Genomic DNA, 227,726 nt, shown 5'->3' with positions numbered 1-227,726 from the left:
GATTGAACTCGTTCTGTTCGACGACGCAAGCGATCCAGCCGTGGCGCGCGCGAATGCGCAGGCGATCGCCAACAGCCCATGCGTCGCTGTGCTCGGGCACTATCTCAGCTCCGCATCGCTCGCGGCGGCGCCGGTATATAAGGACGCGCGGATCCCGGCACTCACGGGAGGCGCGGCTGCCGACGAGCTGACATCCGGTCATGAATACTACTTTCGTGCGCTGTCACCGGTCTCCGCGCAGGCGCGCTCGATCGCGGAACATCTGCGCGCCGTGATGAAGGAGCCAAAAGTCCGCCTTGTTCACACGCTCGATTCCTATGGCAAGAGCTTTGCGCGCGGATTTGCGGCTACCTATCCGTCGGAGCAGTTGCGCGCATTCGGACTGGACGTCGCCCCGAGTCGGATTGGATCGATGGACGAGGCGCTGGACGCCGCCGCGCAGGAACCTGGCCCTGGCATCATCGTCGTTGGCGCGGCAGCCGATTATATCGCAGCCATCGTCAAGGGGCTGCGCCGCCGCGGCATCAAGGGCACGATCATCACAACCCAGGGGGCGGGTCGCGAAAGCTATTTGAAGAATTTCGTCGACGAGCCCGAGGAAAAAGCGCGTCCGGGTTTCTTTAGTGAGAATCTGTATGCCGCATCGTCGCTGATTTTCGATAGCGCCGGCGAGGCGGCGCAGGTTTTTGCTGCCGACTACAAAGCGAAAGCGGGAACCTCCCCAAGCTGGGTTGGCGGCGGCTCGTATGACGCCGCGCGTCTGATGATCGATGCGCTGAGACGAGCTGCCGTACATCGCCGGTTTATGAGTCAGGGGATTCAGAAACAATCCGACAGCAAGGCTGCAGATCGCGACCGCGTGCGCGTCGCACTGGCCGCAATCGACAGTCCGAAATCGGCGGTCGTCGGGCTGACCGGGCGACTCTATTTCAATGCGAACCGCGACATTCCGCGCCCGATCCGAATGGGCTTCTTCCGCTACGGTCGGTTCGTCACGGCGCCGCTGCAACTCGTGCGGATCGAGCCTAGTGGAATCGATCTCGCTGCAGAACAGGAGGCGGGCCATATCATCGCGTTCGAGGATCGGCGCTACTGGATTCAGCGCGTTGTTTATACCGGCATCGACATCATTCGCGTCGGCCGGATTGACGTGAAGCAAAATTCGTTCAACGTCGACTTCTATCTCTGGATGCGGTTCGCTGGCGACGATGCGGCGGAGACGCACGTCGAATTCCCGGCCTTGCTGGATCGTGGGGCGTTCGATCCGGCTCGGCCGATGCAGGCTGGAAAGGAAGATGGCCTGAGCTATCGGCTCTATCGCGTCAGCGGCGATTTCAAGGCCCGTTTCGATCTCCATGATTATCCGTTCGACACGCAGCAGTTGCGTCTGCATTTCCAGAATACGGAACAGCGGCGGGAACTCATCACCTATGTCATCGATCGGTTCGGCTTGCGCCTCGCCGACGACGGAAGCTCGCGGGCCGAGGACGGGGCCTATTCCGGACTTCAGCTCTGGCGATTTCTCGGACTGAACTATTTCGTCGAATCCCTGTCCAGTGGCTCGACGCTCGGAAAGGCGTCCTTGTTTGGCGCCGAAGCAAGTACGGAATTTGCGGGCTTCGATGCGGTCATCATGCTGCGCCGCAGCTCCGCCATCTACATGCTGAAGAACCTGCTGCCGCTGTTTCTGCTCGTGCTCGTCGTATTCACGACGCTGTTCTTTCCCGAAACCATGTTTCGTGAACGCGTGACGATCCCAGTAACCTCGATCCTGGCGAGCGCGGTGCTGCTCGTAGCGGTGAACAGTCAGATCGGCGATGTCGGATACACGGTGGTGGTCGAAGAGATGTTCTACATCTTCTTTGTACTATGCCTCATGACGGTATTTGCGGGCTACAGGCATGAAAAACTTCGGGACGCCGGCCGAAAGCGCGTCGCAGTTGTTTTGGATCGCGCAGCGCAGGTCGTTTATGCCGGGACGGTGCTCGCTGTCATCGTCGTGCTCTACCGGCGTTATGCCGTGTGAGCAAGCGTGGATACCTCGCCGACCCGCCAGACCTTCTTGAAATTCAGGAGAGATCCTGCGTCAGGGTGGTGGCGAGCCGCTCCAGCGCCCAGTCGACCTGGTCGCTTGTGATCACCAGCGGCGGGGCGATGCGGATCGTATGCTCATGGGTATCCTTGGCCAGAATGCCCTTGGCCTGGAGCGCCTCGCAGTAGCGGCGTGCCCGCCCGGCCTCGGGATGAAGCTCGACCGCCAGCATCAAGCCGCGCCCGCGTATCTCGCGGATCGTATTGGCACGGATGTCCTTCAAGCCGTTCAGAAAGCGCGCGCCTTGCCTCGCCGCGTTATCGATCATGCCTTCCTCGACCAGCACGCGCATCGCCGCGCGTGCCACCGCGCAGGCAAGTGGGTTGCCTCCGAAGGTCGAGCCGTGCTGCCCGGGCCTCAATGTCCCGAGCACTTCGTTGTTCGAGAGCACGGCCGAGACCGGATAGAAGCCGCCGGACAGGGCTTTGCCGAGCAGCGTCACGTCTGCTTCTATACCCTCGTGCTGTTCGGCGAGCAGCTTGCCGGTGCGGCCGAGCCCGGTCTGGATCTCGTCGAGCACCAGCATCACGTTGTTGGCGGTGCAGAGCTCCCGGACCTCAGTGAAATAGCCGGGCGGGGGAATGATGACACCGGCTTCGCCCTGGATCGGCTCGACCAGAAAGGCGACGGTGTTCGGCGTGATTGCGTCCCGCAGCGCTGCGGCGTCGCCGAACGGGATGATCTTGAAGCCCGGCGCGAACGGCCCGAAATGGGCGCGTGTCTCGGGATCGGTCGAAAAGCCGACGATGCCCAGCGTGCGTCCGTGGAAATTGTTGGCGCAGACGATGATCTCGGCCTGGCCGTCCGGCACGCCCTTCACCTCGTAGCCCCATTTGCGGACCGACTTGATCGCGCTTTCGACGGCCTCCGCGCCGCTGTTCATCGGCAGCACCTTGTGGGAGCCGGTGAGCGCCGCGACCTCCTCATAGAACAAGGCGAGCTGGTCGTTGTGGAAGGCGCGCGAGGTGAGCGTCAGCCTGTGCGCCTGTTCGACCATCGCGGCCAGGATCTTGGGGTGGCAGTGGCCCTGGCTGACCGCCGAATAGGCGGACAGGCAATCGAGGTACCGGTTGCCTTCGGTATCCCAGACCCAGACACCTTCGCCGCGCGCAAGGACGACCCCGATCGGCTCGTAATTGTGGGCGCCAAAGCGTGCTTCCGTCGCAACGAAATCAATGACCGACGCGCTCATCTGCCGTCACTCCATTGCTGCGGACGTCAAGCGACGGCATCGCCGGTCGCGCCCAAATGAATGTGGGTATCGGTTTGCCAGCTCGGAAGCCTTGGTGCGCCGATGGCGCGGCGTGGCCTGATAGTCCCGAAATGTCAGGTGGTTCTGCCGGGCCACAGGGCGCCGTTCGGCGACCCAGGCTCTACGGTGCATGGGGTTGTTTTCGCAGTTTTTGTTGTCGAGCCCGTCAGCGAAGCGCGCAAGGCACGCTCAGGAAGCCGCGGAACCGCACCCGTCCGCCGCGCACCGGCTGGCCGCTCACGGCATAGTTCGGGAAGCGCGCCAGGAAGCGCGAGATCGCAATCGCCCCTTCCAGCCGCGCCAGCGCCATGCCGGCGCATTGATGCGCGCCGGTGGCGAAGGCGAGGTGCCGGTTCGGCGTGCGCGCGATGTCGAAACGCTCAGGGTCGGGAAACTGCGCAGGGTCGCGGTTCGCCGCGCCGATGCACAGCGTCACCGACGTGCCGGCTTCGAGCATGACGCCACCGAGCTCGACCCTCTCGGTCGTCATGCGATTGCCGAGCTGGTTGGAGCTCTCGTAGCGCAGCATCTCCTCGACCGCGGTCTTCATGTCCGGGTTCTCGATCAGCCGCTGCTTCTGGTCGGGATGCCGGTCGAGCGCCACGAGGCCGTTGCCGATCAGGTTGGTCGTGGTCTCGTGGCCGGCATTGAGCAGGAAGATGCAATTGTGCAGCAGCTCCTTCTCGGTCAGCCGCTCGCCGTTCTCCTCGCCCTGAATGAGACGCGTCAGCACGTCGCGCTCGGGATTGCCGGGCTTGGCGCGCCGGCGCGCGACCAGCGTCTGCAGGTAAGCGAGGAAGTCCGCCACCGCCTTGTTGCCGCGCGTCGCAGCCTCCGTCGACACCACCGGTTCGAGCGCGCCCAGGATCGCCAGCGACCAGTCGCGCAGTGGTCCGCGCTCCTCGTGAGGCACGTCGAGCAGATTGCCGATCACCTCGATCGGAATCGAAGCGGCAAAGTCCTCGATCAATTCGCAAGCGCCCTTGGCGGCGATGGCATCGAGCAGGCCGTCGACGAGCTTGACGAGGTCCCCCTCCATGCTCGCGATCGCGCGCGGCGACAGTGCGCCCATGATCAGGCGGCGCACGCGGGTGTGGGCGGGCGGGTCGTTGAAGACGAGGCTGGTGGTGTGGTGCTCGTAGAGCGGCGTGTCGCCGTATTTCGGTGCGAACTCGCGCTTCTTGTCCGAGCTGAACGATTTCGTGTTCTTGTAGGTGGTGACAAGATCGTCGTAGCGGGTCAGGAACACGGTGCCGCTGCGCAGGCGCTTGACCGGCTCGTTCTCCCGCAGTGCACGATAGGTCGGGTAGGGGTTGTCGTAGAACTCCGGCGTCAGCTTCTCGAGGTCGAAGCTTGCCGCCAGCGTCTTCGCATCTGCGTTCATCCCGTTATACTCGCCGGTTAAGGCCGATATGCCGTTTTTGTTGTTCTGGTCGACGCGTGCATGCGTCTACAGTCTTTGCACCTTGCTAGCCGACCGGACAGGAAAATGCACGCACGCGCTGACGCTGCCGACACGGTGCCGAACTGGCCCGACGATATTTTCGCGACCTTGCAGCGCTTCGACGTCCGGCAGGTGCCTTACGTGCCTGACGCCGGTCATTCCATGCTGATCCAGCGCGTGCTGGACTCCTCCACCATGCGCGGCATTGCGCTGACGACGGAGGAGGAGGGCGTGGCGCTGCTCGCCGGCGCCTGGGCGGGTGGACAGCGCGGCGTCTTGCTGATGCAGTCGAGCGGCGTCGGCAATTGCATCAACATGCTGTCGCTGATCCCGATCCTGCGCTTCCCGTTCCTGACGCTCGTGACCATGCGCGGCGAGTGGGGCGAGTTCAATCCATGGCAGGTGCCGATGGGCTCGACCACGCAAGGCGTGTTCGAACTCTCCGGCGTCAAGGTGCTGCGCGCCTCGCACGCAGCCGAGGTGCCGGCGGTGCTGGAAGCCGCCGCAGCCCAGGCCTACAACGCGCTGACCCCTACTGCCGTCCTTCTGTCGCAGCGCCTGATCGGCGCCAAGGTCTTCACCAAATGAGCAAGGCCAATCTCCTCGACCGTCGCCAGGTCGTCTCCACGCTGCTGGCGAACCGCAAGGACGTCGTCGCGATCGGCGGTCTCGGGGCCTCAACCAACGACATGTGCGCCGCCGGCGACCATGCCCGCAACTTTTACCTCTGGGGCGGCATGGGCGGCGCCGCGATGATCGGGCTGGGTCTGGCGCTGGCGCAGCCGAAGCTGCCCGTGCTGGTCATCACCGGCGACGGCGAGATGCTGATGGGCATGGGCAGCCTCGCCACAATCGGCCTGCAGAAGCCGGCCAACCTCTCGATCGCAGTGCTCGACAACGAGGCCTATGGCGAGACCGGCGGCCAGACCAGCCACACCTCCGCGGCCGCCGACCTCGTCGGCATCGCCAGGGCTTGCGGCATTAACGACAGCCGGGCTGTCACGACCATGGCCGAAGTCGAAGCCTTCGCCAAAGCCGTCCACGACGTCTCTGCCGGGCCGCGATTTGCCAACGTGAAGATCGACAGCGCCAATCTGGAGCGGATTCTGCCGACCCGGGACGGGACCTACATCGTCAACCGGATCCGCGCTGACCTCGGCTTCCGGCCGATCTAGGCGGTCTGCCCATCCCTTGCCGAACTCCTGCACGCGGGCCGTGCAGGCTTGATCAATTTCCATCAATTCTACGTCGCACACAGGTTGCGATGCAACATAGTGCTTGACTCCTGCGTGGGTGAGTGCTTACTCACCCAGCATGAGCTCATTGCGTATGACCAGCGACCTGAGGCGTCAATTGATCCTCGGCGCCGCAAAGCGCTGCTTTGCCCGACACGGCTACACCGGCACCACGACGAAGAGCGTGGCGGCCGCGGCTGCGATTTCCGAGGCGCTGCTGTTCAAGCATTTCCCGTCCAAGGCGGCGCTCTATGCCGAGATCCTCAGCGACGAATGCGAGGCCGATCCCGCTCTGATGGAGCTGCTCGAACGGGAGCCCTCGACCGCCACGCTGGTCGAAGTGATCCGCGGGATGGTCGAACACTTCCTTCAGATCGCCGACGGTCCCGATCAGGAAGAGGCCCAGCGCCTGCGGCTGATGGCCACGAGCCATTTGGATGATGGCGAATTCGCCCGCTTGCTCTATGCCAAGATCGAGACGCTGATAGGCGCTGTCTTCGTCGCCTCGCTCGAGCGTGCGGTTGCGAGCGGTGACGCGCGGCCCTGCGCTGGCGATCCGCTCAACCTGTTCTGGTTTGCGCATCATGCTGTGATGACCGCGGCGCTGACCAGGCTGCCGGCCACGCCCTGTCTTGCTTACGGCAGGGCCACCGACCTGGAGCGGCAGCTCTGTGAGTTTCTCCTGAGGGGTATCGGACTTAACGACGCCGCAATTGCTTCGCATCTGGGCCGCAATCAGGCCGCGGATGCGAACCAGGCGGCGATTGCAGAAAGTGCATGACATGAACATCGTGGCCGAAAACAAGATTTCGGGGCAACCGATCGACAACAAGGCTCCCAAGCGTCCGGTCCGGCCGGTACGCTGGTTCATCATCGTCGGCACGCTTCTGGCCGTGCTCGTCGGTGGGCTCGTCTGGTTCAATTCCTTCCGCGGCCAGATGATCAAGCAGTTCTTCGCCAACAACAAGCCGCCGCCGACCCCGGTCAGCGCGGCCGAGGCGAAGTCCGAGGTGGTGCCGAACCTGCTCACCGCGGTCGGCAGCCTCGTCGCCGTGCACCAGGTCGACGTCAGCGCCGACGTCAACGGGCGCGTCATCGAGATCAAGTTCGAGCCGGGCACGCGTGTCGAGGCCGGCACGCCGCTGGTGCAGCTGTTCGACGCGCCGGAGCAGGGCGATCTCGCCAATTACAAGGCGCAGGCGACCGTCGCGCAGCTGTCGCTTGATCGCGCCAAGCAGCTGGCCTCGCGCCAGTTCGGTCCGCAGGCGACCGTCGATACCGCGCAGGCGGCCTACGACCAGGCGCAGGCGGGCATCGCCAAGACCGAAGCGTTGATCTCGCAGAAGCTGGTGCGCGCGCCGTTCGCCGGCGATCTCGGCATGCGCAAGGTCGAGGTCGGTCAGTATCTCACCGCCGGCACCGCGATCGTGTCGCTGACCGATCTGTCGGAGCTGTGGGCCAACTTCACGGTGACGGAAAAGGATTCCGGCAGCCTCAAGGTCGGCCAGACCGTCCGCCTGAAGGTCGACGCCTATCCCGGCCGCACCTTCCAGGGCAAGATCACCACGATCGAGCCGCAGATCGCCACAGATACCCGTAACATCCGGGTGCAGGCGACGATCGCCAATCCGGAGAAGATCCTGAAGCCCGGCATGTTCGTGACCACGACGGTGGTTTTGCCGGAAAAGCCGGCCGTGATCACGGTGCCTGAAACGGCGGTCGATTACACGCTGTACGGCGACTCGGTGTTCGTGATCACCGAAAAGAAGGAAGAGGACGGCAAGACCAGCCTGTCGGCGGTGCGCACCTTCGTGCAGACCGGCAACCGGGTCGAGGGTCGGACCGAAATCGTCAAGGGCCTGAAGGCAGGCGACAAGGTCGTCGCCGTCGGCCAGCTCAAGCTGCAATCGGGCGCGCCGGTGTCGATCTCGACTGATCCGGCCCCCCCGATCCCGGCGCAGCCGCCGCGCTACTGACAACATCCTCGCGTGATCCGGCCCGGCCGGATCACGCATCTTGAAAAAAAGAAATCGAGATCGCCCGCGATGGCCTTTACCGATATTTTCATCAAACGACCGGTTCTGTCGGTTGTCGTCAGCCTGCTGATCCTGCTGATCGGCCTGCGCGCGGCGATGGTGCTGCCGATCCGGCAATATCCGAAGCTGTCGAACACGGTCATCAACATCACGACCGTCTATCCCGGCGCGTCCGCAGATCTGATCCAGGGCTTCATCACGACGCCGATCGAGCAGGCGGTCGCCTCCGCCGAGGGCGTCGACTACATCACCTCGTCCTCGGTGCTCGGCACCTCGACGATCCAGGTCTACATCAAGCTGAATTTCGATCCGAACCAGGCGCTCACCGAGGTGCTGGCGAAGACCAATTCGGTGAAGTACCTGATCCCGAAGGAATCCAACGACCCGATCGTCACCAAGACCACGGGCCAGACCACGGCCGTGATGTATCTCGGCTTCTCGTCCGAGGAACTGTCGGGTTCGGCGATATCGGACTACCTCACGCGCGTGGTGCAGCCGGTGCTTTCCACCGTCGACGGCGTCGCGTCGGCTGACATTCTCGGCGGCCAGACCTTCGCCATGCGGCTCTGGCTCGATCCTGTGAAGATGGCCGGCCGCAATGTGTCGGCTTCCGACGTTGCGACGGCGATCGCCGCCAACAACTTCCAATCCGCGGCGGGCCAGACCAAGGGCTATCTGATCGTCTCGAATATCTCGACGAACACGGACCTGACCAACGTCGATCAATTCAAGAGAATGATCGTCAAGGCGAAGGACGGCGGCTTCGTGCGGATGGAGGACATCGCCACCGTCGAGCTTGCCGCCCAGAGCACGAACGCCAGCGTCGCCTTCAACGGAGAGCACGCGATCTTCATCGGCGTTCAGGCGACGCCGCAAGGCAATCCGCTGACGCTGGTCAAGGGTGTCCGCGCGCTGTTCCCCGAGCTCGAACGCAACCTGCCGCCGTCGATGAAGATGAAGGTCGCCTACGACTCGACAAAGTTCATTCAGTCCTCGATCGAGGAGGTGGAGAAGACGCTGGGCGAAGCCGTGATCATCGTGATCGTGGTGATCTTCCTGTTCCTGGCCTCGCTGCGTTCGGTCATCATTCCCGTCGTCACCATCCCTCTGTCGATGATCGGCGTCTGCACCTTGATGCTGGCGCTGGGGTTCAGCTTCAATCTCCTGACCCTGCTCGCAATGGTGCTGGCGATCGGCCTCGTCGTCGACGACGCCATCGTGGTAGTGGAGAACATCCACCGCCACCTGGAGGAGGGCAAGACGCCGGTCCAGGCCTCGCTGCAAGGCGCGCGCGAGATCGTGGGCCCCGTCATCTCGATGACGATCACGCTCGCGGCGGTCTACGCGCCGATCGGTTTTCTTGGCGGCCTCACCGGTTCGCTGTTCCGCGAATTCGCCTTCACGCTGGCGGGCTCGGTGATCGTGTCGGGCGTGATCGCGCTGACGTTGTCGCCCATGATGTGCTCGGTGCTGCTGAAGAACACCGAAGAGGGCCGCTTCGCCAAGCTCGTCAACAACGTGTTCGGCGCGATGACGCGCTGGTATGGGCGGAAGCTCGACCGCTCGCTGGACTACAAGGCCATCACTGGCCTGTTCGCGATCACGATCCTCGGGCTCGTCGGCTTCCTCTACATGCACACCTCGAAGGAGCTGGCTCCGGAAGAGGATCAGGGCATCGTCTTCGCGGTGACCAAGGCGCCGAAATACGCCAACATCGATTATCTCGATTTCTACGGCGACAAGCTCGACAAGGAATTCGAAAAATTTCCGGAGACCGATCTGCGCTTCGTCCTGAACGGCATCAACGGCCCGCAAGGCGGCATCGCCGGCATGTTGCTCAAACCCTGGGACGAGCGAAAACGCTCGTCAATCAAGTTGAAGCCGCTGGTGCAGGCCGAACTCTCCAAGATCGAGGGCGTGCAGGCATTCGCATTCAACCTGCCGCCGCTGCCGGGCGGACCTGGCGGCCTGCCGGTGCAGATGGTGATCAACTCCACCGCTGGATTCCAGGCGGTCTATGAGCAGATGGAAAAACTGAAGGACGCCGCGCGCAAGAGCGGCATGTTCATCGTCTCCGACAGCGACCTGGCCTATAACCAGCCGAACGTTGAGGTCACGATCGACCGCACCAAGGCGCAGGACCTCGGCGTCAACATGCAGAACCTCGGCTCTACGCTCGCGGTCCTGCTGGGCGGCAACTACATCAACCGCTTCAATCTCGAGGGTCGCTCATATCAGGTCATTCCGCAGGTGCCGCGCGTCAATCGGCTCTCGCCGGAAGCCCTCGGCGGCTATTACGTGACCACGAACACCGGCCAGCAGCTTCCGCTGTCGACCGTGGTCTCGATCAGGACCAAGACCGACCCGAATTCACTGACGCACTACAATCAGCTCAATTCGGCGACGTTCTCGGCCGTGCCGATGCCCGGCGTGACCATCGGCGCTGCGGTCGACTTCCTCGAAGGCGAGGCCAAGAAGCTGCCGCAGGGCTTCAGCCACGACTATCTTGCCGATAGCAGGCAATATGTTCAGGAGGGCAATCAGCTCGCGATCACTTTCTGCTTCGCGCTGATCATCATCTTCCTGGTGCTGGCAGCGCAGTTCGAGAGCTTGCGCGACCCGCTGGTCATCATGATCTCGGTGCCGATGGCGATCGTCGGTGCTCTGATCCCGCTGTTCTTCGGCGCGGCGACCATGAACATCTACACCCAGGTCGGTCTGCTCACCCTGGTCGGACTGATCACCAAGCACGGCATCCTGATGGTGGAGTTCGCCAACGAGCTCCAGGTCAACGAGCGGCTCGACCGCCGCTCGGCCATCGAGATGTCGGCCCGCATCCGCCTGCGGCCGATCCTGATGACCACGGCGGCGATGGTGACCGGCCTGATCCCGCTGCTGACCGCGACGGGCGCGGGCGCGGCCAGCCGCTTCTCGATCGGCCTCGTGGTCGTCGCCGGCATGTCGATCGGCACGCTGTTCACGCTGTTCGTGCTGCCGGCGGTCTATGTGGTGCTGGCGACCGACCATCGCGCGGCGGCCGATTCCGAGCGGAACAAGCAGGTCAACGAGCTCGACCTCGATGCAAAGGTGCTGCGGCCGACCTGAGGCCGCTGGCAAGGCAAGTCCCGAGGGGCGGCAGCGGTCATCCGCTGCCGCCCTTTTCGTTGCGCCCCGGGTGAGCCCTTTTCCCGCGCTTGCGAGAGACAAGGTCCGGGCTTCTTGCTAGGTTCCGCGGGATGAGCCTGTCCCTTCACCCCGACACCCGCCAAGCCGGGACACTGCCGAGCGCGGCCCGCGGCGAGGCCGGCTCCGGTGAGACGGCGGGCCGCGGAATCCGGACCCGGCTCTTTGCCAAATACGTCGCGCTGTTCGTGGCCGTCGTCGCCATCGCGCTGCTCGCCAATGGCTTGTTCGAGGTCTACTTCTATTATCGCGAGCACAAGGCCTCGCTGATCCGGGTCCAGCACGAGCAGGCGGAGGCGGCTGCGGCCAAGATCGGCCAGTTCGTCAAGGAGATCGAGAGTCAGCTCGGCTGGACCACGCAGCTGCCCTGGTCGAGCGGTTCGATCGAGCAGCGCCGGTTCGACGCGCTGCGCCTGTTGCGCCAGGTGCCTGCGGTCACCGAACTGGCCCAGGTGGATTCGACCGGCAAGGAGCGGCTGCGGGTCTCGCGGCTGGCGATGGACGCGCTCGATAGCGGGATCGACCTGTCGAGCGACCCGAAGTTCACCGAGGCGGTCGCGCGCAAGGTCTATTACGGACCTGTCTATTTCCGCCGGGAGTCCGAGCCTTACATGACACTGGCGCTGGCGGGCGCGCGCAAGGACGCCGGCGTCAGCATCGCCGAGGTCAACCTCAAGCTGATCTGGGACGTCGTGTCCCAGATCAAGGTCGGCGAGCACGGCCATGCCTACGTGGTCGGCCCGGAGGGCCGCCTGATCGCGCATCCCGACATCAGTCTCGTGCTGCGCAACACCGACATGTCCGGCCTTGCCCAGGTGAGGGGTGCCCGAGCTGGTGGCGGCACCATGCCGGACTCGTTGCAAGAGGCGAACAACATCCAGGGACAGACGGTCCTGACAGCCTCAGCCCCGATCCCGCCGCTGGGCTGGACCATGTTCGTGGAGCTTCCGGTCGAGGAGGCCTATGCTTCGCTCTACGCCTCGTTGCAGCGGCTCGCCATCGTGCTGCTCGCGGCCTCGATTTTCGCGGTGCTCGCCGGGGTATTCCTGGCGCGCCGCATGGTCGGGCCGATCCAGGCGCTGCGCAGCGGCGCCGAGCGGATCGGCGGCGGCGACTTCTCCCAACGCATCTCGATCAAGTCCGGCGACGAGCTCGAAGGCCTCGCCGATCAGTTCAACGAGATGGGCGCGCGGCTGCAGGAATCCTATGCCGACTTGGAAAGGAAGGTCGAGCAGCGCACGGCGGAATTGAGCGAATCGCTGCAACAGCAGACCGCAACTTCCGAGGTGCTCCAGGTTATCTCCATTTCCCCCGGACAATTGGGGCCGGTATTTCGCATCATGTTGGAGAACGCCACTCGCATCTGCCAGGCTGAGTTCGGGTCTCTTTATCTGCGGGAGGGAGACACGTTCCGCGCCATCGCGATGCACGGTGTTCCGGCCGAGCTGAAGGACGAGATCTACCAGAAGCCGACACGGCCCGCTCCGAACACCGTCATCGGCCGCATCGTTCGGACCAGGGAAACCGTGCATGTTGTCGATACGAGAACGGAGCCGGACTTCTTCGAAACACCTCAAGGATATGACGGACCAATTCTGGCGCTACGCGCCGGGGCGCGGACACTGGTTGGTGTTCCCATGCTCAAGGACGGCGACCTGATCGGCGCGCTTCTGATCTACCGTCAGCGGCCTGTTGCCTTCTCCAGCAAGCAAATCGAGTTGGTGACGAATTTTGCGGCGCAGGCTGTGATCGCGATGGAAAATGCGCGCCTGCTCAACGAATTGCGGGACCGCACGGATGAGCTGTCGCGCTCACTCGAGGACCTGCGCGCCGCTCAGGACCGTCTGATTCAGACCGAGAAGCTCGCCTCGCTCGGCCAGCTCACCGCCGGCATAGCCCATGAGATCAAGAACCCGCTTAATTTCGTCAATAATTTCTCCGCGGTCTCGACCGAGCTGATCGACGAGCTCAACGAGACCCTGCAATCCGCCGCGCTCGACGGCAAGACGAAGCAGGAGGTTGACGAGCTGACCGGCATGCTCAGGGCAAACCTCGAGAAGGTGGTGCAGCACGGCAAGCGCGCCGATTCCATCGTCAGGAACATGCTGCTGCATTCGCGTCAGGGTTCCGGCGAACATCGCGCCGTCGACATCAATGCGGTGGTGGAGGAGAGTCTCAATCTCGCCTATCACGGTGCGCGCGCCGAAAGGCCTGCCTTCAACGTTACGCTCCAGCGCGATTTCGACTCGGCTGCCGGCATGATCGACATCTATCCCCAGGAGATCACGCGCGTCTTTCTCAACCTGATCTCGAACGGCTTCTATGCCGCGAACAAGCGCAAGGAGAGCGACGGCGAGGCATTCGAGCCCACCTTGCGCGCGGCAACGAAGAATCTCGGCGACAGGGTCGAGATCCGGATCCGCGACAACGGCATGGGGATTCCGCCTGAGGTGAAGGAGAAGATGTTCAATCCTTTCTTCACCACCAAGCCGGCCGGCGAAGGCACGGGCCTAGGCCTTTCAATGAGCCACGACATCGTGGTGAAACAACACGGCGGCACGATCGACGTGAACACCACACAAGGTGTATTCACCGAATTCATCATCACGCTGCCGCGGACGATGGCAGCGGCCGACACTTCCGGAGGAAAGTCTTGAACGTTTACATCCTGGTCGTCGATGACGAGCCCGACGTCGAGGCATTGTTTCGGCAGCAGTTCCGGCGCGACCTGCGCGCCGGCCGCTTCCAGATGGAGTTTGCGCTCTCGGCCCCCGAGGCGCTCGAGCGCGCTGCCGAAGTTCGTGATCCCTCGCTGATCCTGATCCTGTCCGACATCAACATGCCCGGCATGAGCGGGCTCGACATGCTGCCGAAAGTGCGTGCCGCGCATCCGGACGTTCCCGTCATCATGATCACGGCCTATGGCGATGCCGAGACGCGCCGCAAGGCGATCGAGCGTGGCGCCGTCGGGCTCCTCACCAAGCCGATCGACTTTGCGCTGCTGCGCCAGGAGATCGATACGAGGCTCGAGCAAGCCGCATGACTGCGACCATCCTCTTCGTCGACGACGAGCCGGACCTCGAGGCGTTGATCCTGCAGAAATTCCGCAGGCAAATCCGCGATGGGCAGCTCGCGCTCATCTTCGCGCGCGACGGCCTGGAGGCGCTGGAATCGCTGGAGCAGAATCCGCATGTCGACATGGTGGTTTCCGACATCAACATGCCACGGATGGACGGTCTGTCGCTGCTGGCAAAGCTCCAGGAGGCCGAGGAGAAGAAGTCGACCATCATCGTCTCGGCCTACGGCGACATGAGCAACATCCGCACCGCCATGAACCGCGGTGCGTTCGACTTCCTGACCAAGCCGATCGACTTCGCCGACCTCGAAGCTACGATCGAGAAGACCATCCGCCATGTGGAGATGCTGCGCGAGGTGCGGCGGCGCCAGATGGAAGCCGAGCGCGCCCATGCCTCGCTGTCGCGCTTCTTCTCGCCGGAGATCGCAAGGCGGCTGGCCGGCGACGTCGATGGCGACGGCATGGAGGTGCAGTGGCGCGATGTCGCCACCCTCTTCACCGATATCACCGGCTTCACCTCGCTGGTCGAGACCGCGCCTCCGCAGACGCTGGGCGAGCTCCTCAACGAATATGTCGGCGGCATGACCGAGATCGTGTTTGCCCATGAGGGGACGGTCGCCAAGATCATCGGCGATGCGATCCAGGTGCTGTTCAACGCCCCCGGCGACCAGCCGGACTATGCAACGCGTGCGGTCGCCTGTGCCCATGCTCTCGACGCCTGGGCAGAGGACTTCTCGGCGAGCTGGAAGGCAAGAGGTGTGAATTTCGGAGCCACCCGCATCGGTGCCCATGCCGGCCCGGCGCTGGTCGGCAATTTCGGCGGCAACCGCTTCTTCGACTACACGGCCTATGGCGACACCGTCAATACGGCGGCCCGGCTGGAGACAGCGAACAAGCATCTGGGAACGCGCATTTGCGTCAGTGCCAGCGTGGCAAAGGGGGCCGAAAATTTTCGTGGCCGTCCCGTGGGCGACCTGATGCTGCGCGGACGCAGCGAGCCGCTGCGCGCCTTCGAACCGCTGCTGCAGGCGAAATTCGAAGCGCCGGCGACGGCGCAATATGCCGAAGCCTTTGCCAAGATGGAGGCCGGCGATGCCGCCGCCATGCCGGCCTTTGCCGCGCTGGTCGGCATGCACGCCGACGATCCCTTGGCCGGGTTTCACCTCAAGCGCCTGCTCAACGGCGCCAAGGGCACCCGCATGCAACTGGAATAGGAGTCCGTCATGACGCGCGAATTCTCGGCCGGCAACTACCGTTTCATTCCATCCGTATTCCAATATTCCGCAGGTGCCGCCGCGGATGCGGGCTATGAGATCGAGCGGGTCCGGTTCGACCGCCTGGTGCCGCTCGCGGAAGGATTTGCGCTGGCTGCAAAATTCATCCAGCAGGCGGGGCGTCCGCTGACGGCTTTCTGTGCCTGCGAGCTGCGCTCGCCGGCGGCCTTCAGCGAGGAAGGTTTTCGCGCGTTCAACCTGCACTATGTGAAGACGCTGTCGGAATGGGGCATCTTCGACGGCACCACCAACCCGGTGGCGCGCAGCAATGTCTGTCCGGAGATCGATCCGCCGTCCGAGCCGTCGTTCTATGCGTTCTCCTTCACGCGTCCGACGCGGTCAAACTTGCCGAGCTTCGTCATCGCCGGCGGCGCCGAGGCGCGCGAGGGCAGCGGCACCTATGTCGAGCGCACGGTGCGCTACCGCGACCTCAGCCCGGAGGGGTTGCGCGAGAAGGTGCGCTTCACCACCACATCGCAGATGGAAAACCGGATGGCGGCCTTCGGCTTCGGCTGGAAGGATACGACCGGCGTGCAGGCCTATTCCGTGCACGATTTTCACCACGCGCTGGTGGACGAGCTGGTCCGCCGCGGCGCGCTCCGCTCCGGCCTGACCTGGCATTTCGCCCGTCCGCCGGTGGTCGATCTGGAATTCGAGATGGATTGCCGCCGCGTGCTGCGGGAGGTGGTGATCTGAGGTCCTCATGCTGAGGAGCGGCCGTGAGGCCGCGTCTCGAAGGATGGCCGCGGGTTGCAGCGGGGCCATCATGGTTCGAGACGCACGTAATAACGCGCTCGTCACCATGAGAAATAATCAACGCTGCCTTGGGTCCAGCGCGTCGCGCAGGCCGTCGCCGAGCAGGTTCAGCGACAGCACGACGAGGAAGATCGCAAGACCCGGCCAGATCGCCATCCAGGGCGCCTGGGTCAGGAAGCGCTGCGCGGCGTTGAGCATGCTGCCCCAGGACGGCGCCGGCGGCTGCTGGCCAAGACCGAGGAAGGAGAGGGCGGCCTCGGCGATGATGGCCGCTGCGATCGAGAGCGTCGCCTGCACCAGCAGCGCCGGCAGGATGTTCGGCAGGATGTGCGAGAACGCGATCCGCCACGGCGGATTGCCGAGCGCGCGCGCGGCCTCGACATAGTCTTCGGCCTTGACGACGAGCACCTGGCCGCGGGTCAGGCGGATGAAGATCGGCGTCGCCGAGATGCCGATCGCGATCATGGCGTTGCCGAGGCTCGGGCCAAGGAACGCGGCGAGCGCGATCGCCAGGATCAGGAACGGGCAGGCCAGCATCGCATCGGTGATGCGGCTGATCAGTGCGTCGGTGAAGCCGCCGCGATAGCCGGCGAGCAGGCCGAGCGGCACGCCGATGCCGAGCGCGATCGCGACCGAGATCAGACCCGCGAGCAGGGAGGCGCGCGCGCCGTAGACGATGCGGCTCAGGATGTCGCGGCCGAGCTCGTCGGTGCCGAACCAGTGTGCCAAGGTCGGCGGTTTGCGCACCAGGCTCCAGCTCGTCGCGATGGGATCATAGGGCACGATGAGCGGGGCGAGCACGGCAAGGATGATGAACATCGTGAGCACGACGAGCCCAAACACCGCCGCCTTGCGCTTGAACAGCCGCCGACGCGCGCGGCGGGCCGGGCTATCCAGCTCGTCGGCTCGCGTGACAGGGCTCGGCAGCGCGGCGTCGGTCATGAATCAGCCCCGAAGCCGCGGATTGACGAGGATATAGGCGATGTCGGCCACGAGATTCAGCGTGATGTAGACCGTGGCCGTCACCAGGACCACGCCTTGCACCACGGCATAGTCGCGGTTGAATACGGCATCCACGATCAGCTTGCCGAAGCCGGGAATGGAGAAGATCTGCTCAGTCAGGACCGCGCCGGAGAGCAGCGTGCCGAGTTCGAGTGCGCCGAGCGTGATGACGGGGGTCAGCGCATTGCGCATGGCGTGCTTGAGGATCACCGTGCGCTCCAACAGTCCTTTGGCGCGCGCGGTGCGCACGTAGTCGCTTTCCAGCACCTGAAGCATGGCGCTGCGGGTATGCCGCATGAGGATCGCGGCGATCGCATTGCCGAGCACGAAGGCTGGCATGATGGTGACGGCGAGGCTCGCGCGCCAGTTCTCGCTGAGCGGCACGTAGCCGGAAGCCGGCAGCCATCCAAGCTGGATCGAGAACAGGAAGATCAGCATGATCCCGAGCCAGAAGTTCGGCGTCGAGATGCCCCACAGCGCAAATAGGTTGGCGCCGTAGTCCCAGGCCGAACCTTTCTTGACGGCGGCGACGATGCCGGCGGGAATACCGATCAGGAACGCGATCAGGATTGCCATCGAGCCGAGCTGCAGCGTCACCGGCAGCTTCTGCGCGATCAGCTCGCGCACCGGCATCTTGTTGCGCAGCGACTCGCCGAAATCGCCCGCGAGCACGCCCTTGATCCAGTAGGCGTATTGCACCGGGACGGGCTGATCGAGCCGGTACTGGCGACGGATCTGCTCGATCACGGCCGGGTCGCGCTCTTCCCCCGCCATCACCAGCGCGGGATCGCCCGGCAGCAATTGCTGCAGCGAGAAGATTAGCACCGAGACGAAGAACAGCGTCGGCACGATCTGCACAAGTCGGCGGGCGAGGAAGCTCAGCATGGTCCCACTCGTGTCCCGGGCGAAGCGCAACATGCAATGTTGCGCTGCTGAACCGGGACCCAGCTGCCACGGTTCGTTGTTGCCATGGGTCCCGGCTCTGCGGAGCAGCGCTTCCGCGCTGCGCCGCATCCGGGACACGGACTAAATGTCAGGCCGATCACTTCAGCTTGAGTCCGATGACCCGGACGAGGCCGTCGGGCATCTGCCTGTAGCCTTCCAGCTTGGTCGTATGCGCGATGATGATGCGGCGGTGATAGAGGTACAGCAGCGGCTCTTCGTCCTGGACCAGCTTGGCCAGGATTTCATAGCTCGCCTTGCGCTTGGCGGGATCGGTGACGAGCCGCGCGTCCTCCAGCGCCTTGTCGGCTTGCGGATTGTTCCACCCGCCATAGTTCTGCGGCGCGCCATTGTGCAGGAACACGAAGGTGTTGCCGTCAGGGTCGACGCGGCCGCTCCAGGCGAGCATGTAGGCCTGGTAGTCACCGGCCTCCGCTTGCTTGAGTCCGGTCGCGAACTCGGTGACTCGGATCTTCATGTCGAACCCGGCTTCCGCCGCCATCGATTGGATCACCTGCGCGGGCGTCTCGGTTTCCGCGCCCTTGGGCACCAGGAAGTCGACGCTGACCGGCGGCGTCACGCCGGCCTCCTTCAGCAGCGCTTTGGCCTTGTCGACGTTGCGGGGACGGACCGGAAGCGATTTCTGATAATAGGGATGATCGGGATTGACCCATTGGTTGCCGACCTGGAACTCGCCGTTGAACACGACCTGATTGATCGCATCGCGGTCGATGGCGAGGTCGAGCGCCTGCCGCACCTTGGCGGATTGGCTGAGCGGGCCCTTGGCCTTGTCTTTGCCGATGTTGAGGGTGATGCCCTGATAGCCGAGCTCGATGGCGGTCGCGACCTTCAGCCGCGAGTCGGCGCGCACCTCCTTCAGATCGGTGGCGAGCACGCGCTCGATCAGGTCGAGGCCGCCGGATTTCAGGTTTGCGAGCCGCACCGTGGCATCGACGATCGGCTGGAACACGATCTTGTCGATGAAGACATTGTCCTTGTTCCAGTAGTCGGCGAACTTCTCGAACACGATGCGGTCCTGCTGCACGCGCTCGACGAACTTGTAGGGGCCGGCGCAGACCGGGCGCAGGCCGAACTTGTCGCCGGCCTCCTTCGCCGCCTTCGGCGACATCATCATCCCGGCGCGGTCGGTGAGCTGAGCGAGCAGCGGCGAGAACGGCGACTTCAGCACCAGCTTGATCGTGAGGGGATCGACGACCTCGACGTGATCGACCGAGGCGAGCTCCGGTTTCCGGAACGAGCCGGGGAACGTCAGATGCCGTTCCAGCGAGAACTTTGCGGCCTCGGCATCGAGCGGCTCGCCGTCGTGGAATTTCACGCCGGGCCGCAGCTTGATGACCAGCGCCTTGCCGTCATCGGCGGTTTCGCTCGACAGGGCGAGCTGCGGCACGATGTTGAGCTTCTCGTCGATGTCGAACAGCTTGTCGCAGAAGGCGGAGAACACGATCCGGCCGACATAGGTGCGCGCCATCGTGGGATCGAGGATATCGGGATCTTCGGCAAGGCCGATGCGCAGCGTGGTCTGGGCCTGCACGGCTCCGAGCGACATCAGGACGGCGGCGGCCGTTGCGGCCAGGCGAGACATCTTCATCGGACAATCCCCATTGCTTCGGCTATTTCTGTATACCAACCCCGGTGGGACTTCTGCCTTCCGTCTTTTGGCTGAAGGCCGCGACCAATTTTGCAAGCGCCGGCGAAAACCCGCCGGCGGTGGGCAGAATGGCGTCCGCGGACGGCAGCTCCGCGGTGCGATGACAGGCGGTGGCGTGGCCCGTGCCGTCGGCTAGAAGCGCAGGCGCCTCGTTGCGGCAGCGCTCGATCACGAACGGGCAGCGGGTGTGAAACCGGCAGCCGGCGGGCGGATTGAGCGCGCTCGGGATTTCGCCCTCCAGCAGCACCGTCGTTCGTTTCGCCTTCGGCTGTGGCAGCGGGATCGCCGACAGCAGCGCGCGGCTGTAGGGATGGCGCGGTGCGGCGAATAGCGCGTCGGCTTCTGCGGTCTCGACGATCTGGCCGAGATTCATCACCGCGACGTGGTCGGCGATGTGCTTGACGACGGCGAGGTCGTGCGAAACGAAGATGTAGGCGAGGCCGAGCCGGTCCTGCAGCTCGCGCAGCAGATTCAGGATCTGCGAGCGGATCGAGACGTCGAGCGCCGAGACCGGCTCGTCGCAGATGATGAGCTTCGGCTCGACCGCGAGCGCGCGGGCGATGGCGATGCGCTGGCGCTGACCGCCGGAGAATTCGTGCGGATAGCGCCGGGCGAGGCGCGGCTCCAGCCCGACCAGCCGCAGCAGCTCGGCGACGCGCTCTGCCCGCCGGGCCGGCGGCACCAGTTCGTGCAGGGCCAGCGGCTCGGTCAGGATCTGGCCGACTGTCATGCGCGGATTGAGCGAGGCGTAGGGATCCTGGAAGATGATCTGCGCCTCGCGGCGGAAGGCGCGCAAGCCGGCGGCGTCGAGCGCGAGCAGGTCGCGGCCGTCGAAGCGGATCGTGCCGGCATCCGGCTCGATCAGCCGTAGCACCAGTCGGCTGACGGTGGACTTGCCGCAGCCGGATTCGCCGACCAGGGCCAGCGTCTTGCTGGCCTCCAGCGAGAAGGACACGCCATCGACCGCCTTGACGTGCGCCAGCGCGCGGCCGAGCAGCGAGCGCTGGGCGACGAAATGCTTGACCAGGCCGTTGACTTCGAGCAGCGCCATCACGACACCAGCAATTCGAGCGGCGCGCGGATGCAGCGCGAGACATGGCCGACGCTGACTTCGGTCAGCGGCGGCGGCACCTTGGTGCAGGCGTCGAGCACGAAGGGACAGCGCGCGGCGAAGCGGCAACCGGTGGGCGGCTGCGCCATGTTCGGCACCATGCCTTCGATCGTCGCGAGCTGCTCGGCGCGGTGGTCGAGCCGCGGGATCGAGCCGAGCAGGCCGACCGTGTAGGGATGCTGTGGCGCGGAGAACAATTCGTCCACCGGCGCACGCTCGACGATCTCGCCGGCATACATCACCGCGACCTCGTCGCAAACCTCGGCGACGACGCCGAGATCGTGGGTGATCAGGATGATCGCGGCGCCGCTCGCGGCCTTCAGCTCGCGCATCAGCTCCAGGATCTGGGCCTGCAGGGTGACGTCGAGTGCGGTGGTCGGCTCGTCCGCGATCAGCAGGCGCGGGTCGCAGGCGAGTGCCATCGCGATCATGACGCGCTGGCGCATGCCGCCGGAGAGCTTGTGCGGGTAGTCGTCGATCCGACGCTCGGGCGAGGGGATATGGACGCGGCGCAACAGCTCGATCGCGCGCTCGCGCGCGCTTCTCCGCGAGCCGCCCCGGTGACGCAGGATCGTCTCGATGATCTGGTCGCCGATCGTAAAGCTCGGATTGAGCGAGGTCATCGGCTCCTGGAAGATCATCGCCAGCCGGTTGCCACGCAGATCGCGCAACGTCTGGTCCGGTGTCGCCAGCAGGTCGAAACCGTCGAAGCGGATCGCGCCGGATATTTCCGCGCTCTGCTTCGGCAGCAGGCCCATGATCGCCAGCGATGTCACGCTCTTGCCGCAGCCGGATTCGCCGACGAGACCGAGCGTGGCGCCATTGGCGACGCTGAGATCGACGCTGTCGACCGCGTGGGTGATGCGGCCGTCGTCGCCGTGAAAGCGGATACGCAGATCCTTGATCTCGATGAGGGGGCTGGCACTCATGATCGTCTCGCGCGCGCCGCAGCGATGCTGGCGTCGATGACGCTGCGATCGGTGTTGCCGGCCGGGTTCTGCCGCGTCGGCATGGACGGCCGGAAGTGGACCCACAGCTCGTGGCTGACGCGCTCCAGGCGCTCGAGCTCACTGATCGGATCGGGATGGTCGTCGGCGCGAATGTCGAGCGCCGGCCATTCCTCTTGGCCGTGGATCACGAGGGCCGCCGACTGCTTGCCGCGCTTGTCGCCGCCGGCGGCTTCGCCGGCGCGCATTGCCGCGAGCAGGCGGCGCGGGAACGGCAGGCTGTCATTGGCGATGTAGGTCTTGGCGGTCTCGTCGAGCACGTCGGCCCCGGTGAGCATGTTGCCGGCGATCGAGAAGCCGCTGCCCGCGACGTGGCCGCACCAATCGACGCAGTCGCGCCCGGTATGCGCGGCGATTGCGCCGCTCGCATCCATGATGTGGATCTGGCGGCTCTCGCGGCCCTCGTCGGTCGCCAGCAGCGCGGCGAGCACGTCGTGCGCGTTGAGGCCCTCTCGCAACAGCTTGAGGCCGTCGATGCCGTAATAGGGATTGACGAAGGCCTGCGTTGCGATGGCGCCGAGGCCGGCCGCGATATAGGGCACGCGCGCGCCGACGGCGAAGAAGCGGGTTGCGACCGCGATGCCGAACTGGCCGGTGGCAGGATCGCGCGCGATGATCGACCAGGTCATGTGCTGCCTTCAGCGCCCCGCCGCGTAGCCCTGCATGCCGCGCGGATTGGCGGCGGCGCGGCGGCGGCGACCGACGCGTGAGGCCGCGGTGAGGCGGCCTTCCGACCAGTCGGGACCGACCTCGACGATATGCCCGCGCTCGCGCAGGTTCCCGATCGTCGCCTTCGGCACGCGGTTCTCGACCACGAGCACGCCGGGACGCGCGGTGCGCGGCCAGAACGAGATCGGGAAATGCTCGGAATGCCAAGCCGGCGCGTCGATCGCTTCCTGGAGATTGAGGTTGCAATGGACGTGACGCAGGAAGAATTGCGTGATCCACTGGTCCTGCTGGTCGCCGCCGGGCGAGCCCCAGGCGAGATAAGGCTCGCCGTCGCGCAGCGCCATGGTCGGAGAGAGCGTCGTGCGCGGCCGCTTGCCCGGCGCGAGCGAGCCCGGTTGGTTCTCCTCCAAATCGAACATTTGTGCGCGGCTGCCGAGGCAGAAGCCCAGTTCGGGAATGACCGGCGAGGATTGCAGCCAGCCCCCCGAAGGCGTCGAGGACACCATGTTGCCAGCCTTATCGATGATGTCGAAATGCACGGTGTCGCCGCGCACCTCGCCGAAGCGCCCCACGGTCGGCTCGCCGGCGCCGAGCGCGCCAACAGCCTCGCGTTGGCCCTCAGCGCGGCGCAGCTTGACTACGCCGCCGAAGCCCTCGACCGCGCCGGGCCGGAGATCGAGCGAAGCCTTGTCGGTGACCAGCTTGCGGCGCTCGTCGTTGTAGGCATCCGACAGCAGCGTCGCGATCGGGATCTCGCTGAACTTGGGATCGCCGTAGAATTTTTCACGGTCGGCGAAGGCGAGCTTGGCGCATTCGATCTGGAGATGGATGAACTCCGGCCCGGTCGGGTCGAGGCCGTCGAGCGCAAAGCCCTTCAGCAGCGCGAGCTGCTGCAGCGTCACCGGCCCCTGGCTCCAGACGCCGGCCTTGCAGACGGTGTAGCGGCCGTAGTCGTAGGTGAGTGGCGCCTCGACCGTCGGCTGCCAGCGCGCCATGTCGTCGGCGGAGAGCACGCCGCGATGCGGCGAGCCGCTGACGTCCATCACCTCCTGGGTCCGGCAGAACTTGTCGATGGCTTCCGCGACGAAGCCTTGCGACCAGGCTTTGCGCGCGCGCTCGATTTCGGCGTCGCGGCCGCCGCCGCCGCTCTCGGCCTCGCTGAGAATACGGGCGTAGGTCGCAGCCAGCGTCTTGTTGGTGAACAGCGTGCCCGGCTTGGGCACTTCGCCGTTCGGCAGGTAGACGGCGGCCGAGGTTGGCCAGTGCTTGCGGAACAATTGCTCGACGGTCTGGATCGTGGCGCAGGCGCGCTCCACCAACGGATAACCGTCGCGGGCATAGGAGATCGCGGGCTCCAGCACGTCGCGCACGCGCATCGTGCCGTAGTCGCGCAGCAGCATCATCCAGGATTCGAAGGTGCCGGGAACGCAGGCGGCAAGCAGGCCCGTGCCCGGCACCATGTCGAGGCCTTCGTTTCTGTAATGCGCGATGGTGGCGCGCGCCGGCGCCGGGCCCTGGCCGCAGATCACCTCGGTGCGGGCGCGCTTGACGTCATGGACGATGACAGGCACGTCGCCGCCGGGACCGTTCAGATGCGGCTCGACCACCTGAAGGGTGAAGGCGGTGGCGACGCCGGCATCGAAGGCATTGCCGCCCTTTTCCAGGATTCCCATGCCCACGGCCGTCGCGATCCAGTGCGTCGAGGCGACGACCCCGAACGTGCCCTCGATCTCGGGCCTCGTCGTGAACGGATCGGGATTGATATTGCCCATGGGACTTCACCACCTTATTTTCGGCGCGCGCAATTGATCACAGGGCCACGCCGCCGCCAAATGCGCAGGCTGCATGGCACGGGCGCGTCACGCCGGGACCGGCGCGGTGTTGACGGCGTGGCAGGCGACGCCGTCGATCAGTTCCGGCGTCTCCCTGCGGCAGAGATCGAACGCCAGCGGGCAGCGCGGATTGAAGGCGCAGCCGGGAGGCGGATTGATCGGATTCGGGATCTCGCCCTTGACCGGAATGCGCTGGCGGCCGCTCATGGCGAGATCAGGCACGGCGCCCAGCAGCATCTTGGTGTAGGGCATGCGCGGATTGGCGAACAGCTCGCGTCCCTCCGCGATCTCGACGATACGGCCGAGATACATCACGCCGACGCGGCTCGCCATGTGGCGCACCACGGCGAGGTTGTGGCTGATGAACATGTAGGTCAGGCCGAACTTGTCCTGGAGGTCGCGCATCAGGTTGAGGATCTGCGCCTGCACGGAGACGTCGAGGGCCGAGGTCGGCTCGTCGCAGACGATGAATTCGGCGTCCGATGCGAGCGCCCGCGCGATCGCGATGCGCTGGCGCTGGCCGCCGGAGAATTCGTGCGGGTATTTCAAGCGGTCGTCCGGATGCAGGCCGACGAGGCTGAGCAGCTCGCCAACGCGGGCCTGGATGTCGCGCTCGCCCTGGATCAGGTCGAAGGCACGGATCGGCTCGGAGATGATGGCATCGACTCGGAAGCGCGGATTCAGGCTCGCATAGGGGTCTTGGAAGATCATCTGGATCCGGCGGCGCAGCTTTCGCCGCGCAGGCGCCTGCCGCGGGTCGGTCATGGAGACGCCGTCGATCAGCACGTCGCCGGAGCTCGGCGGCAGCAGGCCGACGACCATGCGTGCCACCGTGGTCTTGCCAGATCCGGACTCGCCGACCAGGGCAAACGTCTCGCCCTTCCTGATGTCGAAAGTGACGTGATCGACCGCCTTGAGATATTCGAGATGTCCGCCTTCGAGCACACGGTTGAGCCAGGGCTTCGAGACGTCGAAGACGCGGCGCAGGTTTGTGGCCTGGACGAAGGGAGCGCTCATGCCACGCTCTCCGCCGGCACGTCGTCATAGAGGTGGCAGGCGACGGATTGCGCGCCGCGCGGCAGCGGCTCCGGCCGGTCGACCCGGCAGCGATCGAAAGCGAAGGCGCAGCGCGGATTGAACGAGCAGCCGCGCGGGATCGCCGACAGGCGCGGCATGGAGCCCGCGATCTGCACCAGGCGCTTGTCCTCGCCGGCAAGCGTCGGGATCGCGCCCATCAGGCCCTTGGCGTAGGGATGCAGCGGGTTCTTCACGACGTCCTGCACCGGGCCGATCTCGGCGACGCGGCCGGCATACATCACCGCGACGCGGTCCGACGTCTCCGCGATCACGCCCATGTCGTGCGTCACCAGCATCACCGCGGTGCCGTGGTCGCGGCCGAGCCGTTTGATCAGCGAGATAATCTGGGCCTGCACGGAGACGTCGAGCGCGGTGGTCGGCTCGTCCGCGATGATCAGCTCCGGCTCGGCGCAGATCGCGAGCGCAATCACGACGCGCTGGCGCATGCCGCCGGAAAACTCGTGCGGATAGCCGTCGATACGCTTTTCCGGTGCGGGAATGCCGACCTCGGCAAGCAGGTCGATGGCGCGGCGGCGGGCGGCCGACTCCGACAGACTGAGATGGGTGCGGATCGTCTCCACGATCTGGTCGCCGACCTTGTACAGCGGGTTCAGCGATGTCAGGGGATCCTGGAAGATCATCCCGATGCGCTTGCCGCGCACGCGGCGCATCTCCTCCGGCGGCAGATTATCGATGCGCAGGCCCGCGAGATGAATCTCGCCGCCGGCGATGCGGCCGGGCGGATCGATCAGGCCGATTACCGCGAGGCCGGTGACGGACTTGCCGGCTCCGGACTCGCCGACGACCCCGAGCACCTCGCCCTTGGCGATGTCGAAGGAGACGCCGTCGATGGCGCGCAGCGTGCCGCGGCGGGAGGCGAACTCCACGTGAAGATCGCGTACGGAAAGGACGGGTTCGGTCATGGACGAGGCGTATTCATCGAAGCTTCGGATTGAGCGCATCGCGCAGCCAGTCGCCGAGCAGATTGATCGACAGGATCAGCGCCGCGAGCGCGAGCCCCGGGAAGGCGACGATCCACCATTCGCCGGCGAACAGATAATTATTGCCGATGCGGATCAGCGTGCCGAGCGAGGGCATGGTGTCGGGCAGGCCGACGCCGAGGAAGGACAGCGTCGCCTCAGTGATGATGGCGAGCGCGAGGTTGATGGTGGCGATGACCAGGATCGGGCCCATCGTGTTCGGCAGCACGTGCCGCAGCATGATCTTCGGGGCCGGCAGGCCGATCAGCTGCGCGGCGGCCACGTAGTCCTTGTTCTTCTCCACCATCACGGAGCTGCGCACGGTCCGGGCATAGCCCACCCAGAAGCTCAGGCCGATCGAGATCACCAGCACCGCCAGCATGCTGGTGGCGTCCAGCCGGTTGCCGAGGATCGACTTCGCGATGCCGTTGACCAGGAGCGCGATCAGGATGGCAGGGAAGGTGAGCTGCACGTCGGCGATCCGCATGATGACGCCGTCGACTGCGCCGCCGAAATAGCCGGCGATCAGGCCGAGCGCGATGCCGAGCGCGCCGGCGAAGATCACGCCCGCGACGCCCACGGCGAGCGAGATGCGCATGCCATAGAGAATGGCGGAGAACACGTCGCGGCCCTGCTCGTCGGTGCCGAGCAAAAACGGGCTCTGACCGTCCGCGGTCCACAGCGGTGAAATCCGCGAATTCATCAATTGCAATTGTGCCGGATCGAACGGGTTCTGCACCGCGAGCACGGAGGCAAAGATCGCAAGCAGGAAGAACAGGACCGTGATGGCCGCGGCCACCATGGTGAGCTTGGAGCGGCGGAACGAATAGAACAGGTCGCTGTCGAGCGTGCGGCTGAACCAGCCATGCGCGGCCTGCACCGGCTGTGCGCTTTGCTTGTCGGAATTGGAGACGACTGCGTCGGACATGCAGGCTGCCTTATGCGGCGCGACCGACGGTCGAGCGCAGGCGCGGATCGACCACGGTGTAAAGAATGTCCACCACCAGATTGATGGTGACGAAAATCAGTGAAACCATCAGCAGGTAGGCGGCCATGATCGGAATGTCGACGTTTTGCACGGCCTGGACGAACAGAAGCCCCATGCCCGGCCATTGGAACACGGTTTCGGTGATGATCGAAAATGCAATAACCGAGCCAAACTGAAGCCCGGCCACGGTGATCACGGGAATCAGCGTGTTCTTCAGCGCGTGGCCGAAATGGATGGCACGCGTGGTCAGCCCCCTCGCGCGGGCGAAGCGGATATAGTCGGTCCGCAACACTTCCAGCATCTCCGCGCGCACCAGCCGCATGATCAAGGTCATCTGGAACAGGCCGAGCGTGATCGAAGGCATGATCAGTGCCTTCAGTCCCGACACCGTGAGCAGGCCCGTGGTCCACCAGCCGAGCTTGACCACCTCGCCGCGGCCGAACGAGGGCAACCAGCCCAATGTCACCGCGAACAGATAGATCAGGAGAATGCCGATCAGGAAGGTCGGCAGCGAGATGCCGATTAGCGAGACCGCCTGGAATAATTTGGCCAGCACGGTATCGCGCTTGAGCGCCGAATAGACGCCCATCAGGATGCCGCAAACCATTGCAAACACGGTCGCACAGATCGCAAGTTCCAGCGTCGCGGGCATGCGCTCCATCAACAGGGCTGCGACCGGCTGGCGGAACTGGTAGGAGACGCCGAACTTGAACTGCGCCGCATCGGCGAAATAGCGCACGAACTGCACCGGCACGGGGTCGTCGAGGCCGAGCGACTTGCGCACGATCGCACGTTCGGCTGCCGAGGTGTCGATCGAGACGATCTGATTGACGGGGTCGCCGGCGAAACGGAACATCGAGAACGCGATGATGCCGACGGCGAACATGACGCCGATGGCCTGAACGGCGCGGCGAAGCGTGAAAGCGAGCATGCCTTCCACTTTCCTTGGGTGAGCGTACGGCCGACGTCCTTGACGGCCGGAAAAGAAGAGGTCCCGGAAGGCAGATGCCGCCGGGACCTCGTGTTCAACCGATGCTATTCCTTCTTGGTCGACCAGTGGAACATGACGAGATTGTCGGCGCGCTGCGGCAGGTTGACCTTCTTCGAGACTCCCCAGGCCAGCGCCTGCTGGTGCAGCGGGATGTAGGACCAGTCCTTCATGCCGATCTCGTAGGCCTCCTTGATCAGCTGGTTGCGCTTCTCGGCGTCGGTTTCGACCAGCACCTTGTCGGTGATGGCGTCGAACGCCTTGTTGCAATAGCCGCCGAGATTGGCCTCGCCGCGGGAGGATTTCGCATCGTCGCGGCAGCCCATGATGTCGTAGAGCACGTTGTGGGAGTCCATCGTGCTCGGGGTCCAGCCCAGCAGGTAGAACGAGGTCTGGTAGCCGCCCTGCTTCAGCACCTTGGCGAAGTACTGCGCCTTCGGCTGCGCCAGGAGATTGATCTTGACGCCGATGCGGGCGAGCATGCCGACCACGGCCTGGCAGATCGCGGCGTCGTTGACGTAGCGGTCGTTCGGGCAGTCCATGGTGACCTCGAAGCCGTCCGGGTAGCCGGCTTCGGTCAGCAGCTTCTTGGCGCCGTCGGGATCGAATTTCGGGCGCGTGAAGCTCTTGGACAGTGCGAACAGCTCCGGCGCGATCATCAGCGCGGACGGCGTCGACAGGCCACGCATCACGCGCGTCTTGATCAGCTCGATGTCGATCGCCTTGTAGAAGGCCTCGCGGACGCGGGCGTCCTTGAACGGGTTCTTGCCCTTGATGTTGGAGTAGAGCAGCTCATCGCGCATCTGGTCGAAGCCGATGAAGATGGTGCGCAGCTCCGGTCCCTTCAGCACCTGGGCATTCGGGCTGGAATCGACGCGGGAGATGTCCTGGATCGGCACCGGCTCGATGACGTCAACCTCGCCCGAGAGCAGCGCCGCGACGCGGGTGGCGTCGGAGGAGATCGGCGTGAAGATGATCTCCTTCAAGTTGCCTTCGACCTTGCCCCAGTAATTGGGATTGGCCTTGAACACGGTCTTCACGCCGGGCTGGTGGCTTTCGATGATAAAGGGGCCGGTGCCGTTCTCATGGAGCGAGGCGTAGCTCGGCGTGGTCGCCGCTACCGGCGTCGGGTCGACGACGTTGTTCTCCTCGGCCCATTTCTTGTCCATGATGTACCAGACATCCCACGAATTATGCAGGATGGGATTGGGCGAGGGCAGGACGAAATCGACGGTGTAGTCGTCGACCTTGACGACCTTGACGTCGGGCGCAAGACGGGTCTGCATGTTGGACCCCTTCTTGCGGACGCGATCGGCCGAGAACACCACGTCGTCGGCGGTGAAGGGATCGCCGTTGTGGAATTTCACGCCCTTGCGCAGATGAAAGCGCCAGCGGGTCGGCTCCGGAGTTTCCCAGCTTTCCGCCAGTGCCGGAATGATCTTGAGGTCCTTGTCGCGCGCGGTGAGGCCCTGATAGACGTGGCCGAGATGGGCGTGGGTGGTGCTCTCGTTCAGGGTATAGGGATCGAGCGACTTCAGGTCACCCTGATTGGCATAACGTAGCGTCTGGCTGGCTGCTGGCGAGATCGCCAACGCAAGCGTACCGGCGAGCGTCGCCGCAAACAGACTTTGACCGACTGACATTCTTGACCCTCTCCACACTGCCGCGCCGGTGATTTTTGATTGTTCGGCGGGGCTTACTGATCCATGTTGCCCAGAGTTCTCGACCCGTGCAAGCGTCATTCCAGCAAGGAACGCGCCAAGTTGCACCGCTGTGCAGCAATGCTGCCCGGCAATCCCGGGCAGGCCGGCGAGCTTCTGCGCGGGGGCGCGGGCCGGACAATTTGATTGACCATATCGGTCGATCGGGGGAGCCGGTCCTAACGGCTTCCCCTCAGGTCGCTTGCGTTGCAGACCTTCTCGCGGTGATACTCCGACAGGCCGCTCGAATCTCATCTGGAGGGGACATGAAGGTTAACATCGAAATCGACTGCACCCCCCTCGAGGCCCGCCAGTTCTTCGGTCTGCCTGACGTGGGGCCGATGCAGACGGCGGTGATGGACAAGCTGCAGCAGCAGGTGCTCAGTAACATCGAGAAGGTCTCGCCGGAATCGCTGATCCAGAGCTGGTTCACCTTCGATCCCAAGATCGCCGAGCGGTTTCAGGACATGTTCGTCGCGATGGCCGGCCTCGGCGGCCCGCGCAGCGGCGACAAGAAAAAATAGTGTCGCCGGGGCCGGACGGGGCGCTGCAAGAAGGCCGGCTTCGTCCGCCGGGTCTCGGCCTGCTGCTCGCCGAGGCCCGTGGCCTATTCGAGTTGAATGCGAGCCTATTGCTGTCGCCGCTCCTGATGCGGGCGCCGCGCGGCGATGGCCATCCGGTGCTGGCGCTGCCGGGCTTTCTCGCCAGCGACCTCTCGATGGTGCCGCTGCGGCGCTATCTCAGCGAGCTCGGTTATGAGGCGCATGCCTGGCGGATGGGCCGCAATCTCGGCGGGCTCGGGCGCATGCGGGATTCGCTGCGCATGCGCCTGGCCGAAATCCATGCCGCCACGGGACGCAAGGTCAGCCTGGTCGGGTGGAGCCTCGGCGGCGTCTATGCCCGCGATCTCGCGCTTTGGGCACCGGACAAGGTCCGCTACGTCGTCACGCTCGGCAGCCCTTTTGCCAACGACGTACGGGCGACCAACGCGACGCGGCTCTACGAGACGCTGTCCGGCGAGCGGGTCGATGATTTTGTGGAAGCGCGCGAGGCTATCGCCGGCGATCTGCCGGTGCCGGCGACGTCGATCTATTCGCGCGCCGACGGTGTTGTGAACTGGCGGACCTGTCTGCTCCGCCCCTCCGAGCGTGCCGAGAACATCGAGGTGCTGCTGGCGAGCCATATCGGGCTCGGCGTGAACCCGGCGGTGCTGTGGGCCGTGGCGGACCGCCTGGCGCAACCGGAGGGAGACTTCTGGCCATTTGACCGGGCGGGGCCCTTTGCCATTGCATATGCCCCGCCGGAGCGGGCAGTATCGGCCTGACGAGAAGCGCCGCCAAGGCGCCCGTCGAATATACGGGAGGGAACCATGGCTGACGGTAAGAAGCTGTCGTCGCTTGACGCGTCGTTTCTCTATCTGGAAACACCGGAGATGCCGATGCATGTCGGCAGCATGGCGATCTTCCGCCTGCCTGACGACTACAAGGGCGACTTCTTCGAAGACTTCAAGGCGATGATCGTCTCGCGCTTGCACATCGCGCCGATTCTCAAGGCGCGGCTGGAGAAGGCGCCGCTCGACATCGATCATCCCTCCTGGGTCGAGGACGACCAGTTCGACATCGACCGCCACATCTTCCGCGCCAGCCTGCCGCAGCCGCGCGATCGCGCCACGCTCGAGCGCATCGTCGGCTGGATGCATGCCAAGCTGTTGAACCGCGCCCGCCCGCTCTGGGAGTTCTACGTATTCGAGGGCATGAAGGACAACGAGGTCGGGCTCTATTCCAAGATGCACCATGCTGCGATCGACGGCGGCGCCGGTGCGGCGCTGACCAACATGATCTACGACATCTCGCCGATCCCGCGGAAGGTCGATCCGCCGACCGCGGGCAGCAGGCCCGGACAGGAGCCGCGCGACATCGCGGCGAACCTGCTCGATTCCTATCAGCAGCTGTTCAGCCAGCCGCTGGAGGCTTCGCAAGCGGCGAAGAACCTGCAGCTGCCGCGCACCGGCAAGAGCGATATCGGCTCGATCCTGTTCGACAACGCGATGTACCAGATCGAGAGCGCGGTGCGCTTCGCCGGCAACATCCCGACCGTGCTCAAGAGCGTCTCCGACGTGCTCGGCAAGGTCGCCGATCCCAAATCGCGCGAGAGCCTCGCCAGCATGGTGTCGCCGCCGACCATGCTCAACAAGACGATCTCCTCGGAGCGGAGCTTTGCCGGCGTGTCGATCCCGCTGTCGCGGGCCAAGGCGCTGGCCAAGCAGGCCGGCGGCAAGCTCAACGACGTCGTGCTGGCGCTCGCCTCCGGCGTGGTTCGCCGCTATCTCCTGCAATATGGCACGCTGCCGGCGAAATCCCTGACCGCCGCCGTGCCGATCTCGCTGCGTGAGGAGGGCAACACCGAGGCCAACAACCAGGTGTTCGGCATGATCTGCTCGATCGCCACCAACATCGAGGATCCCAAGGCGCGCCTCGAGGCCATCATCGCGCAATCGACCAAGTCCAAGGAGATGTCGCATCCCTTGCGCGCCTTGATGCCGCAGGTCTCCAACATCTCGATGCTGGGCGCGCCGATCATGGTGCAGATCCTGGCGTTGCTCTACAGCCGCTCGAATCTTTCCGACGTGCTGCCGCCCGCGGCCAACATCACCGTGTCCAACGTGCCCGGGCCGCGCCAGACGCTCTATGCCGCCGGCGCCGAGCTCTTGCACATCTTCCCGGTGTCGATCTCGACCCACGGGCAGGCGCTCAACATCACCGTGCAGAGCTATCGCGACCAGCTCGATTTCGGCTTCATCGTCGGCGCCAACATCATTCCGCACGTCCAGGTGATGTGCGACATGCTGCCCGAGGAGTTCGCCGCGCTGGAGGCGGCCTACACGCCGCCGGCCACCGATATCAAGGGCGCTGCGGAGTAAGGAATTTGCAATGATTGAAATGCCCCCGCTCAAGTTCGCGACGACGAACGGAATCCGCATGGGCTATTACGAGGCAGGCCCCGCCGACGACAAGCCGCCGGTCGTGCTGTGCCACGGCTGGCCCGAGCTCGCCTTCTCCTGGCGCCATCAGATCAAGACGCTGAGCGAGGCCGGCATCCGCGTGATCGCGCCCGACCAGCGCGGCTACGGCGCGACCGACCGGCCCGAGCCGGTCGAAGCCTATGACATGGAGCACTTGACCGGCGATCTCGTCGGTTTGCTCGATCATCTCGGAATCGACAAGGCGATCTTTGTCGGTCACGACTGGGGCGGCTTCGTCGTCTGGCAGATGCCGCTGCGGCATCCCACGCGCGTCGCCGGCGTCGTTGGGGTCAACACCCCGCACTGGGACCGCGCGCCGATCGACCCGATCGCGCTGTTCCGCCAGCGCTTTGGCGACCAGATGTACATCGTCCAGTTCCAGGACCCCGCGCGCGGACCGGACAAGATCTTCAGCAGCCGTGTCGAGCAGACTTTTGACGCCTTCATGCGCAAACCGGCCGCGCGCCCTCCGGGTGCGCCCGAGGAACAGCCGATTGCCGGCATTGGTGCTTCGCCCCGCATCAACCTGGCGTTCCCGCAGATGATCGCGAATTACGACGCCAGACATGATCCGCGCACGCCGATCCTGTCGGCTGACGAGAAGAAAGTGTTCGTCGATACATTCACGAAGACCGGTTTTACCGGCGGCATCAACTGGTACCGCAATTTCACCCGTAACTGGGAGCGCGCGAATGGGCTGGACCATCACGTCCACGTGCCGTCGCTGATGATCATGGCCGAGAACGATGCGGTGCTGCCGCCATCGGCGGCCGACGGCATGGAGAAGCTGATCGATGACCTCGAGAAGTATCTGGTGAAGGACAGCGGCCATTGGACGCAGCAGGAGAAGCCGGAAGAGGTCAGCGCCAAGCTGATCGAATGGCGTAGAAGGCGGTTTGGCTAGCGCCCGTCATTGCGAACGCGTCATTGCGAGGAGCGGAGCGACGAAGCAATCCAGACTGCCTCCGCGGATATATTTCTGGATTGCTTCGCTTCGCTCGCAATGACGACATTGAGGCAGGGGGACTACATTTCGATGTCATCCAAGAACCGTCTGGACCCGATTCCGCAGCCGCCGACCAAACCGGTGGTCGGCAACATGCTGTCGCTGGACGCGGCCGCTCCCGTGCAGCACCTGACGCGGCTGGCCAAGGAGCTCGGTCCGATCTTCTGGCTCGACATGATGGGCTCGCCGATCGTCGTCGTCTCCGGCCACGATCTCGTCGACGAGCTCTCGGACGAGAAGCGGTTCGACAAGACGGTGCGCGGCGCGCTGCGGCGTGTGCGTGCGGTCGGCGGCGACGGCCTGTTCACCGCCGACACCCGCGAGCCGAACTGGAGCAAGGCGCACAACATCCTGCTGCAGCCCTTCGGCAACCGCGCCATGCAGTCCTATCACCCGAGCATGGTCGACATCGCCGAGCAGCTCGTCCAGAAATGGGAGCGGCTCAACGCCGACGACGAGATCGACGTCGTCCATGACATGACAGCGCTGACGCTGGATACGATCGGCCTGTGCGGCTTCGAGTACCGCTTCAATTCGTTCTACCGGCGCGACTACCATCCTTTCGTCGAGTCGCTGGTGCGCTCGCTCGAAACCATCATGATGACGCGCGGCCTGCCGTTCGAGCAGCTCTGGATGCAGAAGCGCCGCAAGACGCTGGCCGAAGACGTCGCCTTCATGAACAAGATGGTCGACGAGATCATCGCCGAGCGGCGCAAGAGCGCGGAGGCCATCGACGACAAGAAGGACATGCTCGCCGCGATGATGACCGGCGTCGACCGTTCCACCGGCGAGCAGCTCGACGACGTCAACATCCGCTACCAGATCAACACGTTTCTGATCGCAGGGCACGAGACCACCAGCGGCCTGTTGTCCTATACGCTCTATGCGCTGCTCAAGCATCCGGACATTCTCAAGAAGGCCTATGACGAGGTCGACCGCGTCTTCGGTCCCGACGTCAACGCCAAGCCGACCTATCAGCAGGTCACGCAGCTCACCTATATCACGCAGATCCTGAAAGAGTCGCTGCGGCTGTGGCCGCCGGCGCCGGCCTACGGCATCTCGCCGCTGAACGACGAAACCATCGGCGGCGGCAAGTACAAGCTCAGGAAGGGAACGTTCGTCACCATCCTGGTGACGGCGCTGCATCGTGATCCCAGCGTGTGGGGTCCCAACCCCGACGCGTTCGATCCCGAGAATTTCAGCCGCGAGGCGGAGGCGAAACGGCCGATCAATGCCTGGAAGCCGTTCGGCAACGGCCAGCGCGCCTGCATCGGCCGTGGCTTCGCCATGCACGAGGCCGCGCTCGCGCTCGGCATGATCCTGCAGCGCTTCAAGCTGATCGACCATCAGCGCTACCAGATGCATCTGAAGGAGACGCTGACGATCAAACCGGAAGGCTTCAAGATCAAGGTGCGGCCGCGTGCCGATCGCGAGCGCGGCGCCTATGGCGGGCCCATTGCAGCTGCGTCCGCGGCGCCAAAGGCGCAGCGCCAGCCCACCACGCGGCCCGGCCACAACACGCCGATGCTGGTGCTCTACGGCTCCAATCTCGGCACCGCCGAGGAGCTCGCAACGCGCATGGCCGATCTTGCCGAGATCAACGGCTTTGCCGTGCATCTCGGCGCGCTCGACGATTATGTCGGCAAGCTGCCGCGGGAGGGCGGCGTGCTGATCATCTGCGCCTCCTACAACGGCGCGCCGCCCGACAATGCCACGCAATTCGTCAAATGGCTCGGCAGCGATTTGCCGAAGGATGTCTTCGCCGGCGTGCGCTACGCCGTGTTCGGCTGCGGCAACAGCGACTGGGCTGCGACCTATCAATCGGTGCCGCGCTTCATCGACGAGCAATTGTCGAAGCACGGCGCGCGCGCGGTCTATCCGCGCGGCGAGGGCGATGCGCGCAGCGATCTCGACGGCCAGTTCCAGAAATGGTTCCCCGCAGCCGCGCAAGTCGCGACCAAGGAATTCGGCATCGACTGGAACTTCACCCGGACCGCCGAGGACGATCCGCTTTACGCGATCGAGCCTGTCGCGGTGACCGCGGTCAACACCATCGTCGCCCAGGGTGGCGCGGTGGCGATGAAGGTGCTGGTCAACGACGAGCTCCAGAACAAGGCCGGACCTTATCCATCGGAGCGCTCGACGCGCCACATCGAGGTGGAGCTGCCGGCCAACGTCGCCTATCGCGTCGGCGACCATTTGAGCGTCGTCCCGCGCAACGATCCGACGCTGGTGGATTCAGTTGCCCGCCGCTTCGGCTTCCTGCCGGCCGATCAGATCAGGCTCCAGGTGGCTGAAGGCCGGCGCGCGCAATTGCCGGTCGGCGCGGCCGTGTCGGTCGGCCGCCTGCTCAGCGAGTTCGTCGAGCTGCAGCAGGTGGCGAGCCGCAAGCAGATCCAGATCATGGCCGAGCACACCCGCTGCCCCGTCACCAAGCCGAAGCTGGTGGCCTTCGTCGGCGAGGAGGCGGAGCCGCTCGAGCGTTATCGCACCGAGATCCTCGCCAAGCGCAAATCGGTGTTCGACATGCTGCTCGAGTATCCGGCCTGCGAATTGCCGTTCCACGTCTATCTCGAAATGCTCTCGCTGCTGGCGCCGCGCTATTACTCGATCTCGTCCTCGCCGTCGGTCGACCCGGCGCGTTGCAGCGTCACGGTCGGCGTGGTCGAGGGGCCGGCGGCCTCCGGCCGCGGTACCTACAAGGGCATTTGCTCGAACTATCTCGCCAACCGGCGGCCGGGCGATACGATCTATGCCACCGTGCGCGAGACCAAGGCAGGCTTCCGCCTGCCGGATGATCCATCCGTGCCGATCATCATGATCGGTCCGGGCACGGGACTTGCGCCGTTCCGCGGCTTTATCCAGGAGCGCGCCGCGCGCAAGGCGAAAGGGACCACGCTCGGCCCGGCCGTGCTGTTCTTCGGCTGTCGCCATCCCGATCAGGATTTTCTCTATGCGGACGAGCTGAAAGCGCTGGCGGCTGCTGGCATCACCGAGCTGTTCACCGCATTCTCGCGCGCGGACGGGCCGAAGACCTATGTGCAGCACGTGCTCGCCGCGCAGAAGGACAAGGTCTGGCCGCTGATCGAGCAGGGCGCCATTATCTATGTTTGCGGCGATGGTGGAAAAATGGAGCCCGACGTGAAGGCGGCGCTCATCGCGATCCAGCGCGAGAAGAGCGGCAGCGATGCTGCCGCCGGCGCCCGGTGGATCGAGGAGATGGGCGCGAACAACCGCTATGTGCTGGACGTCTGGGCGGGCGGGTGATTGCTCGCGCTTTCGTGCTAAAGCACTCCCATGATTCCCTGGGAAAAGCTCGACACCGCCAAAATCCCCGGTTCCGACGAGGAGCTCCGCCTGATGCGGCGGGGCAAGGAGTTCTCCATCAAGCTCGGCACCAACGAGCTGATGAACAGCCGCCTGTCGGGGTCGGAAGCGGCGCTCGCCACGCTTGCCGCGAAGCAGATCGAGAAAGTCGCAAAACCCGTCGTTCTCATCGGCGGTCTCGGCATGGGTTTCACGCTACGTGCGGCGCTGGCCGTGCTCGGAGCCCAGGCGAAGATCGTCGTCTCCGAGTTGGTCCCGTCGGTCGTCGCCTGGGCGCGGGGTCCGATGGCGGAGGTGTTCGGCGACAGCCTCGATGATGCCAGGGTGAGCATTCGCGAGATCGACGTCGGCGAAGTCATCCGGGCGAAGCGTTCGGCTTTCGACGCCATCCTGCTCGACGTCGACAACGGGCCCGAGGGACTGACCCGGAAGGGCAATGACGCGCTCTACGATGCGAGCGGGCTGCAGGTCGCGAAGACGGCGCTGCGGCCGGGAGGCGTGCTGGCCGTCTGGTCGTCGGGACCCAATCCGGAGTTCACAGGGCGTCTCAAGCGCGCCGGCTTCGACGTCAACGAAGTCAACGTTCGCGCCACCGGCAGAGGCGGCGGCGCGCGCCACATGATCTGGATCGCGCGGAAGGGCTAGGCAACGACCCAAGGCTAGAACATCGTGTTGCCGTTCGCGGGGTTTTCAGGAATCTCCTGAACGACGTCCCAGTGCTCGACGATCTTGCCGTTCTCCAGCTTGAAGATGTCCACGATTGCGCGGCCCCTGGTGCCGGGCTCGCGAACGGAATGAACGTGCAAGATGACGAAGTCACCCTCCGCAAAACTGCGCTTGATCTCGCTGCGCGAGTTCGGAAACTTCTCGCGCAGGAAGCCGATGAACTTCCGGAAGCCGTCGGGCCCGTCGGGAGCGGTTGGATTGTGCTGGACGTAGCGGTTGCCGACATAGGCGAGGGCGGCGTCGGCGTCCTTCTGATTGAGGCCTTTCTCATAGAAGGCCAGCACGGTTTGGCGGTTGGCTTCTTCCTGCGCGCTGGCGGCCATCGCGTCGCCGCCGGCAAGAGACAATATGAGAATGGAAGCGGCCATCATTGCCGCGGATCGGATGATGAAATTCATGTGAGCTCCGAGAGGCCGCAGCCTCTGTTTGGCGTCTGAGACGGCCTGTATAGCCTTCATCGGAACCCACGTTAAGACAGGCACCGGCAGCTCACATGGTCACCGAGAGGAGACTGGCCGGCCTAGGCCGCCTGCGCCGCCGAGCCGTGCGCGTGCTTGTCGATAGCATCGATGATCTCCGGCCAGAAGCGCATGGGCAGCGCGTGGCCCATGCCCTCGATCATCAGCAGCTTTGCGTTCGAGATCGACGCGGCCGTGTCCTTGCCGCCTTCGGGGCGGACCAACGGATCGACGGTGCCGTGAATCACGAGCGTCGGAACCTTCACGGCGTGCAGCCGCTCCTTGCGGCTGCCGGAGGCAAGCACGGCGCGGAGCTGACGGCCGACGCCGGCCGGGTTGAGCCCGCGTGCGAACACGCGCTCGGCGCGGCCAGGGTCGAGCGCTTCCTCTTCCGGGAAGTGCCCGGCGCGCAACACGTTCCAGGTCTGGCCGTAGCGGACGATGAACTCCTCCTTGCTGCGCGGCGGCGGCGCCATCAGCATCGCGGCGGCCTCGCGGGTCGGGGGCGGCACGCGCGGATTGCCCGTCGTCGACATGATCGAGGTCAGCGAGCGCACGCGGTGCGGAAACGACAGCGTCACCTCCTGCGCGATCATGCCGCCCATGGACGCCCCGACGAGATGCGCCGACTTGATGCCGAGCGCATCCATCAGGCCGACCGTGTCCTTGGCCATGTCGATCAGCTTGTAGGTGGCGGCCACGGGGATCCGCAAGAAGCGCAGCTTCAGCAGCTCGAACGGCGTCAGGCGCTTGCCGCCGCTGAGATGGCTCGACTTGCCGATATCGCGGTTATCGAAACGGATCACGCGGAAGCCGCGGGCGGCGAGCTGCTCGCAGAACGCATCGTCCCAATGGATCATCTGTGCGCCAAGGCCCATGATCAGCAGCAACGGCTCGGCATTGTCGTTGCCGAAGATCTCGTAGCAGATGTCGATGCCGTTGGCGCGGACGGTCTGGGGCGGCTGATGGGCGGTCACGGGTCCCTCCTGCTGACCGATGCTGTATCGCACGGTTTCGTTCCGCGAAGAAGCGGCGTGTCCGACGCCGCGCCTGCTGCTTGCCGGTTGACCGGCACCGCGCAACGGTGTGGTATGGCGGGACAAGAAGGGTGCAAAGCCCTCCGCATTGGGAGGACGCTGATGACCGACAAGATCACCGATCCGGTCGCCTTGTGGCAGAAGATGGTTGGCGAAATGGAGAAGGGTTTCAACTCCTTCGCGACCAAGGCGATGGAGACGCCCGAATTCTCGCAGGCCATGAACCGCGCCGGCGGCGTTGCTGCAGGTGCTCAGAAGCAATTCGGCGATCTCATGGAGAAATACCTGCTCTCGATGAACCTTCCGAGCCGCGAGCAGATGACCGGCATCGCGGAACGGCTCCAGTCGATCGAAGGCCAGCTCGGCGAGATCAAGTCGATGCTGAGCCAGATGTCGGCCAATTCGGGCGCGCAGCAACCCGGCGCGGCGCCGCGGCCGCCGCGCACCAAGCGTCCGCCGTCCGAAGACGGAGACCAAAAATGAACGCGCCGGCGGGACTTGATCTTGCCTCGATCCCGGAGCGCATCCAGTCCGAGGTGCAGCGCGCGATTCAGCGCAGCATCAAGGGCGTCGAATATTTCTCGACCTCGGGCCCCACGCTCGGCTCGACGCCAAAGGATGTGCTGCATTCGCGCGGCACGATGAGCCTCTATCACTATCGGCCGATGTCGGATGAGATCTACCGCGTGCCGGTGCTGATCGTGATGGCCACGACCAACCGCGGCTACATCCTCGATCTCGTGCCCGGCCAGAGCTTCATCGAGTTCCTGCTGAGGCGCGGCTACGACGTCTACATGCTGGACTGGAGCGCGCCGCGGCCGGAGGAGAAGAGCCTGCGCATGGAGGACTATGTCCTCGACTTCATCCCCGATTGCGTCCGCCGCGTGCAGGCCGATTCCGGCGAGCAGGACGTCTCCGTCATCGGCTATTGCTTCGGCGGCGTGCTGTCGCTGCTCTACGGCTCGATCCACCAGGACGGGCCGATGAAGAACCTGATCTGCTTCACCACGCCGATCGATTTCCGCGAGATGAAGCTGTTCTCGAATTTCTCCGACCGCCGCTATTTCGACGTCGACCACCTCGTCGACAGCGTCGGCAACGTGCCGCCGGAGATGATCCTGTCCTCATTCGAGATGCTGCGCCCGGCCTCGCGCACGGTGAGCCAGATCCAGCTCTGGGAAAACATCTGGAACGACGAGTTCGTGAAGTCGTACCGCATGTTCGACCGCTGGGCGACCGACACGCTGCCGCTGGCCGGCGAATATTTCCGCACCATCACCAAGGACCTGATGTGGGACAACAAGCTGTTCAACGACACCATGTCGGTCGGAGGTCGCGCGGCGAAGCTCGAGAACATCACAGTGCCGATCCTGCATGCGGTCGCCGAGCACGACCACATCGTGCCCTATGACGCCGCCAAGCACCTGATCGCCAAGATCGGCTCGACTGACAAGGAAGAGGTGATGCTGAAGGGCGGTCACGTCTCGCTCGTTGCCGGCGCCAATGCGGTGAAGCGGCTGTGGCCGAAACTGGATTCCTGGCTGGGAAAGAGATCGACATGAGCGAGCAGCGTTCCTATCCGCGCCACGTCAAGACCGACGCCGGCGATATCGAGATCCGCCTGATGTCGCCCGCGGACGAGGCCGCCGTGCTGGCCTTCGGCAAGGGCCTGCCGACCCATGATCTGCTGTTCCTCCCCCGCAACATCAGCGAGCCGAAGGTGCTCTCCGCCTGGGTCAAGGAGATCGAGCGGGGTGCGATCACGAGCCTGCTCGCGGTCAGGGATGACAAGGTCGTCGGCTGCGGCACGCTGGTGCGTGATCCCCATTCCTGGTCGCCTCATGTCGGCGAGATCCGCATGGTGGTTTCGCCCGAGGTCCGCGGCAAGGGCGTGGGCAAGGCGTTGTCGCAGGAGACCTTTGCCCTCGCGCTCGGGGCAGGCCTGGAAAAGCTCTCGGTCCAGATGACGGTGGATCAGCAGGCAGCGATCGCCTTGTTCGAGAGCCTCGGCTTCAAGGCCGAGGCCCTGCTGCGGGACCATGTGCGGGACGTCGACGGCAAGACCCATGACATCGTCGTGCTCGGCCATAACATTGCGCAGGTCCAGGCTCAGATGGAGGCCTATGGGCTGCCAGGCGCCGTCCAGCACTAGCAGCGCCGTCCGGCATTAGGGCCGGATCGGGCCGATTCTGAGCCCAATGGCTAGGGAGGCACCACGATGCCTCCGGCTAAGGCTCTTCACGATTTCGTGATATCGCAGTGCAATACGAATATTGCATCGCACAATTAACCGTGCCATATAAGCCGTGCCCCGGGCCAATGCGGACGGGGTGAGCCCATAGCTCAGACCTTTGAGGATGGAGAGAACCCCATGACCACTGAAACCAACACCGCTTTCGAGGGCTTCAAGGACGCTTTCAAGAACATCCAGAACCTGGAAGTTCCCGAGGCCGCCCGCGAATTCGTCAAGAAGACCGCCAACACCGCCAAGGACCGTGCTGCCGAGGTGTTCGCTGGCTCCGAGCGCGTGACCGCCGCCGTCGAGAACGCGGTGACCGAGTCCGTCACCGAGGCCGGCAAGATCAGCCGCAACATCCAGCAGGCGATCTATGAGGACGCCGAGGCGTTCTTCTCGGGCATCGACAAGCTCGCGTCCGCCAAGTCGGTCAGCGAAGCCGTCGAGATCCAGTCGAGCATGCTCCGCGCCCGCGGTGAAGTGTTCGTCTCGCGCGCCAAGGCGACCGCCGACTATCTCGGCAAGCTCGCCGCCAACGGTGCGAAGTCCGCTCAGGACAACTTTGCCAAGGTCTACAACAAGACCGCCTGATCTGGTGCCTGAGCACAAACTGAATTTGAGGCCCGCTTCGGCGGGCCTTTTGTTTGGCGCCGCCGTCATTGCGAGCGAAGCTAAGCAATCCAGAGTCTTTCCGCGGAGGCAGACTGGATTGCTTCGCTTCGCTCGCAATGACGAGTACTGTGATGCAGTCATGGACTCATCTGCCACCTTCTCCTTCGACACTCCGGGCGATGCCGAACGAGCGGCCGAGCTGCGCCGCGTGAAAGCGCTGGCGACGTTGGTGCTGGCCTCGACGCTGGCACTGTTCGTCTTCGCAAAGTGGCTGCTGCCCGTGCATCCCGTGTTCGGCTTCATTGCCGCCTTCGCCGAAGCTGCGACCATCGGCGGGCTCGCCGATTGGTATGCGGTGGTAGCGCTGTTCAAGCGGCCGCTCGGCCTGCCGATCCCGCACACCGCGATCATCCAGAGCAACCAGGCCCGCATCGCCGACAAGCTCGGCGAATTCATCCAGGTGCATTTCCTGGAGGCGGGTCCCGTCGAGGCCAAGCTGAAAGAGATCGATTTCGGCTCCTTCGTTGCCGACTGGCTGCGCGACCGCAAACGCAGTGACGACCTTGCGCGCTTCGCACTGCGTCTGTTGCCGGAGGCGGTGTCGGCAACCGAAAGCTCCGGCCTGATGACCTTCATCATCCGCCGCATGTCCTCACAGCTCCAGGCGATCGACCTCGCGCCGCTCGCGGCCGGCACGCTGCGGGGCTTCGTCGCGGAGGGACGGCACCAGATCCTGTTCGACGATCTCCTGCGCGTGATGCACGAGACCTTGAACCAGACAGAGACGATGGCGATGATCCGCGAGAAGGTGCGCGCGGAATTGCCGACCCTGCTCAAGCTCTATCGCGCCGACAAGTTTCTGGTGAACAAGATCGTGGCCTCCGCGACGGCCTTCTTCAACGAAGTGCGCAGCGATCCCAAGCATCCGTTCCGCGGCGAGTTCGACCGCATGGTGCTGGGCTTCGTCGACCGGCTCGGCACCGACCAGGCCTATATCGACCGCATTGACGGCTTGAAGCGCGATCTTCTGGCGCGGCCGGAGCTTGCCGACCTCGCCCGCACCGTCTGGGCCAATACGCGCTCCTTCATCGAGCGCAGCGCGAGCGGCGAGACGCAGGTGCTGCAACATCATCTCGCCGGGATGTTCGTCTCCGCCGGCGAGGCGCTCGCCAGCGATGCCGAGCTGCGCGGCGAGATCAACAAGGGTCTCGTGACCGTGCTGCGCAGCTTCGTCGCGGACCAGAAGAGCGGCGTCTCGACCTTCATCTCCGATCAGGTCAAGGCGTGGAATATGACGCAGCTGATTTCGCTGATCGAAATCAACATCGGCCGCGACCTGCAATACATCCGCTTCAACGGCTCGTTGATCGGTGGGCTCGCCGGGCTCGTGCTCTACACCGTAGAATCCCTGCTCCGATTGTTGTGACTTTTGCGTCACGGCCGTTAGCATTAACGCGCGGGCCTATTGTCGCCTCGCGTCTGTCCCGCTTGAATATCGGGAACCGGCCGCCTAGCTGATTCCTGTTGCGCTGCGGAACGATCAAGAAGCCGGTGCATTGGAATTCACGCCGATTTGCCGGTCTCGCTGCCGGCGGCCTTTCCAGGATTCTTCCCAGGGGAAACATTGATGACCGCAACTGCCCAGATGCTGCGCCCGCCGTCCCGCACCTTGATGTTTCTGGAGGGGCGCGCGATCCACGAATTCGGCGCATTCCTTGGCGCGCTGCCGCTGTTGAGCCTTGCGCCGCGCGGCGATGGGCATCCGGTGCTGGTGCTTCCGGGCCTCGTGGCGTCCGATGTCTCGACACGCGCGCTGCGCGCGTTTCTGGCCAGCAAGGGCTATGCGGTCAGCGGCTGGCGCCAGGGGCGCAACTATGGCCTGCGCGAGGGCGTTCAGGACGCCATGGTCGATCTGGTCCATGAGCTCAGCGACACGCACAGCCGCAAGATCAGCCTGGTCGGCTGGAGCCTCGGCGGCCTCTATGCGCGCCAGCTCGCCAAGATGATGCCCGAGCGCGTGCGCCAGGTGATCACGCTCGGCAGCCCCTTTGCCGGCGATCCGCGCTCGACCAATGCCTGGCGCGTCTATGAATGGGCGAGCGGACGCAAGGCCGACGAGGTCGATCCGCGTTTTGGCGGCGAGCTCGCCGTGCCGCCGCCGGTGCCGACCACCGCCATCTTCAGCCGCTCCGACGGCGTCTGCGCCTGGCAGGGCTGCATGGAGAAGTCGGGCGCGCAGACCGAGAGCATCGAGGTCGAAAGCAGCCATTGCGGCATGGGCCATCATCCCGCCGCCGTCTATGCCGTGGCCGATCGCCTCGCGCAGAAGGAAGGCCAGTGGCGCCCGTTCGATCGCAGCGGCTGGCGCAGCCTGGCCTATCCCGACCCGCATCGGTGATGTCTTGCCTCTCCCCGCCTGCGGGGAGAGGCCGGATTGCATCGGAGATGCAATCCGGGTGAGGGGGACTCTCCGCGAGTCTGTCTGTCACTGAGTTTGCGGATGCTGCCCCTCACCCCAGCCCTCTCCCCGTAAGAACGGGGAGAGGGAGAAGATCGAAAGCTCTCGGGAAAGCATCGCTCCCCCTCCATTGTCGCAGCCGCACCAAACGCGCTATGGCTCGTGCATGGCGCATCCGCTCTCCCGCATCATCGACCAGCTCAAGCGCGAGCCCTCGCGCACCGGCTCCATCGTCATCACCGTATTCGGCGACGCCATCGTGCCGCGCGGTGGTTCGGTGTGGCTCGGCACGCTGCTGGAATTCTTCGAAAGCCTGGATATCGACAGCGGCGTGGTGCGCACCGCGATGTCGCGGCTTGCGGCCGACGGCTGGCTGGCGCGCGAGAAGGTCGGCCGCAACAGTTTCTATCGCCTGGCGGACAAGGGCCGCCAGACGTTCGAGGCCGCGACGCGCCACATCTACGATCCGCCGCCGTCCGACTGGAGCGGGCGCTTCGAGCTGCTACTGATCGGCAATGGCGAGGACCGCGACGCCTCGCGCGAAGCGCTGCGCAATGCTGGCTTCGGCAGCCCGCTGCCGGGCGTGTGGGTGGCGCCGTCAGGTGTGCCGATGCCGGAGGAGGCAGCGGGCGCGATCCGCCTCGAGGTCTCCGCGGAGGATGACAGCGGCCGCCGTCTGCTCAGCGCGAGCTGGCCGCTCGATCGCACCGCCGATGCCTACCTGAAATTCATGAAGACCTTCGAGCCGCTGCGCGCCGCGATCGCGCGCGGCACCGATTTGTCCGACGCCGACGCCTTCACCGCGCGGATCCTCTTGATCCACTATTACCGCCGCGTCGTGCTGCGCGATCCGCTGCTGCCCGACAGCCTGCTGCCGCCGGATTGGCCGGGCAGGGCTGCCCGCGAACTCTGCGGCGCGATCTACCGTGCGCTGCTTGCTCCGTCCGAACAATGGCTCGACGGCCATGGAACCAATGAAAAAGGGGCGTTGCCGGCGGCGCGAAAGCTGCTGGAACGGAGGTTCGGCGCCTGAGCGTTATGTTACAGAAATATCTTGCATGACGTAAATCTTGTTATATATTATCTCCCAATAAAACGGGAGGATGCGCATGTACACCCAGGCGCTGAACACGGCCGAGACCGCTGACCGCGATCTGGAGGACGCCGGCAAGGCTGCGCAATTCCAGGCCCGCATCGATGCCGAGGAGCGCATCGAGCCGAACGACTGGATGCCGGCGGCTTATCGCAAGACGCTCACCCGCCAGATCTCCCAGCACGCCCATTCCGAAATCGTCGGCATGCTGCCCGAAGGCAACTGGATCACGCGCGCGCCGACCTTGCGCCGCAAGGCCGCGCTGCTCGCCAAGGTGCAGGATGAATGCGGCCACGGCCTCTATCTCTACGCCGCCGCCGAGACGCTCGGCTCCTCGCGTGAGGAGCTGGTCGACGCCATGCTCGCGGGGAAAGCAAAGTACTCCTCGATCTTCAACTATCCGACGCTGACTTGGGCGGACATCGGCACGATCGGCTGGCTGGTCGACGGCGCCGCGATCATGAACCAGATCCCGCTGTGCCGCTGCTCCTACGGACCCTATGCGCGTGCGATGATCCGCGTCTGCAAGGAGGAGTCGTTCCACCAGCGCCAGGGCTATGAGATCATGGTGACGCTGTGCCGCGGCTCGGAGGAGCAGAAGGCGATGGCGCAGGATGCACTGAACCGCTGGTGGTGGCCGGTGCTGATGATGTTCGGTCCCCCGGATGCGACGAGCCAGCACAGCGACACCTCGACGAAGTGGAAGATCAAGCGCTTCTCCAATGACGAACTGCGCCAGAAGTTCGTCGACGCCACCGTGCCCCAGGCGCAATATCTCGGCCTCACCATTCCCGATCCCGGCATGATTCAGGATGCCGACGGGCACTGGCGCTACAGCGAGATCGACTGGAGCGAGTTCAAGCAGGTGCTCGCCGGCAACGGCCCCTGCAACCGCGAGCGCATCGCCGCGCGCCGCAAGGCGCATGAGGAGGGCGCCTGGGTGCGCGAGGCGGCCGCCGTCTATGTCGCCAAGCGCGCCCAGCGTCAGACCGCCCAAGCTGCAGAATAGGAGATCGAAATGGCCACGCCGAACACGCCGCTGTGGGAAGTCTTCATTCGCGGCCGCAACGGGCTCGCGCACAAGCATGTGGGATCGCTGCATGCGAACGACGCGACGATGGCGCTGCAGGCCGCCCGCGATATCTACACCCGCCGCGGCGAGGGCCTGTCGATCTGGGTCGTGCCGTCCAGCGCGATCACCGCGAGCGATCCCGCCGAGAAGGGCATGATGTTCGAGCCGGCGGAATCCAAGATCTACCGGCACCCGACGTTCTACGAAGTGCCGGAAGAAGTGGGGCACATGTGATGGCGGTCGCCAACATCCAGGTCTCGGAAACGCCGCTGGTGCTCTACGCGCTGCGCCGCGCCGACGATGCGCTGATCCTTGGTCATCGGCTGTCGGAATGGTGCGGGCATGCGCCGATGCTGGAAGAGGACATGGCGCTCTCCAACATCGCGCTCGACCTCATCGGCCAGGCGCGGGAGCTCTACAGCTTTGCCGCCAAGGCCGAAGGCAGGGATAACGACGAGGACAAGCTGGCCTATTTGCGCGACGTACGGCAGTACCGCAATCTGCTCCTGGTCGAGCAGCCCAACGGCGATTTTGCCCAGACCCTGGTGCGGCAGTTCTTCTATTCCGCCTTCGCCGATCTCTATTGGCGCACGATGATGAGCTCGCGCGATGCGACGCTGGCGGCGATCGCTGCGAAATCGGAGAAGGAGAGCGCCTACCATCTGCGCCATGCCTCGGAATGGATCATCCGGCTCGGCGACGGCACTGAGGAGAGTCACCGGCGCGCGCAGGCTGCGATCGAAAATCTCTGGGCTTTTACCGGCGAGATGTTTGCCGTCGATGACGGCGAGCGCGCCCTGATCGATGCCGGCATTGCTGTCGATCCCGGGAGCTTGCGCGGGCGCTGGTTGACGACGCTCACCGATGTCGCCCGCGAGGCAACGCTCGCGCTGCCGCAGAACGATTGGATGCAGCAGGGCGGCCGCTCCGGCCGCCACAGCGAGCATCTCGGCCATCTGCTGTCGGAGCTGCAATCGATGCAGCGAACGTTTCCGGGGCTGACATGGTGACGGTGCTGGAGCGTGATGGCGAGCTGCGCCAGCGTGCCTGGAACGCTGCGGCTAGCGTGGTCGATCCCGAAATCCCGGTGTTGACCATCGCCGATCTCGGCGTTCTCCGCGACGTCGTTCTCGACGGCGATCATGTCGAGGTCGCGATCACGCCGACATATTCAGGCTGCCCGGCCATGAACATGATCGCGCTCGAAATCGAGGTCGCGCTGGAGAGCGCCGGCTTCCATCAGCCCAAGGTCCGCACCGTGCTGTCGCCGGCCTGGACCACGGACTGGATGAGCGAGGAGGGGCGCGAGAAGCTGCGCGCCTACGGCATCGCGCCGCCGCAAGCCTCGAGCTCGCGCCGCGCGCTGTTCGGCGCGCAGACGGTGGCGTGCCCGCAATGCGGCTCGGACAAGACCGAGCTGCTGTCCGAGTTCGGCTCGACCTCCTGCAAGGCGCTCTGGCGCTGTAAGGCCTGCCGCGAACCCTTCGACTATTTCAAATGTCATTGAGGCGCACGATGCCAGCCCCGCCGTCATTGCGAGGAGCGCTTGCGACGAAGCAATCCAGACTGCTTCCGCGGAAAGACTCTGGATTGCTTCGCTTCGCTCGCAATGACGACTTAGAGACCGAACGAGGGTGCCCGTGATGTCCGCAGCCGCACCGCGCTTCCATCGCCTCGCCGTCAGCGACCTCCGCCGCGAGGCCACGGACGCCGTGTCGATGACCTTCGCAATCCCCAACGAACTCGCCGGCGATTACGCCTTCACGCCCGGCCAGTACCTGACGCTGCGCACCATGCTCGACGGCGAAGAGGTGCGCCGCTCCTATTCGATCTGTTCCGGTCCCGATGACGGCGAGATCCGTATCGCCGTGAAGAAGGTCGATGGCGGCGCGTTTTCGAGCTGGGCAGCCGACGATCTCAAATGCGGCGACGAGCTCGACGTGATGACGCCAACCGGCCGCTTTGGCGTGGTCCCGCCGGCAGATGGGGCGTGCATTCACGTCGGTTTCGCTGCCGGCTCCGGCATCACGCCGATCCTGTCGATCGTGAAAGGCGTGCTGGCGCGCGAGCCGGACAGCCGCTTCTTCCTGTTCTACGGCAACCGCACCACCGACAACATCATGTTCCTCGAAGCGCTCGAGGAACTCAAGGACCGGTTCATCGATCGTCTCTCGATCTTTCACGTCATCTCCGGCGAGGAGCAGGACATCCCGATCCTGCATGGCCGGCTCGACGGCGAGAAGGTGAGGGTGCTGCTCCGCTCGCTGGTGCCGGCGGAAAGCGTCGATCATGTCTTCATCTGCGGTCCCCTTGGCATGAGCGAGGACATCGAGGCGACCTGCCGCGATCTCGGCATCGCGGACGAACGCATCCATGTCGAGCGCTTCGTGTCCGAATTCGGCGGCAAGCCGCGGCCGAGAAGGGCGGTTGCGCCCGACGCGCCGCCGAAGGCGATCGCCTCGTTGATCATCGATGGCAAGCGCCGCGACGTGCCCGTCGCCGAGGACGAGGCGATCCTCGATGCCGCCCTGCGCGCCGGCGTCGATCTGCCCTTCGCCTGCAAGGGCGGCATGTGCTCGACCTGCCGCGCCAAGCTGGTCGAGGGTGATGCGCCGATGGACATCAACTATTCGCTGGAACCGTGGGAGCTGAAGGCCGGTTTTGTTCTCACCTGCCAGGCCAAGCCTTCTACGGAGCGGGTCGTCGTCGATTACGACCATGTTTGACAGTGTTGTCCAACAAGCAGAACATTGCGTGCAAACAGCCGGGAGAAGCGCGTGAACGTCAAAGCCGCCCTGTCGCCTGAGGATATCGCCCGCGCCTGCGCCGATGCGATGTGGGCCGAGGACGATGCCTCCAAGGGTCTCGGCATGGAGATCGTCGAGATCGGCCCGGGCTTTGCGACGCTCGCAATGATGGTGCGGCCGGACATGGTCAACGGCCAGCGCATTGCCCATGGCGGCTTCATCTTCACGCTCGCCGATTCCGCCTTCGCGTTCGCGTGCAATTCGCACAATGAGCGCGTCGTGGCGGCGCAGGGCCAGATCACCTTCATCAAGCCCGGCAAGCTTGGCGATCGTCTCATCGCCAAGGGACGGGAAATCACCCGCGGCGGCCGTTCCGGCATCTACGACGTGCGTGTCACGGCGGGCGAGGTCGTCATCGCGGAATTCCGCGGACATTCGCGCGTCATTCCCGGCGCGTGGCTGCCGCCGCAAGATCAATAAGACCAACGAAGAAAAGAACAGACAATGTGGGGAAACGAGGATGGCTCTGACGAGGCTCAAGGAAGGTGGCAGCGCCTATAATGCGGAGATGGATGCGCATGAGCGCGCCTCGCGCGACGAGATCATGGCGCTGCAGAAGCAGCGGCTGGCCTGGTCGCTAAAGCACGCCTACGACAACGTCGCGCATTACCGCAAGGCGTTCGATAAAGCGGGCGTGCATCCGTCCGACTTTCGCGAGCTCTCCGATCTCGCCAAATTTCCGTTCACGGTGAAGACGGACCTGCGCGACAATTATCCCTTCAACATGTTCGCCGTGCCGCGCGAGAAGCTGGTCCGGGTGCATGCCTCATCCGGAACGACCGGCAAGCCGATCGTGGTGGGCTATACGCAGCGCGACATCGACACCTGGTCCGAGGTCATGGCGCGCTCGATCCGCGCCGCCGGCGGACGCACCGGCATGATCATCCACAATGCCTACGGCTATGGCCTGTTCACCGGCGGTCTCGGCGTGCACTACGGCGCCGAAAAGCTCGGCTGCACCGTGGTCCCGATCTCTGGCGGCATGACCGAGCGGCAGGTGCAGCTCATCAACGATTTCCGGCCCGACATCATCACGGTAACGCCGAGCTACATGCTCGCGATCCTCGACGAGTTCAAGCGCCAGAAGCTCGATCCGCGCCAGTGCTCGCTCAAGATCGGCATCTTCGGCGCCGAGCCCTGGACCAACGCGATGCGCGCCGAGATCGAGGACGCCTTCGACATGGACGCGACCGACATCTACGGCCTGTCCGAGGTGATCGGCCCCGGCGTCGCGCAGGAGTGCATCGAGACCAAGGATGGCCTGCACATCTGGGAGGATCATTTCTACCCGGAAGTGATCGACCCCGAGACCGGCGCTGTGCTGCCGGACGGCGAGAAGGGCGAGCTGGTCTTCACCTCGCTCACCAAGGAAGCCTTTCCGGTTATCCGCTATCGCACCCGCGACCTGACGCGGCTGCTGCCGGGCACGGCGCGGCCGGGCATGCGGCGCATGGAGAAGGTGACGGGCCGCTCCGACGACATGATCATCCTGCGGGGCGTCAACCTGTTCCCGACCCAGATCGAGGAGGTGCTGCTCGCGACCGACTGGTGCGGCGGCCACTTCATCCTGGAACTCACCCGCGAGGGCCGCATGGACGAGCTGACCATCATCGCCGAGGCACGGCCCGAGAGCTGGGACGGCCGCGGGCTCGTCGATCATGCGGACCGGATTTCGACCCACATCAAGAACACGATCGGCGTCAGCTCCAGGGTGCAGGTGGTTGCGCCCGCGACGCTGGAGCGCTCGCTCGGCAAGGCCAAGCGGCTCTACGACAAGCGGCCCAAGGACTGACGGGACGGATTGACTCGACTGGCTCCAGAGGCGACAAGGCCCGCGAGAAATCGCGGGTCTTTTCATGTCAGCCGATGCCAAAACCGTCGAAGCGCGCTGCGTGCGCCTCAACGCCAAAGCTGAAAATGCCGCTGCGCTTGCACCGATCGTTGAGCGCCGGATGCTCGCGCGCGGGCCGAACGATCTGCTGATCGAAGTGAAGGCGGCCGCCGTCAATCCGTCCGACGTCAAGGCTGCGACCGGGCTGATGCCCTATGCCGTGTTCCCCCGGACCCCCGGCCGCGATTACGCCGGCGTGGTGATCGATGGGCCCACCGGCACAATCGGGCGCGAAGTGTTCGGCTCCTCCGGCGATCTCGGCATCCGTCGTGACGGCACCCATGCGAGCCATCTCGTGGTCGAAGCCGATGCGGTCGTGGAGAAGCCGAAGACGGTGTCCTGGGAGGAGGCCGCCGGCATCGGCGTGCCCTTCGTCACCGCGATGGAAGGCTTTCGCCGCGCCGGCGTGCCGAAGAGCGGCGAGACTGTCCTGGTGTTCGGCGTCAACGGCAAGGTCGGCCAGGCCGCGGTGCAGATCGCGACCTGGCAGGGCGCGCGCGTCATCGGCGTGGTGCGCAAGGCGGAAGCCTATGAAGGCCACGCCAACGCGCCCATCGAGGTGATCGACGCCTCCGTCGCCGACGTTGCCACGCGCGTGCGCGAACTGACCGGCGGCAAGGGCGCCGACATCGTCTTCAACACGGTCGGCGACCCCTATTTCCAGGCCGCGCACAAGTCGCTCGCACTTCGCGGCCGCCAGATCCTGATCGCCGCGATCGATCGCATCGTGCAGTTCAACATCCTCGAGTTCTACCGCGGCCAGCACACCTATGTCGGCATCGACACGCTGGGTCTATCCTCGGCCGCAACGGGCGCGGTGCTGCGCGACCTTGGGCCGGGTTTTGCGAGCGGCCATCTGAAGCCGTTTCCGATCAAGGCGAACGCGATCTATCCGCTGGAGCGCGCGAAGGAGGCGTACGTCGCCGTCGCCGGTTCGTCGCGCGACAGGGTGATACTGAAGCCGTAATCCACCATCATTGCGAGCGCAGCGAAGCAACCCAGAAAATGCATCCGCGAAGACAGACTGGATTGCTTCGCTGCGCTCGCAATGACGGAGAAGGGCGAGAGGTCTGAGAACAACCGATGGAATCCACGCAACTCGTCATCCTCGCTGGTCTCGTCATCGGCCTCGTCTACGGCGCGGTCGGCCTGCTCAGCGGCTTCTGCCTGATGAGCAGCATGCGCGGGTGGCTGGCGGAGGGTGATGGGCGACTGGTGCGGAGCTATGCGCTGGCGATTGCGGTTGCGATCGCCGCCAGCCAGCTCCTTGCCGGCAGCGGCACGGTCGATCTCGGCAAGTCGATCTATCTGCAGCCGTCGTTTTCGCCGGCGGTGCTGTTCCTCGGCGGCCTGCTGTTCGGTTACGGCATGGTGCTGTCGAACGGCTGCGGCTCGCGGGCGCTGGTGCTGCTCGGCCGCGGCAATCTCCGCTCTTTCGTGGTCGTAATCGTGCTGGCGATCGCCGCGCAGATGACGCTGAAGGGCTTGATCGCGCCGGGGCGTCTCGCGCTGGTCCAGGCTTCGCAAACTACGGTCAACGCGAATTCGCTGCCGTCCTTGCTCGCGACGCTCGGACTCACCGAGGCGGCTGCGCGCGCACTGGCAGCCGCGACGATCGTCGTCGCGCTGATCCTGTTTGCTTTCGCGCATCCGGCGTTCCGCCGCTCGCCCGGTCAGATCGTGGCGGGCATCATCGTGGGCCTTCTCGTCGCCGGTGGCTGGTTGGTCACCGGCCATCTCGGTGCCGACGACTTCAATCCGGTCCCCGTGACCTCCCTTACGTTCGTCGCGCCAATCGCCGATGCCCTGCAATACGCCATGCTCTCGACCGGGCTGACGCTCAACTTCGGCATCGCGACGGTCGTCGGCGTCTTCACTGGCAGTCTGGTGACGGCAGTCGCAACTCGCCGATTCAAGCTCGAGGGCTATTCGTCGCCACGCCACATGCTGCGCTCAGGGGCCGGCGCTGCGCTGATGGGGGTCGGCGGCGTGATGGCATTCGGCTGCTCGATCGGGCAGGGGCTCACGGGCGTGTCTACGCTCGCGCTTGGCTCGTTCGTCGCGGTTGCTGGCATCCTGCTCGGCACCGCGGCAGGGCTGCGCGGTGCGCTGCGGGTTCAACCGCTCCAGGCCGCCGAAGCCGACTCGCGGGCCGCTTGAGCTACTCCACCGCCTTGGTCACGATGCGGATCTCCGATGTCAGGGTGCGGTGCACCGGGCACTTGTCGGCGATCTCCATCAGCTTCTTGCGCTGCTCGGCATCGAGGGCGCCGTCGATCGCGATGTCGCGCTCGATCTGGTCGAGCATGCCCTCGCGGGTCTCGCATTCCGCACAATCCTTGGCGTAGATCTTGGAATGCTTCAGCGTGACCGTGACGCGGTCGAGCGGCAGCGACTTGCGGTCGGCATAAAGGCGCATGGTCATGGAGGTGCAGGCACCCAAGCCGGCGAGCAGGAAATCGTACGGGCCGGGTCCGGCATCGGCGCCGCCGGCCGCGAGCGGCTCGTCCGCCACCAGATGATGTGGGCCGACCGTGATGGCCTGGTTGAATTTGCTCTTGCGGGTCTCCTGCACCACGACCTTCCGCGGCTCCTCCGGTAGATCCATCGCCTTCGCGGGCTTCGCTGCATCGACATAACGGCTCGCCCAGGCCACAATCACGTCGGCCGCATAGAGCGCGTCGGCAGGCTTGGTCAGAAGATGATCGGCATGGTCGAGCGAGACGAAGCTCTTGGGGTGTCTTGCCGCAACGAAGATCTTCGTCGCGTTGTCGATGCCGACGGTGTCGTCGACGGGCGAATGCATCACCAGCAGCGCCTTGTGCAGGCCGGTGGCGTCCTTCATCAGCGCTTGCTCGGCGATGTCGTCGAGGAATTCGCGCTTGATCCGGAACGGCCGTCCCGCGAGCGAGACTTCGACCTCGCCCTGCGCGCGGATGTCGTCGAGATGCTCCCTGAACAGGCCGGTGACGTGGGCGGGATCCGAGGGCGCCGCGATGGTGGCCACCGCTCTCGCCTCCGGAATCTGTCCCGCGGCGGCGAGGATCGCGGCGCCACCGAGGCTATGGCCGATCAGGATCGAGGGTGCCTTGCGGATGTCACGCAGATGATCGGCTGCGCGCACGAGGTCGGCAACGTTGGAGGAGAACGTCGAATTGGCGAAATCGCCTTCGCTCGAGCCGAGCCCGGTAAAGTCGAAGCGCAGCACAGCGATGCCCCTGGCCGCCAGTGCCACGGAAATCCGCTTTGCTGCCAGCGTGTCCTTGCCGCAGGTGAAGCAGTGCGCGAACAGCGCGAAAGCCGCGGGCTCGCCGTCGGGCAGCTCCAGCGCGGCCGCGAGCTGATGGCCGCCTTCGCCGGTGAATTGAAAGCGTTCCGTCGGCATGGGCTTCCCCCGTTCTTGCTCGAATTTAATCGCCCGAATAGCGCTGCTCGGCCCAGGGATCGCCGCGGTTATGGTAGCCGCGGACTTCCCAGAAGCCCGGCGCGTCCTCGGTCAGGAATTCGATGGCCTGGAGCCATTTCGAGCTCTTCCAGAAATAGAGGTGCGGCACCACCAGCCGCACCGGGCCACCATGCTCCTCCGTCAGCGGCTGGCCGGACCAGCTGTGGGCGAGCAGCGCGTCCTCGGCGGCAAAATCCTCCAGCGCGAGGTTGGTGGTGTAACCGTCGTAGGAATGCAGCACGACGAAGCGGGCATCCTCGCGCGGCTGGCAGGCCGCCAGCAGCTCACGCGTGGCGAGCCCTTCCCACTCGTTGTCATAGCGCGACCAGGTCGTGACGCAATGGATGTCCGAGGTGAACCGGGACTGCTTCTGCGCGGCGAACTCGGCAAATGTCCAGAACACGGGCACCTCGACCGCGCCATAGACGTCGAGCCGCCAGCGCTCGCGCGAGACCGGCGGGGTGACCCCGAGATCGAGCACCGGCCAGTCCTTGGTGAGGTGCTGCCCGGGTGGAAGCCGTTGATCCTCCGGCCGTGTGATCTTGCCGGTGAGAAAGCGGCCCTCGCGCGCCCATTTCTCCTTGGTGCGCGTCAGCTTGCTGTCGGATGGCGTCTGGTCGGTCATGGCCTGCTCGTGGCGATGCATGGCGGAGGCGTGCTTGGTGTCGCGCATGCCATGACAGGCCTGTCCGCTTCCTTCGCTTCGGGAAGGCTTACATCGCCTTTCCGAGCAAAAATGGCAACTGGCGTGGGCCTCGCACCGTTCCCTGTGACCAGGTCACGGTGCCTGCCGGATCGAGCCGGAAGTCGGGAATCCGCTTCAGCCATTCCTCCAGCGCCACCTGCATTTCCATGCGCGCGAGGTTGGAACCGACACAGCGGTGGATGCCGAGACCGAAGGCGGCGTGGCGATTCTCACGCCGGTCGATCACGACTTTGTCAGCGTCCGGAAACATCTTGGGGTCGCGGTTGGCGGCCGGGAAGGACAGCAGCACCATGTTGCCCGGCTTGACCGGACAGCCGGACACCGTGGTCTCCTTGACCACCTCGCGCGCCATCGTCACCGGTGAATAGGCGCGCAGCAGCTCCTCCACGGCGGTCGGGATCAGCCCGGGCTCGACGATCAGCCGCTCGCGGTCGGCCGGCGTCTTCGCAAGATGCCAGAGCGAGGAGCCGATCGCGCTCCAGGTGGTGTCGATGCCGGCGATCAGCAGCAGGCGCAGCGAGCCCATCACATGGCTGTCCTCGAGCGGATTGCCGTTCTTGTCCTTGGCGTTCATCAGGTAGGAGATCAGGTCGTCGGTGGGCTTGTTCTTGCGCGCTTCGATGTGGCCGCCGAAATAGGCCGTCATCTCCTGCACGGCCTGGAGCAGCTTGCTCTCGTCCCTGATGCCGAGCTCGAGGATCATGTGGATCCAATTGATGAAAAGGTCGCTGTCGCTCTCGGGAATGCCGAGCATGTGCGCGATCGCCCGAACCGGAATGTGCTTGGTGTAGCGCGCCGCAGCGTCCACTCGCCGCTCGGCGATGAAGTCGTCGATCAGCTCGTTGCAGATGGCGCGGACCCGCGGCTCGAGCTTCTTCATCGCGTCCGGCGTGAAGGGCGGCAGCAACAATTGCTTGGCCGGCTTGTGCTCGGGCGGATCGGAGGTGATCGGCGGGGCCGCGTTCCGGCTGGTGATTTCCGGCCGCACGTCACGGACGATGATGCGGCGTGAGGAGAAGTGCTCGGAGTCGTTGGCGATCTCGCGCACGGCCTCATAGGTCGTCGGAAGGTAGCAGCCGAGGAAGCGTTTCGTGTGCACCACGGGGCTTGCGGCTCGCAGCTCGTCCCAGATCGGGAAGGGGTCCTCCGTCCATTGCGGATCGGTGTGGTCGAAATCATGGACCCAGTCGGTCACGGGCGGATGGGCGGCGGGCTGGTCGACATCGGACATGGCAGGGAATCCCTTGGCTCGTGTTCGCTGAAAGCACGCGGGGCGGCCGCGGCCGCGTTATTCCTCGATCACATCGATTGCGATTTCCGGACAGTTGGACTTCGCAAGCCAGGCCTTGTCCTCGAGCCCCGGCGGGACGGTGCCGTCGCCGGCTTCGTGCGCGTTGCCGTATTCGTCGAGCTCGAAAAGCTCCGGCGCGAGCGCCTTGCAGCGGGCATGGCCCTGGCATTTGTCCGGATCGACGTGAACCTTCAGTCGCTCTGCCATTTTCGGCTTCCTTGGTCGTGTGCGCGCGAGGGCCCGAAGGGCGGCGCGTTTCCTCATCCCGGTTTTGTTTAAGTTATATGCTATTACATTCGCGGCGGGCTTCCCCTGTCAAGCGCAAACTTATAGGCTTCGCCCCGACATGCGTTCACGACCAGCCCGCAAGCCCGAGAAGACCTACCACCATGGCGATCTCCGCGATGCGCTGATCGAGGCCGCGCTGCACGAGGCGGAGCAGGGCGGCGCCGAGGCGATCAGCATCAAGGCGCTTGCCAAGAAGCTCGGCGTCTCGCAGCCGGCGCCGTACCGGCATTTTGCCGACCGCGAGGCGCTGCTCGCCGCCGTCACCGCGGAAGCATTCCGGCAGCTCTCAGCGCTGTTGCGCGAAGCGATGGCAAAGCAATCGAAGCAATCGAAGCTCTCGCGGCTCGCACAGGCGACGCTCGATTTCGGTCTGCGCCGGAATGGCATCTACCGCTTGATGTTCGCCTCGCGCACGGTGTCCTGCGCGGCCAAGGGCAGCGAGTTGCACGCAGCGACGCGGGAGACCTTTGCGCTCGTCATCGAAGCTTTGGAAGCGCCCGCCGTGGGTTATTTGCGCGAGCGGCAGGCGCTCAAGATCTGGGCGGCGCTGCACGGGGTGGTCATGCTGGCCGAGCAGGGCCTGTTCACCGGCGAGGCGGCGCACGCCACGCGCGAGGAGCTGGTCGAGGATTTCGTCAACGAGACCAAGGCTGCGCTTGCGGTCGCGATCAAGGATGCGCGGCGTCGGACCAAGGCCGGCGCTTAAGCCTTCACCTTCAACAGCCTCATCAGCTTCTCGACCGCGCTGTCCGGCGTGGTCACGACGGGGCGGCCCGTGGCCTCCGCGACCAGCGGCGCGGTCGCGGCGATGCTGAATTGCGCCAGAGCGATGACGTCGCAATCGCGCAAGCTCCTTGAGGCGTCTGCGATCAGCCGGTCATGCGTGGCGCGGTCGCCGCGGTCGAGCGCGGCCAGTGCGCCTTCGGCAAGTTTCGGCACGACCTCGACCGAAGCGGGAAACTCGGGCGGCATCGATGCCAGCGTCGGCGGAAAGGTCGAGAGCAGGCCGATGCGCTGGCCCATGGTCACCGCCCTCTCGATCATGGCCTCGTTCGGCTTGAGCACCGGCATCGGCGCATGCGCGCGCGCGACGGCCTCGATGCAGGGGCCGAAGGCGGAGCAGGTGAACAGGATGCCATCCGCTCCCGTCGCCGCCGCGTAGTCGCCGAGCGCCAGGAAGCGTTCGGTCATTTCATCAGTGAGTGTGCCGTCGCGGGCCAGGTCTGCAGACAGGCTGTCGTCGAGCAGGTTCATCAGCCGCGCCTCGGGCCACGCCTGCGCAAACGCCGCCTCGATCGGGGCGATGGAATGCTTGAGGGCGTGGATCAGGGCGATGCGAGGGGGCGTCGTCATTGAAGTTGACTACCTCGGAGGTCTCGTGCCCCGGACGCAGCGCAATGCGCAGTATTGCGCTGCAGAGCCGGGGCCCATTGTCGTTGCTGGGTCGCGGCTCTGCGCAGCAGCGTTGCACGCTGCAGCGCGTCCGGGACACGGAGCACCTTTACTTGAACGGAATGGCGTACATCAAGCCGCCCTTGCTCCAGAGGCCGTTGAGGCCGCGATCGAGCTTGAGCGGGCTCGCCTTGCCGACATTGCGCTCGAAAATCTCGCCGTAATTGCCGCCGGCCTTGATCGCCGTGACCAGCCATTTGTTGTCGAGCCCGAGTCGCGAGCCGAGATCGCCGCTGGCGCCCAGCAGCCGCTGGATCGCGGGCGTCTGCGACTTCGTCATCTCATCGACATTGGCCTGCGTGACGCCGAGCTCCTCGGCCTCGATCAGGCCGTAATGCAGCCAGGTGATGATGTCGCTCCAGACCTCGTCGCCGTTGCGGGTGAAGGGGCCGAGCGGCTCCTTGCTGATGGTCTGCGGCAGCACGATGTAGTCGGCCGCGTTCGGCGCCGCGGTGGTCACCGCGCCGGCGAGGGCGGAAGCGTCCTGGGTCATGGCATCACAGCGGCCGCCGAAGAAGGTCTGGTACATGGTGTCGATGCGGTCGAACACCAGCGGCTTCCAGTCGATGCCGTTGGCGCGGCCGTAATCGCCGAGCGTGACCTCGTGCGTGGTGCCCTGCGCGACGCAGACGGTGGCACCCTTGAGGTCCTTCAGCTCCTTCACGCCGAGGTCCTTCTTCACGACAAAACCCTGGCCGTCGTAGAAGTTGATCGGGCCCTGCCGCAGGCCGAGCGTTACGCCGCGCAAATAGGTCTGCGTCGAGTTGCGGTAGAGCACGTCGATCTCGCCCGATTGCAAGGCGGTGAAGCGGTTCTGTGCCGTCAACGAGACGTAGCGCACCTTGGTGGGGTCGCCGAGCACGCTGGCCGCCAGCGCGCGGCAATAATCGACGTCGAGACCCTTGTAATTGCCCTGCGAGTCCGGTGCCGAGAAGCCGGCAAAGCCGGCGCTGACGCCGCACACCAGGGTGCCGCGGCTCTTCACCGTATCGAGCGTCGCCGCCGGCGCCATCACCGTCGATGCCGCGAGCAGGCCCGCTGCGATAACCACTTTCCTCATACTACTCTCCCCTCAGTGATTGACACTACGCAACACGTTGTCGACGGCCGTGCCGAGCTTGTCGACGATCAGGTCGATTTCGTCCGCCGAGGCGATATAGGGCGGCGCCAGCAGCACGTGGTCGCCGCGCACACCATCGAGGGTGCCGCCGCCCGGATAGCAGCCGAGCCCGTTCGCGAAGGCTTCGGCCTTGATCTTCTGGTGCAGCTTGAGCGCCGGATCGAACGCGGCGCGGCTAGCGCGATCGGCGACGAGCTCGATTGCCCAGAACAGGCCGCGGCCCCTGATGTCGCCGACATGGCGGTGATTGCCGAAACGCTCCGTCAGGCGCTGCTCGAGCTGCTTGCCGCGCTCCTTCACGCGGTCGAGCAGGCCGTCCTCGCGGATCACGTCCTGCACCGCGAGCGCGGCGGCGCAGGCGAGGGGGTGTGCCAGATAAGTGTGGCCGTGCTGGAAGGCGCCCGTGCCCGAACGGATGGTGTCGATGATCTTGCCGCTTGCGAGCATGGCCCCGATCGGCTGGTAGCCGCCGCCAAGCCCCTTTGCGATCGCCTGGATGTCGGGTGCGACACCTTCCTGCTCCCAGGCATGCGTCGTGCCGGTGCGGCCCATGCCGCACATGACCTCGTCGAGAATGAGCAGCGCACCGTGCCGGTCGCAGATCTCGCGCACCGCTTTGAAGTAGCCGTCCGGGGCGGTCACGGCGCCGGCGGTGGCGCCGACGACGGGCTCGGCGAGGAAGGCCGCCACGGTGTCGGAGCCGAGCCGCTGGAACTCGGCGTCGAGCTCGGCGGCGAGGCGCGCGACGAACTGCGCATCCGACTCGCCCTCGCGCTTCTCGTGATAGGCGAACGCCGGCGTGACGTGGCTGAAAGCGCTCGACAGCAGCGGCGCATAGGGCGCGCGACGCCAGGCATTGCCGCCGGCGGCGAGCGCGCCGAGCGTGTTGCCGTGATAGCTCTGCCGCCGCGCGATGAAATGCTGCCGCTGCGGCTGGCCGCGCTCGATGAAATATTGCCGTGCCAGCTTGATGCTGGCTTCGATCGCCTCCGATCCGCCGCTGACGAAATAGGCGTAGGCGAGACCGCCGGGCTCATGCCCGACCAGCCGCTCGGCCAGCGCTTCGGCCGGCTCGGAAGAGAAGAAGGCGGTGTGGGCATAGGCCAGGGTCGAGGCCTGCCTGGCCATCGCCGCGATCACGCGCGGGTGCTGGTGGCCGAGGCAGGAGACCGCCGCGCCGCCGGAGGCATCGATGATGCGACGCCCATCCTCGGCGAAGAGATAGACGCCTTCGCCGCCGATCGCCTTGGGCGGCGTTTCGCGCAGCGAGCGATGCAGCACGCGGCTGGTGCGGGTGCTCATGGATCAACCTTTCTCCGAGACGTAGGTGGAGGCAGCACTGAGCCGCACCTCGGTATTTTCCAGACGCTTCTTCGCGGCGGCGCCGCCGAGCGAGAACGTGACCGCCGCGAGCGACTGCGCGATCGCGATCGCGCCGGTGAGGCTGGGGAAAAAGCCGGGCGAGGACGCTGCCTCGAACAGCAGCACGTGATCGGCGCCCTCGGCCATCGGTGCCGCGAGGCTGTCCGCGATCGCGACCAGCGTTGCGCCGCTGCGATGAGCGGCCTGCGCGACGCGGACGCTGGCATGGGTGTAGGGCAGGAAGCCGATGACGATGACGGCTTCGTCGGGCCGGAACGCGCCGAGATCGAGATCATCAGGCCCGGACGTGCCGACGAGCTGCACCTGTTCGGGCCGGAACAGGCGCAGCTCGTAATTCAGGAGCTCCGCGACGCTGCGGCAGCTGCGGTAGCCCGCGATCCAGATCCGCTTGGCCTCGTGCAGCGCGCGCGCCGCTTCCGCGATCGGCTGGGCCGGGATGCGTGGAAGGCCCGCGGCCTCGGCCTCGAGCTTGTCGATGACGAGCGTAACATCGGCGTTCGGCCCGTGACGGCGGCCTCTTGTGCGGCCGGAGAAGGGCGCGGTCTGCGATGGCCGGCGCGCCTCGGTCAGCGCCGCGCGCAGCTCGTCCCATCCGGAATAGCCAATCGCCTTCGCAAGTCGCGTGAACGCGGCGGGATCGGCGCCGGCTTCCGCCGCGAGATCGCGCATCGAACGTGTGGTGGCGTCGTAATCATTGGCGGCGACGAAACGGCCGACCTCCTGCAAGCGCAGGGGGAGCGATGGCAATGCGATGCGCAGTTCGCTCAGGGGCGAGGATTTCGCGGGCTCGGCCATGAAACATTTGTTGCATGAATTTCAGTTCGGTGCAACACTTGACGTGCGTCGCCGGAAATCGCTGCATTTGAAGAAGGATTTTTGTGCTGTGACCGCCGATCATCCCAGAGCACCGCCGCGTCGTCGCTTCGTGCTCGGGCGCAACGAATTGAAGGGGCTGTTCTGGCAGGCCTTGGTGGTCGGCATCGCGGTCGGGGTGATCGCCTTCCTCTGGTCCAACACCGTCACCAATCTCTCGGCCCGGCGCATCACCACCGGCTTCGCCTTTCTCGGTCGCGAGGCCGGCATGCCGATTGCCGACAGCCTGCTCGCCTACAATCCGAGGGATAGTTATCTCTGGGCCTTCGTCGTCGGCGTCGCCAACACCTTGCGCGTCGCCGTGATCGGCATCGTGCTCGCGACGATCCTGGGCACGCTGATCGGGATCTCGCGGCTGTCGGCCAACTGGCTGTTGTCGCGGCTTGCGGCGGTCTATGTCGAAACGCTCCGCGACATCCCGCTGCTGCTGCAGCTGCTGTTCTGGTACGTGATGATGCAGGCGCTGCCGGCTGCACGCGCCGCCTGGCGGCCCGTCGAGGGCGTGTTCCTGTCCAATCGCGGCCTGATCCTGCCGGCGATGCCGTTCGGGCCGCCGCAGCTCACGGTGCTCGGCACCGCGCTGCTGGGCTGCGCGGTGTTCTTCCTCTTCCGTCGGTGGCTGGTCGCGCAGCAGATGCGCGACGGCAAGCCGCGGCCCGTCTGGCCGTCTGCGCTCGGCCTCATCGTCGCGGTGCCGGCCGCGGTCTCGCTGGTGCTCGGCGTGTCCTGGACGATCGAGTGGCCGCAGCTGCGCGGCTTCAATTTCGTCGGCGGGCTGACGCTCGCGCCGGAATATTTCGCGCTGCTGATCGCACTGGTGACCTACACCTCGGCCTTCATCGCAGAGATCGTGCGCAGCGGCATCCAGTCCGTGCCGCGCGGCCAGTGGGATGCCGCCAACGCGCTCGGCCTGCGCCGCAGCTTCATGCTGCGGCAGATCATCTTGCCGCAGGCGCTGCGCGTCATCGTGCCGCCGATGACGAGCCAGTATCTCAACCTGACCAAGAACTCCTCGCTCGCGGTCGCGATCGGCTACCAGGACGTCGTCTCGATCGCCAACACCACGCTGAACCAGACCGGGCAGGCGATCGAAGCAATCGCGCTGATCATGGCGGTGTTCCTGACCATCAGCCTGTCCATCAGCTTCTTCATGAACTGGTACAATTCGCGTATCGCGCTGGTGGAGCGCTGATCATGACGGCCATCACCGACATGCCGGAGGCGCCCCGAGCTGCCCGCCGTCCGCAGCCTGGCAATCCGGTGCTGCACTGGCTGCGCAAGAACCTGTTCTCCTCGATCCCGAATGGGATCCTCACCGTCCTGCTGCTGGCGCTGCTCGCCAAGGGTATTTTCAGCTTCGTGCAATGGGGTATCGCCAACGCGGTCTGGCTGACGCCCACAAACGATTCCAGCGCCTGTCGCGCCGCGCGCGGCCTCGGCGCCTGCTGGGCCATCATCCCCGAAAAGTACCGCTTCATCCTGTTCGGCACCTATCCGTTCGACGAGCAGTGGCGGCCGGCGCTATCGGTCGTGCTGTTCATTGCGCTGTACACCCTCTCGACCCGCCGCGCGCTGTGGCGGCGCGAGCTGGTCTATCTCTGGATCGGTGCACTGGCGCTGATCAGCCTGCTGATGTGGGGCGGCGTGTTCGGCCTGTCCTTCGTCTCGCAGGATCGCTGGGGCGGCTTGCCGGTGACGCTGATCCTGGCGACGTTCGGCCTCGCCTTCGGCTTTCCGCTCGGCATCCTGGTCGCGCTCGGACGGCGCTCGAAACTGCCGGCGATACGTTCGCTCAGCGTGCTCTATGTCGAGCTGATCCGTGGCGTGCCGCTGGTGAGCCTGCTGTTCATGGCCAGCGTGATGTTTCCGCTGTTCATGCCGGCCGGATTCAACATCGACAAGCTGCTGCGCGCACAGATCGCGATCATCCTGTTCGCCGGCGCCTACCTCGCCGAAGTGATCCGCGGCGGGCTTCAGGCGGTGCCGCGCGGGCAATATGAAGCCGCCGATGCGCTCGGCGTGTCCTACTGGCGCAAGCACCGGCTGATCATCCTGCCGCAGGCGATCCGCCACGTCATCCCGCCGCTGGTCAACACCTTCATCGCCTTCTTCAAGGACACCAGCCTGGTGCTGATCATCGGCATTTTCGACCTGCTGACGACGGCCAAGACCGCGATCATCGATCCCGCCTGGCAGCAGTTTTCCGTCGAAGTCTATATCTTCGTTGCCGCGATCTACTTTGTCTTTTGCTTTGCGATGTCGCGCTACAGCCGGGGCCTGGAGGCGACGGGAGGGAGGTGAGGCCTCGTGTCCCGGACAAGGTGCAGCGCTTCAGCGCTGCGCCGCAGAGCCGGGACCCAGGGCTGCAGGGGAGGTCGCGGAGAGATGGGCCCGCTCTGCAGCGCAACGCTGAAGAAGCGCTGCGCTGCGTCCGGGGCACGAGAGCGCGGCTAGTTCTTCACCTTCGGATCGATCGGCGTCGTCGCGCGCAGGCCCAGAATATCCTCCAGCACCTTCGCCCCGGCAATCACCTGCGCATCGGCACGCGGCGCGCCGACCACCTGGACGCCGACTGGCAGGCCCGACGCCGTGAAGCCGCAGGGCAGCGAGAGGGACGGGCAGCAGGCCAGCGTGATGGCATAGACGATGCCGAGCCATTCAATGTAGTTCTCGAACCTCTTGCCGGCACATTCGGCGACATAGCGATGCTCGATCGGGAAGGGCGGAACGATCGTGGTCGGCGTCAGCAACAGATCGTAGCTCTTGAAGAACTCGACCGCCCGCGCCGTCATACCGACGCGCTGCGCCTCGGCACGCGCGAGCTGCTCGACCGTGAGCTTGAGGCCTTCCTCGATGTTCCAGATCACTTCGGGCTTGAGCAGGTCGCGCTTGGTGCGCAGCAGATTGGCCTTGGTGATTGCAAAATCGAAGGCGCGCAGCACGTGGAAGCATTCATGCGCCTCGCGCCAGTCCGGATGCGCCTCCTCGACGATGGCGCCCGCCTCCGCGAAACGTTCGGCGGCCCTGCGCGTGATCGCCTTCACTTCGGGGTCGACCGGGGTAATGCCGAGATCGGGCGAATAGGCGATGCGCTTCGGCCTCTTGCCCGCCTGGGCCGCCGACAGGAACGAGGTTGCCGGAGCCGGCAGCGACAGCGGATCGTCGGCATAGTCGCCGCTCATGGCATCCAACAGCAGCGCGAGGTCCTCGACGTTGCGCGCCATCGGGCCGACCACGCCGAGATTGCGATCGATGCCGGACTTCGGAGTATGTGCGACGCGGCCGATGCTCGGCCGCATGCCGACGACGCCGCAGAAGGCCGCCGGGCTGCGCAAGGACCCGCCCATGTCGGAACCCTGGGCGAGCCAGGCCATGCCGGTCGCCAGTGCCACCGCCGCGCCGCCGGAGGAGCCTGCGGCCGATTTCGTCGTATCCCAGGGATTGAGCGTCGCGCCGAACACCTCGTTGAACGTGTTGGCGCCGGCGCCGAATTCCGGCGTGTTCGACTTGGCGTAGACGACCGCGCCGTTGGCCTCGAGGTTTTCGACCATGAGGTCGGACTTCGCGGGGATGTTGTCCTTGAAGATCGGCGAGCCCTGCGTGTTCAACACGCCCGCAACATCGGTTAAATCCTTGATCGGCACCGGCAGCCCGGCGAGCAGTCCGCGCGCACCGGCCGGCTTCTGCATCAGTGTCTTCGCGCTCTCCCGCGCGCGGTCGAAGCACAGCGTCGGTAGCGCGTTGACCTTGCCGTCGACCTGCTTGATGCGCTTCTCCAGCACGTCCAAGAGCTCGAGCGGCGAGACGTCGCCGGAGCGCAGCTTGTCGACGACGGTGCAGGCGGTTTCGCGGATCAGATCTTGGGACAATTAGCTTACTCCTGTGCTTATTCGAAGCTCGTCATTGCGAGGAGCGAAGCGACGAAGCAATCCAGACTGGTTGCTACAGAGGCATTCCTGGATTGCTTCGCTGCGCTCGCAATGACGAGGATAGAGTTAACCCCACCCCGCGCTGATGCCGCCGTCGACCGTGTAGATCACGCCCGAGGTATAGCCGGCGCGATCCGAGGCGAGGAACGCCATGAGGTCGCCGATCTCGCGCGCGTGCGCGGGCCTGCCGAGCGGCAGGCTCTTCTGGAATTCCTTGTAGCGGCTCTCGTCGCCGAACTGGTGCCTGGCCCGCGTCTTCAGCAGGGTGACGTGTCGGTCGGTGCCGACGGGGCCGGGATTGATGCCGACGACGCGGATGTTGTCGGCGAGGCTCTTGCCGCCGAGCGCCCGCGTGAACGCCATCAGCGCCGCATTGCCGGCGCTGCCGCAGATGTAGTTGGCATCGAACTTTTCGCCGGCCGCGCCGATGTCGTTGACGATGACGCCGCCGCCCCTGGCTTTCATCTGCGCGTAGATGTGGCGCGTCAGGTTGATATAGCCGAACACCTTCAATTCCCAGGCGTGCCGCCAGGCCGCCTCGTCGATCTTGTCGATCGAGCCGCCGGGGATGTCGCCGGCATTGTTGACGAGCACGTCGATGTCGGCGGCTTCTTTCGCCAGCCGGGCCACGTCGTCCTCCTTGCGCAGATCGACGATGCTCGTTGCGGTGTCGATCTGGTGCGCGGCGCGCAAGCGGTCGGCCAGCGCCTTGAGCTGATCGCCGCTGCGCGCCGCGAGGAGGAGATGCGCGCCTTCCTCGGCGAAGGCCTCGGCAGCGGCTGCGCCAATGCCCTTGGACGCGCCGGTGATCAGGACGCGCTTGCCGCGCAGATGCAGATCCATGGGTGTACTCGTTCGTGGGAACAGGATCAAATCAGTAGGCGCTCGCCCGCGCCATGGTCAACATTGCAGTGCAGCGTTGCACTGCCGCCGCGTTTGGTCCATTGCAGTGCAGTCAGAAGGCGGCGACTGCCGGACCAACCAAGGACGTTCTCGATGAGCAAGAAACAATACCGGATCGCGGTCATTCCCGGCGACGGCATCGGCAAGGAGGTGATGCCGGAGGGCCTGCGCGTTTTGGAGGCGGCGGCGAAGAAGCACAACGTCTCGCTGCATTTCGACCATTTCGACTTCTCGTCCTGGGACTATTACGAAAAGCACGGCCAGATGATGCCGGATGACTGGAAGGAGAAGATCGGCAAGCACGATGCGATCTATTTCGGCGCGGTCGGTTGGCCGGCCAAGATCCCGGACCACGTCTCGCTGTGGGGCTCGCTGATCAAGTTCCGCCGCGAGTTCGACCAGTACGTCAACCTCCGCCCGGTGCGGCTGATGCCCGGCGTGCCGTCGCCGCTGGCGGGGCGCAAGCCCGGCGACATCGATTTCTGGGTGGTGCGCGAGAACACCGAGGGCGAATATTCCTCGGTCGGCGGCCGCATGTTCCCGGACACCGACCGCGAGTTCGTGACTCAGCAGACGGTGATGACCCGCACCGGCGTCGACCGCATCCTGAAATTCGCCTTCGAACTCGCGCAGTCGCGGCCCAAGAAGCACCTGACCTCGGCGACCAAGTCCAACGGCATCTCCATCACCATGCCCTATTGGGACGAGCGTGTGGAGGCGATGGCCAAGAAGTTTCCGGGCGTGAAGTGGGACAAGTACCACATCGACATCTTGACGGCGAACTTCGTGCTGCATCCGGACTGGTTCGACGTCGTGGTCGGCTCGAATTTGTTCGGTGACATCCTCTCCGATCTCGGCCCGGCCTGCACCGGCACGATCGGCATCGCGCCGTCCGGCAACATCAATCCCGAAGGCGATTTTCCCTCGGTGTTCGAGCCGGTGCACGGCTCGGCACCCGACATCGCAGGTCAGGGCATCGCCAACCCGATCGGCGCGATCTGGTCCGGCGCGATGATGTTCGAGCATCTCGGCGAGAAGGAAGCCGGCAAGTCGATCGTCGAGGCGATCGAGCGGACGCTCGCCGAACGCACGCTGCGCACCAAGGATCTCGGCGGCAATGCCGACACGACGGCGTGCGGCAAGGCGGTCGCCGAGATGGTGGACTGAGGCGGTCGATCTTTCCCTCTCCCCTTGTGGGAGAGGTTGGCTCGCCGCGCAGCGGCGAGACGGGTGAGGGGTCTGTCTCCGCGGAGACAGATCTATCATTCGCAGAATTGCTCGCCGAGAGAACCCCTCATCCGGCGCTTCGCGCCACCTTCTCCCGCAAGGGGGGAAGGGAAGGGCAGCAGTGCTTTTGGCTTAGGCCTCAAACATACGATTTCCGCGCCGGATCGAAGATCGGCGGGTAGTCGTTGTCATCGAGCAGGTCGAGAAACGGATCGAGTCCCCTGGCCTTGATCAGCGCGAGCTCCTGCTGCGAGATCAGGTTCACGGTCAAGATCTCCACGGGATCGCCCGCGATCTCCAGCGCCTCGGCGATCTCCTTGTCGGGGCCGATGATCGGTGTGAGAAGCAGGAACGTCTGGAAGTCTGTTCCTGCAACCGGCGGCCACGGAAGCGCGACGCGATGGCCGAAGCCGAACCAGGTCGTGTCGATGAACGGCAGATTGGCCAGCCAGCGCAGATTGGCCCAGACCTCCTCGGTCGGCTCGCGGACGTACCACATCAGCTCGGCTCGTGGCTTCGCGTCCCCTGGGACACCGTGCATCCGTTGCTCGCTCATGCCGTTGGTGAGAAGGACATAGCCTTCGTCGGAGCCCTCCCGGCAGACCGGGACGAAATCGCGGCCGAAGGCGTGGATGTCGATCCGGCGCTCTGCGCTGTCCGCGAACGTGTGCTCGGGCTCGCCAAGCTCGCTCTCATAGATGGCGAGCCGTTGCCGGTAGAGATAGGATCCGGGCGACGGCCGGTTTGAGCCGGACACGAATTTTGCGAGACGGGAGAGCATGTGAACCTCGAAAGCGGATATGAGCCGGGATATCCGCGTTGTCGCGAGGCAACGCGGGCCGGTTCAAATTCGCCCCGCGGGCGAGCCGATGCTTCGCCGTCGTCCACACTCCCGTGCGCAATCATCCATGAGGTCGTAACGACGCCGAGGATGCGCTGCGGTCGCAACTAGCCTGCGATCTTCTCGATCGCAGCCTGATCCAGCCCGAACTTCTTCCCGGCCTCCAGAATCTCCTGCCACGTCGTTGGATCGACCGGAATGCCTTCGGCAAGGCGCTTCTTCCTGGTCTCGCGTTCCGGGTCGCCGGCGATCAGCACCTTGTCGACCCCGGGCGCGGGCGGTGAGCCGGTGTGCCAGGCGACGAAACTTTCGACCTCGCGCGCGAGGTTTTCGCCGGTGCCGAGCTTGTCCGGGTCGATGACGATCGACAGCATGCCGTTGAGGACGTTGTACTTGCCGTCGGACGGGCCCTTGACAACCTGTCCGCCGGAGAGCGCACCGCCGAGGATCTCGCACACGAGCGCGAGTCCCGAACCCTTGTGCTCGCCGAAGGGGAGGATGGCGCCGTACGGCGGAATCACGGTGTAGCGCGGGTTGGTCGTCTGCTTGCCTTCATTGTCGATGATGGTGCCGGGCTCCAGCGCGACGCCCTTGTTGTGGGCGACGCGGGTCTTGCCCTGCGCGATCCTGCTGGTGGCGAAGTCGAGCACGATGGGATCCTTGCCGGCGCGCGGGATTCCGACGCAGAACGGATTGGTACCGTGACGCGCATCGCTGCCGCCCCAGGGCGCCACGATCGGCCGCGAGATCACGTTGACGAAGTGGATCGAGACCAGCCCGTGGTCGATGCACTGCTCGGCCCAGTGGCCGATGCGGCCGATATGGTGCGAGTTGGAGAGGCCGACGAGACACACGCCGTTGCGCTTGGCGCGCTCAGCCGCCAACTCCATCGCCTCATGACCGATCACCTGGCCATAGCCGGTGAGGCCGTCGAGCGTGAGGAGCGGACCGGTGTCGAGCACGATCTTGACGTGCTGGTTCACGGCAAGGCCGCCATTGGTGACGCTCTGGACATAGCGCGGGATCATGCCGACGCCGTGGGAGTCATGTCCCCTCAGATTGGCCTCGACCAGATTGGTCGATACGAGCTCGGCCTCGCGCTCCGAGGAGCCGCCGGCCTTGACGATGGCGCGGACCACATTGGTGAGCGGCTCAGCCTTGATGATGCGATAGTCGGCCATTGTTGTTGCTCTTATCCCTTCACGATTCGGCGGCAGTGAACCAGCGCCGCCTCAATCAGGTTCTCGCTCGCCTCCGGCGTGCGGAAGGCCGAATGCGCCGACAGCGTCACGTTCGGCAGCTTCGTCAGCGGATGATCGCCGGGCAGGGGCTCGATGTTGAAGACGTCGAGGCCGGCGTGGCGGATATGGCCCGACTTCAGCGCGTCGATCATGGCGGCCTCGTCGACCACGGCGGCGCGGGCGGTGTTGATGAGGATGACGCCGCGTTTCATGGCGAAGATCTTCTCGCGCGTGATCATGCCGCGCGTCTCGTCGTTGAGCAGCAGGTGCAACGACACGACGTCGCTTCTGGCCAGCACGCTGTCGAGGTCGGTGAATTCGACGCTCGCGTGGCTCTTCGGCGAGCGGTTCCAGGCGATCACCTTCATGCCGCTACCGGACGCAATGCGCGCGACCTCCGCGGCGATGCCGCCGAAGCCGATCAGGCCGAGCGTCTTGCCGGTGAGCTGCATGCCGTCCTCGCGCAGCCAGTTCCCGGCGCGCATCTCGCGGTCCATCATCGCGATGACGCGGGCCGACGCCCACATCAGCGCGATCGCGGATTCCGCAACCGCCGTGTCGCCGTAGCCCTTGATCAGATGCACGGAGATGCCGAGCTCGGCGAGCTCTTCCGGATTCATGTAGCTGCGCGCGCCGGTGCCGAGGAACACGACGTGCTTCAGCCCGGGACATTTCTTCGCGACCTCCGTCGGCAGTGCGGTGTGGTCGACGATCGCGATCTCGGCGCCGTCGAGAACTTCCGGATATTGCTCGGGTGTGATGTCGGGGTTCCTGTTGATCCGCACCTTGGGATCACCGGGCTTCTCCAGCCGCTCCATGATCACCGCCAGCGATTCATTGGCGTCGACGAAAACTCCGCGCATAATTCTCTCCGGTCAGGACGCGACGCCGGCGATCGCCAGCACGGTATGCATGAGGACGTTGGTGCCCGCGGCGCAGTCGCCTTGCGTCGCATCCTCCAGCTCGTTGTGGCTGATGCCGTCCTTGCAGGGCACGAACACCATCGCGGCCGGCATGACCGTGTTGAGGTTGCAGGCGTCGTGGCCGGCGCCGGAGGTGATGCGGCGCGAGGAATAGCCGAGCGTCGTCGCGGCATTCTCGACGGCAGCAATCAGCTTCGGATCGAAATGCGTCGGCGGCTTGCGCCAGACGAGATCGATCTTGACCTCGACCTTGCGGCGCGCGCCGATCTCGGCGATTGCCGCACGCAGATCGCGATCGAGCGCATCCATGATGGCGCCGTCGGCACTGCGGCAATCCATGGTGAAGGCGATCTCCCCCGGAATGACGTTGCGCGAGGGATTGGCGATCACGGCCTCGCCGATGGTGCCGACCGCGTTCGGTCCGTGCTTCTTCGCAATCGACTCCATCGCCAGCACGATTTCGGACAAGGTCGCCAGCGCATCGCGCCGCAGCGGCATCGGCGTCGAGCCCGCATGACTCTCGAAGCCGGAGATCTTGCCGTCGTACCAGAGCACGCCCTGGCCGGAATCGACCACGCCGATGGTCTTGCCTTCCGCCTCCAGAATTGGACCCTGCTCGATGTGCAGCTCGACGAAGCAGCCGAGCTTCTGAAAGCCGACCGGCTTGTCGCCGCGATAGCCGATGCTGTCGAGCGCCTGGCCGACGGTCGTGCCATCGATATCCTTGCGCGACAAAATGTCGTCGGTGGTGAAGTCGCCGACATAGGCGGCGGAGGCCATCATCGCAGGTGCGAAGCGCGAGCCTTCCTCGTTGGTCCAGTTGACGACGCAGATCGGCGCCTCGGTCTCGATGCCGGCATCGTTCAGCGTGCGGATCACCTCCAGCGCGCCGAGCGTTCCCAGGATGCCGTCATACTTGCCGCCGGTCGGCTGGGTGTCGAGGTGCGAGCCGATGCCGACGGGCAGCTTCGACATGTCGCGGCCCTTGCGCAGGCCGAACTGTGATCCGAGCGCATCGACGTGGACTTCCAGTCCGGCATCCTCGCAGGCCTTGCGGAACCAATCGCGCACCTGCTTGTCTTCGCTGCTCAGCGTCAGCCGCCGCACGCCGCCTTTGGCCGTCGCGCCGAATTGCGCGGTCTCGTGGATGGAGCCCCACAGGCGGGCGGAATCGATTTGCAGGTTGGTGGCGGCTCGGCTCATGCGGTCGTTCTCTCTTTTTGTCCGGCGCCTTTTTCAATGACGCGCCTGTGCGGGCGCGTCAACCGCGAGGCTGCTCTGCGCAATTTGCCGTGCAAGCTCGGCGACGCGCTCCACGGCGACGACGTCGGGAGAGGCGAGCCAGCTCGCGGTGAACGTCAGCGGTGCGATGGCGAGGTCGGTGTCGAGCAGCTGCAGGCGCCCGTCGGCGAGCTCGTTCTCGACGATGGCGTCGGGAATCACGGCGATGCCGAGTCCCTCGACCGCCATGTGGATGACGGTCGCCAGCGAGGCGGACGCGTGCAGGCGGATCGGCGGCAGCTCGGGCCGGTCGAACACCTCCCGCACGACCTCGTAAGGCTTGGTCTTGCGCGGGAAGGTGATGATCGGAAACCGCGCGAGCTCCGCCGGCGTCAGCGGGCCCTTGCCGAGCCCGAGCGAGGGACTTGCGAGAAAGCCGATCGGATAATCGGCGAGCACGCGGTTGTGCACGCCGGAGGCGGACAGCGGTCCGACGACGAAAGCGAGCTCGATCTCCTGCGCGAGCAGGCGCGCGGTGAGATTCGGCGTGATGTCGACCTCGATCTCCAGCGACAGGTTCGGATAGATTTCGTTCACGCTCTTGACCAGCCGCGGCAGCCAGGTGTGCACGATGGTTTCGGCGACGCCGAGCCGCATCACGCCGCGCATCGCCGAGCGGTCGCCGATCTCCGCCATCATCGCAGCGCGCAGGCCGATCAGCTTCTCCGCGTAGACCATCATCTGCCGGCCGCTCGGTGTCGGTGACGCCACGCGATGATCGCGGTTCAGCAGCTTCACGCCCATCTCGCGCTCGAGCTGGGCGATGCGCTGGGAGATCGCCGGCTGGGTGGTGTTGAGTCGTTGCGCGGCGCCGCGGAAGCTGCCGAGCTTCACAACCCACAGGAACGTCTCGATCGACCTGAAGTCCAGCATTGGAAGGATTTTCCCGATCGATAAATCATATTTATCGAGATTGATTAGAAACGACGATTAGACTTTATAGCACGCTTGGTGTTGGTTTGTCTTTGTCGAGTTTATAGGCAGGTCGATCACATGACTGTTTTGGTGGCAGCGCAGCAAACTGAAACACCCGACACCCTCCCGAGCCGCAAGGCCCGGCTCGCCTACCGCGAGGGGCTGGTTGCCTCCACCGCCGGCGTCGCCCCCGGATGTGTCCAGGGCAACCTGGCGATCCTGCCGGCGGAATATGCCGGCGCCTTTCACCGCTTCTGCCAGCTCAATCCCAAGCCGTGCCCGATCATCGGCATGTCCGACGTCGGCAGCCCTTACATCCCTTCGCTCGGCACCGACCTCGACATCCGCACCGACGTGCCACGCTACCGTGTCTGGCGCGACGGCGAGGTCCTGGACGAGCCGACCGACGTGAAGAGCTACTGGCGCGACGACCTCGTTACCTTCGTGCTCGGCTGCTCGTTCTCATTCGAGGAGGCGCTGCTCGAGGAGGGCATGCCGATCCGCCACATCGAGAAGAACGTGCGCGTGCCGATGTACCGCACCAACATCGCCTGCGGCGTATCAGGTCCGTTCGCCGGCCCCATGGTGGTGTCGATGCGCCCGTTCAAGCCGGCCGATGCGATCCGCGCGGTGCAGATCACCTCGCGCTATCCCGCCGTGCACGGTGCGCCCGTGCATCTCGGCCATCCGCATCTGATCGGCATCAAGGATATTGCCAAGCCCGACTACGGCGATCCCGTACCTGTTGCCGAAGACGAGATTCCGGTATTCTGGGCCTGCGGCGTGACGCCGCAATCGGTTATCAACGCCGCGAAGCTGCCGTTCGCGATCACGCATTCGCCCGGCCTGATGCTGGTGACGGATCTGAAGAACAAGACCATGGCCGTGATTTAGTAGGCAGCGTTTGCTGTTTCTTCGGGCTTTACGCTCTTTGCCAATCGCTTCATTCGATACGCGCAAAAATTCGGATAACAGGGGACTTTAGCCAATGACGATGACTCGCCGCGATGTACTGCTCGGAGCCACCGCCGCCGCTGCGCTGCTGCCATTAGCTGCGCGCGCGCAAACGTCTGAAGTGGTGATTGGCGCAACCTATCCCCTGTCGGGCTCCGGCGCGCAGGTGGGTGTCGATGCGCAGCGTGCTTTCGAGACCGCGATCGACATCATCAATAACGACCAGGATTTCGATCTTCCGCTGGCAAAGGGCGTAGGTTTGCCCGGTCTCGGCGGTGCCAAGATCCGTATTGTCTATGCCGACACCCAGGGCGATCCGCAGAAGGGGCGCGCCGAAGCCGAGCGGCTGATCACGCAGGAAAAGGTCTGCGCCATCCTCGGTTCCTATCAAAGCGCGGTTGCGGTGACGATCAGCCAGATCTGCGAACGCTACCAGACCCCGTTCATCTCAGCGGACAACTCCTCGCCTAGCCTGCATCGCCGTGGCCTGAAGTATTATTTCCGCGCCTCGCCGCATGACGAGATGTTCTCGGCCGGGATGTTCGACTTCCTCGATGCGATGAAGAAGAAGGGCGCCAAGGCCAACACGCTGGCGCTGTTCCACGAAGATACCATCTTCGGCACCGACTCCGCCAACGCGCAGACCAAGCTCGCGACCGAGCGCGGCTACAAGATCGTCGCCGACATCAAGTACCGCGCCAACTCGCCGTCGCTGTCGGCCGAGGTGCAGCAGCTCAAGGCCGCCAATGCCGACGTGCTGATGCCTTCCAGCTACACCACCGACGGCATCCTCTTGGTCAAGACCATGGCCGAACTCGGCTACAAGCCGAACGCCATCGTGGCGCAGGCCGCCGGCTTCTCCGAGAAGGCGCTGTACGACGCAGTCGGCGACAAGCTCGAGGGTGCGATCACCCGCGGCAGCTTCTCGCTCGATCTCGCCGCCAAGCGGCCGATGGTCGGCAAGATCAACGATCTGTTCAAGGCGAAGTCGGGCAAGGATCTCAACGACAATACGTCGCGCCAGTTCATGGCCATGATCATCATGGCTGACGCCATCAACCGCGCCAAATCCACCGAGGGCGAGAAGATCCGTGACGCGCTGGCCGCGACCGAGATGCCGGGCGAGCAGACCATCATGCCCTGGAAGCGCGTCAAGTTCGACGAATCGGGCCAGAACAACGATGCCGATCCGGTCCTGCTGCAATATGTCGGCGGCAAGTTCGTCACCATCTTCCCGTCGCAGGCGGCGGTGGCCGATGCAGTCTGGCCGATGAAGTAAGCGATCAGGTTGCGGGCGGGGGACGAAGCGACGTGACAGCAGAAACGATTATCCAGAGTCTTGCGAGCGGCCTGCTGATGGGGCTGCTTTACGGACTGATCGCCGTCGGCCTGGCGTTGATCTTTGGCCTGATGGACGTCGTCAACTTCGCCCATGGCGAATTCCTGATGCTGGCGATGTACGTGACATTCTTCCTGTTCACGTTCTTCGCGATCGATCCACTGCTGTCGGCGCCGCTGGCCGCCGCCGCCCTGTTTGTCCTGGGGGCGGCGGTCTATCTCCTGATCGTGCGGTTTGCGATGCGTGCCAAGGCCAATGTCGGCATGGTGCAGATCTTCGCCACCTTCGGCCTCGCCATCGTGATGCGGGGCCTCGCGCAGCTGTTCTTCACTGCCGACTACCGCAGCGTTCCCAACTCATGGCTCGGCGGCAAGACGGTATCGGTCGCCGGGATCTACCTGCCGCAGCCGCAGCTGTTCGGCGCGCTGGTCGCGATCGCCGCGTTCGGCGGGCTCTATCTGTTCATCAACCGCACCGATTTCGGCCGCGCGCTGGAAGCGACCCGTGAAGATCCCGGCGCGGTGGCCCTCGTCGGTATCGACAAGAACCGCGTGTTCGCGCTCGGCTGGGGCCTCGGCGGTGCGCTGGTCGGGCTTGCCGGCGCCATCATGGCAACCTTCTTCTACATCTATCCCGACGTCGGCGCGTCCTTTGCGCTGATCGCCTATGTCACAGTCGCGCTCGGCGGCTTTGGCAGCGTGTTCGGCGCCTTCGCCGGCGGCATCGTCGTCGGCCTGGTCGAAGCCACCACCGCGTTGATCCTGCCGCCATCGCTGAAGTCGGTCGGCATTTACGCGGTCTATCTGCTCGTCGTGTTCATTCGGCCGCGTGGCCTGTTCGGGTCGATGTGATGGACAAGCAATTCGTCGCGCGGCGCCGCCGCGACCTCATTACCGCCGCCGGACTTGCGGCCGTCGCCGCGATCGTGCCGCTGTTCGTCAAGGACGTCTACGTCCAGAACATCATGGTGCTGACGCTGATGTACGCGGCGTTATCGCAGAGCTGGAACATCCTGTCCGGCTATTGCGGGCAGATATCGCTCGGACACGCGCTGTATTTCGGGCTCGGTGCCTACACCACCGCGCTGCTGTTCACCAAGTTCGGCGTGCTGCCCTGGTTCGGCATGATCGCCGGCGGGTTGATCTCCGCCGCAATCGCGATGGCGCTGGGCTATCCTTGCTTCCGCCTCGGCGGCCACTACTTTGCGATCGCCACCATCGTGATCGCCGAGATCGGATTGCTGCTGATCCAGAACTGGGACTGGGCCGGTGCGGCCCTCGGCATCGACATTCCTGTGCGCGGCGACAGCTGGCTGAAATTCCAGTTCACGCGCTCGAAACTGCCATACTTCTACTTCGCGCTGGTGCTCGCCTGCGTCGCCTGGTTCGTCACCTGGTGGCTGGAAGATTCCAAATGGGGCTATTGGTGGCGCGCGGTGAAAGACAACCCGCAGGCGGCCGAGAGCCTCGGCGTCGTCGTGTTCAATTCGAAGATGGGCGCGGCGGCGGTCTCCGCCTTCCTGGTCGCGGTCGGCGGCAGCTTCTATGCGCAGTTCGTTTCCTACATCGATCCCGGAAGCGTCATGGGCTTCCAGTTCTCGCTCTTGATGGCGCTGCCGGCAGTGCTTGGCGGCATCGGCACGCTGTGGGGGCCGCTGCTTGGCGCCGTCATCCTGATCCCGATCACCGAGTTGACGCGCTCCTATATCGGCGGCTCCGGCCGCGGCGTCGACCTCATCGTCTACGGCGCGCTGATCATCCTGATCGCGCTCGCGCGGCCGGAAGGGCTGGTCGGCCTGTTCTCGCGCCGGCGCAAGGAGGCCACGCGATGACCGCGCTGCTCGAAACCCGCGGCGTCTGGCAGCGCTTCGGCGGTCTGATCGCCAACAGCGACGTCTCGATCTCGGTCGGCCGCGGCGAGATCGTCGGCCTGATCGGCCCGAACGGCGCCGGCAAGTCGACGTTGTTCAATCTGATCGCCGGCGTGTTGCCGCCAACCCAGGGCTCGATCATCTTCGACGGCGAGGACGTCACGACTCTGCCGGCGGCCGCGCGCTGCCAGCGCGGGATCGGGCGCACCTTTCAGGTGGTCAAAAGCTTCGAGACGATGACGGTCATCGACAACGTCATCGTCGGCGCTCTCGTGCGCAACACCGTGATGCGCGAGGCGCGCCGTAAGGCGCATGAGGTGCTGGAATTCACCGGGCTCGCCGCGCGCGCCGACGTGCTCGCGAGCGACCTGGTGCCGGCCGAAAAGCGCCGCCTCGAAGTCGCACGGGCGCTTGCGACCGAACCGAAGCTGCTGCTGCTCGACGAGTGCCTCACTGGCCTCACGCCGACCGAGGCGCAGACCGGCGTTGCCCTGGTGCGCAAGGTGCGCGATGCCGGTATCACCGTGCTGATGGTCGAGCACGTCATGGAGATCGTGATGCCGCTGGTCGACCGCGCCATTGTGCTCGACCTCGGCAAGGTGCTGGTCGAGGGCAAGCCCGCCGACGTCGTGCGCGATCCCAAGGTGATCAAGGCATATCTGGGAGATCGTCATGCTGTCGGTGCGTGAAGTCACCACCGCCTATCAGGGCCTGGTCGCGATCTCCGCGGTCTCGATCGAGGTGGAGAAGGGCGAGATCGTCTGCGTCGCCGGCGCCAACGGCGCGGGCAAGTCGACGTTGCTCAAATCCATCGCCGGTGCCGAACGCCCGCGTTCGGGCACCGTGACGTTCGACGGCAAACGCCTCGACGGCATGGCGCAGCATCACATCACGGCCACCGGCATCGCCTATGTGCCGGAAAACCGCCGCCTGTTCCCGCGCCTGTCGGTCCGCGACAATCTGCGTCTCGGCAGCTATCTCTACCGCGGCGAGGCGGACCGCGAAGGGCCGCTCGATCTCGTCTTCAACCTGTTTCCGCGCCTTCAGGAGCGTTTGGAGCAGCGCGCCGAGACGCTCTCTGGCGGCGAGCAGCAGATGCTCGCCATCGGCCGCGCCCTGATGACGCGACCGCGGCTGTTGATGCTGGACGAGCCCTCGCAAGGAATCATGCCGAAACTGGTGGACGAGATCTTCCAGGCGGTGAAGCGCATCCGCGACGCCGGAATGACGGTGCTGATCGTCGAGCAGCGCATGGCCGAGTGCCTGGAGATCGCCGACCGCGCCTACATCCTGCAGACCGGCCGCGTGCTGATGCAGGGCCGGTCCGCGGAGATCAAGGGCAATCCCGACGTGAGGAAGGCGTATCTCGGATTGTAGCCGCTCGCTACGATCCCTATCCCGATTGCTTCTTGTTCCGATTCTTGCTTGCGCCGCGCAGCGTTGACGCGGGTGCCGAGGGTTGCCCGAAGCCATACATCTGAATGCAGGAGAGCAGATCGACATAGCTTTCGATGCCACCGGCGGAGGCCTCGGTGGTGCATTGGGTGCGAATTGTCTCCGGCGTTGTCGGCCAGATGGGCCCGAGCTGTTGCTGTGCGGTTTGCTCGTCGCTCATGCAGGCCTCGTAGGACTGCGGTTCGGTCAGCGACTTGTCGATCTCCTGAGTTGCCTTGCAGTTGGCCTCGACCTTGAGATCGGGGACGCCGCGCGTAGACGTCTGCGCGCTTGCGGAAAGTGGCAGGGCAATAAAGCAGGCGGCAGAGAGGAGGGTGCAGGATACTTTGAAATCCATGACAATTCTCCTGGCGATCGATGAAACAACTCCTTCAGTCAATTACAGGGGGATCATGTGCTCGAGATCCCGGTTATGCAAATCAATTCCGGCAGTGTCAGACGGTGTCGTAGCCGATGAGCAAAGCGATATCCGGGGCCGCTGGTCCCGCATATCGCTCCGCTCATGCGGGCTTCTCCGTCGCCACATCCTACGAGACTGTGAATCTTTTGTACCGCGCGTCAGACGAATGTGATTCTCTGGGCAGACTGATCTGCTGGAGAGGATGATGGCTGACGACGGACTTTTTGGTGAATTGCCGGAGCAGTCGGCACGAACCGAAGCGGTGCCGCAAGGCGCACCTCGGCTGCGCGAGCCTGTGCGCAATCAGGTCGAATTGCGAGCGGTCGATATCGACAGCCTGATCGGGCAGGATCATCCAGCGCGGGTGATCTGGGCTTATGTCGAAGGGCTGGACCTGAGCGAGCTGGAAGATCGCGTCAAGGCACGGGAAAACAGGCCGGGCCATCCGGCGCCATCGCCACGGTTGTTGCTGGCGCTTTGGCTGTACGCCGCGAGCGATGCCGTTGGCAGCGCGCGGGCGCTGGACCGGCTCTGCGACAGCCACGACGTCTACCGCTGGCTCTGCGGTGGCGTGTCGTTGAACCATCACGGGCTGTCGGACTTCCGGGTCGGCTGTGCCGACTTGCTCGACCGTTTGCTGGTTGAACATCTGGTGGCCCTGAACGAGGCAGGGCTGGTCGATCTGGAGAAGCTGACCCAGGACGGGGTGCGGATACGAGCGAATGCCGGGACCGGATCGTTCCGGCGGGAGGCGACGCTGGATCGGCAGATGGCGCAGGCCGAGGCCATTGTGGAAGAGCTCAAGCGCGAGGTCGATGCGGACCCGGAAGCCAGCAATCGGCGGATCCGGGCCGCCAAAGAGCGGGCGGCGCGCGAACGCAGCGAGCGGGTGCAAGCCGCGCAGGCCGCGCTGGCCGAGATCAAGCGCAAGCGAAAACAGCTCGACGACAAGGGCGGCAATGGCAAGAAGCCGAAGGAGCCTCGGGCCTCCACCACCGACCCGCAGGCCAGGGTGATGAAGATGGCCGATGCCGGCTTCCGTCCGGCCTATAATGTGCAGGTGGCTAGCGCGGCTGGCGAACTGATCGTGGTCGCGATCGATGTCGACAACAGCGGCTCAGATCGTGGCTTGATGCGCCCGATGCTGGAGCGAACGCGCGCTCGGCTGAAGCGCTTGCCACGCCGCTACCTCGCCGATGGCGGGTTCTGCACTGGCGACGACATCGAATGGGCGCATGGCGAGGGCATCGAGGTTTACTGTCCACCGCCCCAATCCAGGAGCGGTGTCGATCCCTTCTTACCCCGGAGCAGCGACGGTCCTGGCATAGCGGCCTGGCGTGCTCGCATGGCCAGCGAAGCCGGCAAGGCACAGTACCAGGCCCGTACCATCTGCGAATGCATCCATGCCCGCTGGCGCAACTGGGACCTCAGGCAACTGACCGTGCGCGGCATCGAGAAGGTCCGTGCCGTCGTGCTCTGGTACGCCCTCACCAACAACATCCTGCAAGGGCATCGTCTCGCAAAAGCATAGATAACCAACAGCCTGACGCCGCCGGCTTCCCCCATCAAGGGGCGATACCACCCCTTGATGTCGAAGCCGAAACAAAACGAATTGGCTCACAGGCTCTACGTCATTGCGAGCGTAGCGAAGCAATCCAGAGTCTTTCCGCGGAGGGATTCTGGATTGCTTCGCTGCGCTCGCAGTGACGAGGTTGGAGCGAGGCTCAATCGTCGTGCCCATGCTCCGGCAGCGTCACCCCGAACACCTTCACCAGATCCTTCACCTGGTCCGGCGACAGATACCGCGGGTTCATCCCGCGCAGCAGCAGATACAGCTTCGCCGTCTCCTCCAGCTCCTCCGTGGCGAACACGGCGGCTTCCAGCGTGTCGCCGGCAACGACCGGACCGTGATTGGCGAGCAGCACGGATGAATATTTCCCCGCCAGCCCCTTGATCGCATCCGCGACCGCGGGATCGCCGGGGCGGTAATAGGGCACGAGTGCGGTGGCGCCGCATTTCATCAGGTAATAGGCCGTCATCGGCGGCAGCGCGGCGCGCGGGTCGATCTCGGGGAGCATCGACAGCGCGACCGAATGCGTGGAGTGCAGATGCACGATGGCCCGCGCGCTTCCGCGCGTATCGTAGAGGGCCGTGTGCAGCGGAACTTCCTTGGTCGGCGCATCGCCCGAGACCAGCCGGCTCCCGCTATCCAGCCGTGACAGTTTTGCGGGATCGAGGAAACCGAGCGAGGCGTTGGTCGGCGTCACCAGCCAGCCTCCGTCGTCCAGCTTGACGCTGATATTGCCGGAGGAGCCTGGCGTCAGCCCGCGCTCGAACAGGGATCGTCCGAAGCGGCAAATCTCCTCGCGCAGCCTTGTTTCGTTGCTCGTTTCGGTTCTCATGGCCGTCATGCCTGCTTGTCTCACGCTTTGGCAGCGCGGCCAAGCCGTGTTATTCGGTTGCCAAGCTGCCGCAAAAGGGCGGCCATCCGGGAAACGTTCGCAAGGGTCAGTTGCATATGTCCGCCTCCACGTCACAAAGTCAGCGTATCGCCGTCGTCGGGCTCGGTTCGATGGGATTTGGCATGGCGACCTCGCTCAAGCGCGTCGGCCACGCCGTGACCGGCTGCGACGTCTCGGCGGATGCCGTCGCGCGCTTCGTGAAGGACGGCGGCGCGGGAGCCAAGACGCCGGCCGAAGCGGCCAAGGACGCCGATATCGTCGTCAGCGTCGTCGTCAATGCCGCGCAGACCGAGGCGATCCTGTTCGGCAAGGATGGCGCCGCCGAGACCATGCCGAAGGACAGCGTGTTCGTCTCCTCGGCGACCATGGACCCGGATGTGGCGCGGCGCCTGGCTAAGCAGCTGGAGGCGACCGGCCGGCATTATCTGGATGCGCCGATCTCCGGCGGAGCACAGCGCGCCGCGCAAGGCGAATTGACGATTCTTGCCTCCGGCAGCCCGGCCGCCTTTGCCAAAGCGCGGCCGGCGCTCGATGCCATGGCTGCCAAGCTCTACGAGCTCGGCGATGCCGCCGGGCAGGGCGCTGCGTTCAAGATGATCAATCAGCTGCTCGCCGGCGTTCACATCGCCGCCGCCAGCGAAGCGATTGCGTTCGCGGCCAAGCAGGGCCTCGACATCCGCAAGGTCTACGAGGTGATCACGGCCTCGGCCGGCAATTCCTGGATGTTCGAGAACCGCATGCCGCACGTGCTCGACGGCGACTACACGCCGCGCAGCGCGGTGGAGATCTTCGTCAAGGATCTCGGCATCATCCAGGACATGGCGCGCAGCGCCCGATTCCCGGTGCCGGTCTCCGCCGCCGCGCTCCAGATGTTCCTGATGACGTCGGCCGCCGGCATGGGCCGCGACGATGACGCATCGGTGGCGCGGATGTATGCGCAGGTCACCGGCGTCAAGCTGCCCGGCGACAAGTAAGAGGATCTCCAATGCCCCGTTTCGCCGCCAATCTCTCGATGATGTTCACCGAGGTGCCGTTCCTCGACCGCTTCGACGCCGCTGCGCAAGCGGGCTTCACCGCGGTCGAGTTCCTGTTTCCCTACGAGCATCCCGCCGAGGCCGTCGGCGAGCGGCTCAAGCGCAACGGCCTGACCCAGGCGCTGTTCAACATGCCGCCGGGCGACTGGAACGCCGGCGAGAAGGGCTTTGCCGCGCTGCCATCACGCTTCTCCGATCTCAAGGCGAGCCTGGAGACGGCACTGCCTTATGCCAAGGCGACCGGCGTCAAGCGCTTGCACCTGATGGCCGGCATCGCCAACCGCAGCGAGCGCGCCGCGATCGAGGCCTTCTACAAATCGGTGGCCTGGGCTGCGGAATTCTTCGCGCCGCACGGCATCGACGTCGTTATCGAACCGATCAATGCGCGCAACGTGCCCGGCTACTTCCTCAACGATTTCGGCTTCGCGCGGGATCTGATCCAGGAACTGAGGCTTCCGAACCTGAAACTCCAGTTCGACATCTATCACTGCCAGATCATCCACGGCGACGTCACCATGCGGCTGCGCGAGATGATGCCGATCATCGGCCACATCCAGATCGCCAGCATTCCCTCGCGCAACGAGCCCGACGGCGAGGAGCTGAACTATCCGTTCCTGTTCGATGAGCTCGACCGGCTCGGCTATGCCGGCTTCGTCGGCTGCGAATACAATCCACGCGGCAAGACCACCGATGGCCTCGCCTGGTTCAAGCCCTATGCGGGAGTGAAGCCGTGACACTTGCATTGGGTTGCATCGCCGACGATTACACCGGCGCCTCCGACCTCGCCAACACGCTGACGCGCGCGGGCCTGCGCACCGTCCAGACCATCGGCATACCTGCCGACGATCTGGCGCTGCCCGAGGTCGATGCCGTCGTGGTGTCCTTGAAGAGCCGCTCGATCGAGGCCGGCCTTGCCGTGTCGCGCTCGCGCGCGGCGGACAAATGGCTGCGCGGCCGCGGCGCGGGCCACGTGCTGTTCAAGATCTGCTCGACCTTCGATTCCACCGACGCCGGCAATATCGGCCCCGTCATGGACGCGCTGCGTGCCGATTGCGGAGAGGGAGCCGTGCTGGTGACGCCGGCTTTTCCGGAGACCGGGCGCACCGTCTATCAGGGCAATTTGTTCGTCGGCGCCGTGCCGCTCAACGAGAGCCCGCTCAAGGACCATCCCCTCAACCCCATGCATGATTCCAACCTGGTGCGCGTGCTGGCGCGCCAGAGCAGGACGCAGATCGGCCTCGTCGATCTCGCCACCGTCACGCGCGGCGCGGAGGCCGTGCGGGCACGTTTGGCCGAGCTCGCCGCCAAGGGCATCGGTGCCGCGATTATCGACGCCGTGTTCGACCGCGACCTCGAGACCATCGGTCTCGTCGCCGCCGAACACCTTCTGTCGGTTGGCGCGTCCGGCATGGGCCTCGGGCTTGCGCGCGCGCTGGTGTCGACGGGCAAGGTGAAGTCGGCGCCGCCGAGCAGCGAAACCGGCGCTGCGGTCGGCGGACCGGCCGCATGTCTTGCCGGCAGCTGCTCGCAGGCGACGCTTCAGCAGATTGCCGTCGCCGAACGCATCATGCCGGTGCTCCATCTCGATCCCGAGCAGATCGTCGCGGGCGCCGGCGAAGCGCAGCGCGCGCTGGACTGGGCAAGGCCGCGGCTTGCGGAAGGTCCGGTGCTGATCGCTTCGAGCGCGACGCCGGAAGCCGTTGCCGCCGTACAGGCACGCCACGGCCGGGATGCCGCCGGCCACGCCATCGAGCAGGCCATGGCCGATATCGCCGAGGGCTTGGTTCAGGCCGGCGTCCGGCGCCTGGTCGTCGCCGGTGGCGAGACATCCGGCGCCGTGGTCGATCGGTTGAGGATTCCCGGATTTCTCGTAGGAGTGGAAATCGCTGCGGGAGTTCCGGTGCTGCGCGCGGTCGGCTCGGAAGCTGGCGACATGTTGCTAGCCCTGAAGTCCGGAAATTTCGGCGGCGCGGAGTTCTTCACGGATGCGCTTAGGCTCATGCGCTGAGCGCAGGGCGTTCTTAGCCGCCTGTTCACTTGTTTCGGGCTCCGTAACTCGCACGGAGTCGTCGCTGACACCTGCACGGGTGCTCTGCTGTCGGATGTCGGTGCTGCTCCCTTTGGTTGATTCGTAGAACTTCCGGGCGCGGCACCGCCGCCAGCACAATGAGACTCCTATTATGCTCGCCACCATTTCCATCCGCGCCAAGATCATCAGTGTCGTGGCGTTCCTGCTGGTCGCGATGGCCGGCATGGGCCTGCTCGCCGTCATGAAGATGCGGTCGATGAACGCCAACACGGTCGACATCACGACGAGCTGGATGCCGAGCGTGCGGGTGCTGGGCGAGATCCGGGCCGCCGTCATCACCTACCGCAACGTGGTCCGCGAGCACATGCTGTCCGAGACGCTGGATGACAAGCTGGCGGCAGAGCAGACTGCGGCGACCGTCACGGAGATGCTGGCCAAGGCTCGAAAGAACTACGAGCCGATGATCACCTCGCCGGAAGAGCGGGCGCTCTATGGCGAATGGTCGAAGTTGTGGGCTGAGTACCAGAAGGGCGCCCAGGACGTCATGGAACTGTCGCGCATGGAGGCGGGCAAAGTTCCGCATGCGTCCCATGAGCTCAATACCAAGACCGTCAACAAGATCGGCCTGAAGTCCGACGAGGTCCTGCAGAAGGACATTGATCTCAACACCAAGGGCGGCAATCAGGCCGCCAGCGACGCCGCCGAGAGCTACTATCATGCGTTCATGCTGGTTTCGATCATTCTCGGCGCTGCCGTCGTCAGCGGCGTCGGCGTCGGCTTCTATCTCGTCCGTGACGTCTCCAGCGGCATCAACTCGATCACCCTGCCAATGCAGGCGCTGGGCCGGGGCGACCTCTCCGCCGAAGTCCCGCATCGCGGCGAGAGGACCGAGATCGGCGCTATGGCCGACGTGCTCCAGATCTTCAAGGAGGCGTTGATCGCCAAGAAGGCGGCCGACGAGGCCGCCGCAGCCGATGCCGAAGCCAAGATCGAGCGCGGCCGCCGCGTCGACAACATCACCCGCGAATTCGAAACGATGATCGGCGAGATCGTGCAGACGGTGTCGTCGGCCTCGAGCCAGTTAGAGGCCTCCGCCTCGACCCTGACCGCGACCGCCGACCGCTCGCAGCGGCTGGCGACCACGGTGGCCGGCGCTTCGGAGGAAGCCTCGACAAACGTGCAATCGGTGGCCTCAGCCACGGAGGAGATGGCCTCGTCGGTCGGCGAGATCAGCCGCCAGGTGCAGGAATCGGCGCGGATGGCGGGCGATGCCGTCGGTCAGGCCCGTGCCACCACCGAGCGCGTCAGCGAATTGTCCAAAGCCGCCGCGCGCATCGGCGACGTCGTCGAGCTGATCAACACCATCGCCGGTCAGACCAACCTGCTGGCATTGAATGCCACCATCGAGGCGGCGCGCGCGGGCGAAGCCGGCCGCGGCTTTGCCGTCGTCGCCTCCGAGGTGAAGGCGCTCGCCGAGCAGACCGCGAAGGCGACCGGCGAGATCGGCCAGCAGATTTCCGGCATCCAGGCGGCGACCAATGATTCGGTCGGCGCCATCAAGGAGATCTCCTCGACCATCGAGCGCCTGTCGGAGATCTCGTCCGCCATCGCCGCTGCGGTGGAAGAGCAGGGCGCCGCGACGCAGGAGATTGCGCGCAACGTGCAGCAGGCGGCGCAGGGAACCCAGCAGGTTTCGTCCAACATCACCGACGTGCAGCGCGGCGCGACCGAGACCGGCACGGCCTCATCGCAGGTGCTGTCCGCGGCGCAGATGCTGTCGAACGATTCGAGCCGGCTTAAGACCGAGGTCGGCAGGTTCCTGAGCTCGGTCCGCGCTGCCTGAGTCTCGACCGTGTCGGAAAAACAGGCGGATCTCGTAGGGTGGGCAAAGGCGCTCTTGCGCCGTGCCCACCATTCTTTCCGGATCACACGAAGGTCGTGGGCACGCTTCGCTTTGCCCACCCTACGAGATCACGCCGCCCGCCACTCCGGCACGCCATCGGCTGCCATAGCGATCTCGCCGAGCGAGCCGACCGGGGTGCGGTCCATGTCGAGCAGATGCGCCAGCGTCGCGCCATCGCTCGGCGGAATCCGCGCCAGCGTGCGGCGATCGTCCTCTGTCCGCAGCATCACGACGCCGTGCTCGACGTCGCCGCCGCGGCCGTAGAGCACGGTAAAGCTCTCGACCTTGCCCTTGCCCGAAGCCTCGTTAACGAACTCCGGCACCGCGCGCTTGTTGCGGTCGGCCTCGTCCTGCACGCTCGTCTCCTGCGCCAGCGTCTCGCGCGGCGGCGTCTTCGACACCACCAGCGCGTGGTGCTTGGTGACGAAGCCGCCCTGGCCGTAGAGCAGGCCGAGCCTGGCGTCGTCGCGCACACGCCGCACCATCGCGCAGGCCGCATGCGTCATGTAGGTGTTGAGCGGCGCGCCGAAGAAGGTGAGGCCGCCGGTCACGGTCGGCTGCACGTCGGGTCCCAAGCCCAGCGTCCGCCGCGCCATCTTGGGCACGCAGGGGAAGCAGCTGTAGAGCTCGATCGCGTCGATCCTGTTGCCGTCGCCGCCCGCGAGGTCCATCACGCTCGTGAGCACGGCGTTCTGCGGGTGGCTCTCGTAAAACTGGTCGCGCAGCAGATAGTCGCGCGGCTCTTCCGCCGAAGCACCGCCGAGCGGGTAGACCAGTTTGTCCTCGGCGACCCCGGCCGCCCGCGCCTTGGCAAGACTGGTGAGCAGCAGCGCGCCGCCCATGTTGACGCTGGGGTTGGCCACCATCAGCTTGTTGTAGGGCCAGGCGATCAGGCGGTTGTCCGCCGTCGGCGTCGTGATCTCCTCAGGCGCGTAACGCCGCTTCAGCCAGGCATTGGGGTTTTGCACGGCGGCTTCCGAATAGCGCGACCACAGCGTGCCTGATTCCGCCATCGCCTCGTGCGGCGTCTGGCCCCAATGCGCCGAGGAGGCCGCTTCATAGAACGGATAGACGGTCACAGGCCGAAACACGCCGAGCTTCACTGCCAAGGGCTTCTGGAAGGCCGCGCCGCGCTTGGGCTCCTCGACGTCATGGGCGAACGGCGTCCACGGCAGCTTGATGCCGGCGCGCTCCGCCTTGGTCGCGGTCGATTGCGCCTCCGCGCCGCAGATCGCCGCGACGCTGCACTCGCCGCGCGCGATACGCTTGGCCGCCTCGTGGATGAAGCGGATCGGGCTCTCGCCGCCGACCGGACCGTAATAGCAATGCGCCGGCGAGATGCCGAGGCGCTGCGCCAAGAGCTGCTCCGGATCGCGATAGCGCCAGCTCAGGAAATTGACGACGTCGAGCGATTGCACCTCGCCGAGCAGTTTTGCACCGGCGTCCGCCTCCGCGCGCCGCAGCGCCTGTTCGAGCAGGTCGAGCGGCTCGAGGCCTTCCGTGATCTCCTTGGGGCGATCGACGATTTCGCCGATGCCGACGATGACGGGGATGCGGTCTTCGGGATTCTTGTTCTTATCTGTCATGCTTCAATTCACGATGTCATTTGTTTCGTCATTGCGAGCGCAGCGAAGCAATCCAGGATCTTTCCGCGGAGGCAGTCCGGATTGCTTCGCTGCGCTCGCAATGACGAGGTCGTGACTAGTCCGCCACCAGCGCATTCATGTGCTCGACGGCTTCGGCGAAATCTTGCTTGAACTCCTGTACCACGGCACCCGCCGATTTCACGCTGTCGATCAGGCCGACGCCCTGGCCGACGAAATAGCTGACGAGATCGCGCGCCCTCGCGTTGCCGCTTGCGGCGGCCCGGTCGATCGAATGGAAGGCGTCGCGGCTGATGATGCTTTGCAGCGGCATCGGCAGCGCGCCCGGGCTGTCCGGCGCGCGGTCCCAGGCATCGGTCCAGACCGAGCGGAGCTGCCGCGCCGGCTTGCCGGTGCGGCCCTTCGAGCGCACCGCATCGCGCGAGGAGGCCGCGATCATCTTCTCGCGAAAGATCTCCGTGGTCTCGGCCTCCACGGTCGCAAGCCACACCGAGCCGGTCCAGGCGCCGGCCGCGCCCATCGCCATGCAGGCCGCCATCTGCCGTCCCGTCATGATGCCGCCGGCCGCCAGCACCGGCACGTCGCGGATGGGCTTGATCGCCTTGATCACCTCCGGCACCAGCACCATGGTCGAGACCTCGCCGCAATGGCCGCCGGCCTCGGTGCCCTGCACCACGAGGATGTCGACGCCGGCGGCGACCTGGCGCAGCGCGTGCTCCTTCGCGCCGACCAGCGCTGCGACCGGCACGCCATGCTTCTTGCCCATCTCGATCATCGCCTTCGGCGGCACGCCCAGCGCGTTGGCGATCAGGCGGATCGGATGATCGAAGGAGACCTCGAGCAGCTGAAGCGCGGTCTTGCCGTCGAACGGTTGCGGCTGATTGTCTGCCACTTCGGTGGTGGTCAGCTCGATGTCGTACTTCTTCAGGAGATCGCGCGTGTAGTTGCGGTGCTCTTGCGGCACGCGCGCTTCCAGGCTCTTCCAGGTGACGTCCTTCTCGCCGGCGGTCGAGATGTTTTCCGGGATCAGCACGTCGATGCCGTAGGGCTTGCCGTCGACGTGATCGTCGATCCACTTCAGCTCACGCTCGAGCGTATCCGGCGTATGCACCGTCGCGCCCAATACACCAAACCCGCCGGCGCGGCTGACGGCCGCAACGACGTCGCGGCAATGGCTGAAGGCGAGCAGCGGGAAATCGATCCCCAGCATGTCGCAGATCGGCGATTTCATGGCTCTCTCCCGGCGGCAGGCTTCGCATTCTCGTTGCTTTCGCTGGCAAAGCAAAGTGACGCGAGCCGATCGATGACATGCCGGATTCGACGAGGCATCTTGTGTGTAGACGTCGCGCTCTATCCCCGGGCCGCAGGCCGCGGCGTCCTGAGTGGCGTCGTCATTCCGGGGCTCGGCAAGCGAGAACCCGGCCCCGGAATGACGGCGGGGAGGGGCTGCCATGACAAAACGCAGAGTTGTCCCGTCCGGCAATGCATTTCCGCGCCCTTGTCATCGGCCGTTTGCGGGCTAATTAATGCAGGCGCATCTTTTTGCCGGAGCCCCCGCATGACCGACGCCCCCTACGTGCCGCCTAAAGTCTGGACCTGGAACAAGGAGAACGGCGGTCAGTTCGCCAACATCAACCGACCCATTGCCGGCCCCACTCACGACAAGGAGCTGCCGGTCGGCAAGCATCCGCTTCAGCTCTACTCGCTGGCGACGCCGAACGGGGTGAAGGTCACCGTGATGCTGGAGGAGCTCCTGGCGCTCGGCCACAAGGGCGCCGAATACGACGCCTGGCTGATCAGGATCGGCAACGGTGACCAGTTCGGCAGCGGCTTCGTCGACATCAATCCGAATTCCAAGATCCCGGCGTTGATGGATCGCTCCGGCCCGGAGCCGATCCGGGTGTTCGAATCAGGCTCGATCCTGTTCTACCTCGCCGAGAAGTTCGGCGCCTTCCTGCCGAAGGACATCAAGACCCGCACCGAGGCGATGTCCTGGCTGTTCTGGCAAATGGGCAGCGCGCCCTATCTCGGCGGCGGCTTCGGCCATTTCTACGCCTACGCGCCAACCAAGATCGAATACGCCATCGACCGTTTCGCGATGGAGACCAAGCGCCAGCTCGATGTGCTCGACCGGCGCCTTGCCGACAACGAATATCTCGCGGGCAAGGACTACACGATTGCCGACATCGCGGTGTGGCCCTGGTACGGCGCGCTCGCCAAGGGCCTGGTCTATGGCGCCGGCGAATTCTTGTCGGTGCAGGACTACAAGAACGTGCAGCGCTGGACCGACCAGATCGCCAAGCGTCCGGCCGTCAAGCGCGGCCGCATGGTCAACCGCGTCTCCGGCGATCCTGCCAGCCAGCTCCACGAGCGCCACGACGCGTCCGATTTCGAGACCAAGACGCAGGACAAGCTCGTGCCCGCGACGTAGGCGCTTCACCTCTCCCCGCTTGCCGGGAGAGGCCGAATTCGATCGAAGTCTTGTAGAGGTCTCGTAGGGTGGGCAAAGCGTAAGCGTGCCCACCACCTCTCTCGTAGGCCGCATTGGTGGGCACGGCGCGCGAAGAGCGCGCCTTTGCCCACCCTACCGGAAGTCACGCCATGCTCAGCTCGTGGCGGCCCACCACCATCCAGTGCACCTCGTCCGGACCGTCGGCGAAGCGCAGGTGCCGCACGTCCTGATACATTTCGGCGAGCGGGGTCCAGTGCGAGATGCCGGTGGCGCCGTGCATCTGGATGGCCTGATCGATGATCCTGCAGGCGCGCTCGGGCACCATGGCCTTGACCATGGAGACCCAGACGCGGGCCTCCTTGTTGCCGAGCACGTCCATCGCCTTGGCGGCCTTCAGCACCATCAGCCGCATCGCCTCGATCTCGCAGCGCGCCTGCGCGATGATCTGCATGTTGCCGCCGAGATGGGCGATCTTCTTGCCGAAGGCCTCGCGGGTGAGGCCGCGCTGCACCATCAGGTCGAGCGCCTTCTCGGCCTTGCCGATGGTGCGCATGCAGTGATGGATGCGCCCCGGTCCGAGCCGCAGCTGCGAGATCTCGAAGCCGCGGCCTTCGCCGAGCAGGATGTTCTCCTTCGGCACCCGCACATTGTTGAAGCGCATATGCATGTGGCCGCGAGGGGCGTGATCCTGGCCGAACACGTACATGGGACCGAGCACCTCGACGCCGGGCGTGTCGCGCGGCACCAGGATCTGCGACTGCTGCTTGCTCGGCGCCGCGTCCGGGTTGGTCTTCACCATCACGATGAGGATCTTGCAGCGGGGATCGCCGAGACCCGAGATGTAGTACTTCTCGCCGTTGATCACCCATTCGTCGCCGACCAGCTTCGCGGTGGTCGAGATGTTCTTGGCATCGGAGGAGGCGACGTTCGGCTCGGTCATGACATAGGCGGAGCGGATCTCGCCGTTGAGCAGCGGCTTCAGCCACTTCTCCTTCTGCTCCTTGGTGCCGACGCGCTCCAGCACCTCCATGTTGCCGGTGTCGGGCGCCGAGCAGTTCATGGTCTCGGATGCCAGCGGGCTCTTGCCGAGCTCCGCCGCGATGTAGGCGTAGTCGAGATTCTTCAGGCCCTGGCCGGTCTCGTCGTCGGGCAGGAAGAAGTTCCAGAGGCCTTCCTGCTTGGCCTTGTTCTTGGCCTTCTCCAGCACCTCGAGCTGCTTCGGCGTGAAACTCCAGCGATCCTCCTTGCCTTCGCCGGCCTTGGCGAACTCGATCGACATCGGCTCGACGGTGTCGCGGATGAACTTCTTGACGTGATCGTAGAGCGGCCGGACCTGGTCCGACATCCTGAGATCGTTGAGCTCGTCGCCGGGATTGAGCGTGTAGTTGGTGGTGCGGGGAATGTAGGTGTGTTTTGTCATTGGTCCTCCCGGGATCGCTGAGTTCAGTTTGGGCCGGAGAATAGACGCAGCGCCGCCAAAGCGCGAGCGCGCATTTTCACGCGCGAGGCCATGCCATGCGATGGAATATCGCAGGGACGTTTGAAATGTTGTTTGAATGGGGTGTGGAAGGCGGCAGGCTCGCGCCTCACTCTCCGCTGTCATCGCCCGACTTGATCGGGCGATCCAGTATTCCGAGACGTCGGTCGTTTATCGAGAGGCCGCGGCGTACTGGATTCCCCGCTTTCGCGGGGAATGACAGCTGTGGGTGGGTCTACGTCAATTCGGCATCCGATGCATCGCGCAGATCTTGTTGCCGTCGAGGTCGCGCAGATAAGCGAGATAGAGCTTAACTCCGGAGCCCTCGCGGATGCCCGGCGGATCCTCGATCGGCTTGCCGCCGGCCGCGACGCCCGCCGCGTGCCACGCATCGACCTGTTCCGGCGAATTGGCGGCAAAGCCGATCGTGGCGCCATTCGCGCATGTCGCCGGCTCGCCGTTGATCGGCTTCGACACCGAGAACACGCCGGTCTTGGTGATGTAGAAGATGCGATGGCCGTCGACCCTGGCCGGCCGCACCTCGAGCGTGCCGAGCAGCTTGTCGTAGAACGTCTTGGCTTTGTCCAAGTCGTTGGTGCCGATCATGACGTGCGAGAACATTTGCCCATTCCCCTCTGCGCTGACAAAACGAGAAACCGTAGGGTGGGCAAAGCGCAGCGTGCCCACCACGACATTCGAAAAATGGTTACGGTGGGCACGGCGCAAGAGCGCCTTTGCCCACCCTACGAAATCTCAAAACGCGGTATAGCCGCCGTCGATCACGAACGTATCCGCGGTGTGGTACGACGACGCCTTGCTCATCAGGTACACCGCGATGCCGCCGAAATCGGACGCCTCGCCGAACCGCCGCATCGGAATCCGCGGCATCACGTTGGCGACGAACTTGTCGTTGGCCATGAGCCCTGCGGTCATGTCGCTCTTGATCCAGCCGGGCAGGATCGCATTGGCGGTGACGCCGTAACGCGCCAGCTCCACGCCGAGCGCGCGCACCAGCGCATTGATGGCGGCCTTGGTCGCAGCATAATGCTCGTTGCGCGCGGTGCCGAAGATCGACGCGAGGCTCGAGGTTGCGACGAGGCGGCCAAAGGGATCGCCGGCATTGGCGCGGTCCGTCATGTGTTTCGCCGCGGCCTGGAAGGCGTGGAACACGCCGTCGAGATTGGTCGCGAACATCGTGCGCCATTCCTCCTCGGTGCGCTCGATGAAGGCGCGCCGACCGCCGCCGCCGATGCCGGCATTGGCGAAGCAGCCGTCGACGCGGCCGAAGGTGTCCAGCGTCGCCTTCATTGCGGCGTCGACAGAAGCCGGGTTGCTGACGTCGCAGATGCGGCTGTCGACCTTGCCGGAGAGGCCGGCCATGCTCGCGGCAGCGGCCTTGTTCTTGTCAGCATTGCGGCCCCAGATCGAGACGTTGCAACCCTGGCCCGCGAGCGCCTGCGCGATGCCGAGCCCGATGCCGCCATTGCCGCCGGTGATCACGGCGACGCGGCCGGAGAGGTCGAAGAGGTTCATGGCGCGTTTCCTGTTTTTTGTCTGCGGCCCATCAGCCGCTGCGCACAAGATTGCTTGCTATGCGCCGATCACCATGGACAAGACCGCGCCAAAAATCAAATATGCACCCCGGCAAAACCAAATTCCGGTCTGCGAAACTGACGCGGCCGCAACTGACGAGGAAACCATGCAGTTCAAACACGTCACGCTCGACTTCGATGGCTCGGTCGCGATCCTCAAGCTCGACCATCAGGAGGTGATGAACGCGGTCTCCGTGGACATGCTGGGGGGCCTCGCCGAGGCGCTCGATACGATCGAGGAGAAGAAGGACGAGGTGCGCTGCGTGGTGCTGACCGGCGCGGGGCGGGCGTTCTGCACCGGCGCCAATCTGCAAGGCCGCAACAACCAGTCGAAGAAGACCAAGGCCGGCCTGACGCTGGAGACCGGCTTTCATCCCTTCCTGCGCCGCATCCGCAATCTGCACTGCCCGATCGTCACCGCGGTCAACGGCCCCGCTGCCGGCGCCGGCATGAGCTTCGCGCTGCTCGGCGACATGATTTTGTGCGCGCGCTCGTCCTACTTTCTTCAAGCCTTCCGTCGCATCGGGCTCGTGCCGGATTGCGGCTCGACCTGGCTCTTGCCGCGGCTCGTCGGACGCGCGCGCTCGATCGAATTGTCGTTGATGGGCGAGCGGCTGCCGGCCGAGAAGGCGCTGGAATGGGGCCTCGTCAACCGCGTCTACGATGACGGCGTGCTGATGGAGGAGGCGATGAAGCTGGCGCGCGATCTCGCCAGCGGGCCGACCGTGGCGCTGTCCCTGATCCGCAAGCTCTATTGGGACAGCCCGGAAAACTCCTTCGAGGATCAGCTCAATCTGGAATTCCAGTGCCAGCTCCGCGCCGGCGACACCGAGGATTTCCGCGAGGGCGTCGGCGCCTTCCTCGAGAAGCGGCCCGCGCAGTTCAAGGGCAAATGATCGAGGCGGCACTTTCACGCAGCGTCCAGCGCTGGTGCGAAGGGGCGACCGGCGCGACCTCTGCGGCAAAGCTGTCCGGCGGCGCCAGTCAGGAAACCTGGCGATTCGACATCGTGCATCCCGATGGTGTGATCGGCGCCATCCTGCGCCGCTCGCCAAAGGGCTATGGCGCCGCGCCAACGCGCGCGGCCGGTCTTGCCGCGGAAGCGCAGCTGATGCAGCTCGCTTATCAAGCCGGCGTGCCGTCGCCGCGCGTGATGCATGTGCTCACGCCGGAAGACGATCTCGGCACCGGCTTCATCATGCAAAGGGTCGAGGGCGAGACCATCGCGCGCAAGATTCTTCGCGATGAGGAGTACGCGGCGGCGCGCCCCATTCTGGCGCGGCAGATCGGCGGAATTCTCGCAGGTCTCCATCGGCTGCCGCAGGACAAGCTCCCCGAGTTGCGCACCCGCGGCCCGACCCGGGAGATCGCCGAGTTCGAGCGCGACTATCGCAGCCTGAACTGGCCCAAGCCCGTGTTCGAGCTGGCGCTGCGTTGGCTGCGCGACCACGATCCCGGCCCCGCGGCCGAGACCACGCTGGTGCACGGCGATTTCCGCAACGGCAATCTCATCATCGGCGCCGACGGCGTCCGCGCGGTACTCGACTGGGAGCTCGCCCATCTCGGCGATCCCATGGAAGATCTCGGCTGGGTCTGCGTCAATTCCTGGCGCTTCGGCGAGATCGACAAGCCCGTCGGCGGCTTTGGCTCACGCGAGGAGCTGTTCGCCGGTTACGAGGCCGCCGGCCGCAAGGTCGACCCCGAACGCGTGAAATTCTGGGAAGTGATGGGCACGCTGCGCTGGGGCATCATGTGCGGCGGCATGATGCAGCGCTTCCGCGAGGGTCCCGACCATTCCATGGAGCGCGCCATGATCGGCCGCCGCGCCAGCGAGACCGAGATCGATCTGTTGCGCCTCCTGGCGCCGCGCGGGAGCTGACACATGCAGGACGAGCCGACCCCGATCGAGCTGACCAAGTCAGTCGCCGATTTCCTCCGCAACGACATCACGCCGCTGATCTCCGGCCACCAGGCCTTCAAGCTGCGCGTCGCCATCAACATCCTCGACCTCGTGACGCGGCAACTGACGCGGGAGGCGGGGAGCGACGCGAAGGAGGTGGAGCGCCTGCGCGCGCTGCTCGGCATCGACGGCTCGGTCACCGAACTCAACCGCGTGCTCGCCGAGCGCATCGCCAAGGGCGAGGTCGATCTGGCAACGCCCGGTCTCGCCGAGCACCTCTGGGCGACCACGATGGACAAGCTCGCAGTCGATCAGCCGAACTATGCGTCCTACAAGCGGGAGTTGGGACGGGGCGGGTAAGGAGGTCTTGCTCCAAATTCGGTGTCATCGCCCGCGAAGGCGGGCGATCCAGTACTCCGAGACGGTTGTGGTTAATCGATAGGCTGCGGCGTACTGGATGCCCCGCCTTCGCGGGGCATGACAGCGATGATGTTGATGTGGGCGCGCGCCGGAATGACACCCGGACCTACTTCCCCACCCATTTCGGCGGTCGCTTCTCGGAAAACGCCTTCGGACCCTCGATGTAATCCTGCGAGGCGACCATCGCCTGCACCGCCGGGTAGTCGCGCTGCTCCGCGATGGCCTGCTCCAGCGACACGCCGAGCCCCTTCTGGATCGCCTGCTTCGAGGCCTGGATCGACATCGGCGAATTCTTGGCGATCGTCTCCGCCCAGCGCAGCGCAGCCGTCAGCGCCTCGCCCTGCGGCACCACCTCGTTGACGAAGCCGAGTTCGAAACCTTCCTTGGCGCTGACATGGCGCGCGGTGAGGATCATGCCCATGGCGCGCTTCAGCCCGATCTGGCGCGGCAGGCGGTGCAGGCCGCCGGCGAGCGCGGCTAGTCCAACGCGCGGCTCGGGCAGGGCGAAGGTTGCGTTCTCCGCGGCGATGATGAGGTCGCAGGCGAGCGCGATCTCGAAGCCGCCGCCCATGGCGACGCCGTTCACTGCGGCGATGATCGGCTTGTCGCAGTCGAAGCGTGAGGTGAGGCCGGCAAAGCCGCCCTTGTCCCAGCCGCGCTTTCCTCCCGCCGCCTGCCACTTCAAATCATTGCCGGCGCAGAACGCCTTGTCGCCAGCGCCGGTGACGACCGCGATCCACTGTTCGGGATCTCCGGAGAAATCGTCGAACACTTTCTGCAATTCGAAATGCGCGTCGGTGTGCAGCGCGTTGTAGACCTCGGGGCGCGACAGCGTCACGATCGTGATCGGCCCCTTGCGTTCCACGTTTGAGAATTTCAGCTCCATCGCGCGCTCCCGGATTTTCTTTCGAAGGAATATTGGCGCCATACTACCGTGCGGGTGCGCCTGAGCACCATCGAATTGCGCTGGTGCGCCTTGCGCCATCGTCACGTCTCGGCTTGCTTGACTTGCACGCGCTCTTCTCACCTTAATCGTGCCAAGCAAGAATGCGCCTAGCGCCTTAACGCAAAACGATAAAATCAATCCGGGAGAGAACCTGTGGATTTCTCATTGCCTGCCGATCTCGTCGCCTATCTCGGAGAGCTCGACCGTTTCATCGAGCGCGAGATCAAGCCGCTCGAACAAGCCGACGACAACATCCGCTTCTTCGACCACCGCCGCGAATGGGCGCGCACCGATTTCGAGAATGGCGGTCTGCCGCGCCACGAATGGGAGGCGCTGCTGCGCAAGGCCAAGGATCTTGCGGATGCCGCCGGGCATTTGCGCTTTCCGGTGCCGAAGCAATATGGCGGCAAGGACGGCTCCAACCTCTGGATGGCCGTGATCCGCGAGCACTTCGCCGCAAAGGGTCTCGGCCTGCACAACGACCTCCAGAACGAGCACTCCATTGTCGGCAACTTTCCCGTCGTCACCATGCTCGACCGCTACGGCCGCGACGACCAGAAGGCGATGATCGACGGCTCGATCAGGGGCAAGTACCGCATCACCTTCGGCCTGACCGAGCCGCATCACGGCTCGGACGCAACCCACATGGAGACGCGCGCGGTGCCGGCGACGCGCGACAACGTCAAGGGCTGGATCATCAACGGCGAGAAGATGTGGACCACGGGCATGCATGTCGCCACGCACTGCGCGCTGTTCGCGCGCACCAGTGGCAATGACGGCGACGCCCGCGGCATCACTTGCTTTCTGGTGCCGGCCAAAAGTCCCGGCGTCCAGGTCGAGGAGTACATGTGGACCTTCAACATGCCGACCGACCATCCCCGCGTCAGCTTCACCGACGTCTTCGTGCCGGAGGATGCCTTGTTCGGCGAGGTCGGCCGCGGACTCTCATTGGCGCAATGCTTCGTGCACCAGAACCGCATCCGTCAGGCCGCGAGCTCGCTCGGCGCCGCGGTCTACTGCATCAACGAGAGCGTGAAGTATGCACGCGAGCGAAAGCCGTTCGGTAAGGCGCTCGCCGAGAACCAGGCGATTCAATTCCCGCTGGTCGAGCTCGCCACGCAAGCCGAGATGCTGCGCCTCTTGATCCGCAAGACCGCCTGGGAGATGGACCAGCTCAATGAGGAGCAGATCGAGCGCACGCTGTCCGACCGCGTCTCGATGTGCAACTATTGGGCAAACCGTCTCTGCTGCGAATCCGCCGACCGCGCCATGCAGGTCCATGGCGGCATGGGCTATTCACGCCACAAGCCGTTCGAGCACATCTATCGCCATCACCGCCGTTATCGGATCACCGAAGGCAGCGAGGAGATCCAGATGCGGAAAGTGGCAGGGTTCCTGTTCGGCTATATGGGGCCGGGGAAGCGTTGAGGCTTGCACGGATCTCGTAGGGTGGGTTAGCGCTGCGATTGCGCGAAGCGTGATCGCAGGGCGTAACCCACCGGCGCCATCCGCGTGGTCAGCAAAAAGGTGGGTTACGCCTGCGGCTAACCCACCCTACGGCATCACGGATCAATTCACCCGTCGATCCTTCCCCGCCCAATACGGCTCGCGCAGCTGCCGCCGCAGGATCTTGCCTGACGGATTCCGCGGCAGCGCCGGCAGGAACTCCACGCTCTTCGGCGTCTTGTAGCCGGCGATGCGCGTCCGGGTGAAGTTGATGATGTCGGTGGCGGTCGCCTCCTTGCCGGGCTTCATCACCACGATCGCCTTCACCGCCTCGCCCCATTTCTCGTCGGGCACGCCGATCACGGCGGCCTCGGCGACGTCGGGATGGTCGCACAGCGCGCTCTCGACCTCGGCCGGATAGATGTTCTCGCCGCCCGAGATGATCATGTCCTTGATGCGGTCGTGGATGTAGAGATAACCGTCCTCGTCCATGTAGCCGGCATCGCCCGTGCGCAGCCAGCCGTCGCCGCGCAGCGTCGCGGCGGTGGCTTCCGGCAGATTCCAATAGCCCGCCATGTTGGAGCCCGAGCGCGTTGCGATCTCGCCGACGTGGCGCGGCGGCAGCGGCTTGCCGTCGGCGTCGAGAATTGCGATTTCGACCCCCGGCAGCGCCTTGCCGGCCGAGCGCATCCGCTCCAGCCCCTCGATATGGTCCTCCGGCGGCAGCGCGACGATGGTGCCTGTCGTCTCGGTCATGCCATACATCTGGACGAAGCCGCATTTGAAGACCTCGATGCATTCCTTCAGCAGTGCTGCGGGAATCGGCGAGGCGCCGTACAGCATGTATTTCAGTCGCGAGAAGTCGACCGTCCTGGCGCGGGGCTGTCGCACCACGAATTGCATCGCCGCCGGTACCATGAACAGCTTTGTGATGCCCGACTGCTCGAAGAAATCCAAAACCTTGGTCGGATCGAACTCGCGCGCGATCACGCCGCGGGCGCCGTGATAGAGACCCATCACGCCCCATCCGGAGCCGCCGATGTGGAAGATCGGCATCGCCACCAGCGAGACGTCGTCGGTCGACCACCGGTTCCATTCCGGCTTGTCCTCGGCGTTGCCGGTCTGCACCAGGTTGAGGAAGTTCGCGTGGCTCAGCATTGCGCCCTTCGGCTTGCCCGTGGTGCCCGAGGTGTAGAGCTGGATCGCGATGTCGCGGGTGTCGATCGGCACCTTGGGATCGTCGCCGCGCTGCGCATCGCGCCACGCCGTGAAATCTGGCCATTCCGGCACGCCGCCCTCGGCGGTGATGATGGTGCGCACGCCCGGTATCTGGTCCCTGATCTGGCGCACCTGTGTGATGAATTCGGGCCCGACGAACAAAACCGGCGCCTTGCAATCCGAAACGATGAAGGCGACCTCAGGGCCGGCGAGCCGCCAGTTCACCGGCGCCATCACGACGCCGGCCTTCATCGCACCCATCAGGAGCTCGAAATAGATGTCGCTGTTCTTGCCGAGATAGGCGATGCGGTCGCCCTTCGTCACGCCCATTGCGAGGAGCGCGTTCGCGACCTTGTTGGTCTTGATGTCGAACGCGGCAAAGCTGGTGGTGCGGCCTTCGAACTCGTAGGCGATGGCGCTGCCGCGGCTCTTCGCACGCTCGCGCACCATGTCGGCGAGGTTCGCCAATGGCTGTGTGGACATGTTTCTCCCGTAGCTCTTGTTTTTATGCGGGGGAGTGTGGCGTCATCGGCGGATGAAGACAAGATGGCAGGAGAATGCCGCCGTCTCGTGTCCCGGACGCTGCGCAGCACGAAGTGATGCGCTGCTGAGCCGGGACCCAGCATGCTGCGACATGGGCCCCGGCTCTGCAGCGCACCACGCCGAAGGCGGCGCGCTGCGCCGCGTCCGGGGAACGAGAGAACATCACCCCCGCTTCGCGCGGTCCTTCTCGTTCTGCGCCATGATGCTCTCGCGCGCCGTTTTCCAGTCGTCGTCGCTCCAGTCACGGAGCTGGTAGAAGTTGCCGCCCATCGCGAGCGCCTGGGCGCCGTCCATGGCGATGGTCTCGCCGTTGATCCAGTCGCAGCCGCCGGAGATCAGGAACACGGCAACGTTCTGCAGTTCCTCCATGGTGCCGACGCGGCCCATCGGGTTCATCGCCTTGGTGCGCGCGCCGGCCTCGTCGCCCGGCTTGATGCGCTTGCTCATCCCCTCGGTCGGGATCTCGCCCGGGGCGATGGTGTTGAGGCGGATGCCGTGTCGTCCCCATTCGGTGGCAAGCGACATCGTCATGGCGTGGATCGCCGACTTGCTCATTGCCGACGGCACCACGTAAGGCGAGCCGTTGCGCACCCAGGTCGTGGTGATCGAGACGACGTTGCCGGGCTGCTTCAAGGCGATCCAGCGCTTGCCGACCGCATGCGTCACGTAGAACGTGCCGTGCATGACGATGTTGGCGACCGCATCGAAGCCGCGCGGCGAGAGCTCCTCGGTGCGCGAGATGAAATTGCCGGCCGCATTGTTGATGAGATCGGTGAGGGGACCATCGCGGAAGATGGTCTCGATCATCTCCTCGACCGCAAGCGCGTTTCGGATGTCGACGCCGTGGCTGTTGACGCGGCCGCCGTAGCGATCCATCAGCTCGGTCGCGGTCTCGTCGCAGACGATCTTGCGCCGGCCGCAAATGTGCACCTCGGCGCCGAGCTGGAGGAATCGCGCCGCCATCGATTTGCCGAGGCCGGTGCCGCCGCCGGTCACGAGGATGCGCCGGCCGGCCAGAAGATTTTCCTTGAACATGGCTGTTTCCCCCGTAGGGATTGTCAGTTAATTGGTCGATTGACTAAATCCGGCCGCCGTCGTCCTGTAAAGCGGCACCGAACAAGAACAGGGGAGAATTGATCCATGGAAGATCGCGTCTCGATCTCGATCTCGGAAGGCGTCGCCGATGTGCGCCTGGTGCGCGCCGACAAGATGAACGCGCTGGATCAGCCCATGTTCGAGGCCCTCGTCGCCGCAACCGACCGGCTTTCGAAGGAAAAGGGCGTGCGCGCCGTCGTGCTCTCGGGCGAAGGCCGCGCCTTCTGCGCCGGGCTGGACATGGGGCGTTTTGCCGCCATGAAGGAGAAGGGCGGCAACGGAATTCCGGGTGGCGAAAATCGCGATCTCACGGTGCGCACCTATGGCAAGGCCAACTTCGCGCAACAGGCGGTGTGGGGCTGGCGCCAGCTTCCGATGCCCGTGATCGCCGCCGTGCACGGCGTCGCCTTCGGCGGCGGTTTCCAGCTCTCGCTCGGCGCCGACATGCGCTTTCTCAGCGCGGATGCGCGAATGTCGATTATGGAGATCAAATGGGGCCTGGTGCCCGACATGGCGGGCACGCCGATCCTGGCCTCGCTGGTGCGCGACGACATCCTGCGCGATCTCACCTACACGGGCCGCATCTTCTCCGCGCAGGAGGCGATGGCCTACGGCCTCGCCACGCGCATCTGCGACGATCCGCGCGCGTCGGCGCTGGAGGTCGCGCGCGAGATCGCAGGGAAAAGCCCCGATGCGATCCGCGCGGCCAAGCGGATGCTGAACAATCTTTCGGTCGATCCGGGCCCGGCACTGCTCGCCGAATCCGTCGAGCAGCAGAAGCTGATCGGCAGCCCGAACCAGACCGAGGCGGTCCGCTCGAATCTGGAAAAGCGTGCGCCGAATTTTGCAGACTAGCGGTCTGCCGTCATTCCGGGGCGATGCGAAGCATCGAGCCCGGAATCCATAACCCCGACTCGTGATTATGGATTCTCAGATGCGCCATTGCGCATCGTAGCCTGCGCCTTCGCCGCATCCCGGAATGACGAGGGTGCTCGTGGCTAAAAATCTTCAACCCGACGAAAGATCGGAACTCGACAAATGAACGAAACGTCTCACTTCCTCGGCATCGTCTCCGGCGACCGCCGCCGCACCCACACCGAAGTCGCGACCCGCGCCGACCGCATCGCCGCCGGCCTCGCCAAAATCGGCGTCCGCCAGGGCGATTGCGTCTGCATGCTGATGCGCAACGACATCGCCTTCCTCGAAGCCGCCTACGCCGCGATGCGGCTGGGCGCCTATGGCGTGCCGATCAACTGGCACTTCAAGCCTGAGGAGATCACCTACATCCTCGAAGATTCCCGCACCGCCGTCCTGATCGCTCATGCCGACATGCTGCATGGTTTGCGCGATGCGATTCCTGAGGGAGTTACCGTGCTCAGCGTGCCGACGCCGCCCGAAATCCGCTCCAACTACAAGATCGATCCGGATCATCTGACGACGCCGAGTTTTGCGACCGATTTCGAAGCCTGGCTCACGCAACATGCGCCCTATGACGGTCCGATCGTGCCGCAGCCCATGAACATGATCTATACCTCGGGCACGACTGGCCATCCCAAGGGCGTCCGCCGCAACGCGCCGACGCCGGAGCAGCAGGCCGCGGGTGAGCGCATGCGCGAGATGATCTATGGGCTCAAGCCCGGCGCCCGCGCGCTGCTGCCGGGCCCGCTCTATCATTCCGCGCCGAACTCGTTCGGTATCCGCGCCGGCAAGCTCGGCGGGGTGCTGGTGCTGATGCCACGCTTCGAGGCGGAGGAATTTCTGCAGGCGATCGAGCGCTTTGAAATCGACACCATCTTCATGGTGCCGACCATGTTCATCCGCCTGATGAAGCTGCCCGAGGAGGTGCGCAGGAGGTACGACGTCTCCTCGCTCCGCCACGTCATCCATGCCGCCGCGCCATGCCCGGCCGACGTCAAGCGCGCCATGATCGATTGGTGGGGGCCGGTGATCTACGAATTCTACGGCTCGACCGAATCCAGCGCCGTGACCTTCGCGACCTCCGAGGATGCGCTGAAGAAGCCCGGCACCGTCGGCAAGATCTCGCCCGGCGCCGAGCTGCGCTTCATCGGCGAGGACGGCCGCGTGCTCGGCGTCGGCGAAATCGGCGAGATCTATTCCCGCATGGCCGAGATGGCCGACTTCACCTATCACAACAAGCCGGAGAAGCGCGCCGAGATCGACCGCGACGGCTTCATCACCTCCGGCGACGTCGGCTATATCGACGAAGACGGCTACGTCTTCATCTGCGACCGCAAGCGCGACATGGTGATCTCGGGCGGCGTCAACATCTATCCGGCCGAGATCGAATCCGTGCTGCACGCCGTATCAGGCGTGCATGACTGCGCCGTGTTCGGCATCCCCGATGCCGAGTTCGGCGAAGCGCTGATGGCGGTGGTGGAGCCGCAACCCGGGATCACGCTCGCTGCCTCCGATGTCCGCGCCGCGCTGAAGGCGCATCTGGCCGATTACAAGGTGCCCAAGCACATCGAGATCCGCAGCGGCCTGCCGCGCGAAGATTCCGGAAAGATCTTCAAGCGCCGCCTGCGCGATCCCTATTGGGAGCAGGCTGGGCGCAAAATCTGACGATATCGTAGGGTGGGCAAAGCGGAAGCGTGCCCACCAAATTCGCTTGCGGAGACAAGATCGTGGGCACGGCGCAAGGGCGCCTTTGCCCACCCTACGGGACCACGCTCATCCGGCTACGCCTTGCGGGCCTTGAAGCGTCTTAGCAGGGACAGATTCCGAGCCTATATAGCTGGGATCATCCACCTCCGGATCATCCCATGGCGCCCGTATCCATTCTCCTCAACATCCTCTGGATCCTCATCGGCGGCGCCTGGATGGCGTTCGGCTGGTTGATCGCCGCGATCGTCATGGCGATCACCATCATCGGCCTGCCCTGGGCGCGGGCGGCGTTCAACATCGCCGTCTACACGCTGCTGCCGTTCGGCTCGAAAGCGGTCAGCCGCTACGACGTGACCGGTGTCGAGGACATCGGCACCGGCCCGCTCGGGGTGATCGGCAACATCGTCTGGTTCGTGCTCGCCGGCTGGTGGCTGGCGCTCGGCCACCTCGTGACCGCGCTCGTTCTCGCCGTCACCATCATCGGCATCCCCTTCGCCTGGGCGCATCTCAAGCTCGCCGGCATCGCGCTCTGGCCGATCGGCAAGGTGATCGTGCCGGCGTAAGGTGAACGTGTAGGATGGGTAGAGCGAAGCGAAACCCATCATCTGCTCTCGGATGATGAAACATGATCGGTTTCGCTTCGCCGGGATGTCCCGAGCACTGCGAGACCGCGAAGGCATGTTTGTTGACAAGGCCGGCCATTCTCGTGCCCCGGACGCAGCGCAGCGCTCCCCCGGCGATGCGAAGCATCGTCCGGTTCAGCGATGCGCTGCAGAGCCGGGGCCCATGTCGCGGCACATGTGCTCTGTCGCTCCTCGGTCCCGGACGCGCTGCAACGCTAAGGGGCGTGTAGCGCGTCCGGGACAAGAAATCTTCGCGCTGCCGCGCCGCCACCAACTTCATCTTGCACTGCGGCAGAAAAATATCGCACACTCCGCCGGACCGGGCCGCCAAGGGCGCGAGCAGGGGAGCGAGCCATGTCCCTCCAGACCGTACCATCCGACGCCACTGAGCTTCGCCCCAACCGCCCTGAGGATGTTCAGGCGATGGAGGCCGATGCCCGGCTGCGGGACGACATCCGCCTGCTCGGGCGCATTCTCGGCGACACCGTGCGCGACCAGGAGGGCGCCGAATTGTTCGACCTGGTCGAGCGCATCCGCCAGACCTCGATCCGGTTCCACCGCGACGAGGACCGGCTCGCCCGCCGCGAGCTCGAGCAGATCCTCGACAGCATGTCGACTTCCGAGACAGTGCGGATCGTCCGCGCCTTCAGCTATTTCTCCCACCTTGCCAACATCGCCGAGGACCAGAACAACATCCGCCAGATGCGCGCGCGCAGCGCGGCCAAGAATGGCGGCTCCGGCGTGCTGGCGGAGACACTGGCGCACGCCAAGGCGGCGGGCATTGGTCCCGACCAGCTCCGCAGCTTCTTCAAGACCGCGCTGGTCAGCCCGGTGCTGACCGCGCACCCGACCGAGGTCCGCCGCAAGAGCACCATGGACCGCGAGATGGAGATCGCAGCCCTGCTCGACCGCCGCGAGCGTGTCGCCATGACCGCGGAGGAGGCCGATGCCGGCGACGAGCAGCTGCGCCGCGAGGTGCTGACGCTGTGGCAGACCAATCTCTTGCGCCGGACCAAGCTCACCGTGTTGGACGAGGTCGCCAACGGCCTGTCGTTCTACGACTACACCTTCCTGCGCGAGGTGCCGCGGCTCGTCAACGCGCTGGAGGACCGGCTTGAGGAGGGCGGCGAGGCGGCCGCGAGCGAGCTTGCCTCGTTCCTGCGGATGGGCAGCTGGATCGGCGGCGATCGCGACGGCAACCCCTTCGTCACCGCCGACGTGATGCGCGGCACGCTGCGGCTGCAGTCGAGCCGGGTGATGCAGTTCTATCTGAACGAGCTGCACGTGCTCGGCGCCGAGCTGTCGATCGCAGCCCATCTCGCCGACGTCTCGGAGGAGCTGCGCAATTTGGCGGAGCGCTCGCCGGACACCTCGCCGCATCGGAGCGGGGAGCCCTATCGCCTCGCGGTCTCAGGCATCTATGCCCGGCTCACCGCGACGGCTGAAAAGCTCGAAGTCGAGATCACGCGCCGGCCGGTCGGCAAGGCGGCGCCTTACGAGAGCGTCAGGGAGCTGCAGGCCGATCTCGACGTGCTGCATCGCTCGCTGATCTCCAACAATGCCCGCGTCATCGCCCGCGGCCGGCTGCGGCTGCTCCGCCGCGCGGTGGACTGCTTCGGCTTCCATCTTGCCCGGCTCGACATCCGTCAGAACTCGGCGGTGCACGAGCGCACCATCGCCGAGCTGATCGACGCTGCCAACCCCGGCATGTCCTATCTCGCGCTCGGCGAGGAAGCCCGCATCTCGCTGCTGACGAACGAGCTGCGCTCGACGCGCGCGCTGGTCTCTCCCTTCGTCAAATACAGCGACGAGACCATGGGCGAGCTCAACGTGTTCCATGCTGCCGCGGAAGCGCATGCGAAGTTCGGTTCGGACGCCATTCCCCAATGCATCATCTCGATGTGCAAGGGCATGTCCGACATGCTCGAGGTCGCCGTGCTCTTGAAGGAGGTCGGCCTCGTCCATCCCTCCGGCCGCAGCGCCATCAACATCGTGCCGCTGTTCGAGACCATCGAGGATCTGCAGGCCTCGAGCAGCATCATGGACCGCATGCTGTCGCTGCACGATTACCGCCGCCTCGTCGACAGCCGTGGCAGCGTGCAGGAGGTCATGCTCGGCTATTCCGACTCGAACAAGGACGGCGGGTTCGTCACCTCGGGCTGGGAGCTCTACAAGGCCGAGATCGGCCTCGTCGAGGTGTTCGAGCGCCATCACGTGCGCTTGCGCCTGTTCCACGGCCGCGGCGGCTCTGTGGGACGCGGCGGCGGGCCGAGCTATGACGCCATCGTCGCCCAGCCCGGCGGCGCGGTGAACGGCCAGATCCGCATCACCGAGCAGGGCGAGATCATCTCGTCGAAATATTCCAACGCCGAGGTCGGCCGCAACAATCTGGAAATTCTCGCCGCGGCGACGCTGGAGGCGAGCCTCTTGCATCCGCGCCAGAGCGCGCCGCGCCGCGAATATCTGACCGCGATGGACGAATTGTCGAACCTCGCCTTCAAGGCCTATCGCGGTCTCGTCTACGAGACCGAAGGCTTCGTCGATTACTTCTGGTCGTCCACCGTGATCAACGAGATCGCCACGCTCAACATCGGCAGCCGTCCGGCCTCGCGCAAGAAGACCCGCGCGATCGAGGATTTGCGCGCCATCCCCTGGGTGTTCTCCTGGGCGCAATGCCGCCTGATGCTGCCGGGATGGTACGGTTTCGGCAGCGCGGTCGAGCAGTGGATCGCGGAGCATCCGGAGCAGGGCATGCCGTTCCTGAAAGAGCTCTACAAGGAATGGCCGTTCTTCCGCATGTTGCTGTCGAACATGGACATGGTGCTGGCCAAAAGCTCGATCGCGATCGCCTCGCGCTATGCCGAGCTCGTGCCGGACGAGGCCTTGCGCGAAAAGATTTTTGGCCGCATCCGCCGCGAATGGCATTCCTGCATCGAAACGCTGCTCGACATCATGGGCCAGGACCGATTGCTTCAGGGCAACCCGCTCTTGGAGCGCTCCGTGCGCCACCGCTTCCCCTATCTCGATCCGCTCAACCACGTGCAGGTCGAGCTCTTGAGAGAGCACCGCGCGCAGAACCCTGACGAGCAGGTGCTGCGCGGGATCCAGCTGACGATCAACGGCATCTCGGCGGGGTTGAGGAATACCGGGTAGCTGCGACGTCGTTCCGGGGCGCCCGAAGGGCGAACCCGGAACCTCGACGTCACCAACTCACGGCTTCATCGCGCCCTGCACGCTGGTGTAGACGGCATAAAGCGATGTCGAGCCGCAAATATAGAGTCTGTTGCGCTGCTGGCCGCCGAAGCACAGGTTTGCCACGGTTTCGGGAATGTGGATCTTGCCGAGCAGTTCGCCCGAGGCCGTATAGCAGCGCACGCCGTCTTCGTTCGGATCGCCCCAACCGACCGAGCACCAGACCCGCCCCTCGGTGTCACAGCGAACGCCGTCGGTGATGCCGGGCTTCGGCATGTCGGCAAAGACCTTGCTGTTCGAGACCTTGCCTGCCGCGACGTCGAGGTCGAATACGCGGATATGCGAAGGATTGTCCGGCCCGTCGGTGAACCCGGTGTCGCAGACGTAGAGCTTCTTCTCGTCGGGTGAGATGGCAAGCCCGTTGGGCTCGACAAAATCGTCGACCACGATCTTGACCTCTCCGGACTTCGGATCGACGCGGTAGACGTTCTTCTTGTCCTGCTCGGGGTCGGCCTTGATCCCCTCATAGAAACCGCCGATGCCGTAGGCGGGATCGGTGAACCAGATCGCGCCATCCGCAGTCACCACCGCATCGTTCGGGGAGTTCAGCCGCTTGCCGTTGTACTTGTCGGCAATGATCGTGATCGAGCCGTCGAGCTCGGTCCGCGTCACACGCCTGCCGCTATGCTCACAGGTGATCAGGCGTCCCTCGCGATCGATCGTGTTGCCGTTCGAGTTCATCGACGGCTGGCGATAGACGCTGAGGTGACCGTCGTCCTCGCAGAAGCGCATGATGCGGTTGTTCGGAATGTCGCTGAACAGCACGTATCGCCCGGCTGCGAAATAGACGGGCCCCTCGGCCCAGCGGAAGCCGGTTGCGACACGCTCGACCGCCATGGTGCCGGCGAAGGCCGGAAAGCCGGAAGGGCCGAAGGTCGGCGGTCCCTTCTTGGCGGATTCCAGATGAGAGTCGGGGTAGCGGCTGCCCGGCAATGGTCCGAGCGGCAGCGGCGCCGTCGATCTCGTCGGTGCGCCGGTCTGGCCGAGGGGCGCGACGGAAGCCGCCAAGGCTCCGTTCAAGGCTCCGTTCATGGTGATGCCCGTCGCCGCGACTGCGGCGGCAGCGCCCTTCAACAGCGTGCGGCGCGCGAGAGAGGGCTCGCTGCTATTTGCGGGAATGGTCAGTGGTTTTGTCATGGTTGCCTCCCGATTTTTTTTATTGGGAGCAAACCATCCGCCCGCAATCGGGCGTAAAGCGGGCGATCTCCGGCTGGACAACCGGAGATCGCGATGCAGCAAAGGCAGGGATCGGTTACACCGGATCCCAGGTGAAGATGTCGGCGGAGCGGTCGAGCTTGTAGAACGAGCCCTTCAGCGCCGGCATGCCGTGTTCCGCGATCGACTGCGGAGTCCAGCCTTCGCTTCGCTGCACCGAGCGGATCGGGCGGTTCTGGCTGAACAGGAAGATCTCGTTCATGCGCACGCCGAAGATCTGGCCGGTGACGTCCTTGGCGGAATCGCCGAGCAGATAGCCGCAGAGCGGCGCGATCTTCTCCGGGCCCATCTGCTTGATTTTCTCGACGCGCGCCTTCTCCGCGTCGGTCTCGGTCGGGATGGTGCCGATCATGCGCGTCCAGGCGAACGGCGAGACACAATTGGAGCGGACGTTGAAGCGGCCCATGTCGAGCGCGATCGACTTCGACAGCCCGACGATGCCGAGCTTGGCCGCCGCGTAGTTGGCTTGGCCGAAATTGCCGATCAGGCCCGAGGTCGAGGTGAAGTGCACGAACGAGCCCGATTCCTGCTCGCGGAAGATGCGCGCCGCGGCGTGGCTGACGTAGAACGAGCCCATCAGATGCACCTTGATGACGGCCTCGAAGGCTTCCACGCTCATCTTGTGGAAGATCATGTCGCGCAAGATGCCGGCATTGTTGACGACGCCGTCGAGCCGGCCGAAATGATCGGTCGCGGTCTTCACGATCTTGCTGGCGGGAATAGCTTCCGCGACGCTTTCGAAATTGGCGACCGCCGTGCCGCCGCGCTTCTTGATCTCCTCGACTACCTCCTCGGCGGGCGCCGCGTTCGCGCCCGCGCCGTCGGCAGCTCCGCCGGGATCGTTGACGACGACCTTGGCGCCCTCGGCCGCGCACAAGAGCGCAATCTCGCGCCCGATGCCCCGCCCTGCGCCGGTGACGATGATGACCTTGTCTTGCAGTGATTTGCTCATGTGGGTTCTCCTGTTTTCTTACCTCGCCCCGCTTGCGGGGAGAGGTCGAATTCGAGCAAAGCTCGAATTCGGGTGAGGGGGACTCTCCGCGAGTCTGGTGTATGTGGATGCAGCCCCTCACCCCAACCCTCTCCCCGTAAGAACGGGGAGAGGGAGAGGCGAGCAGCCATTACCTCTCGTTCGTGAACACGATCGTGCCACTCGCCGCGAACATGCCGCCGACGCCGTGGCACACCGAAATCTTCGCGTTCGGCACCTGCGCCGGCGCGATCCCGCGCATCTGGCGCACGCTCTCCTGCAGCGCGTACATGCCGTACATGCCCGAATGCATGTAGCTCAATCCGCCGCCGTTGGTGTTGAGCGGCAGCTTGGCCCCAGGCCGCGTGTTGCCGTCGGCGATGAATTGGCCGGTTTCTTCGTACGGCATGAAGCCGAGATCGCCGAGGCCGAACAGCGGCAGATGCGCGAATGCGTCGTAGATCATGAGATGATCGACGTCCCCGTGCGCGATGCCGGCCTCCTTGAAGGCCAGCGGCCCCGCCGTCTTGAACGCACGCGAGGAGTTGAACGTCTCCATCTGGCTGACCATCGGCGTCTCGACGCTCTCGCCGGTGCCCATGATGTAGACCGGCTTCCGCGGAAAATCCCTGGCGCGGTCGGCCGAGGTCAGGATCAGCGCGCCGCCGCCGTCGGTGACGAGGCAGCACTGCAGCAGCCGGAACGGATAGGCGATCATGCGCGAGTTGAGGACATCGGCAACCGTGATCGGATCCTTCATCATCGCCCGCGGATTCTTCGCCGCCCATTCCCGCTGCACCACCGCCACCGAAGCCAATTGCTCGTGGGTGATGCCGTAGGTCTTCATGAAGCGCAGCACGGGAATCGGGAACATGCTGGGCGGGCCGTAGACGCCGTAGGGCGCCTCGAACTGGCCGTTGAGGCTGTCGGCCGGCGTCGAGCGCGGCAATTTGCCGATCATCGACTTGCCGCTCTCGGCATGAGTGATCAGCACCGTCTTGCAGAGACCCGCCTCGATCGCCGCCGCCGCGTGGCGGACGTGCAGCATGAAGGAGCAGCCGCCGACCGAGGTGCCGTCCACCCAGGTCGGCTTGATGCCGAGATAATGGCAGACCTGCTGCGGCGTTTCGACCGCGGTGGCAAAGCCGTCGATGTCGGAGAGCTTCAGCCCGGCGTCGGCAATGGCGTTGAGCGCGGCGTCCGCATGCAGCTGGAGCTGCGAGGCGTTGGGGATGACACCGAGCTCGGTGGTCTCGGCTGCGCCGACGACGGCAACCTGGTTCTTGCGCATGGTCTACCCCTTCGCCGGACGGAAGACGGGAAGGGTGATCTTGTCGTCGAGCTCCTGGAACGCGACCTCGAGCTTCATGTCGAGCTCGAGTGCCTCGGGGGTCTGCGGGCAGTCGATGATGTTGCTCATCATCCGCGGGCCTTCGTCGAGCTCGACCACCGCGATGGCGTAAGGCGGCGTGAAGCCCGGTGCCGCGGGCCGGTGGTTGATCACGTAGCTGTAGAGAAAGCCCTTGCCGCTCGCCTTGAAGATGCTGACCTTGCGCGAGGCGCAGGAGGGGCAGAACGGGCGCGGCGGGAAGTAGACATGGGCGCAGGCATCGCAGCGCTGCAGGCGCAATTCGCCGGCCTTGGTGCCGTCCCAGAAATGCTGGGTTTCCGGCGTCGGTTTCGGTCGCGCGCGCTGCGGTTCGGCCATGTTGGCGGCTCCTCCCAAGAGTCTCCCGAGCGACAGGCCTCGCGCCCGCCGGTTTCGAGCTTGATGCGACAATCGACCATGGCGCGTCAACGGTCCAGCAATGCGCATGCATGCCATCATGCGCACAATGCTTGTGTCGAGCTGAGTCAGCGCTATAGATTGCGCGCGAATATTCCGTGAGACAGACATGCCCGATTTTCCGACACTGGCGCAGCTCGCCGATGACCTCGAAAGCGGCCGCACCACCTCCCGCAAGTTGGTAGAGGCCTGCCTCGCCAGGATCGCCGACCCCGCCGGCGAAGGCCAGCGCGCCTTCATCCACGTCGACAAGGACGCCGCGCTCGCGGCGGCCGACGCGATGGATGCCTTGCGCAAGGCCAAGGCGGCGCCGTCGCGCTATGCCGGCATCCCGATCTCGATCAAGGATCTGTTCGACATCAAGGGCCAGGTGACGCGCGCCGGCTCGCGCGCGCTCGATGACTCAGCCCCGGCCGAGCACGATGCCGCGACGGTGGCGCGGCTGCGCGGGGCCGGCTTCGTCGTCATCGGCCGCACCAACATGACCGAGTTCGCCTTTTCCGGCATCGGCATCAATCCGCATTTCGGCACGCCGAAGGGGGCCTGGTACCGGTCCGAGGGCCACGTGCCCGGCGGCTCGTCGGCCGGCGCGGCGGTGTCCGTGCTCGACGGCATGGCGCATGGCGCGCTGGGCACCGACACCGGCGGCTCCTGCCGGATTCCGGCCGCCTTCAACGGCATCGTGGGCTACAAGCCGACGCAGCGGCGCGTGCCGCTCGACGGCTCGGTGCCGCTGTCGTTCTCGCTCGACAGCATCGGGCCGCTGGCACGATCGGTCAGTTGCTGTGCCATACTCGATGCCGTGCTCGCGGGCGAGCCGATCGTCGCGTTGAGGCCGCGGCCGATCCAGGGCATGCGCCTCGCGGTGCCCACCACGATCGCCCTCGACGATCTCGACGCAGAGGTGGCCAAGACCTTCGAGCGCGCGCTGAAGACGCTGTCCGATCACGGCGCCATCATCGAGCGGATCGAGATGGCGGAGTTCCACGACGTCGGCCCGATGAATGCCAAGGGCGGCTTCGCGGCGTCCGAGAGCTATGCCTGGCACCGCTATCTCATCACGGCCAAGGGCGACGTCTACGATCCCAGGGTCGCCGTGCGCATCATGCGCGGCGAGGCGCAGAGCGCGGCCGACTACATCGACCTGCTCAACGAACGCCGCTCGCTGATCGCGCGCGTCAACGCGCGCATCGCGCCCTATGATGCCCTGGTGCTGCCGACGACGCCCAACACACCGCCGAAGATCGCCGACCTCGCCGACGATCAGGCCTTCACCCGCGAGAACATCCGCGCCTTGCGCAATTGCAGCCTGATCAACCTGATCGACGGTTGCGCCATCTCGCTGCCCTGTCATCGCGAGGGCGACGTTCCCGTCGGCCTGATGCTGGCGGGCGCAGGCGGCTCGGACCATCGCATTTTCGAACTTGCTGCCGGCATGGAGGCCGTCATTCGTGTTTGACCTGACTTTCACCATCGACGCCAAGGACGCCACCACGCCGCTGACGCTGGCGATCGATCAGCTGGTCATCGCCGGCTGGACCGGCCGCGACACGGTCGCGCGCGACAAGCACATCGCCGAGCTGGAGGAGATGGGCATCGCCCGCCCGGCCTCGACGCCGATCTACTACCGCGCCTCGGCGCGGCGACTGACCCAGGAGGACAGCATCGAATGTACCGGTGGCGATTCCTCCGGCGAGGTCGAGTTCGTGCTGATCGGCTGGCAGGGCCGCATCTTCGTCGGCTGCGGCTCCGATCACACCGACCGCAAGGTCGAGGCCTACAGCGTCACGGTCTCCAAGCAGATGTGCGACAAGCCGGTTGCCTCGACGCTCTGGGAGCTCGAGGACGTCATCGGCCATTGGGACAAGATGATCCTGCGTTCCTACGCCACCATCAAGGGCGAGCGTGTGCTCTACCAGGAGGGCACGCTGGATGCGATGTTGCCGGTCGCTGACCTCATCGCGCGCGGCTTTGACGGCGGCAAGTTCCCCGACGGCAGCGCCATGTTCGGCGGCACCTTCGCCGCCAAGGGCGGCATCCGCCCGGCGGATCGCTTCGACTTCGAGCTGGAGGATCCCGTGCTGAAGCGGACGATCCGGCACGGGTATGACGTGGTGACGCTGCCGGTGAGGGGCTGAGTCCTCTCCTCACCGTCATTGCGAGCGAAGCGAAGCAATCCAGGGTCTCTCCGCGGAACCAGTCTGGATTGCTTCGTCGCAAGGGCTCCTCGCAAGGACGGGGAGAGAGTCATCGGAAATCGGGTGGCTTGTACAGCCGATATCTGCCACACCCACATCCGTCATTCCGGGGCGCGACGTAGTCGCGAGCCCGGAATCCATAACCACGATCGGGAGTATGAATTCCGGGCTCGCGCCCAAGAGGTCGCGCCCCGGAATGACGATGTGGATAGGACATCGCCTATGGCCATTGCATCACGTGTTGCCGCACCAGACTCTGGAACCGACCTCGCCGCCCACGTCGATGCCTTCGACTGGCCCCAAATCACCGCCGAGCTCGACACCCAGGGCTGCGCCGTCCTGAAGAACCTGCTGACGCCGGACCAATGCCGCGCCATCGCCGCGCTCTACCCGGACGATGCGCACTTCCGCAGCCGCATCGTCATGAGCCGCCATGGCTTTGGTCGCGGCGAGTACAAGTACTTTTCCTATCCGCTGCCCGATCTGATCGCGCAGCTCCGCCCCGCGCTCTACCCGCATCTTCAAGCCGTCGCCAATCGCTGGAACGAGGCGATGGGGATCGACATCCGCTATCCCGCCTCGCATGCGCCATTCCTGAAACGCTGCCAAGACGCCGGGCAGGCGCGGCCGACGCCACTGCTGCTGCAATATGAGGCTGGCGACTACAATTGCCTGCACCAGGACCTCTATGGCGAGCACGTATTCCCGCTCCAGGTTGCGATCCTGCTCTCCGAGCCCGGACGCGATTTCACCGGCGGCGAGTTCGTGCTGACCGAGCAGCGCCCGCGCATGCAGTCGCGCGCCGAGGTGGTGCCGCTCGCGCAGGGCGACGCGGTCGCCTTCGCTGTGCATCATCGCCCGGTGCAGGGGACACGCGGCACCTACCGCGTTAATCTCCGCCACGGCGTCAGCCGGATCAGGTCCGGCCAGCGCCACACGCTGGGTGTGATATTCCACGATGCCAAATGAGCGCTGCGATTGACGGGTGATTTGTTCGACAGCGTCGCCGAGGCGCAGCCGCAGCGCGAGGCGATCGCCGACGGCGCCGTGCTGCTACGCGGCTTCGTCAAGCCGATGGAGAGCGGGCTGATCGACGCGGCGCGCGCCATCGTGGCGCAATCGCCGTTCCGGCGGATGACGACGCCCGGCGGCCATCAGATGTCGGTGGCCATGACCAATTGCGGCGAGCGCGGCTGGATCACCGATCACACCGGTTACCGCTACGACCCCGTCGATCCGCGCACCGCTGCGCCATGGCCGGCGATGCCGCCGCTGTTTTGCGATCTCGCCCGCCGCGCCGCGGAGCAGGGCGGCTTTGAAGGCTTTGCCCCCGATGCCTGCCTCGTCAATTGCTACGAGCCGGGCACGCGGCTGTCGCTGCATCAGGACAAGGACGAGCTGGATTATTCCGCGCCGATCGTCTCGGTCTCGCTCGGCCTGCCCGCGACCTTCCTGTTCGGCGGCCTCGCGCGCAGCGACAAGCCGCGCCGCTTCCGCCTCGTCCATGGCGACGTGGTGGTCTGGGGCGGGGCCAGCAGGCTCGCCTATCACGGCGTCGCGCCGCTTGCCGACGGCGAGCATCCGCTGCTCGGCCGGAAGCGGATCAATCTGACCTTCCGCAGGACGCGGTGACGCGTTTCCTTCTCCCCTTGTGGGAGAAGGTGCCTTCCCGAAGGGAAGGCGGATGAGGGGTCTCGATCCGCGGAGACAGACCCCTCATCCGTCTCGCTGCCGCTTCGCGTCAGCGATCCACCTTCTCCCACAAGGGGAGAAGGAAAGAGTCCCGGAACGACGACGCTTCGTTTAAGGCTTCGGCGGGTGAATGAAAGCCCACGGGCTGACTTCGGAATCCCTGGGCACCTCGACGGAAATCAGCACCGGCCCGCCGTGGCCGAGCGCCTTCTCCATTGCCGCCCTGAACTGCTCCGGCGCGGTGACGCGCGCAGCAGTCACGCCAAAGGACTCCGCGAGCTTGACGAAATCCGGATTGACGAGATCGGAGGCCACGACGCGGCCGTCGAACCGTTCGCGCTGGTCGCGGCGGACATTGCCGTAGGCGTTGTTGTTGAACACCAGCGTCACCACGCCGATGTTGAACTGCACGGCGGTGGCAAGCTCCTGCACGCCGAACATGAAACCGCCGTCGCCGGTGATGGCGACGACCGGCTTGTCGGGATTGGCGACCTTGGCGCCGAGCGCAGTCGGAAAGCCCGAGCCGAGCGTGCCCTGGTAGCCCGAGGTGATGAAGGTGCGCGGCTGGTAGATCGGAAAGCCGTACCAGGAGGCGAAGCCGACCTGCGACAGTTCGTCGGTGACGATCGCGTCCGCCGGCAGCACCTCGCGCAGGATGTTGAGATAGGCCATCTGCGGCTGGATGCGCTGGATCTCGGCTTGCGCTGCTGCGGTGGCCTCGCGAATGTCTTCGCGTCGGCTGCGGCTCTTGGCGTAGCCGGCCTTCTTCACGGCCGCGACGAGATCGGCCGTACCGGCCTTGGCATCGGCGACAATTGCAACATCGGCGGCGAGCCGGCGCATCTCGGCCGGATCGATGTCGATGCGAATGGATTTCAGGCCGCTCGGTTGATAGGGCCAGCGGAAGCCGGAGCCCGGCAGCTCAGCGCGCGTGCCGATCGCGATCATCAGATCGGTCTTCGGCCACAGCCTGTACGCCGCGGCCATGGTGAGCCCGAGCTCATGCGCATTGGAGACGATGCCGCGGCCACTGCGGAAGGCGACCACCGGCGCATCGATCATCTCGGCGAGCTCGAGGATCTCCTCACCCGCTTCGATCGCGCCGCTGCCGACGAAGATCATCGGCGCCTTGCTCGCCTTGATCAGCGCTGCCGCCTGCTTGATCATATCAGGATCGGGCTGCGGCGCCGACAGCGGCTCCAGCACCTGCGCAGGCACTGTTGCCGCGCGCTGCGTGAAGACGTCCCAGGGCATCTCGACCGAGGCGGGACCGCGCCGCCCCGACATCATCTCCTGGAACGCGCGCGACACGATTGTCGGCGCGTTGCTGGGATGTTCGATCCGCTCGGCCCATTTCACATAGGTGCGCAAGGTCGCGAGCTGGTCCGGCATCTCGTGCAGATGGCCGCGGCCCTTGCCGAGAAATTGCGTCGGCACCTGGCCAGTCACGCAGAGCACCGGCTCGTTGCAGCCGAAGGCGGTGAGCAGCGCCGCGCTGGCGTTGAGCACGCCCGGGCCGGGCACCACGCTGAACACGCCGGGCCTGCCGCTGGCGCGCGCATAGCCGAACGCCATGTAGCCGCAGGCCTGCTCGTGTCGTGCGCCGATCACCTTGAGCTGGGCCTGATGGAAGGCGTCGAACAGGCCGTAGACCTGCGCGCCGGGCAGGCCGAACACGGTGTCGACGCCGTGGGCGACAAGCCCGCTTACGATCGCTTCGCCGCCGGTGAGGGTGGTCATTTTGGCACTTCCATTTCGGTTGTTGGTCAGGCCTCGTCGACGACGCCGTTGCGCAAAGAGCCGATGCCCTCGGCCGCAACTTCGATCACGTCGCCCGGCTTCAAATATCGCGGTGGATCGAACCGCGCACCGGCGCCGGTCGGTGTCCCCGTGACGATCACGTCGCCGGGAACGAGCGTTGCGAAGGTCGAGATATAGCTGATGAGGTAGCGGAACGAAAACATCAGCCGGCTGGTGCGGTCGTCCTGCCTGAGCTCACCGTTGACATGCGTGGTGAGGCGGATGTCGGCGATCTGGTACTCCTTCGTGTAGGGCACCAGCCACGGACCGAGGCTGCCGCTGGAATCGAAGTTCTTGCCCTGCGTGACGTTGAACTTGGCGTGGCGCAGCCAGTCGCGCACCGAGCCCTCGTTGCAGAGCGTGAGCGCCGCGATGTGATCGAGCGCGCTGCTCTCCGGAATGTGCCTGCCTTGCTTGCCGATCACCAGCACGATCTCGCCCTCATAGTCGAGCTGCGCGGAGGCACGCGGGCGCACCAGCGGCGTGTCGTGGCCGACGAAGGAGCGGGGCGAGCGCATGAACATGCTCGGATATTTCGGCGCCTCCTGCCCGTCCTTGTACTCGGCATTGCGATCGGGATAGTTGACGCCGATGCAGATGATCTTTTCCGGCGCGGGGATCGGCGGCAGCCAGCTGATCTCGGTGAGCGCGTGGTCCGGCGTGCGGCTGGCGGCCTCTTCGGCAAAGCTGATGAGCTTGCCCGCAGCAATCACCTCGCGCAGCGTCGGATAGGTCTTGGCATAGCGGGCGGAGAGATCGACGATGCCGCCTTCCAGGACGGCGCCATAGCCGACATCACCCTTGACGGAAAAAGTGGCGAGACGAGGCAGCTTCATCAGTCCGCCACCAGCACGTCGGCCACGAATTTCGGCTCGCGCACGGCCTGGCCCGTGAACGGCGAGCCCTGCTCGAACCAGGAACGCGGGGCAGGGGCGCCCCACAGCGTCTGACGGCGCGGATCGCGCAGCGACCAGCGCAGCGGCTCGTGGTCGTGATCGCCCGTGAAATAATCGCTGGTGTAGAGCTCGAGGCGGTGCCCGTCGGGATCGCGCACATAGAGGAAGAACGCGTTCGAGATGCCGTGGCGCCCCGGGCCGCGCTCGATGTTCTTCACAAAGCCTTGCGAGGCCATGACGTCGCAGAGATGGATGATGTTCATCGCCGTCGGCGTCCAGTAGGCGAAATGGTGCAGCCGCGGGCCCTTGCCGTTTGTGATCGCAAAATCGTGGACGTTGCCCTTGCGGTGCATCCAGGCCGCGGCAATGCGCCCGTTCGGCCCGTCCTCCTCGGCATATTCGGTGAGGCGGAAGCCGAGCCGGGCGTAGAATTCCATCGTGTCCTGCACTTCGGCGGCGAAGACGTTGAAATGATCCAGCCGCTGCGGGTGGCAGCCCCGGTAGAGGTCGTAGCGGCGCAGGAGATGCGGCCGCCGCTCCATCGCCGCATAGAGCTCGATCTGGAAGCCGAAGGGATCGGTGAACTGCAGGGTACGGCCTTGGAAGGCCTGGTCGGCGAAGGCGTAGGCGAGGCCGTTCTCGGAGAGGAACGCGGCAGCCTTGTCGAGGTCTTTGTCGTTGCCGACCTTGAAGCCGAGCCGGGCGCAAGCCGGCACGGCTGCCTTGCGCAGCACCAGCGAGTGATGCTGGTGCTCCTCGGCCGCGCGCAGGTACACGGCGTTATCGTCGGCGTCCTCGACGTGGAGGCCGACAATGGTTTCGTAGAACTCGCGGCTCAGCTTCAAATCGGTGACGTCGAGCACGACGTGGCTGGAGCGGATGATGTTGAACGGCGGCTCGAAGATGTGTTGCGGTACGGGCATGTGCGTTTCCCCTCGGTTCTGTCATTCCGGGGCGGCTCGCAGAGCCGAGCCCGGAATCCATCGCGCAGCAGAGTTGGTGGATGAATGGATTCCGGGCTCGCGCTCCGCGCGCCCCGGAATGACAATCAAATCCCCAGCTTCTGAATCTTGTGCGTGCCCCGCGCCAGCGAGACGTGCTTGGTTTCCATGTAGAAGTCGAACGAGTAATCGCCGCCGTCGCGGCCGATGCCGCTAGCCTTCATGCCGCCGAACGGCGTCGGCAGATGGCGGACATTCTCCGAGTTCAGCCAGATCATGCCGGCCTCCAGCGCATCGGCAACGCGCAGTGCGCGGCCAACATCGTTGGTCCAGACATAGCCTGTCAGGCCATAGCGGATGTCGTTGGCGATCTCCACGGCGTCCTTCTCGTCCTTGAACGGCAGCACGGTGAGGAACGGGCCGAACACCTCCTCCTGCGCCACGCGCATTTTGCCGTGCGCATTGGTCACCAGCGTCGGCTCGACATAATGCCCGCCGCCCGGCCCGTCATAAGGCTTGCCGCCGACCGCGATCGTGGCGCCGTCCTGGCGCGCGACGTCGAAATAGGAGCACACCTTTGCCAAATGCCGCTCGTGGATCAGCGGCCCGATCTCGGTGGCGGGATCGAGGGGATGGCCGACCCTCAGCGCCTTCACGCGCGCGGTCAGCTTCTCCACGAATTTGTCCGCGATGCTCTGCTGGATCAGCAGTCGGCTCGATGAGGTGCAGCGCTCGCCGTTGAGCGAGTAAATCATGAACACGACGGCATCGAGCGCGCGGTCGAGATCGGCGTCGTCGAACACGATCACCGGGTTCTTGCCGCCGAGCTCGAAATGCACGCGCTTCAAGGTCGGCGCGCCCTGCATCATGATCGCCGAGCCCGTCGCGCTCTCGCCGACGAAGCCGATCGCCTTGATGGCGGGATGCTCGGTCAGCGCCTTGCCCGCTTCCTCGCCGAAACCGTGCACGGTGTTGAGCACGCCGTCGGGAACGCCGGCTTCCTTGACGAGCTTGGCGAGAATGGAGGCCGTCACCGGCGACCATTCGGCCGGCTTGTGCACGACCGTGCAGCCGGCCGCCAGGGCAGGGGCGATCTTCCAGGTCGAAAGCATGAACGGCGTGTTCCACGGCGTGATCACGCCGACGGGACCGATCGGCACGCGCGTGGAGACGTTCCAGTGCTCGTCGCTCGGCGTGTTGAGGCCGTCGCGCGCCTCCGCGCATTTGTCGGCGAAGAAGCGGAAATTCTCCGCGGCGCGGATCGCGGCCTTGGCCATGAAGCGATGGGCCTGGCCGGTGTCGATGCATTCGAGCACCGCAATGTCGTCGGCATTGTCCTCGATCGCGTCGGCCACCCGATGCAGCAGCTTCTTCCGCATCGCCGGCCCGATGTCGCGCCAGGACTTGAACGCGAGCGCCGCCGCGGTCGCCGCCGCGTCGATATCCTCGGCATTGCCCCGCGCGACGCTGGCGAGCACGGCACCATCGACCGGCGATCTCGTCTCGAAGGTCTCGCCTGAGATCGAGGCGACGGTCTTGCCGTCGATCATGTGGCCGATGCCGTCCGCGCGCAGAGTCTTCAGCAGCGGCGCGACGCGGTCGCGGTTGGCCTGGAATAGATCGGCTTTCGGCGTGGGCTTATCCATGAGCGGCCTCCGCTTTCAGGGCGTCGTGAATATTGTTGCGCTTCCAGCTGGTGTCCTTGTCGTTGATCTGCATGTCGAACGACAGAGCGAACTTGCTGGCGGCGAAGACGGGGTCGAGATGCTTCGAGAGCGCCTGAAAAACATGCTCGCCGGCTTTCTGGCGGGTGGGAAGGTCGCGGCCCTCGCCGATGCGCAGCACCATGTCCAGGAACCCGTAGTCCTGCCGCGCATCCGCGATCGCATAATGCTCGCACCTGACAGCGCGAACGCGGATGCCGCCGAGCGGGAAGATGCCGGTCTCGCTGGCTGCCTTGCGCACAACCTCGCACACCGCGGCGATGTCGAGGCGGCCGTCGAGATTGGCCGAATATTCGATGGTGAAATGCGGCATCGCGGTTTCACTCCCTGTCGTCTTTCGTTTACGCGAAGTAGCAGCTCACCGAGCCGTAGGCGCCATAATCGGCCTGGATTGTGTCGCCCTTGCGGGTCTCGATCGGACGGATGAACGAGCCGGCGAGCACAACCTGGCCCGGTTCGAGCGCCAGCCCAAGCGGCGCGATCTTGTTGGCAAGCCACGCCACGGCGGTCGCAGGATGATTGAGCACGCCGGCGGCAAGGCCCGTCTCTTCCAGCTGGCCGTTCTTGAAGCACAGCGCGCCGATCCAGCGCAGGTCAGCATCGAGCGGGCGGATCGGCCGCCCGCCGAGCACGATGCCGGCATTCGCCGCATTGTCGGCGATGGTGTCGAAGATCTTGCGCGTCGCCTTGGTCTTGGGATCGACGCGCTCGATGCGCGTATCCAGGATCTCCAGCGCCGGCACCACGAAGTCGGTGGCGTTGAGCACGTCGAATAGCGTGCAGTCGGGCCCCGAAAGGCGCTTGCTCATGACGAAGGCGAGCTCGGCTTCGACGCGCGTCGCGATGAAGCGCTCGGTCGGAACGATTCCGCCATCGGCGAAGAACATGTCGTCGAGCAGCACGCCGGAATCCGGCTCGTCAATGCCAAGCGCGCTCTGCATCGCCTTCGAGGTCAGGCCGATCTTGTGGCCTTTGACCACCCGCCCCTCGGCGATCTTGACGTCGACCCAGGCCTTCTGAATCGCGTAGGCGTCCGCGATGGTGATGTCGGGGAAGTCTTGCGAGAGCTGCCGGATCTGCGTGCGGGTTTTCTCCGCCTGGTGCAGACGCCTCGCGCAAGCCTGGATATCGTCGTTGGAAAGCGCCATGCGTGATCTTACAAATCGTGGTGCCGCGAGATACTTAACATGTTAAGTGAATGCGTCAAACACAAATTCGACTTGCTGCACTGCAAACGTTTTGCGGCTTGAAAGGGCGTCATGACCAAGAAATCCGCCGATCCCGCCAACGGTCACCCGCCGGCCGCGCGCCAGGTGCCGATGCGCGATTTCTCGCGCTCGCTGCCGATGTCGTTGCTGCGGGCCCGGGAAGCGGTGATGCGGCAGTTTCGTCCCTCGCTGCGCGAGCACGGCCTGACCGAGCAGCAATGGCGCATCCTGCGGGCGCTGGCGGCGATCGAGGCGGTCGAGGTCACGGAACTCGCGCGCACCGCGTTCCTGCTCGGGCCGAGCCTGTCGCGCATCCTGCGCGATCTCGAGGCCCGCAACCTGATCGAGCGCAAGACCGCGAAAGCCGATCAGCGCCGCAGCATGGTCTCGATCTCGAAGGAAGGGCTGAAGCTGATGGCGTCGGTGGCGCCGACGTCGGAGGCGATCTATGCCGAGATCACGCGGCGCTTTGGCGCCCGCAAGCTCGCCGAATTGCAGGAGATGCTCGGCGAGCTCGAACGGAGCCTTGCGGAGCTCGGAGGCGCGGACGAGACAATAGCCGAGGAGTGAAACCAGATATGCGTGCGTGCGCGGCGAGAGCCATGGACATTCACGCTTTTTTTCGCTCAAAGTGCGGCCCAACCCGATCCGCGGCGAGTGAGAGCAACAGGGAAGGAAAGGCAACGTGGCGAATAAAGTCAAAGAGATCTGGAAGTCGGGCAAGGCCGTCGTCAACGCGTGGCTTGCCATACCCTCCGGCTTCTCGGCCGAGATGATCGCGCAATGCGGCTTCGACAGCGTCACGGTCGACATGCAGCACGGGGTGCAGGACTATCTCTCGATGGTGCAGTGCTTCCAGGCCATGGACAAGCATCCGATCACCCCGATGGTCCGCGTGCCCTGGAACGAGCCCGGCATCATCGGCAAGGTGCTCGACGGCGGCGCCTATGGCGTGATCTGTCCGATGGTCAACACGCCGCAGGAAGCCCGGAACCTGGTCTCCTATTCGAAATATCCCCCCAAGGGCGTGCGCTCCAACGGCCCGATCCGCGCCGGCATGTACGGCACCGCGGGTTCGTACCAGAAGACGGCCAATGACGAGATCGTGCTGCTGCCGATGATGGAGACGCGGACCGCCGTCGAGAACATGGAAGCGATCCTCGACGTCGAAGGCATCGACGGCGTCTATATCGGCCCGTCCGATCTCGGCTTCTCCTACGGCCTCGAGCCCAAGCTCGACCGCAGCGAGCCCGAGATCCTCGCGATCTACGAGAAGATTATCAAGGAATGCAGCAAGCGCGGCCTCAACCCGGGCATCCATTGCAGCGGCGCCGAAGGCGCGGCGCGCGCCATCAACATGGGCTTCAAGCTGGTGACGCTGTCCAATGAAGTCGGCCTGATGACGACCTACGCCAAGATGCAGGTGAACGCGACCCGCAAGGATTCGGGCGGCAAGGCTTGAACTCTTTCCCTCTCCCCGTTCTTACGGGGAGAGGGTCAGGGTGAGGGGCCTCTCTCAACACGACTAATCTAACGATCGAACGCGCGGCTTGCCCCTCACCCGGATCGCTGCGCGATCCGACCTCTCCCCGTAAGAACGGGGAGAGGTGAAGTAAGAGACCCAAGGAGACTCCCATGACCATCAGCCCCGTCATCCGCCTGCATCCCGATGATGGCGTGGTGATCGCGCGCGCGAGCCTGCCGCCGGGAACATTGGTCGCCGACGGCGTGAGCACGGTCGATCGCATCCCCTCCGGCCACAAGGTCGCGATCAAGCCGATCGCGGTAGGAGAGCCGATCAGGCGCTACGGTCAGATCATCGGCTTTGCCACGCAGGCGATCGCGCCGGGCCAGCACGTGCACGTGCAGAACTGCGGCATGGGTGATTTCTCAAAGGACTATGCCTATTGCGTCGACGTCAAGCCGACGCCGAATTTCGACCTGCCGGCGACCTTCGAAGGCATCCGCCGTCCGGACGGCCGCGTCGCCACGCGCAACTATATCGGCATCCTCACCTCGGTGAATTGCAGCGCGCATGTCGCGAGCCTCGTCGCCGACGTCTTCAAGAAGAATCCGTTCACCGGTGAAAATCCGCTGGCCGATTTCCCCAACGTCGACGGCGTGGTCGCGCTGACCCACAAAACCGGCTGCGGCATGACGCAGAACGAGCCGCTGGCATTGCTCCGCCGCACGCTCGGCGGCTATGCGCGGCACGTCAATTTCTCCCACGTCATCGTGCTCGGCCTCGGCTGCGAGGTGAACCAGATCGGCGGTCTGATGGAAGAGCAGAAGCTCGCCGGACGCCTGCGCTCGATGGACATCCAGGAGGTCGGCGGCACCCGCAAGACGGTGGAGGCCGGCATCGCGTTCGTGCGCGAGGCGCTGACTGACGCCAACAAGGTCAAGCGCGAGACGGTGCCGGCGAGCGAGCTCACCGTGGCGCTGCAATGCGGCGGCTCGGACGGCTATTCCGGCGTGTCGGCCAATCCCGCGCTCGGGGCGGCCAGCGACCTCATCGTGCGCCACGGCGGCACCGTGATCCTGTCGGAGACGCCGGAGACCTACGGCGCCGAGCACCTGCTCACGCGCCGCGCCGTCAGCCGCGAGGTCGGCGAGAAGCTGGTCGATCTGATGCGCTGGTGGGACGAGTACACGACGCGCGAAGGCGCCGAGATGAACGCCAATCCCAGCCCCGGCAACAAGGCCGGCGGCCTCACCACCATCCTGGAGAAGTCGCTCGGCGCGATGGCCAAGGCCGGCACCACCAACCTCGTCGAGGTGCTGCGCTACGCCGAGCCCGTCACCAAGAAGGGCTTCGTGTTCATGGACACGCCCGGCTACGATCCGGTCGCCGCGACCGGACAGGTCGCCGGCGGCGCCAACCTCGTCTGCTTCACCACGGGCCGCGGCAGCGTGTTCGGCTGCAAGCCGGCGCCGTCGATCAAGCTCGCCACCAACACGCCCATGTACAAGCGCATGGAAGAGGACATGGACGTCAATTGCGGCACCATCCTCGAAGGCGAGGAGAGCGTCGAGCAATGCGGCCAGCGCATCTTCGAGCTCATCCTCAAGACCGCCTCGGGCCAGCCGACCAAGAGCGAGAGCTTTGATTTCGGCGGCGCCGAGTTCGCGCCCTGGGTGTTGGGCGCGACGATGTAATAGTGCTGATGCACCTCGCTGCAGGATGCCGACACCTACGTACTCATACGTAGGTGTCATATGACCGCAGGAGTTTCCGCGGTCACTCGGGATTAACATTTCGCACCGTATTCGTGAGGTGATGCGGGCTACCCTTCGAGGGCGCTGCCCTTCGACAGGATTCGTCAACGATGACGCATGCGATACGGCCGACTGGCGTGGAAAATCTCCTCGGCGAGGAGGAGCTGATCGTGTCCAAGACCGATCTCAAGGGCCGCATCACCTACGCCAACGACGTCTTCATCCGGATGGCGAAATATTCTTACGCCGAGCTGATGGGCGCGCCCCACAGCCTGATCCGCCATCCCGACATGCCGCGCGCCGTCTTCAAGCTGCTCTGGGACACGCTGCAGTCCAGGCAGGAGATCTTCGCCTACGTCGTCAACCTGGCGAAGGACGGCAGTCACTACTGGGTGTTCGCCCACGTCACGCCGACGTTCGACGAGCGCGGCAACATCGTCGGCTATCACTCCAACCGTCGCAAGCCGGATCCCGCGCAGATCGAGCGCATCAAGCCGATCTACAAGACGCTGTGCGCCGAAGAGGCGCGGCATGCCAATGCCAAGGAGGGCATGCAGGCAAGCTTCGAGGCGATGGTCGGGCTGCTCAAGCAACAGGGTGTCGGTTACGATGAATTTGTGCTCTCTCTCTAAGGCGCAGGGAGCGACCGCGCTCGCGTGTGGTCTTGCCGTCGTCGCGTTCGTTCTCTCTCTTCTCGGCATGACCGGGATCACGAGTGCCGCTCTGCTTGGCGCGACGATCGCCCTCTCCGGCTATGCCGTCTGGTGTCAGCACCGCACGGCGGTTGCCGTCGACGAGGTCGCTGATGTGTGCCGCAAGGCGGCGGGCGGCGATCTTGAGGCGCGCATCCTCAGCGGGCGGCAGGCCGGGCGGATCGGGGCGATCCAGAAATCCGTCAACGACATGCTCGACATCACCGATGCGTTCCAGCGCGAAGCTTCGGCGTCGATGGAGTATGCCAGCCGCGGCAAGCATTTCCGCAAGATCCTGGCGCGCGGATTGCCCGGCTCGTTCCGCCGCTCGGCGACCGTCATCAATGCCGGCACCGACAGCCTCGGCCGCAGGGTCGTCGAGATCGCGGACCTGGCCAGGCAGTTCGGTACGCATCTCGACCAGGTTGCGGGCACGCTGATGGGCGCCGCGACCGATCTCGGATCCGACGCCGGCCAGATGGCGGCGGCGGCGGAGAAGACCAGCTTGCAGACCTCCGGCGTGCTCTCTGCCTCCGACCAGGCCTCGCGCAACGTCGCCACCGTCGCCAGCGCCGCCGAGCAGCTCGCATCGTCGATCGCCGAGATCAACCGCCAGGTGGCCGGCTCGACCGCGAGCACGGGGCGGGCGGTGAACGAAGCCAATCGCGCCGGCAGCGAGATCCGCAGCCTTGCGGACGCCGCGATGCAGATCGGCGACGTCGTCAAGCTGATCAGCGAGATCGCCTCGCAGACCAACCTGCTCGCGCTCAACGCCACCATCGAGGCGGCCCGCGCAGGGGAGGCCGGCCGCGGCTTCGCGGTGGTGGCCTCCGAGGTCAAGAGCCTCGCCAACCAGACCGCCAAGGCGACCGAGGAGATCAGCGCCAAGGTCGGCGAGATGCAGCAATCGACCAGCAATTCGGTCGCGGCCGTCGAGGCGATCGCGCAGACCATCGCCGAGATCAACGGCATCACCGCCTCGATCGCGGCCTCGATCGAGCAGCAGGGGGCGGCGACGCGCGAGATCGCCCGCAACGTTCACGAAGCCTCCGCCGGCACCTCGCAGGTCTCCTCCAACGTCACAGGCATCAGCGAAGCCGCCGCCGACACCGGCCGCGTCGCCAGCCGCGTCAACCACGCCTCCGAACGCGTCCACGGCGAAGTCGAGACGCTGCGCCGCGAAGTGACCCAGTTCTTGCAGCGGTTGACGTCCGCGGCGTAACGCGCTCTCTCTTTCCCTCTCCCCTTGCGGGAGAGGGTGGCTCGCCGCGAAGCGGCGAGACGGGTGAGGGGTCTCTTTCCTGACGACCGATCTTGCGACTGGAGAGATACCCCTCATCCGGCGCTTCGCGCCACCTTCTCCCGCAAGGGGAGAAGGAAGAAAGGCGCCCACAAACACTCGGCCCGCACCTTACCTAGGCACACTCTGCCCGTTGTTAGTGCTTGATCGCGTTGACCTCAGGTGTTCTGCTCAAAAAAGCTGCTGGAGCACCGCACCCCGTGTCGATCTACGTCGCGCTACACCACGTCACGCACTACAAATACGACCGCCCGATCGACCTTGGCCCGCAGACCATCCGGCTGCGGCCGGCGCCGCATACCCGCACGCCGATCCTGAGCTATTCGCTCAAGGTCACGCCTTCAAATCATTTCGTGAACTGGCAGCAGGACCCGCAGGGCAACTGGCTGGCGCGCTACGTCTTTCCGGAGAAGACCACCGAGCTGAAATTCGAGGTCGACTTCACGGCGCAGATGACCGTGGTCAACCCGTTCGACTTCTTCGTCGAGCCCTATGCCGACAGCTTTCCGTTCGACTATCCCAAGGATTTGAAGACGGAGCTCGCGCCGTACCTCGAGACCATCAAGCCCGATCGCCTGTTCGCCAAGTTCCTCGATACGATCCCGCACGAGGCCCCGAACACCGTCAATTTCCTGGTCGACCTCAACCGCGAAATCCAGAAAAAGGTCCGCTACATCATCCGCATGGAGCCGGGCGTGCAGACGCCGGAGGAGACGCTTGTCTCCGGCGCAGGCTCATGCCGCGATTCCGCGTGGCTGCTGATCCAGACCGTGCGCCATCTCGGGCTCGCCGCCCGCTTCGTCTCCGGCTATCTGGTCCAAATCCGTCCCGACATCGATCCGATCGAGGGACCGCCGGAAGTCGAGAACGATTTTACCGATCTGCACGCCTGGGCCGAGGTCTATCTGCCGGGTGCAGGCTGGATCGGATTCGACGCGACCTCGGGCATGCTCGCAGGCGAAGGGCACATCCCGGTCGCAGCCACGCCGCACTACCGTTCGGCGGCGCCGATCTCGGGAGGGGCCGGCTTTGCCGAGGTCGAGTTCTCCTTCGACATGAGCGTAAAGCGCATCCGCGAGGCGCCGCGCATCACAAAACCGTTCTCCGACGAATCCTGGGCGCGGCTCAACGATCTCGGCGAGCAGGTCGATGGCGATCTCGCCGCTGATGACGTGCGGCTCACCATGGGCGGCGAGCCGACCTTCGTCTCGGTCGACGATCTCGAGGCGGGCGAGTGGAATACGGAAGCCGTCGGCCCGACCAAGCGCGCGCTCGGCGACGATCTGATCCGCCGCCTGCGCACGCGCTTCGCGCCGGGCGGACTGCTGCATTACGGCCAGGGCAAATGGTATCCCGGCGAGAGCCTGCCGCGCTGGGCCTTCGGTCTGTACTGGCGCAAGGACGGCGTGCCGATCTGGAATAACGCGGACCTCATTGCCAAGATCGAAAATCCGCGCAAGCCCGAGGTCAAGGACGCCGAGGCCTTCATGGAAGGCACCGCGGCGCGGCTCGGCGTCGACCTCGGCTACATCATGCCGGCCTATGAGGACCCTGCTTACTGGCTGATGAAGGAAGCCGAGCTTCCCATCAACGTCGATCCCTCCGATTCCAAGCTGTCCGATCCCGAGGCGCGCGCCCGCATGGCGCGGGTGTTCGACGAGGGCCTGAACACGCCGCGCGGCTTCGTGCTGCCGATCCAGCGGTGGAATGCGCCGCCACGCTGGCGCAGCGAGCGCTGGCCGCTCCGGCGCAGTCATCTGTTCCTGATGCCTGGCGATTCACCGCTCGGCCTGCGCCTGCCGATCGGCTCGCTCGGCTACGTGCCGCCAAATCAATATCCCTACATCGTCGAGCAGGACCCGATGGAGGCGCGCGCCAAGCTTCCGGTGTTCACGCCGCCGGCGCGCCCGAAATCGCCGCCCCGGGAAGCGCCCGAGAAGCTCAACACCGCGATCCCGGTCCGCACCGCGATGTCGATCGAGATCCGCGACGGCGTGATCTGCGCCTTCATGCCGCCGGTCGAGCGTATCGAGGACTATCTCGAGCTGGTTGCTGCGCTCGAAGCCACGGCGGAGGAGATGCAGCTCCAGGTCCATGTCGAGGGTTATCCGCCGCCGTTCGATCCGCGCATCGAGGTGATCAAGGTGACGCCTGATCCTGGCGTCATCGAGATCAACATCCAGCCAGCCAGGAGCTGGCGCGATGCGGTCGAGATCACCACCGGCCTCTACGAGGATGCGGCCAAGGTGCGGCTCGGCGCCAACCGCTTCCTGGTCGACGGCCGTCACACCGGCACCGGCGGCGGCAATCACGTCGTGGTCGGCGGCTCCTCACCGCAGGATTCGCCGTTCCTGCGCCGGCCCGATCTCTTGAAGAGCCTGGTGCTCTATTGGCAGCGCCATCCCGCGCTGTCCTACTTCTTCTCCGGCCTGTTCATCGGCCCGACCAGCCAGGCGCCGCGCATCGACGAGGCGCGCCACGACAGCATCTACGAGCTCGAGATCGCGCTCTCGCACGTGCCGCCGCCCGGCTATCAGACGCCGCTGTGGCTGGTGGACCGGCTGTTCCGGCACCTATTGGTCGACATCACCGGCAACACCCACCGCGCCGAGATCTGCATCGACAAGCTGTATTCGCCGGAAGGGACGACGGGGCGGCTCGGCCTCGTCGAATTCCGCGCGCTCGAAATGCCGCCGGACCCGCGCATGTCGCTGGCACAGCAGCTCCTGATCCGCGCGCTGATCGCCAAGTTCTGGCGCGAACCGCTGAGCGGCAAGTTCGTGCGCTGGGGCACCGCGCTGCACGACCGCTTCATGCTGCCGCATTTCATCTGGGAAGATTTTCTCGACGTGCTCGGCGAGCTCAAGCAATCGGGCTATCCGTTCGAGCCGGAATGGTATCTGGCCCAGCTCGAATTCCGCTTCCCCGCTTTCGGCCGCATCCATCATGGCGGCGTGACGCTGGAACTGCGCCAGGCGCTGGAGCCTTGGCACGTGCTCGGCGAGGAGGGCTCGGCCGGCGGCACCGTGCGCTATGTCGACAGCTCGGTCGAGCGGCTCCAGGTCAAGGCCGAAGGCTTCGTCGAGGGCCGCCACGTCGTCACCTGCAACGGGCGCCGCCTGCCGATGACCCCGACCGGCCGCTCCGGCGAGGCCGTGGCCGCCGTCCGCTTCAAGGCCTGGCAGCCGGCCTCCGGCCTGCACCCGACCATCCCCGTCCACGCGCCGCTGACCTTCGACCTGATCGACACCTGGAACGGCCGCTCGCTCGGCGGCTGCGTTTATCACGTCGCCCATCCCGGTGGGCGCAACTACGACACCAAGCCGGTCAACACCTACGAGGCCGAGGCGCGGCGGCTGGCGCGCTTCCAGGACCACGGCCACACCCCGGGGCCGATGCAGCCGCCGCCCGAGGAACGCACAAATGAGTTTCCGCTGACCCTCGACTTGCGAACCCCGCTCCTGCAATGAGTATGATGGTGGGGCAGGGAGAGGCGCATGGCCGAGGGCGCAGCCGAGCAGGACGACAAGGCGGGAAAGGCGCAAGGCCTGCGTGACGGCCAGCGCCGCCTCGCGCAATGGGTCCGCGACTATAGCCGGCTGCCCGGTATCCCCGACGAGTTCTTGAGCCCCGACGGCAGCCCGCGCGCGGTCTGGAGCCGCTTCTTCGATGCCTTCGGCGCGCTGGCGCCCGACGAGATCGAGCGGCGCTTCGGCATGGCCGACCGTCACTTGCGCGAGGCCGGCGTCACCTACCGCGCGCCCGGCGACAGCGCCGACCGCCCCTGGTCGCTCAGCCACCTGCCGCTTCTGATCGATGAAGCCGACTGGCAGCAGCTCTGCGCCGGCATCACCCAGCGCGCCGAGCTGCTCGAGCGCGTGCTGCGCGACATCTATGGCGAGGGGCGCCTCGTGGCGGAAGGCGCGCTCCCTGCCGCGGCGATCGCCGGCAGTCCCGAATATCTCCGTCCCGTCTGCGGCGTGCCGCCGCCGGGCGGACGGTATCTGTCGATCTATGCCGCCGATGTCGGCCGCGGGCCCGACGGCCGCTGGTGGGTGCTCGGCGACCGCACCCAGGCGCCCTCGGGCGCGGGCTACGCGCTGGAAAATCGCCTGGTGCTGTCGCGCGCCTTCTCCGATCTCTACAAGTCGATGAACGTGCCGCGTGTCGCGCCGTTCTTCGAGGCGTTCCGCGACTCCCTGCGCGCGCGCGCCGATCGCGACGAGCCGCGCATCGGCGTGCTCACCCCCGGCAGCTTCAGCGAGACCTATTTCGAGCACGCGACGCTGGCGCGCTATCTCGGCTTCCTGCTGGTCGAGGGCGACGACCTCGCGGTCAGCGACAATCGCGTCCACATCCGCACGGTTGCCGGTCTGAAGCGGCTCGATGTCCTCCTGCGCCGGGTCGATTCCAACTCGCTCGACCCGCTCGAGCTCGATGCCTCCTCGCATCTCGGGGTGCCCGGCCTGATCGACGTCTTGCGCAAGGACGGCGTCGTCGTCGCCAACATGCCGGGCTCGGGCGTCTTGGAGGCGCGGGCGCTGCTCGGCTTCCTGCCGGCGCTGAGCCGCCGCCTGCTCGGCGAAGACCTGAAGATGCCGCATATCGCGACCTGGTGGTGCGGCCAGCGCAACGCGCGCGACGAGGTGCTGGCGCGGCTCGACGAAGTTGCAATCGAAGGCGCCTATCGCCGCGGCGTTCCCGGCTTCGACTCGCTTGGCCCGGTGCTCGCGAGCGAGCTCGACGCGGGCGACCGGCAGCGCCTGATCGATGCGATCAGCGCGCGCGGCATGGATTATGTCGGCCAGGAGGTGGTGCGGCTCTCCACCATGCCGGTGTGGGAGCAGGGCCAGATCACGCCGCGCCCCTTCGTGCTGCGGGTGTTTGCGGCCGCAACACCGGACGGCTGGGCCATCATGCCCGGCGGCTTCTGCCGGATCGCCGAGCAGCCGGACGCGCGCGCGGTGTCGATGGGCGACGGCGCGCGCGCCGCCGACGTCTGGGTCGTCTCCAACAAGCAGGTCGCGACCGCGACGCTTCTGCCCGCGACGGACAAGGTCCGCATCCGCCGCATCGCCGGCGTGCTGCCGAGCCGCGCCGCCGACAATCTGTTCTGGCTCGGCCGCTACCTCGAGCGCGCCGAGGCGACGCTGCGCCTGGTGCGTGCGCTTGGTTCGCCGAGCGGGCCCAACAAGGGCACGGCGGCCTCGGCGCAATCGGCCGAACGCATCCAGCGCCTGCTGGTGGCCTGGGGCGCGGTCTCGCAATCCTCGCGCACGGCCGCGGGGCGCATCGTCGCCGAAGCGCTGCAGAGCGCGGAGCGTTTCGGCTCGGCCCTGTCGCTGGTGCGCGCGGCGCAGCGCACCGCGACCTCCTTGCGCGAGCGGCTGTCGCCCGATGCCTGGCAGGTGATCACGGAAATGGCCGAGCGTCTCGCCTACGAGGTCGAGGACGACGACAGCGTGCTGAGCGCCGCCGAGCTGACCTTGCAGGAGCTGGCGAGCTTCGCAGGCCTTGCGCAGGAGAACATGAACCGCGCCGCCGGCTGGCGGTTCCTCGACATCGGCCGCCGCGTCGAGCGCGCCATCAACACCACGCGCTTCACGCGCCAGTTCGCCTATGACGAGGCCGGCGATGAGGATCTCGACATCCTGCTGACGCTGGTGGACTGCCAGATCACCTACCGCTCGCGCTATCTGCTGGCGCCGATCCTGGCCCCGGTGCGCGACCTCGCGGTGCTCGACGGCTACAATCCGCGTTCGGTGGCGTTTCAGGTGACGACGCTGAACGAGCACATTGCCGCGCTGCCGAGCCTGAAGGAGCACGGCCTGATCGAGAAGCCACAGCGTCTCGCCGTGGCGATGCAGGCGATGCTCGCGACCGCGGAGGCCGAGAAGCTCGAGGTCAAGACGCTGTTCGCGCTGGAGCAGGATCTGCTCAGCCTCGCCGAAGCGATCGGGCAGCACTACTTCCCGCATGGCCCCAATGCCGCCCGGCCGGAAAAGCTGACGGGGCTGGCGTGATCTACGACATCCGTCACGTCACCACCTACGAGTACGAGAATCCCGTCAGCTTCGCCCGCTGCACGCTGCGGCTGGAGCCCAGAAGCGGCGGCGGCCAGGAGCTGATCTCGCACGAGGTCGAGATCCATCCCCGCCCGTCCGAGCGCAACGTGCGGCGCGACTTCTTCGGCACGCTGACCGAGAGCGTGACGATCGAAGCCGCGCATCGCAATCTGCGCATCGACTCGCGTTCGCGGGTTTCGATCTCGCGCCGGCCGCTGGCGCGCGATGCGGTCAGCCCGCCCTGGGAGAGCATTCGCGACATCGCGTTCGAAGCAACCAGCCTCGGGCCGTCCTCGCCGGTCGGCTATGTCTTTGCCAGCCCCCTGGTGCCGGTGCTGCGCCCGGTCAGCGCCTATGCCGGGATGAGCTTTCCGCCCGGCGCGGGCATCCTCACCGGCGCCGTCGACCTGATGCGGCGCATCCGCAGCGAATTCCGTTACGATCCCAAGGCGACCGTGATCTCGACGCCGCTCGACGAGGTCTTCGACAAGCGTCACGGCGTCTGCCAGGACTTTGCCCATGTCATGATTGCCGGGCTGCGCGGGCTCGGCCTGCCCGCGGCCTATGTCAGCGGCTATTTGCGCACCATTCCGCCGCCGGGCCAGCCGCGGCTGCAAGGTGCCGACGCCACCCACGCCTGGGTGTCGCTGTGGTGCGGGGCCGAGCTCGGCTGGATCGATCTCGATCCGACCAACGATCTCCTCATCGGCAACGATCACATCGTGCTCGCAATGGGGCGCGATTTTTCCGACGTCTCGCCGGTCGACGGCATCATCGTCGGCTCGCCCAAGCAGAAGCTCGCCGTCGCCGTCGACGTGCTGCAGGTGGAGTAGCCGGCCCGCGCGTCCAATTCCCTGCGGTGCCGCGCCCCGAGCGGCGGCGGCGGCTTTCCGGCTGCTTTGGGTTGTGTTAAACTTTGGCCGCAACCGTGATGTTGCGCAGCGAAACGGCGCGGTATTTTCGTATTTTCGTCCCCGACGTTTGGTTACCCGGCCCAAGATGGGCTATGCTCCCCGCTGCGTCGAGGACAAGAATGAGACGTCGGGAGACGGCATGGGACACCAGCGGCGGACGGGGCTGCATCCATGATAACCTTACCGAGACTGGCGGCCGAATCCCTGGAGGAATTCCTCGGCAAGTTCCTGCGTCGCCGGTTCGATGAAACTGCCGCGAGCATCGTGGAGAGTGCGACCCGCACCGCGATGGAGTGTATCGGCAACAGCGATGCGCTCTATCACAATATCGAGCATACGATGCTGGTGACGCTGGCAGCCCAGGCGATCCTCCGCGGCCGAAGTCTTCATACCCATCTGTCGGCCGAGGATTACGTCCACGTCCTGATCGCCTGCCTCGCTCACGACATCGGCTATGTGCGAGGCCTGTTCGAGGAGGACGATGAGGACGGCTTTCTGGTCGACGCGGCCGGCACCAAGGTTTCCCTGCCGCGGGGTGCATCCGATGCCAGCCTGATGATGTATCACGTCGATCGATCGAAATTGTACGTGACGCGGCGACTGCGGCATATTCCGGGACTCGATCCGGAACGCGTCGCCCGTGCCATCGAAGGCACCCGGTTCCCCGCTCAGCAGGGCCAGGACTATGACGACGAAGCTTCGATCCTGCGTGCGGCCGACTTCATCGGCCAGCTCGGCGATCCCAATTATCTGCGCAAGGCCAACGCGCTCTATTACGAGTTCGAGGAGGTCGGCATCAACCGCCAACTCGGCTACGACTCGCCCGCCGACATCGTGAACCGCTACCCGCAATTCTATTGGAACAGCGTCGCACCGCACATCCAGACCGAGATCGGCTATCTCAACAAGACCGAGATTGGCCGGCAATGGATCGCCAATCTCTACAGCAACGTGTTCCGCGCCGAACGCGACATCTCGCTGTCCGGTCCGCAGAAGTAGATCGGGCTCTCGTAGCCCGGATAAAGCGAAATCCGGGATTCGCGGATGCTCGCGGCCCGGCTTGCGCTGCGCTCCATCCACGTGGCCCAACGCCGTGAGCAAATCATGCAACAAAAAACCGTCACCACGGATATCCTCGAGATCGCCTATCGCGAATACGGTGCGCCGGACGGCTGGTCCTGCATCATGGGGCACGGCTTTCCCTATGACGTGAACGCCTATGCCGAGACCGCGCCGATCCTTGCTGAGGCCGGCGCACGCGTGCTGGTGCCCTGGTTGCGCGGCTATGGGCCGACGCGTTTCCGTTCCACTGCAACGCTGCGCTCCGGCGAGCAGGCGGCTCTTGGCGCCGATCTTCTGGCCTTCATGGATGCGCTTCGTATCGAGCGCGCAATCGTCGGCGGCTATGATTGGGGAGGGCGCGCCGCCTGCGTGGTCTCGGCGCTCCATCCGGAGCGCGTGATCGGTCTCGTCTCCGGCAATTCCTACAACATCCAGAACATCGCCCGATCCATGGAGCCGGCTTCGCCACCGGAGGAGGCGGCGCTCTGGTATCAATATCTCTTCCACAACGAGCGCGGCCGCCGCGCGCTGGAGCGCAACCGCCGCGGCTTTGCGCGTCAGCTCTGGACGATGTGGTCGCCGAAATGGACGTTCGACGACGCGACGTTCGAGACGAGCGCTGCATCGTTCGACAATCCTGACTTCGTCGATGTCGTGATCCACTCCTACCGCCACCGTTATGCGCTGGTGGCGGGCGATCCCGCCTATGCGGGAATGGAGGCAAAGCTCGCCGCGCAGCCGCCGATCCGTGTGCCGACCATTGCGATCGACGGCGACAGCGACGGCGTCAATCCCGGCACCGCCCACCACGCGCGCAAGTTCGAGGGATTTTTCGAGCGCCGCGTCTTCACCGATGCCGGTCACAACCTGCCGCAGGAGCGGCCCGCCGAATGGGCGCAGGCCGTGATCGACGTCCGGAAAGCGGCTGCGTCATAGGCAGCGCCGACGCGCCTTCGGCGCTCCTCACCTGAGGCTATGGCGCGCCGGCGCCGGGCCAACGACCCGTTCGCCAAATTTCCCTGATCTGCGGGAACCTTTTCCGATTGCAGCCGTCCAAGCTGTGGGCCGGCTTCCATAGGCGGGCTCGTTGCAGGGAGGATCTTGATGAAATCATCAGTGCGCAAGCTGGAACGTGTCGCGGTGGCGCAGGCGCCGTCCGATCGGCCGGACAAAGCGGAGGTCGAGCAGGCGATCCGGACCATGATCCGCTGGGCCGGCGATGATCCGGCGCGCGACGGTTTGCGCGAGACACCTGATCGCGTTGCACGCGCTTTCGAGGAATATTTTTCCGGATACGCGCAGGACCCGACCGAAATCCTGCAGAAGACCTTCGAGGAGATCGAAGGCTATGACGAGATGATCGTGCTGCGCGGCGTCCGCTTCGAGAGCCATTGCGAGCACCACATGGCGCCGATCGTCGGTCGCGCCTGGGTCGCCTATATTCCGCAGGGGCGCGTCGTCGGCATCAGCAAGCTTGCACGCGTGGTGGACGTCTACGCGAAACGGCTCCAGATCCAGGAGAAGATGACTGCGCAGATCGCCAATACCATCAACGACGTGCTCAAGCCCGAAGGCGTCGGCGTCATCATCAAGGCGACACATCATTGCATGACCACGCGCGGTGCGCACAAGCCCGGGACCGATCTCGTCACCAGCCGCATGCTGGGTGTGTTCCGCGACAATGCGCTGACGCGCCAGGAACTGCTGGGGCTCGCCAATTCGGACGATTGACCCCGCGCGCGCAAGGAGGCGTTTGCCATGGCCGAAGACAACAAGCCGAGCGGACCCGACCTGAGCAAAGGCGTGTCGCTGACCGCGTTCAAGGATGGCAAATTGCTCGGTCACGTCGGCGAGGACGACGTTCTGCTGGTGCAAGCCGGCGGCGAGATCTTTGCGATCGAGCCGGCCTGCAGCCATTATCATGGCCCGCTTGCCGACGGCTTGGTGGTGGGCGACAGCATCCGCTGTCCCTGGCATCATGCCTGCTTCTCCTTGCGCACGGGCGAAGCCAGTCGTCCGCCGGCATTGAATGCGCTGGCGGTGTGGGAGGTCGAGCGCGATCGGGACAACATCGTCGTTCGGCGCAAGCGCGAGGCACCGAAGCCGCCGGCTGCACATCGCAGCGCGGCAACGCCCGACAAATTCGTCATTGTCGGCGGCGGTGCTGCCGGCTTCGCTGCCGCCGAGACGCTCCGGCGTGAGGGTTTTGCCGGCGCCATCACCATGCTCAGCAATGACGGCGCGATGCCGGTCGACCGGCCCAACCTGTCCAAGGACTACCTCGCGGGCAACGCGCCGGAGGACTGGTTGCCGTTGCGCGGCGAGGATTATTACCGGGACGCCGGTATCGATCTCAGGCTCAACACCGACGTCGCTGCCATCGGTCTCAAGACGCGCAGTGTGACGCTGGGCAATGGCGACAAGCTCCCATTCGACCGGCTGCTGCTCGCGACCGGCGCCGAGCCGGTCAAGCTGCAGATTCCGGGCGCGGACCAGCCGCATGTTCACACCCTGCGGACCGTCGCCGACAGCCGCGCCATCATCAAGGCCGCAGGGAGTGCGAGGCGCGCGCTGGTGATCGGCGCCAGCTTCATCGGCCTCGAAGTCGCCGCCTCCTTGCGGGCGCGCAAGATCGAGGTGCACGTGGTCGCGCCGGAGGAGCGGCCGATGCAGAGGGTGCTCGGCGCCGAGATGGGCGACTTCATCCGGTCGCTGCACGAAGAGAACGGCGTGATCTTCCACCTGAAGGACACCGTCGACCATCTCGATGGCCTGCGCGCGACGCTGAAAAGCGGCGCCGTCATCGAGGCCGACCTCGTCGTCGTCGGCATCGGCGTCAAGCCGCGCCTTGCGCTCGCCGAGCAGGCGGGACTGGCGGCTGATCGTGGCGTCAGCGTCAGTGAATATCTGGAGACCAGTGTATCCGGCATCTTCGCGGCCGGCGACATTGCCCGCTGGCCTGACTCGCACTCGCGGCAGACCATCCGCGTCGAGCATTGGGTGGTGGCGGAGCGGCAGGGGCAGACCGCGGCGCGCAACATGCTCGGCAGGCGCGAGCGCTTCGATGCGGTGCCGTTCTTCTGGAGCCAGCACTACGACGTGCCGATCAACTATGTCGGCCACGCCGAAAACTTCGACGACATCGCGATCGACGGCAGTATTTCGGGAAGGGAATGCCTGCTGAAGTACCGCAAGGGCGGTCGCGTGCTTGCCGTCGCTTCAATTTATCGCGATCTCGACAATCTCAAGGCCGAGCTCGAAATGGAGCGGCCACGCGGCTGACGCGCCGAATTCGATCTTGATTTGTGTCAACGTTGCCGCAGGTGGGGGCTGCTCTACTGACTGTCGTCCCGGCATGGGGCGTGCTATCCTGGCGCGTGCCCGCGGGCTTCGCATGCAGGAGTGGCCCATGACAAGTGCTTCGGATGCGTCCCGTCATCCCGGTCTCGGCTCGGGTATCTCTGCGCTACACGGCAAATGGGGCTGGATCGTTGCGCTCGGCGTCGTCTATCTCATCGCCGGCTTCGTTGCGCTCGGCAGCATGGTCATGGCGACGGTGGCGAGCGTGATCGTGGTCGGCGCCATGATGATCGTCGCCGGCGTGACGGAGATCATCGGCGCATTCCAGATGAAGAGCTGGGGCAAGTTTCTGATCTGGGCCTTGCTCGGCGTGCTCTATGTCGTCGCCGGCTTCCTGACCTTCGCGAACCCGCTATTCGCGGCAGTCCTGCTGACGTTGTTCCTGGGCGCGTCGCTGATCGCCTCGGGCGTGGTCCGGCTGTTTCTCGCCTTCAGCATGAAGCGCGAGAGCCCGTGGGTCTGGGTCGCGCTCTCGGGCGCCATCACGCTGCTGCTCGGCCTCCTGATCGTGGCGCGCTGGCCGGTGAACAGCGTCTATATCCTCGGCCTGTTTCTCGGTATCGATCTGATGATGGCCGGCGCCGGCTGGATCAGCCTCGGCTTTGCCTTGAAGCGGCGCGGCTAGCGCAGCGCCATCAGCAACTCGACGCAAGACCCTCTTGCGGAACTCCGCTGAGCTGAACGTGCTGACAACAAGCAGCACGCCGCGCGACCGTCTCGCGCGGCGATGTTCACCCGGGGAGAAACCATGAAAGCCGCTTTGGCCCTGGCCGCAGCGCTGGCTGCCGCCTGCTTGTCCGACCCTGTCTCGGCGCAAAAATCCTACGGCCCCGGGGTCAGCGACACCGAGATCAAGATCGGCAACACCATGCCCTATAGCGGCCCGGCCTCGCCGCTCAGCATCACGGGACGGGTGATCTCCGCCTATTTCGACGAGATCAACGAGAAGGGCGGCGTTGGCGGCCGCAAGCTCAACCTGATCTCGCTCGACGATGCGTTCTCGCCGCCCAAGACCATGGAAGCCGCGCGGCGCCTCGTCGAAGGCGACGGCGTCGCCTTCATCTTCGCCACCATGGGCACCGCGCCGAGCTCGGCGATCGCAAAATATCTCAACAGCAACAAGGTGCCGCAGATCTTCCTGATCAGCTCGGCCTCGAAATGGAACGATCCCGCCAACATGCCCTGGTCGATCGCGCTGCCCTGGGCGCCGAACTACACCAGCGAGGCCGCGATCGACGTCGCCTATGCCCGCGCCAAGAACCCGAATGCGCGCTTTGCGGTGCTCTACCAGAACGACGACGCCGGCAAGGAATATCTTCGCGGCGTCAAGGAGGCGCTCGGTGCCGACGCCGACAAGGCGATCGCGATGGCGTCGAGCTTCGAGGTCGCCGACCCCACCGTCGATTCCCAGGTGCTGACGCTCGCCAACACCAAGGCCGACGTCTTCATGATCTATTCGGTGACGCCGCGCGCCTGCGCGCAGGCGATCCGCAAGGCGCACGAGGTCGGCTGGCAGCCGACGCGCTTCCTGGCCAGCGGTTGCGCCAACAAGGCCACCGTGATGGTGCCGGCCGGGCTCGAGGCCGGCAAGGGCGTGCTGTCGCTCGGCGCGCTGAAGCCGTTCGTCGAGACGCCGAAGGACGATCCGGCGATGGCGGCCTATATCGACTTCATGAAGAAGCGCCTGCCCAATGCCGACATCAACAACGTCGCCGGCCTCTATGGCTACACCGTCGCGGAGGCACTGGTGGTGCTGCTGAAGCAATGCAGGGACAATCTGACGCGCGAGAACATCATGGCGCAGGCGGCGAACCTGAAGAATGTGCCGCTGTCGCTCCTGATGCCCGGCATCACCCTCAACACCACGCCGCAGGATTTCCGCCCGATCAAGGACGGCTACATGCTCCAGTTCGACGGCAATGACTGGGTGGTGGCGAGCGAGCTGTTGCGGGGGACGTGAGGCGGGGGCCACAACGACGGTCCACCCTCTCCCCTTGTGGGAGAGGGTGGATGCGCGAAGCGCAGCCGGGTGAGGGGTCTCTCTCCGCGAGTCGTCTCCATCTTGGACTCGCGGAGAGAACCCCTCATCCGGCGCTTCGCGCCACCTTCTCCCACAAGGGGAGAAGGGAAGGGAACCGTAGGGTGGGCAAAGGCGCCCTTGCGCCGTGCCCACCATCTATCAATGATTGTCGAGAGAATGCGTGGGCACGCTTCGCTTTGCCCACCCTACAGGACTGAAGGGGACGTGAGGGGCGGCCGAGGAGGCGGTGCACCCTCTCCCCTTGCGGGAGAGGGTGGATGCGCGAAGCGCAGCCGGGTGAGGGGTCTCTCTCCTCACGAACGTTGTCGCCGACGGAGAGAACCCCTCATCCGGCGCTTCGCGCCACCTTCTCCCGCAAGGGGAGAAGGAAGAAGGAGACCCATCATGGACTTTCAGCACTCCGCCCGTTCCTTGGAGCTCCAGGACCGCGTTCGCCAGTTCATGCGCACCCAAGTCGAGCCTGTCGAGGATCTCTATTACGAGCAGGTCAAGCCGGAGGCCGCGCGCTACAGGACGCCGCCCGTGCTGCAGGAGTTGAAGCGGCTGGCGCGGGAGCAGGGGCTGTGGAATCTGTTCCTGTCCGGCGAGCACGGGCAAGGCCTTAACAACACTGGTCTGACCAACCTCGAATACGCGCCGGTGAAGGAGATCATGGGCCGCATCCTCTGGGCGCCTGAAGTCTTCAACTGCTCGGCGCCCGATGTCGGCAACATGGAGGTGCTCGCAAACTACGGCACCAAGACGCAGCAGGAGCGTTGGCTGAAGCCGCTTCTGGAGGGGCGGATCCGCTCCGGCTTCTCGATGACGGAGCCGCAGGTCGCCTCCAGCGACGCCACCAACATCCAGTGCGAGATCAAGCGCGACGGCGACGACTACGTCATCAACGGCCGCAAATGGTTCACCTCGGGCGCGATGAACGAGGATTGCGAGATCCTGATCGTGATGGGCAAGACTGCTCCGGACCATCCCGACCGCCACCGCCAGCAATCCATGATCCTGGTGCCGAAGAATACGCGTGGGGTGCGCATCGTACGCGACATGCTCACCTACGGCTATGACGATGCGCCGGTCGGCCATCCCGAGATCGTCTATGACGACGTCCGCGTGCCCGCCGAGAACATTTTGCTCGGCGAGGGCCGTGGCTTCGAGATCGCGCAAGGTCGGCTCGGCCCCGGCCGCATTCATCACTGCATGCGCCTGATCGGCTGCGCCCAGCGCGCGCTGGAATTGATGTGCCAGCGCGCGGTCTCGCGCGTCGCCTTCGGCAAGCCGCTCGCAGATCAGGGCTCGGTGCGCGAGGACATCGCGCATTCCTTCTGCGAGATCTCACAGGCGCGGCTGCTCACCTTGCAGGCCGCCGACAGGATGGACCGCGAGGGCAACAAGGCCGCGCGCGATCTGATCGCCGCGGCCAAGATCGTGGTCCCCAGCATGGCCGCCCGCGTCATCGATCGTGCCATCCAGATCCATGGCGCCGCCGGCGTGTCGCAGGACACGTTCCTCGCCCGCGCTTACGTCTACGCCCGCTTCATCCGCATCGGCGACGGCCCGGACCAAGTGCACCTCGCCGCGGTGGGCAAGGAGCTGATCAGGCGCGGCGGGGTGATGGCGGGGTAGAGGTGACGTCCTGCGCCAGGATCTGCGCATAGAGGAATGCATTGGACCCGGGCAAGGATTGCGCTTTTCGCTTGTGGCCCATCTCGGACATAGGGACGCGGCTTCGGACATCGGATTGGTTGTCCATTCTCACTAGCTGTGTCGCCGCAAAGTGCTAGGCTTCGGACATGGATGGGCCTTTCCTCCGCGGTGCTCAATGAGACGACGCGAGTTCATGGGGCTGATCGGCGGCGCGGCGGCGACGTGGCCGCTCGGAGCGCGTGCGCAGCAACCGGCAAGGTGGCGCTACAGGGTAGGCTATCTCGCGAGCGCGTCGCGGGAGCAAACACTTCGCAATGTTGGAGCCTTCGAAGCGGGTCTGCGGAGCCTTGGCTACCGCGCTGGCGAGAATGTCGTCATCGAGTACCGCTTTGCCGACGGAGACATGGGGCGGCTGGCGGCGCTTGCCACAGAGGTGGTCGGGCTCGGCGTGGACGTCATCGTGTCCGGGACCAATGCGACCACGGTTGCAGCCATGAAGGCGACCCGGACGGTCCCGATCGTGATGGCCAACAGTGCTGAGCCTGTCAGTGCCGGACTTGTCGCCAGTCTGGCGCGCCCGGGTGGCAATGTCACTGGGTTCAGCTCGGAGCCCGGCGATGAGATCAACGGCAAGCGGCTCGAATTTCTGAAGGACACTCTGCCGAACCTCTCGCGTGTGGGCGTTCTGTGGAATCCGGACTTTGCGCCCAATCAGGAGCGGCTGGCATCGCTGCGGGAAGCTGCCCAAGCGCTGGGGTTGACGCTTGTCCCGGCCGAGGCGCGCGGCCCGGATATGCTTGAACAAGCGTTCGCGACAATGGTGAGGGAACGCGCTCAGGTGCTCGTCGTGTTGAGCGATGGAGTACTGTTCAACCACCGCAGTCTGGTTGGCGTCATGGCCGTCAGAAATCGGCTGCCCGCAATCTCTGCGGTGAGAGAATACGCGGAAGCGGGCTTCCTCTTGAGCTACGGGACTGATTTGCCAGATCAGTTTCGCCGGTCTGCAATCCTTGTCGACAAGATTCTCAAGGGTACGAAACCTGGCGATCTGCCGGTTGAACGGCCGATCAAGTACGAACTTGTTATAAACCTCCAGACCGCCAAGGCACTCGACATCAACATGCCACCGACCCTGCTGACGCGGGCCGATGTAGTGATCGAGTAGGCACTCTGATGTCGCTTATTGGCCCTTTGCGTCAGTTGGTGCGGAGCTGCAACGTGCCCGTAGCCGTGGGCGAGCCGGAATTGTCGGGATCAGGTACAGCGGCGCGATCAACTCCTGGCGAACGTCCCCGCAGCGGTGCCCATATGCAAGAGGAAGCCCCCGCTTTAGCCTTGATGCAGCGCTTCAAATCGCCGTAGTACAATAGTAACTACTGCTGGCCGAGAGTGACCCTGCACGCCATGGCAGGTTCACCCAGGTGAAAGAGCATAGATCGCTTGCGCGCGAGATAACGTCTGCTGCCGACGTCACGGGAAGCGCTCGCGCCCCCGATATGCCGGCAAGCCGTTTCCGCATGAGCCTGCGTTGGCTGATCGTCGCGGCGCTCCTCCTGGCCGCCTTGCTGGTCCAGATCCCCGTCGTTCTGAACCCCGATCTGGCCTGTCTGCTGACGGAAGGCGAGCAGGTCCTGGATGGGCGCAAGCCCGGCGTCGACCTCTTGGAGCTGAATCCGCCCCTGTCGGTCTATCTGTACATGCCGGCATCGATGCTGGCGCGAACGACCGGCATTGCGCCTGAGCTCCTCGTGATCATCCTGATCCTGGTCGAAATCGTCGTCGCGCTTCTGATCATCGATCGTGCCGCTGCGGCAGCAAGGCTGGGGACTGAAGAGCGGGTCGTCGCAACCTGCCTGTTCGCGTTCTTGTTCGCGATTCTTCCGAGCGGCGTCTTCGGACAGCGTGAGCACATCGCCGTCATTGCGCTGACCCCTTTCGTCGCCGTCACGGCGATCCGCTGGCGCGGCCTCAGCCCCGGACCGCTGGCGGTCCTGGCAGGACTTGGCGCCGGGCTGGCCTTGAGCATCAAGCCCCACCTCGCCCTGGTCGCAGGACTTCCGGTCGTCCTTGCGGTCATCCGCCAGCGCTCTGTCAAGCCGTTGTTCTCTCCGGAAGCGATGACGGCGGCTGCTGTCGTCATCGGCTACGGAGCGATCCTCGTCATCGTCTTCCCCGCTTATCTGTTCGACTATGCGCCGATGGTCTCTGCCGCTTATCTGCCGCTGCGGATGAATCTGGGCGATCTGCTGTCCTTCCCGGCCACGGTGATGGCCGGATCCATCGTGTTTCTCGGCCTGCTGGCCCCGCACGAGTTCAAGATCGGGGGCAACGCGACCCCATGGCTGGCCGCAGCGCTCGGCGGAGCTGCGAGTTTCGTTCTCCAGGGCAAGCATTGGACCTACACGGCGTTTGCGCTCTGCGTCTTTGCGATTGCCGCGCCGCTGCTCCATGCGCGCGTGAGGACGATGCGGATGCCGGTCATGATCGCCGGCCTTGCGGCCGTTGCGCTCATCGCCTACTGCCTGTCCTTGCAGGTCCGGCCGTTTCCGCCGCTCAAGGAGCGCATCCAGGCTCTCGCAACGCATCCGCGGCTGATCACGATCGGCGATCACATCGCGCTGGGGCATCCGCTCGTCCGTGAGGTCAACGGGACCTGGGTGGGCAGCTCCTGCGTGCAGCTATTGGCGGCCGGCGCGATGATGCTCCAGAAGACGACGCAGCCAACCCAAGGCGAGCGCGCAAGACTGGACAGCATCATCGATTTCGAGCGACGGCACTTGCTCGCGGACCTGCGCGCCGGTCGACCGGATGTGATCCTCGTGGATACCCAGCTGCTGAGCGCGGTCCCGTTCGACTGGCTGGCCTGGGCGAGGTCCGATCCCGAGCTCGAGGCGGAGCTAAGTCGCTACCGCGAGGTCGAAGATGCCGGCGGCCGCGTCCGGATCCTGGTCGCTCGATCGGGTTCGGAGCGGTAACAACCCGTTCGGTCGTGCGCCGGCCGCGGCACCGGCGCCACGCTCGCCATGCTGACATCATGCCAGTGTTTTGCCCGACGAGTCAAAATCGATTCGTAAAAACAGCAGGCTTTCACGTCGGCCGCCAAGCCATTGAAAAGCTTGGCCCCGTCTACTGTGCATGGGGTTGTTTTTCAGTTTTTGTTGGGGCGACCGCTTTCGCCGCGGTGGTCCAGCCGCTACCCCGCCCTGGCGATGCGGCCGTCCGCCGACCCCGCGCGCAGGTTCTGGAAGAACGTCTCCACCTCCCGCGACAGCGTCTGCGCCGTCTCGGTCAGGCTGCTCGCCGCGGTCAGCACCGAAGCCGCCGCCGTATCGGTCTCGCCGATGGCATCGCGCAGCGAGGTGATGTTCGCCACCAGCGTCTCGTTGCCTTGGGCGGCGCTTTGTGCGTTGGAGGAGATCTCGCGTGTGGCCTGGTCCTGCTGACTGACGGCGCCGGCAATCGCCGACGTGACCTCGTTGATCTCGCGCACCGCGCCGCCGATCTCGCGCACGGCGTCGACCGCGTTGCGGGTCGAGGCCTGGATCATCGCGACGTTCTCGCTGATCTCGGCGGTGGCCTTGGCGGTCTGACCCGCGAGCGCCTTCACCTCGTGGGCGACGACGGCAAAGCCGCGGCCGGCATCGCCGGCGCGCGCCGCCTCGATGGTGGCGTTCAGCGCGAGCAAATTGGTCTGCTCGGCGATCGCCTGGATCAAATTGAGCACGCCGTCGATGCGTTGGGTGGCCGCAGCGAGGCTCTCGATCTCGGAGATCGACTTCTCGGTGCGCTGGCCGGTCTGCTCGACCGCGCCGGCGCTCTGCCGCACCTGGCGGCCGATTTCCACCACCGAGGCCGAAAGCTCCTCGGCCGCGCCCGCGACCGCCGTGACGTTGTGCGAGGCCTGCTCGGTGGCGTTCGCCGCGCTGCCGGCGCGGCTGCTCGCATCCGCAGTGACCCGCGTGATGGTCTGCGCGGTCTCGCGCATGACCGAGGCGTTGTCGCTGAGGCCGCGCATGATCGCGCCGATCGCCTCGCGAAATTGCTCGACGGACCGCTCGACGTGGCGGGCGCGCTCCTCGCGCGCGGCGGCGTCTTGCGATACTTGCGAGGCGAGGTTGCGGTTGCGCCCCATCGCGTCCTGGAACACCTGGATGGCGCGGGCCAGCGCGCCGATCTCGTCGGCGCGGTTGGAGTGCGGCACCACGACATTTTCGGCGCCGTCGGCGACCTGCTTGATGGTGGCCGTGATCGCGGCGAGCGGCCGGGCGATCGAGCGGGCGATGATGACGATGCCGACGACGACGAGGGCGAGCGCGACGCCGCCGAGGCAGGTGAGGATGAACGAAAATGTGCGGTTGGTCTCGGTCTGCTGCGCGATCTGCCTGGCGCGCTCGGCATAGACCTTCGACAGCGCCTCGAGGTCCTTGTTCAGCGCCGAGCGCACGCTGCGATTGGCGTCGTTGTCGCCCCATTCGCGGCCCGCGGCCGCGTTGATCTCGACGCCGCGGCGCACCAGCTCCTTGCGGAACTCGACGAACTGCTCGATGCGCTTCTTGAACGTCGCGAACTGCTCGGCATCGTCGGCCTTGACGATGGTCTCCCAGCGCTTCACGACGTCGAGGATCTGGGCGTTGAACTTGAGCAGGCCGTCACCGTATTTCTTCACCACGGCCGGCTCGGTTGACATGTAGACGCCGCGCGATTCCATCACCACCGCATAGACCAGCGAGTTGACCCGCTCGACGTTCAGCGCGGCGGCATTGGCGGTCTCGATCGCGCCTGCGAGGTCGGCGCTGCGGCGGCTGTTGTAGTCCGACAATATCGCGATCGCCGCCGTGAGCAGCGCGAACAGCGCGAAGATCGCATAGAGCGTGCCGGCAAGCGTGAAGCGGCCTGCCGGCTTGGCGGCATTCCCAGATCGGTCGGATGTCATGATGTTCAGGGGCCCGGATTGGCCTGGAGCGGCCGGTGAGCGGGGTTGGGTAAAATTGATGCAAAACTATGCGGAACGAAGATGGATACGGCGTTAACGCAGCTCCGGGCCGCCCCCGTCCTTGGTCGAAGGAAAGGCAAGTCATTTCAGCGTCTTGATCCCTCGGTTTAGTTTCAGGATAGTCTTTCGGGATAAGTCCTGGAGTCGGCCGTTGGCCGAGCAACCCCGGAGAGACCCTTGGTCTACCGCCACAGCATCGACGCCACGACCTACAGCTTCCCTGATCTGCGCGACCTGCTCGCCAAGGCGACACCCCCGCGCTCCGGCGATCGGCTGGCCGGAATTGCCGCTGCCAGCTCCGAGCAGATGATCGCGGCGCGGATGGCGCTCGCCGATGTGCCGCTCGGCGAATTCCTGCAGGAAGCCGTCGTTCCCTACGAGACCGACGAGGTCACCCGCCTCGTCATCGACAGCCATGACGCCAAGGCGTTTGCGCCGGTGGCATCGCTGACGGTCGGCGCCTTCCGCGACTGGCTGCTGTCGGACGCCGCAACGCCCGACATGTTGAAGCGGCTGGCCCCCGGCATCACCCCGGAGATGGCCGCCGCGGTGTCGAAGCTGATGCGCAACCAGGATCTGATCCTGGTGGCGCGGAAATGCGAGGTCACCACCGCCTTTCGCAACACCATCGGCCTGAAGGGACGGATGAGCACACGCCTGCAGCCGAACCATCCGTTCGACGACGCCAGGGGCATCACCGCCTCGATCCTCGACGGCATCCTGCTGGGGGCGGGCGATGCCTGCATCGGCATCAATCCGGCGAGCGACGATCCCGCAATCATCGGGCAATTGCTGCGGCTGGTCGATGAGATCATCGCGCGGCTGCAAATCCCGACGCAGGGCTGCGTCCTGACCCATGTCACGACGACGCTGTCACTGATCGGGCAGGGCGTGCCGGTCGACCTCGTCTTCCAGTCGGTCGCAGGCACCGAGGCCGCCAACCGCAGCTTCGGCATCGACCTTGCGCTTCTGAAAGAGGCGCACGAGGCGGGGCTGTCGCTGCGGCGCGGCACCGAAGGGCAGAACGTGATGTATTTCGAGACCGGCCAGGGCTCGGCGCTGTCGGCGGGCGCCCATCACGGCGTCGACCAGCAGACCTGCGAGGCGCGCGCCTATGCGGTCGCCCGCGCCTTCGCCCCGCTGCTGGTCAACAGCGTGGTCGGCTTCATCGGCCCGGAATATCTCTATGACGGCAAGGAAATCATCCGCGCCGGGCTGGAGGATCATTTCTGCGGCAAGCTGCTCGGCCTGCCCCTCGGGGTCGACATCTGCTACACCAACCACGCCGAGGCAGATCAGGACGACATGGACAATCTGCTGACGCTGCTCGCCGCCGCCGGCGTCACCTTCATCATGGGCGTTCCGGGTGCCGACGACGTCATGCTGAACTACCAGTCGACGTCTTTTCACGACGCGCTCTATGTCCGGGACGTCTTTGGTTTGCGCCGCGCGCCGGAATTCGACGATTGGCTGGCGCGGTCGGGCATCACCGGCGGCGATTTCCGGATTGCGGCCGATGCAGGCCTGCTGCCCGATTTTGCCTCGCGTCTGATCGCGTAAGGCGGCACTAAGCGTCAAACTTTCTCCTTTGGGGAAACCGTCGGCGCTGCCCGGAATTGTGCTTGTGCCACAATGTTGAGAAATTCCGGCGGCAGCATTACGCTATGTGTCTGGCTGGCAATTTCCGCAACCAGGTCGTGGCGGGGGAGCTTTGATGCGAGCTGAAAGTAACGGAACGTCCCGGCGGATTCTCTGCGTGTTTCCGCGCTACACCTCGTCCTTCGGCACGTTCGAGCATTCCTATCCCCTGACCGATGGCGTCCGCGCCTTCATGCCGCCGCAGGGGCTGTTGCTGATCTCCGCCTATCTGCCGCATGACTGGCAGGTCAAATTCGTCGACGAGAACCTCCGCCGCACCACGAGGGAGGAGTTCGAATGGGCGGAAGCCGTCTTCGTCAGCGGCATGCACATCCAGCGCCAGCAGATGAACGACATCTGCCGCCGCGCCCATGAGTTCGATCTGCCGGTCGCGCTCGGCGGTCCCTCCGTCAGCGCCTGCCCCGACTATTATCCGTCCTTCGACTATCTGCATGTTGGCGAGCTGGGCGATGCCACCAACCAGCTGATCGAGATCCTGTCGCGCGGCACCTCGCGGCCCGAACAGCAGGTCGTGCTCACGACCAAGGACCGCGTGCCGATGACGGAGTTTCCGATCCCGGCCTATGAGCTCGCCGAGGTCAAGAAATACTTCCTCGGCAGCATCCAGTATTCCAGCGGCTGTCCCTATCAGTGCGAGTTCTGCGACATCCCCGGCCTTTACGGCCGCAATCCACGCATCAAGACGCCGCAGCAGATCATCGCCGAGCTCGACCGCCTGCGCGAATGCGGCATGACCGACACGGTCTATTTCGTCGACGACAATTTCATCGGCAACCGCAAGGCGGCCCTGGACCTGCTGCCGCATCTGATCGAGTGGCAGAAGCGGACCGGCTATGTCGTCCGGCTCGCTTGCGAAGCCACGCTCAACATCGCCAAGCGCCCCGAGATCCTCGAGAAGATGCGCGAGGCCTATTTCATCACCATCTTCTGCGGCATCGAGACGCCCGATCCCGACGCGCTGAAGGCGATGCAGAAGGACCACAACATGATGGTCCCGATCCTGGAGGGCGTGCGCACCATCAACTCCTACGGCATGGAGGTGGTCTCGGGCATCATCATGGGGCTCGACACCGACAAGCCGAACACCTCGGAGGCTTTGCTCGCCTTCGTCGAGGAGTCCCGGATTCCGCTGCTCACCATCAACCTGCTGCAGGCGCTGCCGAAGACGCCGCTATGGGACCGGCTGGAGCGCGAGGGGCGCCTGGTCGATGACGACAGCCGCGATTCAAACGTCGACTTCCTGTTGCCCTATGACGAGGTCGTCGCGTCCTGGAAGCACGCCATGGCGGTCGCTTACGCGCCCGAGAAGGTTTACGCGCGCTTTCAGCATCAATGCGACAACGTCTATGTGCACCGCCTGAAGATGCCGGTGCCGGACGAGATGAAAACCTGGCGTAACATCCGGCGCGGCCTCGTCATGCTGCGTAACATCTTCTGGAAGGTCGGCGTGCTCGGCGACTACAAGCGCGTATTCTGGAAGTTCGCGCTGGGGCGCATCAAGCGAGGCGATCTCGAAGGCCTGATCGGCTGCACGCTGATCGCGCACCACCTCATCACCTTTGCGCGCGCGGCCTCCAGCGGCAAGCAGAACGCTTCGAACTATTCGATCCGGCTGCGCGAGGCCGCCGTTCCCGCCGAATGATGCCGCATGTCTGATCCGGCCCTGCCGCGCCGCCCCGTCCTCGATCTGCGGGCGTTCACGCCCGCGCGCGTCGCGCTCGGGCGCAGCGGCGCGAGCCTGCCGACGAGGGCGCTGCTCGATTTCACGCTGGACCATGCCCGTGCGCGCGATGCCGTGCATGCGGCCTTCGATACGCCGCGTCTGATCGCCGATCTCGACGCGCTCGGTCTTGCAGTGACCGAGGTGAGGAGCCGGGCGGTCGATCGCAGCGACTATCTGCGGCGGCCGGATCTGGGACGACAGCTCGAGCCCGACTCGGCGCAGCGTCTGGCACGAAGCGTCTCGGCGCCGTGCCAGCTCGCTGTCGTGATCGGAGACGGCCTGTCCGCAGCGGCGGTCCACAGCCATGCGGCGATCGTGGTAGGGCGCCTGTTGCAATTGCTTGCCGAGGGCGATGTTGTCGCGGTCGGCCATGTCGTCGTCGCCTCGGGCGCGCGCGTTGCGCTCGGCGACGAGATCGGCGCCATTCTCGGCGCGCGCATGGTCCTGATGCTGATCGGCGAGCGGCCCGGCCTGTCCGCGCCCGACAGCCTCGGCGCTTATCTGACCTTCGCGCCGCAGCCCGGCCGCACCGATGCCGAGCGCAATTGCGTCTCGAACATCCACCACGCCGGCTTGAGCCATGACGAGGCGGCGTTCAAGATCGCCTGGCTGGTTCGCGAGGGGCTGGCCCGGGAGGTCACCGGCGTCGCGTTGAAGGACGAGAGCGCAGATCGCGCGCCGCGCCAAATTGGCACATTCTCGCCGGGATAACCGGGGACCGGGCCCGAAATCGCCGCATCTTGATCGATTTGCCCACACTTCGCCTGCTTGCGAGAGGGGTGACTGACCTGCTAAACCCCCTCGCGGCGATTTTCCGCGCATTTTCAAGGGGCAAGCCTCCCATTGGTATGGCGTTTTCAAGCCGTTCGCGGGGCGCAATAAGCTCACAGGCCGAGCCGATTTAGGAACTGGACAAGGCATGCTCGAAAAGCACAGCGAGAGTGAGGTTCATGTCGACAAGGTCGAGCAGGGACCTGCGTCCTCCATCGCCTTCGGGCTGGAGCGTCTCGGGCTGATCGCCGTCCGGGCCCCGATCGTCTCCTGCATCGTCCTGCTCGCGCTGATTGTCGGCGCGGTGTTCGGCATCTACCGGATCAAGATCGACGATTCGCTGTCGCAGCTGTTCCGCTCCGACAGCCGGGAATTCCGCCAGTATGAAGAGGTGACCAAGAAGTTCCCGGCGGAGGAGTTCGACGTCCTCGTCGTGGTCGAGGGCAAAGCCCTGCTGGAGCGGAACAACCTGGAGAAGCTGCGCGACTTCGTCACCGACCTGCAGCTGGTCGAAGGCACGCGCGGCCTCGTTTCGCTGTTCTCGGCGCGCCAGGCGCCGGCCCCGGGCAAGCTGCCCGCGGCGCTGTTCCCGGCCGAGCTGCCCGAGGGCGCGGCCTATGACAAGTTCATCGAGACCGTCAAGAACAACGAGATCATCCGCGGCAAGCTGTTGTCCGAGGACGGCACGCTGGCGCTGATCGTGCTGTCGCTCGATCCCGAAGTGGTCGGCTCCAACAAGCTGACCAAGACCGTCGGCGACATCCGCGCGCTAATGAAGGAAGATCTCGGCGACACCGGGCTCAACGTCCAGCTCTCCGGCGTGCCGGTGATGCAGCTCGAGATCCGCAACGCGGTCGAGCGCGACGGGCTGACCTACAACATCCTCGGCATTCTCGCCGGCTGCATCATCGCCATCATCTTCTTCCGCAAGATCTCGTTCATGATCGCGGCGGCATTCCCGCCGATGATCGCGATTCTGCTGGCGCTCGGCGCGCTCGGCTGGGCCAATTTCAACCTCAACATGTTCCTGAACGTGATGACGCCGCTCATCATGGTCATCAGCTTCTCGGACTCGATGCAGCTGACCTTCGCCGCGCGCGACCGGCTGATCGCTGGCCAGGACAAGTTCACCGCGTTCAAGAACGCGGTGCTGGTGGTGGGGCCGGCCTGCGTGCTGACGCACGGCACCGCCGGCATCTCCTTCATCGCGCTGCAATTCTCCGACTCCGACCTGATCCGCAAGTTCGGCGAGGCTGGGCTTGCCGCCACCATCATCGCGCTGGTCGCGGTGCTGTCGCTGGTGCCGGTGTTCGGCGTGCTGTTCGTGCGCAACGAGAAGGTGTTCGCGGTCAAGTTCCAGGGGGCCGACGCCGGCGTCCAGGCGCTGCGCAATTTCTGCTACTGGATCGCGGTGCGCATGGTCGGCCGGCCCGGCCTGTTCAGCCTGATCGCGGTGCTGTTCGTCGGCGGCCTCGGCGTCATCTATGCCAATCTGGAGCCGCGCTACCGGCTCGCCGACCAGGTGCCGGACAAGCGCCAGGCGGTCGCCGCCAGCGACCGGCTCGATGCCAAGCTCACCGGCGCCAATCCGGTCAACGTGCTGATCGTGTTCCCCAAGGGTGAAACGCTCTATTCACCGCAGACGCTCCAGACCATCGCTGAAGTCCACGCGACGGTCGAGAAGGCCGCGGGCGTCGGCAACGTCTGGTCGCTGGAGACGCTGCGCCGCTGGCTGGCGGAAAAGGCCGGCAGTGCCGACGTCGCGACGCTGAAGGAATATGTCAGCGTCATTCCCGAGCATCTGGTGCGTCGCTTCATCGACGCCGAGCAGGACGCCGTCGTCGTCGCCGGCCGCGTGCCGGACAAGGATTCCAGCCAGCTCCTGCCGATCGTCGACAAGCTCGATACCGAGCTCGATGCTGTCCGCAAGAAGCATCCGGGATACGAGGTCGCGGTGACGGGTCTCGCTGCGATTGCGGCGCGCAACTCGGCCAACATGATCGAGAAGCTGAACCGCGGCCTCACCGTCGAATTCGCGCTGGTCGCGATCTTCATCGGCCTCGCCTTCCGCTCCTGGGTCGTGATGTTCGCCTGCATCCTGCCGGGCATCTTCCCGGTGGTGATGTCGGGCACGGTGCTGTGGGCGATGGGCGAGGGACTGCAATTCGCCAGCGTCGTCGCGCTCACCGTCTCGTTCGGCCTTGGCCTCTCCGCCACCATCCACTTCCTCAACCGTCTCCGCCTGGAGAGCAAGCCGGGCGTCGGCTCCGCGCTCGCGGTGGAGCGGGCGACCGTGCTGGTGGGACCTGCGCTGATCCTGACCACGGTGGTCTTGGCCTGCGGCCTCGTCGTCACCGTGTTCTCCGACCTGCCGTCGCTGCGGCTGTTCGGCTGGCTCAGCGCCTTCTCGATGGTGATGGCGCTGGTCGCCGACCTCTTCATCCTCCGGCCGACGGCGATGTGGCTGATCAACCTGCACGACAAGCTGCAGGGCACGGACAAGCCGGCGATCTGAGTCTGGGGCGGCAGACGCCGCCTCGCGCTCACGCCTCGACGCGGACGATCCCGTAGGGATTGAACTTGAAGTCGTCCTCGGCGTAGTCCTGCTCCCGCGACAGCGCGAGCTTGCGGTCGCGCAGCGTTGCATCGATGCCGTGCTCGGCCATTGCGTTGGCGATCTCTTCCATCAGCATCACCGCGGACCATTCGTTGCCGCGCAATTTCGCGACATAGACCTCCGGCAGGCCGACGAGGTGATAGCCGACGGTCTCGTAATAGCGGTCGCCGGCGAGCGGGCGCTTGGCGAACGCCAGCCGGCACGCCTTGGTGACGGCGGGGGTCATGCGCAGGCCCTGGCTGGTGATGGAGCCCTTGCGCGCCTGATCCATGAGACTTCGCCACCGCGAGAGGCCGTGGGCGACGCCGGCGCTTTCGCCTTTTGCGGCAACGGCGCCCGCGTCGAACATCTCGTCCACGATCTGCAGCGCGGCGGCCGAGTAGGCGGCCGTCTTCTGCTGAGCCATCGGCGGGCTCCGCAGGTAGAGGACCGATTTGTGGTTGGCCACGGCCGCTTCGTCGGACGCGGACCATGCCTTCGGGAAGACGCGGTCCCAGCACACGCCGAACGACCGCTCCATGCGCGGATCGGGCTTTCCTTGCGAATAGGTGCGGTCGATCTCGAAGCCGAAATCGGCAATCGTTTTGGCCACCGCCTTCGGCGGATGCAGCAGGCTTTCATTCTTGCCGAGGAAGCAGAGCACGTGACGCGGCTTCACGGACGAAGACTGCATGTTCGCTTCCTGCTGATCACCGGCGAAGGCGCGGCTGGCCACGAACAGGCCGGCGGCTTTCAGCAGATGTCTGCGGATCGGGTCCATCTCAGCAAATCCAGCCGCGCAAGTTCATGTCAGCAAAAAGCCCCCGGCTCGCGAGAACCTGGGGCATGTTCCTCGTTGCGGGCGAAGAGTCTTCAGCCCTTCGTCATGGTGATGTTGACGCCGCGGATCTCGCCCTTGGACGAGATCTGCACGGTCTGCTTGGTGCCGTTGGTGCGCAGCGACAGATTGGCGGCAAAGCCGTTGGCCTCGACGAAGACCTCGATCTGGCCGCCACCGGCGGTGCCCTGGAGGTTGCCGAAGATGTTGCGGCTGGACTCGCTCCAATTGCCTGAGATGCGGTCGCCCTGGCTCGTCACGTCGCTGGTCAGGTCGAACTTGTAGCTGTCGGAGGCGCAGTGCAGCGCCTGCTTCAGACTGAGGCCGCTGCCGGCGACCTTGTAATCCGCCTTGCAGCGGATGCGCTCGGTGGAGCCGTCGGACAACGACACCGTGCCGGTGCCGCTCCATGCGCCGTCGAAACCGGCGAACGGTCCGGACGACTGAGCATGGCTTGCCGTAACCGAAAAGAGCAGCGCCGCCCCGATGCCGGCCGCCGTGATTGCCAGTCCAGATCGCCCAAAGAATTTCATCGCAAATATCCCGTTTTGGAACGACGTTCGCTCATCATTGAGAACGTCTCGCCACATCGAAAGTTTAGTGCTCCGAGCAAGTCGCAGGTTCAAAGCCCGGCGGCCAGAGACGGCGGTTCACGCAGCCCCGCCGCGCTTCAGGGCCGCGATTTGCCGCGTTTCGGCATGTTTGCGGCGACCAAGGGCGGGCGAAGAGATGCAGCGCGGCAACAGGTCTGCATTAAAACGCAATGCTTCCGAATTATGATGTAGTATCAAACCCTTACATCTGCGACTTAAAATGCGGGGAAGACCTGTTCGGCGGGTGCGGCGCCAATTTGGCCGCATTTGCCAGTGCTTGTGCCTTCTCTGAGGCCGCTACAAGCGGCGACTTGCCATCAGAACAATCCGTTCCGGTCATCCGCCCTGTGCAGTCCGGGATCGGTGCGATTCTGCCGTCAGAATGAAGGAATACAATGCGTAATCTTCTCGTCGCTCTCACCCTGCTGTCGGCCTCCCTTTCGACAGCGGCGTTCGCCCAGCAAGGGCGAGGCACGGACGCCGAGCAGAAGGCCTGCACCCGCGATGTGCAGAAGTTCTGCCGTCCGGTCATCGACCAGGGCGATTTCACGATCCTGGCCTGCCTCAAGGAGAACCGGGCCAAGATCTCGCAGGCCTGCGACCAGGTCCTGAAGAACCACAATCAATAAACTCGGCCATTGGCCCCCAAGGCGGCCCTCGGCCGCTTTTTCCGGGCGCGATCCGCGAAGGGGCGGCCGTCGACGGACAGGATTGGTTTTGCGGCCGTATTCCCCTATATGGGGGCCGCGGCGGCATCGCCGGCATGAGCCCGCGCGAGCGAAAAAGCCCTTCCTGTCCAACCGATTGTAAACCAGCCCCTCGATGACCTCTGCGAGCGAATTGCGATCCGGCAAGGGTGACCGCGACGAGAATTTTCCCGTCGCGTCCTGGATCATTCATCCGCGTCATCGCGCCCTGATCCTGGCCTATTACAATTTCGTCCGCACCGCCGACGACATCGCCGACCACGCCACGCTACCCGCCGACCAGAAGCTCGCTTTTCTCGACCTGCTCGAGGCGGAACTGCTCGGCAAGGGCGACACCCAGCCTGAGGCCGTCAGCCTGCGCCGCGCGCTGGCCGAGCGCGGCATGCCGCCGCGCCACGCGCTCGACGTGCTGATCGCGTTCCGCATGGACGTGACCAAGCTGCGCTACGAGACCTGGGACGAGGTCATCCACTATTGCCGCTATTCGGCGATGCCGGTCGGCCGCTTCATGCTCGACGTTCATGGCGAGAGCACCTCGACCTGGGCCGCCTCGGACGCGCTCTGCGCAGGCTTGCAGATCAACAATCACCTGCAGGATTGCGGCAAGGATTTCCGCGAGCTCAACCGCGTCTATCTGCCGCGCGATGCGCTGGCAGCACACGGCGCCTCGGTCGAGCAGCTCGGCCTTGCGCAATCGCCGCCGGCGATGCTGGCCTGCCTGCAATCGCTCGCCGCGCGCAACGAGGCGCTGCTCGAGGAGGGCAGGTCGCTCGCTGCGGAAATCCGCGATTTCCGTCTTGGCGTCGACGTCTCCGTCATCCAGGCCTATGCCGACCGCATCGTGCGCCTGCTCAAGGTCCGCGATCCCCTGCGTGAGCGCGTGCATCTGAACAAGTTCGAGCTGCTCGCCTTCAGCCTCGCCGGGATGATCGGCGAAGTCGGCCGCCGTGCGGTCGGCCGCAAGGCCATTTCCAGACCGGGGGCTGCCCATGACGCTTGAGGCGACCACGCCCGGCGCCAATTACGGCTCGACCGCATCCGGCAGCTCGTTCTATGCCGCGATGCGCATCCTGCCGCGTGACCAGCGCGACGCGATGTTCCAGATCTACAGCTTCTGTCGCCAGGTCGACGACATCGCCGATTCCGACGGCCCGCGCGAGGAGCGACTCGCAGCACTTCAGGAATGGCGCAACGACATCGACGCGCTCTATCAGGGCCATCCGCCGCCGCGGCTGAAGGACTACGTCGCCTCGGTGAAGACGTTCGGGCTCAAGCGAGAGGATTTCCTCGCCATCGTCGACGGCATGGAGATGGACGTGCCGCAGGATATCCGCGCGCCCGACATGGCGACGCTGGATCTGTATTGCGACCGCGTCGCCAGCGCCGTGGGGCGGCTGTCGGTGCGGGTGTTCGGCATGCCCGAGGAAGACGGCATTCTGCTCGCGCACCATCTCGGCCGTGCGCTGCAGCTCACCAACATCCTGCGCGACATCGACGAGGACGCCGGCCTCGGCCGGCTTTATCTGCCGCGCGAGGCGCTGCTGCATGCCGGCATCACCTCCAACGATCCACACCGCGTGATCGCCGAGCGCGCGCTGCCGAAAGTCTGCCTGCCGCTGGCGCAGCGCGCCAAGGTGCATTTCGAGAAGTCGGACGAGATCATGAACCGCAACAGGCGCCGCGCCGTGCGCGCGCCGCGGATCATGTCGAAATACTATCATTCCATTCTGGACCTCCTGATCGCGCGTGGCTTCTCCGCGCCACGCGCGCCGGTACGTGTGTCGAAGATCACACGGATCCTGATCCTGCTCCGTTACGCTTTCATCTGATGCAAAACACAGCTCACATCATCGGTGCTGGAATTTCCGGCCTCTCCGCCGCCGTGCGGCTCGCCAATGCCGGCTTCAAGGTCGCCGTGCACGAGGCGACGCACCAGGCCGGCGGCCGCTGCCGGTCCTATTTCGACGGTGCGACCAATCTCACCATCGACAACGGCAATCATCTGCTGCTGTCGGGCAACAGCCATGCGCGTGCCTATGCGCGCGCGATCGGCACCGAGGCGGGCCTCGTCGGCCCGGAGCGCGCGCAATTTCCCTTCGTCGACATCAAGACCGGGCAGCGCTGGCAGATCGATCTCGGCGAGGGCCGGTGGCCGACCTGGGTGCTCGACGAAGGCCGCCGCGTGCCTGACACGGGCCTCACCGACTATCTCAAGCTGGCGCCGCTGATCTGGGCGTCGGAGGAGACGCTGGTCGGCAAGTCGATTCCGACCGAGGGCATCCTTTATCAGCGCCTGGTGCAGCCGCTGCTGCTCGCCGCGCTCAACGTCGATCCGCCTGAAGGCTCGGCCGGGCTTGCCGGCGCGATCGTGCGCGAGACGCTGCTTGCGGGCGGGCAGGCCTGTCGTCCCCTGATCGCGCGCGATGGCCTCAGCGCCGTGCTGATCGAGCCCGCCGTGACCTTTCTGCAGGAACGTGGTCACACCGTTCAGCTCGGCCATGAGCTGCGCTCGTTCGTCAGCACGGACGGCAAGGTGACAGCGCTGAATTTCGGCGGCGAGGATTTGATCCAGTTCGGTGCGGGCGATGTCGTCGTGATGGCGGTGCCGCCGCGCGCGGCCGCCAGCCTGTTGCCGGGGCTGAAGACGCCGACCGAATTTCGCGCCATCGTCAATGCGCATTTCCGCTTTGAGCCGCCGCCCGGCTCGGCGCCGATCCTCGGTGTGATCGGCGGCATTGTGGAATGGCTGTTCGCGTTCCCGAATCGGCTCTCGGTGACCATCAGCAACGGCGACCGGCTCGTCGACATGCCGCGCGAGGAACTCGCGCAGGCGATCTGGAACGACGTCTGCGAGGCGGGCGGTGTCTCTGGCGAGCTGCCTCCTTGGCAGATCGTGCGCGAGCGCCGCGCCACATTTGCGGCGACGCCGGCCCAGAATGCCCTGCGTCCGGGGCCGGTCACTGCGCTGAAAAACCTGTTCCTCGCCGGCGACTGGACTGCTACGGGATTGCCAGCAACCATCGAGGGATCGGTCCGGTCGGGTGACCGCGCCGCCGATCTGGTTCTGGCCGCCAAAGGATCCTGAAAGGCGGCCTGACGGGCAAATGTCCCGGTCAACTTTCAATCGACTATCGGAGCAATCGAGCGACATGGATTCCGTGACCGCGACCAGCCGCGAAGCTTTGGAATCGAGCATTGCGTCGGCGACCCAGGGCGTCCTCGGCTTCCAGCAATCCGACGGCCATTGGGTGTTCGAGCTCGAGGCCGACTGCACGATTCCGGCCGAGTACATCCTGCTGCGCCACTATCTCGCCGAGCCGGTCGACACCGTGCTCGAGGCCAAGATCGGCAACTACCTGCGCCGCGTTCAAGGCGCTCATGGCGGCTGGCCGCTCGTGCATGACGGCGAGTTCGACATGAGCGCCAGCGTGAAGGCGTACTTCGCGCTGAAGATGATCGGCGACTCCATCGACGCGCCGCACATGATGCGCGCGCGCGAGGCGATCCACGCCCGCGGCGGCGCGATCAACAGCAACGTCTTCACCCGCTTCCTGCTCGCAACCTTCGGCGTCGTGACCTGGCGCGCGGTGCCGGTGCTGCCGATCGAGATCGTGCTGCTGCCGTTCTGGTCGCCGTTCCACCTCAACAAGATCTCCTACTGGGCGCGCACCACCATGGTGCCGCTGATGGTGATCGCCGCGCTGAAGCCGCGCGCGAGGAATCCGAAGGGCGTCGGCATCGACGAATTGTTCCTGCAGGACCCGCGCTCGATCGGCATGACCGCCAAGGCGCCGCATCAGAGCATGGCCTGGTTTCTGTTGTTCCGCTCGCTGGACGCGATCCTGCGCGTGATCGAGCCGCTGTTTCCCAAGAGCCTGCGCAAGCGCGCGATCGACGCCGCGCTCGCCTTCACCGAGGAGCGGCTCAACGGCGAGGACGGCATGGGCGCGATCTATCCGCCCATGGCCAACATCGTCATGATGTACGACGCGCTCGGCAAGGACGAGAACTTCCCGCCGCGCGCGATCACGCGCCGGGGCATCGACAAGCTGCTCGTGATCAAGGGCGACGAGGCCTATTGCCAGCCCTGCGTCTCGCCGGTGTGGGACACGACGCTGACCGCGCATGCGCTGCTGGAAGCCGGCGGCGACAAGGCGGTGCCGGCGGCCAAGCAAGGCCTCGACTGGCTGATCCCGAGGCAGGAGCTCGCGGTGAAGGGCGACTGGGCGGTGAAGCGGCCCGACGTCCGCCCGGGCGGCTGGGCCTTCCAGTACAACAATGCCCATTACCCCGATCTCGACGACACGGCCGTGGTCGTGATGTCGATGGACCGCATGCGCCGGGAGCACGGTGCGGCCGGCTATGACGACGCGATCGCCCGCGGCCGGGAGTGGATCGAGGGCATGCAGAGCGACGACGGCGGCTGGGCCGCCTTCGACGTCAACAACCTCGAATATTACCTGAACAACATCCCGTTCTCGGACCATGGCGCGCTGCTCGATCCGCCGACCGAGGACGTCACCGCGCGCTGCATCTCGATGCTGGCCCAACTCGGCGAGACCGAGAAGACCAGCAAGCACGTCGCCGCCGGCGTCGCGTATTTGCGGAAGACCCAGCACCCGGAGGGGTCCTGGTACGGCCGCTGGGGCATGAACTTCATCTATGGAACCTGGTCGGTGCTGTGCGCCCTCAACATGGCCGGCATCGACCACAAGGACCCCATGATCCGCAAGGCCGCCGACTGGCTGGCCTCGATCCAGAACGACGACGGCGGCTGGGGCGAGGACGCCGTGAGCTACCGGCTCGACTACAAGGGCTGGGAGGCCGCCCCCTCGACCGCCTCGCAAACGGCATGGGCCTTGCTTGCCCTGATGGCGGCAGGCGAGGTTGATCACCCGGCCGTCGCCCGCGGGGTGGAGTACCTGATTGCAACACAGAACGAAAAAGGACTGTGGGACGAGCAGCGGTACACCGCCACAGGCTTCCCCCGCGTGTTCTATCTACGTTATCATGGTTACCCAAAGTTCTTTCCGCTGTGGGCATTGGCGCGGTATCGGAACTTGCGGAACACCAACAGCAGGGTGGTAGGGGTCGGAATGTGACTTTGGGGACGGGGGACTTTGTTACCGCGGGTAATGCCATCGACCCGCGGCCGATACTGATCGTGACTGGACTGGTGCAGGAGGCCCGCATTGCGGCCGGGCCTGGCATGGCGGTCATTTGTTCATCCAGCAGCCCGACCCAGTTGCGGGCGCTTCTGACGGTGGTGGACCCAGAGACGATTCGCGGCGTGATCTCGTTCGGTGTGGCCGGCGGGCTCGATCCGAGCTTGCGCTCCGGCGACGTCGTGCTGGCGACAGAAGTGCTCTCCGGCGACGCCCGCTGGGCTGCCGGCCTGTCGCTCGGTGACGACCTGATCGAGCGCCTGACCTCCGGCCGCCGCCGCGTCGTGCGCGGCAGCCTCGCCGGGGCCGAGGAAGTGGTCACGAAGCGGTCCTGCAAGGCTGCGCTGCATTCGGAGACGGGGGCTGCGGCCGTCGACATGGAAAGCCACATCGCCGCCGCCTACGCCGCCGAGGCCGGGCTGCCTTTCGCCGCGGTCCGCGTCATCAGCGACCCCGCCCACCGCGCGCTGCCGGCGCTCGCCCGCGCCGCGATCAAGCCGAACGGCCAGATCGACCTCGCCGCCGTGCTGCGCGGCATCGTGCGCAATCCGGCGACGCTGCATGCCCTGGTCTCGACCGGCATCGACTTCAACCGCGCGCTGCGGTCACTGCGTGGCTGCCGCGATTATCTGATCGGGACGGAGCTGATCGAGAGCGAGGAGTTGGTGTCGAAGGCGGCGTGAGCGGGTTCTTCGAGTTGGCAAGACAAAACAGCCCGGTCGTCTGACCGGGCCTTTTGTTTTGAGCTGCCCGATCCCCGTCACGGGCGAGTGGCGTCCTTCCACTCAGCACGCAACGACAGCGATAGGCTCGCAGGAGCTCAACGCGGCTGGACAAAATGCCCGTCGGGCAAAACAGCGCGGACCTCGTCAATCCCTTCCTGCAAAAATATTCCACTTTCCCGAATTTCGGATTTGTGGCATAGGACGCTCATCCCGGTCCTGCCAGAGGGGCGCTTCGCGATCGTCACGAGATGCGGGTCGGGGTGCGGTGGACGCGGCAGCGCCGGCGCGAAAGGCGATGACAGGGCGGGCATCCGTGAGTCATGCGCGACGCGTACGACACGGCGCCGTCAAAGCGGCCAGGCTGGATCTCTGGGGCGAGCACACGCGAGCCCCCGATGCTTCCTGAAGGGCCGTCCGCGGACGGAGAAGTCGTGTGGTCCCGACGCCCGGGGTTCTGGCGTCAAGTCTTGCGGTGATGCGGCGGCCCGACCGGGTGTGCACATCGATCAGCCGCGACGACGACGGGGGCAATAGTGCAACGCTCCCCGAGGAGAGCACGAAGGACACCGTTAAAACCAACCGCGCAGGGAAGGCCGGGCGTCCGGCATCACCTGTGATCCACCCCGTGTGCGTTTTCGATGCACGCGGACCGCGGGTGCCGCCGGCGCCCGGCCTTCCCTGCGCCCTCTGGTCTTCAAAGGGGCGCGAACGAGACGCATAGCCCGGGCGAACGCACCGCGGGGATGCGAAGGTGTGTCTGCGATGGGCAGCGCGAATGGCAAGAGCAAGCTGCTGCCGCACTCTCCGTCATTGCGAGCGCAGCGAAGCAATCCAGACTGTCTCCGAAGAACGATTCTGGATTGCTTCGCTGCGCTCGCAATGACGCTGGGGCTGATAGCGTGCTCCCAAGCCGCACGAATCCTGCCCAGAAGAAAAAAGCCCGGTCGCGCTGGCGGCCGGGCTTTCGTCGTGAGGTCTGATCGTGCGGCGTTTTACGCCGCCGTCGAAGCCTTCTGCGCGGCCTTCGCCTGCGCGGCGGCGGCTTCGTCCTTGCGGATCTCGGAGAGCTTCTTCTGGACCTGCTCGGAGAAGATGTACTGCGCCGGGCGCTGCTTGGAGAGGTCGATCTCCGGCGCCATCGGGCCACTGGTCCGCACGCCGCGCAGCGCCACCCACATCGCCTTCAGCGGGTTGTTGAGCGCTGCGGTCGCCGCGGTCGGCTCGTAGCCGCAATGGGCCATGCAGTCGGCACACTTCTCGTACTTGCCGGTGCCGTAGGAATCCCAGTCGGTGGTCTCCATCAGCTCCTTGAAGGTTTTGGCGTAGCCTTCACCGAGCAGATAGCAGGGCTTCTGCCAGCCGAAGATGTTGCGCGCGGGCATGCCCCACGGCGTGCACTCGTATTCCTGGTTGCCGGCGAGGAAGTCCAGGAACAGGCCGGAATGCATGAAATTCCACTTCTTGCCCTTGCCCATCGCAAAGACGTCGCGGAACAGCTTCTTGGTCTTGGTGCGGTTGAGGAAGTGCTCCTGGTCCGGGGCGCGCTCATAGGCGTAGCCCGGGGACATCGAGACGCCGACACCGAGCTCGGTGGTGAGGTCGAGGAATTTGGCGATCTCCTCGGCCGGGTGGCCGTCGAAGATGGTGGCGTTGACGTTGACGGTGAAGCCGCGCGCCTTGGCCGCCTTGATCGCCGAGACGGCGCGGTCGAACACGCCCTTCTGCGAGACCGCCTTGTCGTGGTGGTCACGCAGGCCGTCGAGATGTACCGAGAAGAACAGATAGGGCGAGGGCTCGAACAGATCGAGCTTCTTCTCCAGCAGCAGCGCGTTGGTGCAGAGCGAGACGAACTTCTTGCGCGCCACGAGGCCGCGCACGATCTCGCCGATCTCCTTGTGGATCAGCGGCTCGCCGCCGGGAATGGCGACCATCGGCGCGCCGCATTCATCGGCCGCGTCCCAGCACTCCTGCGCGGTCATGCGGCGGTTGAGGATGGCATCGGGATAATCGATCTTGCCGCAGCCGACGCAGGCGAGGTTGCAGCGGAACAGCGGCTCCAGCATCAGCACGAGCGGATAGCGCTTGCGGCCAAGCAGTTTCTGCTTGAGCAAATAGCCGCCGATACGCATTTCCTTGAAGAACGGGATAGCCATTACAGGTTTCTTTCTGGGCTTTTCAATTCAGGTGGGTCAGCTCGCGGCCAGTTGGGCCGGAAGCCGGAATTCGATGTTTTCCTCGCGGCCCGGCAACACCGAGACCTTCACCGGTCCGATCCGCCGCATCGCTTCAATCACGTCATCCACGAGTACCTCGGGCGCCGAAGCGCCGGCCGTGACGCCGACGTTCCTGGCATCCTTCAACCACTCCGGATTGAGCTCGCTGCCGTCGGCAATCAAATAACTCGCGACGCCGGCCTCAGTGCCGATTTCGCGGAGCCGGTTCGAGTTCGAGCTGTTGGCAGCGCCCACCACCAAGATCACGTCGACCAGCTTGCTCAAGTCCCTTACCGCAGATTGGCGGTTCTGTGTCGCATAGCAGATATCCCGGATATCCGGACCTTGAATGTCTGTAAAGCGGGCTTGAAGGGCGGCGATGATGTCCTTGGTGTCGTCGACCGACAGGGTGGTCTGGGTGATGTAGGCCACTGGCGTATCTGCCGGCAGGGTCAGTGCCTTAACCTCTTCAACGCTTTGAACAAGCTGCACCGGCCCCGGGACCTGGCCCATCGTGCCCTCGACCTCGGGGTGGCCGGCATGGCCGATCAGGATCAGGGTGCGGCCCTTGCCGATGTAGCGCTTCCCCTGATTGTGAACTTTCGTGACCAGCGGGCAGGTGGCATTGAGCACCGGAAGGTCGCGTGCGGCGGCCTCTTCCTCGACGCTGCGGGCGACGCCGTGGGCGCTGAACACGGTCACCGCCTTCGGCGGCACCTCGGCGAGTTCCTCGACGAAGATGGCGCCTTTGTTCTTCAGGCTCTCGACGACGTATTTGTTGTGCACGATCTCATGGCGCACGTAGACGGGCGGGCCGTACTTCTCCAGCGCCCGTTCCACGATCTCGATTGCACGCACCACGCCCGCGCAGAAGCCGCGCGGTTGCGCCAGATAAACTTCCATGGGACGCCCATCACGCAAGTTGCACCCATCCGCTCCCGTAAGTCCCCAAGCGGCACTCCGATACTGACCAATGAGTTGCAATATCCGCACCATTGGTTCGCGCCTGCGGTAACTACCCACCCCTGTGGGGACTCCGGCGCATGGAGGCGCAGTACTTTGTGTCAAAAAATCGGCAGAATGGAAAGCTGGAACCGCGGGCGGAGGCTTCTGAGGTATTTTGGTAGGGTATGGGATGTGCCCGCTTGCGCGACATTCCTGCGTAGCCCTTCGTCACTTTCCCGCCTCAACTCCCCGGCTATACCGGCGGCCCGCATGATTTTGCCACGGTCTCCCGCCGTTTACCCTCGAACCTTCTGGCGGCGAGAACCACCCAAAACAGCAATAGGTTTCGCCCGGGAACTCCGATAAACAGCGGGCGTTTCCGGCAAGCTGTTAACCGCAGAAAGAAAAGAAGTGCTGCAAAGCGTCGTCGTTGCCATCGTCAGGGCCTGCACCCGGTTTGCCTCCCTTGTCGTCGTTCTCGGGCTCCTGCTGTCGGTGGGGGCGGGCTATTACGCTGCGCGCCATTTCGCCATCAACACCGACATCAATTCGCTGATCGCCCAGAATCTGGACTGGCGCCAGCGTGATCAGCAATTCGATCGCGCCTTCGACCGCGACGCGACGATCACGGCGGTGGTCGAGGCCAAGACCCCGGAAATGGCGAGCGCCGCGGCCGATGCGCTCTACGCCAAGCTGAAGGACGACAAGACCAACTTCCAGTCCATGCAGCAGCTCGGCAGCGGCGAATTCTTCGAGAAGAACGGCCTGTTGTTCCTGCCGACCGAGGAGGTCGGCAAGATCACCGGCCAGTTCGAATCCGCAGCGCCCCTGATCGAGATCATGGCCGGCGACCCCTCGATCCGCGGCCTCACCGGGGCGCTGGAGACGGGCCTTGCCGGCGTCAAGCGCGGCCAGGTCAAGCTCGACAACACCGAGCGGCCCTTCAACCTGATCGCGCAGACGGTCGAGACCGTGCTCAACAAGGGCAATGCCAGCTTCTCCTGGCGCGAGCTCGTCAGCGACGAGCCGCTCAAGGATTCGGACAAGCGTACCTTCATCGAGTTCAAGCCGATTCTCGACTACAACGCGCTGGAGCCGGGCAAGGATGCCACCGACGCGATCCGCAAGGCCGCTGCGGATCTGGATTTCACTGGCAAATACCAGGCGCGGGTGCGGCTGACCGGCCCCGTGCCGATCGCCAACGAGGAATACGCCACCGTTCAGGAGGGCGCGGTCGTCAACGGCGTCGGCACGATTCTCGTCGTGCTGGTCATCCTGTGGCTGGCGCTGCATTCGTCGAAGATCATCTTCGCGGTGTTCGTCAATCTGTTCGTCGGCCTTGCGATCACGACCGCGGCCGGCCTGATGATGGTCGGATCGTTCAATCTGCTGTCGATCGCCTTCGCGGTGCTGTTCGTCGGCTTGGGGGTCGATTTCGGCATCCAGTACAGCGTCCGCTACCGCTCGGAGCGCTACAAGCACGACGATCTCGCGGGTGCACTGGTGCTGGCGGCCAAGCGCTCGGCGGTGCCGCTGTCGCTGGCGGCGATGGCGACGGCTGCCGGTTTCCTCTGCTTCATGCCGACCGACTACAAGGGCATCGCCGAGCTCGGCCAGATCGCCGGCGTCGGCATGCTGGTGGCGTTCATCTCGTCGATTACCGTTCTGCCAGCCATGCTGAAGCTGCTGAACCCGCCGGGCGAGCCGGAGCCAGTCGGCTACGCCTTCCTCGCGCCGCTCGACCATTTCCTGGAGAAGCATCGGGTGCTGATCGTCGGCGGCACGCTGCTGCTCGCGCTCGGCGGCCTGCCGCTGCTCTACTTCATGAAGTTCGACTTCAACCCGATGAACCTGCGCAATCCGCACGCCGAGTCGATCGCCACCTTCCTCGATTTGCGCAAGGATCCGAACACCGGCGCCAATGCCGTCAACGTGATGACGACGTCGGAAGAGCAGGCGAGGCAGGTCGAGGCGAAGCTGGAGAAGGTGCCCGAGGTGCTCAGGGTGATGTCGCTCGACAGCTTCGTGCCGCAGGACCAGCCGCCGAAGCTCAAGCTGCTCGCGCAGGGCGCCAAGGTGCTGAATCCCGCGCTCAACCCCGATCAGATCGACGCAGCGCCGACGGATCAAGAGAATGTCGAAGCGCTGAAATCCTCGGTCGACAATCTGCGCCGGACGGCGGGCGAGGCGAAGGGCCCGGGCGCTGTCGCCTCGCGCCGTCTTGCCAACGCGCTCGAAAAGCTCGCCAATGGCGACGAGGCCACGCGCAACAAGGCGCAGGACGTGTTCGTCGCGCCATTGAAGATCGTGTTCGACCAGCTCAGGAACGCGATGCAGGCAGGTCCCGTCACCCTGAGCTCGCTGCCGCCCGATCTCGTCAGCGCCTGGAAGAGCAAGGACGGTGTCATCCGCGTCGAGGCGCTGCCCAAGGGTGATCCCAACGACAACGATACGCTGCGCAAATTCGCAGCGGCGGTGCTCCAGGCCGAGCCGACTGCGATCGGCGGGCCGGTCTCGATCCTGAAATCCGGCGACACCGTGGTGAAGGCGTTCATCCACGCCGGCATCTATGCACTGCTGGTGATCGGGCTCCTGCTGTGGATCACGCTCCGCCGCTTCGTCGACGTGCTGATGACGCTGGTGCCGCTTCTGGTTGCCGGCGCGGTGACGCTCGAGATCTGCGTGTTGATCGGCCTGCCGCTGAACTTCGCCAACATCGTCGCGTTTCCGCTGCTGCTCGGCGTCGGCGTCGCCTTCAAGATCTATTATGTCGTGGCCTGGCGCTCGGGCAGGACAAACCTGCTCCAGACCAGCCTGACGCGCGCGATCTTTTTCAGTGCGCTGACGACGGCGACCGCGTTCGGCAGCCTGTGGCTGTCGAGCCATCCCGGCACGTCCAGCATGGGCAAGCTGCTGGCCCTCTCGCTGGTGACGACGCTCGCCGCCGTGCTGCTGTTCCAGCCGGCCCTAATGGGCAAACCCCGCAATCTCAGGGAGTAGGCAGATGTCGCCGACCGGGTCGGCGGCGCCCTTCTGACCGGGCTTGGCTGCGCCGGCGGCCTTGGGAGCTGCGGGCGCAGGCGTGGTGGTGCCGCCCGTGGCTTGGGCTGCCTGGGCCCCTTGCCCTGCTTGCGGCTTCGGCGCAGTGCCGCTGGATTTCGCCGCGCCCTTGGCCATGGCGTTGGCAGGGCTGGAAGGGATCGGCGGGCCGACCCGGGTCCAGGTTTCGCCGCCGCAGAGGAAGCCCATGACGCAGCCCTTGATCTCGAGCTGGTCGGGGCCGGCCGGCGTGATCGTCGCGCTGTAGAGCTGACCGTCCTTGGCGTTGTAGACCTGTCCTTCCCACTGATCGACGCCGGGCTTCTTCTTCATGTCGATCAGGGTTGCCATGCCGAGCGTCGGCCTGTTCTTTTTCGAGGCATCCGGATTGTTCTCGTCGCGCCCGCCGGGCTGCTTTTCCCAGGAAACCGCGCCCCACATGCTGCCATAGCATTGGGCGACGCGAATGTTGGCAACGCCGTCGGCGACCCGCCAGTCGCCGGTCGGATCCGCGGCCAGCGCGGGCGTCAGGCCGGCGTAACCGCCAGCCAGTATTAGTCCGGTGTAAAGGGCCAAACGCATGTGTGTTCCTTGGCAGTGCAACATGGTCTAAAGCTGTGCTTGCGAAGATGGTCCGAAAAAGGGCAAAAGGCCGCACAGACCGTTTTCAGTAACGGTCCGTTTTCAGTTGACGAGACGGCCCTCAACCGAAGTATGTAGCGGATGCACAGCCCAAATCCAGACATGTCTCAGCTATTCGCGGACCGTCAGGCCCAGCGCAGCACCCTGCATAACCGGTATCTGAACGAGCAGTTCGTTCGGGTGCTCAAGACCATCGGCTACGATGTCGGCTTCCAGAAGGGGCAGGGGCAGTACCTCTACGACCGCGACGGCGCGCGCTATCTCGACCTGTTGTCCGGCTTTGGCGTGTTTGCGATCGGGCGCAATCATCCCGTCATGCGCGAGGCGCTCAAGAGCGTGCTCGATGCCGACCTGCCCAACCTCGTCCAATTCGACGTTTCGACGCTCGCCGGTGTGCTGGCCGAGCGCCTCCTGAAATACGTTCCCTATCTCGACAAGGCGTTCTTCGCCAATTCCGGCGCGGAATGCGTCGAGGCTGCGATCAAGTTCGCGCGCGGCGCGACGGGGCGTCCCGGCATCGTCTATTGCGCGCACGGCTATCACGGGTTGACCTACGGCGCGCTGTCGCTGACCGGCGACGCCAACTTCCGCACCGGCTTCGAGCCGCTGCTGCCGGGCTGCACCCCGATCCCGTTCAACGACCTGGCCGCGCTGGAAAAGGCGCTGGCCTCGCGCGAGGTCGCCGCCTTCGTCGTCGAGCCGATCCAGGGCAAGGGCGTCAACATGCCCACCGACGAGTTCCTGCCGGGGGCGGCCGCACTCTGCAAGAAATACGGCACGCTGTTCGTCGCCGACGAGATCCAGACCGGCATGGGCCGCACCGGCCGCTTCCTCGCGGTCGAGCACTGGAACGTCGAGCCCGACATGGTGCTGCTGTCGAAGTCGCTGTCGGGCGGCCACGTGCCGGTCGGCGCCGTGCTGACGCGCAAGAGCATCTTCGACAAGATCTTCAACCAGATGGACCGCGCGGTGGTGCACGGCTCCACCTTCTCCAAGAACGACCTCGCGATGGCCGCGGGCATCGCCACGCTCGACGTCATGGAATCGGAGAAGCTGATCGATGCGGCCGCCAAGCGCGGCGCCGAGCTGCGCCTCGCGCTGACGCGCATGGTGCCCGGCTACGAGCTGCTCAAGGAAGTCCGCGGCAAGGGCCTGATGATCGGCATCGAGTTCGGCCCGCCGAAATCGCTGCGCCTGCGGGCCTCCTGGAACGTGCTCGAGACCGCCAACAAGGGCCTGTTCTGCCAGCTCATCACCGTGCCGCTGTTCAAGGATCACAAGATCCTGACGCAAGTCGCCGGCCACGGCAGCCACACCATCAAGCTGCTGCCGCCGCTCACCATCACCGAGGAAGACTGCACCTGGATCGAGCGCGCCTTCGACGACGTCATCGCCGGCAGCCACAAGGTCCCCGGCGCGATCTGGTCGCTCGGCAAGACGCTGGTGGACAACGCGGTGCGAAGGTCGGCCTGATCTCTTTGCCGAGCCATCTCGGCATTCGTCTTTGCGAGCGAAGCGAAGCAATCCAGGCTGTCTTCCGCGGAGGCAGCCTGTATTGCTTCGTCGCTTCGCTCCTCGCAATGATGCTGGCCCAATCTACCCCTCCACGTTCGCCTTCATTGCCGCCTCGAACTTGTCGACGAATTCGGCAAGTTCGTCGGCGCCGAGATCGCTGACGGCCCAGAAGTTCAGGCCGCGGCCGCCCCAGCGGCGGCAGTTGAAGCCCTGCATGGTCTGGGTCTTCGGCGGCCGATGCTCGGTGCTTGAAGTTTGCGACACGAACAGATTGATCACGTGTTGCCGGCGCCGGTAGACCACGGCGCCGATGGCGCGGGCGTCGATATAGTCGAGCCGGCCGCCGACGAGCGTAAAACCTTGCGCGGTGAGGTCGATCACCGGTGGTGCGACGTCGAGCTTGCCGTTGAACCAGGGCTTGACGGTGTGCTGGTCGGTCGAGACCACGTCGGTGAGATGGCCGGCCTGGAGCGAGCGCAGATGCGCGGAGACGACCTCAGACAGAATGCGCTGCTGGTCATCCTGGCGCAGCACCACCGCGACGATTCCGGTGGCGGCGAGCGCGGAGACGGCCGAGCCCATCGCAAATCCGCGCAGCACGGCGCGGCGGCTCGGCTGCTGGCGCTGCGGCTCAGGCAACGAGGCTTCGATGCGAGCGCGCAGGCTTGCCGGCGCGGTGTAGCGCAAATTGGTACCTGCGAGCACGCGCTGCATCTCGCGCTGCGCCGCGAACTCCGCGGCGCAGGCCGGGCAGCTCGCGATATGGGCTTCGACCTCGCGCGCGTGGCCGGCATCGAGCTCGCCATCGAGCAGCGCGTGAAGCAGGATCCTTGCTTCGTCGCAGGTCATTTCGCTTGCTCCTCTTCCGTCCAGGCCGCGCGCAGCATGGCGCGGGCGCGGGCGAGGCGGGACATCACGGTGCCGACGGGGACGCCGACGGCCTCGGCGATTTCACGATAGGACAGGTTGTTGATCTCACGCAGGACGAAGGTTTCCTTGAACGGCTCGGCGAGCGCGTCGATCAGCTTGCGGATTGCGCCGGCATCGCGGCTGCGCAGCACTTCAGTCTCGGGGCTCGCCTCGGTCTCCCGCCAGAGCGGCGTCTGCTCGGCGGCACCTAGCGTATCCTCGATCGCGCTGGGCCGGTTCGCGCGACGCACATATTCGGCGTTGCAGACGTTGCGCAGGATCGCGAACAGCCAGGGCTTCATCGCAGGCCCCCGGTAGCTGTCGAAATGCTTCAGCGCGCGCAGATAGCACTCCTGCACCGCGTCCTCGGCGTCAGAGGCATCGCGCAGCAGGTAGCGTGCGAGCGTGTAGACGTCGTCGAGATAGGGCAGCGCTGCCTCGCGGAAGCGCTGTGCCTTCTGCACATCGTCGGTGGCGGGCATCGCTCCTCGCTTTGCCTCTGGTTCTTCTTTTGCCTTGACCGCGGGCGCATGCGCCCGGCCGGCGTGGGACCACCGGCCGGGCAGGACGTTGATGCCTTGGTTGAAGACGTTACTCAACCTTGATCATCCCCGTCATGTGCGGGTGCAGCGAACAAAAATACTTGTAGTCGCCCGCATTGGTGAAGGTGAAGGAGAACTTGTCGTCGGTATCAAGGGTCTTGGACCTGAACTTGCCGGCAGAGACGATGGTGTGCGGGATATCGTCCCGGTTGGTCCAGGTCACGGTGGTGCCGACCTTGATCTTGAGCTCGGCCGGCTGGAACACGAAATTGTCGATATGCACGTCCGTGTCGTCGGCGTGCGCCTTTGCCGCGGGCAACAGGATAGCCGCGGCCAGAGCGAGACCGAGGTCGAAACCGAAGTCGCGGCGATTGAAAGTCTTCATTGTCAGCTTCCGTTCAACCTTAGCCCTGGAGCGGCGTGTCGATGATCGCGAGCCGCTGCTCGTTCTGCTTGAAGTTGATGCTGGCGACCCCAAGCATGGAGCGCAGCCTTGCGTCCTCGACCTTCATCGGACCGGGCGAGGGCGCGGCCCCCGGCGCCGGCTGCGGGAAGGCGGTCGAGCGCGCGGTGTGGAAGGTGACGTTGCCCTCGACCTTCTGCATCACCTGATGGATGTGCCCGTTCAGCACGGTGACCGAGCCAAAGCCCTTGACGTATTCCAGCGCGCGCCCGCCGTCCTCGGTGCCCCAACCCCATTGCGGATAGACGGTCCAGAGCGGGATGTGCGCGAACAGCACGATCGGCGTCGATTTTGACTTGCCGCGCAGATCGTCCTCGAGCCAGGCGAGCTGCTCGGCGCCGAGATTGCCCAGGCCCCCGGCCTTGAGGTCGACCACGTTGACGAGGCCAATGAAGTGCACGCCCCCGGCGTCGAACGAGTACCAGCCGTGACCTTTGGTGCCGCGGCCGTAGCGTTCGCGATAGAGCTTCACCTCCTCGTCGATGAAATCATGCTCGCCGGGCACGTAATGCACGTCGAGCTTGGTCTGCGAGATGATGCGCTCGGCATTGTCGAACTCGGCGGCTTTCGACAGATGCGTGATGTCGCCGGTGTGGATCATGAACGACGGCTTTGCCGGCATCGCGTTGATCTTGTTCACGGCCTCTTCCAGCGTGCCGAGCGCGTTGGGATTGGCCGGCTTGTCGAAGCCGACATGGCTGTCGCTGATCTGGAGGAAGGTCATGCCGGGCGCGGCCGCCGTTGCGGCCTCGGCCGAATCGATGATGCCGATCGAGCGTGGCACGCCGCCCGTGACGGTCCAGAGCACCCCGGTGCCGGCCCAGGTCATGCACTCCAGCACCTTGCGGCGGCTGACGCCGTCGTCCCCGTGATTGTGTCCGCTCATCGCGCCTCTCCACGTCGCCCGGAATTGGGCTTCGGGGAGATGATCGGGGGAGGGCGCGGCTTATTCCCCGACGGAATGACGATTTCGTGAGTGCAGTCTCGTGTCCCGGACAGGGCGCAGCGCCGCTTGGCGGTGCGCCGCAGAGCCGGGACTTGCCGCAAGGGTCCCGGCTCAGCGTCGCACCGCTTCGCGCTGCGCCGCGTCCGGGACACGATAGCGTCTACTTCGCATCCTCCAGGATCATCGTCGCACCCTTCTCGGCGATCATTGCGGTCGGCGTGTTGGTGTTGCCCGAGGTGATCGTCGGCATGATCGAGGCATCGACGATGCGCAAATTGCCGAGGCCATAGAAGCGCAGGCGCTCATCCACCACCGCCATCGGATCGTTCGGCGTGCCCATCTTCGCGGTGCCGACGGGATGGAAAATGGTGGTGCCGATGTCGCCGGCGGCCTTCGCCAGCGAGGCGTCGTCGTCGCCGACCGTCGGCCCCGGCAGATATTCGCTGGGGCGATATTTTGCCAGCGCCTTCTGCTGCATCAGGCGCCGCGTGGTGCGAATGGCGTCGGCGGCGACCTGTCGGTCGTCGTCGGTCGACAGATAGTTCGGCGCGATGATCGGCTTCTCGTCAGGCGTTGTCGCGCGCAACCGCACCGTGCCGCGCGAGGTCGGCTGCAGATTGCAGGCGCTGACGGTAATTGCGGGAAAGCGATGCAAGGGATCGCCAAACCTGTCGAGCGACAGCGGCTGCACGTGAAACTGGATATTGGCGCGGGCGCGCGTCGCATCGGAGCGCGTGAAGATGCCGAGCTGCGACGGTGCCATGGTCAGCGGACCGCGGCGGCGGAAGGCGTAGTCGAGCCCCATCAGGCCGCGGCGGAACAGATTGTAATAGGTCTCGTTCAGCGTGCGCACGCCCTCCACCTTGTAGATCGCGCGCTGTTGCAGGTGATCCTGGAGATTGCGCCCGATGCCGGGCTTGTCCATGACGATGTCGATGCCGAGCGGCGACAGCCAGTCGGCAGGGCCGATGCCGGAGCGATGCAGCACCTGCACCGAGCCGATGGAGCCTGCCGAGAGCACCACCTCGCGCTTCGCACGCGCCTCGACGATCTCGCCGTTCCGGATGAAGCGCACGCCGACGGCGCGGCCCTGCTCGATGATGAGGCGGTCGACCAGCACGTGCTTCTCGAGTCGCAGATTGGGGCGCCTCAAGGCCGGCTTGAGGAAGCCGCGCGCCGACGACCAGCGCCGGCCGCGCTTCTGGTTGACGTGGAAATAGCTGGTGCCTTCGTTGTCGCCGGTGTTGAAATCCGGGATGCGCTTGATGCCCATCTCCTCGGCGGCATCACCGACCGCATCGAGAATGGCCCATGACAGCCGCGGCGCCTCGATGCGCCAACCGCCCCCGGCGCCGTGATGCTCGCTGGCGCCGAGGAAGTGGTCCTCGAGGCGCATGAACAGCGGTAGCACGTCGTCATAACCCCAGCCGGTCAGGCCAAGCTGGCGCCAGTGATCGTAGTCGGCAGCCTGTCCGCGCATCGAGATCATGGCGTTGATGGCCGAGCAGCCGCCGATCACCTTGCCGCGCGGATAGGCCAGCGAACGGCCGTTCAGGCCGGGCTCGGCCTCGGTCTTGAACATCCAGTCCGAACGTGGATTGCCGATGGCGAAGAGATAGCCGACCGGAATGTGGAACCAGATCCAATTGTCGTCGCCGCCGGCTTCAAGGATGAGAACGCGGTTGCCTGGGGCAGCCGACAGCCGGTTGGCGATGATGCAGCCCGCGGTGCCGGCTCCGACGACAATGTAGTCAAACTCACCTTCAAGGCGCCTCGGCATTCTGCTTCCACCCGGATAGTCTCTTTGCGTTCCGTCTAATAGGCCGACGCGGCCGATCGGGACAAGCCCGGCCATGCCGGGTGAACAGGGCTAGACCCCGATTGCCGGCGGTTGGGTGGACCGACGCTTGCATGGTAGATAGTCCTGTACTTCCAACCAGCTCGAGACCTTACATGCCCATCGTGAACCGCGTCGCCGATCTTCAGCCCGATATCCAGACTTGGCGGCGGGACATCCACCAGCACCCTGAGTTGCTGTACGACGTCCACCGCACCGCAGCATTCGTCGCGGACCGTCTGCGGGAGTTCGGCTGCGATGAGGTCGTGACCGGCCTCGGCCAGACCGGCGTCGTCGGCGTGATCAAGGGCAACAAGCCTGCCGGCGAGGGGCTCAAGGCGATCGGCATGCGTGCCGACATGGACGCGCTGCCGGTCGAGGAGCAGACCAATCTGCCTTACGCCTCCAAGACCCCCGGCAAGATGCACGCCTGCGGCCATGACGGCCACACCGCGATGCTGCTCGGGGCGGCCCGCTATCTCGCCGAGACGCGCAATTTTGCCGGCGATGCCGTGGTGATCTTCCAGCCGGCCGAGGAGGGCGGCGCCGGCGGCGCGGCCATGGTCAAGGACGGCTTGATGGAGCGCTTCGGCATCGAGCAGGTCTACGGCATGCACAACGGCCCGGGCATTCCGGTCGGCTCGTTCGCGATCCGCCCAGGCCCCATCATGGCGGCGACCGACGAGGTCGACATCATGATCGAAGGCGTCGGCGGCCACGCCGCGCGTCCGCACAAATGCGTCGATTCCGTTCTGGTCGGCGCGCAGGTGATCACGGCGCTGCAGTCGATCGTCTCGCGCAGCGTCGATCCCCTGGAATCGGCGGTGATCTCGATCTGCGAATTCCACGCCGGCAATGCCCGCAACGTCATTCCGCAGACCGCGACCCTGAGAGGCACCATCCGCACGCTGACGCCGGAGGTGCGCAAGCTGGTCGAGAAGCGCGTGCATGAAGTCGTGGCAGGCGTGGCGCAGATCACCGGCGCCAAGATCGACCTGCACTACAAGCGCAATTATCCGGTCGTGAACAACCACGCGGCTGAGACCGAGGTGGCACGGCGCATCGCCACGCAGGTCGCGGGCGAGGCCCATGTGCACGAGATGGCGCCGCTGATGGGCGGCGAGGATTTCGCCTACATGCTCGAAGCGCGGCCCGGCGCCTTCATCTTCTGCGGCAACGGCGACAGCGCCGGCCTGCATCACCCCGCCTACAATTTCAACGACGAGGCTATCGTCTACGGCACGTCCTATTGGGTGAAGCTGGTCGAGGAGCAGCTCGCGGCGTCTTAGTTCACCTCGCCCCGCTTGCGGGGAGAGGTCGGCGCGAAGCGCCGGGTGAGGGGGACTCTCCGCGAGTCCATCTGTCACCATTTTCTCGGATGGAGCCCGTCACCCCAGCCCTCTCCCCGTAACAACGGGGAGAGGGAGAGGCTCTCAGAACATCCGCGAGAAGATCACGTAGAGCGTGGCCGACAGCATGATCGCGCAAGGCAGCGTCAGCACCCAGGCCATCAGCAGGTTGCGGATCGTCGACCATTGCAGGCCCGAACCGTTCGCCGCCATGGTGCCGGCGACGCCCGACGACAGCACATGGGTGGTGGAGACCGGCAGGCCGAACACGTCGGCCGCGCCGATCGTGGCGGCGGCCACGAGCTCGGCGGACGCTCCTTGCGCATAGGTGAGATGGCTCTTGCCGATCTTCTCGCCGACCGTGATGACGATGCGTTTCCAACCGATCATGGTGCCGAGGCCGAGCGCGATCGCGACCGCGATCTTCACCCAGTTCGGGATGAACTTCGTGGCGGCGTCGAGCGATCCCTTGTAGGCGTTCAGGGTCGCAATCTCCTCCTTGTTGAGATCGTTCTCCTTGTCCTTCATCAGGAAGCGGATCGCTTCGGAGGTCATGTACATGTCGTTGCGGGTGTTGCCGACGGCTTCCGCGGGCACCTTGTTCAGCGTGCCGTATTTGGCGACCTGGTCGCCGACGTCCTTCACCAGAACCGCGAGCGAGGGATAGGTCCCCTCGTTGATGTGGCGCTGCGTGATATACTGCGTCACGGCGGGACGGGGATCGCCGATGATGCTGTGGCCGGCGCCCTTCGCCGAGATCACCCTGGCGGCGGCATCCGAGGTCTTCTGGAACTGGACGACCTGCGATTCCGGCAGCGCGCGGTTGAGCGCGTAGGCCGTCGGCACGGTGCCGATCAGGATCAGCATGATCAGGCCCATGCCCTTCTGGCCGTCGTTCGAGCCGTGCGCGAAGCTGACGCCGGTGCAGGTCGCGATCAAGAGGCCGCGGATCCACAGCGGCGGCGCCTTGTTGCCTTCAGGCGCGGAATAGAGCGCCGGGTTGCGCACGATGAACTTGAGCACGAGCAACAGCGTGGCGGCGCAGATGAAGCCGAACAGGGGCGACAGCAGCAGCGCGTAGCCGATCTCGGTCGCCTTGGTCCAGTCCACGCCCGAGGTGCCGTCGCGGCCGCGCATGACGGCGTTGGCGATACCGACGCCGATGATCGAGCCGATCAGCGTGTGCGAGGAGGAGGCGGGCAGGCCGAAGAACCAGGTGCCGAGATTCCACAGGATCGCGGCGATCAGCAGCGCGAATACCATGGCGAAGCCGGCGCTGGAGCCGACCTGGAGGATCAGCTCGACCGGCAGCAGCGAGACGATGCCGAAGGCGACCGCGCCGGAGGACAGGAGCACGCCGAGGAAGTTGAAGAAGCCCGACCACATCACCGCGACCTCGGCCGGCAGCGAATGGGTGTAGATCACGGTCGCCACCGCATTGGCGGTGTCGTGGAAGCCGTTGACGAATTCGAAGCCGAGCGCGATCAGGAGCGCGATGAACAGAAGGATGTAGGGCAGATAGGTCGTCACCCGCGTGCCGGTGGCGTTGACGTCGACATAGATGCTGTAGGCGACGAACAGCAGGCCCGCGGCGAGGATGCCGAAGAACAGGATCATCGTCAGCGGATTGAAGCCCTTGTCGAGATTTGGCCGTGAGGCCGGCTGGATCGGCGCGGGATCGGCTACCGCGCGGTCAAATGCTACATCGGTCATATCTGGACGCCCCTTAACTTTCAGGTCCAGGTATTGTCCGCGATGGATTTGAAGGCTGGATGACAACCGACGCGCGAAAGCCGTTTTCCTGCAAGTATGCCGTCGTCCTGCCAGTGCCTAGGCCGCCCGCGCGGCCTTCTTCTGCAAGCCGGCGGCGATCTTCAAGTCCTCGACAAAGCGTCGATACTCCAGCACCTTGGCTTCGGGATCGGGCAGCCGCAGCAGATAGGACGGATGCACCGTCACGAGCGCTTTGCGTCCGTCGGGAAGATCGATCAACCGGCCGCGGTTCTTGCCGATCGGAGTGATCTTGCCGAACACGCTTTGCGCGGCGGTGGCGCCCATCGCGACGATGAGATCCGGCTGGATTGCTGAAACTTCCCGCTCATACCATTGCCGGCACGCCCGGATCTCCGGGGTGTTCGGCTTCTGGTGCAGGCGGATCTTTCCGCGCGGCACGAATTTGAAGTGCTTCACCGCGTTGGTGACATAGACCTTCTTGCGGTCGACGCCGGCTTCCTTAAGCGCACGGTCGAGCATCTGGCCGGCCGGACCGACGAAGGGGTGACCGGCGAGGTCTTCCTTGTCGCCGGGCTGCTCGCCGACCAGCATGATGTTGGCATTCTCGGGGCCTTCGCCGAACACGGTCTGCGTCGCGTCCTTGTAGAGATGGCAGGCGCGGCAATGGGCGGCTTCCTCGCGGAGCCCATCGAGATCGTCGGCAGCTGGCTTGCGTTTCATCGGAGCCTCCGGCCGCTTCTGAGGCTTATGCGGATCGGTTGCGGCATTGGCGATCATGGCACCGGTCATGCGTTCGGCGTCCTCGATCAAGGGCTTAATGATCGAAGCCTCGGGCAGGTTCCTCCAATATTTCTTCGGCATCTCGGCCTGCATCGCCTTCACCTTGAGCCGGGCCGGATTGAAGATGCTGGCATAGTAGCGCCGCCAGGTTTCCTCGAGCCGGTCTTCGCCCGGCGCCTCGCTCTTGCTGACGCCCGGCGTGAACGAGAGCGCGTGGCCGTCCCAATGCGCGCAGAGGTCCGGGGTCAGGATCGACCAGGGCATGTCGGCAAAACGCTTGGCGAAGAACGGCGCGGCGAGCTCGACGATGTGATGCTCCGGCTCGAACCATGCGACGTAATGCGCCTGGCGTTCCCGGCCGATCTCGCGGAAGCGCACGAAGGCATGCATCTTGTGCTCGTCGCGATAGACCGCTTTCGCCATGGCCGTGACCTGCGCGACATCGGGGTCTGTCGCGACCTCGATGAGATCGTGGTTGTCCTTCAGCCGGAACAGCAGGCGATAGAGGATCGCAAAGCGCTCGCCGTCGCGGTGCAGGATCGCCGCCTTCGCGAGCTCGACGAATTTTGCCGAGACATTGAAGGTGCTGTCGTTCACCTCGAGGATCGGAGACGGCGCGGGCGGCGCGAACAACTCCGCTTCGCCGCCTTGCACGGTCCAGGTGACATCGCTGGGTGGCACGTGGTGAAGCACGAGGCTCCGCGCGGCTTTGCGCCAGCCGTCGAAATCGGTTTCGGTGTCGAGGGTGATGTACTGCATCAGAAGCCAAATCCCAGTTGAGTTGCTTTGGGCTTGAATCGTTCGATCAGCCCGGCAGCGTCGAGCCGGTGTGGGGCGGGGCGGTGATCGCTGAGGACGATGAACGGCAGCACCTTGCTGCGGGGCACATGCAGCCGCGCGAGATCGGCGAGGCGGATCGTGGTGGTTCGCCGCGTCGCGATGATGCGTTCGACCGTCCTGGTGCCGAACCCCGGAACGCGCAGCAGCTCCTCGCGGCTGGCGCGGTTGACGTCGAGCGGGAAGCGGTCGCGGTGGCGCAGTGCCCAGGCGAGCTTGGGATCGATGTCGAGCGGCAGCATGGCGCTGTCGTCGACGATCTCGCCGACATCGAAGCCGTAGAACCGCATCAGCCAGTCGGCCTGGTAGAGCCGGTGCTCGCGCAGCAGCGGCGGCGCCCGCAGGGGGAGCGCGCGGCTGGCATCGGGGATCGGGCTGAAGGCGGAGTAATAGACGCGCCGTAGCCGGTAGGCGCCGTAGAGATTGGCGCTGGTGTGGAGAATGGTGTGATCGGAGGCGCTATCTGCGCCGACGATCATCTGCGTACTTTGTCCGGCGGGCGCGAAGCGCTGCGGCTTGGCCTTTGTTTTCGTTGTGCGGTTCTCCTCGGCCTCGTCCAGCTTCAGCCGCAGCCGACCCATGGTGCGGCGGATCGCGCGCACGTCCTTCTCCGGCGCGAATTGCTGCAGGCTGGTCTCCTCAGGCATCTCGATGTTGATCGAGAGACGATCGGCATATTTGCCGGCCTCCGCGATCAGCGCGTCGTCGGCCTCGGGAATGGTCTTCAGATGGATGTAGCCGCGGAAGTGATGCTCCTCGCGCAGTTTTCGTGCGACGCTCACCACTTGCTCCATCGTGTAGTCAGGGCTGCGGATGATGCCGGAGGAGAGAAATAGGCCCTCGATGTAATTGCGCCGGTAGAAGTCGAGCGTGAGCTTGACCAATTCGTCGATGGTGAAGCGGGCGCGTGCTACGTTCGAGGAGGCGCGGTTGACGCAATAGAGGCAATTGTAATTGCAGGCGTTGGTCAGCAGCACCTTGAGCAGGGAAATGCAGCGTCCGTCCGGCGCGTAGGAATGGCAGATGCCCATGCCTGGCGCGGTCGAGCCCATGCCCTTGCCATCACTGGAATCCCGCTTCTCGGTGCCGCTGGAGGCGCAGGATGCGTCGTATTTGGCGGCATCCGCCAGAATCTCCAGTTTGCGTTGCACGTCCATTTAGGAATCCCTTTGATTCAGCTCATGAATCCGACAGCGCGCCAATTCGATTGACTCTTCTGGCGCCGTTAGCTTTATATTAGAACATATCATGAACAAATGAGCCAGCCGTTGGTTCTTCTTTTGAAGGCCACGGCATCAATCTCTGAAGGAGCGGCGAGCATGAGCGGCGCACGCATCAGCGCGCTTGCGATCCTGCGCGGCCAGATCGAGCGCATCGAGACGGCGGAGGTCCTGCATCAACACGATCGCGTCGGCCTCGGCCACAGCGAGGCCGACAGCGCGCTGAAGGGCGGGCTCGCGCGCGCGGCGATCCACGAGGTGTTTTGCGAGGGCCGCCAGGGCGCGGCCGCGACGGGCTTTGTCATGGGCCTTGCCGGGCGCGTGAGCGCGCGCCGGCCGCTGCTATGGGTGCGGCAGGATTTTTCGGAGCTCGAGGCCGGCGCGCTGTCGATGAGCGGGCTCGCCGAGCTCGGCCTCGATCCGCGCCGCCTGGTGATGGTGCGTGCCGCCGATGTCGAGAGCGCGCTACGCACCTCGGCCGATGCGCTTGCCTGCGATGCGCTCGGCGCCGTCGTGCTCGAGCTCTGGGGCGAGATCAGGCAGTTCGATCTCGTGGCGAGCCGCAAGTTGACGCTCGCCGCGCAAGGCTCGGGCGTTACCGGGCTCTTGCTGCGGATGGCCGCGCAGCCGCTGCCCTCGACCGCGGAGACGCGATGGATGCTGCGTGCGGCGCATTCGCCGCCGGGCTCGGTGTGGAGTGCCTGGGGCGCGCCGGTGTTCGATGCCGAGCTCTTGCGCAATCGTCATGGCCCGTGCGGCCGGTGGATCATGGAATGGAATTGTGATGAGTGCCAGTTCAGTGAACCGTCGACGTATCCTCAGCCTGTGGCTGCCGCGCCTGCCCATCGACAGGATCCAGCGCTTCTTCAACAGCGCCGGGCTGGGTAAGGCCAATCATGAGCCTGATATCGTCGTCATCAAGGATAACAATGCGCTGGTGATCCATGCGCTGGACGAGGCCGCCGAGCGCCTCGGCCTGTATATCGGCCAGCCGCTCGCCAATGCGCGGGCGATGTGTCCGGACTTGCGTGTGTTCGACGCCGACCCTGTCGCTGATTCCAAGACGCTCAACGATATCGCCGACTGGTGCGACCGTTTCACGCCGCTGGTGGCGCTCGATGTGCCGCACGGGCTGTTTCTTGACATCACCGGCTGCGCCCATCTGTTCGGCGGCGAGGCGGCGCTGTTGCGGACATTAGTCCGCGCGCTCTGCCGGCAAGGCTTTGCCGTCAGCGCGGCGATCGCCGGCACCTCGATCTGCGCCCGCACGCTGACGCGGCAGGCATCCGGCACCATCGTTGCCGATGGCGGCGAGGCGGAGGCGATCAGGTCGTTTCCAGTCTCCGCGCTCGGTGCAGGTGAAGCCATCACCACCGGCCTGCGCCGGGCCGGGCTGAAGACCATCGGCGATGTCGCATCGCGCAGCGCCTCCGAGATCACGGCGCGGTTCGGGGCGCGCTTCTCCACGCTGCTCGCCCATGCGCTGGGGCAAGGCGATGCGCCGATCAGCCCGCGAAAACCGCTGCCCGATTACATCGTGGAAAAACGCTTTGCCGAGCCGATCGCGACCGACACCATGATCGCGATGACGCTGTCGCGGCTCGCCGACACGTTGATCGCGTCCATGGAGAAGCAGGGCAAAGGCGCGCGGCGACTCGAGGCCACGTTCTTCCGCACCGACGGCGTGGTGCGCGCGATCACGGTCGAAACCGGACGCCCCGTAACGCGAAGCGCCGTGGTCGACCGCCTGTTCCGCGAGCGGCTCGATGCACTCGCCGATCCCCTCGATCCCGGCTTCGGCTTCGACATGGTGCGGTTGTCGGCGAGCCGCACCGAGATCGTGGTGCAGGAGCAGCGCGATCTCGATGCTCATGTCCACGACAATGACGAACTCGCCGCTTTGATCGACCGCATCGCCGCGCGCATCGGGGGAAAACGCGTCGTCGTGCACCTGCCGCAGGATACCCATATCCCCGAAAGCGCGGTGCTGGCCGCATCGGCGCAGCATCATCTCGCGGCTGCCATGCAGGCCGAATGGCCTGTTCGTACCGAGAGCGAGCCGCCGCTGCGTCCCTTGCGGCTGTTCGACAAGCCGGAGCCGATCAAGGTGCCGTTCGCGACCGTGCCCGATGGCCCGCCGCATCAATTCACCTGGCGCCGCGCGCTGCACGCGGTGGTGCGGGTGGAGGGGCCCGAGCGCATCGCCATGGAATGGTGGCGGCAGGACGGCAAGCAACTGACGCGGGACTATTTCCGCATCGAGGATGCCGAGGGCCTGCGCTTCTGGATCTTTCGCGACGGTCTCTATGAAGGCGAGGTGTTCGATGGTGACGGCAAGCCGGCGTCTCCCGGCTGGTATGTGCACGGTCTGTTCGCATGACTACGCTTAGCTATGCCGAGATCGGCATCACCACAAACTTCTCCTTCCTGCGCGGCGGCTCGGATCCGCGCGCCTATGTGCATCAGGCCAGCAAGCTCGGAATTCCCGCGATCGGCATTGCCGACCACAACACGCTCGCCGGCGTGGTGCGTGCCTGGAACGAGCTCGACAATGACGAGGTGCTGCACAAGCCGAAACTGTTGATCGGCGCCCGTATCGTCTTCATGGATGGCACGCCCGACATCCTGGTCTATCCACGCGATCGCGCCGCCTATGGCCGGCTGTGCCAGCTCCTCACGAGGGGCAAGCGCGGCGACGACATCACGCGGATCGAGAAAGGCGAGTGCCGTCTCACCTTCGCCGATCTCCTGGAATTCTCGCAAGGCCAGCTCCTGATCCTGACGCTGCCGCATCGTTTCGAGCCGGCGCAGGCGCTGGATGTTCTCGCAAAGCTTAGGGATAGCCGTGCCGAGGGCGTGTGGTTGGCGGCGAGCCTGCTCTATCGCGGCGACGACAGGCGGCGCCTCTCGCAGCTCGATGATCTCGCCGCAAAGGCCAAGGTGCCGTTGCTCGCGACCAACGAGGTGCTGTATCACGATCCTCGCCGCCGTCCGCTTCAGGACGTGCTGACCTGCATCCGGGAAAAGACCACGATCGAGGCGATTGGACGGAAGCTCGAAGCCAATGCCGAGCGCTTCCTGAAGACGCCGCGCGAAATGGCGCGGCTGTTCCGCGATTTTCCCGAGGCGATCGCAGAGACCATGCGCTTTGCGGACGCAATCGAGTTCTCGCTCGATCAGCTCAAGTACCAATATCCCGACGAGCCGGTACCGCCGGGCAAGACCGCGCAGGGGCATCTGGAGGACCTGACCTGGGCGGGCGTCGACAAATATTTCGGCGGCAAGATCGACGACAAGCTGCGCGCGACCTTGAACAAGGAGCTCGCGCTGATCGCCGAGCTGAAATACGCGCATTACTTCCTCACCGTGCACGACATCGTCCACTACGCGCGCAGCCAGAACATTTTGTGCCAGGGCCGCGGTTCGGCAGCGAACTCGGCCGTGTGTTACGTGCTCGGCGTCACCTCGGTCGACCCGACCAAGGTCGATCTGTTGTTCGAACGCTTCATCTCCAAGGAGCGGCTGGAGCCGCCCGACATCGACGTCGATTTCGAGCATTCGCGCCGCGAGGAGGTGATGCAATATGTCTATCGGCGCTACGGCCGCCACCGCGCCGCGATCATCGCCACCGTCATTCATTATCGCCCGCGCAGCGCCATCCGCGACGTCGGCAAGGCGCTGGGCCTGAGCGAGGACGTCACCGCCGCGCTCGCCGACACCGTCTGGGGCAGCTGGGGCAAGGGCCTCAACGACATGCAGGTCCGCCAGGCCGGGCTCGATCCGCAAAATCCCATGATCAACCTCGCGGTCGAGCTTGCGACCGAGCTGATCGAATTCCCGCGTCACCTGTCCCAGCATGTCGGCGGCTATGTACTGACCCAGGACCGGCTCGACACCTATGTGCCGATCGGCAACGCCGCGATGGACGACCGCACCTTCATCGAATGGGACAAGGACGACGTCGACGCGCTTCATATGATGAAGGTCGACGTGCTCGCTCTGGGCATGTTGACCTGCATCAGGAAATGTTTCGATCTCATCGACCAGCACAAGGGCGAGCGTTTTGTGCTTGCGAGCGTTCCCCAAGACGATCCCAACGTCTACGACATGCTGTGCCGCGGGGAATCGCTTGGCGTGTTCCAGGTCGAGAGCCGCGCGCAGATGAACATGCTGCCGCGGCTGAAGCCGCGCACCTTCTACGATCTCGTCATCGAGGTCGCGATCGTGCGCCCCGGGCCGATCCAGGGCGACATGGTGCATCCCTACTTAAGGCGGCGGAACGGGCTGGAAAAGGTGAGCTATCCGTCTCCGTCGCCGGACCATGGTGACAAGGACGAGCTTTACAAGGTGCTGCACAAAACGCTCGGTGTCCCGCTGTTCCAGGAGCAGGCGATGCGCATTGCGATCGAGGCCGCACATTTCACCTCCGAGGAAGCCAACGGCCTGCGCCGCTCGATGGCGACCTTCCGCAATGTCGGCACCATCGGCCAGTACGAGGAGAAGCTGATCGGCAACATGGTCGCCCGCGGCTACGATCCCAATTTCGCCAAAAGCTGTTTTGACCAGATCAAGGGATTTGGCTCCTACGGCTTTCCGGAGAGCCATGCCGCGAGCTTTGCACAGCTGGTCTACATTTCGTCGTGGCTGAAGCACTATCATCCCGACGCCTTCTGCTGCGGTCTGTTGAATTCGCAGCCGATGGGCTTTTATGCGCCGGCGCAGATCGTCGGCGATGCCCGCAAGAACGGCGTCGAGGTGCGCGACATCGACGTGTCCTACAGCTTTGCGCAGAACACGCTGGAGGACACTGACGGAAAATACTGCGCCGTGCGCCTGGGCTTCCGCCAGATTGATGGATTCCACTGGCTGGACGAGGACGAGGAGAGGCTGAAGCGCTCCCAGCGGTCATTCCGGGGCGACGCGTCAGCGTCGAGCCCGGAATCCATAACCACGATCGGGAGTATGGATTCTAAGGTGCGCAATTGCGCACCAGAGCTCGCGCCAAGAGGCGCGCCCCGGAATGACGACGTGGAGAGAGTGCCCGATTGGGCCGATCGCATCGTCGCCGCGCGCAACCGCCGTCCCTTCACCTCGCTGGAAGACTTTGCCCGCGACACCGGGCTGCCCAAGCGCGCGCTGATCCTCTTGGCGGATGCCGATGCGTTCCGCTCGCTCGGGCTCGATCGCCGCGAAGCGCTGTGGCAGGTGCGGCGGCTGCCCGACGACGTGCCGCTGCCGCTGTTCGAGGCGGCGACCGCGCGCGAGCAGCCGGACGAAGGCGCAAAACCGCTGCCGGTGATGCCGCGCGCCGAGCAGGTGGTCGCGGACTACCAGACCATCCGCCTGTCGCTGAAGGGCCATCCGATGGAATTCTTGCGCGAGATGTTGACGCGCGAGCGTATCGTCGCCTGCAAGGAGATCAGCCATGAGAACGAGCGGCGCCGCGTCCGCTGCGCCGGTGTGGTCCTGGTGCGCCAGCGGCCGGGCAGCGCCAGCGGCGTCGTGTTCATGACGCTGGAGGACGAAACCGGCATCGCCAATGTCGTGGTGTGGCCCAAGATCATGGAGCAGTACCGGAAAGAGGTGATGGGCGCGCGCCTCATCCTGGTCGAGGGCTACATCCAGAGCAGCCCGGAGAAGGTGACGCATCTCATCGCCCAGCGCATGGTCGACCGCTCGCAGGATCTGGTCGGATTGGCCAACGATGCGCTAAGCCGCAAACATCCGGTGCCCGCAGGCGCCACCGTCGTGGAGCCACTCAACGAAGACCCCCGCGCCCTCGCGGACATGCCCGCGCAAAAAGTCCGACACCCCCGCAACGTCCGCATCCTGCCGCCGTCGCGGGATTTTCATTGAGCGTCGTAAGGCGAGCTGCCCACCACGCCGTCATTGCGAGCGCAGCGAAGCAATCCAGACTGTCCCCGCGGAAAGATGCTGGAATGCTTCGCTACGCTCGCAATGACGAGTTTGCTGACGCGATCGCGCGCCACACTCTCAGCTGCCGTAGGGTGGGCAAAGGCGCGTAAGCGCCGTGCCCACCTTCTGGGATCTCGTCGCGAAAGCGGTGGGCACGCTTCGCTTTGCCCACCCTCCAAGTTCGTCGATGATGATGCCGCCCCTCAAAAATTCACCCGGTTCGAGATCGCGCCATCCACGACCAGATTCGACCCCGTGGTGAATCCCGACACCGGGCTTGCCAGAAACACCGCCGCGTTCGCGATCTCCTGCGGCGTCGCCATGCGGCCGGTCGGGTTGCGCTTCATCGCGTCCTGGTACCGCTCCGGCATGTTCTTCTCGATCATCTCCCAGACGCCGCCCTTGAAATAGACAGTGCCGGGCGACACGACATTCACGCGAATCTTCTTCTTCGCGTATTGCCGCGCCAGTCCCTTGGCCATGTGGATCAGCGCGGCCTTGATCGGGCCGTAGGAGCCGGCCGCGTCCGCCTGCGCTGCGGCGATCGACGAGACGATCACGAAGGCCGCATCGCCGCCGTCGGCGCCGCTTGCCTCGAGGAACGGCCGGGCGGCCTCGAAGGCGTGCACGGCGCCGAGCACGTCGAGCCGGAAATTCTGCTCCCAGGATGCGGGATCGTGCCCTTGCGCCATTGCGCCGGCATTGGAAAACAGCAAGTCGATGCCGCCGAGCGCTTTCCCAGCCGTCTCGATCCAGCTTTTCAGCGCCGCGCCGTCGGTGACGTCGACCGTGCCGCCGGTGGCGTTGATGCCGCTCGCCTTCAACTCCGCGACGGTTGCCGCAACCTGATCGGCGTTGCGCGCGCACACCGCGACATTGGCACCTTCACCGGCCAGCGTCGCCGCAATCGCCCGTCCGATGCCGCGCGTGCCGCCGAGCACGACGGCGTTCTTGCCCTTGAGACCGAGATCCATTGTTGGCTCCTTTTTGTTGGTCGCAGGGACTGTAGCTGTTTCGAGAGACGCCCAGAAGCCCCCACGTCGTCATTGCGAGCGCAGCGAAGCAATCCAGATTGCATCCGCAGAAACAGTCTGGATTGCTTCGTCGCAAGGGCTCCTCGCAATGACGCGGAGAGAGGCGGGCTCCCTCACTCCGGCGCAGCCCCCACCGGCGGGCCGCCGGGCGGGCGGTGCAGGAAGGTCAGCGAGGCATAGGCGCCGGCCCAGGAGCCGATCGCGGCGAAGGCGACATAGAAGGCGTTTTCGGTGTAGCTGATCACGGCGTAAGAGGAGAGCAGGTACCAGACCGCGCTCCAGTTCGCGGCGGGGATGCGCTTGCGCGCGATCACGGCCGAGGTGAACATGACATAGACGGCATCGGTGGCCGCTGTCGCGATGAACACGGCACCTGCGATGAGGGGATCGATGGCGGCCATTGCATTCCCTTATGTGCTGATGGATGGTCGCAAAACTACAGCATGATCCGGAAGAATGTGCAGTGGTTTTCCGACGCGACAAACGCGGAACGCGCTTGCGCAGAGATCATGCTCAACTGCAAGGGAGAGAAGTGGCCATGCAAAGCCCCGCCGATATTCTCAAGGATATCTGGACCTCCGCCGGTGGCGATCAGGCCGCGCTCGGCCGCGTGCGGCTGACCGGCGAGGAGCCGCAAATCCCGTCCTCGTTTCGCGTTGCCGTCGCCGGCCAGACCACGATCGCGGCGGCCGGCCTTGCCGCCGCCGAGATATGGAAGCTGCGCAGCGGCGAGGCGCAGGACGTCTCCGTCGACATGCGCCATGCCGTCGCCGAATGCCGTTCCGAGCGTTATCTGCGCCGCGACGACAAGCCACCGCCACCGGCCTGGGACGCCATCGCCGGCGTCTACAGAACCGGCGATGGCCGTTTCGTTCGCTGCCACACCAACTTTCCGCATCACCGCGACGCCGTCTGCAAGGTGCTCGACCGCGAGCCCGAGCGCGAGAAAGTACAGGCCGCATTGATGCAGTGGAAGGGCGAGGATTTCGAAAGCGCGGCCTATGCCGCGGGCGGCGTCGTCGCCTTGATGCGGTCCTACGACGAATGGTCCGCGCACCCGCAGGCGCGCGCGCTCGCCGAGTTGCCGCTGCTCTCGATCGAGAAGATCGGCGAGGCGCCGCCAAAGCCGTGGCCAAAAGGCGATCGTCCGCTCTCAGGTCTTCGCGTGCTCGATCTCTCCCGCGTCATCGCAGGTCCCGTCGCCGGCCGCACGCTCGCTGCGCACGGTGCGGACGTGCTGCTGGTATCAGGACCTGAGCTGCCCGCGATCGACTGGCTCACCATCGACACCGGCCGCGGCAAGCTCACCACCTTCATCGAACTGAAGAGCGAAGCCGGGCGGGTGCAGTTGCGCGAGCTGCTCAAGGACGCCGACATCTTCTCGCAAGGTTATCGTCCGCGCGCGCTCGCCGCGCTCGGCTTTGCGCCGGAGCACGCAGCGCAGATCAATCCCGGCATCGTCTATGTCACGCTGTCGGCCTATGGCCACGCCGGCCCCTGGGCCGAGCGGCGCGGCTTCGACTCCCTGGTGCAGACTACAACGGGCTTCAACCATGCCGAGGGCCAGGCCGCCGGCATCGATGGCCCCAAGGAATTGCCGGCACAGATGCTCGACCACGCCACCGGCTATCTGATGGCGTTCGGCGCGATGATGGCCAAGGCACGCCAGGTGCGCGAAGGCGGCAGCTGGCACGTGCGCGTATCGCTGGCGCAGACGGGGCGCTGGCTGTGGAATCTCGGCCGGCTCGAGGGCGGATTGAATACCCCGGATACTACGGGAGAAGCCGTACATGCTGCGTTCATAGAACGCATGCAATCTGGCTTCGGCACCTTGAAGGCGGTGCAGCATTCCGCACTGCTGTCGAAGACGCCGGCGCGATGGAGCCGTCCGGCGATGCCGCTCGGCAGTCATCCGGCGCACTGGCCGGCGCGAAGCTGACATGAAGCTGACGTGTCGCAAAATTTTAACGCAAACGGATAGGGGCGAGGCGTTTTTTAGGTTGTTTGAACTCCCAATTCGGCACTATTAGCGCGACCGATCAGGCCGTCATTTGCCGAGATCGTCGCAGACACGACCGGGCCCCATGGTAGTTGAGAATACCAAGCGATTGCAGGTGCTTACAAAACAACGGGTGATCGCATCCGTAGTTTTACTAGCTCTCGCCGGCGCCGGTGCCGGAGCGTACGGCTTCTTCTCTTCGGGGGCGAAGGAAAAGAAGCACTCCGAAATCTCCAGCCAGTCGCGCAGGAATGCGCAGACCTTCACGCCGACGCCGTCCGAATGGGCGACGCTGACGATCGAGCCGGTCGCCGCCAGGAGCTTCCGCGCCGAGTATGTCACCGAGGGCAAGGTCGCAGTCGACGAGGACCGCTCGACCCCGGTGTTCTCGCCCTATGCAGGCCGTGTCACCAAGCTGCTCGCAAAGCCGGGCGAGACGCTGAAGCAAGGTCAACCGCTGTTTACGATCGAGGCCGCCGACACCGTGCAGGCCCAGAACGATTTCATCGCGGCGATGACTTCGCAGAACAAGGCGAAGTCGGCGCTCGAGCTTTCCGACATCCAGTTCAAGCGCGCCAAGGACCTCTACGAGGGCCATGCCATTCCGCTGAAGGATTACCAGCAGGCGGAAGCGGCCCAGGTGCAGGCGCGCAACGACATGCGCTCCTCGGTGACGGCGCTGGAAGCCGCGCGCAACAAGCTGCGCATCCTCGGCTTCACCGACGAGGCGATCAGGACGTTCCAGGAAAAAGGCGTCATCGACCGGGAGATCACGATCTATTCGCCGATCTCCGGCACGGTCGTGCAGCGCAAGATCGGCCCGGGCCAATACGTCAATTCCGGCGCGAGCGATCCGGTCTTCGTGGTCGGCGACCTCTCCACGGTCTGGCTCACCGCCTTCGTGCGCGAGAGCGATGCAGCCGCGGTGTGCATCGGGCAGGACATCACCGTCAACGTGATGGCGCTGCCGGGCCGTCCGTTCAGCGCCAAGATCAATTACGTTGCCGCCGCGATCGACCCCGCCACCCGCCGCCTGTTGGTCCGCGCCACGATCGACAACAAGGACGGGCTGCTCAAGCCGGAAATGTTCGCGAACGTCACGATCTATTCGGCCGGCGACCGCGCCGCGCCGGCGGTGCCGAAGCAGGCGCTGATCTACGAGGCCGACAAGGTCCGCCTCTGGGTCGCGCGTGAGGACAAGTCGGTCGAGCTGCGCCAGATCAAGACCGGTCTCATCAACGGCAATCTCGTCGAGGTCACCAGTAATCTGAAGCCCGGCGAGCAGATCGTCACCAAAGGCAGTCTGTTCATCGACCGCGCGGCGTCCGGCAGCTGATCGACGACCCAAGAAAATTGAAGACCTGAATGGATCGTCTCGTTGCCCTTGCCGTCAACCGGCGTTTCCTGATGGTCGGCATGTTCGCCGCCGTGCTGATCGGCGGTCTGATCGCGTTCAACCGGCTCAACATCGAGGCCTATCCCGATCCGACCCCGCCGATGGTCGACATCGTGACGCAGAGCCCGGGGCTGTCGGCGGAGGAGATCGAGCGCTACATCACGATCCCGATCGAGACCCAGGTAGCGGGCCTGAAGAACATCACGACCATCCGCACCATCTCGCTCTACGGTCTGTCTGACGTCAAAATCCAGTTTTCCTTCGCCTATACCTATGACGAGGCGCTGCAGCAGGTGCTGAATCGCCTGGCGCAGCTCGCCCCGCTGCCCGGCAACGTCCAGCCGCAGATCTCGCCGCTCAGCCCGATCGGCGAGATCTTCCGCTATCGTCTCGTCGGCCCGCCGAACTACAGCGTGCTCGACCTCAAGACCATCCAGGACTGGATGCTGCAGCGCCGCTTCCGCGCGGTGCCCGGCGTGATCGACGTCACCGGCTGGGGCGGCAGGAGCAAGACCTACGAGATTCAGGTCGACTTCAACAAGCTGGTCGCCAACGGCCTGACGCTGCCGCAACTGCTCCAGGCGGTCGGCAATTCCAACGTCAATGTCGGCGGCAACACCGTCAATATCGGCCAGCAATCCGCCGTCGTGCGCGGCGTCGGCCTGATCCGCTCGATCGACGATCTCGCCAACACCATGGTGGCGCAGACAGGCGGCAATCCGGTGCTGGTCAAGGACGTCGCCACCGTCACGGTCGGCCAGAAGCCACGTCTCGGCATTGCCGGCCTCGACGATTCCGACGACATCGTGCAGGGCATCGTGCTGATGCGGCGCGGCGAGCAGAGCTCGCCGACCATCAAGCGCGTCCACGAACTCGTCCAGCAGATCAACAACTCCAGCATCCTGCCGCCCGGCGTGCGCATCGAGCGCATCTACGACCGCGGCGACCTGATCGAGCTCACCACCCACACCGTGCTGCACAACATGGTGATCGGCATCCTGCTGATCGTGCTGTTGCAGTGGATCTTCCTCGGCGATCTCCGCAGCGCGCTGATCGTCGGCGCCACCATCCCGTTCGCGCTGTTCTTCGCCGTCATCATCCTGGTGCTGCGCGGGGAATCGGCCAACCTCCTGTCGGTCGGCGCGATCGATTTCGGCCTCATCGTCGATGCCACCGTCATCATGGTTGAGGCGATCTTCCGCCGCCTGACGCAAACGACGCCGATGTCGGAATCCGAGCATATGTCGCCCGAGACGCTGTTCGGCATGAAGAGCCATGCCATCCTCAGCGCGGCCGCCGATGTCTCGCGATCGATCTTCTTCGCCGCCGCGATCATCATCGCGGCCTTCCTGCCCCTGTTCACGCTGTCAGGCGTCGAGGGCAATATCTTCGGGCCGATGGCGCGCACCTATGCCTATGCGCTGGCCGGCGGCCTCCTTGCCACCTTCACCGTCACGCCCGCGCTGTCCGCAATCATCCTGCCCGCGCATGTCGAGGAGACCGAGACGAAGGTGATGCTGATCCTGCACCGGCTGTACTCGCCGTTGCTGAATTGGGCGGTCGCCAATCGCAGCATCGTCCTCGGCGGTGCGGTCGGCCTCGTGCTGATGACGGTCGCACTCGCCCGGCTGCTCGGCCTCGAATTCCTGCCGAAGCTGGAGGAGGGCAATCTCTGGATCCGTGCCACGCTGCCGCCGACCATCTCGCTCCAGGAAGGCAACAGCTACGTCAACGAGATGCGCAAGGTGATCCGGGCCCGGCCCGAGGTCGAATCCGTCGTGTCGCAACACGGCCGTCCCGACGACGGCACCGACGCCGCCGGCTTCTTCAACGCCGAGTTCTTCGCGCCGCTCAAGCCCGTGAGCCAGTGGCCAGGTACCCGCGACAAGGAGGAGCTGACCGCGCAATTGCTCAAGCAGCTCGACGATCGCTTCCCCGGCGTCGAGTTCAATTTCTCGCAATATCTCCAGGACAACGTCTCCGAAGCCGTCTCCGGCGTGAAGGGCGAGAACTCGATCAAGCTCTTCGGCAGCGACCTCCAGGCGCTGACAGACACCGCCAACAAGATCAAGTCGGTGCTGGCCACCGTGCAGGGCGTCACCGACCTCGCGGTGTTCACCTCGCTCGGGCAGCCGACCGTTCAGATCGACATCGACCGCGCCAAGGCCGCGCGTTACGGCCTTGCGCCGGGCGACATCAACGCCACCATCAAGGTCGCGATCGGCGGCGACACCGCCGGCGACCTCTATGAGCCCGGAAGCGACCGCCACTTCCCGATCATCGTTCGCCTCGCGCCGGAATATCGCCGCAGCGCCGAGGCGATCCAGAACTTGCGGATCGGCGCGCCCGGGCCGAACGGCACCGTCACGCAGATCCCCTTGAGCGAGGTCGCGACCATCAGCCTCGTCTCCGGCGCTGCCTACATCTATCGCGAGCAGCAGGAGCGTTATCTGCCGATCAAGTTCTCGGTGCGCGAACGCGATCTCGGCAGCGCGATCCGCGAGGCGCAGGACAAGATCGCCGCGCAGGTGCAGCTGCCGCCGGGCTCGCACATGGAATGGGTCGGCGAGTTCGGCAATCTCCAGGACGCGATCCGGCGGCTCTCGATCGTGGTGCCGATCTCGCTGGCACTGATCGGCGTGCTGCTCTGGTTCAACTTCGGTTCGATGACGGACACGCTGCTCGCGATGAGCGTGATCCCGATGGCGATCTTCGGCGGCGTGCTGGGCCTTTTGATCTCGGGCACCGCATTCAGCGTCTCCGCGGCGATCGGCTTCATCGCGCTGTTCGGCATCGCCGTGATGGACGGCATCATCATCTTGTCGCAGTTCAACCAGCTGATCGAAGAGGGCATGGACCGCATGAGCGCGGTGGTGCGCACCGGCGAGCTGCAGCTCCGGCCCGTGCTGATGACCTGCGTCGTCGCAGGCGTCGGCCTTCTTCCGGCGGCGCTGTCGGAAGGCATCGGCTCGCAGGTGCAGAAGCCGCTCGCGGTCGTCGTCGTCACCGGCATGATGCTGGCGCCCGTCGTGATCCTGGTGACCTTGCCGGTCCTGATCTCCTTCTTCTCCCGCCGCGCGCGCTGATCGTCAGAACCCGTAGAGCCGCGCCGGATTGTCGACCAGGATCTTCTTGCGCACCTCGGCATCCGGCGCCCACACCGGAAGCTGGTTGAGCAGGCGGCCGTCGTCGATCTGATAGAGCGGCGCGATGTCGGTGGGCTTGCGTCCCTCGACCCGGCTCGAATCCGGATGCGGCCAGTCGGTGCCCCAGACGATGCGGTCGGCATTGGCTGCGATCAGCGCGCGGGCATAGGGCACCATGTCCTGATAGTCGGGCGCGAGCTTCGACGAGCGATAGGCACCGGAGATCTTCACATGGGCCTTGCCGGACTTCACCAGCGCGACGAGATCGGAGAAGCCCGGCTGCTCCAGCCCGAGCGAAGCCTCGAGGCCGCCGAAATGGTCGAATACGACCGGCACCGGCGCCGTCTCGACGAGGTCCTTGATCGCCGAGATCATGGCCAGCGTGGTGTAGAGCTGCACGTGCCAGCCGCGCGCCTTCATGCGCTCGACGGCGGCGGTGAAGCGCGGCCGGCCGACATTGGGATCGTTGACGCCGCCGGTCGCCAGATTGAGGCGGATGCCGCGGAAGCCGTCCTGGTGCATCGTATCGAGCGCGCTCTCCGGCGTCTTGTCGTCGATCACGGCGACGCCGCGCGCGGTCGCGCCGCGCGCCTTCATGCCGAACAGCGTGGAGGAATTGTCGGTGCCGTAGACGCTCGGCGTCACGATCACCACGCGCTCGATATGCAGCGCCTTGTGCAGTGCGGCCATTTCTTCCGGCGAAGCCGGCTCCGGCGTATAGACGCGTCCGGCGAAGAACGGAAACTTTTCGACATCGCCATGAATGTGGGTATGGCAGTCGCAGGCATGCGCCGGGACGTCGAAATTGATCGGCGTCGCGGGCTGCGCCGCGCGGGCATGGGCTTTGCTGGTCATGGCTACTCCGGCCGCAAGGGAGGCAAGCAGGACGCTGCGTCGGCTGAGCATGGTTTCTCTCCCGGTTATTTTTTTGTAGGCGGGTGGAAGAAGAATATCACATCAGCCGGGCAACCGCTCCGCTTCGCTGCATAGCTGCTCGACGAGACCAGCAAGCGGACGTGAGCCGTTCACGCGCACGACCGGGCAGGGCAGGCCCGAGAGCCACGCTTCATGCTTGGCGAGACTGCGGCCTTCGCGATCGCCGGCTTCGTAGTGGGAGGCCCATTCGACGAAGTCTTCGGTTTCGCCATGGCGCCAGCCGCCTGGCGCGACGGCATCAGCGCCGAAATGGGCGGCCTCGCGGGCGCGCAACCGCTTCATCCGGATCTCGCGCGGCGCGGTCACGAAGACGACCAGGTCGAAGTACGAAACGAGCTCCTCACCCCAGCCGGTGACGGATCCGCTCAGCACCCAGTCGAGGCGCGGCAAGAACATCTCGCGCATCAGGCGCAGGCGGTCGGCGGCGGGGCGGGTCGTCTGATAGGGCGGCACGGTCGGCAGCCAGAAATAATCGTCGCTGTCGTGATGTGGCAGCGCCAGCTGGTCCGCGAGCGCGCGACCGATCGTGGTCACGCCGGAGCCCGAGGCTCCCATCAGATGGATGCGGCGGCTTTTCATCGGCATCCACCGGAGAGATTTGAAGGCTACTGCCCCGACGGCGTGCGCAGGCCGTGCCAGGCGTCGCGGACCTGGTGGTAGTGTACCTCGGGCAGGTAATCCGGCGTGTTCAGGTTCAGCGTCTTGACGTCGAGATGGCCGATGGCGCTGAGCAGCGTGTAGGAGGCGATCACGCGGTCGCGTTGCGCGCCGATCAGGCGGGCCTTGGCCTGGATCAGATCGGCCTGCGAGTTCAGAACGTCCACCGTCGTGCGCTGGCCGCCCGCAGCCTCGCGCTGTACGCCCTGCAGCGCGACGGTGGCCGCCTTCACCTCGGATTCGGAGGCCGAGACCGTGATCTTGGCGCCTTCATTGGCGACCCAGGCGCTGACCGCCGCCGTGCGCGCCTGGTTGCGCACCTGGTCGAGCACGAGGCGGCTCTGCGCCGTGATCTCCTTGGCCTGCCGGGTCTGCGCCGCGGCCTGGCCGCCGTCGTAGATCGGCGCGGTGACGTTGGCGACGATCGAGGCCTGGTCCTCGGCGAAGGTGCCGAGCGTCGGGTCGTTGTTGCGGCTCTTGCTGGCGCTGCCCTGGATGGTCGCGCTCGGCAGCAGCGTGCCTTCGGCGATGCGGATGTTGGTGGAGGCGACATCGACGTCGAAACTGGCGGCCATCACCGCCGGATGCTGGCGGATCGCCATCGTCATGGCGTCCTCGCGACTCTTCGGCAGATAACGGTCGACGGCCTCGGCAGGCCTGAGCTGCGAGGGCGCATTGCCGATCACTTGCGCATAGGTGGCCTGGCTGACCGCTAGCGCGACCTCGGCCGCGTTGAGATCGGCAAGGCCACGATTGAGGCGGGCTTCGGCCTGCGCGGTGTCGGTCGGCGTGACGTCGCCGGCATTGAGGCGGCGCTGGGTGACGGCGAGCGTCTCGCGCAGGAAGGCGACGTTGGAGCGCTGCGCCTCGACCAGCGACTGGTTGGCGAGAACGTTGGTGTAGGCCGTGACCGCATCGAGCAGCACGCCCTGGCCGACATTGCGCAGCGCTTCGCGGCCCGACTGCACCTGGAGCTCGGCGGCCCGCACGCCGTTGGCGGTGCGGAAGCCGTTGAACAGGCTCTGCGTCACGGTGACGCCGATGATCCAGGGCTTCAGATTGCCGGTCTGGATGGTGTTGTCGGGCAACAGATTGCGGACCGATTGCAGCCCGGCGCTGAGGCTCGCCACGATCTGCGGCCGGTAGCCGGCGAGCGCCTGCGGCACGTTCTCGTCGGTGGCGCGCTGGCGCGCGCGCTCGGCATTGAGCTGCGGATTGGTCTGGTAGGCTTTTGCCAATGCTTCCGGGAGGGCTTCGGCCGATGCCGCCGCGGGCAGGGCGCAAGAGAGCGCCAGCGTGGTCCATGTCGCAAGCACAGGACCCGCGCCCGATCGACGTCGCGTCCCTCCGCGACCAGCTCTGGCGGTACGCCCAATCATGTATTCCCGCTTAACCCCGGCTGTCCGCCCCCGCCGACGATGGCCTCTTAACTGTTTAGCCAGCCGAGGTCCCGCAGGCAAACTGCCGCGGGGGAAACCCCCATGTATTCCGTGCTTGTTGCAGGCGCGTCACAGGATTTGTGCGGGAAAGCGCCAGTGCCTTACACCAGCCTGACCGGTTTTGCGCGCTACCGGTTCTTGTTCACCGGCTTGCGCTTCTCGATGAACGCCGCCATGCCCTCCGAGCGGTCTTCGAGCGCGAAGGTCGAATGGAACAGGTTGCGCTCGACGCTCATGCCTTCGGCAAGCGTGGTCTCGAAGGCGCGGTTCACCGCTTCCTTGGCCATCGCGGCCGCGGGGCGCGACATCGCGGCGATCTTCTCGGCGGCCGCCATGACCTCGTCCATCAGCTTGTCGGCGGGTACGATGCGGCTGACGAGGCCGGAGCGCTCGGCTTCCGCCGCGTCCATCATCCGGCCGGTGAGGCAGAGGTCCATGGCCTTGGACTTGCCGATCGCGCGTGTCAGCCGCTGGGTACCGCCGATACCTGGAATGGTGCCGAGCGTGATCTCGGGCTGGCCGAACTTCGCGGTGTCGGCGGCGATGATGAAATCGCACATCATGGCGAGCTCGCAGCCGCCGCCGAGCGCGTAGCCCGCGACCGCGGCGATGGTCGGCTTGCGGCAGCGCGCGATGCGGTCGCCGCCGATCGCGGCGAAATCCTCTGAGAACATGTCGATGAAGCCCTTGGGCTGCATCTCCTTGATGTCGGCGCCGGCGGCAAAGGCCTTCTCGTTGCCGGTCACGACGATGCAGCCGATGGCGTCATCGGCCTCGAGATCGTCGACCGCCGCGGCGATCTCGCGGAAGACGCCGAACGAGAGCGCGTTGAGCATCTTTGGCCGGTTCAGCTTGACGATGCCGACCGCACCGATGCTCTCGACGATGATGTGTTCGAACGTGCTCATGCTCCACCCACGCTTTTGATTGAGTGGGCAATGTGCCCGCTGGCGCGGATGCCTTCAAGGGGGCCGGACGCGGGACGCGCGCGGCGTGCGTCCCGCGGAACAGCCAATCAGGCCATGAACATGCGCGCGGCGGAGGCCAGGGTCAGCAATGTGCCGACGCCGATGAAGATCTTGCCGATCAGGGAGCTCTGGTCCCAGGCCGAGCTCTGCTGGGCGCTGGCCATCACCGGCGCCGGCCGTGGCTGCGCCTCGGTCGCCGCGATCACCGTCTTCTGCGGCGGCGGGTTCTCCTGCAGGGCGCGATCGATGTCGTTGAGCTGATCAGGCGCGACGACCTGGTTTTCCGGGTTCTCAGCATTGGTATTGTCGGCGGCTGCCTGGACGTTGTCGTTGGCGCGGTTCGTCATCGCGGAGACGGCTGCGGCAGCCGGCGTCTCAGCGGCGAGCTGCGCATTGGCGTTGGCGACCCCCGGGGGCATCTGGCTCGCGGCCGGCACCTGACTGTCGGTCTTGTCGTTCCTGGCCTCGTCGGCCTTGGCCGCCGCGTCCTTCTTGTCGGCCTTGTCCTCGGATTTCTGCACCGTCTTCTTGCTGTCGGTGCGGCGCGAGTCATGGCGCCGGGGCTTGGGCGTATCGGCCCCTTTGTCCACGCTCTCCGATTTGTTGCCGGCGGCCGAGTTCGGCGCCGCCTGTGCGACGCCTCCGGACAGCAAGACAAGCCCGGCCAAACCGATCAGGGCCGCGCGCGCGCTGGTTTTCATCATGTCGACGATCTCCCCAATTCCGCCCGTCCCGGCAGCGAACAGAGACCCCGGGGCGTGACGACAGCGCGGCAAAAAATGGGAATCTTCGGGCTACACCCGCCAAAAACGCGGCAAACCCCCTCCCGCAGCCACCCGCCCGATGCAGGACGAACCGATCGGTGTTATGAGCCGTCGCAGATGTTTGCGGCCGCATCGGTCGCGCGGCCCGGATCTAGATCACGAATTCGTGATATGTTCGGTGGCCGCGTAACAAATTGAAAGAGCGGCCGAATTGCATGGTGAGGGGCGCGGGTGCGCGGACGTGAGGACGAATGGACCGGCCTGATGCGGTCGGCCATGGCCGGCGATGATGCCGCGTATCATCGCCTGTTGAAGGCAGTCACGCCGGTGCTGCGGGCCGCCGCGAGGCGTGGCCTGGCGCGGGCAGGTCAGCCCCCCGACCAGGCCGAGGATATCGTGCAGGAGATTCTGTTGGCGGTGCATCTGAAGCGGCATACCTGGGACAGCGAAGCGCCTTTCGCGCCCTGGCTGTTTGCGATCGGCCGCAACAAGCTGATCGATGCGCTCCGCCGGCGCGGCAGGCGCGTGTTCGTCAACATCGACGATTTCGCCGAGACGCTGCCGGGGGAAGCGCCGCAGGAGACCGCTTCGGCCGGCGAGGTCGCCGCCCAGCTCGGAACCCTGCCGCAGCGTCAGCGCGACGTGCTGCAGTCGATCGCGGTCGAGGCCGCCTCGATCAAGGATACCGCGGCAAAGTTGTCGATGAGCGAGGGCGCGGTCCGGGTCGCGCTGCATCGCGGACTTGCGGCGCTGACGGCCAAACTGCGGGACCATTGATCATGGACACCGATCAACTCATTCGCTCGCTCGCGGTCGACAACGCGCACCGCGCCCCACGGGTCGGCGCCGTGCTGACCATGGCGCTGCTGGTGGCCGCGCCCTTGTCGATCCTGATCTTCGCGACGTTCCTCGGTATGCGCGCCGACGTGATGAGCGCCATGCGCAATCCGTTCTTCGACATGAAGTTCGCGGTGACCCTGTCGCTCGCAATCCCCGCCATCATCGTCAGCCTGCATTTGTCGCGTCCCGAAGCCCTGCTGCGCGGCTGGGGCTGGCTGCTGCTGCTTCCCGTCGGGCTGCTCGCGGTGGCGATCGGCAGTGAGGCGATGATGGCGCCAGCCATGCCGATGACGATGCGCCTGATGGGCAAGAACTCCAGGGTGTGCCTGGTCGCGATCCCCGCGATGTCGCTGCCGTTGCTTGCGGGGGCGCTGTTCGGCCTGCGCCACGGCGCGCCGTCCCGCCCCGCGCTCGCCGGAGCGCTCGCCGGGCTGGTGTCGGCCGGACTTGCGGCGACCCTCTATGCCTCGCACTGCACCGACGATTCCCCGCTGTTCGTCGCGACCTGGTACACGCTCGCGACCGCGCTGGTGACGGCGATCGGCGCGGCGGTGGGATCGAGGGTGTTGCGGTACTAGCCACGCCGGCTTCAGGCCACCGTCGTCGCATTCTGCATGCGGTGGAAGCGCAGGACCTGTTGTGCAGTTGATGCGCGCAGGCTCTCGTAGGTGTCGCGCAGCTTCAGCATGTCGGTCTGCGACCCGCCGGAGAGCTTCTCGCGCATGGCGATGATCGCGCGCACGCTCGGCCATTGCATGCCCGCGACCTTGGCGAGGATCATCACGCCCTCGGTACGGCTTTCGATCATCATGGTCTCGGCGGTCTCGACCGCAACGCCCGCGAGCGCCGCGAGCCCGGCATTGGTCTCGTCGAACTTGCCCTGTTCGGCGAAAGTCGTGATCTGGAGCTCGGTGAGACGGCCGTCCTCGTGCAGCGACTTCACCAGCGCGCGAGCCATGTCTGTCTGCTTCGTCCTCGCAACGGCGCGAACCCGTTGGGCCGCTTCCTCGACGGCTCTCGACACCTCGTCCGCGAACTCGGGATGTGCGGCCGCGAGCTTCCTGTGCACACTCGAGGATGCCTTGGCGACCAGCCTCAGATAGTGATGGCGCGGCAGGTCAGGCCGCAGGCCGATGCAGCCGGCGAGGTCGTCGTCGCGCTCGGCGCGGACGACGAGGTCGGCGAGACTCTCCTCGGATAATTGCGCGCCCGGATTGCCGACGGTCGACTGCACCACGTCCTCGTCGCCCCGCGCCACCAGCACGTCGGTCAGGGCCTCCGACAGCGTCCGCCGCAGCGAGATCGCCTTGAGATGCGCCTGGCCCCTGGTGCGCGCGATCTCGATCAGTGTCGCCTCGTCCAGTCGTTCCGACTTCGACAGCACGGGGCCGGAGACCTCGATGATCTCGTCGAGCGCGAGCGTGCGGATGATCTGCGGGGGCGCAGCCGCGATCGGTGCGAGCCGTTCGGCGAGCAGAGCCCTGGCCGATGTCTCGATCTGCTCGACCAGGCACTGGAACACGTCGTCGAACACGCGGATGTGGTCGTCGGAATAGTCGACCGCGTTGCCCACGAAGAGGTCGGTGACGCGGCGCAGCGTCTCCACCCGGCGCGCGACGGTGCCGTGCGAGAGGGCAGCCTGCAATTCCTCGATCAGGTTTTCGGATGGTCTTGCGGAATTGGATCTCATTGCCCTGTCCTGGAGCGTTCGGGCCGGCGGCGGCTTCTGTCGCACCGGAGGAAAATGGGTCGGTCAGCTCGTTGCAATGCAGTTGCGCCCTTGCGCCTTGGCGGAATAGAGCGCGCTGTCGGCGCGCGCGAGAAACGTGTCGGCAGTATCAGCGTCGCGCAGCGTCACGACGCCCGCGGAAATGGTCACCCGCATGCCCGGAGAGAATGCGCTCCAGTCCAGATCGGCGACGATGCCGCGCAGGCGCTCGAGCATGCGGCGCGCGACGTCGCCCGACGTGTCCGGCAGCAGCAGCAGAAATTCCTCGCCGCCGTAGCGGCCGAAACTGTCGGTCGGCCGGATGTTGGCGAAAATGGTGATCGCGAAGGTGCGCAGCACCTCGTCGCCAATGGGGTGGCCGTAAGCGTCGTTGATGCGCTTGAACCAGTCGAGATCGATCAGGGCGATCGCGCAAGGCGTGGATGCCTGCCGCGAGTTTTCGATCTCGGCGTCGAGAAGCCGCATGATGCAGCGGCGGTTGTACGAGCCGGTGAGCTCGTCGAGCTCGGCCAGTTCCTCGATGCGCCGATAGGCGGCCTTCAATTCGATGCTGCGCCGGTACAGGATCTTGCGCAGCGTGGCGCCGAACAGGCCGAGGAAGGCGCACTGGCCGATCACCAGCACGAAGCAGAGCATCGAGGCGGTTCGCTGCAGCCGGGTCGCGACCGGCAGTCCGATCGGCAGATCCGATCCGAGGAAAACCAAGGTGAGCCCGCAGGTGGCAAGGCCCCAGGTGACCATTGCCTGGCTCGACGTCATGCGCAGCGTGCCGAACGCGAAGATCAGAAACAACACGGCGAGGAACGCGACCCCGACCGTCGGCACCGCGAGCAGGAACACCAGTTGCAGCGCCATATGCGCCGAGATCTGATAGACGGTGAGGTAATGATCCTCGAAGCGGTTGCCGAAACCGGCTTCCGACAGCACCGTGAACGTCCCGATGATCAGGAGGCCGCCGAGCCAGAACAGCGACGGAACGCCGATGGAGATCGTCCCGTCATAGGCGTAGAGCAGCAGGACCGAGGCGCCCAGCGAGTAGCTTGCGACCTGGCCGATATACATCTGGCGGCGCTGCCGGGCCCGGCGTGCCCTGACCTCGGGAGCTGTCGTCTCGGAGGCGAGGACGAGATCCGCGACCTCTGCGGCATTCCTCTCCGGAAAGGACGTCGCGGCCGTGCTCATGGTCCCGCCAATGGTGGATGTCAGCGTAAAAACCTACGTGGCAAGCCTTTAGGTTTGGTATCCTTTGAAATCGAATCCGAACCGTGCAGCGCGGAACAAGGCGATAAGCCAGTGTGAGATTTTTACCGGCGATCAGGTATCGTGTGCGCTGCGGTCGAGCCGAAGCAGGGCTTGGCGCGACAAAGGTGGTGCAGGGCTGCTATGGAACCGGTGAGGCCGGGCCGCCTGTACCCCGGACAGGGCATTCCGCAGGGAAATTCGCAGTATTATGGTACCGATTCGGACTTGCGACGCTGACCACCGCGGGTGGGACGAGAAAAAAGCCTGTATGTGGGGTAGCTCACACAGGCCCCCGTATGAGTGCGGTAGGTTGAACAATTTTGCCCCCCACGTCGAACCGTCCGCCGCATCGACTCGACCAACTTTGCGAGACGGCCATTGAGCGCGACACAGGCGGCTTCGGACGAGATCCTGATCGCCAGGATCGCTCAAGGTGACCGGCTTGCCATGCAGGTGCTGTACGGGCGGCACCATGTCAGGGTTTACAGGTTCGGACTGAGGCTCGTGCGGGACGAGCAGGCGGCGGAAGACCTCATCAGCGAGGTGTTTCTCGACGTCTGGCGTCAAGCCGGCAAGTTCGAGGGCCGATCCGCCGTTTCCACCTGGCTGCTGGCAATCACCCGATTCAAGGCCCTGTCTGCGCTCCGGCGCAGGAAGGATTTCGAGCTGGACGAAGACGCCGCCAACGCGATCGAGGATACGTCCGACGATCCGGAAACGGTGGTGCAGAAGAAGGATACCAGTGAGGCGTTGCGGGAGTGTCTGACGGGCCTTTCGCCGGATCACCGGGAAATCGTCGATCTCGTCTACTACCACGAGAAGTCCGTGGAAGAGGTGGCCGAAATCGTCGGGATACCGGAGAACACTGTAAAGACGCGCTTGTTCTACGCGCGCAAGAAACTGGCCGAACTGCTGAAGGCAGCCGGCGTTGAGCGAGGCTGGCCATGATGGCTTTGAGCAAGAAGATGCTGGAGCAAGAGCCCAGTGAAATTGAACTGCTGCTGCCCTGGCACGCTGCCGGCACGCTGAACGCGCGCGATGCGCGCCGTGTCGAGGAAGCGCTGGGGCGCGATCCCGAGCTCGCCAGGCAATATGCCGCGATCCGCGCCGAGTACGAAGAGACCATCCACCTGAACGAGAGCTTGGGGGCGCCGTCGGCGCGCGCGATGCAGAAGCTGTTCGCTGCGATCGACGCAGAGCCGGCCCGGGCGAGCGGCTCGCTGCCGCTGTCGGCGCGCATCTCGACCTTCTTCGCGAGCCTGTCGCCGCGCACGCTGGCCTGGTCGGCGAGCCTCGGCGCCGTCGCGCTCGTGCTGCAGGCCGGCATCATCGGCGCCGTGCTGATGAAGAAGCAGCCGGCGACCTTCCAGACCGCCTCGCTCTCGACCAGTGCGCCGATCACACGCGAGCTTGGCAGCGCGGCCGCACCGGCGCGTGCGCTGGTGCGCTTCACGCCCGAGGCGCGCGTCGCCGACATCACCGCGCTGCTCGACAGCTACCAGGCTTCGATCATCGGCGATGCCAAGGGCGGCATGTTCCGCCTCCAGTTCGACAAGGCGATGAGCCAGGACGAGCTCGCTTCGCTGCTCGGCAGGATGCAGCGCGAGAAGTTCGTCAACCTCGCCGTCGCGGCGCCGTAGGCGCGCCGCTGAACCGATGACGGGCAAATCCGAGAGCTGGGTGCGCACCGGGATCCGCGCTTCATCCGTCGGCGTTGCCTTTTTGGTCGCCTCCTGTCTCGGCGTCGAGGTTGCGCAGGCGCAGGCGATCATGCGCACCCCCACGATCAGTGTGCCCTCGCGCACGCCGACCATCTCTCCCAACATCACCCCGCGGGTCAGCCCGAACATCGCTGCGCGCGCGGTAAGCGTCGACCGCGGCCCGCGGACGATGGCGACCATTCCGCGTACCACGACGTCGCGCATCCGCCCGACGACGCCGGTGCTGCCCTACGCGCGTTACTCGCCGAACCTCTATCCGGCCTGCACCGCGCCCTACCGTGCTGCCGACGGCGAATGCCTGGCGCAGCCGAACGCGGGCGGCGAGGGCACCGGAAAACCTGGCAAGAAGAGCGCCGGCAAGGGGCGCGGCAACGATACGCCGGTCGCGCTGACCTCGCGCAGCTTCGCAGGCGAATTCGTCGCCGAGATCGACGGCGTGCTGTCGACCGCCGAGGCCGACGAGCTGGCGCGTCGCCACGGCCTGACCCGCCTCGCTTCCGAGAATTTCCCGCTGATCGGAGCCACGTTCGGCCTGTTCCGCATTGCCGATGGCCGGCCCTACGAAACCGTGCGGCGCGAGTTCGCGGCCGACGGCAGCGTGCGCTCGCTGCAGCCGAACTTCCGCTACGTGCTCCAGGACCAGAAATCGGCTGCCACGACCGAGGGCGATCCTGCGCAATATGCGCTGGCAAAGCTCCGCCTGCCGCAGGCGCATACGCTGGCGCACGGGGCCAACGTCACGATCGCCGTGATCGATTCCGGCGTCGACGCCCGGCATCCCGAGCTCGCCAATTCCATCGCCGACAATTTCGACGCGCTCGGCAGTGCCGAAGGACCGCACGTCCATGGTACCGGCATCGCCGGGGCGATCGCGGCCCATGCCCGTCTGATGGGCAGCGCGCCCGAGTCCCGCATCATCGCCATCCGGGCCTTCGGCGGTGCAAATGGCGGCGCCGAGAGCTCGTCCTACATCATCCTGCGTTCCCTGAATTACGCCGCCGAGCACGGCGCGCAGATCGTCAATATGAGCTTTGCCGGTCCGAAGGACGCGGTCATCGAGCGCGCGATCGCGGCGACGGCCGCGCGAGGTCTCGTGCTGATCGCGGCCGCCGGCAATGCCGGCGCGAAATCGCCGCCGCTCTATCCGGCCGCCAACCCCAACGTGATTGCAGTCAGCGCGACGGATCAGCAGGACAGGCTGTTCGCCGCCTCCAACCGCGGCAACTACATCGCCGTCGCGGCCCCCGGCGTCGACATCTTCCTGCCGGCACCCGACGGCAAGTACCAGATGACGTCGGGAACCTCGTTCTCCGCCGCCTATGTCTCCGGCGTCGCGGCGCTGCTGCTCGAGCGCAATTACGCACTCAAGCCGGAAGCGCTGCGCATGACACTGGTGAAGACCGCGCGCGACCTCGGCTCACCCGGGCGTGACGACCTCTTCGGCGACGGTCAGGCCGACGCGTTTGCCGCCGTCATGGCTATTCCCGTCGACAGCGCGACGCCGGTCGCTGCTGCCTCGGGTACAACAAAACGTGAAGATGCCGACAAGCGTCGCGACGAGCCCGGCATTCGCGCGATCGAACAGCCCTCGCTGTCGAGCACAGCCGATAAAGCCGCGATTTCAGGCAGATAGGCCGGCGACGCGATAGTCGCTGCGACAACTTTGCGCGCGCGCCGAAGGTCAAAAAATCAGACCCCGTATTGAACGTTGAGCCCGCTGCCACGACCAACTGATGTGGGAGCGGTCATCCCTCCCCATCAGTCATATCAGGCGCGAGCGCCCATCCACCCCAAGCGCCCATATGGCTCGACCCGTCCGGTTGTCCCCCCGGACGGGTCTTTTCTTTTCAGAGCGTTTTTGACCGAAGTGGATGCCGGTTCGCGTGAAGAAAAACGCGTCAAAACAGGAATCTGGCGTCCGATCTTTTGAAGCTTCGCTTCCGTTCAGCTTGCGGTTGAAGGTCGCCGCGGCGTCGGTCGCCGCCGCGCGCGGAGCGCGCCGCAACTCCGTTATGCTTGTGCGAAGCTTGACTCGAAAACACGGAAAATCACCGCACGACTACGGTGTTTGACGACCAATGCCGCGTCGTTGCTGGACAAGTCAAAACTTTTCCACAAAATATTCATGTCGCGTCTAAATTGATTCGTGTGCGTTGCGTCCCCCGCGTCCGTGTTTTCTCCTGACGGGCTGGTTCATGACACATCGCCAAGAGTTCGTTCGCGACGCGGCTGGCAGCCGCCAAATCGCGGCGCGCTGGTGCGCTCTCGCCGAACAGCGCCTGCAACATCTCTCCGAGATGTTCGAGACCGGCCGCTGGCGCCGCTATCATTCCGAGATCGCGTTCCTCGAAAACATCCAGGAAGCCAAGCGCGCCGTCCAGACCTGGCGCGCGCTTGCGACCGGCGGGGACGTCGCCGAGGCGGCCGCGAGCGTGACGCCGGCATTCGGTTGGTCGCCGGCGACGATGCCCCGCATGGCGCCGCGCGAGCAGGCGCAGACCGTGCAGCCCAAGACCTTGCAGCCAAAGGCCGTTCACATCGCTCCCGAGACCGCCACGCCGGTCAGGCTCGATCCGAAGCCCGACGTGCTCGCGGAGATCACCGAAGCCCCGATCGCGCCGCTTGCCATGCCGGTGGCTTGGCCGTCGTTCACCGCGCCTGCCGAGATGCCGCCGCTCAAGGCTCCCGCTGCGAAGGCACCGTTCACCGCACCTGCCGTGAGATCGCCGCGCGCGGAGCCGGCCGCAACCGCGCCATTCACCGCGCCGGAAGTGAGGCCGCCGGTGCCTGCCGCGCAGCCGCCGAAGACGGCGCCTGCAGCGATGGCGGCGCTCCTGCCGCAGTTCGCTCCGCCCGCCGAGGAAATCGTCGCCGCCCCCGAGCGCGTCGTCGAATTCACCTTCAGCCTCGACGGCCTGGAAGCGAAGTACCCGCTGCTGCGGAACGCGTTCTAACGCTCCGTCGCGAGGGCAAAACGGCAGGCAGTCGCACCTGTCGCTCCGTCATCCTGAGGTGCGAGGCATGGGACGCAGTGCATCCCATGGGGAGCCTCGAAGGATGCACGGCACGGCCGTCAACCACGCCTACCTTCGCACCGCATTGCCGCCGACCAGCAGCTGCGCGAAGCGTTGTGCGCCTTCGGCCGACAGATCCGACGTCACCGCACGGGCGTGATCGAGGCCGACCACGGCACCGCGCGGCGTCTCGGAGATCATGTTGTTGTTGACGAGCGCGGTGCCGGCGCCCGGCACCACGGAGACGCCGACGCCGGCCAGCGCCTTGCGGATCACGTTGCCCGTGATCGCGACATCGCGCAGATATCTGCCCCAGCCGGCGACGATGCCGTAGGACGGCGCGTTCTCGATGACGTTGCCGGTCACCGAGGAGTCCGCCTCGATGTAGATGCCGACGCCGGCATCGTCGTCAGGCGCGGTGCCGATCGGCCGCTTCGGGACCAGGTTGCGGATGATGTTGCCCTGGACCACCGCGATGCGGCCGCCCTCGTTGAAATTGCAGACGGAGACGCCGACGGCCGCGCCGTCCACAATGTTGTTGGCGATCACGGCGGCTTCGAACGCGAATTCGGAATAGAGCGCGACCTCGCGCACGTCGCTGACGCTGTTGCCCGTGATATGGATGTTCGAGGCCGAGTTGCCGCGCACAGCCGAATAGTCGCAGTTCCGGATGCAGTTGCCGCGCACGATGACGTTGCCGGCGCGAAAGGCGTTGATGGCATTGCCGTATTGGCCCGAGCCGCCGGGGCCGGCCTTGATGTTCTCGATGCGGTTGTCGGCGACCAGCGTGCCGTCATCGCCGATCGCATTGCGCAAGATCTCGATTCCGTTGTCGTTGGTGCCGAGAATCGTGTTGCGGCAGACACAGAGGCCCCTGGCGTCGAACGACACGACCGCCGTCACCGCGATGCCGGTGAAGATATTGCCGGAGATGTCGCCCGCGACCTGCTCGAGCCAGATGCCGCTGCCGCCCGAGCTCGTGATCTCGCAATCGGTGATGCGCACATCGCGCCCGCCGAGGACGTGGATCAGGCCGCGCCGTGTCGGCAGCGCAATGCCGCCGCCGTCGAAGGTGATGCCGGTGATGCCGATCGCATCGGAGCCGTCGCTCTGGATCGCCGCGGCCCCGCCGGTGAAGACGAGCTTGGTCGCGCCGCGCACGCCGATCAGCTGCGCGCCGTTCGGCAGCCGCAACAGGCCGGTCCGGTACACGCCGGGTGGCAAGGCGAGCGGCATTTGCGCGCGCGCGGCCTCGTCGATGGCGCGCTGCAGTGCGCGCGTCTGGTCCTCGCTGCTGCCGGGCCGCACGCCGTATTGCGTGGCATCGCGGCCGAGCATCGACGTCAGCGGCGCCGCGCGCGCGGCGTCAACAGGCATGGCGAGGGCACCGGCAATGCCGGCGGTCGAAGCCCCGATGAGATGACGGCGATTGAGGTCCATGACGCGTCCTCCGGCGGACGCGGGGGTCCGCAGCGGTTTCGTAGCTCAGCAGGGCGAGGACCGTGAGGATTGTTGGCGGTAGGGTTAAATGTTTACGCAAGAGACGGTGCCGTAGGGTGGGCAAAGCGTAGCGTGCCCACCATTGTCCGCGCCCAAGCGATGCATGGTGGGCACGGCGCTGCGCGCCTTTGCCCACCCTACGAGACCGGTATGTTCCGCGCCTTCCGTGCCAATTGCACCATCTCCATCAGCATCGCTTCCCCCGCATCCACCAGCTCCTCCAGCGTGATGCGGGCTGCGCCCTTGCGGCGAACGGCGCCGTTGCGCGCAAGCAGGGGAATGTGGATGAACGCCGCGAGCTGCGGCCCGCCCGCCTTCACGTGCTCGATCGCGCGCCAGCTCAGGTAGTTGCAGAGATAGGCGCCGGCATCGCGTGAGGGACGCGCGTCGATGCCGGTGAGGCGCGCGGCGCGCAGCAGCCTTGCCGTGTGCGGGCCGAACATCATCGCGTCCGCATGGCCGGCGATGCCGCGCTTAGCCGAGCGGGTGTTGGCGGCATCGGGCCAGAGCATGGTGACCGCGTTGCGCGCCCGCGTCTCGATGCGCAGGTAAGGCGTGCGGGCGGCGAGGCCGAACATCAGCAGCGCGTCGGGCTTTTGCGCAGCGAGCATTTCAGGCAATTGGCGGTCGACCGCGGCATAGGTGACCGGGAAGATGTGGCTCGATAGCGCGACATCGTCGAGCGCGGGCCGGCGCAATTGCGCCAGCCGCGCCACCAGCGGCTGGGTCGGATTATAGGGCGCGCCGGGAAACGGACCGAAGCCGGTGAGGAGAATGCGGAGCTTGTCGCTCATTGCAGCAACTCCAGAATCTGCTCGGCGGCGAGTGCCGGCGTGAGATGGCCATCGGCGACCTCGGCCTCGATCTTGCGGACTTTCGTTCGCACCGACGCCTCGCTGCGCAGCCTCGCCAGCATGCGCTGCTCCAGCATCGACCACATCCACTTAACCTGCTGCTCGCGCCGCCGCGCGGCGAAATCGCCGGACGCGTTCATCGCCTTGCGGTGATCCAGAACCTTCTGCCAGATCCTTGCGATGCCGTCGCCGGTCAGCGCCGAATAGGTCTCGACCGACGGATGCCAATGCTCCGATCGCGGCGCCAAGATATGCAGCGCGCCGCGATAGTCGGCAGCGGTGATCTTGGCGCGCTTGAGATTGTCGCCGTCGGCCTTGTTGATCGCGATCATGTCGGCGAGCTCGACCAGGCCCTTCTTGATGCCCTGCAGCTCGTCGCCGCCGCCCGGCAGCATGAGGGCAAGGAAGAAGTCGGTCATGTCGCAGACGGCGGTCTCGGACTGGCCGATGCCGACGGTCTCGACCAGCACGACGCCGAAGCCGGCGGCCTCGCACAGCAGCATCGCCTCGCGCGTCTTCGCCGCAACGCCGCCGAGCGTGCCGGAGGAGGGCGAGGGGCGGATGAAGGCGTCGTTCGCGGCCGACAGCCGCGCCATCCGGGTCTTGTCGCCGAGGATCGATCCGCCGCTGCGCGCCGAGGACGGATCGACCGCGAGCACCGCGACCTTGTGGCCCTGTTCAATCAGATACGTACCCAGCGCATCGATCGTGGTGGATTTGCCGACGCCGGGCGAGCCCGTGATGCCGACGCGGAACGCCTTGCCGGTGTCGGGCAGCAGCATCTGCACCAGCTCGCGCGCCAGCGCTTGGTGGTCGCCGCGCCGGCTCTCCACCAGCGTGATCGCCCGCGCAAGCGCCGCGCGGCTGCCGGTGCGGAGGTCGCGGGCGAGGGATTTGATGTCGATGGATTTGGGAGTGGTCATCGTTGCTTTCGCGTCCAGCCGCTAGCGGCCTGACATGCGAACGTGTCTCTCAGCGCAGGATTTCAACGGTGGAAGGTGTGTTTGAATGATATCCCAAACGATCTCGGCCTTCGTCATATGATAGGCATGACGCAGAAGATTTCCAAAGTCGATCATCTTGCGCCAGTCGATTCCAGGCTCCGTTCGCTTGACCTCATCCGGGATGAATCTCGATGCCTCGCAGATCATCTCGAGAAGCCGTTCGATTGCGAGGCGGGAGGTCTTTTCGGAGACAAATTGATCGAATGTGAGGCCCTTCGTGACGCTTTCGATGTCCGATATGGCTTCCAGAATGTCGAGTAGCCGGTCTTCGACGGTCGGCGGCATTCAGAAGACCTCGATCAGATCGTCCGCGATCCGCTCGGCCATGCGCGGCTTCAGCAAGTCGCGCATCGATACCTGCACTCGAACGCCGACATGATCCTCGATCAGGTGTAGGACCTCAAAATAGTCGAACCGCGGCGCTTCCTCGCGCGAGGTCGTTTCGACCAACACGTCGAGGTCACTGTCCGGCCGCGCGTCACCGCGGGCACGCGATCCGAAGATGTGTAGCCGTTTCACGCCCGCAGCCCTCAAGGCGGGAGCAAGCTCTCGGAGCTTCCCGATGAGAGTTTGGAGTGGAATGTCTGCGACATCGGTCATGGCCGGATATTAGCACAGGGCAGCCGCCCGGCCCAGCGATACGGAGACAGTTCTGCTGACCCGGCCGGGGGCAGGCGAGGCCCGCGCCCGGGCGATATCACCGGGTCGTTGCGGCGACCGTCTGCGCTGGTTTCACCTTGCGCCAGACCCACACCATCACCGGCCACAGCAGTGCGCCGATCGCCATGGCAGCGAGGATGGCCGCGACCGGACGCTCGAAGAACGGCAAAATGCTGCCGTCCGACTTGATCAGCGAGGTGACGAAGGCCTGCTCGACCATGGTGCCCATGACGATGCCGAGCACCATGGCGGCGACGGGATAGCCGTTCGCCTCCATGACATAGCCGATCACGCCGAAGGCGGCGACGGTGACGACGCCGAACATGTTGTTGCCGATCGCGAACGAGCCGACCGCGCAGCACAGCATGATGATCGGCATGATGGCCGAGCGCGGCGCCAGCAGGATATAGGCGGCGACGCGGATCATGGCGATGCCGAGTGGGATCATCAGGATGTTCGCGATGATGAACATCAGATAGATCGCGTACATGCTCGACGCCTTCTCGGTGAACAGCGTCGGCCCGGGATTGAGGCCCTTCATGTAGAGCACGCCGATCGCGATCGCAGCGATGGTGTCGCCGGGAATGCCGAACAGCAGCGAAGGCACCCAGCCCGAGGCGATGCTGGCATTGTTGCTGGCGCCGGCCTCGACCAGCCCCTCGACGTGGCCGGTGCCGAACTTTTCCGGCTCCTTGGAGAAGCGCTTCGACATCGCATAGGAGACCCAGGCGGCCATGTCGGCGCCGGCGCCGGGCAGTACGCCGATGATGATGCCGACGATGTTCCCGCGCGTCATCTGCCAGTGATAGAGCTTGGTCAGCCGCCACTGGCCGGCCATGATGCTCCCGAATTTTCGTCGCGGCAGGGGTGGTGGTTCCGGCGTCAGCATCGCGCGCATTACCTGCGCCACCGCGAACACGCCGACGAGGACCGGGATCGGCTCGATGCCGCCGAACAGATCGGTGAGGCCGAAGGTGAAGCGCGGGATGCCGCCGGGATTCTCGATGCCGATGCAGGAGACGAGCAGGCCGATGAACATGCCGGCGATCGCCTTCACCGGCGAGGAACGCGCCACCAAGGTGGCGCACATCAGGCCGAGCAGCGCCAGCCAGAAATATTCGAAGGTCGAGAACGACAGCGCGATCTCTGCCAGCGGCGGCGCCAGGATCATCAGCGACAGCACGCCGGCGATGCCGCCGACGGCGGAGAACCAGACGCCGGCCCCTAGCGCCAGCTCGGCCTGGCCTTTGCGCGTCATGGCGTAGGCTTCGTCCGCATAGGCGGCGGAGGCGGGCGTGCCCGGGATGCGCAGCAGCGCGCCGGGAATGTCGCCGGAGAAGATCGCCATCGAGGAGGCCGCGACGATGGTCGCGATCGCCGCGATCGGCGACAGATAGAAGGTGACGGGGACGAGTAGGGCGGTCGCCATCGTCGCCGACAGGCCCGGCAGCGAGCCGATCACGAGGCCGTACACGGAGGCCGCGATCATCGCGATGATGACCTCCCAGGTGGAGATCAGCGCGAAGGCATCAATCAGGGTCTTCAGCATGGGATTACCAGGGCGTCGGCAATAGGCCGGCGGGAAGCGGCACGCGCAGCAGCTTGCCGAAGATGAGGTGAATGGCGAACGGCGACAGCATCGCGAGCGGCAGCGCCAGCTTCCACTTGGCTCCGAGCGCGGTCGAGGTCACGTAGACCATGATCGCCGCGGTGATGATGAAGCCGAGCCTGTCGGCGGCAAAGACATAGAACAGCAGCAGCGCCGGTGGCAGCAGCGCGCGCAGGCCGTAGAGCTTGCTCTGCGGCGGCGGGGCTGCCGCCTGGCCGTCCTCGAACGGCACCAGCTCTTCCTCCTCCTCGAAGGAATGGCCGATGCCGAACACGATCGCGAGCCCGCACAGCGCAAGGCCGCAGCCGATCACCAGCGGAAATACGTTGGGGCCGACCGGCTGCCCAGGCACCGGCGGCAGAATGTAGCCGCCATAGGCGGCAGCCGCGCCGAGCACGACGAGAAACGATCCCGTGACGGAGTCGGGAAGACGCATGGGAGGGCCCTGTGAGAGATGTTCTGCCTCGCGCGCGGCGGGGCTATCGAATATGCACTCCGTCATTGCGAGCGTAGCGAAGCAATCCAGAGTCGTTCTGCGGAGGGATTCTGGATTGCTTCGCTGCGCTCGCAATGACGATGTGGCAAGAGCTCAGTCCTTCACGCCTTGCTCAGGCCCGCGGCCTTCATCGCCTCGCCCATCTGGGCATCGCCCTTGTCCATGAAGCCCGCGAAGTAGGCCGCATCGCCCCACACGGTGCCGAAGCCGCGATTGCTCATGAAATCCTTGAACTCGGCCGAGTCGTAGACCTTCTTCAGCGCCGCCGTGAGCTTCGTTGCGATCTCCGGCGGCAGATTTTTCGGCCCGGCAATGCCGCGCCAGGCGCCGGTTGCGTAGTCGATGCCCATGGCCTCCTTCAGCGTCGGCACGTCCTTGAACACCGGGTTGCGCGCGGGCGCCATGATGGCGAGGCTCCTGGCCTTGCCGGCCTCGATGATCGCGCGCGCCTCCGGCACCGAGCAGGTGGTGAGGTCGAGACCGCCGGCGGCGAGATCCTGCATCGCGGGTGCTGCGCCATTCGACGGCACCCAGGCGACCTGGTTGGCAGGCAGGCCCATCGCCTGCATCCAGCCGACCAGCGCCAGATGCCAGATGCCGCCCTGGCCGGTGCCGGACGCCTTGAACTTGCCGGGAGGCGCCGCCTTGATCGCATCGGCGAGCTCCTTGACCGTCTTGTAGGGCGAGGAGGAGGAGACCTGGATGCCGGGCGGATCCTCGTTCATCAGCGCCAGCGGCGTGTAGCTCTTCGGCGTCAAGTCGGTGAGGCCCTGCCAGTGCATCATCGAGATTTCGACCGTGAGCATGCCGATGGTGTAGCCGTCGGGCTGCGCGGTCGCGATCGCGCTATGGCCGACCACGCCGGAGCCGCCGGTGCGGTTGACCACGTTGAAGGGCTGGCCGAGGTCCTTCTCCAGCAGCGCTGCGACGATGCGCGCAGTGGCATCGGTGCCGCCGCCGGCGCCCCAGGGCACGATCACGGTGACCGGCCGGGCCGGATAGGCTTGCGCAAGTGCGGACTTGAAGCCGAAAGCGGCGGAGGCCGCGACTGCAGCGGTGGAAGCCGCAAAGGTGCGGCGCGAAATCTTGGACATTGAATGCCTCCCAGCGGCGCCCGTGATGTCGGGCGCTCTTGTCAACGCCGGCATTCTAGTCGGCTTTGCGTCGCCGCCGCAAGGTAGCGCTACCAACTGGACGCGCCATGTTGTGAAGAGCAGACGGCCGATCGAATGGGTGGTCGGAAATCGGGTGGGTTTTGTCTGCGCGCGAAGCCAACTTCAGCGCGTAACGAAGAACCAAAGGCAAGCCATCGATGAACCAAGCCTATTACAGCGCCGTGCTGGACCATCCGCTGAACGACGTCTGGTCGCTGATCCGCGATTTCAACAACTACCCCGCTTACATCGACGGGGTGAGCGAGAGCGAGATCGAAGATGACAAGCGCGGCGATGAAGTCGGCGCCATCAGGCGCTTCTGCTATCTCGGAAACTGGATCCGCCAGCGCCTGGTCGATCACTCGGACCGGCAGCACACTCTCACTTATGCCGGTCTCGAGGCGATACCCTATCCGCAAGACGACGGCGGACCGAGTCCGGCGCCGGCGCGCTACCAAGGCACCATGCATCTGCGTCCGATCGTCGAAGGCGACCGCACCCTCATCGAATGGTCGGTCGCGCTCGAAACCGAAGCTTCGGACGCCGAGCGCTGGAAAGCCCTGTTTGCCGCCTGGATTCCCGATTGGACGGATTCACTGGCACGGACCCTGGCCCGGACCCGTCCGCGATCTGGTTAGAGCATGATCCGGAAAAGTGTGACGCGGTTTTCCGAACGGATCATCAAAGGATCGAAGGCGCGATGACGATTCGTCCAAATCTCATCGCGCTTTAGAAGATCTCGAGGGAGAGGCTACTCCGCCGCCTCGCTATGCCCCAGCCGGGCGTTCAGCTTGCGGATCAGCTCCTCGGCCGCGTCCGCGATCACCGTGCCGGGCGGGAAGATCGCCTCCGCACCGGCGGCGTAGAGCGCATCGTAATCCTGCGGCGGCACCACCCCGCCGACGATGATCATGATGTCGTCGCGGCCCTGCTTCTTCAGCGCGGCCTTCAGCTCCGGCACGGCGGTGAGGTGGGCGGCGGCCAGCGAGGAGACGCCGAGGATGTGCACGTCGTTCTCGACCGCCTGCCGCGCGGCTTCGTCGGCAGTGGCAAACAGCGGCCCGATGTCGACGTCGAAGCCGATATCGGCGAAGGCCGACGCAATCACCTTCTGGCCGCGGTCATGGCCGTCCTGGCCGATCTTGGCGACCAGGATGCGCGGGCGGCGGCCTTCCGCCTCCTCGAAGGCGTCGATCAGCGCCTGAACCTTCTCGACCTGGGTGCCCATGCTGGACGCCTCCCGCTTGTAGACGCCGGTGATGGACTTGATCTCGGCGCGGTGCCGGCCGAACACCTTCTCCATCGCGTCAGAGATCTCGCCGACGGTCGCCTTGGCGCGTGCCGCGTCGATGGCGAGCGCCAGCAGATTGCCGTTGCCTTCGCCGGCAGAGCGCGTCAGCGCGGCGAGGGCGGCATCGACCTCCTGCTGGTTGCGTTCGGCCTTCAGCCGCTTGAGCTTGTCGATCTGCAGCCGGCGGACATTGGTGTTGTCGACCTTCAGGATCTCGATTTTGTCCTCGTCGGTCGGCTTGTACTTGTTGACGCCGATCACCGCCTGCTTGCCGGCGTCGATCCGCGCCTGCGTCTTGGCCGAGGCCTCCTCGATACGCAGCTTCGGCACGCCGGCTTCGATCGCCTTCGCCATGCCGCCGAGTTCCTCGATCTCCTGGATATGGCCCCACGCCTTGGCGGCGAGGTCGCGCGTGAGCCGCTCGACATAATACGAGCCGCCCCAGGGATCGATGATGCGGGTGGTGCCGCTTTCCTGCTGCAGGAACAGCTGGGTGTTGCGGGCGATGCGCGCCGAGAAGTCGGTCGGCAGCGCCAGCGCTTCGTCGAGCGCGTTGGTGTGCAGCGATTGGGTATGGCCTTGCGTCGCCGCCATCGCTTCCACTGTGGTACGCATCACGTTGTTGAAGACGTCCTGCGCGGTCAGCGACCATCCCGAGGTCTGGCTATGCGTGCGCAGCGACAGCGAGCGCGGGTCCTTCGGGTTGAAGGGCTTCAGCAGCTTCGCCCAGAGCAGGCGCGCCGCGCGCAGCTTGGCGACCTCCATGAAGAAGTTCATGCCGATCGCCCAGAAGAACGACAGGCGCGGCGCGAAGCGGTCGACGTCGAGCCCCGCGGCAAGTCCGGCGCGCAGATATTCGACGCCGTCCGCGAGCGTATAAGCGAGCTCGAGATCCTGCGTCGCGCCGGCCTCCTGCATGTGATAGCCGGAGATCGAGATGGAATTGTACTTCGGCATCCTCGTGGAGGTGTAGGCGAAGATATCCGAGATGATCCGCATCGAGGGCGCCGGCGGATAGATGTAGGTGTTGCGCACCATGAACTCTTTCAGAATGTCGTTCTGAATGGTGCCCGACAGCTTCTCCGGCGGCACGCCCTGTTCCTCGGCGGCGGCGACGTAGAGCGCGAGGATCGGCAGCACCGCGCCGTTCATGGTCATGGACACGCTCATCTGATCGAGCGGAATCCCGGCAAACAGCGTGCGCATGTCGTAGATGGAATCGATGGCCACGCCGGCCATCCCGACATCGCCGCCGACGCGCGGATGGTCAGAGTCGTAGCCGCGATGGGTGGCAAGATCGAAGGCGACCGAGAGACCCTTTTGCCCGGCCGCGAGGTTGCGGCGGTAGAACGCGTTGGAATCCTCCGCCGTGGAGAAGCCGGCATATTGCCGGACGGTCCAGGGCTGGTTGACATACATCGTCGGGTAGGGACCGCGCAGATAGGGCGCGATGCCCGGATAGGTTTCGAGGAAATCGAGCCCGGCGACATCAGCCTCGCCATAAGCGGGCTTCACCAGAATGCCCTCCGGCGTCAGCCACGGCTCGGCGCTGCCCGCAGGCGCAGCGACGGTTGGCCGCTCAAAGGCAATGTCGGCGAAATTCGGAATGCGGCTCATGGCTTCAACCATATCGTAAGCTCAATCATGATCCGGATGCTGATGGCTGACGATGGTGGCCATCTTCTCCGGTCCGTAATTCTGCTGCGTGGTCTGGCTCGGCAGATTGGCGATGCCGACCACCCAGCCGAGGCGGGATTCGGTGCCATATTGCCGGGTCGGCACCACGTGGTCCGGCCGGTCGAAGGCGCCGGTCATGATCTCGATGCGCGGGCCATCGATGCGGCGGAAGCTCAGGGGCGTGCCGCAGGCGGCGCAGAAATCGCGCATCGCGATCGACGAAGATTGGAACGCCGACGGCGTGCCCTTGGTCCAGGCAAAGTCCGTCTTCTCGACATCGGCGAAGGAGGCAAACGGCGCGCCGCTGGCCTTCTGGCACATCCGGCAGTGGCAGATCGAAATCTTGTTCGGCGACGCCGTCAGCGCAAAGCGCACGGCGCCGCATTGGCAGCCACCGGTGAGAACGGGTTTGCTGGTCTCGGTCATGCCATTTCCATCCGTCGATAGGCGTCTTGCAACGTGACAACCGCATCACCCCCGGCGAAGACAAAACCCGTGACGCCGGCGGCCCGCAGCGCCGCCTCGGCCTCAGCCGGGCGGCCTGCCAGATAGATATGTCGCCCGCCGCTCGATTGCAGGGCCCTTGCCGCAGCTTCGGCGTGTTCCGCATAGACCTTGTCGCTGGAACACAGACAGGCCAGCTCGGCGCCGGAGGCCTTGAAGGCCGCGGCCAGCTTGGCCGGATCGGCAAAGCCCTCGCTGTCGACCGCCTGGATGCCGCCGGCCTCGAAGAAGCTCTTGGCGAACGTCGCGCGCGCGGTGAAATCGGCGGGCGTGCCGAGATTGGCCAGGAACACCTTTGGCCGTGCGCCCCGCGCCTTCAACATCGCGTCGGATTTGTCGCGCAGCGCCTCGAACGGTTCCGCGAGACGGATCGGCGCCAGCGCCTCGAACTTGTATGTCTGTTCGCCATAGGGCGGAAGCGCGATCGGCGTTGCCTTCAGGACAGTGGCTTCGCTCTCCTGCAGGTTCGGAAACTCGCTGGCGCCGGTCAGCACGTCGCGGCGCTTCGCGATATTGGCCTCGCGCGCCTTGCGCGTTGCCGCGACCTTGCTCTGGAACACACCCTGCTGAAGCGCGGCGAAGGCGCCACCGGATTTCTCGCTCTCCTGGAATAGCGCCCAGGCCGCGTCGCACAGCTGCGCCGTCAGCGTCTCGATGCCGCCGGCGCCGGCCGCGGGATCGCTGACCTTGGCGAGGTTGCTTTCTTCGAGCAGCAGAAGCTGGGTGTTGCGCGCCACGCGCCGCGCGAACGGATCGGGCAGGCCGAGCGCCAGCGTATGCGGCAGCACGGTGATGGCATTGGCGCCGGCGAGCCCCGCGGCGAAAGTCGCCATGGTCGCGCGCAGCATGTTCACGTAGGGATCGCGCTGCGTCAGCATGCGCCAGGCGGTGTCGGCGGCGATGAACAGCGGTTTCGGCGCGAGCCCGCAAGCGGTCTCGATGCGCGCCCACAACAGCCGCAGCGCGCGGAATTTGGCCATGGTCAGGAATTGGTCGGCATCAGCGGCGAGCCGCGCATAGACCATGCCCTGCGCGGCTTCCAGCGGAATGCCCGTGCCTTCGATCGCGCGCAGATAAGCGACGCCGCAGGCCAGCACGAAAGCGAGCTCCTGCACTTCCGAGCCGCCGGCATCATGGATCACGCGGCCGTCGGCGGAGGCGAACGGCCCCTTGAAGCCGAGCCCGGCGAGGCCCTTGATGGCGCGCGTGATCGCGGGGCTGATTTCGTCCCAAGTATAGGGGCTGTGGCCCCACACCGCGCCAGCCGCGAGCGGATCGAGCCCGAAGCGGATGTTGCAGGCGGCGGGATCGAGGCCGTTGCTCTTCACATATTCCGCGACATGGATCGCGGCCATCCGCGATTGCGGTCCAATCTCGAGCTCGATGCCGATCCCGGCGTCGAGATGAATGTCCTTCAGGACCTTTGCCACCGCGTCGGCCGAAGGTTCCAGGCCGAAACCGCGCGCGCCATTGGCGCCGGCGAACACCAGCGCAAGCCCGGTTGCACCGTTCTCCAGATCCTGCAGCGCCTGCGCATTCGCGAGCGCCGCATCGGGATGGTCGATCCGCTGGATGATCTGCCACGGCGCGGCCGGCAGCCGGCCCACCACCGGCGTAACGCCCTTCGCACGCGGATAGAGCGGTTCGATCTTGACGCCGTCATAGGTCTTGCCGACCAGCTTCTCGAACGGCGCGCCCTTCAGCACGCCGTCGACCAGCTTGCGCCAGTCCTCAGGCGTAGCCTTGGGAAAATCCGCCGCCAGCGGCAGGTCGTCAGTCACGGAGGTCATGCGGCGCGGGGCTCCCCAACGTCTTGTTATTCGCAGGCGAAATTGCCACGGCGGACCGTTCCTGCAAACGGTTGTTTTTGGTTAACCGGTATCCGGAAGCCGCTCAATGCCTTGCGTCGAGACGCTGGCGAGCCCGTCACGCACACGAATGCCCGAGATCACGCGGTCCGGTGCGATTTCGGCCAGCGGCACCAGCACGAAGGCGCGCTCGAACAGGCGCGGATGCGGCAGCGTCAGGTCGGGCTTCTGCAAGGAGACATCGTCATAGGCGATCATGTCGAGATCGAGCGTGCGCGGGCCCCAGCGCCGCGCCTTGGAGCGTGTGCGGCCGAATTTCTGCTCGACTTTCTGCAGCACGAACAATAGCGCGCGCGGATCGAGACTGGTCTCGATCTCGATACAGGCATTGATGAAGGGATCCTGGTTCTCGTCGCCCCAGGGCGGGGTCGTATAGTCGGACGAGCGCGCGATCAGCGCCGCCTGTGCCATGCCGCAGGTGTGCGCGATCGCCTTTTTGAACGTCGCGCGGACATCGCCGACATTGCCGCCGAGTGCGATCAGCACGCTCGCCATATTAGGGGTGCCGCGAGCGTGTCAGCACGATACCGACATCGTCGAAGATCGCGGCGATCGGCGCATGCGGCTTGTGCACCGTGACCTTCACGGCGCGGATGCGCGGGAAGTGCGACAGGATCGCATCAGCCACTGCGCCCGCCGCGCGCTCCAGGAGCTTGTAATTGGTATTCTTGAACGCCGCCGTCGTAGTCGCCACGACTTCAGCGTACGACACCGTGTCGGCGAGCCGGTCGCTGCGCGCAGGCTCCGACAGGTCGGTATAGAGCTCGAGATCGATGACGAAACGCTGACCGACCTCGGTTTCGTGATCCATGACGCCGTGACGGGCGTGGATCGACAGGCCGGTGACGAAGATCGTATCGGTCATTGCTCGCTCTCGATGGCATGCGCCACCCGCAGGGCCTGCAGGGTTTCGGCGACGTCATGGGTCCGGATGATCTTGGCACCGCGCTGCGCGGCGATCAGATGCGCCGCGATCGAGCCGGCGAGCCGCTCCGAGGGCTCCGACGGCGACACCGTGGCGATGAAGCGTTTTCGCGAGGCGCCGACCAGGATCGGCAGGCCGAACATGTCGAGCTCGCGCAAGCGCGCCAGCGCGGCCATGCTCTGCTCGGCGGTCTTGCCGAAGCCGATCCCGGGATCGAGCACGATCTTGTCGCGCGCGATGCCGGCTTTTGCGGCGAGATCCAGCGAGCGCAGGAAGAACGTCTTGATGTCCGCGACGATGTCGATGGCGGGATCGACGCTGTCGCGGTTGTGCATGACGATGACGGGCACGCCCCTGGCGGCGATCAGCGGCGCCATCTCGGCGTCGCGTTGCAGGCCCCAGACGTCGTTGGCGATCGCCGCGCCCTGGTCGAGCGCGAAGGCCACCACCTCCGCCTTCATGCTGTCGATCGAGACGGGCACACCGAGCGCCACGACGTCCGACAGCACCGGCTTCAGCCGCGCGAGCTCCTCCGCCGCCGTGACCGGCCGGGCGCCCTGGTAGGGCCGGGTGGATTCGGCGCCGATGTCGATGATGTCGACGCCGGCGGCGATCATCGCCCGCGCCCGCTCCAGCGCCCGCGCGGGCGCGATGAACTCGCCGCCGTCGGAGAAGGAATCCGGGGTGATGTTGAGCACGCCCATCACCGCAGGAAGCGGCCGGCCCACGAGCGTCCGCAGCGCGTCGATCCCGGCCGAGCCGGCCGGCGGGACGGAAGGGGAGGGCGAGGCATTCATGCGGCCCGCTTTGCGCGGTCGCGAAGAGGGTGTCAAGCCGGGATTGAGGGCGATTCGCGGCCATTCCGATGCGCACAGACGGCCGAGAGGACGCGATGTTCTTGCCCACACTCCGTCATTGCGAGCGCAGCGAAGCAATCCAGACTGTCACCGCGGAAAGATTCTGGATTGCTTCGCTGCGCTCGCAATGACGATCTGGGAGCAGTGATGCCCCACCTCTCCAGCTTGGCCCGCAGCCTAATACGTAATCTTCGGCGGCAGCTTCTTGGCCTTGGCGATGATGTCGCCGACCGACTTCTCGGAAGGCAGGAGGCGGACGAGCTTCTTCTTCTCGTTGGCCTCGCGCATGCTCTGCGCCAGTCTCGCCGGATTTCGATAGGCGAGCTCGCGCACGGTGGTGACGCCGGCGGCGCGGACGAGCCCGACCTTGGCCCTGCCCATGCCGGGGATGCGCATGTAGTCGGAGACGTTGGCCCATTCCAGCAATTGCTGCTCGCTGATGCCGGTCTTGGCCGAAAGCGCCTTGCGGCCCTTCACGGTGGAGGCCGCCTCGAGCAGCGCGTCCGTGGTGCGGATTCCTTGCGCCTTCAGCTTGTTGGCGGCAAAGGCCGGCAGGCCCTCAATCTCGGAGATCGGATATGTCATGATGCTCGATATGAAAAGCGTCGCTCAGGCGAACTGGCTGAGGCCCGGCGTCCCCGCAATGATCTTGCCCATCTGATCCGCTCCGATTTTGTCTCGCCCGTAGCGGAAAAGTTCACGGGAGACGTTTTGAATCTCGGACATGCCGAGCCCGAGGCTCATCAGGCGCGTGCCGACGGCCATCAAGCCGCCGCCCATCAGCCGCGACAGGGCGCCACCGCTCTTGGACGCTTCGATCGCGGCTTCCGCTCCGGGGATCTGATCGATCAGGGCCTGCACGCTGTCGGAAGGACCCTCGTTGCGAAGGAAGGCCAGGATGATGCCGACGGTCTTTTCAGCGACAGCACCATCTATGCTGGCGTTTGTCGCCAGCCGTCCGATCAGCTCGTCCATAAGACCCGCCCCTCAGCCGGTTACATTCCGGAATATTGCTTTCGAAAACGATCTTGAGCCGGTGTGACGTGAAATACAAGCGATGAACGCATGCGCCGTCGCGAACGCGCGAAAAGTGTTGCCGCCGTGCAAGAGCCTAGAACGAATCGGCAAAAAATTGCCGCGTTGCGAACGCCGCGTTCCGACTTTCGGCTGATCTCGCCCATCGGTGTCCGACAATGTCGCATGCGCAGGAGCCGCTGAACCGATTTAATCGGCGCGCGAGATGCGTTAAACTACGGAACTGGTGCATTTGAGTTTCAATACGCGAAACTCAGCAGAGAGATCAGAGAGAATAATGACCGCACAGGACAGCAAGCTCGGCGATACCGACGCCAAGATCTTCGTCGGCAAGGGAGACGAGCAGGCCTGGCTGACGCTTGCGCTCGCCAATCGCCACGGCCTCGTCACGGGTGCAACCGGAACCGGCAAGACCGTGTCGCTGCAAGTGATGGCGGAAGGATTTGCACGCGCCGGTGTTCCGGTCTTCGCGGCCGACATCAAGGGCGACCTCGCCGGCATCTGCCAGATCGGCGAACCCAAGGACTTCATCGTCAAGCGCGCCACCGAAATGGGGCTGAGATTCCAGCCCGATCAGTTCTCGACGGTGTTCTGGGACGTATTCGGCGAGCAGGGCCACCCCGTGCGCGCGACCGTCACGGAAATGGGGCCGCTTCTGCTCGCGCGCATGCTCGATCTGAACGACGTGCAGGAAGGCGTGCTCAACGTCGCCTTCCGCGTCGCCGACGACAACGGCCTGACCTTGATGGACATGAAGGATCTGCGGGCGCTGCTCGACGCCATCGTGCCCGACAGCGGAAAGAAGGCTGCGGACGCGGAGCAGGACCCGCTCGCCGCCATCCGCAAGGCCGCTCAGGGGTTCGGCAACGTCACCAAGGCGACCGTCGGCACCATCCAGCGCCAGCTCCTGGTGCTGGAGAACCAGGGCGGCACCAAATTCTTCGGCGAGCCGGCGCTGACGCTCAAGGACTTCATGAAGACCGACAGCGACGGCCGCGGCATGGTCAACATCCTGGTCGCCGACAAGCTGCTCCAGAACCCGAGGCTATACGCGACCTTCCTGCTCTGGATGTTGTCGGAGCTGTTCGAGGAGCTGCCCGAAGCCGGCGATCTGCCTAAGCCGAAGCTGGTGTTCTTCTTCGACGAAGCGCATCTGTTGTTCAATGACGCGCCCAAGGCGCTGATGGACAAGATCGAGCAGGTGGTCCGCCTGATCCGCTCCAAGGGCGTCGGCGTCTACTTCGTGACGCAAAACCCGATCGACGTGCCCGACCGCGTGCTCGGACAATTGGGCAACCGGGTGCAGCACGCTTTGCGTGCCTTCACTCCGCGCGACCAGAAGGCGGTCGCCGCTGCGGCGCAGACCTTCCGGCCCAACCCGAGGCTCGACACCGCAAAGGTGATCACGGAGCTCGGCAAGGGCGAGGCGCTGGTGTCCTTCCTCGAGGGCAACGGCACGCCTTCGATGGTGGAGCGGGTGATGATCCGGCCGCCGTCCGCCCGCATCGGACCGATTACGCCGGACGAGCGCAAGTCGATCATGGCGGCAAGTCCGGTGAAGGGCAAATATGACACGGCCGTCGATGCCGAGTCCGCCTACGAGATGATCCAGAAGCGCATCGCCGGCACGGCTGCGACCGCCGATGGCCCCGCGGGCGGAGGCGGCGGCGGCGTTCTCGGCCAGATCGGCTCGATCGTCGGCACCATCTTCGGCACCAACGTCAAGCGAGGCCGTCTGTCGACCGGCCAGGTCATCGCCCGCGACGTGACGCGATCGGTCACCAACCAGGTGATCGGCGGGATGGCCGCCAATCTCGGCAAGTCGATCGGCGGTCAGCTCGGCGGCTCGATCGGCCGCACGCTGGTCCGCGGTGCGCTCGGCGGATTGCTGCGGCGGTAGGCAGAACGCCCCACGGCAAGGCAATCGATCGACCTCTCCCGCGATCTGGGAGGGCCGAACGTCACACATTCAGGTGAGGGGACTCTCCAAGTCCTTGCCGGTCTGCTACGTCCTGCGTCATCGCCGCTCGGGACCGCACCGTGACCACGTCCTCCCCGTTAGCCAAGCCTGACCTGCCAAGACGCCCGTCGTTGCGGGCGCCGCTGGATCTGCTTTTTCTGTTCTGCTGCATCCTCCTGGCCGCCGACGTGCTCGTTCCCGAGATTTTCGGACGCGGCAAGACCAAGGACTATTCGCTCTGGTACTGGGCTGGACAGCAGGTCTTGCAGGGTGAGCCGCTCTATCCTGCCGCGCCCGAGGACTATTTCGATTTCATCTATCCGCCGCTGCCGGCGATCCTGCTGGCGATCCCGAGCTGGTTCGGCAAGATCCCGCTCTATGTCGTCCTGTCGATCCTGAACGCCGTGGCGTGGTGGTGCACCGGGGCGCTCTCCCAGGTCATGACCGGCTCGGGCCGCGCGCCGGGTCGGTGGCTGGAGGCGCTGCCGGTCGTCGTCACCGTGTCCTTCGTGTTCGACATGTTCGACCTCGGCCAGCCGAACCTCGTGCTGCTGGCGATGATGCTCTACGGCTTCTGGAGCCTGCGGCATCAACGGTCGTGGCTCGCCGGCTTCATGTTCGCACTCGCCATCGCCATCAAGGTGTTTCCAGTCGCAGTGCTGCCTTATCTAGCGTGGCGGCGCAAATGGGCCGCCCTTGTCAGCACGATCGTCTTCACCGGCATACTTCTCTACCTCGTGCCGGCGCCGATCCGCGGCTTCGAGCGCAACGCCGCCGAGCTTGCGAAATGGTACCAGGGCATGGTCGGGACGAGCTCGGAAAAAGGCTTTGGCCAGCGTGGCGAGCAGAACTGGTCGTGGGTCAACCAATCCCTGATTGCCGTCACGCATCGCCTGGTGCGGCCGATCAACTACAATCAGGACGATCCCAAGAAGCCGCCGCGCACCATGAACGTGATCGACGTCGACTACAGGACGGCGAACTGGATCGTGCTCGCGCTGTCGGCGCTGCTCGGGCTCGGCTTCGTCGCAATCATGCCGCGGCAAGCGGCGCGAACGGCGCGCTCGGATGCCGAGGAGCTCGGCATCCTGTTCTGCCTCATGACGGTGGCCTCGCCTCTGGCCCGGCAATACTACTTCATGTGGCTGTTCTTCCCGATGACGGTGTTGATGCATCGCGCCGCCTTCGACGAGCGAGCGCATGTGCGCCTGGGAACCTGGCTCGCGCTGGGTGCCGCCGGCATCCTCATGCTGCTGTCGTTGCCGTGGTTTCCCAATGTCATCCAGGCCTGGGGCAACAACCTCGCTGCGACCGCAGTCCTCGCAGGGTGCCTCGCCTGGCACATCCGGCATCCGCCGCTTGCGGCTAGCCCCGCGGCCGCGCCGGCGTTAAAACCCGGGACCTCGTGAGACCCAACAACCAGGATAGCAATCATGGCCAACGCGCAGCTCCAATCCGTGCTCGACCACATCGACAAGGATTTCGACAACAGCCTGGAGCGCCTGTTCTCGTTGTTGCGGATCAAGTCGATCTCGGCCGATCCCGCCTTCGCCG

At 65.3% G+C, this 227,726-nt stretch carries 195 protein-coding genes and 1 pseudogene (2 of these 196 cut by a window edge); 106 read left to right on the top strand and 90 right to left on the bottom strand.

Annotated features, from left to right (window positions below; genetic code table 11):
- A protein-coding gene (locus ACNJYA_RS27050) for an ABC transporter substrate-binding protein (protein ID WP_439401007.1) crosses the window boundary here: on the top strand, window positions 1–2,026 show its 3' portion. Its footprint begins 221 nt before the window's first position; only the last 2,026 of its 2,247 coding nucleotides appear in the window; its start codon lies off the left edge, out of view; it ends in the stop codon at window positions 2,024–2,026.
- A gap of 43 nt (window positions 2,027–2,069) precedes the next feature.
- Here the strand turns inward: ACNJYA_RS27050 and rocD are convergent, their stop codons facing one another.
- Entirely contained in the window at window positions 2,070–3,284 is a 1,215-nt protein-coding gene (gene rocD, locus ACNJYA_RS27045) for an ornithine--oxo-acid transaminase (RefSeq protein WP_439401006.1), read from the bottom strand.
- Window positions 3,285–3,510: 226 nt separating this feature from the next.
- Window positions 3,511–4,728, bottom strand: a complete 1,218-nt coding sequence (locus tag ACNJYA_RS27040; RefSeq protein WP_439401005.1) for a cytochrome P450 — start codon at window positions 4,726–4,728, stop codon at window positions 3,511–3,513.
- Window positions 4,729–4,833: 105 nt separating this feature from the next.
- Between ACNJYA_RS27040 and ACNJYA_RS27035 the strand changes: the two genes are divergently transcribed.
- The 9 genes from ACNJYA_RS27035 to cnbZ all read left to right on the top strand — a co-directional run bounded on the left by ACNJYA_RS27035 (window position 4,834) and on the right by cnbZ (window position 16,288).
- Window positions 4,834–5,376, top strand: a complete 543-nt coding sequence (locus tag ACNJYA_RS27035) for a phosphonopyruvate decarboxylase (protein WP_439401004.1) — start codon at window positions 4,834–4,836, stop codon at window positions 5,374–5,376.
- A complete protein-coding gene (locus tag ACNJYA_RS27030) occupies window positions 5,373–5,963 on the top strand; it encodes a thiamine pyrophosphate-dependent enzyme (protein ID WP_439401003.1) in 591 nt (196 codons plus the stop codon). The genes ACNJYA_RS27035 and ACNJYA_RS27030 overlap by 4 nt, the downstream gene beginning before the upstream one ends.
- Before the next feature lie 139 nt (window positions 5,964–6,102).
- Window positions 6,103–6,804, top strand: a complete 702-nt coding sequence (locus tag ACNJYA_RS27025) for a TetR/AcrR family transcriptional regulator (RefSeq protein WP_172784004.1) — start codon at window positions 6,103–6,105, stop codon at window positions 6,802–6,804.
- Window position 6,805: 1 nt separating this feature from the next.
- A complete protein-coding gene (locus ACNJYA_RS27020) occupies window positions 6,806–7,999 on the top strand; it encodes an efflux RND transporter periplasmic adaptor subunit (protein WP_439401002.1) in 1,194 nt (397 codons plus the stop codon).
- Window positions 8,000–8,068: 69 nt separating this feature from the next.
- Window positions 8,069–11,164: a MexW/MexI family multidrug efflux RND transporter permease subunit gene (locus tag ACNJYA_RS27015; protein WP_172784006.1), complete on the top strand. Its 3,096-nt coding sequence runs from the start codon at window positions 8,069–8,071 to the stop codon at window positions 11,162–11,164.
- 131 nt (window positions 11,165–11,295) lie between these two features.
- Window positions 11,296–13,899, top strand: a complete 2,604-nt coding sequence (locus tag ACNJYA_RS27010; RefSeq protein ID WP_212254827.1) for an ATP-binding protein — start codon at window positions 11,296–11,298, stop codon at window positions 13,897–13,899.
- Complete coding sequence (locus ACNJYA_RS27005; protein ID WP_025034870.1) at window positions 13,896–14,285, top strand: response regulator; 390 nt, start codon at window positions 13,896–13,898, stop codon at window positions 14,283–14,285. Before ACNJYA_RS27010 ends, ACNJYA_RS27005 begins: the two co-directional genes overlap by 4 nt.
- Window positions 14,282–15,532 (top strand): adenylate/guanylate cyclase domain-containing protein, encoded by a 1,251-nt coding sequence (locus ACNJYA_RS27000; RefSeq protein WP_172784008.1) that lies wholly within the window; start codon window positions 14,282–14,284, stop codon window positions 15,530–15,532. Before ACNJYA_RS27005 ends, ACNJYA_RS27000 begins: the two co-directional genes overlap by 4 nt.
- A gap of 9 nt (window positions 15,533–15,541) precedes the next feature.
- On the top strand, window positions 15,542–16,288 hold the full coding sequence (gene cnbZ / locus ACNJYA_RS26995) for a 2-amino-5-chloromuconate deaminase CnbZ (RefSeq protein ID WP_212254828.1): 747 nt from the start codon (window positions 15,542–15,544) through the stop codon (window positions 16,286–16,288).
- A gap of 117 nt (window positions 16,289–16,405) precedes the next feature.
- On the opposite strand, the gene ACNJYA_RS26990 is transcribed toward cnbZ, so the two are convergent.
- The 12 genes from ACNJYA_RS26990 to ACNJYA_RS26935 form a co-directional block, all read right to left on the bottom strand.
- Complete coding sequence (locus tag ACNJYA_RS26990; RefSeq protein WP_212254829.1) at window positions 16,406–17,290, bottom strand: ABC transporter permease; 885 nt, start codon at window positions 17,288–17,290, stop codon at window positions 16,406–16,408.
- 3 nt (window positions 17,291–17,293) lie between these two features.
- Complete coding sequence (locus ACNJYA_RS26985; protein WP_260382784.1) at window positions 17,294–18,235, bottom strand: ABC transporter permease; 942 nt, start codon at window positions 18,233–18,235, stop codon at window positions 17,294–17,296.
- Window positions 18,236–18,392: 157 nt separating this feature from the next.
- On the bottom strand, window positions 18,393–19,901 hold the full coding sequence (locus ACNJYA_RS26980; protein WP_439401001.1) for an ABC transporter substrate-binding protein: 1,509 nt from the start codon (window positions 19,899–19,901) through the stop codon (window positions 18,393–18,395).
- 22 nt (window positions 19,902–19,923) lie between these two features.
- Complete coding sequence (locus tag ACNJYA_RS26975; RefSeq protein WP_439401000.1) at window positions 19,924–21,012, bottom strand: ABC transporter ATP-binding protein; 1,089 nt, start codon at window positions 21,010–21,012, stop codon at window positions 19,924–19,926.
- A complete protein-coding gene (locus ACNJYA_RS26970) occupies window positions 21,012–22,001 on the bottom strand; it encodes an ABC transporter ATP-binding protein (protein ID WP_439400998.1) in 990 nt (329 codons plus the stop codon). Before ACNJYA_RS26970 ends, ACNJYA_RS26975 begins: the two co-directional genes overlap by 1 nt.
- Complete coding sequence (locus tag ACNJYA_RS26965; protein WP_212254833.1) at window positions 21,998–22,708, bottom strand: DUF1028 domain-containing protein; 711 nt, start codon at window positions 22,706–22,708, stop codon at window positions 21,998–22,000. Before ACNJYA_RS26965 ends, ACNJYA_RS26970 begins: the two co-directional genes overlap by 4 nt.
- Window positions 22,709–22,717: 9 nt before the next feature.
- On the bottom strand, window positions 22,718–24,520 hold the full coding sequence (locus ACNJYA_RS26960) for a gamma-glutamyltransferase family protein (RefSeq protein WP_212254834.1): 1,803 nt from the start codon (window positions 24,518–24,520) through the stop codon (window positions 22,718–22,720).
- Window positions 24,521–24,607: 87 nt separating this feature from the next.
- Entirely contained in the window at window positions 24,608–25,597 is a 990-nt protein-coding gene (locus ACNJYA_RS26955; RefSeq protein ID WP_212254835.1) for an ABC transporter ATP-binding protein, read from the bottom strand.
- Window positions 25,594–26,580, bottom strand: coding sequence for an ABC transporter ATP-binding protein (locus tag ACNJYA_RS26950; protein WP_212254836.1), 987 nt, complete (start codon window positions 26,578–26,580; stop codon window positions 25,594–25,596). The genes ACNJYA_RS26955 and ACNJYA_RS26950 overlap by 4 nt, the downstream gene beginning before the upstream one ends.
- Window positions 26,581–26,593: 13 nt before the next feature.
- Entirely contained in the window at window positions 26,594–27,565 is a 972-nt protein-coding gene (locus tag ACNJYA_RS26945; RefSeq protein WP_212254837.1) for an ABC transporter permease, read from the bottom strand.
- 10 nt (window positions 27,566–27,575) lie between these two features.
- Complete coding sequence (locus ACNJYA_RS26940; protein WP_212254838.1) at window positions 27,576–28,556, bottom strand: ABC transporter permease; 981 nt, start codon at window positions 28,554–28,556, stop codon at window positions 27,576–27,578.
- Window positions 28,557–28,660: 104 nt separating this feature from the next.
- Entirely contained in the window at window positions 28,661–30,256 is a 1,596-nt protein-coding gene (locus ACNJYA_RS26935) for an ABC transporter substrate-binding protein (protein ID WP_212254839.1), read from the bottom strand.
- Window positions 30,257–30,579: 323 nt separating this feature from the next.
- Here ACNJYA_RS26935 and ACNJYA_RS26930 point away from each other — a divergent pair, with 323 nt between their 5' ends.
- The 6 genes from ACNJYA_RS26930 to ACNJYA_RS26905 all read left to right on the top strand — a co-directional run bounded on the left by ACNJYA_RS26930 (window position 30,580) and on the right by ACNJYA_RS26905 (window position 38,313).
- On the top strand, window positions 30,580–30,837 hold the full coding sequence (locus ACNJYA_RS26930) for a DUF6489 family protein (protein ID WP_172784021.1): 258 nt from the start codon (window positions 30,580–30,582) through the stop codon (window positions 30,835–30,837).
- Window positions 30,837–31,637, top strand: a complete 801-nt coding sequence (locus ACNJYA_RS26925) for an esterase/lipase family protein (protein WP_172784022.1) — start codon at window positions 30,837–30,839, stop codon at window positions 31,635–31,637. The genes ACNJYA_RS26930 and ACNJYA_RS26925 overlap by 1 nt, the downstream gene beginning before the upstream one ends.
- 45 nt (window positions 31,638–31,682) lie before the next feature.
- On the top strand, window positions 31,683–33,233 hold the full coding sequence (locus ACNJYA_RS26920) for a WS/DGAT/MGAT family O-acyltransferase (RefSeq protein WP_439363829.1): 1,551 nt from the start codon (window positions 31,683–31,685) through the stop codon (window positions 33,231–33,233).
- A 10-nt stretch (window positions 33,234–33,243) separates the two neighbouring features.
- The gene (locus ACNJYA_RS26915) at window positions 33,244–34,239 is read left to right on the top strand and encodes an alpha/beta fold hydrolase (protein ID WP_172784024.1); all 996 of its coding nucleotides are present in this window, start codon (window positions 33,244–33,246) and stop codon (window positions 34,237–34,239) included.
- 132 nt (window positions 34,240–34,371) lie between these two features.
- Window positions 34,372–37,608, top strand: coding sequence for a bifunctional cytochrome P450/NADPH--P450 reductase (locus tag ACNJYA_RS26910; protein ID WP_212254841.1), 3,237 nt, complete (start codon window positions 34,372–34,374; stop codon window positions 37,606–37,608).
- A 30-nt stretch (window positions 37,609–37,638) separates the two neighbouring features.
- Window positions 37,639–38,313 carry a spermidine synthase gene (locus tag ACNJYA_RS26905; protein ID WP_439363828.1) on the top strand — a complete coding sequence of 225 codons (675 nt, stop codon included), beginning with the start codon at window positions 37,639–37,641 and terminating at the stop codon, window positions 38,311–38,313.
- Window positions 38,314–38,327: 14 nt separating this feature from the next.
- Here ACNJYA_RS26905 and ACNJYA_RS26900 read toward each other — a convergent pair whose 3' ends face one another.
- Together ACNJYA_RS26900 and ACNJYA_RS26895 are read right to left on the bottom strand one after the other, a co-directional pair.
- A complete protein-coding gene (locus ACNJYA_RS26900) occupies window positions 38,328–38,792 on the bottom strand; it encodes a nuclear transport factor 2 family protein (protein WP_172784027.1) in 465 nt (154 codons plus the stop codon).
- Between the two features lie 122 nt (window positions 38,793–38,914).
- Complete coding sequence (locus ACNJYA_RS26895) at window positions 38,915–39,829, bottom strand: alpha/beta fold hydrolase (protein ID WP_439363827.1); 915 nt, start codon at window positions 39,827–39,829, stop codon at window positions 38,915–38,917.
- A gap of 162 nt (window positions 39,830–39,991) precedes the next feature.
- Between ACNJYA_RS26895 and ACNJYA_RS26890 the strand changes: the two genes are divergently transcribed.
- The 16 genes from ACNJYA_RS26890 to ACNJYA_RS26815 all read left to right on the top strand — a co-directional run bounded on the left by ACNJYA_RS26890 (window position 39,992) and on the right by ACNJYA_RS26815 (window position 54,218).
- Window positions 39,992–40,372: a hypothetical protein gene (locus ACNJYA_RS26890; protein ID WP_439363826.1), complete on the top strand. Its 381-nt coding sequence runs from the start codon at window positions 39,992–39,994 to the stop codon at window positions 40,370–40,372.
- Complete coding sequence (locus ACNJYA_RS26885; protein WP_260382797.1) at window positions 40,369–41,451, top strand: PHA/PHB synthase family protein; 1,083 nt, start codon at window positions 40,369–40,371, stop codon at window positions 41,449–41,451. The genes ACNJYA_RS26890 and ACNJYA_RS26885 overlap by 4 nt, the downstream gene beginning before the upstream one ends.
- A complete protein-coding gene (locus ACNJYA_RS26880; RefSeq protein ID WP_172784031.1) occupies window positions 41,448–42,041 on the top strand; it encodes a GNAT family N-acetyltransferase in 594 nt (197 codons plus the stop codon). The genes ACNJYA_RS26885 and ACNJYA_RS26880 overlap by 4 nt, the downstream gene beginning before the upstream one ends.
- 219 nt (window positions 42,042–42,260) lie before the next feature.
- Window positions 42,261–42,716 carry a phasin gene (locus tag ACNJYA_RS26875; RefSeq protein WP_212254845.1) on the top strand — a complete coding sequence of 152 codons (456 nt, stop codon included), beginning with the start codon at window positions 42,261–42,263 and terminating at the stop codon, window positions 42,714–42,716.
- Between the two features lie 160 nt (window positions 42,717–42,876).
- Window positions 42,877–44,163: a DUF445 domain-containing protein gene (locus ACNJYA_RS26870; RefSeq protein ID WP_439363825.1), complete on the top strand. Its 1,287-nt coding sequence runs from the start codon at window positions 42,877–42,879 to the stop codon at window positions 44,161–44,163.
- A 201-nt stretch (window positions 44,164–44,364) separates the two neighbouring features.
- On the top strand, window positions 44,365–45,135 hold the full coding sequence (locus tag ACNJYA_RS26865) for an esterase/lipase family protein (RefSeq protein WP_439363824.1): 771 nt from the start codon (window positions 44,365–44,367) through the stop codon (window positions 45,133–45,135).
- A gap of 226 nt (window positions 45,136–45,361) precedes the next feature.
- Window positions 45,362–46,228: a phenylacetic acid degradation operon negative regulatory protein PaaX gene (gene paaX, locus ACNJYA_RS26860; RefSeq protein ID WP_271510713.1), complete on the top strand. Its 867-nt coding sequence runs from the start codon at window positions 45,362–45,364 to the stop codon at window positions 46,226–46,228.
- Window positions 46,229–46,304: 76 nt separating this feature from the next.
- Window positions 46,305–47,297 carry a 1,2-phenylacetyl-CoA epoxidase subunit PaaA gene (paaA, locus tag ACNJYA_RS26855; RefSeq protein WP_172784035.1) on the top strand — a complete coding sequence of 331 codons (993 nt, stop codon included), beginning with the start codon at window positions 46,305–46,307 and terminating at the stop codon, window positions 47,295–47,297.
- Window positions 47,298–47,306: 9 nt separating this feature from the next.
- On the top strand, window positions 47,307–47,594 hold the full coding sequence (paaB, locus tag ACNJYA_RS26850) for a 1,2-phenylacetyl-CoA epoxidase subunit PaaB (RefSeq protein WP_439363823.1): 288 nt from the start codon (window positions 47,307–47,309) through the stop codon (window positions 47,592–47,594).
- A complete protein-coding gene (gene paaC, locus ACNJYA_RS26845) occupies window positions 47,594–48,370 on the top strand; it encodes a 1,2-phenylacetyl-CoA epoxidase subunit PaaC (RefSeq protein WP_439363822.1) in 777 nt (258 codons plus the stop codon). Before paaB ends, paaC begins: the two co-directional genes overlap by 1 nt.
- Window positions 48,364–48,867 carry a 1,2-phenylacetyl-CoA epoxidase subunit PaaD gene (gene paaD / locus ACNJYA_RS26840; RefSeq protein WP_260382803.1) on the top strand — a complete coding sequence of 168 codons (504 nt, stop codon included), beginning with the start codon at window positions 48,364–48,366 and terminating at the stop codon, window positions 48,865–48,867. Before paaC ends, paaD begins: the two co-directional genes overlap by 7 nt.
- A gap of 136 nt (window positions 48,868–49,003) precedes the next feature.
- On the top strand, window positions 49,004–50,086 hold the full coding sequence (paaE, locus tag ACNJYA_RS26835) for a 1,2-phenylacetyl-CoA epoxidase subunit PaaE (RefSeq protein WP_439363821.1): 1,083 nt from the start codon (window positions 49,004–49,006) through the stop codon (window positions 50,084–50,086).
- Window positions 50,087–50,137: 51 nt separating this feature from the next.
- Entirely contained in the window at window positions 50,138–50,587 is a 450-nt protein-coding gene (paaI, locus tag ACNJYA_RS26830; protein WP_172784039.1) for a hydroxyphenylacetyl-CoA thioesterase PaaI, read from the top strand.
- Window positions 50,588–50,627: 40 nt separating this feature from the next.
- Window positions 50,628–51,959: a phenylacetate--CoA ligase PaaK gene (paaK, locus tag ACNJYA_RS26825; RefSeq protein WP_439363820.1), complete on the top strand. Its 1,332-nt coding sequence runs from the start codon at window positions 50,628–50,630 to the stop codon at window positions 51,957–51,959.
- Window positions 51,960–52,023: 64 nt separating this feature from the next.
- Window positions 52,024–53,025, top strand: a complete 1,002-nt coding sequence (locus ACNJYA_RS26820) for a quinone oxidoreductase family protein (protein WP_439363819.1) — start codon at window positions 52,024–52,026, stop codon at window positions 53,023–53,025.
- Between the two features lie 116 nt (window positions 53,026–53,141).
- Window positions 53,142–54,218, top strand: coding sequence for a YeeE/YedE family protein (locus ACNJYA_RS26815; protein WP_439363818.1), 1,077 nt, complete (start codon window positions 53,142–53,144; stop codon window positions 54,216–54,218).
- Window position 54,219: 1 nt separating this feature from the next.
- Here the strand turns inward: ACNJYA_RS26815 and ACNJYA_RS26810 are convergent, their stop codons facing one another.
- The 4 genes from ACNJYA_RS26810 to ACNJYA_RS26795 all read right to left on the bottom strand — a co-directional run bounded on the left by ACNJYA_RS26810 (window position 54,220) and on the right by ACNJYA_RS26795 (window position 57,707).
- A complete protein-coding gene (locus ACNJYA_RS26810; RefSeq protein WP_212254855.1) occupies window positions 54,220–55,443 on the bottom strand; it encodes a bifunctional alpha/beta hydrolase/OsmC family protein in 1,224 nt (407 codons plus the stop codon).
- Window positions 55,444–55,468: 25 nt separating this feature from the next.
- Window positions 55,469–56,128: a sulfite oxidase-like oxidoreductase gene (locus tag ACNJYA_RS26805; protein ID WP_439367517.1), complete on the bottom strand. Its 660-nt coding sequence runs from the start codon at window positions 56,126–56,128 to the stop codon at window positions 55,469–55,471.
- A gap of 88 nt (window positions 56,129–56,216) precedes the next feature.
- A complete protein-coding gene (locus tag ACNJYA_RS26800; protein ID WP_212254856.1) occupies window positions 56,217–57,440 on the bottom strand; it encodes a cytochrome P450 in 1,224 nt (407 codons plus the stop codon).
- Window positions 57,441–57,497: 57 nt separating this feature from the next.
- The gene (locus ACNJYA_RS26795) at window positions 57,498–57,707 is read right to left on the bottom strand and encodes a ferredoxin (RefSeq protein ID WP_018648108.1); all 210 of its coding nucleotides are present in this window, start codon (window positions 57,705–57,707) and stop codon (window positions 57,498–57,500) included.
- Window positions 57,708–57,846: 139 nt separating this feature from the next.
- On the opposite strand from ACNJYA_RS26795, the gene ACNJYA_RS26790 reads away from it, so the two are divergent.
- Window positions 57,847–58,494, top strand: a complete 648-nt coding sequence (locus ACNJYA_RS26790; protein WP_439363816.1) for a TetR/AcrR family transcriptional regulator — start codon at window positions 57,847–57,849, stop codon at window positions 58,492–58,494.
- Here the strand turns inward: ACNJYA_RS26790 and ACNJYA_RS26785 are convergent.
- The 4 genes from ACNJYA_RS26785 to ACNJYA_RS26770 all read right to left on the bottom strand — a co-directional run bounded on the left by ACNJYA_RS26785 (window position 58,491) and on the right by ACNJYA_RS26770 (window position 62,538).
- Window positions 58,491–59,141 carry an aspartate/glutamate racemase family protein gene (locus ACNJYA_RS26785; RefSeq protein ID WP_439363815.1) on the bottom strand — a complete coding sequence of 217 codons (651 nt, stop codon included), beginning with the start codon at window positions 59,139–59,141 and terminating at the stop codon, window positions 58,491–58,493. The genes ACNJYA_RS26790 and ACNJYA_RS26785 overlap by 4 nt on opposite strands.
- 148 nt (window positions 59,142–59,289) lie before the next feature.
- A complete protein-coding gene (locus tag ACNJYA_RS26780; protein ID WP_212254859.1) occupies window positions 59,290–60,300 on the bottom strand; it encodes an amino acid ABC transporter substrate-binding protein in 1,011 nt (336 codons plus the stop codon).
- Between the two features lie 12 nt (window positions 60,301–60,312).
- Window positions 60,313–61,662, bottom strand: a complete 1,350-nt coding sequence (locus tag ACNJYA_RS26775; protein WP_212254860.1) for an aspartate aminotransferase family protein — start codon at window positions 61,660–61,662, stop codon at window positions 60,313–60,315.
- A gap of 3 nt (window positions 61,663–61,665) precedes the next feature.
- The gene (locus tag ACNJYA_RS26770; protein ID WP_212254861.1) at window positions 61,666–62,538 is read right to left on the bottom strand and encodes a MurR/RpiR family transcriptional regulator; all 873 of its coding nucleotides are present in this window, start codon (window positions 62,536–62,538) and stop codon (window positions 61,666–61,668) included.
- A gap of 88 nt (window positions 62,539–62,626) precedes the next feature.
- On the opposite strand from ACNJYA_RS26770, the gene ACNJYA_RS26765 reads away from it, so the two are divergent.
- Window positions 62,627–63,808 carry an amino acid ABC transporter permease gene (locus ACNJYA_RS26765; RefSeq protein ID WP_212254921.1) on the top strand — a complete coding sequence of 394 codons (1,182 nt, stop codon included), beginning with the start codon at window positions 62,627–62,629 and terminating at the stop codon, window positions 63,806–63,808.
- Between the two features lie 2 nt (window positions 63,809–63,810).
- On the top strand, window positions 63,811–64,917 hold the full coding sequence (locus ACNJYA_RS26760) for an amino acid ABC transporter permease (protein ID WP_439363814.1): 1,107 nt from the start codon (window positions 63,811–63,813) through the stop codon (window positions 64,915–64,917).
- 149 nt (window positions 64,918–65,066) lie between these two features.
- Here the strand turns inward: ACNJYA_RS26760 and ACNJYA_RS26755 are convergent, their stop codons facing one another.
- Both ACNJYA_RS26755 and ACNJYA_RS26750 read right to left on the bottom strand, forming a co-directional pair.
- On the bottom strand, window positions 65,067–66,485 hold the full coding sequence (locus ACNJYA_RS26755) for an amidase (protein ID WP_439363813.1): 1,419 nt from the start codon (window positions 66,483–66,485) through the stop codon (window positions 65,067–65,069).
- A 126-nt stretch (window positions 66,486–66,611) separates the two neighbouring features.
- The gene (locus ACNJYA_RS26750; protein WP_439363812.1) at window positions 66,612–67,388 is read right to left on the bottom strand and encodes an SDR family oxidoreductase; all 777 of its coding nucleotides are present in this window, start codon (window positions 67,386–67,388) and stop codon (window positions 66,612–66,614) included.
- A 153-nt stretch (window positions 67,389–67,541) separates the two neighbouring features.
- On the opposite strand from ACNJYA_RS26750, the gene ACNJYA_RS26745 reads away from it, so the two are divergent.
- Window positions 67,542–68,615 (top strand): tartrate dehydrogenase, encoded by a 1,074-nt coding sequence (locus ACNJYA_RS26745; protein WP_172784053.1) that lies wholly within the window; start codon window positions 67,542–67,544, stop codon window positions 68,613–68,615.
- A gap of 199 nt (window positions 68,616–68,814) precedes the next feature.
- Here the strand turns inward: ACNJYA_RS26745 and ACNJYA_RS26740 are convergent, their stop codons facing one another.
- The 5 genes from ACNJYA_RS26740 to ACNJYA_RS26720 all read right to left on the bottom strand — a co-directional run bounded on the left by ACNJYA_RS26740 (window position 68,815) and on the right by ACNJYA_RS26720 (window position 73,834).
- Window positions 68,815–69,456 carry a suppressor of fused domain protein gene (locus tag ACNJYA_RS26740; RefSeq protein ID WP_439363811.1) on the bottom strand — a complete coding sequence of 214 codons (642 nt, stop codon included), beginning with the start codon at window positions 69,454–69,456 and terminating at the stop codon, window positions 68,815–68,817.
- A 167-nt stretch (window positions 69,457–69,623) separates the two neighbouring features.
- Entirely contained in the window at window positions 69,624–70,697 is a 1,074-nt protein-coding gene (locus tag ACNJYA_RS26735) for a malate/lactate/ureidoglycolate dehydrogenase (protein ID WP_172784055.1), read from the bottom strand.
- Window positions 70,698–70,708: 11 nt separating this feature from the next.
- Window positions 70,709–71,620: an NAD(P)-dependent oxidoreductase gene (locus ACNJYA_RS26730; protein WP_212254868.1), complete on the bottom strand. Its 912-nt coding sequence runs from the start codon at window positions 71,618–71,620 to the stop codon at window positions 70,709–70,711.
- Between the two features lie 12 nt (window positions 71,621–71,632).
- Window positions 71,633–72,883, bottom strand: a complete 1,251-nt coding sequence (locus ACNJYA_RS26725) for a Zn-dependent hydrolase (RefSeq protein ID WP_212254869.1) — start codon at window positions 72,881–72,883, stop codon at window positions 71,633–71,635.
- Between the two features lie 33 nt (window positions 72,884–72,916).
- Entirely contained in the window at window positions 72,917–73,834 is a 918-nt protein-coding gene (locus tag ACNJYA_RS26720) for a LysR family transcriptional regulator (RefSeq protein WP_172784058.1), read from the bottom strand.
- Window positions 73,835–73,954: 120 nt separating this feature from the next.
- Here ACNJYA_RS26720 and ACNJYA_RS26715 point away from each other — a divergent pair, with 120 nt between their 5' ends.
- From ACNJYA_RS26715 to ACNJYA_RS26690, 6 genes are all read left to right on the top strand, one after another.
- Window positions 73,955–74,770 (top strand): putative hydro-lyase, encoded by an 816-nt coding sequence (locus tag ACNJYA_RS26715; RefSeq protein WP_212254870.1) that lies wholly within the window; start codon window positions 73,955–73,957, stop codon window positions 74,768–74,770.
- Between the two features lie 94 nt (window positions 74,771–74,864).
- Window positions 74,865–76,109 (top strand): ABC transporter substrate-binding protein, encoded by a 1,245-nt coding sequence (locus ACNJYA_RS26710; protein ID WP_212254871.1) that lies wholly within the window; start codon window positions 74,865–74,867, stop codon window positions 76,107–76,109.
- A gap of 77 nt (window positions 76,110–76,186) precedes the next feature.
- Complete coding sequence (locus ACNJYA_RS26705) at window positions 76,187–77,020, top strand: branched-chain amino acid ABC transporter permease (RefSeq protein WP_245266275.1); 834 nt, start codon at window positions 76,187–76,189, stop codon at window positions 77,018–77,020.
- Window positions 77,020–78,000 (top strand): branched-chain amino acid ABC transporter permease, encoded by a 981-nt coding sequence (locus tag ACNJYA_RS26700; RefSeq protein ID WP_172784061.1) that lies wholly within the window; start codon window positions 77,020–77,022, stop codon window positions 77,998–78,000. The genes ACNJYA_RS26705 and ACNJYA_RS26700 overlap by 1 nt, the downstream gene beginning before the upstream one ends.
- Entirely contained in the window at window positions 77,997–78,728 is a 732-nt protein-coding gene (locus ACNJYA_RS26695) for an ABC transporter ATP-binding protein (protein WP_172784062.1), read from the top strand. The genes ACNJYA_RS26700 and ACNJYA_RS26695 overlap by 4 nt, the downstream gene beginning before the upstream one ends.
- Window positions 78,712–79,416, top strand: a complete 705-nt coding sequence (locus ACNJYA_RS26690) for an ABC transporter ATP-binding protein (protein WP_260382821.1) — start codon at window positions 78,712–78,714, stop codon at window positions 79,414–79,416. The genes ACNJYA_RS26695 and ACNJYA_RS26690 overlap by 17 nt, the downstream gene beginning before the upstream one ends.
- A gap of 16 nt (window positions 79,417–79,432) precedes the next feature.
- On the opposite strand, the gene ACNJYA_RS26685 is transcribed toward ACNJYA_RS26690, so the two are convergent.
- Window positions 79,433–79,831: a hypothetical protein gene (locus ACNJYA_RS26685; RefSeq protein WP_172784064.1), complete on the bottom strand. Its 399-nt coding sequence runs from the start codon at window positions 79,829–79,831 to the stop codon at window positions 79,433–79,435.
- Between the two features lie 265 nt (window positions 79,832–80,096).
- Between ACNJYA_RS26685 and ACNJYA_RS26680 the strand changes: the two genes are divergently transcribed.
- On the top strand, window positions 80,097–81,425 hold the full coding sequence (locus tag ACNJYA_RS26680; RefSeq protein WP_212257604.1) for an IS1182 family transposase: 1,329 nt from the start codon (window positions 80,097–80,099) through the stop codon (window positions 81,423–81,425).
- A 193-nt stretch (window positions 81,426–81,618) separates the two neighbouring features.
- Here the strand turns inward: ACNJYA_RS26680 and otnC are convergent, their stop codons facing one another.
- Window positions 81,619–82,305: a 3-oxo-tetronate 4-phosphate decarboxylase gene (otnC, locus tag ACNJYA_RS26675; protein WP_212259801.1), complete on the bottom strand. Its 687-nt coding sequence runs from the start codon at window positions 82,303–82,305 to the stop codon at window positions 81,619–81,621.
- A 107-nt stretch (window positions 82,306–82,412) separates the two neighbouring features.
- Here otnC and ltnD point away from each other — a divergent pair, with 107 nt between their 5' ends.
- From ltnD to ACNJYA_RS26655, 4 genes are all read left to right on the top strand, one after another.
- Window positions 82,413–83,330, top strand: coding sequence for an L-threonate dehydrogenase (ltnD, locus tag ACNJYA_RS26670; protein WP_212259799.1), 918 nt, complete (start codon window positions 82,413–82,415; stop codon window positions 83,328–83,330).
- A gap of 11 nt (window positions 83,331–83,341) precedes the next feature.
- Window positions 83,342–84,124, top strand: a complete 783-nt coding sequence (otnI, locus tag ACNJYA_RS26665; RefSeq protein ID WP_212259797.1) for a 2-oxo-tetronate isomerase — start codon at window positions 83,342–83,344, stop codon at window positions 84,122–84,124.
- Window positions 84,121–85,398 (top strand): 3-oxo-tetronate kinase, encoded by a 1,278-nt coding sequence (otnK, locus tag ACNJYA_RS26660; RefSeq protein WP_212259795.1) that lies wholly within the window; start codon window positions 84,121–84,123, stop codon window positions 85,396–85,398. Before otnI ends, otnK begins: the two co-directional genes overlap by 4 nt.
- A 172-nt stretch (window positions 85,399–85,570) precedes the next feature.
- Entirely contained in the window at window positions 85,571–87,262 is a 1,692-nt protein-coding gene (locus ACNJYA_RS26655) for a methyl-accepting chemotaxis protein (RefSeq protein WP_439363810.1), read from the top strand.
- Between the two features lie 128 nt (window positions 87,263–87,390).
- On the opposite strand, the gene ACNJYA_RS26650 is transcribed toward ACNJYA_RS26655, so the two are convergent.
- Together ACNJYA_RS26650 and ACNJYA_RS26645 are read right to left on the bottom strand one after the other, a co-directional pair.
- The gene (locus ACNJYA_RS26650; RefSeq protein WP_439400997.1) at window positions 87,391–88,908 is read right to left on the bottom strand and encodes an acetyl-CoA acetyltransferase; all 1,518 of its coding nucleotides are present in this window, start codon (window positions 88,906–88,908) and stop codon (window positions 87,391–87,393) included.
- 115 nt (window positions 88,909–89,023) lie between these two features.
- Complete coding sequence (locus ACNJYA_RS26645) at window positions 89,024–90,157, bottom strand: nitronate monooxygenase (protein ID WP_439400996.1); 1,134 nt, start codon at window positions 90,155–90,157, stop codon at window positions 89,024–89,026.
- 327 nt (window positions 90,158–90,484) lie between these two features.
- Between ACNJYA_RS26645 and yghU the strand changes: the two genes are divergently transcribed.
- Window positions 90,485–91,357, top strand: a complete 873-nt coding sequence (gene yghU / locus ACNJYA_RS26640; protein ID WP_172784072.1) for a glutathione-dependent disulfide-bond oxidoreductase — start codon at window positions 90,485–90,487, stop codon at window positions 91,355–91,357.
- 163 nt (window positions 91,358–91,520) lie between these two features.
- On the opposite strand, the gene ACNJYA_RS26635 is transcribed toward yghU, so the two are convergent.
- The 3 genes from ACNJYA_RS26635 to ACNJYA_RS26625 form a co-directional block, all read right to left on the bottom strand.
- Window positions 91,521–92,798 carry an acyl-CoA dehydrogenase family protein gene (locus ACNJYA_RS26635; protein ID WP_036016245.1) on the bottom strand — a complete coding sequence of 426 codons (1,278 nt, stop codon included), beginning with the start codon at window positions 92,796–92,798 and terminating at the stop codon, window positions 91,521–91,523.
- A 297-nt stretch (window positions 92,799–93,095) separates the two neighbouring features.
- On the bottom strand, window positions 93,096–93,476 hold the full coding sequence (locus tag ACNJYA_RS26630; protein WP_439400995.1) for a VOC family protein: 381 nt from the start codon (window positions 93,474–93,476) through the stop codon (window positions 93,096–93,098).
- 132 nt (window positions 93,477–93,608) lie between these two features.
- Window positions 93,609–94,388, bottom strand: a complete 780-nt coding sequence (locus ACNJYA_RS26625) for an SDR family NAD(P)-dependent oxidoreductase (protein ID WP_439400994.1) — start codon at window positions 94,386–94,388, stop codon at window positions 93,609–93,611.
- A 166-nt stretch (window positions 94,389–94,554) separates the two neighbouring features.
- Here ACNJYA_RS26625 and ACNJYA_RS26620 point away from each other — a divergent pair, with 166 nt between their 5' ends.
- Genes ACNJYA_RS26620 through ACNJYA_RS26610 form a run of 3 tightly spaced genes read left to right on the top strand, consistent with a single transcriptional unit; the run spans window position 94,555 to window position 96,707 of the window.
- On the top strand, window positions 94,555–95,343 hold the full coding sequence (locus ACNJYA_RS26620) for an enoyl-CoA hydratase/isomerase (protein WP_439400993.1): 789 nt from the start codon (window positions 94,555–94,557) through the stop codon (window positions 95,341–95,343).
- Window positions 95,340–96,326 carry a phosphotransferase family protein gene (locus tag ACNJYA_RS26615; protein WP_439400992.1) on the top strand — a complete coding sequence of 329 codons (987 nt, stop codon included), beginning with the start codon at window positions 95,340–95,342 and terminating at the stop codon, window positions 96,324–96,326. Before ACNJYA_RS26620 ends, ACNJYA_RS26615 begins: the two co-directional genes overlap by 4 nt.
- Before the next feature lie 3 nt (window positions 96,327–96,329).
- Window positions 96,330–96,707 carry a DUF6285 domain-containing protein gene (locus ACNJYA_RS26610; protein ID WP_439400991.1) on the top strand — a complete coding sequence of 126 codons (378 nt, stop codon included), beginning with the start codon at window positions 96,330–96,332 and terminating at the stop codon, window positions 96,705–96,707.
- Window positions 96,708–96,873: 166 nt separating this feature from the next.
- Here the strand turns inward: ACNJYA_RS26610 and ACNJYA_RS26605 are convergent, their stop codons facing one another.
- Complete coding sequence (locus ACNJYA_RS26605) at window positions 96,874–97,653, bottom strand: enoyl-CoA hydratase-related protein (protein ID WP_439400990.1); 780 nt, start codon at window positions 97,651–97,653, stop codon at window positions 96,874–96,876.
- Window positions 97,654–97,866: 213 nt separating this feature from the next.
- Here ACNJYA_RS26605 and ACNJYA_RS26600 point away from each other — a divergent pair, with 213 nt between their 5' ends.
- Window positions 97,867–99,141 carry an acyl-CoA dehydrogenase family protein gene (locus tag ACNJYA_RS26600; protein ID WP_439400989.1) on the top strand — a complete coding sequence of 425 codons (1,275 nt, stop codon included), beginning with the start codon at window positions 97,867–97,869 and terminating at the stop codon, window positions 99,139–99,141.
- Between the two features lie 141 nt (window positions 99,142–99,282).
- On the opposite strand, the gene ACNJYA_RS26595 is transcribed toward ACNJYA_RS26600, so the two are convergent.
- Window positions 99,283–100,860: a fatty acid--CoA ligase gene (locus ACNJYA_RS26595; RefSeq protein WP_439400988.1), complete on the bottom strand. Its 1,578-nt coding sequence runs from the start codon at window positions 100,858–100,860 to the stop codon at window positions 99,283–99,285.
- A gap of 222 nt (window positions 100,861–101,082) precedes the next feature.
- The gene (locus ACNJYA_RS26590; protein ID WP_439363801.1) at window positions 101,083–101,955 is read right to left on the bottom strand and encodes an SDR family oxidoreductase; all 873 of its coding nucleotides are present in this window, start codon (window positions 101,953–101,955) and stop codon (window positions 101,083–101,085) included.
- 105 nt (window positions 101,956–102,060) lie between these two features.
- Here ACNJYA_RS26590 and ACNJYA_RS26585 point away from each other — a divergent pair, with 105 nt between their 5' ends.
- The 4 genes from ACNJYA_RS26585 to ppc all read left to right on the top strand — a co-directional run bounded on the left by ACNJYA_RS26585 (window position 102,061) and on the right by ppc (window position 108,416).
- A complete protein-coding gene (locus tag ACNJYA_RS26585; RefSeq protein WP_439363800.1) occupies window positions 102,061–102,870 on the top strand; it encodes a crotonase/enoyl-CoA hydratase family protein in 810 nt (269 codons plus the stop codon).
- Window positions 102,871–103,053: 183 nt separating this feature from the next.
- Window positions 103,054–104,598, top strand: coding sequence for an acyl-CoA synthetase (locus tag ACNJYA_RS26580; RefSeq protein WP_439363799.1), 1,545 nt, complete (start codon window positions 103,054–103,056; stop codon window positions 104,596–104,598).
- A 200-nt stretch (window positions 104,599–104,798) separates the two neighbouring features.
- A complete protein-coding gene (locus tag ACNJYA_RS26575; RefSeq protein WP_172784086.1) occupies window positions 104,799–105,203 on the top strand; it encodes a YccF domain-containing protein in 405 nt (134 codons plus the stop codon).
- A gap of 414 nt (window positions 105,204–105,617) precedes the next feature.
- Window positions 105,618–108,416, top strand: coding sequence for a phosphoenolpyruvate carboxylase (gene ppc, locus ACNJYA_RS26570; protein ID WP_439363798.1), 2,799 nt, complete (start codon window positions 105,618–105,620; stop codon window positions 108,414–108,416).
- A 57-nt stretch (window positions 108,417–108,473) separates the two neighbouring features.
- Here ppc and ACNJYA_RS26565 read toward each other — a convergent pair whose 3' ends face one another.
- The 4 genes from ACNJYA_RS26565 to ACNJYA_RS26550 form a co-directional block, all read right to left on the bottom strand.
- On the bottom strand, window positions 108,474–109,652 hold the full coding sequence (locus ACNJYA_RS26565; protein WP_439400987.1) for an SMP-30/gluconolactonase/LRE family protein: 1,179 nt from the start codon (window positions 109,650–109,652) through the stop codon (window positions 108,474–108,476).
- 115 nt (window positions 109,653–109,767) lie between these two features.
- Entirely contained in the window at window positions 109,768–110,682 is a 915-nt protein-coding gene (locus tag ACNJYA_RS26560; RefSeq protein WP_109144458.1) for an SDR family NAD(P)-dependent oxidoreductase, read from the bottom strand.
- Window positions 110,683–110,851: 169 nt separating this feature from the next.
- Window positions 110,852–111,991 carry a thiolase C-terminal domain-containing protein gene (locus tag ACNJYA_RS26555; protein WP_260382838.1) on the bottom strand — a complete coding sequence of 380 codons (1,140 nt, stop codon included), beginning with the start codon at window positions 111,989–111,991 and terminating at the stop codon, window positions 110,852–110,854.
- 3 nt (window positions 111,992–111,994) lie between these two features.
- A complete protein-coding gene (locus tag ACNJYA_RS26550) occupies window positions 111,995–112,408 on the bottom strand; it encodes a Zn-ribbon domain-containing OB-fold protein (protein ID WP_027558650.1) in 414 nt (137 codons plus the stop codon).
- A gap of 187 nt (window positions 112,409–112,595) precedes the next feature.
- Between ACNJYA_RS26550 and ACNJYA_RS26545 the strand changes: the two genes are divergently transcribed.
- The 4 genes from ACNJYA_RS26545 (at window position 112,596) to alkB (ending at window position 116,316) form a co-directional block, all read left to right on the top strand.
- Window positions 112,596–113,945 (top strand): amidase, encoded by a 1,350-nt coding sequence (locus ACNJYA_RS26545; RefSeq protein ID WP_439400986.1) that lies wholly within the window; start codon window positions 112,596–112,598, stop codon window positions 113,943–113,945.
- Window positions 113,938–114,624 carry a DUF2848 domain-containing protein gene (locus ACNJYA_RS26540; RefSeq protein ID WP_172784091.1) on the top strand — a complete coding sequence of 229 codons (687 nt, stop codon included), beginning with the start codon at window positions 113,938–113,940 and terminating at the stop codon, window positions 114,622–114,624. Before ACNJYA_RS26545 ends, ACNJYA_RS26540 begins: the two co-directional genes overlap by 8 nt.
- 282 nt (window positions 114,625–114,906) lie before the next feature.
- Complete coding sequence (locus tag ACNJYA_RS26535; protein ID WP_439400985.1) at window positions 114,907–115,653, top strand: 2OG-Fe(II) oxygenase; 747 nt, start codon at window positions 114,907–114,909, stop codon at window positions 115,651–115,653.
- A gap of 9 nt (window positions 115,654–115,662) precedes the next feature.
- Entirely contained in the window at window positions 115,663–116,316 is a 654-nt protein-coding gene (gene alkB / locus ACNJYA_RS26530; RefSeq protein WP_439400984.1) for a DNA oxidative demethylase AlkB, read from the top strand.
- Window positions 116,317–116,487: 171 nt separating this feature from the next.
- Here alkB and ACNJYA_RS26525 read toward each other — a convergent pair whose 3' ends face one another.
- The 6 genes from ACNJYA_RS26525 to hpaH form a co-directional block, all read right to left on the bottom strand.
- Window positions 116,488–118,116 (bottom strand): thiamine pyrophosphate-dependent enzyme, encoded by a 1,629-nt coding sequence (locus ACNJYA_RS26525; RefSeq protein ID WP_439400983.1) that lies wholly within the window; start codon window positions 118,114–118,116, stop codon window positions 116,488–116,490.
- 26 nt (window positions 118,117–118,142) lie between these two features.
- Window positions 118,143–119,012, bottom strand: coding sequence for a fumarylacetoacetate hydrolase family protein (locus ACNJYA_RS26520; protein ID WP_439400982.1), 870 nt, complete (start codon window positions 119,010–119,012; stop codon window positions 118,143–118,145).
- The gene (hpaD, locus tag ACNJYA_RS26515; RefSeq protein ID WP_439400981.1) at window positions 119,012–119,995 is read right to left on the bottom strand and encodes a 3,4-dihydroxyphenylacetate 2,3-dioxygenase; all 984 of its coding nucleotides are present in this window, start codon (window positions 119,993–119,995) and stop codon (window positions 119,012–119,014) included. Before hpaD ends, ACNJYA_RS26520 begins: the two co-directional genes overlap by 1 nt.
- 125 nt (window positions 119,996–120,120) lie before the next feature.
- The gene (hpaE, locus tag ACNJYA_RS26510) at window positions 120,121–121,659 is read right to left on the bottom strand and encodes a 5-carboxymethyl-2-hydroxymuconate semialdehyde dehydrogenase (RefSeq protein ID WP_439400980.1); all 1,539 of its coding nucleotides are present in this window, start codon (window positions 121,657–121,659) and stop codon (window positions 120,121–120,123) included.
- Window positions 121,652–122,050 (bottom strand): 5-carboxymethyl-2-hydroxymuconate Delta-isomerase, encoded by a 399-nt coding sequence (locus ACNJYA_RS26505; protein WP_172784098.1) that lies wholly within the window; start codon window positions 122,048–122,050, stop codon window positions 121,652–121,654. The genes hpaE and ACNJYA_RS26505 overlap by 8 nt, the downstream gene beginning before the upstream one ends.
- 28 nt (window positions 122,051–122,078) lie before the next feature.
- Complete coding sequence (gene hpaH / locus ACNJYA_RS26500) at window positions 122,079–122,885, bottom strand: 2-oxo-hept-4-ene-1,7-dioate hydratase (protein WP_439400979.1); 807 nt, start codon at window positions 122,883–122,885, stop codon at window positions 122,079–122,081.
- Window positions 122,886–122,996: 111 nt separating this feature from the next.
- Here hpaH and hpaR point away from each other — a divergent pair, with 111 nt between their 5' ends.
- The 17 genes from hpaR to ACNJYA_RS26415 all read left to right on the top strand — a co-directional run bounded on the left by hpaR (window position 122,997) and on the right by ACNJYA_RS26415 (window position 146,211).
- Window positions 122,997–123,515: a homoprotocatechuate degradation operon regulator HpaR gene (gene hpaR / locus ACNJYA_RS26495; RefSeq protein WP_260382848.1), complete on the top strand. Its 519-nt coding sequence runs from the start codon at window positions 122,997–122,999 to the stop codon at window positions 123,513–123,515.
- A gap of 115 nt (window positions 123,516–123,630) precedes the next feature.
- Window positions 123,631–124,407 (top strand): HpcH/HpaI aldolase family protein, encoded by a 777-nt coding sequence (locus ACNJYA_RS26490; RefSeq protein ID WP_212259742.1) that lies wholly within the window; start codon window positions 123,631–123,633, stop codon window positions 124,405–124,407.
- Window positions 124,408–124,580: 173 nt separating this feature from the next.
- Window positions 124,581–126,104 carry a UxaA family hydrolase gene (locus tag ACNJYA_RS26485; protein ID WP_439400978.1) on the top strand — a complete coding sequence of 508 codons (1,524 nt, stop codon included), beginning with the start codon at window positions 124,581–124,583 and terminating at the stop codon, window positions 126,102–126,104.
- A gap of 170 nt (window positions 126,105–126,274) precedes the next feature.
- On the top strand, window positions 126,275–126,796 hold the full coding sequence (locus ACNJYA_RS26480) for a PAS domain-containing protein (RefSeq protein WP_439400977.1): 522 nt from the start codon (window positions 126,275–126,277) through the stop codon (window positions 126,794–126,796).
- Window positions 126,774–128,078 (top strand): methyl-accepting chemotaxis protein, encoded by a 1,305-nt coding sequence (locus ACNJYA_RS26475; protein ID WP_439400976.1) that lies wholly within the window; start codon window positions 126,774–126,776, stop codon window positions 128,076–128,078. Before ACNJYA_RS26480 ends, ACNJYA_RS26475 begins: the two co-directional genes overlap by 23 nt.
- A 278-nt stretch (window positions 128,079–128,356) precedes the next feature.
- Window positions 128,357–131,626, top strand: a complete 3,270-nt coding sequence (locus ACNJYA_RS26470) for a DUF2126 domain-containing protein (RefSeq protein WP_439400975.1) — start codon at window positions 128,357–128,359, stop codon at window positions 131,624–131,626.
- A gap of 27 nt (window positions 131,627–131,653) precedes the next feature.
- Entirely contained in the window at window positions 131,654–134,179 is a 2,526-nt protein-coding gene (locus tag ACNJYA_RS26465; protein ID WP_439400974.1) for a circularly permuted type 2 ATP-grasp protein, read from the top strand.
- On the top strand, window positions 134,176–135,054 hold the full coding sequence (locus tag ACNJYA_RS26460; protein WP_439363783.1) for a transglutaminase family protein: 879 nt from the start codon (window positions 134,176–134,178) through the stop codon (window positions 135,052–135,054). The genes ACNJYA_RS26465 and ACNJYA_RS26460 overlap by 4 nt, the downstream gene beginning before the upstream one ends.
- A gap of 252 nt (window positions 135,055–135,306) precedes the next feature.
- A complete protein-coding gene (locus ACNJYA_RS26455; RefSeq protein ID WP_172784107.1) occupies window positions 135,307–136,134 on the top strand; it encodes an HD domain-containing protein in 828 nt (275 codons plus the stop codon).
- 105 nt (window positions 136,135–136,239) lie between these two features.
- A complete protein-coding gene (locus ACNJYA_RS26450; protein ID WP_439400973.1) occupies window positions 136,240–137,133 on the top strand; it encodes an alpha/beta fold hydrolase in 894 nt (297 codons plus the stop codon).
- Between the two features lie 168 nt (window positions 137,134–137,301).
- The gene (gene folE / locus ACNJYA_RS26445; protein ID WP_212259729.1) at window positions 137,302–137,928 is read left to right on the top strand and encodes a GTP cyclohydrolase I FolE; all 627 of its coding nucleotides are present in this window, start codon (window positions 137,302–137,304) and stop codon (window positions 137,926–137,928) included.
- Window positions 137,929–137,955: 27 nt separating this feature from the next.
- Window positions 137,956–139,479, top strand: coding sequence for an FAD-dependent oxidoreductase (locus ACNJYA_RS26440; protein ID WP_212259727.1), 1,524 nt, complete (start codon window positions 137,956–137,958; stop codon window positions 139,477–139,479).
- Window positions 139,480–139,606: 127 nt separating this feature from the next.
- Window positions 139,607–140,182: an HdeD family acid-resistance protein gene (locus ACNJYA_RS26435; protein ID WP_172784111.1), complete on the top strand. Its 576-nt coding sequence runs from the start codon at window positions 139,607–139,609 to the stop codon at window positions 140,180–140,182.
- 123 nt (window positions 140,183–140,305) lie between these two features.
- On the top strand, window positions 140,306–141,517 hold the full coding sequence (locus ACNJYA_RS26430) for an ABC transporter substrate-binding protein (RefSeq protein ID WP_212259725.1): 1,212 nt from the start codon (window positions 140,306–140,308) through the stop codon (window positions 141,515–141,517).
- A 465-nt stretch (window positions 141,518–141,982) separates the two neighbouring features.
- Window positions 141,983–143,215, top strand: coding sequence for an acyl-CoA dehydrogenase family protein (locus tag ACNJYA_RS26425; RefSeq protein WP_212259723.1), 1,233 nt, complete (start codon window positions 141,983–141,985; stop codon window positions 143,213–143,215).
- A 214-nt stretch (window positions 143,216–143,429) separates the two neighbouring features.
- The gene (locus ACNJYA_RS26420) at window positions 143,430–144,401 is read left to right on the top strand and encodes an ABC transporter substrate-binding protein (protein ID WP_212259721.1); all 972 of its coding nucleotides are present in this window, start codon (window positions 143,430–143,432) and stop codon (window positions 144,399–144,401) included.
- Window positions 144,402–144,753: 352 nt separating this feature from the next.
- On the top strand, window positions 144,754–146,211 hold the full coding sequence (locus tag ACNJYA_RS26415) for a hypothetical protein (protein WP_212259719.1): 1,458 nt from the start codon (window positions 144,754–144,756) through the stop codon (window positions 146,209–146,211).
- A gap of 218 nt (window positions 146,212–146,429) precedes the next feature.
- Here the strand turns inward: ACNJYA_RS26415 and ACNJYA_RS26410 are convergent, their stop codons facing one another.
- Window positions 146,430–148,169, bottom strand: coding sequence for a methyl-accepting chemotaxis protein (locus ACNJYA_RS26410; protein WP_439400972.1), 1,740 nt, complete (start codon window positions 148,167–148,169; stop codon window positions 146,430–146,432).
- 237 nt (window positions 148,170–148,406) lie between these two features.
- Between ACNJYA_RS26410 and ACNJYA_RS26405 the strand changes: the two genes are divergently transcribed.
- The 4 genes from ACNJYA_RS26405 to ACNJYA_RS26390 all read left to right on the top strand — a co-directional run bounded on the left by ACNJYA_RS26405 (window position 148,407) and on the right by ACNJYA_RS26390 (window position 154,897).
- Window positions 148,407–149,789, top strand: a complete 1,383-nt coding sequence (locus tag ACNJYA_RS26405) for an ethanolamine ammonia-lyase subunit EutB (RefSeq protein ID WP_439400971.1) — start codon at window positions 148,407–148,409, stop codon at window positions 149,787–149,789.
- Between the two features lie 154 nt (window positions 149,790–149,943).
- On the top strand, window positions 149,944–151,530 hold the full coding sequence (locus tag ACNJYA_RS26400; RefSeq protein ID WP_439400970.1) for a B12-binding domain-containing radical SAM protein: 1,587 nt from the start codon (window positions 149,944–149,946) through the stop codon (window positions 151,528–151,530).
- 6 nt (window positions 151,531–151,536) lie between these two features.
- Window positions 151,537–152,322 (top strand): ethanolamine ammonia-lyase subunit EutC, encoded by a 786-nt coding sequence (gene eutC, locus ACNJYA_RS26395; RefSeq protein ID WP_439400969.1) that lies wholly within the window; start codon window positions 151,537–151,539, stop codon window positions 152,320–152,322.
- A gap of 208 nt (window positions 152,323–152,530) precedes the next feature.
- Window positions 152,531–154,897 (top strand): efflux RND transporter permease subunit, encoded by a 2,367-nt coding sequence (locus ACNJYA_RS26390; RefSeq protein ID WP_212259711.1) that lies wholly within the window; start codon window positions 152,531–152,533, stop codon window positions 154,895–154,897.
- Between the two features lie 28 nt (window positions 154,898–154,925).
- Here the strand turns inward: ACNJYA_RS26390 and ACNJYA_RS26385 are convergent, their stop codons facing one another.
- Together ACNJYA_RS26385 and ACNJYA_RS26380 are read right to left on the bottom strand one after the other, a co-directional pair.
- Complete coding sequence (locus ACNJYA_RS26385; protein WP_439400968.1) at window positions 154,926–155,759, bottom strand: hypothetical protein; 834 nt, start codon at window positions 155,757–155,759, stop codon at window positions 154,926–154,928.
- 92 nt (window positions 155,760–155,851) lie between these two features.
- Entirely contained in the window at window positions 155,852–156,349 is a 498-nt protein-coding gene (locus ACNJYA_RS26380; RefSeq protein WP_172784123.1) for a hypothetical protein, read from the bottom strand.
- Between the two features lie 455 nt (window positions 156,350–156,804).
- On the opposite strand from ACNJYA_RS26380, the gene ACNJYA_RS26375 reads away from it, so the two are divergent.
- The 6 genes from ACNJYA_RS26375 to ACNJYA_RS26350 all read left to right on the top strand — a co-directional run bounded on the left by ACNJYA_RS26375 (window position 156,805) and on the right by ACNJYA_RS26350 (window position 162,964).
- Window positions 156,805–157,038: a hypothetical protein gene (locus tag ACNJYA_RS26375; protein ID WP_025035011.1), complete on the top strand. Its 234-nt coding sequence runs from the start codon at window positions 156,805–156,807 to the stop codon at window positions 157,036–157,038.
- 193 nt (window positions 157,039–157,231) lie between these two features.
- Window positions 157,232–158,116, top strand: a complete 885-nt coding sequence (hpnC, locus tag ACNJYA_RS26370; protein WP_439400967.1) for a squalene synthase HpnC — start codon at window positions 157,232–157,234, stop codon at window positions 158,114–158,116.
- Window positions 158,106–158,945, top strand: a complete 840-nt coding sequence (gene hpnD / locus ACNJYA_RS26365; RefSeq protein ID WP_439400966.1) for a presqualene diphosphate synthase HpnD — start codon at window positions 158,106–158,108, stop codon at window positions 158,943–158,945. Before hpnC ends, hpnD begins: the two co-directional genes overlap by 11 nt.
- Window positions 158,945–160,201, top strand: a complete 1,257-nt coding sequence (hpnE, locus tag ACNJYA_RS26360; protein ID WP_439400965.1) for a hydroxysqualene dehydroxylase HpnE — start codon at window positions 158,945–158,947, stop codon at window positions 160,199–160,201. Before hpnD ends, hpnE begins: the two co-directional genes overlap by 1 nt.
- A gap of 64 nt (window positions 160,202–160,265) precedes the next feature.
- Window positions 160,266–162,218 (top strand): squalene--hopene cyclase, encoded by a 1,953-nt coding sequence (shc, locus tag ACNJYA_RS26355; protein ID WP_439400964.1) that lies wholly within the window; start codon window positions 160,266–160,268, stop codon window positions 162,216–162,218.
- On the top strand, window positions 162,215–162,964 hold the full coding sequence (locus ACNJYA_RS26350; protein ID WP_212259700.1) for a phosphorylase: 750 nt from the start codon (window positions 162,215–162,217) through the stop codon (window positions 162,962–162,964). The genes shc and ACNJYA_RS26350 overlap by 4 nt, the downstream gene beginning before the upstream one ends.
- A gap of 1,034 nt (window positions 162,965–163,998) precedes the next feature.
- Here the strand turns inward: ACNJYA_RS26350 and hpnH are convergent.
- Window positions 163,999–165,159 (bottom strand): adenosyl-hopene transferase HpnH, encoded by a 1,161-nt coding sequence (hpnH, locus tag ACNJYA_RS26345; protein WP_036006086.1) that lies wholly within the window; start codon window positions 165,157–165,159, stop codon window positions 163,999–164,001.
- A gap of 36 nt (window positions 165,160–165,195) precedes the next feature.
- Entirely contained in the window at window positions 165,196–166,122 is a 927-nt protein-coding gene (gene ispH / locus ACNJYA_RS26340; RefSeq protein WP_439400963.1) for a 4-hydroxy-3-methylbut-2-enyl diphosphate reductase, read from the bottom strand.
- A 453-nt stretch (window positions 166,123–166,575) separates the two neighbouring features.
- Between ispH and ACNJYA_RS26335 the strand changes: the two genes are divergently transcribed.
- Entirely contained in the window at window positions 166,576–169,164 is a 2,589-nt protein-coding gene (locus ACNJYA_RS26335; RefSeq protein WP_439363770.1) for an MMPL family transporter, read from the top strand.
- Here ACNJYA_RS26335 and ACNJYA_RS26330 read toward each other — a convergent pair.
- On the bottom strand, window positions 169,132–169,785 hold the full coding sequence (locus ACNJYA_RS26330; RefSeq protein WP_439400962.1) for a DUF2147 domain-containing protein: 654 nt from the start codon (window positions 169,783–169,785) through the stop codon (window positions 169,132–169,134). The genes ACNJYA_RS26335 and ACNJYA_RS26330 overlap by 33 nt on opposite strands.
- Before the next feature lie 141 nt (window positions 169,786–169,926).
- Here ACNJYA_RS26330 and hpnO point away from each other — a divergent pair, with 141 nt between their 5' ends.
- Window positions 169,927–171,318 (top strand): aminobacteriohopanetriol synthase HpnO, encoded by a 1,392-nt coding sequence (gene hpnO / locus ACNJYA_RS26325; protein WP_439400961.1) that lies wholly within the window; start codon window positions 169,927–169,929, stop codon window positions 171,316–171,318.
- A 123-nt stretch (window positions 171,319–171,441) separates the two neighbouring features.
- Here the strand turns inward: hpnO and ACNJYA_RS26320 are convergent, their stop codons facing one another.
- The 5 genes from ACNJYA_RS26320 to ACNJYA_RS26300 form a co-directional block, all read right to left on the bottom strand.
- The gene (locus ACNJYA_RS26320; protein ID WP_439363767.1) at window positions 171,442–172,209 is read right to left on the bottom strand and encodes an anti-sigma factor family protein; all 768 of its coding nucleotides are present in this window, start codon (window positions 172,207–172,209) and stop codon (window positions 171,442–171,444) included.
- Entirely contained in the window at window positions 172,206–172,751 is a 546-nt protein-coding gene (locus ACNJYA_RS26315) for a sigma-70 family RNA polymerase sigma factor (protein ID WP_439363766.1), read from the bottom strand. Before ACNJYA_RS26315 ends, ACNJYA_RS26320 begins: the two co-directional genes overlap by 4 nt.
- Window positions 172,752–172,860: 109 nt before the next feature.
- Window positions 172,861–173,196 carry a cupredoxin domain-containing protein gene (locus ACNJYA_RS26310; RefSeq protein ID WP_439363765.1) on the bottom strand — a complete coding sequence of 112 codons (336 nt, stop codon included), beginning with the start codon at window positions 173,194–173,196 and terminating at the stop codon, window positions 172,861–172,863.
- 19 nt (window positions 173,197–173,215) lie between these two features.
- Window positions 173,216–174,160, bottom strand: coding sequence for a metallophosphoesterase family protein (locus ACNJYA_RS26305; protein ID WP_439363764.1), 945 nt, complete (start codon window positions 174,158–174,160; stop codon window positions 173,216–173,218).
- A gap of 220 nt (window positions 174,161–174,380) precedes the next feature.
- Window positions 174,381–176,000 (bottom strand): GMC family oxidoreductase, encoded by a 1,620-nt coding sequence (locus ACNJYA_RS26300; RefSeq protein ID WP_439400960.1) that lies wholly within the window; start codon window positions 175,998–176,000, stop codon window positions 174,381–174,383.
- A gap of 173 nt (window positions 176,001–176,173) precedes the next feature.
- On the opposite strand from ACNJYA_RS26300, the gene ACNJYA_RS26295 reads away from it, so the two are divergent.
- On the top strand, window positions 176,174–177,346 hold the full coding sequence (locus ACNJYA_RS26295; RefSeq protein ID WP_439363762.1) for a M20 aminoacylase family protein: 1,173 nt from the start codon (window positions 176,174–176,176) through the stop codon (window positions 177,344–177,346).
- A 144-nt stretch (window positions 177,347–177,490) separates the two neighbouring features.
- Here the strand turns inward: ACNJYA_RS26295 and ACNJYA_RS26290 are convergent, their stop codons facing one another.
- The 3 genes from ACNJYA_RS26290 to ACNJYA_RS26280 all read right to left on the bottom strand — a co-directional run bounded on the left by ACNJYA_RS26290 (window position 177,491) and on the right by ACNJYA_RS26280 (window position 181,914).
- Complete coding sequence (locus ACNJYA_RS26290; RefSeq protein ID WP_439363761.1) at window positions 177,491–179,119, bottom strand: inorganic phosphate transporter; 1,629 nt, start codon at window positions 179,117–179,119, stop codon at window positions 177,491–177,493.
- A gap of 117 nt (window positions 179,120–179,236) precedes the next feature.
- Window positions 179,237–180,679, bottom strand: a complete 1,443-nt coding sequence (locus ACNJYA_RS26285; RefSeq protein ID WP_439400959.1) for a UdgX family uracil-DNA binding protein — start codon at window positions 180,677–180,679, stop codon at window positions 179,237–179,239.
- Window positions 180,679–181,914 carry a putative DNA modification/repair radical SAM protein gene (locus ACNJYA_RS26280; protein ID WP_439363759.1) on the bottom strand — a complete coding sequence of 412 codons (1,236 nt, stop codon included), beginning with the start codon at window positions 181,912–181,914 and terminating at the stop codon, window positions 180,679–180,681. Before ACNJYA_RS26280 ends, ACNJYA_RS26285 begins: the two co-directional genes overlap by 1 nt.
- A gap of 162 nt (window positions 181,915–182,076) precedes the next feature.
- Between ACNJYA_RS26280 and ACNJYA_RS26275 the strand changes: the two genes are divergently transcribed.
- From ACNJYA_RS26275 to ACNJYA_RS26265, 3 genes are read left to right on the top strand one after another with little or no spacing between them, the layout of a single operon-like run.
- Window positions 182,077–182,865: an ImuA family protein gene (locus ACNJYA_RS26275; protein ID WP_439363758.1), complete on the top strand. Its 789-nt coding sequence runs from the start codon at window positions 182,077–182,079 to the stop codon at window positions 182,863–182,865.
- Window positions 182,762–184,357 (top strand): Y-family DNA polymerase, encoded by a 1,596-nt coding sequence (locus ACNJYA_RS26270; RefSeq protein WP_439363757.1) that lies wholly within the window; start codon window positions 182,762–182,764, stop codon window positions 184,355–184,357. The genes ACNJYA_RS26275 and ACNJYA_RS26270 overlap by 104 nt, the downstream gene beginning before the upstream one ends.
- Complete coding sequence (locus tag ACNJYA_RS26265) at window positions 184,354–187,833, top strand: error-prone DNA polymerase (protein ID WP_439363756.1); 3,480 nt, start codon at window positions 184,354–184,356, stop codon at window positions 187,831–187,833. Before ACNJYA_RS26270 ends, ACNJYA_RS26265 begins: the two co-directional genes overlap by 4 nt.
- Before the next feature lie 263 nt (window positions 187,834–188,096).
- Here the strand turns inward: ACNJYA_RS26265 and ACNJYA_RS26260 are convergent, their stop codons facing one another.
- Both ACNJYA_RS26260 and ACNJYA_RS26255 read right to left on the bottom strand, forming a co-directional pair.
- Window positions 188,097–188,867: an SDR family NAD(P)-dependent oxidoreductase gene (locus ACNJYA_RS26260; RefSeq protein ID WP_439363755.1), complete on the bottom strand. Its 771-nt coding sequence runs from the start codon at window positions 188,865–188,867 to the stop codon at window positions 188,097–188,099.
- A 173-nt stretch (window positions 188,868–189,040) separates the two neighbouring features.
- On the bottom strand, window positions 189,041–189,328 hold the full coding sequence (locus tag ACNJYA_RS26255; RefSeq protein WP_057027154.1) for a hypothetical protein: 288 nt from the start codon (window positions 189,326–189,328) through the stop codon (window positions 189,041–189,043).
- A 137-nt stretch (window positions 189,329–189,465) separates the two neighbouring features.
- On the opposite strand from ACNJYA_RS26255, the gene ACNJYA_RS26250 reads away from it, so the two are divergent.
- The 3 genes from ACNJYA_RS26250 (at window position 189,466) to ACNJYA_RS26240 (ending at window position 195,408) form a co-directional block, all read left to right on the top strand.
- Complete coding sequence (locus ACNJYA_RS26250) at window positions 189,466–190,866, top strand: CoA transferase (protein WP_439363754.1); 1,401 nt, start codon at window positions 189,466–189,468, stop codon at window positions 190,864–190,866.
- 145 nt (window positions 190,867–191,011) lie between these two features.
- Window positions 191,012–192,262: an efflux RND transporter periplasmic adaptor subunit gene (locus tag ACNJYA_RS26245; RefSeq protein WP_212259666.1), complete on the top strand. Its 1,251-nt coding sequence runs from the start codon at window positions 191,012–191,014 to the stop codon at window positions 192,260–192,262.
- Window positions 192,263–192,291: 29 nt separating this feature from the next.
- Window positions 192,292–195,408, top strand: coding sequence for an efflux RND transporter permease subunit (locus ACNJYA_RS26240; protein WP_212259664.1), 3,117 nt, complete (start codon window positions 192,292–192,294; stop codon window positions 195,406–195,408).
- Between the two features lie 3 nt (window positions 195,409–195,411).
- On the opposite strand, the gene ACNJYA_RS26235 is transcribed toward ACNJYA_RS26240, so the two are convergent.
- The 5 genes from ACNJYA_RS26235 to ACNJYA_RS26215 all read right to left on the bottom strand — a co-directional run bounded on the left by ACNJYA_RS26235 (window position 195,412) and on the right by ACNJYA_RS26215 (window position 200,172).
- Window positions 195,412–196,374, bottom strand: a complete 963-nt coding sequence (locus tag ACNJYA_RS26235) for an amidohydrolase family protein (protein WP_172784151.1) — start codon at window positions 196,372–196,374, stop codon at window positions 195,412–195,414.
- Between the two features lie 51 nt (window positions 196,375–196,425).
- Complete coding sequence (locus tag ACNJYA_RS26230; protein ID WP_439363753.1) at window positions 196,426–196,983, bottom strand: hypothetical protein; 558 nt, start codon at window positions 196,981–196,983, stop codon at window positions 196,426–196,428.
- A gap of 26 nt (window positions 196,984–197,009) precedes the next feature.
- Window positions 197,010–198,440, bottom strand: coding sequence for a TolC family outer membrane protein (locus ACNJYA_RS26225; RefSeq protein WP_439400958.1), 1,431 nt, complete (start codon window positions 198,438–198,440; stop codon window positions 197,010–197,012).
- A 188-nt stretch (window positions 198,441–198,628) separates the two neighbouring features.
- Complete coding sequence (locus ACNJYA_RS26220; protein WP_439400957.1) at window positions 198,629–199,408, bottom strand: enoyl-CoA hydratase; 780 nt, start codon at window positions 199,406–199,408, stop codon at window positions 198,629–198,631.
- Window positions 199,409–199,515: 107 nt separating this feature from the next.
- Complete coding sequence (locus ACNJYA_RS26215; RefSeq protein WP_172784155.1) at window positions 199,516–200,172, bottom strand: hypothetical protein; 657 nt, start codon at window positions 200,170–200,172, stop codon at window positions 199,516–199,518.
- A gap of 291 nt (window positions 200,173–200,463) precedes the next feature.
- Here ACNJYA_RS26215 and ACNJYA_RS26210 point away from each other — a divergent pair, with 291 nt between their 5' ends.
- Both ACNJYA_RS26210 and ACNJYA_RS26205 read left to right on the top strand, forming a co-directional pair.
- Window positions 200,464–201,009, top strand: coding sequence for a sigma-70 family RNA polymerase sigma factor (locus ACNJYA_RS26210; protein WP_260375538.1), 546 nt, complete (start codon window positions 200,464–200,466; stop codon window positions 201,007–201,009).
- A 2-nt stretch (window positions 201,010–201,011) separates the two neighbouring features.
- A complete protein-coding gene (locus ACNJYA_RS26205) occupies window positions 201,012–201,650 on the top strand; it encodes an NrsF family protein (protein WP_172784157.1) in 639 nt (212 codons plus the stop codon).
- Window positions 201,651–201,661: 11 nt separating this feature from the next.
- Here ACNJYA_RS26205 and ACNJYA_RS26200 read toward each other — a convergent pair whose 3' ends face one another.
- Window positions 201,662–202,762, bottom strand: coding sequence for a DUF2336 domain-containing protein (locus ACNJYA_RS26200; protein WP_439400956.1), 1,101 nt, complete (start codon window positions 202,760–202,762; stop codon window positions 201,662–201,664).
- A gap of 63 nt (window positions 202,763–202,825) precedes the next feature.
- Window positions 202,826–203,983 (bottom strand): GGDEF domain-containing protein, encoded by a 1,158-nt coding sequence (locus ACNJYA_RS26195; protein WP_439400955.1) that lies wholly within the window; start codon window positions 203,981–203,983, stop codon window positions 202,826–202,828.
- Window positions 203,984–204,421: 438 nt separating this feature from the next.
- Here ACNJYA_RS26195 and ACNJYA_RS26190 point away from each other — a divergent pair, with 438 nt between their 5' ends.
- From ACNJYA_RS26190 to ACNJYA_RS26175, 4 genes and pseudogenes are all read left to right on the top strand, one after another.
- Window positions 204,422–204,991 carry a sigma-70 family RNA polymerase sigma factor gene (locus ACNJYA_RS26190; RefSeq protein WP_036006024.1) on the top strand — a complete coding sequence of 190 codons (570 nt, stop codon included), beginning with the start codon at window positions 204,422–204,424 and terminating at the stop codon, window positions 204,989–204,991.
- Window positions 204,988–205,683, top strand: coding sequence for a hypothetical protein (locus tag ACNJYA_RS26185; RefSeq protein ID WP_172784160.1), 696 nt, complete (start codon window positions 204,988–204,990; stop codon window positions 205,681–205,683). The genes ACNJYA_RS26190 and ACNJYA_RS26185 overlap by 4 nt, the downstream gene beginning before the upstream one ends.
- Before the next feature lie 16 nt (window positions 205,684–205,699).
- Window positions 205,700–207,413 (top strand): annotated as a pseudogene (locus tag ACNJYA_RS26180) (S8 family serine peptidase).
- Between the two features lie 546 nt (window positions 207,414–207,959).
- On the top strand, window positions 207,960–208,718 hold the full coding sequence (locus ACNJYA_RS26175) for a TIGR03809 family protein (RefSeq protein ID WP_439400954.1): 759 nt from the start codon (window positions 207,960–207,962) through the stop codon (window positions 208,716–208,718).
- A 129-nt stretch (window positions 208,719–208,847) separates the two neighbouring features.
- Here ACNJYA_RS26175 and ACNJYA_RS26170 read toward each other — a convergent pair whose 3' ends face one another.
- The 8 genes from ACNJYA_RS26170 to ACNJYA_RS26135 form a co-directional block, all read right to left on the bottom strand.
- Window positions 208,848–210,218, bottom strand: a complete 1,371-nt coding sequence (locus ACNJYA_RS26170; RefSeq protein ID WP_439400953.1) for a TIGR03808 family TAT-translocated repetitive protein — start codon at window positions 210,216–210,218, stop codon at window positions 208,848–208,850.
- A gap of 197 nt (window positions 210,219–210,415) precedes the next feature.
- Window positions 210,416–211,072: a pyroglutamyl-peptidase I family protein gene (locus tag ACNJYA_RS26165; RefSeq protein ID WP_439400952.1), complete on the bottom strand. Its 657-nt coding sequence runs from the start codon at window positions 211,070–211,072 to the stop codon at window positions 210,416–210,418.
- Window positions 211,069–212,055 (bottom strand): methylmalonyl Co-A mutase-associated GTPase MeaB, encoded by a 987-nt coding sequence (gene meaB / locus ACNJYA_RS26160; protein ID WP_212259647.1) that lies wholly within the window; start codon window positions 212,053–212,055, stop codon window positions 211,069–211,071. Before meaB ends, ACNJYA_RS26165 begins: the two co-directional genes overlap by 4 nt.
- Window positions 212,056–212,076: 21 nt before the next feature.
- On the bottom strand, window positions 212,077–212,421 hold the full coding sequence (locus tag ACNJYA_RS26155; RefSeq protein WP_212259645.1) for a HepT-like ribonuclease domain-containing protein: 345 nt from the start codon (window positions 212,419–212,421) through the stop codon (window positions 212,077–212,079).
- The gene (locus ACNJYA_RS26150) at window positions 212,422–212,736 is read right to left on the bottom strand and encodes a nucleotidyltransferase family protein (RefSeq protein WP_172784167.1); all 315 of its coding nucleotides are present in this window, start codon (window positions 212,734–212,736) and stop codon (window positions 212,422–212,424) included.
- Window positions 212,737–212,833: 97 nt separating this feature from the next.
- Window positions 212,834–214,345: a tripartite tricarboxylate transporter permease gene (locus tag ACNJYA_RS26145; protein ID WP_439400951.1), complete on the bottom strand. Its 1,512-nt coding sequence runs from the start codon at window positions 214,343–214,345 to the stop codon at window positions 212,834–212,836.
- 4 nt (window positions 214,346–214,349) lie between these two features.
- Window positions 214,350–214,841 carry a tripartite tricarboxylate transporter TctB family protein gene (locus ACNJYA_RS26140; protein WP_172784169.1) on the bottom strand — a complete coding sequence of 164 codons (492 nt, stop codon included), beginning with the start codon at window positions 214,839–214,841 and terminating at the stop codon, window positions 214,350–214,352.
- 161 nt (window positions 214,842–215,002) lie between these two features.
- Window positions 215,003–215,995, bottom strand: coding sequence for a tripartite tricarboxylate transporter substrate binding protein (locus ACNJYA_RS26135; protein ID WP_439363744.1), 993 nt, complete (start codon window positions 215,993–215,995; stop codon window positions 215,003–215,005).
- Window positions 215,996–216,213: 218 nt separating this feature from the next.
- On the opposite strand from ACNJYA_RS26135, the gene ACNJYA_RS26130 reads away from it, so the two are divergent.
- Window positions 216,214–216,693 carry an SRPBCC family protein gene (locus ACNJYA_RS26130; RefSeq protein ID WP_439363743.1) on the top strand — a complete coding sequence of 160 codons (480 nt, stop codon included), beginning with the start codon at window positions 216,214–216,216 and terminating at the stop codon, window positions 216,691–216,693.
- A 113-nt stretch (window positions 216,694–216,806) separates the two neighbouring features.
- Here the strand turns inward: ACNJYA_RS26130 and scpA are convergent, their stop codons facing one another.
- From scpA to ACNJYA_RS26090, 8 genes are all read right to left on the bottom strand, one after another.
- Window positions 216,807–218,963 (bottom strand): methylmalonyl-CoA mutase, encoded by a 2,157-nt coding sequence (scpA, locus tag ACNJYA_RS26125; protein WP_172784620.1) that lies wholly within the window; start codon window positions 218,961–218,963, stop codon window positions 216,807–216,809.
- A gap of 21 nt (window positions 218,964–218,984) precedes the next feature.
- Window positions 218,985–219,449: a GFA family protein gene (locus ACNJYA_RS26120; RefSeq protein WP_439363742.1), complete on the bottom strand. Its 465-nt coding sequence runs from the start codon at window positions 219,447–219,449 to the stop codon at window positions 218,985–218,987.
- On the bottom strand, window positions 219,446–221,317 hold the full coding sequence (locus ACNJYA_RS26115) for a methylmalonyl-CoA mutase family protein (protein WP_439363741.1): 1,872 nt from the start codon (window positions 221,315–221,317) through the stop codon (window positions 219,446–219,448). Before ACNJYA_RS26115 ends, ACNJYA_RS26120 begins: the two co-directional genes overlap by 4 nt.
- An 81-nt stretch (window positions 221,318–221,398) precedes the next feature.
- Window positions 221,399–221,890, bottom strand: a complete 492-nt coding sequence (gene folK / locus ACNJYA_RS26110; protein ID WP_439363740.1) for a 2-amino-4-hydroxy-6-hydroxymethyldihydropteridine diphosphokinase — start codon at window positions 221,888–221,890, stop codon at window positions 221,399–221,401.
- A gap of 1 nt (window position 221,891) precedes the next feature.
- Window positions 221,892–222,260, bottom strand: a complete 369-nt coding sequence (gene folB / locus ACNJYA_RS26105) for a dihydroneopterin aldolase (protein ID WP_025035064.1) — start codon at window positions 222,258–222,260, stop codon at window positions 221,892–221,894.
- Complete coding sequence (folP, locus tag ACNJYA_RS26100; protein ID WP_439363739.1) at window positions 222,257–223,117, bottom strand: dihydropteroate synthase; 861 nt, start codon at window positions 223,115–223,117, stop codon at window positions 222,257–222,259. The genes folB and folP overlap by 4 nt, the downstream gene beginning before the upstream one ends.
- A gap of 237 nt (window positions 223,118–223,354) precedes the next feature.
- Complete coding sequence (locus ACNJYA_RS26095; RefSeq protein WP_025035066.1) at window positions 223,355–223,762, bottom strand: DUF4332 domain-containing protein; 408 nt, start codon at window positions 223,760–223,762, stop codon at window positions 223,355–223,357.
- A 24-nt stretch (window positions 223,763–223,786) separates the two neighbouring features.
- A complete protein-coding gene (locus ACNJYA_RS26090) occupies window positions 223,787–224,152 on the bottom strand; it encodes a DUF2267 domain-containing protein (protein ID WP_212259623.1) in 366 nt (121 codons plus the stop codon).
- Window positions 224,153–224,489: 337 nt separating this feature from the next.
- On the opposite strand from ACNJYA_RS26090, the gene ACNJYA_RS26085 reads away from it, so the two are divergent.
- The 3 genes from ACNJYA_RS26085 to ACNJYA_RS26075 all read left to right on the top strand — a co-directional run.
- Complete coding sequence (locus ACNJYA_RS26085) at window positions 224,490–226,112, top strand: helicase HerA-like domain-containing protein (RefSeq protein WP_439363738.1); 1,623 nt, start codon at window positions 224,490–224,492, stop codon at window positions 226,110–226,112.
- A gap of 140 nt (window positions 226,113–226,252) precedes the next feature.
- On the top strand, window positions 226,253–227,581 hold the full coding sequence (locus tag ACNJYA_RS26080; RefSeq protein ID WP_212259619.1) for a glycosyltransferase family 87 protein: 1,329 nt from the start codon (window positions 226,253–226,255) through the stop codon (window positions 227,579–227,581).
- Window positions 227,582–227,605: 24 nt separating this feature from the next.
- Window positions 227,606–227,726 carry the 5' end (the start) of a M20/M25/M40 family metallo-hydrolase gene (locus ACNJYA_RS26075; protein WP_212259617.1) on the top strand. 1,274 nt of this gene lie beyond the right edge of the window, so only the first 121 of its 1,395 coding nucleotides appear in the window; its start codon is at window positions 227,606–227,608; its stop codon lies beyond the right edge, outside the window.

Source organism: Bradyrhizobium sp. BLXBL-01 (assembly GCF_051853025.1).
In the GTDB taxonomy this organism is placed as follows: domain Bacteria; phylum Pseudomonadota; class Alphaproteobacteria; order Rhizobiales; family Xanthobacteraceae; genus Bradyrhizobium.
Note: the sequence above shows the minus strand (reverse complement) of the source record. Positions and strands in the feature narration are given on the sequence as shown.

Bases quoted from the DNA above. Each gene is read 5' to 3' on its own strand.
- rocD (WP_439401006.1), bottom strand. From the start codon at position 3,284: ATGAGCGCGTCGGTCATTGATTTCGTTGCGACGGAAGCACGCTTTGGC.
- ACNJYA_RS27040 (WP_439401005.1), bottom strand. From the start codon at position 4,728: ATGAACGCAGATGCGAAGACGCTGGCGGCAAGCTTCGACCTCGAGAAG.
- ACNJYA_RS27035 (WP_439401004.1), top strand. From the start codon at position 4,834: ATGCACGCACGCGCTGACGCTGCCGACACGGTGCCGAACTGGCCCGAC.
- ACNJYA_RS27030 (WP_439401003.1), top strand. From the start codon at position 5,373: ATGAGCAAGGCCAATCTCCTCGACCGTCGCCAGGTCGTCTCCACGCTG.
- ACNJYA_RS27025 (WP_172784004.1), top strand. From the start codon at position 6,103: ATGAGCTCATTGCGTATGACCAGCGACCTGAGGCGTCAATTGATCCTC.
- ACNJYA_RS27020 (WP_439401002.1), top strand. From the start codon at position 6,806: ATGAACATCGTGGCCGAAAACAAGATTTCGGGGCAACCGATCGACAAC.
- ACNJYA_RS27015 (WP_172784006.1), top strand. From the start codon at position 8,069: ATGGCCTTTACCGATATTTTCATCAAACGACCGGTTCTGTCGGTTGTC.
- ACNJYA_RS27010 (WP_212254827.1), top strand. From the start codon at position 11,296: ATGAGCCTGTCCCTTCACCCCGACACCCGCCAAGCCGGGACACTGCCG.
- ACNJYA_RS27000 (WP_172784008.1), top strand. From the start codon at position 14,282: ATGACTGCGACCATCCTCTTCGTCGACGACGAGCCGGACCTCGAGGCG.
- cnbZ (WP_212254828.1), top strand. From the start codon at position 15,542: ATGACGCGCGAATTCTCGGCCGGCAACTACCGTTTCATTCCATCCGTA.
- ACNJYA_RS26990 (WP_212254829.1), bottom strand. From the start codon at position 17,290: ATGACCGACGCCGCGCTGCCGAGCCCTGTCACGCGAGCCGACGAGCTG.
- ACNJYA_RS26985 (WP_260382784.1), bottom strand. From the start codon at position 18,235: ATGCTGAGCTTCCTCGCCCGCCGACTTGTGCAGATCGTGCCGACGCTG.
- ACNJYA_RS26980 (WP_439401001.1), bottom strand. From the start codon at position 19,901: ATGAAGATGTCTCGCCTGGCCGCAACGGCCGCCGCCGTCCTGATGTCG.
- ACNJYA_RS26975 (WP_439401000.1), bottom strand. From the start codon at position 21,012: ATGGCGCTGCTCGAAGTCAACGGCCTGGTCAAGCATTTCGTCGCCCAG.
- ACNJYA_RS26970 (WP_439400998.1), bottom strand. From the start codon at position 22,001: ATGAGTGCCAGCCCCCTCATCGAGATCAAGGATCTGCGTATCCGCTTT.
- ACNJYA_RS26965 (WP_212254833.1), bottom strand. From the start codon at position 22,708: ATGACCTGGTCGATCATCGCGCGCGATCCTGCCACCGGCCAGTTCGGC.
- ACNJYA_RS26960 (WP_212254834.1), bottom strand. From the start codon at position 24,520: ATGGGCAATATCAATCCCGATCCGTTCACGACGAGGCCCGAGATCGAG.
- ACNJYA_RS26955 (WP_212254835.1), bottom strand. From the start codon at position 25,597: ATGAGCGCTCCCTTCGTCCAGGCCACAAACCTGCGCCGCGTCTTCGAC.
- ACNJYA_RS26950 (WP_212254836.1), bottom strand. From the start codon at position 26,580: ATGACCGAACCCGTCCTTTCCGTACGCGATCTTCACGTGGAGTTCGCC.
- ACNJYA_RS26945 (WP_212254837.1), bottom strand. From the start codon at position 27,565: ATGTCCGACGCAGTCGTCTCCAATTCCGACAAGCAAAGCGCACAGCCG.
- ACNJYA_RS26940 (WP_212254838.1), bottom strand. From the start codon at position 28,556: ATGCTCGCTTTCACGCTTCGCCGCGCCGTTCAGGCCATCGGCGTCATG.
- ACNJYA_RS26935 (WP_212254839.1), bottom strand. From the start codon at position 30,256: ATGTCAGTCGGTCAAAGTCTGTTTGCGGCGACGCTCGCCGGTACGCTT.
- ACNJYA_RS26930 (WP_172784021.1), top strand. From the start codon at position 30,580: ATGAAGGTTAACATCGAAATCGACTGCACCCCCCTCGAGGCCCGCCAG.
- ACNJYA_RS26920 (WP_439363829.1), top strand. From the start codon at position 31,683: ATGGCTGACGGTAAGAAGCTGTCGTCGCTTGACGCGTCGTTTCTCTAT.
- ACNJYA_RS26915 (WP_172784024.1), top strand. From the start codon at position 33,244: ATGATTGAAATGCCCCCGCTCAAGTTCGCGACGACGAACGGAATCCGC.
- ACNJYA_RS26910 (WP_212254841.1), top strand. From the start codon at position 34,372: ATGTCATCCAAGAACCGTCTGGACCCGATTCCGCAGCCGCCGACCAAA.
- ACNJYA_RS26905 (WP_439363828.1), top strand. From the start codon at position 37,639: ATGATTCCCTGGGAAAAGCTCGACACCGCCAAAATCCCCGGTTCCGAC.
- ACNJYA_RS26900 (WP_172784027.1), bottom strand. From the start codon at position 38,792: ATGAATTTCATCATCCGATCCGCGGCAATGATGGCCGCTTCCATTCTC.
- ACNJYA_RS26890 (WP_439363826.1), top strand. From the start codon at position 39,992: ATGACCGACAAGATCACCGATCCGGTCGCCTTGTGGCAGAAGATGGTT.
- ACNJYA_RS26885 (WP_260382797.1), top strand. From the start codon at position 40,369: ATGAACGCGCCGGCGGGACTTGATCTTGCCTCGATCCCGGAGCGCATC.
- ACNJYA_RS26880 (WP_172784031.1), top strand. From the start codon at position 41,448: ATGAGCGAGCAGCGTTCCTATCCGCGCCACGTCAAGACCGACGCCGGC.
- ACNJYA_RS26875 (WP_212254845.1), top strand. From the start codon at position 42,261: ATGACCACTGAAACCAACACCGCTTTCGAGGGCTTCAAGGACGCTTTC.
- ACNJYA_RS26870 (WP_439363825.1), top strand. From the start codon at position 42,877: ATGGACTCATCTGCCACCTTCTCCTTCGACACTCCGGGCGATGCCGAA.
- ACNJYA_RS26865 (WP_439363824.1), top strand. From the start codon at position 44,365: ATGACCGCAACTGCCCAGATGCTGCGCCCGCCGTCCCGCACCTTGATG.
- paaX (WP_271510713.1), top strand. From the start codon at position 45,362: ATGGCGCATCCGCTCTCCCGCATCATCGACCAGCTCAAGCGCGAGCCC.
- paaA (WP_172784035.1), top strand. From the start codon at position 46,305: ATGTACACCCAGGCGCTGAACACGGCCGAGACCGCTGACCGCGATCTG.
- paaB (WP_439363823.1), top strand. From the start codon at position 47,307: ATGGCCACGCCGAACACGCCGCTGTGGGAAGTCTTCATTCGCGGCCGC.
- paaC (WP_439363822.1), top strand. From the start codon at position 47,594: ATGGCGGTCGCCAACATCCAGGTCTCGGAAACGCCGCTGGTGCTCTAC.
- paaD (WP_260382803.1), top strand. From the start codon at position 48,364: ATGGTGACGGTGCTGGAGCGTGATGGCGAGCTGCGCCAGCGTGCCTGG.
- paaE (WP_439363821.1), top strand. From the start codon at position 49,004: ATGTCCGCAGCCGCACCGCGCTTCCATCGCCTCGCCGTCAGCGACCTC.
- paaK (WP_439363820.1), top strand. From the start codon at position 50,628: ATGGCTCTGACGAGGCTCAAGGAAGGTGGCAGCGCCTATAATGCGGAG.
- ACNJYA_RS26820 (WP_439363819.1), top strand. From the start codon at position 52,024: ATGTCAGCCGATGCCAAAACCGTCGAAGCGCGCTGCGTGCGCCTCAAC.
- ACNJYA_RS26815 (WP_439363818.1), top strand. From the start codon at position 53,142: ATGGAATCCACGCAACTCGTCATCCTCGCTGGTCTCGTCATCGGCCTC.
- ACNJYA_RS26810 (WP_212254855.1), bottom strand. From the start codon at position 55,443: ATGCCGACGGAACGCTTTCAATTCACCGGCGAAGGCGGCCATCAGCTC.
- ACNJYA_RS26805 (WP_439367517.1), bottom strand. From the start codon at position 56,128: ATGACCGACCAGACGCCATCCGACAGCAAGCTGACGCGCACCAAGGAG.
- ACNJYA_RS26800 (WP_212254856.1), bottom strand. From the start codon at position 57,440: ATGTCCGATGTCGACCAGCCCGCCGCCCATCCGCCCGTGACCGACTGG.
- ACNJYA_RS26795 (WP_018648108.1), bottom strand. From the start codon at position 57,707: ATGGCAGAGCGACTGAAGGTTCACGTCGATCCGGACAAATGCCAGGGC.
- ACNJYA_RS26790 (WP_439363816.1), top strand. From the start codon at position 57,847: ATGCGTTCACGACCAGCCCGCAAGCCCGAGAAGACCTACCACCATGGC.
- ACNJYA_RS26785 (WP_439363815.1), bottom strand. From the start codon at position 59,141: ATGACGACGCCCCCTCGCATCGCCCTGATCCACGCCCTCAAGCATTCC.
- ACNJYA_RS26780 (WP_212254859.1), bottom strand. From the start codon at position 60,300: ATGAGGAAAGTGGTTATCGCAGCGGGCCTGCTCGCGGCATCGACGGTG.
- ACNJYA_RS26775 (WP_212254860.1), bottom strand. From the start codon at position 61,662: ATGAGCACCCGCACCAGCCGCGTGCTGCATCGCTCGCTGCGCGAAACG.
- ACNJYA_RS26770 (WP_212254861.1), bottom strand. From the start codon at position 62,538: ATGGCCGAGCCCGCGAAATCCTCGCCCCTGAGCGAACTGCGCATCGCA.
- ACNJYA_RS26760 (WP_439363814.1), top strand. From the start codon at position 63,811: ATGACGGCCATCACCGACATGCCGGAGGCGCCCCGAGCTGCCCGCCGT.
- ACNJYA_RS26750 (WP_439363812.1), bottom strand. From the start codon at position 67,388: ATGGATCTGCATCTGCGCGGCAAGCGCGTCCTGATCACCGGCGCGTCC.
- ACNJYA_RS26745 (WP_172784053.1), top strand. From the start codon at position 67,542: ATGAGCAAGAAACAATACCGGATCGCGGTCATTCCCGGCGACGGCATC.
- ACNJYA_RS26740 (WP_439363811.1), bottom strand. From the start codon at position 69,456: ATGCTCTCCCGTCTCGCAAAATTCGTGTCCGGCTCAAACCGGCCGTCG.
- ACNJYA_RS26735 (WP_172784055.1), bottom strand. From the start codon at position 70,697: ATGGCCGACTATCGCATCATCAAGGCTGAGCCGCTCACCAATGTGGTC.
- ACNJYA_RS26730 (WP_212254868.1), bottom strand. From the start codon at position 71,620: ATGCGCGGAGTTTTCGTCGACGCCAATGAATCGCTGGCGGTGATCATG.
- ACNJYA_RS26725 (WP_212254869.1), bottom strand. From the start codon at position 72,883: ATGAGCCGAGCCGCCACCAACCTGCAAATCGATTCCGCCCGCCTGTGG.
- ACNJYA_RS26720 (WP_172784058.1), bottom strand. From the start codon at position 73,834: ATGCTGGACTTCAGGTCGATCGAGACGTTCCTGTGGGTTGTGAAGCTC.
- ACNJYA_RS26715 (WP_212254870.1), top strand. From the start codon at position 73,955: ATGACTGTTTTGGTGGCAGCGCAGCAAACTGAAACACCCGACACCCTC.
- ACNJYA_RS26710 (WP_212254871.1), top strand. From the start codon at position 74,865: ATGACGATGACTCGCCGCGATGTACTGCTCGGAGCCACCGCCGCCGCT.
- ACNJYA_RS26705 (WP_245266275.1), top strand. From the start codon at position 76,187: ATGGGGCTGCTTTACGGACTGATCGCCGTCGGCCTGGCGTTGATCTTT.
- ACNJYA_RS26700 (WP_172784061.1), top strand. From the start codon at position 77,020: ATGGACAAGCAATTCGTCGCGCGGCGCCGCCGCGACCTCATTACCGCC.
- ACNJYA_RS26695 (WP_172784062.1), top strand. From the start codon at position 77,997: ATGACCGCGCTGCTCGAAACCCGCGGCGTCTGGCAGCGCTTCGGCGGT.
- ACNJYA_RS26690 (WP_260382821.1), top strand. From the start codon at position 78,712: ATGCTGTCGGTGCGTGAAGTCACCACCGCCTATCAGGGCCTGGTCGCG.
- ACNJYA_RS26685 (WP_172784064.1), bottom strand. From the start codon at position 79,831: ATGGATTTCAAAGTATCCTGCACCCTCCTCTCTGCCGCCTGCTTTATT.
- ACNJYA_RS26680 (WP_212257604.1), top strand. From the start codon at position 80,097: ATGATGGCTGACGACGGACTTTTTGGTGAATTGCCGGAGCAGTCGGCA.
- otnC (WP_212259801.1), bottom strand. From the start codon at position 82,305: ATGACGGCCATGAGAACCGAAACGAGCAACGAAACAAGGCTGCGCGAG.
- ltnD (WP_212259799.1), top strand. From the start codon at position 82,413: ATGTCCGCCTCCACGTCACAAAGTCAGCGTATCGCCGTCGTCGGGCTC.
- otnI (WP_212259797.1), top strand. From the start codon at position 83,342: ATGCCCCGTTTCGCCGCCAATCTCTCGATGATGTTCACCGAGGTGCCG.
- ACNJYA_RS26655 (WP_439363810.1), top strand. From the start codon at position 85,571: ATGCTCGCCACCATTTCCATCCGCGCCAAGATCATCAGTGTCGTGGCG.
- ACNJYA_RS26650 (WP_439400997.1), bottom strand. From the start codon at position 88,908: ATGACAGATAAGAACAAGAATCCCGAAGACCGCATCCCCGTCATCGTC.
- ACNJYA_RS26645 (WP_439400996.1), bottom strand. From the start codon at position 90,157: ATGAAATCGCCGATCTGCGACATGCTGGGGATCGATTTCCCGCTGCTC.
- yghU (WP_172784072.1), top strand. From the start codon at position 90,485: ATGACCGACGCCCCCTACGTGCCGCCTAAAGTCTGGACCTGGAACAAG.
- ACNJYA_RS26635 (WP_036016245.1), bottom strand. From the start codon at position 92,798: ATGACAAAACACACCTACATTCCCCGCACCACCAACTACACGCTCAAT.
- ACNJYA_RS26630 (WP_439400995.1), bottom strand. From the start codon at position 93,476: ATGTTCTCGCACGTCATGATCGGCACCAACGACTTGGACAAAGCCAAG.
- ACNJYA_RS26625 (WP_439400994.1), bottom strand. From the start codon at position 94,388: ATGAACCTCTTCGACCTCTCCGGCCGCGTCGCCGTGATCACCGGCGGC.
- ACNJYA_RS26620 (WP_439400993.1), top strand. From the start codon at position 94,555: ATGCAGTTCAAACACGTCACGCTCGACTTCGATGGCTCGGTCGCGATC.
- ACNJYA_RS26615 (WP_439400992.1), top strand. From the start codon at position 95,340: ATGATCGAGGCGGCACTTTCACGCAGCGTCCAGCGCTGGTGCGAAGGG.
- ACNJYA_RS26610 (WP_439400991.1), top strand. From the start codon at position 96,330: ATGCAGGACGAGCCGACCCCGATCGAGCTGACCAAGTCAGTCGCCGAT.
- ACNJYA_RS26605 (WP_439400990.1), bottom strand. From the start codon at position 97,653: ATGGAGCTGAAATTCTCAAACGTGGAACGCAAGGGGCCGATCACGATC.
- ACNJYA_RS26595 (WP_439400988.1), bottom strand. From the start codon at position 100,860: ATGTCCACACAGCCATTGGCGAACCTCGCCGACATGGTGCGCGAGCGT.
- ACNJYA_RS26590 (WP_439363801.1), bottom strand. From the start codon at position 101,955: ATGTTCAAGGAAAATCTTCTGGCCGGCCGGCGCATCCTCGTGACCGGC.
- ACNJYA_RS26585 (WP_439363800.1), top strand. From the start codon at position 102,061: ATGGAAGATCGCGTCTCGATCTCGATCTCGGAAGGCGTCGCCGATGTG.
- ACNJYA_RS26580 (WP_439363799.1), top strand. From the start codon at position 103,054: ATGAACGAAACGTCTCACTTCCTCGGCATCGTCTCCGGCGACCGCCGC.
- ACNJYA_RS26575 (WP_172784086.1), top strand. From the start codon at position 104,799: ATGGCGCCCGTATCCATTCTCCTCAACATCCTCTGGATCCTCATCGGC.
- ppc (WP_439363798.1), top strand. From the start codon at position 105,618: ATGTCCCTCCAGACCGTACCATCCGACGCCACTGAGCTTCGCCCCAAC.
- ACNJYA_RS26565 (WP_439400987.1), bottom strand. From the start codon at position 109,652: ATGACAAAACCACTGACCATTCCCGCAAATAGCAGCGAGCCCTCTCTC.
- ACNJYA_RS26560 (WP_109144458.1), bottom strand. From the start codon at position 110,682: ATGAGCAAATCACTGCAAGACAAGGTCATCATCGTCACCGGCGCAGGG.
- ACNJYA_RS26555 (WP_260382838.1), bottom strand. From the start codon at position 111,991: ATGCGCAAGAACCAGGTTGCCGTCGTCGGCGCAGCCGAGACCACCGAG.
- ACNJYA_RS26550 (WP_027558650.1), bottom strand. From the start codon at position 112,408: ATGGCCGAACCGCAGCGCGCGCGACCGAAACCGACGCCGGAAACCCAG.
- ACNJYA_RS26545 (WP_439400986.1), top strand. From the start codon at position 112,596: ATGCCCGATTTTCCGACACTGGCGCAGCTCGCCGATGACCTCGAAAGC.
- ACNJYA_RS26535 (WP_439400985.1), top strand. From the start codon at position 114,907: ATGGCCATTGCATCACGTGTTGCCGCACCAGACTCTGGAACCGACCTC.
- ACNJYA_RS26525 (WP_439400983.1), bottom strand. From the start codon at position 118,116: ATGACCACCCTCACCGGCGGCGAAGCGATCGTAAGCGGGCTTGTCGCC.
- ACNJYA_RS26520 (WP_439400982.1), bottom strand. From the start codon at position 119,012: ATGAAGCTGCCTCGTCTCGCCACTTTTTCCGTCAAGGGTGATGTCGGC.
- hpaD (WP_439400981.1), bottom strand. From the start codon at position 119,995: ATGCCCGTACCGCAACACATCTTCGAGCCGCCGTTCAACATCATCCGC.
- hpaE (WP_439400980.1), bottom strand. From the start codon at position 121,659: ATGGATAAGCCCACGCCGAAAGCCGATCTATTCCAGGCCAACCGCGAC.
- ACNJYA_RS26505 (WP_172784098.1), bottom strand. From the start codon at position 122,050: ATGCCGCATTTCACCATCGAATATTCGGCCAATCTCGACGGCCGCCTC.
- hpaH (WP_439400979.1), bottom strand. From the start codon at position 122,885: ATGGCGCTTTCCAACGACGATATCCAGGCTTGCGCGAGGCGTCTGCAC.
- hpaR (WP_260382848.1), top strand. From the start codon at position 122,997: ATGACCAAGAAATCCGCCGATCCCGCCAACGGTCACCCGCCGGCCGCG.
- ACNJYA_RS26485 (WP_439400978.1), top strand. From the start codon at position 124,581: ATGACCATCAGCCCCGTCATCCGCCTGCATCCCGATGATGGCGTGGTG.
- ACNJYA_RS26480 (WP_439400977.1), top strand. From the start codon at position 126,275: ATGACGCATGCGATACGGCCGACTGGCGTGGAAAATCTCCTCGGCGAG.
- ACNJYA_RS26475 (WP_439400976.1), top strand. From the start codon at position 126,774: ATGAATTTGTGCTCTCTCTCTAAGGCGCAGGGAGCGACCGCGCTCGCG.
- ACNJYA_RS26465 (WP_439400974.1), top strand. From the start codon at position 131,654: ATGGCCGAGGGCGCAGCCGAGCAGGACGACAAGGCGGGAAAGGCGCAA.
- ACNJYA_RS26455 (WP_172784107.1), top strand. From the start codon at position 135,307: ATGATAACCTTACCGAGACTGGCGGCCGAATCCCTGGAGGAATTCCTC.
- ACNJYA_RS26450 (WP_439400973.1), top strand. From the start codon at position 136,240: ATGCAACAAAAAACCGTCACCACGGATATCCTCGAGATCGCCTATCGC.
- folE (WP_212259729.1), top strand. From the start codon at position 137,302: ATGAAATCATCAGTGCGCAAGCTGGAACGTGTCGCGGTGGCGCAGGCG.
- ACNJYA_RS26440 (WP_212259727.1), top strand. From the start codon at position 137,956: ATGGCCGAAGACAACAAGCCGAGCGGACCCGACCTGAGCAAAGGCGTG.
- ACNJYA_RS26435 (WP_172784111.1), top strand. From the start codon at position 139,607: ATGACAAGTGCTTCGGATGCGTCCCGTCATCCCGGTCTCGGCTCGGGT.
- ACNJYA_RS26430 (WP_212259725.1), top strand. From the start codon at position 140,306: ATGAAAGCCGCTTTGGCCCTGGCCGCAGCGCTGGCTGCCGCCTGCTTG.
- ACNJYA_RS26425 (WP_212259723.1), top strand. From the start codon at position 141,983: ATGGACTTTCAGCACTCCGCCCGTTCCTTGGAGCTCCAGGACCGCGTT.
- ACNJYA_RS26420 (WP_212259721.1), top strand. From the start codon at position 143,430: ATGGGGCTGATCGGCGGCGCGGCGGCGACGTGGCCGCTCGGAGCGCGT.
- ACNJYA_RS26415 (WP_212259719.1), top strand. From the start codon at position 144,754: ATGAGCCTGCGTTGGCTGATCGTCGCGGCGCTCCTCCTGGCCGCCTTG.
- ACNJYA_RS26410 (WP_439400972.1), bottom strand. From the start codon at position 148,169: ATGACATCCGACCGATCTGGGAATGCCGCCAAGCCGGCAGGCCGCTTC.
- ACNJYA_RS26400 (WP_439400970.1), top strand. From the start codon at position 149,944: ATGCGAGCTGAAAGTAACGGAACGTCCCGGCGGATTCTCTGCGTGTTT.
- eutC (WP_439400969.1), top strand. From the start codon at position 151,537: ATGTCTGATCCGGCCCTGCCGCGCCGCCCCGTCCTCGATCTGCGGGCG.
- ACNJYA_RS26390 (WP_212259711.1), top strand. From the start codon at position 152,531: ATGCTCGAAAAGCACAGCGAGAGTGAGGTTCATGTCGACAAGGTCGAG.
- ACNJYA_RS26385 (WP_439400968.1), bottom strand. From the start codon at position 155,759: ATGGACCCGATCCGCAGACATCTGCTGAAAGCCGCCGGCCTGTTCGTG.
- ACNJYA_RS26380 (WP_172784123.1), bottom strand. From the start codon at position 156,349: ATGAAATTCTTTGGGCGATCTGGACTGGCAATCACGGCGGCCGGCATC.
- ACNJYA_RS26375 (WP_025035011.1), top strand. From the start codon at position 156,805: ATGCGTAATCTTCTCGTCGCTCTCACCCTGCTGTCGGCCTCCCTTTCG.
- hpnC (WP_439400967.1), top strand. From the start codon at position 157,232: ATGACCTCTGCGAGCGAATTGCGATCCGGCAAGGGTGACCGCGACGAG.
- hpnD (WP_439400966.1), top strand. From the start codon at position 158,106: ATGACGCTTGAGGCGACCACGCCCGGCGCCAATTACGGCTCGACCGCA.
- hpnE (WP_439400965.1), top strand. From the start codon at position 158,945: ATGCAAAACACAGCTCACATCATCGGTGCTGGAATTTCCGGCCTCTCC.
- shc (WP_439400964.1), top strand. From the start codon at position 160,266: ATGGATTCCGTGACCGCGACCAGCCGCGAAGCTTTGGAATCGAGCATT.
- hpnH (WP_036006086.1), bottom strand. From the start codon at position 165,159: ATGGCTATCCCGTTCTTCAAGGAAATGCGTATCGGCGGCTATTTGCTC.
- ispH (WP_439400963.1), bottom strand. From the start codon at position 166,122: ATGGAAGTTTATCTGGCGCAACCGCGCGGCTTCTGCGCGGGCGTGGTG.
- ACNJYA_RS26330 (WP_439400962.1), bottom strand. From the start codon at position 169,785: ATGCGTTTGGCCCTTTACACCGGACTAATACTGGCTGGCGGTTACGCC.
- hpnO (WP_439400961.1), top strand. From the start codon at position 169,927: ATGCACAGCCCAAATCCAGACATGTCTCAGCTATTCGCGGACCGTCAG.
- ACNJYA_RS26320 (WP_439363767.1), bottom strand. From the start codon at position 172,209: ATGACCTGCGACGAAGCAAGGATCCTGCTTCACGCGCTGCTCGATGGC.
- ACNJYA_RS26315 (WP_439363766.1), bottom strand. From the start codon at position 172,751: ATGCCCGCCACCGACGATGTGCAGAAGGCACAGCGCTTCCGCGAGGCA.
- ACNJYA_RS26310 (WP_439363765.1), bottom strand. From the start codon at position 173,196: ATGAAGACTTTCAATCGCCGCGACTTCGGTTTCGACCTCGGTCTCGCT.
- ACNJYA_RS26305 (WP_439363764.1), bottom strand. From the start codon at position 174,160: ATGAGCGGACACAATCACGGGGACGACGGCGTCAGCCGCCGCAAGGTG.
- ACNJYA_RS26300 (WP_439400960.1), bottom strand. From the start codon at position 176,000: ATGCCGAGGCGCCTTGAAGGTGAGTTTGACTACATTGTCGTCGGAGCC.
- ACNJYA_RS26295 (WP_439363762.1), top strand. From the start codon at position 176,174: ATGCCCATCGTGAACCGCGTCGCCGATCTTCAGCCCGATATCCAGACT.
- ACNJYA_RS26290 (WP_439363761.1), bottom strand. From the start codon at position 179,119: ATGACCGATGTAGCATTTGACCGCGCGGTAGCCGATCCCGCGCCGATC.
- ACNJYA_RS26285 (WP_439400959.1), bottom strand. From the start codon at position 180,679: ATGCAGTACATCACCCTCGACACCGAAACCGATTTCGACGGCTGGCGC.
- ACNJYA_RS26280 (WP_439363759.1), bottom strand. From the start codon at position 181,914: ATGGACGTGCAACGCAAACTGGAGATTCTGGCGGATGCCGCCAAATAC.
- ACNJYA_RS26275 (WP_439363758.1), top strand. From the start codon at position 182,077: ATGAGCGGCGCACGCATCAGCGCGCTTGCGATCCTGCGCGGCCAGATC.
- ACNJYA_RS26270 (WP_439363757.1), top strand. From the start codon at position 182,762: ATGAGTGCCAGTTCAGTGAACCGTCGACGTATCCTCAGCCTGTGGCTG.
- ACNJYA_RS26265 (WP_439363756.1), top strand. From the start codon at position 184,354: ATGACTACGCTTAGCTATGCCGAGATCGGCATCACCACAAACTTCTCC.
- ACNJYA_RS26260 (WP_439363755.1), bottom strand. From the start codon at position 188,867: ATGGATCTCGGTCTCAAGGGCAAGAACGCCGTCGTGCTCGGCGGCACG.
- ACNJYA_RS26255 (WP_057027154.1), bottom strand. From the start codon at position 189,328: ATGGCCGCCATCGATCCCCTCATCGCAGGTGCCGTGTTCATCGCGACA.
- ACNJYA_RS26250 (WP_439363754.1), top strand. From the start codon at position 189,466: ATGCAAAGCCCCGCCGATATTCTCAAGGATATCTGGACCTCCGCCGGT.
- ACNJYA_RS26245 (WP_212259666.1), top strand. From the start codon at position 191,012: ATGGTAGTTGAGAATACCAAGCGATTGCAGGTGCTTACAAAACAACGG.
- ACNJYA_RS26240 (WP_212259664.1), top strand. From the start codon at position 192,292: ATGGATCGTCTCGTTGCCCTTGCCGTCAACCGGCGTTTCCTGATGGTC.
- ACNJYA_RS26235 (WP_172784151.1), bottom strand. From the start codon at position 196,374: ATGCTCAGCCGACGCAGCGTCCTGCTTGCCTCCCTTGCGGCCGGAGTA.
- ACNJYA_RS26230 (WP_439363753.1), bottom strand. From the start codon at position 196,983: ATGAAAAGCCGCCGCATCCATCTGATGGGAGCCTCGGGCTCCGGCGTG.
- ACNJYA_RS26225 (WP_439400958.1), bottom strand. From the start codon at position 198,440: ATGATTGGGCGTACCGCCAGAGCTGGTCGCGGAGGGACGCGACGTCGA.
- ACNJYA_RS26220 (WP_439400957.1), bottom strand. From the start codon at position 199,408: ATGAGCACGTTCGAACACATCATCGTCGAGAGCATCGGTGCGGTCGGC.
- ACNJYA_RS26215 (WP_172784155.1), bottom strand. From the start codon at position 200,172: ATGATGAAAACCAGCGCGCGCGCGGCCCTGATCGGTTTGGCCGGGCTT.
- ACNJYA_RS26205 (WP_172784157.1), top strand. From the start codon at position 201,012: ATGGACACCGATCAACTCATTCGCTCGCTCGCGGTCGACAACGCGCAC.
- ACNJYA_RS26200 (WP_439400956.1), bottom strand. From the start codon at position 202,762: ATGAGATCCAATTCCGCAAGACCATCCGAAAACCTGATCGAGGAATTG.
- ACNJYA_RS26195 (WP_439400955.1), bottom strand. From the start codon at position 203,983: ATGAGCACGGCCGCGACGTCCTTTCCGGAGAGGAATGCCGCAGAGGTC.
- ACNJYA_RS26185 (WP_172784160.1), top strand. From the start codon at position 204,988: ATGATGGCTTTGAGCAAGAAGATGCTGGAGCAAGAGCCCAGTGAAATT.
- ACNJYA_RS26175 (WP_439400954.1), top strand. From the start codon at position 207,960: ATGACACATCGCCAAGAGTTCGTTCGCGACGCGGCTGGCAGCCGCCAA.
- ACNJYA_RS26170 (WP_439400953.1), bottom strand. From the start codon at position 210,218: ATGGACCTCAATCGCCGTCATCTCATCGGGGCTTCGACCGCCGGCATT.
- ACNJYA_RS26165 (WP_439400952.1), bottom strand. From the start codon at position 211,072: ATGAGCGACAAGCTCCGCATTCTCCTCACCGGCTTCGGTCCGTTTCCC.
- meaB (WP_212259647.1), bottom strand. From the start codon at position 212,055: ATGACCACTCCCAAATCCATCGACATCAAATCCCTCGCCCGCGACCTC.
- ACNJYA_RS26155 (WP_212259645.1), bottom strand. From the start codon at position 212,421: ATGCCGCCGACCGTCGAAGACCGGCTACTCGACATTCTGGAAGCCATA.
- ACNJYA_RS26150 (WP_172784167.1), bottom strand. From the start codon at position 212,736: ATGACCGATGTCGCAGACATTCCACTCCAAACTCTCATCGGGAAGCTC.
- ACNJYA_RS26145 (WP_439400951.1), bottom strand. From the start codon at position 214,345: ATGCTGAAGACCCTGATTGATGCCTTCGCGCTGATCTCCACCTGGGAG.
- ACNJYA_RS26140 (WP_172784169.1), bottom strand. From the start codon at position 214,841: ATGCGTCTTCCCGACTCCGTCACGGGATCGTTTCTCGTCGTGCTCGGC.
- ACNJYA_RS26135 (WP_439363744.1), bottom strand. From the start codon at position 215,995: ATGTCCAAGATTTCGCGCCGCACCTTTGCGGCTTCCACCGCTGCAGTC.
- ACNJYA_RS26130 (WP_439363743.1), top strand. From the start codon at position 216,214: ATGAACCAAGCCTATTACAGCGCCGTGCTGGACCATCCGCTGAACGAC.
- scpA (WP_172784620.1), bottom strand. From the start codon at position 218,963: ATGAGCCGCATTCCGAATTTCGCCGACATTGCCTTTGAGCGGCCAACC.
- ACNJYA_RS26120 (WP_439363742.1), bottom strand. From the start codon at position 219,449: ATGACCGAGACCAGCAAACCCGTTCTCACCGGTGGCTGCCAATGCGGC.
- ACNJYA_RS26115 (WP_439363741.1), bottom strand. From the start codon at position 221,317: ATGACCTCCGTGACTGACGACCTGCCGCTGGCGGCGGATTTTCCCAAG.
- folK (WP_439363740.1), bottom strand. From the start codon at position 221,890: ATGGCGAGCGTGCTGATCGCACTCGGCGGCAATGTCGGCGATGTCCGC.
- folB (WP_025035064.1), bottom strand. From the start codon at position 222,260: ATGACCGATACGATCTTCGTCACCGGCCTGTCGATCCACGCCCGTCAC.
- folP (WP_439363739.1), bottom strand. From the start codon at position 223,117: ATGAATGCCTCGCCCTCCCCTTCCGTCCCGCCGGCCGGCTCGGCCGGG.
- ACNJYA_RS26095 (WP_025035066.1), bottom strand. From the start codon at position 223,762: ATGACATATCCGATCTCCGAGATTGAGGGCCTGCCGGCCTTTGCCGCC.
- ACNJYA_RS26090 (WP_212259623.1), bottom strand. From the start codon at position 224,152: ATGGACGAGCTGATCGGACGGCTGGCGACAAACGCCAGCATAGATGGT.
- ACNJYA_RS26085 (WP_439363738.1), top strand. From the start codon at position 224,490: ATGACCGCACAGGACAGCAAGCTCGGCGATACCGACGCCAAGATCTTC.